Origin of the sequence: Pseudochrobactrum sp. B5 (assembly GCF_001939785.1) — a bacterium.
GTDB classification, from domain to species: Bacteria; Pseudomonadota; Alphaproteobacteria; order Rhizobiales; family Rhizobiaceae; genus Pseudochrobactrum; species Pseudochrobactrum saccharolyticum.
The window spans coordinates 1,265,937-1,430,932 of sequence record NZ_MOYL01000001.1 but is presented as its reverse complement, the minus strand read 5'-3'; the positions used below and the strand labels follow the sequence as shown (position 1 = coordinate 1,430,932).

The 164,996-nt window shown below is 51.3% G+C and carries 169 protein-coding genes, 2 tRNA genes and 1 pseudogene (1 of these 172 only partly in view); 92 read left to right on the top strand and 80 right to left on the bottom strand.

What is annotated here, in order from left to right; translation table 11 throughout:
* Positions 1 to 18: 18 nt before the first annotated feature.
* Both BKD14_RS06495 and BKD14_RS06485 read right to left on the bottom strand, forming a co-directional pair.
* A tRNA-Gln gene (locus BKD14_RS06495) sits at positions 19 to 92 on the bottom strand.
* Between the two features lie 389 nt (positions 93 to 481).
* On the bottom strand, positions 482 to 1,021 hold the full coding sequence (locus tag BKD14_RS06485; RefSeq protein ID WP_083646835.1) for a hypothetical protein: 540 nt from the start codon (positions 1,019 to 1,021) through the stop codon (positions 482 to 484).
* 90 nt (positions 1,022 to 1,111) lie between these two features.
* Here BKD14_RS06485 and BKD14_RS06480 point away from each other — a divergent pair, with 90 nt between their 5' ends.
* The gene (locus BKD14_RS06480) at positions 1,112 to 1,330 is read left to right on the top strand and encodes a hypothetical protein (protein WP_139316335.1); all 219 of its coding nucleotides are present in this window, start codon (positions 1,112 to 1,114) and stop codon (positions 1,328 to 1,330) included.
* A gap of 18 nt (positions 1,331 to 1,348) precedes the next feature.
* Here the strand turns inward: BKD14_RS06480 and BKD14_RS06475 are convergent, their stop codons facing one another.
* The 8 genes from BKD14_RS06475 to BKD14_RS06445 form a co-directional block, all read right to left on the bottom strand.
* Positions 1,349 to 1,612: a DUF2312 domain-containing protein gene (locus BKD14_RS06475; RefSeq protein ID WP_075654688.1), complete on the bottom strand. Its 264-nt coding sequence runs from the start codon at positions 1,610 to 1,612 to the stop codon at positions 1,349 to 1,351.
* A gap of 10 nt (positions 1,613 to 1,622) precedes the next feature.
* Positions 1,623 to 2,108 (bottom strand): helix-turn-helix domain-containing protein, encoded by a 486-nt coding sequence (locus BKD14_RS06470; RefSeq protein WP_075654687.1) that lies wholly within the window; start codon positions 2,106 to 2,108, stop codon positions 1,623 to 1,625.
* Positions 2,105 to 2,257: a hypothetical protein gene (locus tag BKD14_RS19290; RefSeq protein WP_175576070.1), complete on the bottom strand. Its 153-nt coding sequence runs from the start codon at positions 2,255 to 2,257 to the stop codon at positions 2,105 to 2,107. The genes BKD14_RS06470 and BKD14_RS19290 overlap by 4 nt, the downstream gene beginning before the upstream one ends.
* Positions 2,254 to 3,156 (bottom strand): DUF1376 domain-containing protein, encoded by a 903-nt coding sequence (locus BKD14_RS06465; RefSeq protein ID WP_075654686.1) that lies wholly within the window; start codon positions 3,154 to 3,156, stop codon positions 2,254 to 2,256. Before BKD14_RS06465 ends, BKD14_RS19290 begins: the two co-directional genes overlap by 4 nt.
* The gene (locus tag BKD14_RS06460; protein WP_075654685.1) at positions 3,153 to 4,586 is read right to left on the bottom strand and encodes a DnaB-like helicase C-terminal domain-containing protein; all 1,434 of its coding nucleotides are present in this window, start codon (positions 4,584 to 4,586) and stop codon (positions 3,153 to 3,155) included. Before BKD14_RS06460 ends, BKD14_RS06465 begins: the two co-directional genes overlap by 4 nt.
* A complete protein-coding gene (locus BKD14_RS19070) occupies positions 4,583 to 4,765 on the bottom strand; it encodes a hypothetical protein (RefSeq protein WP_139316334.1) in 183 nt (60 codons plus the stop codon). Before BKD14_RS19070 ends, BKD14_RS06460 begins: the two co-directional genes overlap by 4 nt.
* Positions 4,762 to 5,112 carry a hypothetical protein gene (locus BKD14_RS19065; protein WP_139316333.1) on the bottom strand — a complete coding sequence of 117 codons (351 nt, stop codon included), beginning with the start codon at positions 5,110 to 5,112 and terminating at the stop codon, positions 4,762 to 4,764. The genes BKD14_RS19070 and BKD14_RS19065 overlap by 4 nt, the downstream gene beginning before the upstream one ends.
* A gap of 149 nt (positions 5,113 to 5,261) precedes the next feature.
* Positions 5,262 to 5,648, bottom strand: coding sequence for a hypothetical protein (locus tag BKD14_RS06445; RefSeq protein WP_075654682.1), 387 nt, complete (start codon positions 5,646 to 5,648; stop codon positions 5,262 to 5,264).
* A gap of 143 nt (positions 5,649 to 5,791) precedes the next feature.
* On the opposite strand from BKD14_RS06445, the gene BKD14_RS19285 reads away from it, so the two are divergent.
* Both BKD14_RS19285 and BKD14_RS19680 read left to right on the top strand, forming a co-directional pair.
* Entirely contained in the window at positions 5,792 to 6,115 is a 324-nt protein-coding gene (locus BKD14_RS19285; protein ID WP_175576069.1) for a hypothetical protein, read from the top strand.
* 90 nt (positions 6,116 to 6,205) lie between these two features.
* Complete coding sequence (locus BKD14_RS19680; protein WP_075654680.1) at positions 6,206 to 6,520, top strand: helix-turn-helix transcriptional regulator; 315 nt, start codon at positions 6,206 to 6,208, stop codon at positions 6,518 to 6,520.
* Here the strand turns inward: BKD14_RS19680 and BKD14_RS06430 are convergent.
* Positions 6,505 to 6,708, bottom strand: a complete 204-nt coding sequence (locus BKD14_RS06430; protein WP_075654679.1) for a hypothetical protein — start codon at positions 6,706 to 6,708, stop codon at positions 6,505 to 6,507. The two genes, BKD14_RS19680 and BKD14_RS06430, sit on opposite strands and share 16 nt — an antisense overlap.
* 602 nt (positions 6,709 to 7,310) lie before the next feature.
* Between BKD14_RS06430 and BKD14_RS06425 the strand changes: the two genes are divergently transcribed.
* The 21 genes from BKD14_RS06425 to BKD14_RS06325 all read left to right on the top strand — a co-directional run bounded on the left by BKD14_RS06425 (position 7,311) and on the right by BKD14_RS06325 (position 18,982).
* Positions 7,311 to 7,778, top strand: coding sequence for a hypothetical protein (locus BKD14_RS06425; protein WP_139316332.1), 468 nt, complete (start codon positions 7,311 to 7,313; stop codon positions 7,776 to 7,778).
* 868 nt (positions 7,779 to 8,646) lie between these two features.
* Complete coding sequence (locus BKD14_RS06420; RefSeq protein WP_175576068.1) at positions 8,647 to 9,204, top strand: HNH endonuclease signature motif containing protein; 558 nt, start codon at positions 8,647 to 8,649, stop codon at positions 9,202 to 9,204.
* Complete coding sequence (locus tag BKD14_RS06415; RefSeq protein ID WP_075654676.1) at positions 9,177 to 9,452, top strand: hypothetical protein; 276 nt, start codon at positions 9,177 to 9,179, stop codon at positions 9,450 to 9,452. The genes BKD14_RS06420 and BKD14_RS06415 overlap by 28 nt, the downstream gene beginning before the upstream one ends.
* A complete protein-coding gene (locus tag BKD14_RS19280) occupies positions 9,452 to 9,619 on the top strand; it encodes a hypothetical protein (RefSeq protein WP_175576067.1) in 168 nt (55 codons plus the stop codon). The genes BKD14_RS06415 and BKD14_RS19280 overlap by 1 nt, the downstream gene beginning before the upstream one ends.
* Complete coding sequence (locus tag BKD14_RS06410; RefSeq protein ID WP_075654675.1) at positions 9,619 to 9,801, top strand: hypothetical protein; 183 nt, start codon at positions 9,619 to 9,621, stop codon at positions 9,799 to 9,801. The genes BKD14_RS19280 and BKD14_RS06410 overlap by 1 nt, the downstream gene beginning before the upstream one ends.
* The gene (locus BKD14_RS06405) at positions 9,798 to 10,574 is read left to right on the top strand and encodes an ERF family protein (RefSeq protein ID WP_075654674.1); all 777 of its coding nucleotides are present in this window, start codon (positions 9,798 to 9,800) and stop codon (positions 10,572 to 10,574) included. The genes BKD14_RS06410 and BKD14_RS06405 overlap by 4 nt, the downstream gene beginning before the upstream one ends.
* Complete coding sequence (locus BKD14_RS06400; protein ID WP_075654673.1) at positions 10,567 to 11,208, top strand: lambda exonuclease family protein; 642 nt, start codon at positions 10,567 to 10,569, stop codon at positions 11,206 to 11,208. Before BKD14_RS06405 ends, BKD14_RS06400 begins: the two co-directional genes overlap by 8 nt.
* Entirely contained in the window at positions 11,208 to 11,672 is a 465-nt protein-coding gene (ssb, locus tag BKD14_RS06395; RefSeq protein WP_075654672.1) for a single-stranded DNA-binding protein, read from the top strand. The genes BKD14_RS06400 and ssb overlap by 1 nt, the downstream gene beginning before the upstream one ends.
* Positions 11,673 to 11,680: 8 nt before the next feature.
* Positions 11,681 to 12,106, top strand: coding sequence for a recombination protein NinB (locus tag BKD14_RS06390; protein ID WP_075654671.1), 426 nt, complete (start codon positions 11,681 to 11,683; stop codon positions 12,104 to 12,106).
* Positions 12,103 to 12,315, top strand: a complete 213-nt coding sequence (locus BKD14_RS06385) for a hypothetical protein (protein WP_075654670.1) — start codon at positions 12,103 to 12,105, stop codon at positions 12,313 to 12,315. Before BKD14_RS06390 ends, BKD14_RS06385 begins: the two co-directional genes overlap by 4 nt.
* Positions 12,312 to 12,683 (top strand): HNH endonuclease signature motif containing protein, encoded by a 372-nt coding sequence (locus BKD14_RS06380; protein ID WP_075654669.1) that lies wholly within the window; start codon positions 12,312 to 12,314, stop codon positions 12,681 to 12,683. Before BKD14_RS06385 ends, BKD14_RS06380 begins: the two co-directional genes overlap by 4 nt.
* On the top strand, positions 12,683 to 12,940 hold the full coding sequence (locus BKD14_RS06375; RefSeq protein ID WP_075654668.1) for a hypothetical protein: 258 nt from the start codon (positions 12,683 to 12,685) through the stop codon (positions 12,938 to 12,940). Before BKD14_RS06380 ends, BKD14_RS06375 begins: the two co-directional genes overlap by 1 nt.
* A complete protein-coding gene (locus BKD14_RS06370; protein ID WP_075654667.1) occupies positions 12,937 to 13,563 on the top strand; it encodes a hypothetical protein in 627 nt (208 codons plus the stop codon). The genes BKD14_RS06375 and BKD14_RS06370 overlap by 4 nt, the downstream gene beginning before the upstream one ends.
* A gap of 192 nt (positions 13,564 to 13,755) precedes the next feature.
* Complete coding sequence (locus BKD14_RS06360; protein ID WP_075654665.1) at positions 13,756 to 14,394, top strand: hypothetical protein; 639 nt, start codon at positions 13,756 to 13,758, stop codon at positions 14,392 to 14,394.
* A complete protein-coding gene (locus BKD14_RS06355) occupies positions 14,381 to 14,647 on the top strand; it encodes a hypothetical protein (RefSeq protein ID WP_075654664.1) in 267 nt (88 codons plus the stop codon). Before BKD14_RS06360 ends, BKD14_RS06355 begins: the two co-directional genes overlap by 14 nt.
* Positions 14,644 to 14,895, top strand: coding sequence for a hypothetical protein (locus tag BKD14_RS06350; RefSeq protein ID WP_075654663.1), 252 nt, complete (start codon positions 14,644 to 14,646; stop codon positions 14,893 to 14,895). The genes BKD14_RS06355 and BKD14_RS06350 overlap by 4 nt, the downstream gene beginning before the upstream one ends.
* Entirely contained in the window at positions 14,879 to 15,904 is a 1,026-nt protein-coding gene (locus BKD14_RS06345; RefSeq protein WP_075654662.1) for a tyrosine-type recombinase/integrase, read from the top strand. The genes BKD14_RS06350 and BKD14_RS06345 overlap by 17 nt, the downstream gene beginning before the upstream one ends.
* A 608-nt stretch (positions 15,905 to 16,512) precedes the next feature.
* Positions 16,513 to 17,130: a GGDEF domain-containing protein gene (locus BKD14_RS06340; RefSeq protein ID WP_175576066.1), complete on the top strand. Its 618-nt coding sequence runs from the start codon at positions 16,513 to 16,515 to the stop codon at positions 17,128 to 17,130.
* A 105-nt stretch (positions 17,131 to 17,235) separates the two neighbouring features.
* Positions 17,236 to 17,622 (top strand): hypothetical protein, encoded by a 387-nt coding sequence (locus BKD14_RS06335; protein WP_022712129.1) that lies wholly within the window; start codon positions 17,236 to 17,238, stop codon positions 17,620 to 17,622.
* An 83-nt stretch (positions 17,623 to 17,705) separates the two neighbouring features.
* Positions 17,706 to 18,299 (top strand): type VI secretion system-associated protein TagO, encoded by a 594-nt coding sequence (locus BKD14_RS06330; protein WP_175576065.1) that lies wholly within the window; start codon positions 17,706 to 17,708, stop codon positions 18,297 to 18,299.
* Between the two features lie 125 nt (positions 18,300 to 18,424).
* Entirely contained in the window at positions 18,425 to 18,982 is a 558-nt protein-coding gene (locus BKD14_RS06325; RefSeq protein WP_075654659.1) for a cysteine hydrolase family protein, read from the top strand.
* A 54-nt stretch (positions 18,983 to 19,036) separates the two neighbouring features.
* On the opposite strand, the gene BKD14_RS06320 is transcribed toward BKD14_RS06325, so the two are convergent.
* The gene (locus BKD14_RS06320) at positions 19,037 to 19,873 is read right to left on the bottom strand and encodes a hypothetical protein (protein ID WP_075654658.1); all 837 of its coding nucleotides are present in this window, start codon (positions 19,871 to 19,873) and stop codon (positions 19,037 to 19,039) included.
* 241 nt (positions 19,874 to 20,114) lie between these two features.
* On the opposite strand from BKD14_RS06320, the gene BKD14_RS06315 reads away from it, so the two are divergent.
* Positions 20,115 to 21,173: a choloylglycine hydrolase family protein gene (locus BKD14_RS06315; protein WP_225688396.1), complete on the top strand. Its 1,059-nt coding sequence runs from the start codon at positions 20,115 to 20,117 to the stop codon at positions 21,171 to 21,173.
* A 60-nt stretch (positions 21,174 to 21,233) separates the two neighbouring features.
* Here BKD14_RS06315 and BKD14_RS06310 read toward each other — a convergent pair whose 3' ends face one another.
* A complete protein-coding gene (locus tag BKD14_RS06310; RefSeq protein ID WP_245293564.1) occupies positions 21,234 to 21,800 on the bottom strand; it encodes a hypothetical protein in 567 nt (188 codons plus the stop codon).
* A gap of 253 nt (positions 21,801 to 22,053) precedes the next feature.
* Between BKD14_RS06310 and BKD14_RS06305 the strand changes: the two genes are divergently transcribed.
* Both BKD14_RS06305 and BKD14_RS06300 read left to right on the top strand, forming a co-directional pair.
* Positions 22,054 to 22,386: a YnfA family protein gene (locus BKD14_RS06305; RefSeq protein ID WP_075654657.1), complete on the top strand. Its 333-nt coding sequence runs from the start codon at positions 22,054 to 22,056 to the stop codon at positions 22,384 to 22,386.
* Between the two features lie 148 nt (positions 22,387 to 22,534).
* A complete protein-coding gene (locus tag BKD14_RS06300) occupies positions 22,535 to 23,149 on the top strand; it encodes an isoprenylcysteine carboxylmethyltransferase family protein (RefSeq protein WP_075654656.1) in 615 nt (204 codons plus the stop codon).
* A gap of 66 nt (positions 23,150 to 23,215) precedes the next feature.
* Here BKD14_RS06300 and BKD14_RS06295 read toward each other — a convergent pair whose 3' ends face one another.
* The 3 genes from BKD14_RS06295 to BKD14_RS06285 all read right to left on the bottom strand — a co-directional run bounded on the left by BKD14_RS06295 (position 23,216) and on the right by BKD14_RS06285 (position 24,544).
* Positions 23,216 to 23,476, bottom strand: a complete 261-nt coding sequence (locus BKD14_RS06295) for a DUF2171 domain-containing protein (RefSeq protein WP_075654655.1) — start codon at positions 23,474 to 23,476, stop codon at positions 23,216 to 23,218.
* 96 nt (positions 23,477 to 23,572) lie between these two features.
* Positions 23,573 to 24,028 carry a GNAT family N-acetyltransferase gene (locus BKD14_RS06290; protein ID WP_075654654.1) on the bottom strand — a complete coding sequence of 152 codons (456 nt, stop codon included), beginning with the start codon at positions 24,026 to 24,028 and terminating at the stop codon, positions 23,573 to 23,575.
* Positions 24,029 to 24,205: 177 nt separating this feature from the next.
* On the bottom strand, positions 24,206 to 24,544 hold the full coding sequence (locus BKD14_RS06285) for a hypothetical protein (RefSeq protein ID WP_306402290.1): 339 nt from the start codon (positions 24,542 to 24,544) through the stop codon (positions 24,206 to 24,208).
* A 414-nt stretch (positions 24,545 to 24,958) separates the two neighbouring features.
* Here BKD14_RS06285 and BKD14_RS19060 point away from each other — a divergent pair, with 414 nt between their 5' ends.
* Positions 24,959 to 25,861 (top strand): hypothetical protein, encoded by a 903-nt coding sequence (locus tag BKD14_RS19060; protein ID WP_139316330.1) that lies wholly within the window; start codon positions 24,959 to 24,961, stop codon positions 25,859 to 25,861.
* A gap of 5 nt (positions 25,862 to 25,866) precedes the next feature.
* Here the strand turns inward: BKD14_RS19060 and hdaA are convergent, their stop codons facing one another.
* Entirely contained in the window at positions 25,867 to 26,595 is a 729-nt protein-coding gene (hdaA, locus tag BKD14_RS06275) for a DnaA regulatory inactivator HdaA (protein ID WP_075654653.1), read from the bottom strand.
* A 247-nt stretch (positions 26,596 to 26,842) separates the two neighbouring features.
* Positions 26,843 to 28,066 carry an AI-2E family transporter gene (locus BKD14_RS06270; RefSeq protein ID WP_175576064.1) on the bottom strand — a complete coding sequence of 408 codons (1,224 nt, stop codon included), beginning with the start codon at positions 28,064 to 28,066 and terminating at the stop codon, positions 26,843 to 26,845.
* A 416-nt stretch (positions 28,067 to 28,482) separates the two neighbouring features.
* On the opposite strand from BKD14_RS06270, the gene purM reads away from it, so the two are divergent.
* The 3 genes from purM to BKD14_RS06255 all read left to right on the top strand — a co-directional run bounded on the left by purM (position 28,483) and on the right by BKD14_RS06255 (position 30,967).
* Entirely contained in the window at positions 28,483 to 29,583 is a 1,101-nt protein-coding gene (gene purM / locus BKD14_RS06265; protein WP_075654652.1) for a phosphoribosylformylglycinamidine cyclo-ligase, read from the top strand.
* Positions 29,580 to 30,221 carry a phosphoribosylglycinamide formyltransferase gene (gene purN, locus BKD14_RS06260; protein ID WP_075654651.1) on the top strand — a complete coding sequence of 214 codons (642 nt, stop codon included), beginning with the start codon at positions 29,580 to 29,582 and terminating at the stop codon, positions 30,219 to 30,221. Before purM ends, purN begins: the two co-directional genes overlap by 4 nt.
* A 233-nt stretch (positions 30,222 to 30,454) precedes the next feature.
* Positions 30,455 to 30,967 (top strand): DUF992 domain-containing protein, encoded by a 513-nt coding sequence (locus tag BKD14_RS06255; protein WP_022712145.1) that lies wholly within the window; start codon positions 30,455 to 30,457, stop codon positions 30,965 to 30,967.
* A 65-nt stretch (positions 30,968 to 31,032) separates the two neighbouring features.
* Here BKD14_RS06255 and BKD14_RS06250 read toward each other — a convergent pair whose 3' ends face one another.
* From BKD14_RS06250 to BKD14_RS06240, 3 genes are all read right to left on the bottom strand, one after another.
* Positions 31,033 to 31,479 carry a GNAT family N-acetyltransferase gene (locus tag BKD14_RS06250; RefSeq protein ID WP_083646829.1) on the bottom strand — a complete coding sequence of 149 codons (447 nt, stop codon included), beginning with the start codon at positions 31,477 to 31,479 and terminating at the stop codon, positions 31,033 to 31,035.
* A gap of 16 nt (positions 31,480 to 31,495) precedes the next feature.
* Positions 31,496 to 33,652, bottom strand: coding sequence for a molybdopterin oxidoreductase family protein (locus BKD14_RS06245; protein WP_075654649.1), 2,157 nt, complete (start codon positions 33,650 to 33,652; stop codon positions 31,496 to 31,498).
* A 102-nt stretch (positions 33,653 to 33,754) separates the two neighbouring features.
* Positions 33,755 to 34,639, bottom strand: a complete 885-nt coding sequence (locus tag BKD14_RS06240) for a DMT family transporter (RefSeq protein ID WP_075654648.1) — start codon at positions 34,637 to 34,639, stop codon at positions 33,755 to 33,757.
* A gap of 232 nt (positions 34,640 to 34,871) precedes the next feature.
* On the opposite strand from BKD14_RS06240, the gene BKD14_RS06235 reads away from it, so the two are divergent.
* From BKD14_RS06235 to BKD14_RS06220, 4 genes are all read left to right on the top strand, one after another.
* Positions 34,872 to 35,756, top strand: coding sequence for a 23S rRNA (adenine(2030)-N(6))-methyltransferase RlmJ (locus tag BKD14_RS06235; protein WP_075654647.1), 885 nt, complete (start codon positions 34,872 to 34,874; stop codon positions 35,754 to 35,756).
* A 104-nt stretch (positions 35,757 to 35,860) separates the two neighbouring features.
* The gene (locus tag BKD14_RS06230; RefSeq protein ID WP_022712151.1) at positions 35,861 to 36,298 is read left to right on the top strand and encodes a hypothetical protein; all 438 of its coding nucleotides are present in this window, start codon (positions 35,861 to 35,863) and stop codon (positions 36,296 to 36,298) included.
* A 7-nt stretch (positions 36,299 to 36,305) separates the two neighbouring features.
* On the top strand, positions 36,306 to 37,154 hold the full coding sequence (locus BKD14_RS06225) for a ribonuclease T (RefSeq protein WP_245293563.1): 849 nt from the start codon (positions 36,306 to 36,308) through the stop codon (positions 37,152 to 37,154).
* Between the two features lie 21 nt (positions 37,155 to 37,175).
* Positions 37,176 to 37,778 (top strand): glutathione S-transferase family protein, encoded by a 603-nt coding sequence (locus BKD14_RS06220; protein WP_075654645.1) that lies wholly within the window; start codon positions 37,176 to 37,178, stop codon positions 37,776 to 37,778.
* A 78-nt stretch (positions 37,779 to 37,856) separates the two neighbouring features.
* On the opposite strand, the gene BKD14_RS06215 is transcribed toward BKD14_RS06220, so the two are convergent.
* Positions 37,857 to 38,507 (bottom strand): outer membrane protein, encoded by a 651-nt coding sequence (locus BKD14_RS06215; RefSeq protein ID WP_075654644.1) that lies wholly within the window; start codon positions 38,505 to 38,507, stop codon positions 37,857 to 37,859.
* Positions 38,508 to 38,653: 146 nt separating this feature from the next.
* On the opposite strand from BKD14_RS06215, the gene BKD14_RS06210 reads away from it, so the two are divergent.
* A complete protein-coding gene (locus tag BKD14_RS06210; protein WP_075654643.1) occupies positions 38,654 to 38,845 on the top strand; it encodes a hypothetical protein in 192 nt (63 codons plus the stop codon).
* Between the two features lie 107 nt (positions 38,846 to 38,952).
* Here the strand turns inward: BKD14_RS06210 and BKD14_RS06205 are convergent, their stop codons facing one another.
* Entirely contained in the window at positions 38,953 to 39,603 is a 651-nt protein-coding gene (locus BKD14_RS06205) for an outer membrane protein (protein ID WP_075654825.1), read from the bottom strand.
* Positions 39,604 to 40,027: 424 nt separating this feature from the next.
* On the opposite strand from BKD14_RS06205, the gene BKD14_RS06200 reads away from it, so the two are divergent.
* The 6 genes from BKD14_RS06200 (at position 40,028) to BKD14_RS06175 (ending at position 45,779) form a co-directional block, all read left to right on the top strand.
* A complete protein-coding gene (locus BKD14_RS06200; RefSeq protein ID WP_139316329.1) occupies positions 40,028 to 40,810 on the top strand; it encodes an SDR family oxidoreductase in 783 nt (260 codons plus the stop codon).
* Positions 40,811 to 40,848: 38 nt separating this feature from the next.
* The gene (gene uvrC / locus BKD14_RS06195; RefSeq protein ID WP_245293584.1) at positions 40,849 to 42,903 is read left to right on the top strand and encodes an excinuclease ABC subunit UvrC; all 2,055 of its coding nucleotides are present in this window, start codon (positions 40,849 to 40,851) and stop codon (positions 42,901 to 42,903) included.
* A 251-nt stretch (positions 42,904 to 43,154) separates the two neighbouring features.
* Positions 43,155 to 43,733: a CDP-diacylglycerol--glycerol-3-phosphate 3-phosphatidyltransferase gene (gene pgsA, locus BKD14_RS06190; RefSeq protein WP_022712159.1), complete on the top strand. Its 579-nt coding sequence runs from the start codon at positions 43,155 to 43,157 to the stop codon at positions 43,731 to 43,733.
* Positions 43,734 to 43,741: 8 nt separating this feature from the next.
* Positions 43,742 to 43,999 carry a molybdopterin converting factor subunit 1 gene (gene moaD, locus BKD14_RS06185; RefSeq protein ID WP_075654824.1) on the top strand — a complete coding sequence of 86 codons (258 nt, stop codon included), beginning with the start codon at positions 43,742 to 43,744 and terminating at the stop codon, positions 43,997 to 43,999.
* 4 nt (positions 44,000 to 44,003) lie between these two features.
* Positions 44,004 to 44,480 (top strand): molybdenum cofactor biosynthesis protein MoaE, encoded by a 477-nt coding sequence (locus BKD14_RS06180; RefSeq protein ID WP_075654640.1) that lies wholly within the window; start codon positions 44,004 to 44,006, stop codon positions 44,478 to 44,480.
* Positions 44,481 to 44,984: 504 nt separating this feature from the next.
* Positions 44,985 to 45,779: an META domain-containing protein gene (locus BKD14_RS06175; RefSeq protein ID WP_075654639.1), complete on the top strand. Its 795-nt coding sequence runs from the start codon at positions 44,985 to 44,987 to the stop codon at positions 45,777 to 45,779.
* A gap of 122 nt (positions 45,780 to 45,901) precedes the next feature.
* On the opposite strand, the gene ndk is transcribed toward BKD14_RS06175, so the two are convergent.
* Complete coding sequence (ndk, locus tag BKD14_RS06170) at positions 45,902 to 46,324, bottom strand: nucleoside-diphosphate kinase (protein WP_075654638.1); 423 nt, start codon at positions 46,322 to 46,324, stop codon at positions 45,902 to 45,904.
* A gap of 355 nt (positions 46,325 to 46,679) precedes the next feature.
* On the opposite strand from ndk, the gene BKD14_RS06165 reads away from it, so the two are divergent.
* The gene (locus tag BKD14_RS06165; protein ID WP_075654823.1) at positions 46,680 to 47,192 is read left to right on the top strand and encodes a DinB family protein; all 513 of its coding nucleotides are present in this window, start codon (positions 46,680 to 46,682) and stop codon (positions 47,190 to 47,192) included.
* A 77-nt stretch (positions 47,193 to 47,269) separates the two neighbouring features.
* Positions 47,270 to 49,177 (top strand): ATP-binding cassette domain-containing protein, encoded by a 1,908-nt coding sequence (locus BKD14_RS06160; RefSeq protein WP_075654822.1) that lies wholly within the window; start codon positions 47,270 to 47,272, stop codon positions 49,175 to 49,177.
* 69 nt (positions 49,178 to 49,246) lie between these two features.
* Here BKD14_RS06160 and BKD14_RS06155 read toward each other — a convergent pair whose 3' ends face one another.
* From BKD14_RS06155 to BKD14_RS06140, 4 genes are all read right to left on the bottom strand, one after another.
* Positions 49,247 to 49,801 (bottom strand): hypothetical protein, encoded by a 555-nt coding sequence (locus tag BKD14_RS06155; RefSeq protein ID WP_075654637.1) that lies wholly within the window; start codon positions 49,799 to 49,801, stop codon positions 49,247 to 49,249.
* Positions 49,801 to 50,250: a DNA polymerase III subunit chi gene (locus BKD14_RS06150; protein ID WP_075654636.1), complete on the bottom strand. Its 450-nt coding sequence runs from the start codon at positions 50,248 to 50,250 to the stop codon at positions 49,801 to 49,803. The genes BKD14_RS06155 and BKD14_RS06150 overlap by 1 nt, the downstream gene beginning before the upstream one ends.
* 128 nt (positions 50,251 to 50,378) lie before the next feature.
* The gene (locus BKD14_RS06145) at positions 50,379 to 50,984 is read right to left on the bottom strand and encodes a hypothetical protein (protein ID WP_075654635.1); all 606 of its coding nucleotides are present in this window, start codon (positions 50,982 to 50,984) and stop codon (positions 50,379 to 50,381) included.
* A 327-nt stretch (positions 50,985 to 51,311) separates the two neighbouring features.
* Entirely contained in the window at positions 51,312 to 52,799 is a 1,488-nt protein-coding gene (locus BKD14_RS06140) for a leucyl aminopeptidase (protein WP_075654821.1), read from the bottom strand.
* Positions 52,800 to 53,079: 280 nt separating this feature from the next.
* Here BKD14_RS06140 and lptF point away from each other — a divergent pair, with 280 nt between their 5' ends.
* The 6 genes from lptF to rsmA all read left to right on the top strand — a co-directional run bounded on the left by lptF (position 53,080) and on the right by rsmA (position 61,315).
* A complete protein-coding gene (gene lptF / locus BKD14_RS06135) occupies positions 53,080 to 54,285 on the top strand; it encodes an LPS export ABC transporter permease LptF (RefSeq protein ID WP_075654634.1) in 1,206 nt (401 codons plus the stop codon).
* Positions 54,282 to 55,370: an LPS export ABC transporter permease LptG gene (gene lptG, locus BKD14_RS06130; protein WP_075654633.1), complete on the top strand. Its 1,089-nt coding sequence runs from the start codon at positions 54,282 to 54,284 to the stop codon at positions 55,368 to 55,370. Before lptF ends, lptG begins: the two co-directional genes overlap by 4 nt.
* On the top strand, positions 55,370 to 57,727 hold the full coding sequence (locus tag BKD14_RS06125; RefSeq protein WP_075654632.1) for an LPS-assembly protein LptD: 2,358 nt from the start codon (positions 55,370 to 55,372) through the stop codon (positions 57,725 to 57,727). Before lptG ends, BKD14_RS06125 begins: the two co-directional genes overlap by 1 nt.
* Before the next feature lie 665 nt (positions 57,728 to 58,392).
* Positions 58,393 to 59,346 (top strand): peptidylprolyl isomerase, encoded by a 954-nt coding sequence (locus BKD14_RS06120; protein ID WP_075654820.1) that lies wholly within the window; start codon positions 58,393 to 58,395, stop codon positions 59,344 to 59,346.
* 97 nt (positions 59,347 to 59,443) lie between these two features.
* On the top strand, positions 59,444 to 60,487 hold the full coding sequence (gene pdxA / locus BKD14_RS06115; protein WP_075654631.1) for a 4-hydroxythreonine-4-phosphate dehydrogenase PdxA: 1,044 nt from the start codon (positions 59,444 to 59,446) through the stop codon (positions 60,485 to 60,487).
* Positions 60,488 to 61,315: a 16S rRNA (adenine(1518)-N(6)/adenine(1519)-N(6))-dimethyltransferase RsmA gene (rsmA, locus tag BKD14_RS06110; protein WP_075654630.1), complete on the top strand. Its 828-nt coding sequence runs from the start codon at positions 60,488 to 60,490 to the stop codon at positions 61,313 to 61,315. It begins immediately after the preceding gene.
* A 52-nt stretch (positions 61,316 to 61,367) separates the two neighbouring features.
* Here the strand turns inward: rsmA and gmk are convergent, their stop codons facing one another.
* The 7 genes from gmk to fabD all read right to left on the bottom strand — a co-directional run bounded on the left by gmk (position 61,368) and on the right by fabD (position 69,109).
* A complete protein-coding gene (gene gmk / locus BKD14_RS06105) occupies positions 61,368 to 62,027 on the bottom strand; it encodes a guanylate kinase (RefSeq protein WP_075654629.1) in 660 nt (219 codons plus the stop codon).
* A gap of 165 nt (positions 62,028 to 62,192) precedes the next feature.
* Entirely contained in the window at positions 62,193 to 63,122 is a 930-nt protein-coding gene (locus BKD14_RS06100; protein ID WP_075654628.1) for a YicC/YloC family endoribonuclease, read from the bottom strand.
* A 209-nt stretch (positions 63,123 to 63,331) separates the two neighbouring features.
* Positions 63,332 to 64,588 carry an endolytic transglycosylase MltG gene (gene mltG / locus BKD14_RS06095; RefSeq protein ID WP_075654819.1) on the bottom strand — a complete coding sequence of 419 codons (1,257 nt, stop codon included), beginning with the start codon at positions 64,586 to 64,588 and terminating at the stop codon, positions 63,332 to 63,334.
* Positions 64,589 to 65,060: 472 nt separating this feature from the next.
* Positions 65,061 to 66,323 (bottom strand): beta-ketoacyl-ACP synthase II, encoded by a 1,263-nt coding sequence (fabF, locus tag BKD14_RS06090; RefSeq protein ID WP_022712179.1) that lies wholly within the window; start codon positions 66,321 to 66,323, stop codon positions 65,061 to 65,063.
* A 308-nt stretch (positions 66,324 to 66,631) separates the two neighbouring features.
* Positions 66,632 to 66,868: an acyl carrier protein gene (locus BKD14_RS06085; protein ID WP_002963616.1), complete on the bottom strand. Its 237-nt coding sequence runs from the start codon at positions 66,866 to 66,868 to the stop codon at positions 66,632 to 66,634.
* Between the two features lie 452 nt (positions 66,869 to 67,320).
* Positions 67,321 to 68,058, bottom strand: coding sequence for a 3-oxoacyl-[acyl-carrier-protein] reductase (gene fabG / locus BKD14_RS06080; protein ID WP_022712181.1), 738 nt, complete (start codon positions 68,056 to 68,058; stop codon positions 67,321 to 67,323).
* A gap of 106 nt (positions 68,059 to 68,164) precedes the next feature.
* On the bottom strand, positions 68,165 to 69,109 hold the full coding sequence (fabD, locus tag BKD14_RS06075; RefSeq protein ID WP_075654627.1) for an ACP S-malonyltransferase: 945 nt from the start codon (positions 69,107 to 69,109) through the stop codon (positions 68,165 to 68,167).
* Between the two features lie 456 nt (positions 69,110 to 69,565).
* On the opposite strand from fabD, the gene rpsF reads away from it, so the two are divergent.
* From rpsF to BKD14_RS06030, 9 genes are all read left to right on the top strand, one after another.
* On the top strand, positions 69,566 to 69,991 hold the full coding sequence (gene rpsF / locus BKD14_RS06070) for a 30S ribosomal protein S6 (RefSeq protein ID WP_022712183.1): 426 nt from the start codon (positions 69,566 to 69,568) through the stop codon (positions 69,989 to 69,991).
* A complete protein-coding gene (gene rpsR / locus BKD14_RS06065) occupies positions 69,991 to 70,239 on the top strand; it encodes a 30S ribosomal protein S18 (protein ID WP_022712184.1) in 249 nt (82 codons plus the stop codon). Before rpsF ends, rpsR begins: the two co-directional genes overlap by 1 nt.
* Positions 70,240 to 70,410: 171 nt before the next feature.
* On the top strand, positions 70,411 to 71,370 hold the full coding sequence (locus tag BKD14_RS06060; protein ID WP_022712185.1) for a DUF2232 domain-containing protein: 960 nt from the start codon (positions 70,411 to 70,413) through the stop codon (positions 71,368 to 71,370).
* Between the two features lie 42 nt (positions 71,371 to 71,412).
* Complete coding sequence (gene rplI / locus BKD14_RS06055) at positions 71,413 to 71,982, top strand: 50S ribosomal protein L9 (protein WP_022712186.1); 570 nt, start codon at positions 71,413 to 71,415, stop codon at positions 71,980 to 71,982.
* A 322-nt stretch (positions 71,983 to 72,304) separates the two neighbouring features.
* Positions 72,305 to 73,594 (top strand): cyclopropane-fatty-acyl-phospholipid synthase family protein, encoded by a 1,290-nt coding sequence (locus tag BKD14_RS06050; protein WP_075654626.1) that lies wholly within the window; start codon positions 72,305 to 72,307, stop codon positions 73,592 to 73,594.
* A gap of 202 nt (positions 73,595 to 73,796) precedes the next feature.
* Positions 73,797 to 74,465 carry a hypothetical protein gene (locus BKD14_RS06045; RefSeq protein WP_075654625.1) on the top strand — a complete coding sequence of 223 codons (669 nt, stop codon included), beginning with the start codon at positions 73,797 to 73,799 and terminating at the stop codon, positions 74,463 to 74,465.
* Positions 74,466 to 74,661: 196 nt separating this feature from the next.
* A complete protein-coding gene (locus BKD14_RS06040; RefSeq protein ID WP_075654624.1) occupies positions 74,662 to 76,173 on the top strand; it encodes a replicative DNA helicase in 1,512 nt (503 codons plus the stop codon).
* Between the two features lie 11 nt (positions 76,174 to 76,184).
* Positions 76,185 to 77,588: a DNA repair protein RadA gene (gene radA, locus BKD14_RS06035; protein WP_075654623.1), complete on the top strand. Its 1,404-nt coding sequence runs from the start codon at positions 76,185 to 76,187 to the stop codon at positions 77,586 to 77,588.
* 299 nt (positions 77,589 to 77,887) lie between these two features.
* Complete coding sequence (locus tag BKD14_RS06030; protein WP_022712192.1) at positions 77,888 to 78,463, top strand: CvpA family protein; 576 nt, start codon at positions 77,888 to 77,890, stop codon at positions 78,461 to 78,463.
* A 54-nt stretch (positions 78,464 to 78,517) separates the two neighbouring features.
* Here BKD14_RS06030 and BKD14_RS06025 read toward each other — a convergent pair whose 3' ends face one another.
* The gene (locus BKD14_RS06025) at positions 78,518 to 79,735 is read right to left on the bottom strand and encodes a DUF418 domain-containing protein (protein ID WP_075654622.1); all 1,218 of its coding nucleotides are present in this window, start codon (positions 79,733 to 79,735) and stop codon (positions 78,518 to 78,520) included.
* A complete protein-coding gene (locus BKD14_RS06020; RefSeq protein WP_075654621.1) occupies positions 79,732 to 80,349 on the bottom strand; it encodes a TetR/AcrR family transcriptional regulator in 618 nt (205 codons plus the stop codon). The genes BKD14_RS06025 and BKD14_RS06020 overlap by 4 nt, the downstream gene beginning before the upstream one ends.
* A gap of 449 nt (positions 80,350 to 80,798) precedes the next feature.
* Here BKD14_RS06020 and purF point away from each other — a divergent pair, with 449 nt between their 5' ends.
* From purF to BKD14_RS06005, 3 genes are all read left to right on the top strand, one after another.
* Complete coding sequence (purF, locus tag BKD14_RS06015; protein WP_083646827.1) at positions 80,799 to 82,373, top strand: amidophosphoribosyltransferase; 1,575 nt, start codon at positions 80,799 to 80,801, stop codon at positions 82,371 to 82,373.
* Between the two features lie 61 nt (positions 82,374 to 82,434).
* Positions 82,435 to 83,175 carry an SDR family NAD(P)-dependent oxidoreductase gene (locus BKD14_RS06010; protein WP_075654620.1) on the top strand — a complete coding sequence of 247 codons (741 nt, stop codon included), beginning with the start codon at positions 82,435 to 82,437 and terminating at the stop codon, positions 83,173 to 83,175.
* A gap of 190 nt (positions 83,176 to 83,365) precedes the next feature.
* Positions 83,366 to 83,905 (top strand): AAA family ATPase, encoded by a 540-nt coding sequence (locus BKD14_RS06005; RefSeq protein WP_245293562.1) that lies wholly within the window; start codon positions 83,366 to 83,368, stop codon positions 83,903 to 83,905.
* Between the two features lie 57 nt (positions 83,906 to 83,962).
* Here BKD14_RS06005 and BKD14_RS06000 read toward each other — a convergent pair whose 3' ends face one another.
* Complete coding sequence (locus BKD14_RS06000) at positions 83,963 to 84,568, bottom strand: TIGR00730 family Rossman fold protein (RefSeq protein WP_022712198.1); 606 nt, start codon at positions 84,566 to 84,568, stop codon at positions 83,963 to 83,965.
* A gap of 323 nt (positions 84,569 to 84,891) precedes the next feature.
* Here BKD14_RS06000 and BKD14_RS05995 point away from each other — a divergent pair, with 323 nt between their 5' ends.
* From BKD14_RS05995 to pssA, 4 genes are all read left to right on the top strand, one after another.
* Positions 84,892 to 86,202, top strand: coding sequence for an Ig-like domain-containing protein (locus BKD14_RS05995; RefSeq protein ID WP_075654618.1), 1,311 nt, complete (start codon positions 84,892 to 84,894; stop codon positions 86,200 to 86,202).
* Positions 86,203 to 86,378: 176 nt separating this feature from the next.
* The gene (locus BKD14_RS05990) at positions 86,379 to 88,265 is read left to right on the top strand and encodes an ABC transporter ATP-binding protein/permease (protein WP_075654617.1); all 1,887 of its coding nucleotides are present in this window, start codon (positions 86,379 to 86,381) and stop codon (positions 88,263 to 88,265) included.
* 286 nt (positions 88,266 to 88,551) lie between these two features.
* Entirely contained in the window at positions 88,552 to 89,250 is a 699-nt protein-coding gene (locus tag BKD14_RS05985; protein WP_075654616.1) for a phosphatidylserine decarboxylase, read from the top strand.
* Entirely contained in the window at positions 89,250 to 90,074 is an 825-nt protein-coding gene (gene pssA, locus BKD14_RS05980) for a CDP-diacylglycerol--serine O-phosphatidyltransferase (protein ID WP_022712203.1), read from the top strand. Before BKD14_RS05985 ends, pssA begins: the two co-directional genes overlap by 1 nt.
* Positions 90,075 to 90,146: 72 nt before the next feature.
* Here pssA and rarD read toward each other — a convergent pair whose 3' ends face one another.
* The 4 genes from rarD to cysS all read right to left on the bottom strand — a co-directional run bounded on the left by rarD (position 90,147) and on the right by cysS (position 94,832).
* Positions 90,147 to 91,067, bottom strand: a complete 921-nt coding sequence (rarD, locus tag BKD14_RS05975) for an EamA family transporter RarD (RefSeq protein ID WP_075654615.1) — start codon at positions 91,065 to 91,067, stop codon at positions 90,147 to 90,149.
* 118 nt (positions 91,068 to 91,185) lie between these two features.
* Positions 91,186 to 92,799, bottom strand: a complete 1,614-nt coding sequence (cimA, locus tag BKD14_RS05970) for a citramalate synthase (protein WP_075654614.1) — start codon at positions 92,797 to 92,799, stop codon at positions 91,186 to 91,188.
* A 57-nt stretch (positions 92,800 to 92,856) separates the two neighbouring features.
* Positions 92,857 to 93,336, bottom strand: coding sequence for a GFA family protein (locus BKD14_RS05965; RefSeq protein ID WP_075654613.1), 480 nt, complete (start codon positions 93,334 to 93,336; stop codon positions 92,857 to 92,859).
* Positions 93,318 to 94,832 carry a cysteine--tRNA ligase gene (gene cysS, locus BKD14_RS05960; protein WP_075654612.1) on the bottom strand — a complete coding sequence of 505 codons (1,515 nt, stop codon included), beginning with the start codon at positions 94,830 to 94,832 and terminating at the stop codon, positions 93,318 to 93,320. Before cysS ends, BKD14_RS05965 begins: the two co-directional genes overlap by 19 nt.
* 367 nt (positions 94,833 to 95,199) lie before the next feature.
* Here cysS and BKD14_RS05955 point away from each other — a divergent pair, with 367 nt between their 5' ends.
* The gene (locus tag BKD14_RS05955) at positions 95,200 to 95,382 is read left to right on the top strand and encodes a hypothetical protein (RefSeq protein ID WP_075654611.1); all 183 of its coding nucleotides are present in this window, start codon (positions 95,200 to 95,202) and stop codon (positions 95,380 to 95,382) included.
* On the opposite strand, the gene BKD14_RS05950 is transcribed toward BKD14_RS05955, so the two are convergent.
* On the bottom strand, positions 95,356 to 95,970 hold the full coding sequence (locus BKD14_RS05950) for a LysE/ArgO family amino acid transporter (RefSeq protein ID WP_075654610.1): 615 nt from the start codon (positions 95,968 to 95,970) through the stop codon (positions 95,356 to 95,358). The genes BKD14_RS05955 and BKD14_RS05950 overlap by 27 nt on opposite strands.
* Positions 95,971 to 96,178: 208 nt before the next feature.
* The gene (locus BKD14_RS05945) at positions 96,179 to 96,976 is read right to left on the bottom strand and encodes an SOS response-associated peptidase (protein ID WP_075654609.1); all 798 of its coding nucleotides are present in this window, start codon (positions 96,974 to 96,976) and stop codon (positions 96,179 to 96,181) included.
* 91 nt (positions 96,977 to 97,067) lie between these two features.
* On the opposite strand from BKD14_RS05945, the gene BKD14_RS05940 reads away from it, so the two are divergent.
* The 4 genes from BKD14_RS05940 (at position 97,068) to BKD14_RS05925 (ending at position 99,333) form a co-directional block, all read left to right on the top strand.
* The gene (locus BKD14_RS05940) at positions 97,068 to 97,493 is read left to right on the top strand and encodes an NUDIX domain-containing protein (protein WP_075654608.1); all 426 of its coding nucleotides are present in this window, start codon (positions 97,068 to 97,070) and stop codon (positions 97,491 to 97,493) included.
* Positions 97,494 to 97,550: 57 nt separating this feature from the next.
* Complete coding sequence (locus tag BKD14_RS05935) at positions 97,551 to 97,937, top strand: TIGR02301 family protein (RefSeq protein ID WP_075654607.1); 387 nt, start codon at positions 97,551 to 97,553, stop codon at positions 97,935 to 97,937.
* Positions 97,938 to 98,168: 231 nt separating this feature from the next.
* Entirely contained in the window at positions 98,169 to 98,426 is a 258-nt protein-coding gene (locus BKD14_RS05930) for a hypothetical protein (RefSeq protein ID WP_022712213.1), read from the top strand.
* A 103-nt stretch (positions 98,427 to 98,529) separates the two neighbouring features.
* Positions 98,530 to 99,333, top strand: coding sequence for a hypothetical protein (locus BKD14_RS05925; protein ID WP_245293561.1), 804 nt, complete (start codon positions 98,530 to 98,532; stop codon positions 99,331 to 99,333).
* Between the two features lie 85 nt (positions 99,334 to 99,418).
* Here the strand turns inward: BKD14_RS05925 and BKD14_RS05920 are convergent, their stop codons facing one another.
* On the bottom strand, positions 99,419 to 100,753 hold the full coding sequence (locus tag BKD14_RS05920; protein WP_075654606.1) for a dihydroorotase: 1,335 nt from the start codon (positions 100,751 to 100,753) through the stop codon (positions 99,419 to 99,421).
* Between the two features lie 129 nt (positions 100,754 to 100,882).
* On the opposite strand from BKD14_RS05920, the gene BKD14_RS05915 reads away from it, so the two are divergent.
* From BKD14_RS05915 to BKD14_RS05905, 3 genes are read left to right on the top strand one after another with little or no spacing between them, the layout of a single operon-like run.
* Positions 100,883 to 101,797, top strand: coding sequence for a folate-binding protein YgfZ (locus tag BKD14_RS05915; RefSeq protein ID WP_075654605.1), 915 nt, complete (start codon positions 100,883 to 100,885; stop codon positions 101,795 to 101,797).
* The gene (locus BKD14_RS05910; protein WP_075654604.1) at positions 101,797 to 102,417 is read left to right on the top strand and encodes an HD family hydrolase; all 621 of its coding nucleotides are present in this window, start codon (positions 101,797 to 101,799) and stop codon (positions 102,415 to 102,417) included. Before BKD14_RS05915 ends, BKD14_RS05910 begins: the two co-directional genes overlap by 1 nt.
* Entirely contained in the window at positions 102,410 to 103,414 is a 1,005-nt protein-coding gene (locus BKD14_RS05905; RefSeq protein ID WP_075654603.1) for an NAD regulator, read from the top strand. The genes BKD14_RS05910 and BKD14_RS05905 overlap by 8 nt, the downstream gene beginning before the upstream one ends.
* Before the next feature lie 58 nt (positions 103,415 to 103,472).
* On the opposite strand, the gene panB is transcribed toward BKD14_RS05905, so the two are convergent.
* Genes panB through nadA form a run of 6 tightly spaced genes read right to left on the bottom strand, consistent with a single transcriptional unit; the run spans position 103,473 to position 109,116 of the window.
* On the bottom strand, positions 103,473 to 104,282 hold the full coding sequence (gene panB, locus BKD14_RS05900) for a 3-methyl-2-oxobutanoate hydroxymethyltransferase (protein ID WP_075654602.1): 810 nt from the start codon (positions 104,280 to 104,282) through the stop codon (positions 103,473 to 103,475).
* Between the two features lie 11 nt (positions 104,283 to 104,293).
* The gene (locus BKD14_RS05895; protein WP_075654601.1) at positions 104,294 to 104,686 is read right to left on the bottom strand and encodes an ASCH domain-containing protein; all 393 of its coding nucleotides are present in this window, start codon (positions 104,684 to 104,686) and stop codon (positions 104,294 to 104,296) included.
* Positions 104,687 to 104,703: 17 nt separating this feature from the next.
* Positions 104,704 to 105,561, bottom strand: a complete 858-nt coding sequence (panC, locus tag BKD14_RS05890) for a pantoate--beta-alanine ligase (protein ID WP_075654600.1) — start codon at positions 105,559 to 105,561, stop codon at positions 104,704 to 104,706.
* A 39-nt stretch (positions 105,562 to 105,600) separates the two neighbouring features.
* Complete coding sequence (nadC, locus tag BKD14_RS05885; protein WP_075654599.1) at positions 105,601 to 106,464, bottom strand: carboxylating nicotinate-nucleotide diphosphorylase; 864 nt, start codon at positions 106,462 to 106,464, stop codon at positions 105,601 to 105,603.
* Entirely contained in the window at positions 106,464 to 108,029 is a 1,566-nt protein-coding gene (locus BKD14_RS05880) for an L-aspartate oxidase (RefSeq protein ID WP_075654598.1), read from the bottom strand. Before BKD14_RS05880 ends, nadC begins: the two co-directional genes overlap by 1 nt.
* Positions 108,030 to 108,039: 10 nt before the next feature.
* On the bottom strand, positions 108,040 to 109,116 hold the full coding sequence (nadA, locus tag BKD14_RS05875; protein WP_075654816.1) for a quinolinate synthase NadA: 1,077 nt from the start codon (positions 109,114 to 109,116) through the stop codon (positions 108,040 to 108,042).
* A gap of 470 nt (positions 109,117 to 109,586) precedes the next feature.
* Here nadA and BKD14_RS05870 point away from each other — a divergent pair, with 470 nt between their 5' ends.
* Positions 109,587 to 110,819 (top strand): MFS transporter, encoded by a 1,233-nt coding sequence (locus BKD14_RS05870; protein WP_075654597.1) that lies wholly within the window; start codon positions 109,587 to 109,589, stop codon positions 110,817 to 110,819.
* On the opposite strand, the gene recO is transcribed toward BKD14_RS05870, so the two are convergent.
* From recO to lepB, 4 genes are all read right to left on the bottom strand, one after another.
* Positions 110,820 to 111,545 carry a DNA repair protein RecO gene (gene recO, locus BKD14_RS05865; RefSeq protein WP_075654596.1) on the bottom strand — a complete coding sequence of 242 codons (726 nt, stop codon included), beginning with the start codon at positions 111,543 to 111,545 and terminating at the stop codon, positions 110,820 to 110,822.
* Between the two features lie 12 nt (positions 111,546 to 111,557).
* Positions 111,558 to 112,502 (bottom strand): GTPase Era, encoded by a 945-nt coding sequence (era, locus tag BKD14_RS05860; RefSeq protein ID WP_075654595.1) that lies wholly within the window; start codon positions 112,500 to 112,502, stop codon positions 111,558 to 111,560.
* A gap of 165 nt (positions 112,503 to 112,667) precedes the next feature.
* On the bottom strand, positions 112,668 to 113,372 hold the full coding sequence (gene rnc, locus BKD14_RS05855; protein ID WP_022711973.1) for a ribonuclease III: 705 nt from the start codon (positions 113,370 to 113,372) through the stop codon (positions 112,668 to 112,670).
* A 54-nt stretch (positions 113,373 to 113,426) separates the two neighbouring features.
* Positions 113,427 to 114,212: a signal peptidase I gene (lepB, locus tag BKD14_RS05850; RefSeq protein ID WP_022711972.1), complete on the bottom strand. Its 786-nt coding sequence runs from the start codon at positions 114,210 to 114,212 to the stop codon at positions 113,427 to 113,429.
* Between the two features lie 372 nt (positions 114,213 to 114,584).
* Here lepB and BKD14_RS05845 point away from each other — a divergent pair, with 372 nt between their 5' ends.
* Positions 114,585 to 115,034, top strand: coding sequence for a GNAT family N-acetyltransferase (locus BKD14_RS05845; protein WP_075654594.1), 450 nt, complete (start codon positions 114,585 to 114,587; stop codon positions 115,032 to 115,034).
* Between the two features lie 39 nt (positions 115,035 to 115,073).
* Here BKD14_RS05845 and acpS read toward each other — a convergent pair whose 3' ends face one another.
* The 11 genes and pseudogenes from acpS to rpoZ all read right to left on the bottom strand — a co-directional run bounded on the left by acpS (position 115,074) and on the right by rpoZ (position 127,545).
* Positions 115,074 to 115,472: a holo-ACP synthase gene (gene acpS, locus BKD14_RS05840; protein ID WP_075654593.1), complete on the bottom strand. Its 399-nt coding sequence runs from the start codon at positions 115,470 to 115,472 to the stop codon at positions 115,074 to 115,076.
* Positions 115,469 to 116,050 carry a DUF2062 domain-containing protein gene (locus tag BKD14_RS05835; protein ID WP_022711969.1) on the bottom strand — a complete coding sequence of 194 codons (582 nt, stop codon included), beginning with the start codon at positions 116,048 to 116,050 and terminating at the stop codon, positions 115,469 to 115,471. The genes acpS and BKD14_RS05835 overlap by 4 nt, the downstream gene beginning before the upstream one ends.
* 488 nt (positions 116,051 to 116,538) lie before the next feature.
* Complete coding sequence (hemN, locus tag BKD14_RS05830; RefSeq protein ID WP_075654592.1) at positions 116,539 to 117,876, bottom strand: oxygen-independent coproporphyrinogen III oxidase; 1,338 nt, start codon at positions 117,874 to 117,876, stop codon at positions 116,539 to 116,541.
* 134 nt (positions 117,877 to 118,010) lie between these two features.
* Positions 118,011 to 118,097 (bottom strand): annotated as a pseudogene (gene cydX / locus BKD14_RS19520) (cytochrome bd-I oxidase subunit CydX); the annotation flags it as partial.
* Between the two features lie 33 nt (positions 118,098 to 118,130).
* Entirely contained in the window at positions 118,131 to 119,282 is a 1,152-nt protein-coding gene (cydB, locus tag BKD14_RS05820; protein ID WP_075654591.1) for a cytochrome d ubiquinol oxidase subunit II, read from the bottom strand.
* 18 nt (positions 119,283 to 119,300) lie between these two features.
* Complete coding sequence (locus BKD14_RS05815) at positions 119,301 to 120,881, bottom strand: cytochrome ubiquinol oxidase subunit I (protein WP_075654590.1); 1,581 nt, start codon at positions 120,879 to 120,881, stop codon at positions 119,301 to 119,303.
* 200 nt (positions 120,882 to 121,081) lie between these two features.
* Positions 121,082 to 122,659, bottom strand: a complete 1,578-nt coding sequence (locus BKD14_RS05810; RefSeq protein ID WP_075654589.1) for a peptide ABC transporter substrate-binding protein — start codon at positions 122,657 to 122,659, stop codon at positions 121,082 to 121,084.
* A gap of 153 nt (positions 122,660 to 122,812) precedes the next feature.
* A complete protein-coding gene (locus BKD14_RS05805; protein WP_075654588.1) occupies positions 122,813 to 123,535 on the bottom strand; it encodes a helix-turn-helix domain-containing protein in 723 nt (240 codons plus the stop codon).
* 367 nt (positions 123,536 to 123,902) lie between these two features.
* Positions 123,903 to 124,481, bottom strand: coding sequence for an orotate phosphoribosyltransferase (gene pyrE / locus BKD14_RS05800; RefSeq protein ID WP_022711962.1), 579 nt, complete (start codon positions 124,479 to 124,481; stop codon positions 123,903 to 123,905).
* 9 nt (positions 124,482 to 124,490) lie between these two features.
* The gene (locus BKD14_RS05795; protein ID WP_022711961.1) at positions 124,491 to 126,725 is read right to left on the bottom strand and encodes a bifunctional (p)ppGpp synthetase/guanosine-3',5'-bis(diphosphate) 3'-pyrophosphohydrolase; all 2,235 of its coding nucleotides are present in this window, start codon (positions 126,723 to 126,725) and stop codon (positions 124,491 to 124,493) included.
* 418 nt (positions 126,726 to 127,143) lie between these two features.
* Positions 127,144 to 127,545 carry a DNA-directed RNA polymerase subunit omega gene (rpoZ, locus tag BKD14_RS05790; protein WP_075654587.1) on the bottom strand — a complete coding sequence of 134 codons (402 nt, stop codon included), beginning with the start codon at positions 127,543 to 127,545 and terminating at the stop codon, positions 127,144 to 127,146.
* A gap of 486 nt (positions 127,546 to 128,031) precedes the next feature.
* Here rpoZ and BKD14_RS05785 point away from each other — a divergent pair, with 486 nt between their 5' ends.
* On the top strand, positions 128,032 to 128,604 hold the full coding sequence (locus BKD14_RS05785; RefSeq protein WP_022711959.1) for an NYN domain-containing protein: 573 nt from the start codon (positions 128,032 to 128,034) through the stop codon (positions 128,602 to 128,604).
* A 16-nt stretch (positions 128,605 to 128,620) separates the two neighbouring features.
* Positions 128,621 to 129,325, top strand: coding sequence for a uracil-DNA glycosylase (locus tag BKD14_RS05780; RefSeq protein WP_075654586.1), 705 nt, complete (start codon positions 128,621 to 128,623; stop codon positions 129,323 to 129,325).
* Between the two features lie 48 nt (positions 129,326 to 129,373).
* Here the strand turns inward: BKD14_RS05780 and smpB are convergent, their stop codons facing one another.
* Together smpB and dapA are read right to left on the bottom strand one after the other, a co-directional pair.
* Entirely contained in the window at positions 129,374 to 129,850 is a 477-nt protein-coding gene (gene smpB, locus BKD14_RS05775) for an SsrA-binding protein SmpB (protein ID WP_075654585.1), read from the bottom strand.
* Positions 129,851 to 130,084: 234 nt separating this feature from the next.
* The gene (gene dapA, locus BKD14_RS05770; protein WP_022711956.1) at positions 130,085 to 130,969 is read right to left on the bottom strand and encodes a 4-hydroxy-tetrahydrodipicolinate synthase; all 885 of its coding nucleotides are present in this window, start codon (positions 130,967 to 130,969) and stop codon (positions 130,085 to 130,087) included.
* A gap of 937 nt (positions 130,970 to 131,906) precedes the next feature.
* On the opposite strand from dapA, the gene BKD14_RS05765 reads away from it, so the two are divergent.
* Positions 131,907 to 133,955, top strand: coding sequence for a lytic transglycosylase domain-containing protein (locus BKD14_RS05765; protein ID WP_075654815.1), 2,049 nt, complete (start codon positions 131,907 to 131,909; stop codon positions 133,953 to 133,955).
* A gap of 135 nt (positions 133,956 to 134,090) precedes the next feature.
* On the opposite strand, the gene BKD14_RS05760 is transcribed toward BKD14_RS05765, so the two are convergent.
* The 3 genes from BKD14_RS05760 to BKD14_RS05750 form a co-directional block, all read right to left on the bottom strand.
* The gene (locus BKD14_RS05760; RefSeq protein WP_245293560.1) at positions 134,091 to 134,450 is read right to left on the bottom strand and encodes a DUF423 domain-containing protein; all 360 of its coding nucleotides are present in this window, start codon (positions 134,448 to 134,450) and stop codon (positions 134,091 to 134,093) included.
* 303 nt (positions 134,451 to 134,753) lie between these two features.
* Positions 134,754 to 135,680 carry a site-specific integrase gene (locus BKD14_RS05755; protein WP_075654814.1) on the bottom strand — a complete coding sequence of 309 codons (927 nt, stop codon included), beginning with the start codon at positions 135,678 to 135,680 and terminating at the stop codon, positions 134,754 to 134,756.
* Positions 135,681 to 135,968: 288 nt separating this feature from the next.
* Positions 135,969 to 137,138, bottom strand: coding sequence for a porin (locus tag BKD14_RS05750; protein ID WP_075654583.1), 1,170 nt, complete (start codon positions 137,136 to 137,138; stop codon positions 135,969 to 135,971).
* Between the two features lie 638 nt (positions 137,139 to 137,776).
* On the opposite strand from BKD14_RS05750, the gene BKD14_RS05745 reads away from it, so the two are divergent.
* The 3 genes from BKD14_RS05745 to BKD14_RS05735 all read left to right on the top strand — a co-directional run bounded on the left by BKD14_RS05745 (position 137,777) and on the right by BKD14_RS05735 (position 140,281).
* Positions 137,777 to 137,866 (top strand) — tRNA-Ser (locus tag BKD14_RS05745).
* Positions 137,867 to 138,065: 199 nt separating this feature from the next.
* Entirely contained in the window at positions 138,066 to 139,187 is a 1,122-nt protein-coding gene (locus tag BKD14_RS05740) for a porin (RefSeq protein ID WP_075654582.1), read from the top strand.
* Between the two features lie 353 nt (positions 139,188 to 139,540).
* Positions 139,541 to 140,281 (top strand): hypothetical protein, encoded by a 741-nt coding sequence (locus BKD14_RS05735; protein ID WP_139316328.1) that lies wholly within the window; start codon positions 139,541 to 139,543, stop codon positions 140,279 to 140,281.
* Positions 140,282 to 140,395: 114 nt separating this feature from the next.
* On the opposite strand, the gene BKD14_RS05730 is transcribed toward BKD14_RS05735, so the two are convergent.
* Positions 140,396 to 141,055 carry an antifreeze protein gene (locus tag BKD14_RS05730; RefSeq protein ID WP_075654580.1) on the bottom strand — a complete coding sequence of 220 codons (660 nt, stop codon included), beginning with the start codon at positions 141,053 to 141,055 and terminating at the stop codon, positions 140,396 to 140,398.
* Positions 141,056 to 141,575: 520 nt separating this feature from the next.
* Between BKD14_RS05730 and BKD14_RS05720 the strand changes: the two genes are divergently transcribed.
* A complete protein-coding gene (locus tag BKD14_RS05720) occupies positions 141,576 to 142,226 on the top strand; it encodes a YitT family protein (protein WP_075654578.1) in 651 nt (216 codons plus the stop codon).
* 75 nt (positions 142,227 to 142,301) lie between these two features.
* Here the strand turns inward: BKD14_RS05720 and BKD14_RS05715 are convergent, their stop codons facing one another.
* Entirely contained in the window at positions 142,302 to 142,562 is a 261-nt protein-coding gene (locus tag BKD14_RS05715) for a hypothetical protein (protein WP_075654577.1), read from the bottom strand.
* A 401-nt stretch (positions 142,563 to 142,963) separates the two neighbouring features.
* On the opposite strand from BKD14_RS05715, the gene BKD14_RS05710 reads away from it, so the two are divergent.
* Complete coding sequence (locus tag BKD14_RS05710; RefSeq protein ID WP_022712258.1) at positions 142,964 to 143,308, top strand: DUF2147 domain-containing protein; 345 nt, start codon at positions 142,964 to 142,966, stop codon at positions 143,306 to 143,308.
* A 52-nt stretch (positions 143,309 to 143,360) separates the two neighbouring features.
* On the opposite strand, the gene BKD14_RS05705 is transcribed toward BKD14_RS05710, so the two are convergent.
* Positions 143,361 to 144,080, bottom strand: coding sequence for a glutathione S-transferase N-terminal domain-containing protein (locus BKD14_RS05705; RefSeq protein ID WP_075654576.1), 720 nt, complete (start codon positions 144,078 to 144,080; stop codon positions 143,361 to 143,363).
* Positions 144,081 to 144,487: 407 nt separating this feature from the next.
* On the opposite strand from BKD14_RS05705, the gene BKD14_RS05700 reads away from it, so the two are divergent.
* The 4 genes from BKD14_RS05700 to BKD14_RS05690 all read left to right on the top strand — a co-directional run bounded on the left by BKD14_RS05700 (position 144,488) and on the right by BKD14_RS05690 (position 147,631).
* Positions 144,488 to 144,691: a hypothetical protein gene (locus BKD14_RS05700; protein ID WP_075654575.1), complete on the top strand. Its 204-nt coding sequence runs from the start codon at positions 144,488 to 144,490 to the stop codon at positions 144,689 to 144,691.
* Positions 144,688 to 144,864, top strand: a complete 177-nt coding sequence (locus BKD14_RS19275; protein WP_175576062.1) for a hypothetical protein — start codon at positions 144,688 to 144,690, stop codon at positions 144,862 to 144,864. The genes BKD14_RS05700 and BKD14_RS19275 overlap by 4 nt, the downstream gene beginning before the upstream one ends.
* A gap of 85 nt (positions 144,865 to 144,949) precedes the next feature.
* Complete coding sequence (locus BKD14_RS05695) at positions 144,950 to 146,476, top strand: AMP nucleosidase (RefSeq protein WP_022712262.1); 1,527 nt, start codon at positions 144,950 to 144,952, stop codon at positions 146,474 to 146,476.
* Between the two features lie 114 nt (positions 146,477 to 146,590).
* Positions 146,591 to 147,631 (top strand): endonuclease/exonuclease/phosphatase family protein, encoded by a 1,041-nt coding sequence (locus BKD14_RS05690; RefSeq protein WP_075654574.1) that lies wholly within the window; start codon positions 146,591 to 146,593, stop codon positions 147,629 to 147,631.
* 205 nt (positions 147,632 to 147,836) lie between these two features.
* Here BKD14_RS05690 and BKD14_RS05685 read toward each other — a convergent pair whose 3' ends face one another.
* The gene (locus BKD14_RS05685) at positions 147,837 to 149,501 is read right to left on the bottom strand and encodes an electron transfer flavoprotein-ubiquinone oxidoreductase (RefSeq protein WP_075654573.1); all 1,665 of its coding nucleotides are present in this window, start codon (positions 149,499 to 149,501) and stop codon (positions 147,837 to 147,839) included.
* 358 nt (positions 149,502 to 149,859) lie between these two features.
* Between BKD14_RS05685 and BKD14_RS05680 the strand changes: the two genes are divergently transcribed.
* Both BKD14_RS05680 and BKD14_RS05675 read left to right on the top strand, forming a co-directional pair.
* Positions 149,860 to 150,759: a uracil-DNA glycosylase gene (locus BKD14_RS05680; RefSeq protein WP_075654572.1), complete on the top strand. Its 900-nt coding sequence runs from the start codon at positions 149,860 to 149,862 to the stop codon at positions 150,757 to 150,759.
* Positions 150,760 to 151,030: 271 nt separating this feature from the next.
* Positions 151,031 to 152,329, top strand: coding sequence for an MFS transporter (locus BKD14_RS05675; protein WP_075654571.1), 1,299 nt, complete (start codon positions 151,031 to 151,033; stop codon positions 152,327 to 152,329).
* 108 nt (positions 152,330 to 152,437) lie between these two features.
* On the opposite strand, the gene BKD14_RS05670 is transcribed toward BKD14_RS05675, so the two are convergent.
* Complete coding sequence (locus BKD14_RS05670; protein ID WP_255618314.1) at positions 152,438 to 153,373, bottom strand: DMT family transporter; 936 nt, start codon at positions 153,371 to 153,373, stop codon at positions 152,438 to 152,440.
* Between the two features lie 306 nt (positions 153,374 to 153,679).
* On the opposite strand from BKD14_RS05670, the gene pepN reads away from it, so the two are divergent.
* Together pepN and BKD14_RS05660 are read left to right on the top strand one after the other, a co-directional pair.
* The gene (gene pepN / locus BKD14_RS05665) at positions 153,680 to 156,319 is read left to right on the top strand and encodes an aminopeptidase N (protein WP_075654570.1); all 2,640 of its coding nucleotides are present in this window, start codon (positions 153,680 to 153,682) and stop codon (positions 156,317 to 156,319) included.
* A 318-nt stretch (positions 156,320 to 156,637) separates the two neighbouring features.
* On the top strand, positions 156,638 to 159,022 hold the full coding sequence (locus BKD14_RS05660; protein ID WP_075654569.1) for an ATP-binding protein: 2,385 nt from the start codon (positions 156,638 to 156,640) through the stop codon (positions 159,020 to 159,022).
* A gap of 2 nt (positions 159,023 to 159,024) precedes the next feature.
* On the opposite strand, the gene BKD14_RS05655 is transcribed toward BKD14_RS05660, so the two are convergent.
* The 4 genes from BKD14_RS05655 to BKD14_RS05640 all read right to left on the bottom strand — a co-directional run.
* Positions 159,025 to 161,955, bottom strand: coding sequence for a bifunctional [glutamine synthetase] adenylyltransferase/[glutamine synthetase]-adenylyl-L-tyrosine phosphorylase (locus tag BKD14_RS05655; RefSeq protein ID WP_075654568.1), 2,931 nt, complete (start codon positions 161,953 to 161,955; stop codon positions 159,025 to 159,027).
* A 132-nt stretch (positions 161,956 to 162,087) separates the two neighbouring features.
* Positions 162,088 to 163,506 (bottom strand): HAMP domain-containing sensor histidine kinase, encoded by a 1,419-nt coding sequence (locus BKD14_RS05650; RefSeq protein ID WP_175576061.1) that lies wholly within the window; start codon positions 163,504 to 163,506, stop codon positions 162,088 to 162,090.
* On the bottom strand, positions 163,503 to 164,213 hold the full coding sequence (locus tag BKD14_RS05645; RefSeq protein ID WP_022709997.1) for a response regulator transcription factor: 711 nt from the start codon (positions 164,211 to 164,213) through the stop codon (positions 163,503 to 163,505). The genes BKD14_RS05650 and BKD14_RS05645 overlap by 4 nt, the downstream gene beginning before the upstream one ends.
* Positions 164,214 to 164,300: 87 nt before the next feature.
* Positions 164,301 to 164,996 carry the 3' portion of a Do family serine endopeptidase gene (locus tag BKD14_RS05640; protein WP_022709998.1) on the bottom strand. 837 nt of this gene lie beyond the right edge of the window, so the window shows 696 of its 1,533 coding nt (coding positions 838-1,533); its start codon lies beyond the right edge, outside the window — the gene reads right to left on this strand; it ends in the stop codon at positions 164,301 to 164,303.

Here is a 164,996-nt window from a genome sequence, read left to right as displayed (position 1 = left end):
ACTGAATATCATAAAATCTGGTTCCGCCTCATGGGATCGAACCACGACCGGCGCATTCAAAGTGCGCTGCCCTACCTTTAGGCGAAGGCGGATTAGCTAAACCATCTAACAGTAGTTGCTTATCTTAAGATCGTCACCTAATCTTACAGTCAGTAATATGGAGGTGATCTATGAGGGACAAGATTCACAAACTTATTGTTGATGCGGTGGTGGTCGATCGTACACTGGAGGAACCATTCTCAGCGCATGATGTACGCAGGATATGCCCAGGATGGGGACTCCCACGATACTATTCTTATCTTGCTGAGAATTGTTCGGATAATCAGCCGCAAGAGCTGGCTCTGTACATGCGGCTTGGTAGGGGAAGGTATGCACTAAACAAAAAAGGCAGCCTTTAAGCTGCCTCTCAAATCGGCTCTCGCGTTAAACGCAAATCACCATAATACAAAATATAGTATATTCCGCGTACACGGGCAACAGCCTATTGTGTTTTGTATCCCCAATGCACAGCCAGCTCGTCCAGACCGTCTTTGATATAATCACCTATGGTCTTCCGGTCACGCTGGCTCTCTGCCATATCCTTTATCTCCATGCCCTGCCCGACGACCTTGATCATCAGGTCAAAGGCTTTTCGACCAAGCACAGGCTTACACTCATTCAACCGCTGCACAGCATCAATCATGCTGTCCGACAGCGGATCGATGCCCTTGCCGCCGTCCACCTGCTCACGGCCGTAGTCGATAGCAACCGTGCCTTTCGCGCCTGACCGCTCCCAATATTGACGGAACCGGCCAGCCGCCGCCCATTGCGCATCATTGATATGGCCGCGTGAATAGAGAGTACCAACAGCACTTTCCTTGATATTCACATAGGCTTTGATCTTCGGCGGGTTCCAGCTCTCGCCTGAATGATCCGGGGAATAAAACGGGTTCGGAACACGATGCACCCGAATATCGGATTTGAGGGTTCCCACCTCGCCGCGGGAGATTGCTTTTCGCTGTTCTTTTGATGGTGCCGCCATATGTATTTCCCTGCGCTGAATATCTATTGTAACTCTATAAACTACTGCTAATATTGAAACTCATTGCCACATCATCTGGGGGGTAAACGAGTGCGTATGCAGCGTTTTATGAAGTGGCATTTGTCAGGTGACGACTGGATCGTCATGGATTTCCTGACTGGTGAGGAGGCTTTTGTTGGTGGCGTCAAGTATGGTGCATTAATTGAGGTCGAGGCTGAACGATATGCTGAAACTCTCAATTGGCTACATAGTTATGCACCTCTAAACTCAGCGCCCTGGATTTACGAAGAGCCGTACGAAAGAGAATGACTGCACACGTCTGCAGCGTTAAGCCATCCCCAGCGCGTCCATATAAAGCTGGATCATCGCTTCTTCCTCCTGACGCTCATGCGCTTCCTTCTTGCGAAGGCGGATGATGGTGCGAACTGCAGGCGCATCGAAGCCTGAGCCTTTCAGCTCTGCAAACACCTCTTTGATATCATCACTGATAGTTTTCTTTTCTTCTTCCAAGCGTTCAATGCGCTCGATGAAAGCGCGAAGCTGGCCGACTGCGATTGTCTGTGTGCTTTCACCGGTAATGTTGTCACTCATGGCTTAATCCTTATGCTGCTAATGCTGGGTTTGCGGTTTCAATGCCTTGTTTTTTAAGTGCGTACAGAATTGTCGTGTGATCGACATCAAAGTGCTTGGCGAGGAATGGCAAGGATGTTTCAGGCCAGCGCAGTTTGATTGCGCATATAGCTGCGTGACGTGCCTTTGAAATTCTGTGTTGCCGCGTTTTGGCGTTCATTTGCTCAACAGGAATTTCATACAGATACGCCACGATCTCACGGGCTTGCTTGACGCTATCAAAGCCCATTCCAATGGCCTGCTGTGCGGCTTCATAAACTTCCGGCATAGGCGATGCATCAACGGCATCTTTAATCCTTGCCGGGGATTTTTTCGTTACCTTGGCCAACTTTGCTTTTGCTTCAGCACGTCTGCGCTCTGCCCACACACGGCGAACAAGCTTAGGGTTCATCCCACGATAGATACTCACGTCTTCAACACTGGAGCCACGGCATCCAAAATCCACTTCTGTTTTCATTTCCCTGCCTGCCTCATGCGTTTGAAATTATTGATCTGCGCGGTTCTCTCAAGGTGGATCAGTTGTTCAATTTCAGCCTCTGGCCTGCCCATAGCTGCAGCGATTTCCAACGTATCTTTCCCCATGCGGAACATATCGAGTGCCGTCACGCCGCCACTCCGATGATCTGCCAGCCCTTGCCATCGTTCGGCTTGAGAAGATGCTCAGGAATGCGGCAACCATCCTGCCATGGCAGAGCGCCAAGCAGAGGGTTCCAGCGGCGATGCAGCCTTGCTTGCTCAAGGAAAAACTCGAGTTTGCGCTCCTGTTCAGCCTGCGGCAGCGCGAAAACATCAATCTTTGTCACGGTCGCAGGCTTCGCCAACCCTTCACCGGCTTTGATACGGTTGTTGTAAGCATCACGGATCGCACCGACGAAATATGCCCATGAATTGGCTGGTTTAGACATTCGGGACGCAACAGCGCGGATTGTCGGTAGAATATCCGCTTCCAGATCAACGCCATTGTTGATCAACTCCAAGATAATCCCGACAACCAGTGATCCGTGCGGTTGGATTTTACCGTCCGCCGCTTCCGTCAGCTTTTTCGTTAAATCTCTGAGGTCGAGATTTTGCTTTTGAGAAAGATCAGCAGCAGCCTCGCGCACATGCGCGTTAGAAGCTTTAGCTTCTTTTGGTTCTGGTTCTGATTGGTCGAACCGTGGTGATTTTAAGTCTTTGAATTTATTAGGACGAGAACGATTTTCAGCCTGTTTATCTTGAAGTTTTCTCAGAGTTTCGAGCTCGATAATTGCGCGTTCATTTGTCAGAAACTCGCCGCTCACGATAATTTTGCCCATAGCAACAAGCGATCCGCGCAATGAATTCCACTTCCGAACAGTGCATCCAAGCAGACCGGAAATGTAACGTGCATCATCAGGGAGATTGCCGCCCTGCATGTAAATCAGATCAAGGACGAGCCGATAAGCAGCCTTTGTTTCGAAGTCCATTCCTATGGTGCCCTCGATAAAGTCACGTGGATATGCCTTGTAATATGGGAGGCCATTCATGCTTCATACCTCGCTGCGTTTCTGACAGCAGAACAAGCGACATCAATGAACAGATCAACCTGTGTGACCGGTCCGTTGCGCTGCTTTGCAATGTGGAATTCAAGCTTGTTTTTGACTTCTGCCAGCCTGTCCTGACGGGCAATTTCCTTATCCATATCATCGTGCTTTTCACGCTCAAGGTAGTAAGCCTCGCGGTAAAGAAAGATGATTGTGTCGGCATCTTGCTCGATGGCTCCGCTATCACGCAGAGCAGACAGCTGAGGGCGTTTATCGGCTTGTTGCTCCACAGCACGGTTTAACTGGGAGAGAAGCACAACAGAAATATCGTACTCACGCGCCATAGATTTGAGCGCACCGGTCATTTCTGCAATTTCATTTGTGCGGTTGCCGGAATAGCGATTACTGGCGCGGATCAGCCCAAGATGGTCAATCATCAGGCAATCAAGAGTATGACCGGCCTTTTCAGAGGCTTCCAGCATCACTTCAAGTTTGACGCGGATATCCGAAATAGAAAGCCCGGACTGCTCTTCAATGAGCAACGGCAGGCCGTCCATTTCTTTCTGAACGCGCTTCAATGCATAGAGGTCTGGCTGAGACAATCGACCTGTGACTAAATCCTGATAAGGAATACGAATATTATCGTCATAGGCCAGATCCGACACGGCTCTGGCCGCCAGCTTCTCAGCATCCATTTCGAGGGAAATAAAGCCAACGCCATGACCCTGCTTGGCAAGTTTGCAGCCAACAGACATTGCAACGGAAGTTTTACCCATTGATGGACGCGCACCAATCAGCGTCAGATCGCGCTTATGAATACCGCCGGTTACATGATTGATGTCTGACAATCCCCACGACAGGCCGGTAATACCTGTGCCGGTCGCCATAGCTATTTCAGCAGCAATGATTGCGTTAGATGCGGCGTGAGATACAGACACCTGAGACTTACGTTTAGAGCCACGGCGTAAATCAGAAACGATATCATCAAAGATCACGCCAGCCTTAGTAACAAGCTCAGCGGGATTGGAGTTCGGATCACGTGCAGCTGCACTTAGGCTTTCGGCCTGATCTGCCAGCGCCAGCCGTGCTGATTGCTCAATAACCTGTTTAGCGCTCTTCTCGATATTGGCAGAGCCAAGCACTGACGAAGTGGCAAGACGAGCCAGATAATGCGATATACCCTGCCCTGTAGACTGCTCGTGCGTTTCTGCTACAACTTGAGGCAACAGTTTGACCAGAATATCAGGACGAGCAGAATTAAAGCGCTCATGTGCCGAAGCAATTGCCTGATAGATATGCTGGTGTACAGGTTCAATGAAGTGTCTGGCTTCCAGCATAGATGCTACACGGCTAAAGCCACCAAGCATCAGCGAACCAAGAACCTCTTGTTCAATTTCAATAACAAAATCAGCTTGGTTGAGTGCAATGGTCATATCGCACCCAAGTTTTTCTGAATGATTGGGCATTCATAGCAGTAGAAAGCTTTCAGGCAGCGTTTAGCCTCAATCGCATCTAAAAATGCGCCTGTGCTATCAGCCTTGGCCTTGGCATCGACATAAGCCTGCCAGAGGATAAGTTCATCTGTTGTGACTGACATAAGTACTGGCTTCATGCTGCCTCACTTTCGCGCTCTTGGCGGCGGGAGATTTCGGCATCAATCAACGTCACAACCTGACGGCGATGCTGTAAAATCTCTTCCTGCTGAATGAACCAAGCCTCACCGCGCGTTTTCTTGATCCGGTGAAGCGATATGAAATCTTTGAGGGAATTGACTTGTCCCTCGGCAATTGTGCGCATAGTGCGCAGATTAAGAGTGGCCGACATGCGGCACCCGATAGGTTTGAGTGCCGCCGAATAGGTCGTCACCGGAGGGCAAAACCATGTGATTAGCGATGAGCCAAAGCGCAGACGAAAACCCAACTTTCTTGCCGTCAGGGTGTGTGAAGTAGATGAAGCCATTACCTTTCATCCTTGCCTCCTCTGACATAGAAGATTGTCGGACAAGTGCCCCCCCCCTGACGAAGGCGAGAAAGAACTGGTTTTGCATGATGAGGTATTTTCAATTCCTGTTTCATTCCTGCCGCCTCTTATTGATTTCCAGATGTCTGTTATTCTGCTGCTTTCTTCGCTTCACGAACCTTCGCCAGAAGCTCCGCAGCCTCGCGTTCAAAATCCTCCATAGGAGCATTGGGCGTCCCCATTTTCTCTAGTGTTAATTCATGCTGGAGGTTGGCGATTTGTCGTTCACAAACATCGAGATAAGCGGATTTGATCAACCGGAATAATCCGGCATCCACGGTCTTTGACCTGCCAATTCGCAGATTATTCAATGTCCAGAACGACAGGCCATAACGGCGATTAAGCCGCTTCATGGCATTCGTGGTATCGCCCCAACCACGGCTTTCACGTTCAATCATCTTGTTCACGTATGAACTCGCTAACTGTGCGCTACTCATCAATTTGTGCACCAATGACTGAGTTTCTCGGTAGCTCATGCACTAAATTCTCCTTTAGGTTCCAACTTGTCAGGGCTGAAACCAGTGAGAGAGTGAGTGCATGGAGCCAGTGGGAAAGATTGCGCTGCGCATACTGAATAAAAACAGACATGCGCAGATACACCGCCAAAGGACGGGAATTGATGGCCGAGACGATCAAGCGGGGGCAAAGAGCCGTCTCGGCCTCACCGGTGGGAGGAGTGACCGGTGATATGAAACTGATGAATGGGGTCGCGTGGCTCATGCTGCGCGGCCTGTTTTTGCACGCTGAGCAGAAAGCCATCTGTAAGAAACGCCACGAACACGGCGCTGCTTACAGGCTCGTATCACCTGATCCCAATGCTCAGGGGCGATACTCTGTCGTTCTCGCATTTTCCGTGCGGCTTCATAACCGCACCCTACAGACAATGCGAATTCGACAATTGTTGGCCACCGAGAAATCAGGTCTGAAATTGATGTTGGGTTAGTGTTCATACATAAATCGTACGTTTGGTACGATGATAAGTCAATACTGTTTCGTTCATTATGTACGAACTATTTATGCGATAATTCACACCATGAGTACGCCAAATGATCGTCTTAAATTGATACGTAAAGAAGCCGGATACGATAGTCCGAGCGATGCTGCGCGCGCAATCAAGGACATTAATGTCAACACCTTGATTAGCCACGAGAACGGCAACCGCGCTATATCTCGCAAAGCAGCTGAAAAGTATGCAGATGCCTTTGGCCGAACTGCTGGTTGGCTACTATTTGGCGAAGACGCGGCAGGAGAAGACTTTGAAAGTCTGTATTCTAGCTTGAATGAAGCTCAAAAAAAACAAGTCCTCTCTTTTATGACTTTCCTTAAATCCGGTCAGTCAAATCGCTGATATATAAAAACAGCCGCAACATCTTCATCATATGCGTATCCCCATCGACCGCCGTGCATTTTCTGCATAGCCTGCGCTAGTGATGCCGCTTGATCTTCGATCGATTGAATTTGCCGTTGTGCAATCTGCACATCGTCATCTGTTGGGTTTGTTGCAATTCCATCAGGTACGCTACGCTGTGAAAGCATCAGAATCTCCGTTCCCACAAACGCCTATCATTCCAGAAAATTAGAACATATCAAGAACGATTTCACGCAAGCGAACAGATTTTAACGGATGGTTAAGGATGCACTAGATGTGGTGTTGCGGAGAATTGGCGAGCACAAATTAAAAAAGCCGCCGAGATAAATCCCGACGGCCAGACACCGCTAAAAGGCTACGCCATCAAGCAGACGCAATGAGCACTACACCGTTACCGGCAGCAGCGCCAATGAGCGCATACCCACTCCATGCGTCCAAAACGCATACGAGTATAAGCACGCACCCGATGACATGAACGTGTCACCATAAGGCATCTCCAATATTTTGAAGTGCCATATTGCGCTCTCAAGCGAAACCGTGTATAGGAAACCTATACGGAATACATTTTCGCTATCGCTCTCAGGTTGGCACCAGGAATACACCTAAGAGACGCTGGCAAATCCAAGGCTCGATGTTACCAGCATCGAGCCTTTTCTTTTGTCAGGCAGCACAAATTCTTATAGCTAAATTAACCATATTTTGCAAGTCACTGATATCCTGCATTGTCAATTTATTGCATTTTGTAGCTATTTGATATTACAATGCACTTATGGATCAAAAAGCCTACGAAATCGCTATAAATAAATTACAGGCCTTAGCTGAGGAATCTGTACGCCTAAGCATGGAAATATCAGAGCGTTATCATAGGCTTAGAGAAATTGAAGCTGAGCTCAAAAAACTTCGCGACACTATTCAAGTGAATATTGTTAACCAGTCCGAACGCGATATAAATATGGTTAACGGAGTCCAAATTTCCCCACTATCCACAGAGCCTATTATCATCAACGGTACAAAAATCAGACGCAACACCATTAAAGACTACGTTGTTCAGGTTTTGTCCGATTCGAAAAAAGGGATGACTGCCCTTGATATTCTTTATGAAATTAACAGCCGATTTGGCAAAAGTTACGACCGCCCAAGTTTAAGTCCTCAATTGAGCAGGCTCAAAGAGAATGGCGTATTGGGACTAAGAGGCTCCGTTTGGTATCTCAAACCAGAGAATGATATCTTCGATTAATAATCTCAAATAGCGCCGGTCACTCCGGCGCTTTTCTTTTGCGCTGGGAATGGAATATTAGCTGGACTAGAGCGATCTGATATACTACCATTTCACTGCCTTACTCTATCCAAGAGTATCACCCTCTAACCTCAGCTTTTGCTGGGGCTTTTTTTGAGCCGATATTCTGGAGCGCTGCGTTCACTCTACGGATACCTTCAAAAGCAGATTCTGATAGCACTCATATGACCAAATCACGAGCTTGTGATTATTTCTCGACTCTCCGTCATCATCATACTAAAGTTGAATTAGGTTACGCACTCTCGTCTTTTCGCGCTCAGAGGGGGGACACTGTGAGATGGCTAGATTGAGTTGCGTAACCACAAGGATTACATCAACTGCAAAAGCAAAATCTCGGCAGAGCTCAGGGATAATTCTTTTGAATTGTGAAGTTACACCATTACATGGAACATCATCCCTCTCTTAAAAGCTTATGCCCTAATCAGTCAATGTATACGCGGCTTCGTAACGCGCTGTGGTCAGCAAACGGATACACTTCAGTAATTCCCAAAAGATGGGAGCCGCAGCCAAAGCACTTCCTATCCCTTCAAGATAAAGAGATTACGGGAGTTGGAAAGGTATCTCTGGAAATCCTAAGAGAATGGGTTGCCGCCAGCAGCTGATTTACCGCCTCACCCAGCCCGCCTCGTGCGGGCTTTTTACTGCCCTGATTCTGGTATGGTTGGGGTGTGGAGCAATCCTCAATCGTACAAAATCGCAATTTATCGTACAAATTGTACTTGACATGCATTCGTACGTTTTGTACGTTAAATCCATCAACAGCGCGAAGAAGCATCCGCCGATCCGCTAAACGATGGAGAGCGCCGCAATGCGTAACAGCACCTTAAAATCAAGGTTTGAAGACAAGTTTATTCCTGAACCAAATTCAGGCTGCTGGATTTGGACTGGAGCAGTCTGGAATACAACAGGCCACGTACCCCGCGGTAAAATTGTTGTAGGCCGCAAAGTTCAGCGTCTCGCATATCGTGTCGCTTATGAACTTTATGTCGGCAAGATAGCTAAGGGGCTTTCTGTTTGCCACAAGTGCGACAACCCAATTTGCGTCAACCCCTCCCACTTATTCCTCGGCACAAGCGCAGACAATATGCGTGACAAAGTGAGAAAAGGGCGCGCCAAAGCTGGGTCCGGATACAACGGAAAACCGCGTAGCGACCAGATTACATACAATCAAGGTGAGGCGAACGGAAGATCGCAGCTTACGAACAACCAAGCCAAGTTGATATTAACCTCATCGCTCCCCGTATCAAAACTATCCGAGAAATACGGCGTGTCCAGAAGAGTCATCAACTCAATAAAATCCCGTAGATCATGGAAACTTCTTAGCTCTGGAGATCAAACATGCGATACCCGTTTTGCACTGATCTGAGCGATAAAGCTCTCGGCATTACACTGTTTCAGGATTTTGAATGTGAAGTCGATGTGTCCCTGATCTGGGATAACGGCGAGCCGGTTCTTGAAGTGAACGCGGTCTATCTGGACGGTGAAAACCTGTCCAAGGGTGAAAGCGCATCGCAGTTTCTCGTTCACATGATCGCGGACAAGGCAGAGCGTGACGACGAACTCCTCACACGCCTCATTGAAGATGAAGAAGTCCAGTTTCCGAGGGCTGCATGATGGACGAGGAACTCATGACACTCGTCTGGAACGCCTATTGGGATGAAGGCAACACCAAGACCGCACTCGAACGCGTCGTTCAGGTTGTGCGTGATTACGACAAGGCCGCCCTTTCCACTTCCAATTCCAAAGTCACCAAGATCGCTCCACGCCGGAGGGCTGCATAATGGCCGACCACCTCACATCAGATCAGGCAGACTTATACCTAACCGCGATCAGCACCGATGCACCCGCAGCTGATCGCATTAAGGCAGCCGGTGACCTCTTGGCGCGCCCTCTCCCGTACGATGCGCGCAAAGAAATCCGCTCAATTTTTCTCGACCTCACAGACAAGGAACTGGCAGCATGAGCGCCGCACTTGAAATTCACACGCCTACAGAAACTCAATCATATAGCGTTGATGCACCAATGATCTCCATGATTGAGCGCATCGCAATGGATCCGAATATTCCACTGGATCGCCTTGAAAAGATGCTCGACATGAAAGAGCGCATGGAAGATCGCGCCCGTGAGGATGAAGAGCGTCAGGCGAAGAAGGCATATTTTGCCGCTATGTCAAAATGCCAGTCCGAAATGCCGGTCGTTATCAAGAACCGTGGCAACGACCATACTAAATCGCGCTATGCTGATCTGGCGGCAATCGAAGAACAGGCGATGCCAACCATTCATAAGCATGGTTTTGCCGTTTCATTTCAGCCAGACGGCTACAACAACAAGGGCGAACTGCGCATTGTCTGGGAGATTTCCCACGCAGAAGGCCACTCACGCAATGGCGTAGGTGAAATCCCTGTTGATGGTGCAGGTGCACAAGGCAAGATCAATAAAACCGGCACTCAGGCATTTGGCAGTACTGCCACTTATGGCCGCCGGTATCTGCTTTGCATGCTGTTCAATATCAGCACCGGCGACGACACGGACGGCAATAATCAGCCAGTAAAACGCGACCCGATAAATGCGGTGCAACGCGATGAGCTTCTCGCTCTTATTGATCAGGCTGGAATGAATATCGCGGTTTGGTGCCAGTTCTACAAAGTCAACGCAGTTCAAGACCTCACCGAGGATCGTTTTGAAGGTGCAAAGAAAAAACTGACTGCAACAATCGAAAGCCGCGCAAATGGATAACATTATTCAAGGTTCTGACGACTGGCATGCTTTGCGCCTTGGCAAAGTCACCGCCTCCCGTGTTTCCGATGTGACGGCGAAGGTGAAAGCAGGGGTATCGGCATCACGCGCGAATTACATGGCGCAGCTCATTGCAGAGCGTCTGACCGGCTCCGTCGAGACAACATTCACAAATAGCTCAATCCAATGGGGCAATGAGCAAGAGCCGGAGGCGAGACTTGCCTATCAGTTCCATGCAAATGAGCTTGTGGAGCAAGTAGCCTTTGTCGCTCATCCATCAATCGAAATGACTGGTGCCAGCCCTGACGGCTTGGTCGGCACGGACGGTCTGGTGGAGATCAAGTGCCCCAACACATCAACGCATATCGACACAATGCTGAGCGGGAAAGCTCCGGCCAAGTACATCAAACAAATGATGTGGCAGATGGCATGCACCGGTCGCAAGTGGTGTGATTTCGTTTCATTCGACCCACGGATGCCGGAAGAAATGCGCCTCTTTGTAAAGCGCGTTGAGCGTGATGATGAACTGATCGCAAGCCTCGAAGCTGAGGTCTCCGAGTTTCTGTGTGAAATCAATGACAAAATCACTGCGCTGCAAAACATATGCGCCCCAAGTTTGAAGGAAGCAGCATAATGGCCGGCTCAGTCAATAAAGTCATTCTGGTTGGTAATCTTGGAGCTGATCCTGAAATCCGCCGCCTGCAATCTGGTGAGCCTGTCGCAAATCTACGCATTGCTACTTCGGAAAGCTGGCGCGACCGTCAGAGCGGTGAGCGTAAGGATAAGACCGAATGGCACAGCGTTGTAATCTTCAATGAAAACCTCGCCAAAGTTGCAGAACAGTACCTGAAAAAAGGCGCCAAGGTTTATATCGAAGGCCAGCTGCAAACCCGCCGTTGGCAAGATCAACAGGGCAACGACCGCTACACGACCGAGATTGTACTGCAAAAGTTCCGCGGCGAATTGCAGATGCTCGACAGTCGAGGCGAAGGCCAACAGCAAAACCAATCACGCCAGTCCGAACAGTCCTACAGCCAGCAATCTGGCGGATATGGCAGCGGTTTTGACAACAACCTCGATGATGACATTCCGTTCTGAGGCACCTCATGGAAAAGCAACGCTACACCATCGTAAATCCGCAGGTGCGCCAGAATGCAATCCGAGCACTCATGGCTCTCCCTGACGGTCACACAGCAACATTCGCACCACCCACCAGAAGCGGAGGGCAGAATGATTTCTTTCATTCAATTTGTTCTGACATTGCGAAGTCTGGCTTTGAGTGGGCGGGCAAACCGCGAAAACCGGAAGAATGGAAAGTTTTGCTCGTTTCCGGTCACACAAAAGCAACGCAGGGCGAAGTCGAATTTGTGCCGGGGCTTGAAGGTGAATTCGTAAACATCCGCGAAAGCACCGCCCGCATGTCAGTTAAACGCGCAGCCTCATTGCTCGAATATGCGCTGGCGTGGTGCGCCGATCATCATATCCCCCTCACCGACACACGCCGCCAAGGTTATTTTCAGGAGGCAGCATGATGCAGACTATTTCGCTTACCGCTCCCTATGAGTTTCGCCGCAGTAAAAAACTGGCACAAGCTCATATCCGCTCAACGGCTGATTTGATGAACGCACCGGAAGTGCTGGCCAATCGTCAGAAACGCCTGAATGACCGGATCTCCGATATTCTGGCTGATGAACTGGCTGCAGCATTGTCCGCCCTCAACTTCAATGAGGTTCAGCCATGAACAAGCGTATGGAGTTCACCCGTAAAGACAAGGCAAAGATCATCGTCCGTGCAAACGGCAAATGTGAAAAATGCTCTGCCATCCTGAAAACCGGCGAAGGCGAAGTGGATCACATTTTACCTTGCGCTCTCGGCGGCGAGGCAACGATTGCCAATGGCCGCCTGCTCTGCCGTGTCTGCCATGTTGAAAAGACGGCTGATGATATTCGGCAAGTCAGAAAATCTGACCGGCAGCGTGACAAGGCCACCGGAGGAGTGCGCCCTAAATCTGCACTCTCCGGTCGCAAATCTCCCAAGCCGCCACTCACAAAAATCGTTCAGCAGCGCCGTTCTCTTTACGAGACTGCGCAGCCAGAGGGGAGCATGTAATGACAGATAAAGATCAGATCAACACCGGTGGCGCAGCTTTCCCATTTGAAGGTGGCGAAAACAATCACATCGAACCAAGCATGGGCATGACCCTGCGCGATTACTTCGCTGCGAAGGCGCTCCCTGCATTACTCAGTGAGTTATACGCCCAAAGTGTACGGAGAAATGTCCGTTACGAAGATGCTTACGGCACTGCATCAAAAGCTGCATATGACCTTGCCGATGCCATGCTTGCAGCCCGTGGAGGTGCGCTATGACAGATACGCACACCACAGCACATATACCGGATGAGGCTGTGCAGGCTCGTGAAAAGATCGAGAAGATTGCAAAATACTTCATCAATGAAGGCAGTAGAGATTATACGCAGGAAATTTGCTATGCCTTGAAGAATGTTGGCCTTGAACTTCTTGACGCCTTAAACGATATCCCTCACCTCTCTGCGCCTTGTGCTGTAGAGGTGAAGCAACTTGAGTGGCACAATAAGTTACAACGTGGCGAAAGAGAGGGTTTCATCTGCTCAACAGGTGGCATTTTATCATATTCGATTATGCTAAGTCGGTTTCGTGTTTATGGAATAGAAGGTGAGCATGATGGTGCCGCTGAGTTCAAAACACTCGATGAAGCCAAAGCCGCCGCACAAGCGGATTTTGAGCGCCACATTCTCTCCTGCGTAGTCACCAAGCCCGTTGACGTGGCGGCGGTGCGGAGACAGGCGTTTGAGGAGGCGGCCAAGGTGGCTGAAACAGTTTGGCCTAACAGCGGTCCACTTGATGTCGGTCACGGCTCTCGTATCGCTGCCGCCATCCGCGCCCTCTCTGCTGAACCAGCACATGCCGAGCAGACATGCCGCGCAGCCTTGGCGCAAGGATGTGGGGAGTGAGTAAGCAAACAGCAAAGTGGTTCAACCGCGGCGAGTGCAGAGAAATGGCACGGGCTGACGGATGGGTAATGGTGCGGCGACCGCGATGCGTCCCGTTTACAATGTTCGCAAAAGAATGGGACGCCCTGCCATCAGCAGAAGACGGTCGCAAATATCAGCAGGCATACGACGCAGCCCTGAAAGGACAACAGCATGACAAGTGAATTGAAGCCCGACCTCTCCAGCTTTGGCTATGCTGATGGCGGTTACATGAGTAAATGCAGTCATTGCAAAGAAACATTTATAGGCGCGAAAAGAGCATGGTCCTGCGAGCCTTGTGCCACAAAGAAGTCTCTTAAACCTAAGATTACCCGCGCCGCGCCAGACGTGTCGGAGTTGGTACGGTATAGACTTCACTGGTCTGATTTCGATACCGCAGACATGGAAATCGACAGCATGGCAGGTGAATACGTCCTTCACTCGCAAGCCGCTGAAATCATCGCGGCAGACCGCGCTGAAAAGCATCGCGCACAAGAGGCCGTACTAAAACTTGAACGAGAACTCGCGCAGTATGAAGCGCAGGAGCCGGTAGCTTACATTCAATCATGTGATTTAAAATGGCTCAGTCATGATAATTATGGGTCTATTACGATTACCACGACTAAATCGACGACACACACAGAGCCACTCTACGTTTCACCAGTACCAGCCGCAGACCTGAAAGCGGAGAATGAGAGGTTGCGAGAGGTTTTGACTAAAATATCAAGCCCTACACAGGCTACCGGTCTTCTTTGGTGGCAAGTTGAAGCCCGTGCCGCCCTCAACGTGGAGGCCAGCAATGACAAGGGATGAGCTGATTGAGGAAGCCGCACGTATCATTCATGCAGACTGCGCGCGCGGACTTGCCGTCTATCCGATGCACACCGCGAGAAAGATTGCAGACTTGTTTTACGGCGCCCTGAAAGAGCCGACAGAAAAAATGGTTATAGCTGCAGGTAAGGCGTGGGGCATCACCGTTACAAGCAATGAATACGAAAATATGGAAGATGAATGGCGTTTGATGCTCGCCGCCTCACCACTCGCACCGGAAGGAGGTGGAACATGAAAAACCAGCCTTACTGGCCTGCTGCTATGCCCTTAAATCAGGCTGCAGCATATTGCGGCCTCTCCACAGAAACCTTCAAGGAAGTCTGCCCTGTCAGACCGGTGGCACTCACACCTTCAACGCGAGGACAAAGGTTTTTACGGTTACGCCTTGATGAATGGTTGACTTCATTGGATCGCAATACCGATTATTCTACAATGTCAGCCTTAGAGGCATGGAAAGCACGAAAACATGCGCGTACCACTTAAAGGGCTGCATAAAGTCAAAAAGCGTTTGTCCGGTGGCAAAACGCAAACGTATTACTATGCATGGCGAGGCGGCCCGCGTCTTATGGTAGACCCGACCATAGACCCTGCGGGATTTGTTTCTGAGTTTCACGCAATTTCCAAGACAGCCGTGCAACCTGATAACGACAGCCTTGCTGGCTTGATTGTCCAGTATAAGACTTCACCGGCCTACACGGATCTCAGCGCAGTCAGCCAAAGGGATTATGATCCTTTTCTGGCTCAATTGTCATCCGAGTTTGGTGATATGCCGATCATCGCACTTAATGAGCATGGTGCAAGATCTGTCTTTAAGGACTGGCGAGATACCATGGCACAGACACCACGCAAAGCTGACAGGGCATGGGCGGTGGTGAATCGCGTTTTTTCGTGGGCGCTTGATATGGAGCTGATTACACGGAATCCGTGCACTGGTGGCGGCAGGCTCTGGAAAGGCACTCGCGCTGATATCATTTGGACAGATGAACAGATCGAACTTGCAAACAAAGCACTCAGCGACAACCTGATCCATGCCCTAATGCTGGCCTTATGGACAGGCCAACGACAAGGCGACATCCTAAACCTCACGTGGTCAGCATATGACGGTCAACACATCCGGCTAAAGCAATCCAAAACAGGAAAGCGCGTAACAATTCGCGTGTATTCAACCTTAAAAACAATGCTTGATTCTATGGACAAACAGTCTGTGACAATACTCACGAGCAGTCAGGGGACACCATGGACAAGCGACGGGTTTAAAACCTCATGGGGTCGCGCCATTAAAAGAGCTGGGATCAGCGGCGTAACCTTTCATGATCTGCGAGGAACTTTCATCACAAAGGCACGTAGAAGCGGAGCCACTGTTGAGGAAATTGCTGCAGCTTCCGGCCATTCTATCAAAGACGTGACAAGAGTGCTGGAAGCCCACTATCTCGCGCATGATGAGCAAACGAACGATGCAGTAATCCTAAAAATGGAGAAAAAGGGGCAGTGATTTTAGTTTACAAAATCACTGTAACCCATTGATCTTCTAGCGACCTAAACAGCCTCATTTTACATTTAAAGCATTGTTTTAATTAAATTAGTTTCTGCCTTCTAAGCCGACGGTCACTGGTTCGAATCCAGTCGGGATCGCCATTCACTCAATCTTTTACATAAGATTTCAGATTGCAGACTTCCGGTATTTTGTCCGGTTTAAGTCCTATCCCGCCTGCGTTGCGGTGATTCAAATTCGCAAAGAACTGTCATTCACAGCAGAAGCTGCCCTTCCCCGAAGAAGAATAAAAAGCTCATTTAAAGAATTAAGTTTCTTATCTTTTGAGCTGATATCTCATAATATTTCCGTTGTAACAAAAGCTGCGTGACTGACGCAGAAATCAGTTTCATTAGTATCTATAGAAAATGAAGCTGGCGTGCTAAAAGTAACTCCCGCGATTTCTCTCCTGCCGGACTTTCAATACTGAAGCACGAAATATGATTAATTATTGGCGCATTCTATTCAAAGCATTAGCAACAGGTGCGCTGGCGCTTATATTTACCCTCATTATTACCAGTATTTTTGTCCCCATGATGGGAGGGCAACTGGCCGGAGCCGGACTTATCATGACGATTGTCTGTCCGCTTGCGACCGCTATTCCGATGTCTGCATTGCACTATCTGAATACTGAACGCCTCAGGATTGCGCGAAATAAAGCTTTGGAAATTCAGGAGGAGCTTGAAAAAGCCAATGCGCTGCTCATCAAACATTCGCGCGAAGACAGTCTCACCGGCGTCCTGAACCGCTCTACTTTTTTTGACAAGCTCATCACAGCGAGCAGCAGTCAGCAAACCGGCGGTCTGTTGTTTATCGATCTCGATCATTTCAAAACCATCAATGACACATATGGCCACGCAACCGGCGATGCGGCGTTGCGCCGTATCGGCGCACTGCTCAATCGCCTGAGTCTGAGAAACGGCTTTGCCGGAAGATTGGGCGGTGAGGAGTTCGGCGTCTTCATCAACAGCGCGGATGTCAGCTTCATCTATCAATATGCAGAAAATATTCGTCGGGAAATAAGTGTTCTGCGTATTGTCGCTTCCGACAATAAAACTGTCAGCATCACTGCCAGTATTGGTGTCACTTTGTGCGAAGCCGGTTTCAATCTCGATCAGTCTTTACTGGAAGCAGATGAGAAAATGTATATTGCCAAGCGGCAGGGACGCAATCTGATTATTGCATAATGCTTGATAGCGGCCTGTTTTCAGCATTTCATTCTGAAAAAAGACTTGCCTTGGCATAAAACTCGAACTCTATTCCGAACATCATAACATAATAAGGTAATCTTAATGGCTCAGGCAAATTCCTCATCCCGCCCTGTTATCCTGACCGGCCTCGGCGTTCTCGTCCTTGCAGCAGGTCTGTATCTGCAATTCGGCACCAGCTCTGTATCGCTTGCCGATCAGCAAAGATGCGAAAAAATCGTATCGGATACTTATGCTAACAGCGCGGAAGCCAAGAATTCACTTCTGCCTAAATGCTCCGAGCCAGGCATGGTAGCAATGATGGACGCAAAAGCCGGGGGCTCCGATGCTACAACAGCAGCGGCCTCTATTGCATCAGCCAACCAGTCCGATATCGGTTCCAATGCCTTAAGCTTCGGCCTGATCGGCGCAGGTCTCGGCCTGCTCTTAGGCGGTATTGCCACGCTTCTGCGCCGCAAAAAATCAGCTTAATCTGACAACAAAAACAAGCGGAACAGACAAGCAAAGCTACTCTGCTCGTCTGTTCCGCTTTGTGGCACTGCATGGGGGCTTCAATGCGCATAATACTGACCGGTATGGCCATATTTGCATTATGGGCAACCAATGCCGTAGCCCAGACCTCAGCAAATTCATGCAGTGTGATTGAAGACCCTGCACAGCGGCTGGACTGCTTTGACAAGCTTTTCCCAAAAACAAATCAGCCCTCACCATCTCAGAGCTGGCACATCTCTGAAAACAGATCCCCTATTGATGACAGCGCGCAAATATCCGCTTTTCTGCTGCCCAGAGGCAGTGAAAATAAAATAGTCATGTTCGACTCGGTTGCTCTCGGGCTTCGCTGTCATAATTCTACAATTTCAGCAATTCTTACGACCGGCACTTCAAGCGCGGCAGAAACCACCAAAGTCACTCACAGAACAGGCGATGAAGCCCCACAAACCATGCTTTGGGAGCGCTCTGCGAACTTCATGTCTGTCGGCCTGTGGTCTGATAAAGAATCTGCCCCCTTCATAAAACAGCTGAAAAATAACAGCATGCTATCGGTGCGCATCGACATTCCGCCTGTCGAGGTTATGTTTGATCTGGCTGATGTTGAAGATATTACTGCGAAAATTGCGAAAGCCTGCGAGCGGGATATTTATCAATAGAGTACCGTGTGTCAGACTTGGCATGCAAAACTCGCTCTAACCATTTAAATTAGTCTCTGGTCCGGTTTCTGCTATTTTATAACACAAGCATCGCAGATAAATTCCAAGGCAAGGTTTCTGACAGAATGACAACTGCACTCCTGATTATCGACGTTCAGAAGGCAATCATTGCCGGTAAGGCGTCAGCGCAACGAATGCCTGAACTTGAAGCCGCGCTGGATGAAACCGTATTCAGGCTTCAGGCGCTGAAGCAAAAGGCACATGATGCCAATATACCTGTTTTTCTGATCCAGCATGACGGCGCCAAAGGCCACAGACTTGAAAAGGATACTGCAGGCTGGGAATTGCGTCCGGAAATCGCGGCCACGGGCAATGATATCCTTGTTCACAAGAAATATTCGGATTCATTTCTCGAAACAGAGCTGGCAGACCGGTTGAAAGACCATGGTGTCACGCATCTCATTACCGGCGGCTGTATGACACAATTCTGCGTTGATACGACAGTGAGACGTGCCATCTCACTGGGCTATGACGTGACCCTGCTTGCAGATGGTCATATGACGGGTGACTCTGACACTCTGCTTTATACGGATATTATGAAGCACCATAATGAAACACTGAATGGCTTTGGCACCGATGCTGCATCCGTAGCAGTTAAACCCTCTGCTGAAATCAGCTTCTGAACAAAAACAAGCCGCCTGCCCGATCAAACAGGCAAGCGGCCAATGGCATTACACTCAGAAAACCAGCGAGACACCGGCAACAGGCCCGTGTTCGGTAACATTCCACTTGAACCTGTGGTCGAGCACATCGCCGCCATCATAATCCTGATACAGCGCCCTGTAGCCGAAGCGCAGCAATGCCGGTTGATTAAAGATATGCGTGCGATAGCCGAGATAGGCCTGCCCCTGCGCACTCAAATCTGCACCGGCACCGAAACCACCAACATCCGCCTCAGCAAATAAATGCCAGCGATCCGTCAGATCCGCCTGAATACGCGCTCCGACGAACGGATCTGTCCATTCCAGTTTACGACGCTCAGACCAGCGATCCAGCATGAAATCGACTTTAAGCTGCGTCCAGCGCAGACCGGCAGTCGGCTCAATCGCAAACACCCGCTGCGTACCGAAAACAGTTTCGCCTTCCAGCGGCACTTCAACCGCGCGGAAAAACGCACCGGCGGAGAGCGTTGTCATCGTAACATCCGCTCCCAAAGTCTGGTCATGGAATGATTCATCCTGACTGGTTTTGGTATATTGTCCGTCAAAATACACCCCATAGAGGCCGTTTGTGACTTCCACATTGCCCATGGCGCTGAAATCAAGATTTTCGAAAATATCCGAGAAAGGCACATCAATATTGGTACGGCGACCCATAATATTGGCATGACCATCCAGAGAAGCCGCCCAGATATAAGGACTGACAATCACTTTCCAGCGTCGCTCATCAAATTTGGCAACGAGCTGCGGCGCCAGAATATCGGCACCCAAAGCCTGCCCGCTGGCGATGCTTGCAGCACTTATACATGCGGCAAAGATAATATGTGCAGTACTGATTCCTGATAAACACTTCATATTTTTATCGCCCCTCAATAAGCAATGTCTGCAAAACGATATAACTGCACTGTCTATATTTACACTTTGAGAAATCACCAGAATAAGATCAAGATTAAACCAATTTTTCAATAGATTTCTTCATATCTGATTCACACAAAGCGTGATAAAAGTTTTTGTCCATTTCTCTGGAAGGAGCATCCTTTTGAAACCGAGTTTCCCGTACTTCCTTAAGAACAAATTTGTCAAATCCGCCACCGCCCTGACTGTTATTGCCGCTGTTTCAGCGCCCTATGCGGCAGCTGCCTGCACCAGCTTTCTGTTGCCGACAACCGACGGCAGCGGCATTTATGCCCGCACTATGGAATTCGGAATTGAGCTGCAGTCCAATGCTCTGGTTATTCCGCGCGCCTATACGCTGCACACAACCGGTGCCGACGGCAAAGCCGGTATGAGCTGGAAGGGTAAATATGCTGCCATCGGCATGAATGCCCTTGGCGAGACCACTCTTGTTGACGGTATGAATGAAAAAGGTCTTGCCGGCGGCGTTCTGTATTTCCCTGAATTTGCAGGCTATGCCGACGGCTCCAAGACCGACAAAGAAAAATCTCTGGCACCATGGGATGTTCTGAGCTGGGTTCTGACCAATTTCGCAACGGTTGAAGAAGTCAAAACCGCCATTCAGGATATGAGCGTCATTAATGTCGTTCAGCCACAAATGGGGTTTGCGCCACCGCTGCATTATACAATTCATGATGCCAGCGGCGCTTCGATTGTGATTGAACCGGTTGATGGCAAGCTCAAGATTTACGACAATCCTGTCGGTGTTATGACCAATTCGCCGTCTTTTGACTGGCATATGACCAATCTCAGAAACTTCCTGAAAATGTCGCCGCTCAATGCACCGGATCTCAAAATCGCCGGCACGACATTCTCACCGCTGGGTCAGGGATCAGGCTTGCTTGGCATTCCGGGTGACTCGACCCCGCCATCACGTTTTGTGCGCGCCGCGGCCTATGTGCAAACTGTTGAAAAACAGCCAAGCGGGGATGATGCTGTGCGTCTGACCGAGCACATTCTCAACAATTTCGATATTCCGAAAGGCTGGATTCAGACCGCAAAAGAGCTGAAAATTCCGCTGGAATACACCCAGTGGTCAACGATTGCCGATCTGAAAAATCAAAAATACTATGTAAAAATGTATGATGATCAGGTTCTGCGCGGCATCGATATCAAAAGCTTTGATCTGGATGCAAAAGAGCTGAAAAAAGCACCTCTCAGCCCGAAGATCACACCACCTTCTGTTGAATTCGCCAAGTAAAAACAAAAAACCGGAGCTGAAAAGCTCCGTTTTTTTTATCGGGTTCACTATGCATCAATCTCAATCGAGGACATAGCAGCTTTTCGCCACGCCGCGATCCGGATCACCGAATGTGCGGTTGTCACAATTTACGCCGCCACGGAATACACGCTCAACAAAGCGATCCTGTGTGCCGTAACGTACACGCTTGCGGCCGGAGAAATCACAATACTGGCCTTCGCGTGCGCAACGCTGCCATTCACGGTCATTATCACGATCCCGTCCATAGCCGCCACGCCCGTCACGATCACGGCCATATCCGTCACGATCGCGTCCGTAACCGCCGCGGTCACGTCCGTCATAACGAACAACATAAGAGCAGGTTTTGGCTCTGCCATATGCAGGGTCGCCGAAGACGGAGTTCGAGCAACGCACCTGCGGCTGATTAATAAAGCGCGATGTTGCCCGTCTTCCGCTGCCGTAAATTACTTCTGTCGGATAAGGAATGCGGCACACGCCCCCTTCAGAGGCACATTGCCGTACTTCCTGAGCTGATGCTGTTCCGGTATCAACTGTGTAAGCACCGGCAACGACTGCCAGAAACAACACGGCGCGGGACAGATTTGTCGCAATCGACATTGTGCTCATTTGAATTTCCTTCCTGTATGAGCTGATGCTCATGGTGAAGCCTTTAAAAAACAGAGCAGATACAGTTTCCGGCCACCGAAGCAGTCTCACCAATATACGCTCGCAGTGCAGGTTCTAGAACACAGAAATTGAACAGGAAATGAACAATCTCATCACTCTCTGTTCCGTTTTGAAATGATTGTGCGATTTCTTAAACCGGTAAGATTATTATGCTTTATGAGATTACATGCAGATATCAGGAGCACCGCCAGCTATGAACCCCGTCTCACAGATTCTTATTTATGCTTTGGCTGCGGTTGCTGAAATTGCAGGATGCTTTGCTTTCTGGGCATGGCTGAAACTGGATAAACCCGTATGGCTTTTGCTGCCGGGCATTGCATCCCTGATCCTGTTTGCTGTGCTGCTCACATTTATTGACGCTGAGGCTGCAGGCCGTGCCTATGCGGCCTATGGCGGTATTTATATTATCGCCTCATTATTATGGCTGCGGCTGGCAGAGGATTTCTCGCCGGACAGATGGGACATTACCGGCGGTATGCTGGCACTCGCCGGTGCAGGCATCATCCTGTTTGGGCCACGCGGTTAAATCGTCTACATTCGGGCAAGGAATAAATACGGACATAAAATAATCCGCTTTCTGAAGAACAGATATGTGATCGTCATAACAGACGATCCTCTCTGCGATAATGACTCTGTTTCCATGATAGTAAATCCACAGACACAGGTCCTGCCCAATGCAATCCATGAAAGAAATGAGCCGCTATCAGGCACGCCGACGCCTTGCCGTAGCGGTTATTATAGTTCTCCTGTTCCTTGCTTTGCTTTTCGTACGCTCTGCATGGCCGCGCGGTACTCATGAATATATTGAAGCCTTCGGCCTCGGTTTTATCATGGTGGCCATTCTCGGCCGCATGTGGTGCACATTATATATCGGCGGACACAAAGGCGCGCAGATCATTCGCACCGGCCCCTATTCCCTGAGCCGCAATCCGCTTTATGTTTTCAGCACAATCGGTGCATTCGGTATCGGCTGCCTCACCGGCAGTCTCGGTGTCGCGCTCCTGCTGGCAATCGCCTGCTACATCACATTCCTGTTCGTTATTCTTGCCGAGGAAGGCTATCTCGAAAACACTTTCGGCCAGCCCTATCGCGATTATAAGCTTGAAGTGCCGCGCTTTTTCCCGCGTTTCTCCGGTTACAGAGATGTGGAAACCCTGACCATCCGTCCGAAAACGCTCTATAATACGTTCTTTGACGGGCTGGTGTTCTTTGTTGCATTCCCGTTTTTCGAAACGGTCGAGCATTTACAGACCGCAGGGTTTATTCCCATCCTTTTCTACACTTATTAAACATTGCAAAACAAAACCCGCCATTCAGGAAATGGCGGGTTTGATTATCGGAGAACCGGAGCAGCTTCACATAGCGGCTTTACCGTCTTTCTCTTCCTCAAATGTAATCGCAACATCAGCATTGGCTGAAAGACGAACCTTATTGCCCTCAATATCTGCAACCAGCCCCAGTGAAATATAATGATGGTGCTTATGATGTGCACCGGCACCGGTATCGTTTTTCGTGAGTTTGATACGATCACCTTCCACATGATCGACGATGCCAACGTGAACACCGTCTGCACCGATCACTTCAAAATGCTCTTTGATTTTTGCAGTATCTACCATTGATTGTATCTCCTGTTTCAAAGCGGTTCAGAGAAAATACTCCGGTCTGACAATAACGCAGCAGCAGCATATTCGATGCAAATGATTGCAAATATTTTAGAGCGCCAGCTTCATTCCGGCGTGACTGGCTTTAAAACCAAGCTGCTCATAAAAACGGATCGCATCTTTGCGCGAGATATCCGTATGCAATTGCACCAGACCACAGCCCTTTTCCCTGCATTGACCGATTGCCCATTCCAGCATCTGCCTGCCCAAGCCCTGCCCGCGATAATCACGGGCAATCCGCACGCTTTCAATCTGCCCGCGCCACATCGCAAGTCTTGAAAGACCCGGAATAAAACTGAGTTGAAGACAACCGGCAACCCGCCCGTCAGCTTCGACAACCAGCAAGAACTGGTTCTCGTCCCGCCCGATTGCGGCAAAGGCATCCAGATAGGCTTTGTTCAGCGGTACGGACTGATCCTCACGCGCTGCCCCCAAAACATCATCGGCAAGCATGGCCACAATTTCAATGAGATCCCGCTCTTCGGCCCGCCGGAAAATATGTGCCATTTCACTCCCTCAATACAATTTTCCATTCCTGTTACGCAGGGAAGATAGAGCATAATTCCTTAAACTTGGATCAGTTTAAGGTGAAATTATGCTCTAATTTTAAAGTATTAGAGCGTCCTGCCCATCAAATATTTCAATCTGATGAGCAAGACCTATATCAGAGCGGAAACACAAATTTTATTTGATAACGTGCCAGTTGCCACCGACACCATCGCCTTCCATATCACCGGCTTTCTTGTCTTTAATATAGGTATAAACCGGCTTGCCGTTATAAGCCCACATGTCCTTACCGTCTGAAGCCTTCACCTTGGACCATGGCGCAACCGCTTTGGTTTTGGCGGAGGCATGATAGGCCGGCCAGATTTTCAGACATGAGGCATCGCAATTGGACATGCCGCCGCTATCCTTGTCGAACGTATACAGCGTGTGCCCTTCTGCAGTGGTCAGAATTTTTCCGCCTGCCGCATCCATCATCATGCCCGGCCCGCCGGCAGCCTTATCCGTGCCATGCTGCATTTTTGTCATGTCAGTTTTCGAGGCAGCGGCTGCGGTCTGTCCCGCAAAGACCGGCGCTGCTGACAATCCCAGAACGGTGCCGAGAACACTCAATGTCAAAACAAGCTTTTTCATTTTGTTTCATACGCTCCATATTTTCCTCTGCACACAGGCCGTGTGTAATGGTCAGCTGCAGATGGCTGGTTAATCCGGCGCGGTCAGAAGCGGCCGCGCAAAAATGCTGCGCCTGCTTCGGGACTGTTTCTGGCCGATATTGTGCCGAAAATAAGTTATTTTACGCCGGACACAGAGAACAAAAGGTGAGCATAGTAACCAAATACGAAGATTCGCGCGGTAGCTTGAATACAGGCAGATTCGAAATACTCAGCTTGGTTCAGTGCATCTGAATGCTGACCGATATAAAGGCGCAGACATATGGCTCCGAGAAAAACCACTTCCCGCAAAAAGCGCCCGACGCGCGGCAAAAGCTCGGGTCAGTCCACGACAGCTGTTCTGACCGTTGGTGCAATTGTGGTGATTGGTGCTGCAGCACTCTGGGCGACATCGCAAAGCCGCAGCCCGTCTGCCAGCGTATCAGGCCTGTTCCGCACAGCGACCAATAGTTCCGCATCCCGTTCCGGTTCGACTGCTACAGCCAGTTCAGAACGCAGAACGGTGCAGACGCAAAGCAGGAATACGGAGACCGCCAGAAATACTGAACCCAATGTGACACCGCCGTCTCCGATACGCAGGCCGCCGTTGAATATCGGCCAGAGCGTTGCCAGTGAGCAGAAGTCACCTCCGAAACAGGTTGCCGCTCTTGCGCCACGTCCGGATAGCAAACCGGCGGCAGCTCAGATCGTACCGCCAAAACCTGCACCGCAGTACACCATGCCCGCTTTACCGCCGGTCGGAAAATCCGCACCGGATGACAATAGCCGTCATGCCAGCGGTGCATTCAAAGTGCCGAAAGCAATTATTGCCAGACAGGATCTGACCATTCACGAAAAAGCATGGGACAAGGCCAAGACTGTCGGCCGCGTCGAAAAAGGCCGCGAAATGCGCTCCTATGCCAAAGTCGGACGCTGGCACCGCGTGGTTGTACCATCCACCAATATTATTGGCTGGGTGCAGGAAGATCAGCTGATTATCAAAAATCAACAAGCGCAGGCACGCTCATTCCGTGCAGTCTCCGCACCGCAAGCGTCTCAACATTCCGGTATGACCACAGGGTCAATCCGCTCTGCCGCAGCACCAAACAATAGTGGCACCACAGCGAAAACACAGAATAGCAGACTGGTTGCGCCGGTTTATCCGCAACAGCCGGTCGGCAAATAAAAAAATCAGTTTTGAGATGAAGTGTCAGGCAATGCATCTGCCATTGCCTGCAAAGCCTGTATTGCCAACGCTTTGGTAATCCGGCTTTTTTGCTGCAGAGCCATATGATCGAGCAGATCAACCAGCACAATCACACTGTCGAGCGAGCGCTCAACACGGCTGACAATATAACTGATAACCGCCGGATCAACACTGACCTGACGATCGGCGAACAGCTTGTAAATCACTGTGCTCAGCAGATAATCATCCGGCTCGGAAATATCGACAATTGTCACCGCTTTAAGACGGGAGACCAGATCAGGCAGCGACACATTCCATTGCGACGGCTGTAATTGCGACGTCATCAGCAATGATGCCTGCGACTGACCGTTTTCGCAGCTGCCTGCGGTTTGCCGAATGGTGTTAATCAGATGGAACAGACCGGTTTCATCAAAAGCTTCTGCGCCGATATCATCAATCAGCACCGGTCGCTGCGCAGCGATTTCCAGTGACTGTGCATCAATATCATGAGGATTGAGGATTGCCGCATCATTCTGGCTGCGCCAGATGGCGGCCAGATGCGTCTTACCGGCTCCGGCTGGTCCGACAAGCAGCGCGACAGGCGACGGCCAGTCCGGCCAGCGATCAATCAGATCGACAGCCGCACGGTTCGATCCGGTGACAACCAGATCATCGCGCGTAAAGCCTGGCTCATGCTGAAGTATGAGCGGCATTTGTCGGTGCTCAGCAGACATAATTACCCAAAATTATTAGCCCGAATTCCGGCCTGCTTACAAATCATACAAATTCATCACATGATTTCGGGGCGGGGTTCAAGCTGTTCCATCACAGAACCTGTCAAATCTTCAAAATACAGGTCAGAATGATGCAGTAACTGCTTTCCCCCCTTTAGAAAAGCACAACCGGCACGAATGCGCCGGTTGTCTGAGCTTATCCCCGTGACCCACAAGCCTGTGGACAAAGCTGTTGAAAACTTCGGGCTCAGTTTTCTCCGTTGCTGCTTTTATACATCGGCGATTCCAGATACCGCCCGATAGCAAAGCGTACCAGCACCCCGACTGCCGCCGCAGCAGGCACAGCAATCAGCATCCCCGTGAAGCCAAGGAACGAACCGAAGGCAAAAAGTGCAAACATCAGCCATACCGGATGCAAGCCAACAGATTTGCCCACCAGTTTCGGCTGCAGAATATTGCCTTCAATAAACTGGCCTGCAAAGAACACACAGGCGACGATAACAACCATCACCCAATCCGGCCAGAACTGCACCAGCGCCACACCGATTGCCAGCACCAGACCGACAATCGAGCCGATATAGGGAATGAAGCTGATAAGACCGGCGAAAAGGCCGATCAGCAAGCCGAAATTCAAACCGGTAAGCGTCAGGCCGACAGCGTAAAATGTTCCGAGAATGAGACACAGCGTGCCCTGACCGCGGATAAAACCGGCAATCGCATCATTCATCTCACGGGCGATCTGGCGCACAGTTTTCACATGATCGCGCGGCACCCATGAATCAATCGTATTGACCATGCGGTCCCAGTCGAGAAGCATGTAGAACGCAACCACCGGTGTCACCACAAACAGACCGGCAATATCAATCAGCGACTTGCCGGAATTCCACAGCGATTGCAGCAAAGTGGTCAGAAAGCCGGCTCCCTGCTTGAGAAATCCGCTCAGATTATCTTTGATGACCGTGCTGTTAATGCCGAGATATTTCTGCAGCCATTCAGAATCCTGATGGGCAATCAGCGACTGAAGCTGCGTAAAGTAACCCGGAAATTTCGAAATGAACTCGGCCAGCTGTGTAACCAGCACCGGCACGATGATGATAAGCCCCAGCACCAACACAAAGACGAAGGTAATCAGGATAACCACGGTTGCTACCAGACGCGACATCCCGAAACGCTCAAGCCGGTCGGCCACAGGGTCAAGAAAGTAAGCCAGAGCAAGTCCGGCTACAAAGGGCAGCAAAATGGAACTGAACACGGTCAAGAAAAGAACAAAAACAACCGTTGCAAACAGCCAGAAAAAAGCCTGTTTACGCACGGTTGCACCGAGTGCACTGACCTGCACATCCAGACGCACTTCATTCTCAGTCGCGGGAATGATAACCTGTTGCGGCGTGGTTTTTACCAGCGCCTCCGACTTTGCCCGCGATGCACGGGGGGATGGCGATTTAGGTGGTGTGGTATCCGATTTGCTCATATAAAACCGCCATTGCTTAAAAAGTCTGAATATGTCGCATTTCAGCCTCCGGTCAAGATAGAGCATTTCACAGTTAAGTTGGATCAACTTGACTTCTTGATTATGTCAAGCTGGATCAACTTGACGGCTGTGATAATGCGACCAAATAAAGAATCCAGAGCGAGCACTATGATCCAATCTAAACGTAAACCGCTCTAGCGACCTATCACGCCTGCTTTCATTGCAGCGACAGAGTAAATTGACTGCGACATATGCTCTGCTCATCTCATAACATGGTGTTTATCAGTTAAAAATGACGAAAGATGCTTGCGGATAAAGCAATCTCGTGTCATTGCGCCTGCTTGAAGCATTAACCGCAGCCTGCCCTGCCGTTCTTCCATCGGCCTTACGGCTGCGCTGTGTATCGGGAGCTACCAATGCCACAGTCGAAAACCCCATCCCCTGCAGCCGCTGACGCGAAAAATGGCCTGACCTATGCCGATGCCGGTGTGGATATTGATGCGGGCAACAGCATGGTCGACAAGATCAAGCCTTTGGTGCGCTCCACGCGCCGTCCGGGTGCTGACGGGGAAATCGGCGGCTTCGGCGGATTGTTTGATCTGAAAGCCGCAGGCTTTAAAGATCCGGTTCTGGTAGCGGCCAATGACGGTGTCGGTACCAAGCTGAAAATCGCTATTGATGCAGATCGTCACGACACAGTTGGTATTGATCTGGTTGCCATGTGCGTCAACGACCTCGTGGTACAGGGCGCAGAGCCGCTGTTCTTCCTCGATTATTTTGCCACCGGCAAACTCAATCCTGAACAGGGTGCAGCGATTGTTAAAGGCATTGCCGAAGGCTGTCTGCAATCCGGTTGTGCGCTGATCGGCGGTGAAACCGCTGAAATGCCTGGCATGTACCGCGACGGTGATTATGATCTCGCCGGTTTCGCGGTTGGCGCCGCAGAGCGCGGTCAGCTGCTGCCTGCCGGTGATCTGGAAGCCGGTGATGTTATTCTCGGCCTTGGTTCTTCCGGTGTTCATTCCAACGGTTTCTCGCTGGTTCGCCGCATTGTTGAACTGTCCGGCCTTGGCTGGCAGGATGCAGCACCTTTTGCTGCCGATAAGACATTGGGTGAAGCCCTGCTCATCCCGACCCGCATTTATGTGAAATCCCTGCTGTCGGCTATCCGCTCGACCGGTGCGATCAAAGCACTCGCGCATATTACCGGCGGCGGCTTCCCTGACAATATTCCGCGCGTTCTGCCGGAAACACTGGCGGCTGAAATTGATCTGTCTGCGATTCCGGTTCCGGCTGTTTTCTCATGGCTGGCCAAAACCGGCGGTGTTGAAGCCCATGAAATGCTGCGCACCTTCAACTGCGGCATCGGCATGATTGTTGTTGTCTCTGCTGACAAAGCGGAAACTGTTGCTCAGGCACTGAAAGCCGAAGGCGAAACTGTTGTCACACTCGGCCGCATGATTGCGCGTGAGGCAAAAGATCAGGGCGTCGTTTATCAGGGCACACTTTCCCTATGAGCCACGCGCCTTCAGCATCGCGCAAACGCGTGGTCATTTTCATCTCCGGCGGCGGCTCCAATATGGAGACGCTGATCCGCGCGGCACAGGCACCGGATTATCCGGCAGAAGTTGTTGCCGTCATCTCCGACAAGGCAGAAGCAGGCGGTCTGGCGAAAGCTCAGGCCGCAGGCATCAAGACCCATGTTTTTGTCCGCAAAGACTTTGCTTCCAAAGAAGCGCATGAAGATGCAATTCTTGCGCAACTGGCTGCAATCGCTCCGGATATAGTTTGCCTCGCAGGCTATATGCGCCTGCTATCCGGCCGGTTCATTGCGCCTTATGAAGGACGTATCCTCAATATTCACCCTTCCCTTCTGCCGCTGTTTCCGGGTCTGCACACACATCAGCGTGCGCTGGATGCCGGTATGAAACTTGCCGGATGCACCGTACATCTGGTGACTGAAGGTATGGATGAAGGCCCGATTGTTGCGCAGGCAGCGGTGGCCATTACTGAGGGTGACACGGCTGAAACGCTGGCAGCACGCGTATTGACCGCAGAGCATCAGCTCTATCCGCAGGCTCTGCGTAATTTCGCTATGGCTTCCGGTTCTGAAAAGCATGGCAATTCAGCAACACAGATACTCATTAGCGCGTGATGAAATAACAAATTGTTAATTTCCTCTTAACGTGCCACGATATTACCCTAAATAGCCACATATCACATTTGTGCTGCATGTTCAGCAATCAGATGATTCCCGTCATTATGGTTGCTTTTCAGGCAGAGACTTTGAGCGTTCACCCGCTTTAACTGTAGTTTCAACACGCATCTTTACCGAAAGCCATTTTACACTTTCATGGATGCGTCTAAAAATAAGAAGAGGAAGATATCATGTCTCTCCGTAACTCTGTTGCACTTATGGCCTTTTTTGCCGCCGGTACTTTTGCTGTTTCAGCATCTGCTGCCGACATGGTTTCCTCCCGTAATGCCGTTGTTCAGCCACGTTCGGAAGTCGGTGTTCTGACCTGCGATTTCCAGCCGTCAATCGGTGTTATCATTGGCAGCCGTCAGGATCTGGATTGCGTATTCCAGCCTGCACAGCGCGGCGCACCTGCCGAACGCTATAGCGGCCAGATCACCAAAATCGGCGTGGATATCGGCTTCTACAATGCCGGCCAGCTGGCATGGGCTGTCTGGGCACCAACCGTTCGCCCTGAAGGCGCACTGCGCGGCAGCTATGTCGGCGCATCGGCCAATGCAACGATCGGTATCGGAGCAGGCACCAATGTCCTGACCGGTGGCACATGGAAAAACATTTCTCTGCAGCCGATCTCCATTCAGGGTCAGAAGGGTCTGAATGCTGCTGTTGCACTTTCCAACTTCCGCCTGAAATACGAAGGCTAATCTTAGCTTTGCCTTGAACAAAGCCCGCGCTGTCACCGGCGCGGGCTTTTTTGTTTCTGGAAATCTCAGGCTGTTTTAGGTCTTCTGATCTGAAAGCCTGTTTTACTCTGCTCGAAGCCTGCATCCTGATAGAACTTCAGTGTTGACGATTGTTTCGAACCTGTCATCAACATGACTTTATAGCAGCCGGCCTGCCATGCAGCTTCAATTGCTCTGTGCAGAACTGCACTGCCATATCCCTGCTTGCGATGATCCTCATGCGTCACAACATTCTCGATCAGCGCATAGGGCATACCGTTACGCGTCAGATTTGGAATAACAACCAAAGTGCATGATGCAACTGGAATATTCTCCAGACAAACAACGAAAATATTGCTGTTGGGATAGGACTTCAACAACTCCCAGCGCGTAATGGCCTCCGGGAGAGGTATCTCTGCATTATCTGCTGCCAGATAACGGTAAAGCTTCTGCAAACAGGGTATATCGCTTTCAATAAGCGTTCTGATAAGCACAAATTTCCTCCGGCGGTCAGGCAGCCTTCACCGATTGCTCCATAAGAGGACGTATCCAGACTTTAATATCGTGGAACGCCGTCCCGCCATGCGGCGCGGCCGCATCGGCACCGGTCAGAATATTAATCCCCTCGCCGCCTTCAAAAGATGAATTCGGGAACAGGCCTTCCGAAACTACAACGCCACGGCGCAGTTTCTTGGCTCCGCTCAATTTATCAGTGGCCTGCTGGATTTTGACATGTAGTATCAGTTCGCCGCGCTGATTACCGATCTGTACCCGTGCACCGTCTTCCAGCCCCAGCTCTGCCGCATCATCGTCGCGGATCAGCAGTTGCGGCCGGATTTCCTTTGCCAGAGAGGTTGGTGTCTCCGCAAAAGTCGAGTTGAGGAAATTATGTGCCGGTGATGTGGTCAGCTTAAACGGGTGCTGCGGATCGGCCAGCTCATTGCTTGCCCAATAATCCGGAAATTCCGGCATGTCCGCAAAAGGCCCCTGAAGTCCCATAGCTTGCGGCGGGCGATCCGGTGATGTCTGTTTCTGCCAGTCCACACGGAAGCGGAATTTACCGTCCGGCCATGCGAAACCATCGAGATAATGGGACTTTTCAAAATCCGGCTGCTTATCAAGCCAGCGTTGCTCACGCATGGTTTCAAAATCCGGCATATTGCTTTTAGCCAGCAGATTATCGACCAGCTGACGCGCAGGCAGATTGAAACCATCCAGATGACCAACACCTAAGCGATTGGCCAGTTCATTGATAACATAGATATTTTCGCGAGCCTCTCCCGCTGCTTCAATTAGTTTGGCACCGAGCAAAACATGCTGCTGACCGCCGCCGCGATAAATATCATCATGCTCCAGAAACATCGTGGCAGGCAGTACGAGATCAGCCATTTTCGCCGTATCGGTCATGAAGTGCTCATGCACCACGGTAAACAGGTCTTCCCGCATAAAGCCCTGCCGCACCAGACGCTGCTCCGGCGCAACATTTGCCGGATTGGTGTTCTGGATCAGCATTGCCATCACCGGAGGCCCGCCATAGAGCGCTTCTGCGTCACCGGTCAGCACACGGCCGATTTTCGACTGATCCAGCGATCTGACCGACGGATCGGCAAATGCGGAGCCTTCAATCTCCGACTTATCCATGCCGAAAATACCGGAATTGGAATGGAAAGCGCCGCCGCCCTCCAGCGTCCATGCGCCGGTTACAGCCGCGATGCAGGAGGCAGCGTGCATATTCACCGCGCCATTACGCTGGCGAGAAAAACCATAACCCAGACGGAAATAAGTGCGTTTTGTCGTTCCCACCAGCTGAGCAAAAGCCTCAATATCCTCAACAGATACACCGGTGATCGCTTCCGCCCATTGCGGTGTCCGGCTTTGCAGATGCTGCTCCAGTGCTTGAGGCGCATCCGTATAGCGGTTGAGATAATCCCAATCCGCCAGACCATCGCGAAACAGCACATGCATCACCGCACAGGCAAAGGCCCCGTCAGTACCCGGTTTCAGCACAATGCCGATATCCGCCTGCCGGATGGTTGCGGTTTCATAAACATCAATTGCCACGATTTTCGCACCGCGCTCTTTACGGGCGCGTGCCGCATGGGTCATGACATTGACCTGCGTGGCGGCGGCATTGGTTCCCCAGATCACCACACAATCGGACTTGGCAATCTCACGCGGATCAGGCCCGCGCAGAGCGCCGGTACCGGCCATATAGCCTGTCCATGCCAGATTGGTGCAGAAGCTGGAAAACATATTGGAATATTTTTTGGCATAGCGCAGACGGTTGATAGAATCGCGCTGCACCAACCCCATAGTTCCGGCGTAATAATTCGGCCAGATACTCTCGGAACCATATTGCTCTTCGGCTTTGAGAAATTTCTCTGCGGTCAGATCCAGTGCGTCAGCCCATGAGATCTCCTGCCACTGCCCGCTTCCCTTGGCACCCTTGCGGATCAGCGGTTTCAGCAGGCGTTCAGGATGATGAACGCGCTCGGCATAACGCGCGACCTTGGCGCAGATAACGCCAGCCGTATAGCTGTTATCCTTGGCACCGCGAATGCGCCCGATTGTATGGCTGTCCAGAATTTCAACATCGAGCGCGCAGGTGGAAGGGCAATCATGCGGACAGGCCGAATGGCCGATTTGGGGTGCAACGCGCAATGTCATGTAAGAATTCCTGAAGGAGTTATTTTAGCACCATACAAAAATATAACGGCTCCGACAGACGATAAATCAGCACAGCTTTATTTTTATCGGATATCAGTCCTGTCAGACCAAACGCATCAGCACTGTGCCGCAGACAATCAGCAAAGCTCCGGCAAGACGTTTCAGGCTGATATGCTCCCGTAACAAAAAGAGAGAAAGGATCATGCCGAACAGGATTGAGGTCTCACGCAAGGCTGCAACCATTGCAACCGGCGCCATGGTCATTGCCCAGAGTGCCAGACCATAAGAGCCGAGCGTGCCTGCACCGCCGATCATCGCCAGATGGCCGCGCTGCCTGATATGCCCGACAAGCTGTCCGCGATATTTCCATATCCCCCAGCTCACCACAGGGATTGCGTTAAACAGGAATGCCCAGAGCGTATAGGATATCGCATTACCGGATACACGCACACCGATACCATCCACCAACGTATATCCTGCAATGAATAAGGCATTGACCAGCGCGATTATCACGGTGCGGGACGTGTTTTGCCCTGCCGCCGTTTTCTGGCGGCTGCCGAGAGCCCCTGCCGCCGTTTTCCGGCGGCTGCCAAGAGCCATAGTTAAAACGCCGCAGGAAATAAACCCGATTGCCAGCCATTGTCCGGCACCGAGCACTTCACCGATCAGCGGACCCGCAGCCATAGCGACCAGCAAAGGCGGCGTTCCGCGCATCAGCGGATAGGCCAGACTCATATCCCCGTTGCTGTAAGCGGCAGCAACCATGAACAGGTAACAAACCTGAAAAATGGTTGATATAATCATATAAGGCCAGCTTGGAGCTAAGGGCAGCGGTAGAAACGGGATCAGTACCAGCGCCACCAGACCGGCAGCACCACAGACCAGAACGGCATTGAGATATTTATCTGTGCCGGATTTGACGATGACATTCCAGCTCGCATGCAGCAATGCGCCGAAAAGAACGATCAGAACGACAAAACCAGACATAGCGCCGTTTTCTTTTCCCCGCGAAGGCGGTTACCACTTTTCCTGAAACTGCTGAGCGTCACCGGACTGTTACATAACCGGTCTAAAAGGCAGAATCAGATTGACTGCACATCCGGTATGCTGGTTATGGCATAATCCCGTCTGAACAGATATATGGCATTGACCATGACAAAGCGTCCTGCTTTGAATCCCGCCTGCAGCACTGCGCTTTCGAACACCGGAAATACTGAATATGAATTATCGTCACGCCTATCACGCCGGAAATTTTGCCGATGTGTTCAAACATATCGTTCTGACCCGTGTGCTGCTTTATATGCAGCGCAAGGAAGCCGCCCTGCGCGTGATTGACACTCATGCAGGCATCGGCCGCTATGACTTAAGTGGTGTGGAAGCCGGTAAAACACTGGAATGGCGCAGCGGTATCGAGCAGGTTTTTGACGCCAAAGCAGCAGGTTCTATTCCCGCAGCAGTGCTGGAACTGATCGCGCCTTATCTCGATGTCATTGAACAGGAAAACAGCACCGTCAAAGGCAGCAGCCTGCGTTATTATCCGGGTTCACCATTACTGACCCGGAAGCTGATGCGCGCGCAGGATCGCCTTTCGGCACTGGAACTGCATCCGCAGGATTTCAAAACACTGGCCGCTTTATTTGAAGGCGATTACCAGACCCGTGTCACCGAATTGAATGGCTGGCTGGCGCTGGGTGCACATCTGCCGCCCAAAGAGAAACGCGGTGTGGTGCTGGTTGATCCGCCATTTGAAATTGCCGGAGAATTTGACCGCCTCGTTGAAGGACTGGTGAAAGCGCACCGCCGCTTTGCCACCGGCACCTATGCCCTGTGGTATCCGGTGAAAGACCGCCGCGAGGTCAACCGCTTCATCGCTAATTTGAAAGAAACCGGCCTACCGAAAATTCTGCGGCTGGAACTGGCTGTGCGTGCGCCGTCGCAGGAGCCGCGTTTTGACGGCACCGGTATGATTGTCATCAATCCGCCTTATCTGCTGCAGGAAGAAATGACTAAAATCTCACCATGGCTGGCAACGCTTTTCGGAGAGAATAATCAGGGCAGCTATAAGATTGAATGGATCAACGGCGAAGAGCGGACAGAAAAATAAGTGCTCATTTGCCAATGATCACTCTCTTGTGCGTTGTTGAGGCTTGACCCGACACAGGAATATGGCAAAAACTTCGGTTAACAGTTTTCAATAAGGACAGATTCATGTCATTACGCTCCGCTTTTGCTTTCGCGCTGCTTGCAGGTCTGTCAGCAGGATCTTTTTCTCAGGCACAGGCTGCGGATTATATTGCAACTGCCCCTGCCGTGACTGATCCTGTCTGCCACGAACAAAGCGTCATCAACAGCGCAGTCGCACAGTTCGACCGCCTTGTGCGCGGTGTACCGGAAATGCCTGCTGTCAGCATCAATGCCGTCAGCAATGTCAGCGCAACACGTTATGACCCGAAAACCTATCCGTCAGGTATTGAGCGCCATTATTGCCGCGCCACTGCCGTGCTCTCCAATGGCGAGAACCGCAATATCTGGTATATGGTAGAAGAAAGTCAGGGACTGGCATCCATGGGACGCAATGTCGAATCCTGTGTAGACGGTTTTGACAAGTGGTTTGTCTATGACGGCCGCTGCCGCGTGCTTCGCTGATCCGCATATGTCACGCATCCGATTGAAAGCACACAGCCCGTTTGCACCCAGCAAAACGGGCTGTTTTTCTGTTGCCACGGCTTTGCTTGCCTCCGCACTCGCTTTTACTATGCCAGCATCAGCACAATCCCTCAGTGACAAGCTGATGCAGAGCATGGGCAATGATCTGCACAAACTAAAGCCTCTGAACAATCAGGACAGACCGGTTTTAAGGCCGGAGAATAAAATCCCGCAGCGTATACCGGCAAAACCGCAGGATGCGCCAGCAGCATCCGGCAATGCGAATTTTGACTTCTATGTCCTGTCGCTCAGCTGGTCACCAAGCTATTGCGCTGATAATGGCAACCGCTCCAATGCCCGCCAACAATGCGGCACCGGCCGCAATTACGGTTTCATCGTTCATGGTCTGTGGCCGCAATATGATCGTGGTTTTCCTGAAAGCTGCGATCACCGGCAGGCCAATGACACGGTGCCACGGGATATCGTCTCATCCCTGTCTGACATTATGCCCTCAGCCGGTCTGATGCGTCATGAATGGCGCAAACACGGCACCTGCGCGGGGATCAGCCAGCGCGATTATTTCTCCACGCTGGGCAAGGCCTATCAGGCTGTGACTGTTCCGCCTGCCTTGCGCAATGTCGCAAGTCCGCGCAATGTTGATCCGCAGCTTGTTGAAAAGGCATTCATTGCCGCAAATCCGGGTTTGACCGGAGATGCAATTGCCGTGACCTGCAATCGCAGGCGTCTTCAGGAGGTGCGTATCTGTATGGATAAAGGCCTCAAATTCCGTTCATGCGGCGAAGTGGATCGTAGTTCCTGCCGCAGCCGTTCCGTTACTCTGCTTCCTAACCGTTGATCTCTTATCTCAGGTTCCAACATGCACAAACTTTACACATCCCCTTCCTCACCTTTCAGCGCCAAAGTGCGTCTTGCAGCGCAATATGCCGGTATTGAACTGGAAAAACATATTGTCGTGACCAGCGAAGAACCGGCAGAACTGATTGCCGCCAATCCGCTCGGCAAAATTCCGACGCTGGTTACACCGGAAGGTAAAACTGTTTTCGACAGCCGCGTCATCACCCAGTATCTCAACCGCATTTCCGGCAACAAGCTGTTTCCGCGCAATGCTGAGAAGCGTCTGGATGCTGAAAAATTTGAAGCAATTGCAGATGGTCTTGCCGATGTGCTGGTAGCGCATGTCTATGAACGCCGTATGCGCCCTGAAGAAATCGTGCATCAACCGGTGCTGGACTGGTACTGGAAAAAGGCAGAACGCACGCTCGATCTGCTAAATGAAACAGCGCCGCGTATCGGCACCAAAATCCATGGCGGGCACATCGCTATTGCCGCAACGCTCGGCTATCTCAATTTGCGCTTCGGCAATGGCTGGGAACGCGGCCGTCCGAAACTGAAACGCTGGGTCAAGCGCTTTGCCGAAGTGCATCCGGAACTGGCGGCACAATTGCCGAAAGCGGCATAAAATAATAAACGACAAAAAAGCCGGGAATTGCTTCCCGGCTTTTTTATCAGGGTTGATCTCAACTAAATGAGATATTCCTTAGAACTTGTAGCCAACACCCAGACGGATATCGTGGGTCTGCAGACCACCGTCATTGACAGTGCCGCTATCCAGCTGGAAGTCTTTCTTGCCGAAATCGGAATAACGGTATTCCAGACGGGCAGTTACATTCTGTGTCAGGAAGGTTTCAGCACCGGCACCGGCTGTCCAGCCAACGCGGAACTTATCCTGCGATGAGGTTGCATCGGAGAATTTAACCTGCGTACCGGCAACACCGGCTGTCACATAAGGCATAACCGGCCCCATATCGACACCAAGACGGCCGCGCAGCGAGCCTTCAAAACCGCTCTTCGCAGTCAGACCGAGCTCTTCTTTCTTAGCCCAGTTGTAACCGGCATCACCTTCCACACCGTAAACGATATTGTCGTTCTGGAAGTTCCAACCGGCATAACCGCCGAATTTGGCATTATTGTCTTTCAGATCACCAACATAGTTGTCAGTTTTGAATTTGTTAATGCCGTAGCCAAGATACAGACCGGTATAGCCGCCTGCCCAGCTGCTCTGAGGAGCAACATCTACAACCGGTGTCGGCTCATATGTCTGCGGTTGAATCGCATCTGCGGCAAAAGCTGTGGCCGAAAGCGGCAACAACGCAACAGAAGCAAGTGCCAGAGATTTGATAGTGCGCATACGCCTTGTCCTTATAAATTTCTAAACTGTTGTACAGCGAAGCCTCCAGACCTGACCTGTAACGGCTGAGCTGAACGCGATACGCCCCGTCTTCCTTCCGATCCATTTCTGTGCGGGAGAAAGAAGATTGCTTAACAAGGCAAAAGATGACGCTGAATTACGGCAGCAGAAATGCCGTAGCATGGAAAAAAACCGGCCTTATTATGGCTGAAACATGTCAGTCAAAACCACTGCCGAACAGGCTGAAACCACCACAACTATTTGATAATAAATTTATATCTTGTTTTTCTTATAAAAAAGAAGGCCGGAAAATTCCGGCCTTCTTTACCGCCTCTTAACCGCATCCCGACATTCGTCTTTTTTATCGCTGAGGATAGGCGTCATTATTTATCCGAATCCGCTCAGCCAAACGCGCTAAGGCGAATCTGTGAAAAATGCGTGGTTTTCAGAATTTATAGCCAACACCCAAACGGATATCGTGGCTCTGCAATTTTGCTGATGGCACAGCAACATTACCCAATGTGAGATCCTTCTTGCCAAAGTCAGAATAGCGATATTCAAGACGTGCACTGACATTTTGTGTCAGCATGGTTTCGGCTCCGACACCGGCAGTCCAGCCAAGACGAAATTTCTTACTGGAATCTGCATCATTGCTGTAACGCACCTGCGTACCGGCAACACCCGCAGTTACATAAGGCATGACTGCGCCCATATCATAGCCAAGACGGGCACGCAGAGAGCCGTCAAATCCGCTGCGGGCACTCAGACCATCTTTGGTTTTCTTTGCACCGTTGTAACCGGCATCACCTTCCACACCATAAACGATATTGTCGTTCTGGAAGTTCCAGCCCGCATAGCCGCCAAGCTTCACATTGTTATTTTTCAGATTACCGGCAGCGGATTTGTTTTTGAAATTATTTGCACCGGCACCAAGATAAAGTCCGATATAACCACCCTCCCAGGTTTTCTGCGGTGGTGTCTGCACAACCGGAGCAGGAATGTCTGGCTGCGCACGAACAATATCAGCTGCCGAAGCCGGTACAGCAAATGAAAGAGCCGAGGCTGAAACCAGCGCCAGAGTTTTAAAATGTTTCATAAAATTTCCTTGCAATATTCCAATTTTAAAAATGAGAACCGGATTGCCAAAAACATATTTCAATCCGGCATTATTCCCCTGTCATATCCGACAGGAGAGTCTTGGCTTAAATGCACAAAAACGACCAGAAAACGGCAGAAAAGCAGCAGAAAAACGAACCGAAACTGATGATGCAACGAGGCAACATTTTCTTAAATATTAAATAGTTACCGTATTTTTTGAATAGTATTGCAAGCCGCAAAAACTTCAGCCTTAAAAACAAGCCGCAGCCTATCTTCTACAGATTTTTTGTCAGGCATTTTTCCTTCACGCTAAAACAGGTTATTCCATGATACTATGCGATCATATTTGCTGATTTGCATGCACATGAAGTCAGAATCATTTCACCCGCCGGATATGCCATAACCAAAGGAGCCTGCCCCCGATGACTGCCAAGCGGACTATGTCTGAGGTTTTACCCGTCACCCTGATTACCGGCGGCGCAAAGCGTATTGGCAGCCATATAACTGAGGATCTGGCTACACGCGGCTATCCGGTTAACATTCATTGCAATCGTTCCGCCACACAGGCAGAAGCACTGGCGCAACGCATCCGCGATAAAGGCGGCAAAGCCGCTATTGTGACCGCAGACCTGTCGGACAATGCACAGGTAGCCACGCTGATGGATAAAGCGGCAGCGCATTTCGGCCCCGTGGAGCTGCTGGTCAATAATGCTTCCGTTTTTGAAGACGACCGTATCGGCACCCTCACCCACGATCTCTGGGATCGCCATTTTGCCGTACATCTGAAAGCACCGGTCTTTCTGGCACAGGCTATGGCCGAGGCTTTACCGGAAGATAAACAGGGGCTGATCGTCAATATTACCGACCAGCGCGTGTGGAAGCTCAATCCGCAATTCATTTCCTATACCCTGTCCAAAACCGCATTATGGACAGCCACACGCACTTTGGCACAGGCGCTTGCGCCGGCAATCCGCGTCAATGCAATCGGCCCCGGCCCGACATTGCCGAGCGAGAGACAGCATATTGAAGATTTCGAAAAGCAGGTTGATGCAGTGCTGCTAAAAAAAGCTCCGCTGCTCGATGAATTTGCCGCGACGATTGACTATCTGTGGAGAACACGGTCCGTCACAGGGCAAATGATTGCGCTGGACGGCGGACAACATCTGGCATGGGAAACGCCGGATATTGCAGGTATTTCGGAATGACACAAAGCATAAACGGCAATGATATTGCCCATCCGGACATGGAGCCGGATGAGGATGTCTTACTGACAGATGATGCCGGAGATGACGAAGACAACTTCCCCGAGGAGGCAAGCTCTGCATCTGCGCTGGCCAGCAATATACGCTGGGATTCCGCGCTGGATGAGTTTGACGCATCGACCCAGAATTTAAGCGGGCCGGATGTCATCAATGCTTTTGTGAAAAAACTGCCGAACAATCCCGGCGTTTACCGCATGTTCAACCGTGAGGGTGACGTGCTCTATGTCGGCAAAGCCAAAAGCCTGAAGAAGCGTGTCAGTAATTATGCCCGTGGTCAGGGACACAGTAACCGCATTGCCCGTATGATCCGCGAAACGGCAACTATGGAATTTGTCGTTACCCGCACGGAAACAGAAGCACTGCTGCTGGAAGCGAATCTCATCAAACGCTTACGTCCGCGTTTTAATGTTCTGCTTCGGGATGATAAATCCTTTCCCTATATTCTGATTTCCGGCGACACCCGTGCACCCGGTATTTTCAAGCATCGCGGCGCGCGCTCCCGTAAAGGCGAATATTACGGTCCTTTTGCCTCTGCCGGTGCTGTCACACGCACGATTAATGTGCTGGAGCGTGCCTTTCTTTTGCGCAGCTGCGCCGACTCGATGTTTGAGAGCCGCACGCGCCCTTGTCTGCTGCATCAGATCAAGCGCTGTTCCGGCCCCTGCACGCATGAAATCAGCGATGCAGATTATTCAGAACTGGTGCGGGAGGCGAAGTCCTTTCTCTCCGGGCGCAGCAAAGCCGTGCAGCAGCAGATGCGCGATGCGATGAGTGCCGCCGCTGAAGAGCTGGATTTTGAACGCGCCGCTATTTTCCGCGACCGGTTGTCGGCTTTGTCGCATATCCAGTCCCATCAGGGTATCAATCCGCAAACTGTGGATGAGGCTGATGTTTTTGCCATTCATCAGGAAGGCGGACTGGCCTGTATTCAGGTCTTTTTCTTCCGCACCGGCCAGAACTGGGGCAACCGCGCTTATTTTCCTAAGGCTGATCCCTCCCTGTCAGCGGCGGAAGTGCTTGGTGCTTTCATCACCCAGTTTTACGATAACAAGCCCTGCCCGCAACTGATCCTGCTGTCTGAAACGGTGGAAGAACAGGAACTGCTGGGCGACGCCCTGTCGGCTTCTGCAGGACGCCGTGTGACGCTCAATGTGCCGCAGCGTGGTGAAAAGAAAGACCTCGTCGATCACGCCATGACCAATGCCCGCGAAACGCTGGGGCGCAGGCTGGCCGAAACCTCATCACAGGCGCGTCTGCTGAAAGCTATGGCCGAGACTTTCGAACTACCGCGCATTCCGCGCCGTATTGAGGTTTACGATAACTCTCACATCATGGGCACCAATGCTGTGGGCGGCATGATTGTCGCCGGACAGGACGGTTTCGTCAAAAACCAGTATCGCAAATTCAATATCCGCTCCACGGAGATTACACCGGGCGACGACTTCGGAATGATGCGCGAAGTGATTGAGCGCCGTTTTGGCAGGCTGATAAAAGATCATATGAAAGAGTTGGAGGAGCAGGCTCCAAAGACACTCTTAGAGAATGAAACCGATGCAGACGACATTACGGATGACGGTTTCCCTGCGTGGCCTGATGTTATTCTGATCGATGGCGGTCAGGGACAAGTCGGTGCGGTTCGTGATATTCTCACGCAACTTGGCATCAATGATAAGGTCATATCCATCGGTATCGCCAAGGGCGTTGACCGTGAAGCAGGGCGTGAACGGTTCTTTGTCAGCGGCAAACCATCATTCACCCTGCCGCCGCGTGATCCGGTACTGTATTTCATTCAGCGTATGCGCGATGAAGCACACCGTTTCGCTATCGGCACCCATCGGGCAAAGCGCAAAAAAGAAATGGTCAAAAGTCCGCTGGATGAAATTGCCGGTATCGGCCCTTCCCGCAAGCGTGCTTTGCTGCATGAATTCGGCACGGCAAAAGCAGTTGCAGGTGCGGCTCTGGCAGATCTCATGCAGGTGGAAGGCATCTCGGAAGCATTGGCGCAAACCATTTATGACCACTTCCGCGATCAATAATGGGTTATCTGACGCAATATGCACATAATAAGCCTTAAAAAGCCGGTCTGAGTGTTGCTTTTTACCCTATTGCGGGATTGATGGTAACCAGCTGACAATGATTTGTCGTGTAGCGTAATACACATCCCGAAAGTGGTGAAACTATTTTCGGACAAGATGTGCGTCTAAAGATTTTCATGAGCCGTAAGGCTTACTTCTCCAGTCGTGGGTTTCCCGCTCACGCTTATCCAGAATACGGGTTTTAGGGGACTATGAGTAAACACACATTATCACTGCCCAACATCCTTACTTACGCACGTATCGTTGCTGTGCCACTTGTGGTTCTGTGCTTTTTTCTTGAAGGCCATCTGAAGAGCAGTGACACCGCAAGATGGTGGGCGCTCGGCCTGTTCGCTGCCGCCAGCATCACGGATTTCTTCGACGGCTATCTGGCACGTATGTGGAAACAGACATCCAGCATCGGCCGTATGCTTGACCCGATTGCTGATAAGCTGCTGGTCTCCGCAATTCTGCTGCTGCTGGCCGCCGACGGCACTATTGCCGGCTGGACTCTCTGGGCTGCGATTATCATCCTCTGCCGCGAAATTCTGGTTTCCGGTTTGCGTGAATATCTGGCGGATCTGAAAGTCAGTGTGCCGGTTTCGCAGCTGGCAAAATGGAAAACCACTATTCAGATGATTGCGCTGGCTTTTCTGCTTGCCGGCCCTGCCGGTGACAAAATCCTGCCTTATACAACGGAAACAGGGCTGATCCTGCTGTGGATTTCAGCAATTCTGACACTTTATACCGGTTGGGACTATTTCCGTGCCGGTATCAAACACATGATCTGATGGCCGTTATGACAGTCAAACTGGTATATTTTGCATGGGTACGGGAGCAGATCGGCAAGTCTGACGAGAGTCTCGACCTGCCTCAGACTGTCAAAACCGTGTCTGACCTGCTGAACCATCTTTCCGGCATTGATGAGAATTATGCGCATGCTTTACGCTTTTCCGATGTGATCCGCGTGGCGATCAATCAGGAACATGTGGAGCATGACACGCCGATTGCCGGTGCGCATGAGATTGCCCTGTTCCCGCCAATGACCGGAGGCTGAGGCAATGCAGCCGACTATTCTTGTCTCGCAAGATGACTTTGATGCGGCTGCCCTTACTGCCCGTATGACTGAAGGGCGCACAGATATCGGCGCGGTTGTCAGTTTTACCGGCTTTTGCCGTGATGAGAATAAAACACTTCAGGCGCTGGAACTTGAACATTATCCGGGCATGGCAGAAGCGCAGCTGGCGCGTATTGCTGCCGATGCTATGCAACGCTGGCCGCTACAGGGCATTACCATTGTTCATCGCAGTGGTCTCATCAAAGCCGGTGAGCAGATTGTGTTTGTCGCCACAGCCAGCAAACACAGACAGACCGCTTTTGAAGCCGCAGAATTTCTGATGGATTATCTCAAGAGCGATGCGCCTTTCTGGAAGAAAGAACATCTGATCGCCCCTGCTCCCGAGAATGGCGATCCGCAATCGGGCTGGGTTAAAGCCAAAGCCAGCGACGAAGACATGAAGAAGCGCTGGCAGGATTAGAGCGACCTTTGTGTGCCAAGTCTGGCACACGGCGCTCTAAGACAACTCAGCTTTGCCTGAGCCAAAATCCCGTTTGAATATTTTACAATCCTGTGAAATTATTTGCACTGACTTGCATTGCCATAAGTAAACCATAAAATCAGGGCAGTAGCTGATACAGCATATTTATATGATTCAACTCGTGTTTTATCCGGATTTGAGCCTATAGTCCGGAGAGCACTTACGACTCATGGATATGCATTGATTCCAGAATTACCGGTTTAAATGACTGGTGAGCATTTTTTAGTCGTCCGGCAATTTCATTATCCAAAACAGATCAAAGAAGATTTCTGACAACTAAACAATGAGGAAAACCACATAACAACACGTGTTAAGGTTAAAACTTAACGTAAATTATGTGTTTAGTCATTTGGCGTTAATATACCGCCGGTTAAAATGCCAGCTCGGACAACTTCTGGAAAACGGAGAGAGTCTAAACTGGCAGTGCAACAAACAGGACAGAATATGTTGATTGGTAAAGCGCGCATCATTGCTGCATCCCTGATAGGACTGGCCGTCTTAGGCGGCAGCGCAATGATCCTTTCCTCAACCATGCCGACGCAGAGTATCGCATCTGAAAAAACAATACGTGGCACTGTCATGTATCGCGAGCGGATTGCCCTGCCTCCGGAGGCCACGTTGAATGTGCAGTTGCTGGATGTTTCTCTCGCTGATGCGCCGGCTCAGGTAATTGCCGAACAGCAGCTCAGCAATATTCCATCCGCGCCAATTCCGTTTGAGCTGAAATTCGATTCTTCCAAGCTCGTTGCAAAGCATACCTATGCCTTGCAGGCACGTATCAGCGCCGGTGATACTCTGTGGTTCATCAATGACACACGCCATGAGTTCAATCCGGAAAAATTTGACAGCGCTTATGAAATCCGTGTTGTCAATGTGCGCAAAAATACCAGCCTGCAAACACCGCTGACACTGGAAAATCATGAATGGCTCACAGAGGATATCCGTGGCGCCGGTGTAATTGATTTTGCCCAGACAACCCTGTCAATTTCCCCGAGCGGCGAAGTGTCCGGCTCCGGCGGTTGCAACCGTTATTTCGGCAAAGCAACAATTACCGGTGAAGCGCTGAATTTCGGTACCATCGGCTCCACATTCATGCAGTGCCCGCCTGCCCTGATGGATCAGGAAACCAAATTCCTTGACGTTCTGAAACAGACCCGTCAGTTCAGCATTAATAACGGCAAACTCTATCTGCTGGGAGATAACGGGCTGGAGCTTGCCCGTCTCGCCAATAACAGCTGATTTGTCTGATCTTTGAATTAAAACGGGCACGCTTTCAAAAGCGTGCCCGTTTTTTTACATCTCTGCATATAAAAAAAGCGCCGCATTGCTGCAGCGCTTTTTAAAATCAAAGACTAAATAAATTAGCCAACGATTTCTGTCGAAGAGAACCAGTAGGTGATTTCCTGAGCAGCTGTTTCAGGAGCATCGGAACCGTGCACCGAGTTTTCACCGATCGACAGAGCGAAAGTTTTACGGATTGTACCTTCAGCAGCATCTGCCGGATTGGTTGCGCCCATAACTTCGCGGTTTTTCAGGATTGCGTTTTCGCCTTCCAGAACCTGAACGATTGTCGGGCCGGAAGTCATGGTTTCAACCAGCTCACCGAAGAAAGGACGTGCTGCGTGCACTGCGTAGAAGCCTTCAGCTTCGCGCTTGCTCATCCATACGCGCTTGGAAGCAACAACACGCAGACCAGCTTCTTCGAGCTTGGCGGTGATTGCACCGGTCAGGTTGCGCTTGGTTGCATCTGGCTTGATCATGGAAAAGGTACGTTCGATGGCCATTTTTGTCCTGTATATATTTAGAGGAAAGGTGCCGTTCTATACCCTCACAGCCTTTTACAGTCAAATAAGATCATTAAACCTGCTGTAAAATGCTGCTGAAAGTGCGGTGAAAACGCGCCCCATTCTGTTTCTGTTTACTCAGTCCTGTCTCATCGTGCTGAGCATCATTTTAGCTGCGCCGCCATACATAGCTTTCACATAATACAATGGAATGACAAGGCACTGATAATAAAGTGATTTAGCCTGCCATAAGTGCAAAGACAGGTTATAGTTAACAGCGCTCATGACAATAACAGCGATTCTGTATTGCACGGGCTGTCTTTTGCTGTTTTTGGTTTTTGATGAGAGCTTGATGATGAAGCAACATTTTCTGATGCTTGCTGCCTATAATGGCTGGGCCAATAAACAGCTTTTTGACGCGGTTGCGGCTTTGACTGAAAGCGAATACCGGCAGGATGCAGGCCTGTTTTACAAATCCGTTCATGCCACGCTTAATCATCTGCTGGGCAATGACCGATTGTGGATGAAGCGCTTTACCGGTGAAGGTGATCACCCCAAAACTGCAGATGCCATTCTCTATCTGGCTTTGTCCGATCTGCGCGCTGCCCGTCTGCAGGAAGATACGCGCATTCTGGAATGGCTGGAAGGACTTTCACCTGCCGAAGTTTCAGGGCGTTTTGTGTTTCTCAATATGAGCGATATGCGCACCATCAGCCAGCGGCTTGCCCCTGCCCTTGCCCATATGTTCAACCATCAGACCCATTATCGCGGGCAGGTTCATGCTGCCCTCACCATGCTGAAACATACGGCACCGGAACTGGATATGATGATTTTCCAGAAATCGGAATCCGGTCGCCGCTTCGTCTGATATTTTCGCCTCTGCGCAAGCATAACCGGACGTTTTTGCCTCTTGCACAATTGCAATATCCCGTGCAAAACCGCTCTATGTTGATCCTTAATGATATAACCGTCCGCATGGTCGGACGCGTCCTCATCGACCATGGCAGTGCAACACTGCCATCTGGTTCAAAGACCGGTTTTGTCGGCCGCAACGGCACGGGCAAATCAACGCTGTTCAAGGTGATTACCGGTGAATTATCGTCAGATACCGGCGATATCTCTATTCCGAAAAACACCCGCATCGGTCAGGTTGCGCAGGAAGCACCCGGCACAGAAGAGTCTCTGATCGAGATTGTGCTGAAAGCCGATAAAGAGCGACTGGCTCTGTTGCAAGAAGCAGAAACGGCGACTGATCCGGCACGTATTTCTGAAATTCATATCCGTCTTGCCGATATTGAATCCCATTCAGCGGAAGCCCGTGCCAGCGCCATTCTCTCCGGCCTTGGCTTCGATGCGGAAGCGCAACTGCGCCCTGCTTCATCCTTCTCCGGTGGCTGGCGTATGCGTGTGGCTCTGGCGGCTGTGCTGTTTGCCCAGCCTGATCTGCTGCTGCTTGACGAACCAACCAACTATCTCGACCTTGAAGGCGTGTTGTGGCTGATCGACTATATCAAACGCTATCCATACACTGTCATCATCATCAGCCATGATCGCGATCTGCTGAACTCGGCGACCAGTTCCATTCTGCATCTTGAGAATAAGAAGCTGACTTTCTGGAAGGGTAATTACGACCAGTTTGAACGTCAGCGCGCCGAGATGCTGGAATTGCAGCAGAAGCAGCGTGTGAAGCAGGAAGCCCATCGCAAGCACATGGAATCCTTTGTAGAGCGGTTCCGCGCCAAGGCTTCCAAAGCGCGTCAGGCACAATCCCGTCTGAAAGCCCTGCAAAAGCTGAAGCCGATAGCCGCGCATTATGACGAGCATGTGCAGCCATTCCGCTTTCCTGAAGCGGAAAAAGCGGCAGCATCGCCAATCATCGCGCTGGAAAATGCCGATGTCGGTTATGAAACTGGTAAGCCAATCCTGCGCAATCTTTCACTGCGCATAGATAATGACGACCGCATTGCCCTGCTCGGCTCCAATGGTAACGGTAAGTCCACTCTGGCCAAGCTGATCTCCGGACGGCTGAAACCGGAAGGCGGCACGCTGACCCTTTCACCAGCGCTGAAGGTTGCCTTCTTTGCCCAGCATCAGCTTGATGATCTGGTGCCGGAAGACAATGCCATTGAGCATGTGCGCAAGCTGATGCCAGATGCACCGGAAGCCAAAGTGCGTGCCCGTGTCGCCCAGATGGGGCTGGCAACGGAAAAGATGCTCACCAAAGCCAAGGAGCTTTCCGGTGGTGAAAAAGCACGCCTGCTGATGGGGCTGGCAACATTCCACGGCCCGAACCTGCTGATCCTCGATGAGCCAACCAACCATCTGGATATCGACAGCCGCGAAGAACTGGTTCATGCGCTGAATGATTTCAAAGGCGCTGTGATCCTCATCGCCCATGATCGTCATCTCATCGAAGCGACCATGGATCGGCTGTGGCTGGTGCGTAACGGCACGGTCAAACCTTATGACGGCGATCTGGATGATTACCGTTCTTTGGTTCTGAGCGATAAAAGCACACCGAACAGCACTATTGAGGCTATTCAAGAGGTCGCTATTGTTGATGAAGGACCAAAACTCAGCAAAGCAGATCAGCGTAAACAGGCTGCGCAGAAGCGTGAACAGCTTAAACCGCTGCAGAAAAAGATTAATGATTCCGAGTCTTTAATGCAAAAACTGCAGAAAGAGATTCAAGCACTGAAAGGCAAACTGGAAGATCCTGAACTTTATACCAAGGATGCCCAGAAAGCCGTGCAGTTCAATATTGATCTGAAGTCCGCTGAAACCAAACTGGCAGACGTTGAAGAAAAATGGCTGACCTATTCTGCGGAATATGAAGAGGCAATGGCTGATTAACAGCACATCTGAGCCATAAAGATTAAGCCCGCCGGTTCTGTGAAACGGCGGGCTTAATTATCAGACAATTCAGGCTTTCTGCCGTCTGCGTGTACGCATAAATCCGTAGAGACCGGCCACCATAACCACCACACCCATCATGGTGATATTCTCGTCAACCGGAGCTGCGCCACGGCGCAAAACCAGATCGGCTTTTGTCAGCGACAAACCGTCTTCCACCGCCCGCACGCTGAATTCATAAGTGCCGGCCTGTAAGGTTTCCATATCTTTTGCGCTTTGGCGGATCACCGCACCGCTTTGCGGCAGATCACGCTGTTCATTACCGCTTTTCGGGCTGTAGCTGAGGCGCTCCGCCAATACCGGCACACCATCACGTGACACTGCCAGATTAAGCACTGACTGCTTTTGTCCGCTGGTTACGCCCTGCATTGGTTGCGCATCAACAAAAATACGCAATGGCGCATCTTCAGGTTTCAATTGTACTTTCGCAGACTGATAACCGCCCTCGCGCTGATAGAGCACCCATGTGCCGATTTCCTCGCCGCCGAAATGACGCTGCGCCCATGGCCAGATCACACCGGTTGCCAGACCAACGAGAAACAGCAGAATACAAAAAATACGCATCAGGCTTTTTTCTCCCAGCGGCGGTCTGCATTTTGCTGCCAATAGGTCAGCTGATGTCCTGCGGCTTTCAGGCTCTTCCATTGCTCTCGCGCTTTGGTCAGCTGGGCAGCGTCGTGTCCGTCAAACATCACCACCAGACGATCATAGTTCTCAGCACCGGCGATTTCCGCGCCTTCCACAACAAAACGCACTGTTGCGCCGTTCAGATTATCCGTGGTGGTTGTGAGCAAGGCGGGCTGATGTTCTGCATGGGGCTGTACATCTGTGCCATGAGCAAGAAATGAGGCATTGCTCCATGTCCACAGCAAGCGGTCGAGTTCATCGCGGCGTTCTTCCGATGTCATCTGGATTGTCACACGCCAGCCCCGCTCTAACGAGCGGTCAACCAGCCCCGGCAAAGCTTCATCCAGAACGGATTCAGTCAGATGATAAAACAGAATTTCCGCCATCAGCCAATGCAGGGAACCGCGCCCCTTACCTCTCGCATCTCATATATACCGGATAACAGCTTAAACCAGAAACAAAACGGCCTGTCGATCAGACAGGCCGCCTCATACAGAAAAACCGGAGATTATAATCAGGCGGTTGCAGAACGGGGTGCCTGTTGCGGCGCAGTGATGCTGCGCACACCAAGGCACAACAGCGTAAAATAGCTCAGGCTTTCCAGTGCTTCTTCCAGAAACTCGTTAAAGGCAAGCCCGTGCATTTTCTCAAAAACCTCGCCGAGAGCGATGAGTGCCGCTGCCAGATAAAAAGGCCATGCTTTACGGCTGAAAACAAAGGTCAATACAGGGCGCACATAATCTGAATGGCGGAAAACATAAATAGCGGCGAAAGCGATGACGATAATTGCCTCATGCCAGCGGAATGCATGGGATTTAATGTAATTGCTCACCGGCCCTGTCGGCTCGATTTCAAATTCACGGAAGAAGAAAATCCACATCAGTACGGACATACCGATTGCAAACATTCGCGCAGGCCCCTCACTGCGCAGGCCGCCGATAAAAAACGCGATTGCGGCAAGACCGAGATAAACCAGCTGCAAATTCTCGAGCAATCCGGCCTCTCCCATTTCGACGACAAGATTGTCAAAATCTGTCACGAAGAAAAAGAACAGAACATTTAATAAAAGCAGTACCAGCATTGCACTGATGAAACTGCGCGAAGCATAAGATGGAAACACAATTTTATCCGGAATAAACAGCCAGCCCGTCCTTCAGGGGTGCCAAAACCGGCGGACACAGCATCTCAATGAACATTTTGTGACATCTTAACAAGTTCTTGTTGCTGCGCACAATTAAAATTCATATTGCGCCGGTCAATTTTTATTGAGGTATTTATTTCCGTCGGAGCGTATCGCGTTTAAGTGAGGCCACAGTGCTCGCTCTGTCTCCTTGTTTTTACACATGTCGCCGAAAACCGGTGTCTGCCTTTCCGCGACATGCTTTAAAATACAAAAAAGCCGGTGCGAACACCGGCTTTCTCAATCATGTGGCAGGATAACTGCTTATCAACCTTCGTAATGATCGCGAACGAGGCGGTCCAGAACACGGACACCAAAGCCCGAACCCCAGGATTCATTATATTCGCTGGCAGGTGAATCCATCGCAGTACCGGCAATATCCAGATGCGCCCAAGGTGTATCGCCGACAAAACGCTTCAGGAACTGAGCCGCAGTGATTGAACCGGCTGGACGACCGGCCGAGTTACGCATATCTGCGAATTTGGAATCGATGATCTTGTCATATTCCTTGGTGAGCGGCATACGCCACAGTTTTTCACCGCTGGTCTGACCGGCATCAAACAGCTGTTCTGCCAGTTCATCATCATTGGAGAACAGGCCTGCATGTTGTGTGCCCAGTGCAATCACAATCGCACCGGTCAGCGTTGCCAGATTGATCATGAAGCGTGGCTTATGGGTCTTGGCGGTGTAATATAGTGCATCAGCCAGAACCAGACGGCCTTCCGCATCGGTATTGATCACTTCAATCGTCTGACCGGACATGGTGGTGACGATATCACCCGGACGCTGTGCATTGCCATCCGGCATATTTTCCACAAGACCGATCACGCCGATAACATTGGCCTTAGCTTTACGGCCGGCCAATGCGCGCATCAGACCGGTAACGGCAGCTGCACCGCCCATGTCACCCTTCATATCTTCCATACCAAGCGCAGGCTTGATGGAGATACCGCCGGTATCGAACACAACGCCCTTACCGACAAAAGCAACCGGCTTGTCTTTGGCTTTGCCACCGTTCCATTCCATCACCACGAGACGCGGCGGACGGACAGAACCCTGAGCAACGCCGAGCAGCGAGCCCATGCCGAGTTTTTTCATTTCTTTTTCGGTGAGAATGGTGATTTTAACACCAAGTTTCTCAAGCTTTTCTGCTTCCGCAGCAAATTCAACCGGGCCGAGCACATTTGCAGGCTCATTGACCAGATCGCGCGCCAGCAGCACACCTTCACCAATTTCAGCCGCGGCTTCGTAAGCTTTTTCTGCACCGGCAGCATCAGCAACCTGAATGGTCAGCTTAATATCTTTAGCCTCAGCCTTATCATCGCTTTTCTTGGTTTTGTACTTGTCAAAACGATAAGCGCGCAGTTGTGCGCCCAGAGCAAAATCCGCAGCCGCTTCAGCCGAAATTTCCAGACCGTCAATTGCGAGAATTGCATTGGCTTCAGCGGATTTGCCGATTTTGGCGAATGCCGCGCCGCCGATTTTCAGCCAGTCATCATTTTTCAGCTTGGCAGGATCGCCGATACCAACCAGAACCAGACGCTCTGCGCCTGCACCGTCAGCAAGGTAAGTTTCAAGCGTTGCACCAAGTTTGCCCTTGAAACCGGCTTTGGTAATCAGGCCGGAAACGAAACCTTCGCCGCCAACATGATTTGCCTGTGCGGCAACCGAACCGTCTTTGCTCACGGGTACAATCACGACATCTTTCAGCTTTTCTGAAAAATTCGAGAACTTGATGACTGGATTTTTGGACATAATAACTCCAATAGGTAAAAACAGAGTCGCATAACTCAAATGCATTGTGTGGCTCTATCAAGACCAAACCACAAGCCATAAATTACCGTCTCTGACGAATAAGTGTTTTGTTAACCTAATTTCTTTGTCTATTTTTAGCCAAGACCCGATTATGATAAACACGGATTATATGACAAGCGTTTGCGTGCCGTCTTTAAACGATTATAAGATGTCAGCAAATTCGTATAACCGGCAGATAATAACAGGTTCAGCCCTAAGGTTCAGGATGTAAATTCAGCATATGAAACTGATCGAGCGATACATCCTGCGCCGCGTAGGAATAATGTTTCTGGCCGTGTTCTGCGCGGCCATCGGCATTACGTGGACAGTGCAGGTATTGCAGCGCATCAACTTCCTGACTTCCAGCGGCCAGTCTCTGGCAACAGCCATCCAGTTTTTCTCGCTGTTTATTCCCTCCGTCATCCCTCTGGTGATGCCGTTTGCACTGGTGATTGCCATCACGCAGACACTCTCCACCATGAATCAGGATTCGGAGCTGGTGGTTATTAATGCCTCGGGCAGCCCGCGCACGGCCGTTATCCGGCCGGTATTGCTGTTTGCTGCCATGCTTGCGGTTATTTCATTTCTGGTTGCCAATTTCGTCGATCCTTATGCACGCTATAATATGCGTTCCATGCTGGCCAATGCGAGCGCAGATTTGATCAATGTGGTTGTGCAGGAAGGCAGCTTCCGCAGATTGTCCGACAATCTTTATGTGCAGATTGCCGAGCGTAAATCAGACGGCAGCATCGGCGGCATGTTCATCGCCGATTCCCGCGATGCCAATACGGATCTGGTTTATTATGCACTGGACGGTGCTATCGCCAATAATAACGGCAATGACGTTCTGCTGATGAATAATGGTGAGATTCAGCGCCGGGAAGTTAAAACCGGCAATGTTTCCATCATCAAATTTGATCAATATGCGTTTGATCTGAGCCAGTTCACAGATACAGGCGGTGATATGGTTCTTTATGCCAAAGACCGTCACCTGTCCTATCTCATCAATCCGGACAAGAATGACCCGATTTTTCAGACCAAGCCACTGCAATATCGCGCGGAACTGCATAAACGTCTGACAAACTGGCTCTATCCTTTTGTTTTCGCAATGATTGCTCTGGTTCTGGCTGGCGATGCGCGTTCCCATCGTGAAGCGCGAGTTTCCGCTTCTTTCTCGGCGATTTCGCTTTCTCTGATCGTCTATTGGGCCGGATATTTTGTGTCTGACCGCGCTGAGAAGAACCTGAGCTATGTGCCGGTCATGTATCTTATTCCGCTCGGTGTCATTGCGGTCTGCCTCTATGCATTGTTCAGCGGACGCTCACTCAGCCTGCCGACCTCATGGTCAGACAGAATTCAGGACATAACCGAACAATTAACAGCCCGCCTGCGTCCGCTTTATGAGCGTTTTGCCGGCAAGAAAAATACATCAGGAGGTCAGTCATGATCGGCTGGACGCTCGGACGCTATTTTTTCATGCGCTATGTGCAAACCACGCTGTATTTTCTGCTGGGTATTTTTGCATTGTCGCTGCTGCTCGATTTTACGGAAAATGCCAGCAAGCTCTCCACCCTCCCCGATTATTCGGCATGGGCGGCACTCGGGCTTTCCGCGATGCGCATTCCCTTCATCATGCAGCAGGTTATTCCGTTTGTGGCGCTGTTCTCGGCTATGGCCACGCTGATTTCGCTGAACCGCCGCTATGAACTGGTGGTAGCGCGTTCAGTTGGTGTTTCCGCATGGCAGTTTCTGCTGCCTGCCTGTCTTGGTGCCTTCCTGTTCGGTCTCATCACCATTTTCATCATTAATCCGCTTGCGGCTTATGGTTTTGAAAAATCGCTGGAAATCAGCACGCGCTGGCAAAACGGCAATGTTAATCAGGCTACAGCGCTGCGCGATCCATGGCTGCGCCAGAAGTTTGATGAACAGGAAACCATTATCGGCGCCAAGGGCATTCTCGCACAGGGAACGCATCTGACCGGTGTCAGCTTCTTCGTCTTCAATGAAGACAAGACAATCAAAGAGCGTTTTGACGCCCGCGATGCTCAGCTGGAAGACGGTTACTGGAACCTGACCAATGTGACCCATATTGTCGAAGGTCAGGAACCTAAAGAACTTTTATCCACAAAGATTCCGACCCAGTTAAAACCGGAATTTCTCGAAGAAAAACTTTCTTCGCCCGACACGATTCCATTCGTGCAATTGCCCCTTAAGATTGAAGTCGCCCGCTCTTTCGGCTTTTCGGCCACCGCTTTTGACATGCAGTTCCAGTCTTTACTGGCTTTGCCTGCTCTTTTGATGGCCATGACGCTGATTGCTGCAACAGTCTCATTAAAATTTGTGCGTTCCGGCCAGTCCGGAGCAATGATTCTGGGTGGCATCATTGCCGGGTTCGTGCTTTATGTCGTAACTGTACTTGCCAAAGCCTTTGGCACGGCAGGATTCGTGCCGCCATTTGTAGCGGCATGGGTACCGGTATTGATTGCAACATTTTTTGGAATCTCCTTTTTGCTCCATAAGGAGGATGGTTAGTGGGATTGAGTAGCTCCCGCACGGTAGTATCTGAGTACTTCACGCGTCTGGCACGCGGGACAGCTCTGGCGTGCATTTTTTCCACCTCTGTGATCATCTCCATGTCTTCCGTGGCTTACAGTCAGGAAGCAGCGCCTTCTGACGACTTCGGTAGCCAGTATCAGACCAATCCTGATGCCAAGATGCTGCTGCAGGCAGACAATCTGATTGTCGACCGCGATCAGAATACAGTTACCGCAGCGGGCAATGTTCAGATTGAATATGACGGTAACCGTCTGGTTGCACGTCAGGTTGTCTACAACCAAAAAACCAAACGCATGGTCGCTAAAGGCAATGTTGAAATTGTCGAAAAAGACGGCAACCGCATCTATTCTGATGAAATCGATGTAACGGATGATTTCCGCGATGGCTTTGTAAACGGCCTGCGCGTTGAAACCGTTGATGACACACGTTTTGCAGCGGAAAGCGCGGAACGCAGTCTCGGTGAAATCACCACATTTAATAATGGTGTTTACACCGCCTGCCGTGCCTGTGAAAAAGATCCGAGCAAGCCGGTTCTCTGGCAGGTTAAAGCCAAAAAAATTATCTGGAACGGCACCAAGAAAACTGTCCGCTTTGAAGGCGGCCGTTTTGAAATGTTCGGCAAATCGCTTTTTGCCTTACCTGCTTTCGAAATTGCTGACCCGACCATCAAGCGCAAGAGCGGCTTCCTGTTCCCGAGCTTCCTCTATAAAGACGAGCTGGGTTTCGGTATGCGGGTGGGCTATTTCTGGAATCTGGCTCCGAATTATGACATCACCACTTATGGCACAGGCCTGACAAAACAGGGCTTTTTAAGTGAAACCGAATGGCGTCACCGTCTTGAAAACGGCTCTTATAATATCCGCGTAGCGGGTATTTATCAGGCGAAGCCGGGAGAGTTTGGCTCCGCAACAGTTGATGCGCAAGAGCGTTTCCGCGGCATGGTTGCCTCCAAGGGCGACTTCAAAATCAATCCGCGCTGGAGCTTCGGCTGGGATGTTATCGCCCAGACCGACAAGAATTTCAGCCGTACCTATAAAATCGGCGGCTATAGCGGTGAATCGCTGACATCCAATGTCTATCTGCGCGGTATATCCGGTCGCAACCATCTTGATATTAACCTGTACAAGTTCAAAGTTCAGGAAGATGTGCTGAATGGCACAACAAATGCAGTGGATACGAAACAGCCTTGGGTTCTGCCAAGTGTTGACTATCTCTATACTGTTCCGGGTTCTGTCTATGGCGGCGAACTGACCATTACCAGCAATCTGCAGGGCATTTATCGCGAAACTTCTGATAAAATTTATCTGAATCAGAATCAGAACAACGCTGTCCGCTTCCTGAATGGCATGAAGGGCACCAGTGCCCGTCTGACAACGGAAGCAGAATGGAAACGGACTTTCATCACCGAGCAGGGTCTGGTCATTACCCCTCTCCTCGCTCTGCGTGGCGATGCGATTGGTATTAGCACCAATGACACATTCGGTACTGTGAATGAAATCCGTTCGCAGGCTTTCCGCGGTATGGCGACTGCCGGTCTGGAAGTCCGCTGGCCGATCCTGTTCTCCACAACCAGCATGACACAGGTGCTGGAGCCGACAGCGCAGATTTTTGTTCGTAATGACGAGCCTTATGCCGGTCGTCTGCCGAATGAAGATGCACAGAGCTTTGTTTTTGATGCGACCAGTCTATTCCAGCGCGACAAGTTCTCCGGTTACGACCGTGTTGAAGGCGGTACTCGCGCCAATCTTGGTCTGCGCTATTCCGGCAATATGAATAATGGCTGGTCCATCCATGGTCTTGCCGGTCAGTCCTTCCAGCTGGGTGGCCTGAACTCCTTTGCCGAAAGCGACTTTGCCGGTGCCGGTGCGGATTCCGGTCTTGAAGGCAAGCGTTCTGACTATGTTGCAATGCTTGGTATGTCCAACAATTCCGGCCTCGCTTTTGCTGCACGCGGACGCTTTGACAAAGACAGTTTCGATGTCAAACGCGGTGAAGTGGAAGCCAGCCACAGCGGCCAGATTGTTCAGGCCTCGGTTAAATATGCTTATATTGCCAAGCAGCCGGATTATGGCTACGCGAATGATCGTCAGGAAGTCAGTCTGAGCGCTTCAACACGTTTCAAAGAAAACTGGCGTGTGTTTGGTTCCGGTACCTATGATATCGTATCAGAAACTCTGGTACGTGCTCAGTCCGGTCTGGCCTATGATGATGAGTGCTTCACCTATTCGATGGCCTATATTCAGACACGCAGTCCGGGTCAGGATAAGATTTCCCATTCGGTCGGCTTCAATATTTCCTTCCGTACATTGGGCGATCTGGGCAGTTCATTCTAAGCCCGTTTGACAATCAGGAATTATATTACGGCCTGCTTTATGCGGGCCGTAATTTTATCCAGAGCGGTTTACGTTCAGATTGGATCATAGCGCTCGCTCTAAATTCTTTATTTGGTCGCATTATCACGGGCGTCAAGTTGATCCATCTTGACTGTGAAATGCTCCAGAGCATGTCACGGTAAAGCGGGCACCGATTTTCCGATAACGACATGCGTGAAAACAAAGAGATCGAGCGGTTCTACCAGCTCAATATTAACAGGAACCGCTCTGAACCTGCGTATTGCACGCAGTTTATTTCATAAACGCATCATAAAATCGTACGATTTACACTCTAATCCTCATTCGGAACGCATCTGTATATCGGAATACAGCAATGCAAACAGGGGATAATGGCAGCAATCACACAGGCTTTGACTGTGGAGAATAAAGATTGTCTGCGTAGTTTTAGATAAGAGCGGTATAAACGGGGTCGAAATTCGCTGTTTTCATGCATTCTTAAACAGATGAGAGATTGTTTCACTGCAACTGCTCATCTATACAAGAATGAAAATCCTGACAGGATGTAACAACAGAAGTCATTTTATCTATTACTTCTCCCTATCAGGAGACGATCACGTCCTGAGGCACGGAACGGGAAACCAGGTATGAAATTTGCTACTATGAGCATGAATTTTAATAAACGCATTCTGGCTGCTGTGTTTGCCGGTACTGTTGCAATGACGGCTTTGAGCGTGACGGAATTTACCGGCACTGCCAAAGCTGCCGAAATTAAAGTGATCGTCAACAGTAACCCGATTACCAATGTGGATATTGCGAACCGCGCTGCCTTCCTTAAATTGCAGCGCCGCGGCGGCAATCTCAACAAGCAGGCTCAGGATGAGCTGGTTGAAGAAATGCTCAAGCGTGTGGAAATGAAATCACGCGGCATTGTCGTTTCGGATCAGGAAGTTGAAACTGCCTATGCAGGCTTTGCCTCGCGTAACAAAATGAGCGTTGCGCAGCTTAACCAGCTGATGAATCAGGCCGGTATCACGCCGAAGCATTTTAAAACCTTTATTATGGTGCAGATGGGCTGGAGCCGTGCGATTGGCGCCCGCTTCCGCTCCGAAGGTATGATGAGCGAGCAGGATGCTGTTCAGCGCATGCTGAAGGATGGCGGTAAAAAGCCTTCAACCAGTGAATATACATTGCAGCAGGTGATTTTCGTTGTACCGGCCGCCAGCCGTTCGGCAGGCACAATGGCGAAACGCCGTTCCGAAGCCAATGCTCTGCGCAACCGCTTCTCCAGCTGCGAAACAACACGTTCCCAGACCAAAGGTATGCTGGATGTGACCGTGCGTGATCTCGGCAAGCATCTGGAACTGCAATTACCGCCGGAATGGTCAAAACAGTTGAAAGCAACAGCTGTAGGCCGTCCGACAGCGGTTCAGGATACTGATAAAGGCGTTGAATTCCTCGCCGTCTGTGCCAAGCGCACTGTATCGGATGACCGTGTTGCACAGCTGACCTTCTCCATGGAAGGCACCGGCAGCAATGCAGATCAGGAAAAGAAAGCTGAAGAAATCAGCAAGAAATATGTCAAAGAACTGCGCGAAAAAGCGAAAATCGTTAATCGCTAAACCTGAAAAAGCCACGCAGAGATTATTCTGCGTGGCTGATCTGATTTAAGTATTTTTCTGTTTACGGCCTCATTACACAGCAGAACCGGAGCATAAAATGGTTTTTCCGCAGCATGGAGAGGCTTCCATAGCACCGGTTGCTCTGAGCATCGGCGACCCGTCCGGTATCGGGCCGGATATTGCCCTCACCGCATGGGCGCAGCGGGAAAAGCATGCGCTGCCACCATTTTTCATCCTTGCCGACCCGTCTTTGCTGACAGCAAGAGCCAGACAGCTCGGCCTTGATATTCCTTTCAGCATTTGCCAGCCATCTGAAGCAACACAGCGCTTTTGCCATTATCTGCCTGTTGTGCCTCTGGCCAACCGCCTGACTGACAAGCCGGGCGTGCCGCAGACCGCCAATGCCGCCGGTATTATTGAGGCGATTGAACGCGCCACACATTATGTGCTCGATGGTCAAGCCAGTGCAGTCACAACCTGCCCTATTGCCAAGAAACCGCTTTACGAAGCCGGTTTTGGTTTTCCGGGGCATACGGAATTTCTTGCCCATCTGGCCTCGCGTCATCTCGGGGTTGAAGTGCGCCCTGTCATGATGCTCGCAGGCCCGCAATTGCGCGCTGTGCCGGTGACAATTCATATTCCGCTGCATAAAGTGCCGGAAGCACTGACAACAGCTGCGATCATTGAAACCATCCGCATTACCGATCATGATCTGCGCACACGTTTTGGCATCAAAAATCCGCGCATTGCAGTCTCCGGTCTCAACCCTCATGCCGGTGAAGGCGGAGCGCTCGGTCATGAGGATGATGCTGTCATCCGCCCTGCTATTGAGCAGCTCAAAAGCGAAGGTATCAATATTCGCGGCCCGCTGCCTGCGGATACAATGTTCCACAAACAGGCCCTGACTACCTATGATACGGCAATCTGCATGTATCACGATCAGGCACTAATTCCTGCCAAAGCGCTGGCTTTTGATGAAACGGTCAATGTAACACTCGGCCTGCCTTTCATCCGCACCTCTCCCGACCACGGGACTGCTTTTGACATTGCAGGACGTGGCATTGCCCGACCGGACAGCCTGATCGCCGCGCTTAAACTAGCCGCAGAGCTGGCACATAATCATAAACGGACACAAGACTGAATGAGCATTGATAATCTGCCGCCACTGCGTGATGTGATTGAACGTCACGAACTGAATGCCAAAAAATCCCTCGGCCAGAACTTCCTGCTCGATCTCAACCTGACATCCAAAATTGCCAGACAAGCCGGTGACCTACAGGATCAGCCGGTGATTGAGGTCGGCCCCGGCCCCGGCGGTCTGACACGCGCTATTCTGGCTCAGGGCGGCATTGTCACGGCAATCGAACGTGATGAGCGCTGCCTGCCTGCTCTGGAGGAAATCGCTGCGGAATATCCGGGGCGTTTACGTGTCATTTCCGGTGATGCTTTGCAGCAGGATTTTAAGGCGCTGTTTCCTGATCCGGCCAAAAAGCCAAAAATCATCGCCAACTTGCCTTATAATGTCGGCACGCAATTGCTGATCGGCTGGCTGCTGAGTGAGCCATGGCCGCCTTTTTACAGCTCGATGACCCTGATGTTCCAGAAAGAAGTTGCCGAGCGCATTGTTGCCCGTGCCGGTGATGATGCCTATGGCCGTCTTGGTGTACTGGCCGGATGGCGTACGCAGTCTAAAATCGCTTTTGATCTGCCGCCACAAGCTTTCACACCGCCGCCGAAAGTCACGTCTGCCGTTGTGCATATGATCCCGCGTGAAGAGCCACTGACCTGCCCACCGCAGCTTCTGGAGCGGGTCACGCAAGCGGCATTCGGGCAGCGCCGCAAGATGCTACGCCAAAGCCTCAAGCCGCTTGGTGGTGAAACCCTGCTCAATAAAGCAGGCATTGATCCGACGCGCCGTGCAGAGACGCTCAGCGTCGAAGAATTTGTGCATCTGGCAAACCAGCTCTGAGATATAAAAAAACCGCCTTACGGCGGTTTTTCTTTTCAGACGTATTGAGAAATTAAGAAGGCTGCTCTTCCAGCAAACCATTGACGAATTCAAACAGACCCGGACGACGGTCGCGGCGCAGACGCTCAGCCATGACAATGGACTTCACAGCGGCATAGGACTGGTTCAGATCTTCATTGATAACAATGTAATCATATTTGCTCCATTTCTGGATTTCAAAACGCGCATTGTTCAGACGTGTTTCAATCACTTCAGGCGTATCTTCCGCACGGCGGTTCAGACGCATCTGAAGTTCTTTCATGGTCGGCGGCAGAATAAAAATCGATACGACATCGGCCGGCATTTTGGCCTGAAGCTGTTCCGCGCCCTGCCAGTCAATGTCAAACAACATGTCACGACCGTCTGCCAAGGCGTTTTCCGCAGTCTCACGCAGCGTTCCGTAATAATTGCCATGCACCTCTGCCCATTCAATCAGGGCATCGCTGTCACGCAGGCGCTCGAATTCACGCACGCTTTTAAAATGATAGTGAACGCCCTCAATCTCGCTGGCGCGACGCTGACGGGTTGTCACGCTGACGGACAGGGAAAGATCCATATCGCGGTCTTCCAGCAACAAACGTGCAATCGTTGACTTACCCGCGCCTGACGGCGAAGAAATGACCAACATAAGGCCGCGTCGTGCGACAGCATTTTCCACGAAGGAGATGGCCATAATCTATTCTGCTCCAGATTCTCTATTCACTGCTATGTCTGATATCATTGCGCCGCAATGATGTCTCTTTTGTTCTCTCTTTTCACAGCAATTGCGGCGTTTTTTAGTTATTAAAGCATTACCTGATCTTCACTATACGCGGAGCGGAAACGCTTGCAATCTTTACTATTCGAGGTTCTGAACCTGCTCGCGGAACTGATCGACAACCGCTTTCAGCTCAAGGCCGATTGCAGTAATGCTGGCCGCATTGGATTTTGAACACAGCGTATTGGTTTCGCGATTGAATTCCTGCGACAGAAAATCGAGCTTACGCCCCGCAGGGCCGCCGTCGCTGAGCAATTTATGCGCCGCAGCCACATGCATATCCAGCCGGTCAAGCTCCTCCTGAATATCCGCTTTGGTGGCAAGAAATGCTGCTTCCATATGCAGGCGCTGTTCGTCCAGCACGATCGCCGCACTGCGATTGCTGTTCATAGCATCCAGCAGCAATGCCACCTGCCCCGCAAGACGCTCACGGATCGCTTCAGCACTGCGGGACGCATCCTGACGCGCCTGCACTGCCAGTTCTGCAATCCGGTCGACATGGCTGCCAAGCAGATCGGACAGGCGCTTGCCTTCCTGCAAACGCATCAGCTTCAGCGCATCCAGTGCTTCATCAAAGGATGACAGCAATACGGCTTTCAAAGCCGCTTTCCCAGCATCGTCGCTCAAAGCCTGCGGCGGCTCCAGAATACCGCGTAAGTTCAGCACGGCATCCACACTGGCAGGTGCCAGACCATATTGGTTTTGCAACTGCTGCGCTGTCTGCATAACTTTGCTCAGCAAAGCCTCATTAATAACCAGCGCTGTCTGCGCCTCCGGCTCTTCAATTGTCAGGCTGACCTGAAACGATCCGCGGGCAAAAATGCGCCCCAAAGCCGTGCGCAATTGCAGTTCAAGATCATCAAAACCGTTCGGAATACGAAAGCGGGCATCAAGCCCTTTACCGTTCACACAACGAATTTCCCAGCTGATCCGTGTCTGCGCATTCTCATCCGCCCCCGACATGAATGTCGCTGTATGGCGGGCGAAACCGGTCATGCTCTGTACTGTCATCTTAAAACCCGTTATCTGCGCCGTTTGTCTTTGAAAGCGGCTTTTGCAAAAATGCCGTCCGGATGGCCGGACGGCATCATATTTTATCTGTATATTTAGAGCGGTCCAGTTAATGTTAAATCGCTGGAGCCGCTCTATCTATTTGTTTCTACGCGTATCTTATCCGAAAACCGCTTCACACTTTTCGGGATACGCTTTAATTACAATCGTTAAGGAGCCGGCGTTGGTGCAGTGCCATTTGCTCCTGCCGCCGGATTTTCCTTGCGCTGACGCTCAACCTCACGCCATTTACGCACATTTTCATTGTGCTCTTTCAGCGTTGCCGCGAATACATGGCCACCGGTACCGTCTGCCACGAAATACAGGTCCTGAGTATCCAGCGGATTAGCGACGGCTTCCAGAGCATCGCGCCCCGGATTGGCAATCGGTGTCGGCGGCAGGCCTTTGATAATATAGGTATTATAGGCAGTTTCTTTTTCGATATCCGACTTATAGATCGGGCGGTCTGCAGGTTTGCCGCGTCCGCCGAAAATACCGTAAATAATTGTCGGATCGGATTGCAGGCGCATACCGGTATTCAGACGATTTACGAAAACCGAAGCCACATGCGGACGCTCGGATGCCACACCGGTTTCCTTCTCAACGATGGAAGCCAATGTCACAAATTCGTTCTTGTCTTTGACCGGAAGACCGTCACGGCGCTTGGCCCAGACTTCATCCACCAGTTTGGCCTGCGCGGTTTTCAGGCGATTGACCACTTCCTCACGCGGTGTGCCGCGTGTGAAGCTCAGCGTATCTGCTACCAGACTGCCTTCAACCGGCAGTTCTTTCGGCAGGTCGCCGGAAAGCAATTCGCTATTGGCAATACGATCGAAAATCTGCTGGACGGTCAGGCCTTCAGGAATGGTCACTGAATGCATCAGCGACTTACCTTCAACAAAGATATTCATAATATCGCGCATGGAAGCACGGGCAGGAATGGCATATTCACCGGCCTTCATGCTCTTTTCCAGACCATAAGCACGTGCGCCATAGCGGAAAATCCGCGCATCGGTAATCAGGTCTGCGCGTTCCAGTTGATCGGAAATTTCAATAATACCGCTGCCGCGCTTCACAAAGAATGTCGAATCCTGTGACAGCGGCCCTTCAGTCGTGAACTGAACCTTGCCGAAATAGAACAAGGCGCCCATGCCGATCACCAGAAAGACCAGCATAGACAGCATGAAATTGGCAAAAACCACAATCTGGCTGCGGGCATGACGCGAACGCTTGCGCCTTTTCGGCGGCGGCGGTGTGCCCGGTTCAGGACGCAGTGCTTCGCTTGCCGATTTCAGAACCAGTGGCCCTGTTGCCGGTTCAGCCGCATCCGGTACCGCAGGTTTTTCAGCTTGTACGGCAGCTTGCGGCTGAGCCGGTGCCGATGGTGATACCGGAGCTGAAGCAGGTGCAGCTGGTGCTGCGGCGATTTCCGGAGAAACCGGTGCAACAATTGCATTTTCATCGGAGGTAACAGGCTTATGCGCGCTCGCAGAAGCAGCGCTCCCCGTATGAGATGGTGACGCACTATTCTGAACAGCGCTATCAGAAACGGCAGGCTGACCAGCAGATTTATTTTCAGATGATTGGTCTGACGTCACACTTACACTCCGGTTCAACTCGACCCGATGGCAATGAAAACCAAGGGCCTGAGCCGATTAATCTGTATTTTTAGTTTCTTCACTCAATGGGCACAATAATTGCGGCAAAAGCACGAATGCCGCAACCCGTGAACAAAGCTTTCGACAGAAAGAATCCATATTTAAGAGAGTATTTTGATCTGAAATACGGATTGCTTGTGTCTGTCGTTCAAAAACGGCCTCACCCGTTGCGGTACAGGCTCTTAATAAAAGGCCGCCTTCACTGAAAGCGGCCTTTTCATTCCATCAGCTAAATGCTGTATCAGGCCTGATAGCGGCGCAGGATCAGCGAAGCATTGGTGCCGCCGAAGCCGAACGAGTTCGACACAGCAACATCAATCTGACGGGCGCGCGGCTTGTGCGGCACCAGATCAATCTTGGTGCTGACCGACGGATTGTTGAGATTGAGCGTAGCAGGCGCAATATTATCGCGGATTGCCAGTGTTGAGAAAATCGCTTCTGCCGCACCGGCTGCACCGAGCAGGTGACCGATCGAGGATTTGGTCGAAGACATGGAAATCTTCGAGGCTGAATCTCCGACAACGCGTTCAACTGCTGCCAGTTCGAGCGTATCAGCCATGGTCGAAGTGCCGTGAGCATTGATATAATCAACAGCATCCGGTGTGATTTTGGCGCTGCGTAACGCGGCTTCCATGCAGCGCTGTGCGCCTTCACCGTTCTCGCTTGGTGCAGTGATGTGATAAGCATCGCCGGACATGCCGTAGCCGATCACTTCCGCATAGATTTTCGCACCGCGTGCCAGCGCATGTTCCAGCTCTTCGAGAACCACAACGCCTGCACCTTCACCCATAACGAAACCGTCGCGGTCTTCGTCATATGGGCGCGATGCCGCTGTCGGATCATCATTCCGCTTGGTGGAGAGCGCTTTACAGGCAGCAAAACCGGCCAGAGAAATACGGCTGACCGGCGATTCTGTACCACCGGCAACCATCACATCGGCATCGCCGAAAGCAATCATACGGGCAGCATCACCGATAGCATGTGTACCGGTCGCGCAGGCTGTGACCACGGAGTGGTTCGGGCCGCGCAGCTTGTGCTTGATCGAAACATGGCCGGAAGCCAGATTGATCAGACGACCCGGAATGAAGAACGGCGAAATACGGCGCGGACCTTTGTCGCGCAGCGTATAACCGGCTTCAACAATACCTTCGATACCGCCGATACCGGAACCGATCAGCACGCCGGTGCGGATCTGGTCTTCATCGCTTTCCGGATGCCAGTTTGCATCATCCAGTGCCTGATCGGCAGCGCCGACCGCATAGACGATGAAAGGATCAACTTTACGTTGTTCCTTCGGTTCCATATAGAGATCAGCGTTGAATGTGCCGTCCGTGCCATCGCCAACAGGAATACGGCAGGCAATCTGACAGGCAAGGTCGTCAACTTCGAATTCGGTCACGCGGCGCGCTGCGCTTTGGCCGGCGAGCAAACGCTTCCAGGTTTCTTCAACACCATTTGCCAAAGGTGACACCAGGCCAAGACCGGTAACGACGACTCTTCTCATATGTATCCTTCCCTGCACCTGACCCTGTTTCTCGCTGGTCTTCGCCAACGGCAGGCGGCACAGATTAATCAACCGCGTAATATCTCGACCGGAATCGATCAAGGGTTAGAATTACGCAGAATTAATAGATTGTTACAGCGCTTTTGTGGAGTGGTTAATTACAGATCCGCAAACAGAACTGTCTGACCGGCATAAAGGCAGTAAAAACATTGCCTGAGCCTTATTCAAATATTTTCCGCGCTTCAAACGATAAGGGCCGGAAGATATGATCTTCCGGCCCGATATCTGCCTGCCGATTATACAAATAATCAGGCAGAAGCTTTATCGATGAATTTAACAGCGTCGCCGACCGTCAGGATGGTTTCAGCTGCATCATCAGGAATTTCTACGCCGAATTCTTCTTCGAAAGCCATTACCAGCTCAACTGTGTCCAGGCTGTCTGCGCCCAGATCATCAATGAAGCTTGCGCCTTCAGTTACTTTATCGGCATCTACGCCCAGATGTTCAACAACGATTTTCTTGACGCGTTCTGCGGTGTCGCTCATGTCGGACCTCGACCTGTTAATACCATAGCCTTGGTAGCGGCATGGCTGATTGTAATCAAGTGTTAAGATAACTCACCATTGCAACATTCATCACAATGAAAAGCATCCTGTGGATATTCCTACTGCATAATGCCTGAAACAGAAATGCATTTCAGACGCATTATACAATATATTTCAGTTGCAGCGATTTAACTGCTGCGCCGTTGAAGCGCAATCATATTTTATCACTGCAGCCGCCACGAAGCATAAAACATGCAGCGCAGCAATATTCGGGGCATTATCACGGTTCTGCTGTTTGGCAAAGTCCATTTTAACAAGCAACCACAGCGAAACAGAGCAAAAACCGTTAAAACAACAGAAAAAGAACTTTATTGCTGCTTTATCAGCTTTTTAAAGCTCTTTTATTCATCATTGTTCCGGCCGGAGCCGTTTAGAAACCGGCCGGATCTTCATCAGATCATGGCCATACCGCCATTTACGTGCAGGGTCTGGCCTGTCACATAAGCGGCTTCATTACTTGCCAGATAGACAACGGCCGATGCAATTTCAGCACCCTGCCCCATGCGCTTCATCGGGATAGCTGACATGATTGTGTCTTTTTGCTTCTCATTGAGCTTGTCGGTCATAGCCGACTCAATAAAGCCCGGAGCAACGCAGTTCACAGTCACATTGCGCGAAGCAATTTCCTGAGCCAGCGATTTGGAGAAGCCGATAATACCGGCTTTTGAAGCGCAGTAATTGGCCTGTCCCGGATTACCGGTTACGCCGACGATGGATGTAATATTGATAATACGGCCAAAGCGGCGGCGCATCATCGGATGGGTCAGCTCGCGGGTCAGACCAAACACGGAAGTCAGGTTCACTTCGATCACCGCATCCCAGTCTGCATCGCTCATACGTACAAACAGACCATCACGGGTGATACCGGCATTGTTGACCAGAATATCGACGCCTTCAAGCTGCTTTTCCACAGCCTGACCAAGCGCCTTCACTTCTTCACGGTCGGAAAGGTTCGCAGGGAAGATATAAGCGCGTTCGCCCAGCTCTTTGGCCAGCGCTTCCAGCTTTTCAACGCGGGTGCCGTGCAGAGCAACAATAGCGCCCTGTGCATGCAGCGCGCGTGCTACTTCTTCACCGATACCGCCGGTTGCACCGGTTACGAGAGCCTTACGGCCAGTCAGATCAAACATGAAATCCTCTTGAATCTGATACGCGGACAATCTTCGTCCGCTTTATAACATTATTTTCAGCGCTTCAAAATCTGAGCGATTACGCCAGCAAAGCTTGCATCTTAAGTTATGCAAGCAGAGCTTGCAGGGTCGCATCAATCTCTTCAGCAGTGCCGACAGTCACACCGGTTACATCTTTGGAGATGCGGCGTGCCAAGCCGGTCAGCACCTTGCCGGAACCGATTTCATAAAGCGTTGTCACGCCGTGGCCTGCGAACCATTCAACAGTCTCGCGCCAGCGCACCTGACCTGTGACCTGTTCAACAAGCAGATCAGCAATTTCGATAGGATCCTTAACCGGAGCAACGCGCACATTGGCGATTACCGGCACAACAGGTGCCTGCTTATTAACAGTTGCCAGCGCTTCACGCATTGCATTGGCAGCAGGAGCCATCAGGCTGGAATGGAATGGTGCGGAGACCGGCAACATGATTGCGCGTTTTGCACCGCGCTCAGACGCCAGTTTGGCAGCCAGCTCAACTGCGGCTTTGGAACCGGAAATAACCAGCTGACCGCCGCCATTATCATTAGCGATCTGGCAAGAGCCTTCTGCGGAAGCCTGTTCACAAATTGCAAAAACATCAGCATGTTCAAGTCCGATGATTGCAGCCATGGCACCTTCACCGACCGGCACGGCAGCCTGCATTGCATTACCGCGGATACGCAGCAAGCGGGCAGTATCGGAAATGGAGAATGTACCGGCAGCGCACAGAGCCGAATATTCGCCGAGCGAATGGCCGGCAACATAAGCGACTTTATCCTGCAGCTTTAATCCCTGTGATTCCAGCACCCGCATAACGGCCATCGAAACTGCCATCAGCGCAGGCTGGGCATTTGCAGTCAATGTCAGCTGGTCTTCCGGCCCTTCAAACATTAGGGTTGAGAGTTTTTCACCGAGCGCATCATCAACTTCTTCGAAAACAGCGCGCGCTTCCGGATAGGTTTCAGCCAAAGCCTTGCCCATACCGACAGCCTGACTGCCCTGTCCCGGAAATGTAAATGCTACAGTCATTAAAGCCTCTTTATTTTGTATATGTGTTTGGCGATCCGCACACACATATATATTATATTGCCTCTGCGGATACGATAAAATTATCTATAACTGCAACGCCCTGTGCCTTTCAGCCGCTTTCAAGTCAAGTCTTCGCGCCTGAAAACCCGTATACGCCGCTGCGATAACCCGTGTTTTTGCCTGCATAAACGGCACAACGCGCATAGCTTTGCTTTTGCCGGTTGCAAAATCCTCAAAAAGCCACTAATAGGCACTCGTCATTGTCCGGCATCAGCTGGGGGCTGAACGGAGGCCGGATTTAAATATCCGGAGAAATTCTAGCGATTTCAACCTCCCGTGTCTCCGCTCTCGATCGTCTCGACCCGCGTCCTTTCTTCTCCGTTTTACGGATATAGACAAGTCGCAGAGGCTTAGCCGTTGATCCGGATGGTGGTTTTTTGAAGAAAGGCAAAGACAATGGCTCTTTATGAACATGTGATCCTTGCCCGACAGGATATCTCGCAGCAGCAGGTTGACGCACTGGTAGAACAGTACAAGGGCGTTCTTGAAGCTAACGGTGGTAAAGTCGGGAAAATCGAAAGCTGGGGACTGCGTCCTCTGACTTATCGTATCAAAAAGAACCGTAAAGCTTACTACACACTGGTAAACATCGATGCTCCTGCTGCTGCAGTTGCTGAAATGGAACGCCAGATGCGTATTAACGAAGACGTTCTCCGCTTCATGACCATTCGTGTTGAAGAACACGAAGAAGGCCAGTCAGCAATGCTGAGCCGTCGTGATGACCGTCGTGAACGTGAAGACCGTTTCGGCCGTGATGACGATCGTCCACGCCGTCCGCGTCGTCCACGCGACAACGAATCTGCCGGTGAAGGAGAAGAATAATGGTTGATATCAATCAGATCCCGACCCGTCGTCCGTTCCATCGTCGTCGTAAGACCTGCCCATTCACAGGTCCTAACGCACCGAAAATCGATTACAAGGACATCAAACTCCTGCAGCGTTACATTTCTGAACGCGGCAAGATTGTTCCTTCCCGCATTACAGCTGTAAGCCAGAAGAAACAGCGCGAACTCGCAAAAGCGATCAAGCGTGCACGTTTCCTCGGCCTGCTGCCATATGTTGTGAAATAAGATTTTTGATTCGGGGTGTGTCCGCACACCCCGGTTCATTTCTGATGCACCGGGGCATTAAAAACCGGAATAAATGATTTAGTGGCCGCAAGGTCAGGTTGGGAACAGAGCGCTGAAGCGATCGTTCTCTAACTGCAACCGGAAACTTCCGGGCAGGACAGCAGGATTAAGATGAATTACAATAGCAAACATATCGGAACCGGTGTTCTTGCGGGGCTTGCAGCCGCGCTGCTGGCGTCCGGCGTGCTGGTTCAATCCGGCCTTGCTATGGTTCTCTATGTCCTCACCCCTCTTCCTATTTTTATCGCCGCACTTGGCTGGGGCACTGCCGCAGGCCTGATTGCCGCTGCGACAGCGAGCATTGCCGTTGCGATTTTCGCCGCGCCTATGGTTGCGGTTCTGATTGCCCTCACCAGTTTCATCCCTGCTGCAACCGGCGCTTATCTTGCCGGTCTTGCGCGACCTGCTCAGGAACTGGGCGGCCCTAAAGATGCACTGGTTTGGTATCCGCTGCCGGACATTATGTTCCGCCTCGCACTTCTGATTTCTGTCAGCTTCATCATCGTCGGCTCGATTATCGGCTATGGCGAAGAAATGGTGCGTGAACTGACCGGTGCGATGATTGCAAGCCTGCAGGCTTCTGATCCGCAGTTCAATGCAAGCGACGATTTCCGTGAAATGCTGCAGCAGTTTCTGCTGTTCGGTCTGCCTGCCATTCAGGCTGCAACCAGCCTGATGTTCCTGACTGCGAATTTCTATCTCGCTCTGCGCATCACTGAACGCTCCGGCGTGCTGCGCCGCCCGCGCGATAACTGGCCTGCAACATTGCGCATGCCGCGCCCTGCTCTGCTGGTTTTCGCTCTTACCTTTGCCGGTTCCATGTTCCTGTCCGGCCCTGCAAGCATGATCGCCACCACTTTCGCCGGTGCGCTTGCTGCGGGCTTTATCATGGCCGGTCTGGCAATTATTCACTGGCGGACACGCGGTGCCACATGGCGTCCGTTTGCCCTGTGGCTTGCCTATTTTCTGCTCATCATCTTCGCATTCTCTGCACTGATCTTTCTGGTATTCGGCCTGCTCGATACATCGCGCGGCGCTCCGCTCTCCAAAGATCCGTCTCAGAATTCATAACCATAAACACATTCAGAACTTAAACACTCAAGGAATAGTCCAATGAAAGTTATCCTGCTTGAACGCATCAGCCGCCTCGGTCAGATGGGCGATACTGTTACTGTAAAAGACGGCTTTGCCCGTAACTTCCTGCTCCCGCAGGGCAAGGCACTGCGTGCCAACGAAGCCAACATGGCTCGTTTTGAATCCCAGCGCGCTCAGCTCGAAGCCCGTGATCTGGAACGCAAGACCGAAGCACAGGCCGTTGCTGACAAGCTGGACGGCAAGAGCTTCATCGTTGTTCGCTCGGCTGGTGAAACCGGTCAGCTGTACGGTTCGGTTTCGACACGTGACGTTGCTGATGTTGTAACTGCTGAAGGCTTCTCGCTGAACCGCAACCAGGTTGACCTGAACCACGCGATCAAGACAATCGGCATTCACACAATCTCGATCGTTCTGCACCCGGAAGTATCGGCCACAATCACCATCAATATCGCACGTACAGCTGACGAAGCTCTGCGTCAGGAAAAAGGTGAAGATCTGTCGACTGCTGCTGCTATCTACGGCATCGAAGAAGAGCCTCTGGCTGAAGAAGTTTTCGACGAAGACTTCGATGGCGAAGAAAACGCATAATCAGCGTTTTCCTACAGATTTCGTATCTGAAAGGCTGCACCGGACATCCGGTGCAGCTTTTTTATTGCCCGTTTATTTATGAAACCATCACGCGAAAATGATTACACTCTCCGTAATTATTTCTGCCCCGCTCTTTCCAGAACAATAAAACCGGCTATTCTTAAAGCGCTGTACCGTGTTTAGCTCTTTGTATTGACGCATTATCCAGCGAAAAACCGCTTTGCACTTTTTCTGGAAATGCGCGAAAGGCGGATACAGGCGCGGAAACTCGCCGCTTCATTCGCCGCTCAACCGGTTCTGCAAGATCGGAGGAGGATGAGACATGAGTAGCATGCTGCATTCGGTTCTGAACAAGCTGATCTCAAGCGGCGATCTTAAAGTACAATTTGCCGATGGCACGACCCACACTTACGGCAACGGCACTGCGCCGCGTGTCACGCTTGCCTTTCACAATAAAGCGGCGGAAAGAGCGATCGCTCTTGATCCGGAACTGAAGCTCGGCGAATGTTTCATGGACGGAGATATCAGTTTTCCGGAAGGCGATATTTACAGCTTTCTCCGGCTGGTCTTTGAGAATACTGGCCCCACGGCGGCAAAAGAGCCGTGGATGCGTATCCTAACCAGATTACGCAAAATTTTCAGACCATTACAGCAAATGAACACGCTGGCACGCTCATCCAGAAATGTGCAACGGCACTATGATCTGAGTGGCGAACTGTATGATCTGTTTCTTGATCCCGACAAGCAATATTCCTGCGCTTATTTTGAAACGCCGCAGACCAGCCTTGCGGAAGCACAACTGGCTAAGAAACGGCATATTGCGGCCAAGCTGCAAATCAAACCCGAAGATAAATTACTGGATATCGGCTGCGGTTGGGGCGGATTAGGTCTGTATTTTGCAGAATTTCTTGATGCGGATGTTACCGGTGTAACCCTGTCTCAGGAACAGTTCCAGATTGCCAATCAACGGGCAAAAACGCACGGGCTGCATCAACAGGCGCAATTTCTGTTGCAGGATTATCGCGAGCTGAACCAGAAATTCGACCGGATCAGTTCAGTCGGCATGTTTGAACATGTGGGTGTTACCCATTATGCTGAGTTTTTTCAGCAGGTTGCGCGGCTGTTAAAACCGGATGGTTCCATGCTGCTGCACTCTATCGGCCGCAGTGACGAGCCTTCCGTCACCAATCCGTTCATTCGTAAATATATTTTTCCCGGCGGCTATATCCCCTCTCTCTCGGAAGTCCTGCCGCATATTGAAAATGCAGGACTGATTATAACGGATATCGAAATTCTCCGCTTGCATTATGCGGAAACGCTCAAAGCATGGCGTGAAGCTTTCATGGCGAACCGCGACAAAGCAAAAGCCATTTATGATGAGCGTTTTTGCCGGATGTGGGAGTTTTATCTGGCCGGATCGGAATCCGCCTTCCGCTGGCAGAATATGATGGTGTTTCAGATACAGCTTGCACACAGACAGGATGCCGTGCCGCTGACCCGTAATTATATTGAGCAAGAGGAAAAGCGGCTTAAGCGACTGGAAATGCGCAAATTCAAAGCTTGCAATGACAGCAGCAGCGAGAAAGCCAGCCCGAAACATCTGGTTTATTAAAGCGCAGGTCAACGGGCTGCAGTTTTGTGACAAATTGACGACACTCTGTTACTCATAAAGTTTTTATCAAGAGATTGTGAAGTTCCGGCGATTGCACCGCTGGTGCGCTTCAGACATTTATCTGTTTGCTTTTACGCGCTCTTTTACCTGAAACCTGCATCGCATCTTTCGGAGCGCTGTTGTTTCAAGGGATAAATATCTGATGCCCAGCGTGCAAACCAAGCTGCACCCACGCCTGAATAAAACAACCCTGCTTGTCTTATCAGCAGGATTACTGGTTCTTCTCGCTTCCTATCCGCTGGCATTCATTCTCCCTGCATGGACATCGTGGGAAAACGGCCCTGTTGAAAATGCTCAGGCAATATTGCTGTTTCTGGGTATGATACAGGCACTGATTTTTCAAAAATCCGGCAGTTCAGACTGGAAATGGTTCTGGCGCAGTGCGGCATTGATCTGGTTTATCTGCGCAGTTCGGGAATTGAGCTGGGGTGCGGTTTTCCTTGAGCCAATCAGCCTTTCCGAGCTTGGCCCTTTCTTCTCATCACGCCAGCTCTGGTACAAACCGGCCATCATGCCGGCATTGATTGCCTCTGTTTTGCTGTTAGCGGTTCTGATGTTGAAAAACGGCTCGCATAAATTGCTCAAACCATTGCAGCAATCCGGCGGGTTGCCATGGGGTGCATTTTTGCTGGCAACGCTGTGCATGATGATTTCAACAGCAGCAGAAGAACATCTCGGTCTCACAACCGGCCTGACCGGCGCAGCCGCTCAAAACCTTGAAGAACTGAGCGAATTGGCAGCCTATATTTTTCTTCTGACCGGACAGTTCCAGCTCCGCTACCACCAGTCTTTGCTGGCGACTGCGGACTAACCTCTATCAAAAGACCCCACGCGACGACTATCTGACAGGCAGTTCTTGCAGCTGCAGCCTGTGAATCGCTGTGAATCATGGTATAGCCGCTTCAACTGCACCGGCAGATTGTTTACACTCCTATTTCAACAGACTCTGATGTCCGGCTTTTTGCCGGATAATTCCCGCTTGATTGCGGCAAAGGATCAAGAACTTTATGGCTGACGCGACTGTTCACAAACTTGAAGAGACACGGGACACCCAGAATTCGCTTTACCGCGAAGCCCCGAACAATATCGAAGCGGAACAGGCTCTTCTCGGCGCGATTTTGATTAATAATGATGCTTTTTACCGCGTTTCGGACTTTCTGAAACCGCCGCATTTTTACGATCCGCTGCATCGCCGTATTTATGAACTGGCGTCCGAGCTGATCCGTGTCGGCAAAATGGCCAATCCGGTGACCATGAAAACCTTCCTGCCTGCCGATGATAAAGTCGGCGACATGACCGTGTTTCAATATGTGGTGCGCCTTGCCGCTGAAGCGGTAACCGTTATCAATGCGGAAGATTATGGCCGCGCGATCTATGATCTTGCCACACGCCGCTCGCTAATTGGCATCGGTGAGGAAATGGTCAATGTCGCCTATGATGCGCCGGTTGATATGGCACCACGTAGCCAGATCGAAGATGCCGAGCGCCGCCTGTTTGAACTGGCAGAAACCGGCCGCTATGACGGTGGCTTCCAGCCTTTCAACGAAGCGGTTAAAACCGCGATTGATCTCGCGGGTGTAGCATTCCAGCGTGACGGGCACCTCTCCGGTGTTTCCACCGGCATCCACATGCTGGATGGTAAGATGGGTGGCTTGCAGTCTTCCGACTTGATCGTGCTGGCAGGGCGTCCGGGTATGGGTAAGACCTCCCTTGCCACCAATATTGCCTTCAATATTGCCGCTGCCTATCAGGGTGAACAGCTGGCGGACGGCTCCATGAAAGCCATCAATGGTGGTGTGGTCGGCTTCTTCTCGCTCGAAATGTCCGCCGAACAGCTGGCAACCCGTATTATTTCCGAGCAGACAGAGGTTTCCTCATCCAAAATCCGCCGCGGTGAAATCTCGGAAACCGATTTTGAAAAGCTGATCGCCTGTACACAGACGATGCAGCGTATTCCGCTTTATATTGACCAAACCGGTGGTATTTCCATTGCGCAGTTGTCTGCACGTGCCCGCCGCCTCAAGCGTCAGCGCGGCCTTGATTGTCTGGTGATTGACTATATTCAGCTGATGACCGGTTCGTCCAAAGCCTCGGCGCAGAACCGTGTGCAGGAAATCACCGAAATCACCACGGGTCTTAAAGCCCTTGGCAAAGAGCTGAACGTGCCGATTATTGCGCTATCACAGCTCTCCCGTCAGGTAGAAAACCGCGAAGACAAACGTCCGCAGCTCTCCGATCTTCGTGAATCGGGTTCCATCGAGCAGGATGCGGACGTTGTGCTCTTCGTGTATCGTGAAGAATATTACGTCAAAAACCTTGAACCACGCGACGAATTCGATCCGAAATATGACGAGTGGAAAATGCACTTTGAGAAAGTCAAAGGCACGGCTGACGTTATCATCGCCAAACAGCGTCACGGTCCTACCGGTACTGTAAAGCTCGCCTTCCAGTCGGAATTCACGCGCTTTACCGATCTGGCCGAAGGCACTTATCTGCCTGAACAATATGACGACCACTGAAAGAGCATAACTTGGCCAAGAACCGGATTCAGTTCATCTGCCAGAATTGCGGCTCGACGCATTCGCGCTGGGCAGGCAAATGCGACGGCTGCGGCGAGTGGAACACACTTGTCGAAGAAGGCACATCCGGCGGTATCGGCTCGGGTCCGGGCAAAATGGCGATGCGCAAAGGCCGTGCCGTTGCGCTCACCACGCTCTCCGGCGAGATTGAAGATGCTCCGCGCATCCAGTCCGGCATCGGTGAGTTGGATCGCGTAACCGGCGGTGGTTTTGTCCGCGGTTCTGCGCTGCTGGTTGGTGGTGATCCGGGTATCGGAAAATCAACATTGCTCACACAGGCCGCTGCGGCTTTAGCACGTCGCGGCAACCGCATCATCTATGTATCGGGTGAGGAAGCGGTGGCACAAATCCGTTTGCGCGCACAGAGATTGCATGCCGCAGACACATCTGTGGAACTGGCTGCAGAAACCAATGTCGAGGATATTCTCGCGACCATTGATACCAAACCGCGCCCTGATCTGGTGATTATTGATTCCATCCAGACCCTGTGGACGGATGCAGCGGACAGCGCCCCGGGTTCGGTGACGCAGGTACGTGCCGGTGCGCAAGCGATGATCCGCTACGCCAAATCAACCGGCGCTGCCGTTGTGCTGGTCGGTCATGTCACCAAAGAAGGCCAGATTGCAGGCCCGCGCGTGGTCGAACATATGGTTGACGGCGTGTTGTATTTTGAAGGCGAAGGCGGCCATCACTACCGCATCCTGCGCACAGTCAAAAACCGTTTTGGCCCGACTGATGAGATCGGCGTTTTTGAAATGTCCGATAAAGGTTTGCGGGAAGTCTCCAACCCGTCGGAACTGTTTCTTGGTGAACGTAATGAAAAGGCTCCGGGAGCTGCGGTATTTGCCGGTATGGAAGGTACCCGTCCTGTTCTCGTGGAAATTCAGGCTCTTGTTGCTCCATCCACCCTCGGCACACCGCGCCGTGCTGTTGTCGGTTGGGATAACAGCCGCCTTTCCATGACCCTTGCCGTGCTCGAAGCCCATTGCGGCGTGCGCTTCGGTCAGCATGATGTTTATCTCAATGTGGCCGGTGGTTATCGTATTTCCGAACCGGCAGCTGATATGGCTGTAGCGGCGGCGCTCGTCTCATCGCTTGCCGGTATTCCGCTGCCTGCCAATAGCGTTTATTTTGGTGAAGTCAGCTTGTCGGGCGCAGTACGTGCCGTTGCCCATGCTGCGCAACGCATTAAAGAGGCGGAGAAACTCGGTTTCAAGCAAGCCGTTCTGCCTCTCGGCGGTGGCGAATTATCACGCCCACGCAATTTCACGCTGACAGAAACCGGCTCCCTACCCGATCTGGTAGCACGAATTGCTGCTTCCGGCCCCGGAAAGAATGCGCAGAACCGAGATTAATACAGTTTCACTACTGCTGAAAATCGGGAATCATAGGCTCTCTGCAACTTAAAATAACGGATGCGGAGCATTAACAACCGGACATAGGCTGTAATTTTTACAGGCTATAACGGCTTTAAATTGCAATCAGCTCCCGAATTAGTGATTTATGAAAGAAATTCAGGTTAATTTTCGACGACAAAAGTGTCACAACTCTATCGGACTGACGCGAGACACTGTAAATCTTTGAGCTGCGGCAATTATGCCCGCACGAAATTATATGTCCCGAGGGACAGACCGACACAGAGGAATTAGGCAGGATGCCGATTACATTGCTAGACGGAATTCTTATCGGGGTAACCCTCGTATCGGCCATTCTGGCCATGGTACGCGGATTTTCGCGCGAAGTGCTTTCGGTGGCATCCTGGGCTGCGGCAGCTCTGGCCGCCTATTTCTTCTATAAGCCTGTCGTGCCTTACCTGCAGCCATATATCAGCAATGAAACCATTCTGAATATCGCGGCAGCCGGTTCGGTCTTTCTGGTGACATTGATTGTTGTATCAATCATCACCATGAAAATTGCCGATTTCATCATCGACAGCCGTATTGGTGCGCTTGACCGCACACTGGGTTTCATTTTCGGTGCGGCACGCGGCGTTCTGCTGGTTGTGGTTGCAATGCTGTTCTTCAACTGGCTTGTGGCTACAGATCAGCCAAGCTGGATCACCAATGCCAAATCCAAGCCGATGCTGGATTCCCTTGGCCAGCAGCTGGTGGATATGCTGCCGGAAGACCCTGAAACCGCAATCATTGAGCGCCTGAAGCCGCAATTAGGTACCCAGCCTTCCGCGCAGGATGTGCCTGAGAATGATGTACCGGCTCAACCGGCAAACTAAATTCAGTTCCCATATTTAACAAAAACGCCGGCAGATAAATCTGCCGGCGTTTTTTTATGCTCCCAATCTGGCATTCGGCTTTCGGAAATCCGGCCAGCGCCCGATTGTCAAAGCTCTCAGCAACCATTCCAGCGGCCCGTAATAATAATGGCGCAGCCACCACCGGCTCACAAATAGCTGGACACTGAAAACAGACAGGCCAATCAGCACATTAACAATTGCCGTTGTTTTCTCGATCAATCCAAGCCCGAAGCCGTAGAAAATGAAACTGCATATCAGCGATTGCAGCAGATAATTGGACAATGCCATACGCCCCGCCGGAGCCAGTGCATCACGCCAGAACTGGCCATGTTTTGTGCCGAAAAGCCGGAGCATCAGTGCGATTATACCAAAAGTCAGCAGCGGCGCCGTTACAAGGGTTAATGCCAGACCAAACACTTCCCATTCTGTACCGCTTGCAAACAAACCTGTCAGCGCAGTCAATACCGATGCGGGCAAACCGATCATGATAGCGGCTTTTATTGCCGGTTTCAGATAAGGCCTGTACAGCTCCGGTTGTGCCAAAAACTGGTGCCTGCCTGCCAGAAAACCGAGCAAAAACATAGCCAGTGCACAGGGAGCCTGTATCAATAACAGCAAAATCCACATGGTTTGCAGCTCTGTTATATGCTGCATGATAACTGCGCTAAAACTGCCGCTATAGGCTGTATGAGCCAGCTGCGCTTCAGCTAAGAGTTCAGCAATGTCTGTCTGATCCGGATTCCAGAACAAAGCGCCGACCAACAGCCAGAGCAATGCCGTTAAACCAAACAGCCACACCGCAGCTTTAATCAGCGTGTTGTCCGGCTTGTTTCGCCAATATAATAAAACCACGCCGAGCACAGCATAGGTTGTGAGAATATCGCCATGGAAAAGCAGAACTGCATGCAGCAGACCGACAATCCACAAACCGGCCTGACGCCGTAAAAAACGCGGAACAAAAGCCTCTCCGGCACGCTCTGCCGACTGCATTTGCAGTGTGACGCTATAGCCGAACAAAAAAGAGAACAGCAGATAGAATTTCATCTCAAAGATTGTTGAGATGACCAGTTGCACGAACTCGTTAAAACCAAAGCTTAATTCTGCATCGCTATTTGGAAACCCATAAAAAACGGAAGAAAAGGCCAGAATATTGACCTGCAAAATGCCAAGCAGTGCAAAACCACGCAGGGCATCCACATCCGCAATACGGGATACAGGCTTTGCAGCCGGAGACTGGACATCTGATTTCATTTCTGCGCTTCCCTGCCATTTGCAAGACCAAGCACGCCCGTCATCATTGTTCTCAATGCTGCTTTCTGTTCCTGAGGTTTGAATTGCGGATCAACAGAAACACGGCTGAAAATACCGTCCACCATCACCATCAGACAATGCACGACCGAAGCAGCAGAAAATTGCCGGCTGAACTGTCCACGCTCCATTCCGAGACTGACCAGATATTCCAGTTCCTCACGCATCACACGGGTGCTCAGCCGGTACAAAACACCAATCTCCGCATCCCGCCCTGCCTCTGCAGCAATTTCCAGAGCCAGCGACGCCTGTGCAGGGTCGGAAGCAACATCCAGCACCACATCAAAAAAAGCGTCCAATGCGGCCACAAGATTTTCCTGCTCGCGCAATGTAGCAACAAATATCTGTGTCTGCTGCAAATCCTCTTCAACAATCGCAGCGATGATTGCTTTCTTGCTTGAGAAATAATGAAACAGATTTCCGGTGCTGACGCCTGCCGCCGCACAAATTTGTGCCGTGCTGGTCTGGTGAAACCCCTGCTCCGCGAAACAGGCTTTCGCCGCCTCCAAAATCATCTGTTTCTTTGCCTGATGTTTTTCAGGATCTGTCACGCGCATAGCGCACCTCTAAAATAGACTGAACGCTCGGTTTATTAATTTGAAATCACAGTCTACGCAAGCGATAAAATAATCCACACAGACTGCGACCAAATTGTGCTATTGTTTAAAACCTGAGGAGAACTGTTGTGTCTAAGGACTAACCGCCATATATGAGGCTGAAAATCAGAGGCATATGGGGAGTAATGTCTGCGAAGGAGCAATTTTCCTGCTGAGAACAGCAGAAAACATAATCGTCTCCCGAACACCCTCTTCCTGATGTCCCGCTCAGACTTTTCATCAGAGCTGCATTTTGAGCCTCAGTCGTCTGAACTCTGCGCAATGCTCTGAATTGTTCCTTTTGCATGGCACTGCAACCGGAAAGCTTTCGGTTTTGGGACTATGCAGCAAAAGCACTCTTATGATAGAGAGCATTTTTAATTGCTCTGCAATCGAAAGGCCCAGCGGCTATGATAAGTCATTCCGGTGAAACCGCCCATATTTCGTCAGATCATTCTCAGAAGATCTGCGCCTCTCACACAGGAGAGAGCGGCGGCACAGAACCGCTTCATAATTCTTCCCGTTTTTCCTTTGATGAAGACGCCTTGCATGAAGAATGCGGCGTCTTTGGCATTCTCGGCCATGAAGATGCAGCAACGCTGACAGCTCTCGGCCTTCATGCCCTGCAGCATCGCGGACAGGAAGCGGCGGGTATTGTTTCCTATCATGAAGGACGCTTCTATTCCGAACGTCACATGGGGCTGGTTGGTGATCACTTCACCAATCCGGCAACACTGAAACAGCTGCCGGGCAATCTTTCGATCGGTCACGTGCGCTATTCCACCACCGGTGAAACTGTGCTGCGCAATGTGCAGCCTCTGTTTGCCGAACTGGAAGTCGGCGGCATCGCCATTGCCCATAATGGTAATTTCACCAATGGTCTGAGCCTGCGCCGTCATCTGATTGCCTCCGGTGCGATCTGCCAGTCCACTTCCGATTCTGAAGTGGTGCTGCATCTCATCGCCCGTTCGCGCCTCGCGTCATCCAGCGACCGTTTTGTCGATGCGATCCGTCAGGTTGAAGGCGGCTATGCGATCCTCGCTATGACCCGCACCAAACTGATTGCAGCACGCGACCCTGTCGGTATCCGTCCGCTGGTTATGGGCGAACTCGACGGCAAGCCGATTTTCTGTTCTGAGACCTGCGCACTCGACATTATCGGCGCGAAATATATCCGCGATGTGGAAAACGGCGAAGTCATTATCTGCGAAACACAGGCAGACGGCTCTATCAGCACCACATCCATCAAAGCGTCGAACCGCAAGCCGGAACGTGTATGCCTGTTTGAATATGTTTATTTTGCCCGTCCTGACTCTGTTGTCGGCGGCCGCAATGTTTATGTTGCGCGTAAAAATGCCGGCATTAATCTGGCAAAAGAAGCCCCCGTTGAAGCGGATGTTGTTGTACCTGTGCCGGATGGCGGCACTCCGGCAGCAATCGGCTATGCACAAGCCAGCGGTATTCCGTTTGAGCTCGGCATTATCCGCAATCACTATGTCGGCCGTACCTTTATTGAACCGACACAGCAGATCCGCGCCCTCGGCGTGAAGCTGAAACATTCAGCAAACCGCGCGATCATTGAAGGCAAACGTGTTGTGCTGGTGGATGACTCCATTGTGCGCGGCACCACTTCGATGAAAATCGTGCGGATGATCCGCGATGCCGGAGCCAAGGAAGTGCATATCCGTGTGGCCTCCCCGATGATCCATCATCCGGATTTCTACGGTATTGATACGCCGGATGCGGACAAGCTGCTGGCCAACCAATATCCTGACCTGCAGGCAATGTGCGATTATATCGGTGCGGATTCGCTGGAATTCCTCTCCATTGACGGTCTTTACGAGGCAGTCGGCGGCGAGAAGCGTAATCCGAAAGCTCCGCAATTTACCGACCATTATTTTACGGGCGACTATCCGACCCGTCTGGTCGATCAGGAAGAATTGTCGAATATTCACAATTTCGCATTACTTTCCAGCAACGGCTAAAATCCTAAAAGGCGGCTTTCAGCCGCCTTTACATTATGCAGACTGAAACGGGTGGATTTTTATGAGCTTTGATCTGAGCGGACGCACAGCACTGGTGACCGGCGCATCCCGCGGCATCGGTTATTTTCTGGCATTGGAACTGGCGAAACGCGGTGCCCATGTGATTGCTGTTGCGCGGACTGTCGGCGGCCTTGAAGAACTGGATGATGAGATTCAGGCAATGGGCAATACAGCAACCCTCGTCCCGCTTGATCTGAAAGACATGCCTGCTCTTGACCTGCTCGGCTCATCCATCAATGACCGCTGGGGCAAACTGGATATTCTGGTCGCCAATGCCGGTGTGCTTGGCACAATCTCTCCGGTTGGCCATGTGGAAGCCAAGGTGTTTGACAATGTTATCAGCACTAATCTGACCTCAATCTGGCGCCTGATACGCTCGGTTGACCCGCTGCTGCGCCGTTCTGATGCCGGTCGTGCTATTCTGATGTCCTCCGGCGTCGCTCACACAGCACGCGCATTCTGGGCGCCTTATGCCGCATCCAAAGCTGCGGTAGAAGTGATGGGGCGCTCATGGGCAGAAGAGACCAAACAAATGCCGCTACGAGTTAACTCCGTCAATCCGGGTGCTACGCGCACAGCAATGCGCGCCAAGGCAATGCCGGGCGAAGATCCGGAAACTCTGCCGCATCCGGCCGATGTGGCTGCTAAAATTGTGCAGCTCGCCGATCCGGCTTTGACCATTACCGGCCAGCTTTATGATGTACGTCAGGATAAGTTCCTGCAATATCATATGCCTTCATAAACACATGTCTATAATCGTCTGGCCGGATTATTAATAACCGGCCAGAACTGTTTTTTATCCAATTTTTTCAATTAAATAATATTCCTCGCGGCTCTTTTTATTCGCAGCTCCCTGCTGCCTCATTTTATCCTGCCGCCTTCCCCTCTGAACTGTCCGATTTTTCAATTCCATGAAAACAGAAGGGTCTGTTATGGATCATTTTTATATACTTACCGGCGGCCCCGGCTCCGGCAAGACCACTCTGCTCAATGTTCTCAAACAGCGGGGTTATCAGCATAGTCAGGAAGCCGGACGACATATCATTCAGGATCAGGTGAAAATCAGCGGCAAGGCTTTGCCGTGGCTTGATCCCGCACTCTTCGCAGAAATGATGCTGTCATGGGAAATGCGCTCTCACCTGCTGGCCACACAGGCAGTATCTGACAGGCCGTATTTCTTTGACCGCGGCATGGCCGATATTGCCGGTTACCTCGCCCTTTCCGACCTGCCTGTGCCGGATCACGTGCATCAGGCAGTGAAGCACTTTCGCTATAATAAAACCGTTTTCATCGCGCCGCACTGGCCGGAGATTTATCAGGGAGACGAAGAGCGTAAGCAATCACCGCAAGAGGCTGAACGCACATTTGAGGCCATGCACGCAGTCTATCAAGATTATGGCTTTAACCTATTGGAGCTACCTAAGGCAGATATTGAGGCAAGAGCAGATTTTATACTCGCCCACACAGCTTAATTTACGCAACAAAAAAGCCCCTCACTGAGGGGCTTTTTAAATAGTCATGTAATCTGCTTACATGCGGGCAATAATCTCTTCATCACCGGATGCATCGCCTTTAGCGGCTGCATCAAAGATGTAAGGGATAATTTCTTCCACAGTATCCAGCATTTTAGGCTGCACGCGATGGCCGGTATGGATAAAGCCCTCTGTGCGCATATGATCGAGCATGGCGATCATCGGCTCCCAGAAATGATTGATATTGGCGAAAACCATCGGCTTTTTATGATGGCCGAGCTGTGCCCAGGTCATCATTTCCACGATTTCCTCAACAGAACCGATGCCACCCGGCAGCGTGACAAAAGCATCCGAGCGTTCAAACATCAGCTGTTTGCGCTGATGCATATTCTCGGTGATGATCTGCTCATCGAGCATTTCATTCTGCTTGCCGTCAGCTTCTTTATTGAGAAGAAATGTCGGAATAATACCGGTGACTTTGCCGCCAGCCTTGTAAGCGCCTTCTGCAACCGCGCCCATAATTCCTTTTGTGCCGCCGCCATAAATCAGGCGAAGACCGTTTTCTGCAATGGAGCGGCCAAGAGCCAGTCCTGCTTCCCGGTAAACCGGATTATTGCCGGTTGAAGAACCGCAATAGACACATATTGATCGAATCTTGCTCATGCTTTCTTTTCGCGCGCGGGCTGTTTGCCGTCAAGTTTATGCAGTGAAATCGGCCGCTAATAATCCGTATAAAAAATCAGCTCTTTCACCGCTGTTCCCGAAGTCTTTTTAAAATCATGGCCTTGCACCGAAAACCATGCATGGCTGACATCTTATCGCGCAATATGTGACAAGAATTTTGGCGCTGATATGTGATATTCTTGCTGTAACAATAAAAAAGCGCTAGTTGTTGGCAAATGTGCTGCTTATACATTTGGATTTATAAGCAGACACAGCATGTTATAATATTTTTTTAAGCTTGGTGTTAAAAGGGTCAGCCCCGTATGCAGAATAGTCGTTATGCGCTTGCCGGTTTTGCTGCTGTTGTTATAGCAGGTGGTCTTCTTGCATATTTTAGCATGGCTCCGCAGAAAACGGATCAGCCTCCGCAGACACCTGCTTCAAAAGCAGCAACAGATAACAAGCCTGCTGCGACGACCCAGCCTGAAACTCCTGCCCAGACCGACAAGCCTGTTGCGGCCAATACTGCTGCACCGGCGGATACCAAGCCAACAGCTCCCGAAAAAACAGTGCCTGAGCAGAGTGTCACAGTTCCGGTTTTTGATGTGCTGCGCCTTGAAGGCAACGGCTCACTGGTCATTGCCGGTAAAGCCGCACCGAATTCTGTGGTTGATGTGATTTCCAAAACCCGTGTGCTAGGCTCTGCCAAGGCCGGTGAGAACGGTGATTTTGCAATTATTCTGGATGAGGCGCTGAAAAGCGGCGACTATCAGCTGGTTCTGCGTGCAACTGCGGAAGATAATTCCGTTGCAACATCGCAGCAGACCGCGATCCTCTCCGTTCCTGCAACACCGGATGGTCAGGTTCTCGCACTTGTTGAGGAGCCTGGTCAGGCCAGCCGTATGATTACCACACCGCAGGCCAGTGGCGGAAATGCTGCGCAGACACCTGAGAATAAAGATGCACCGGCAGCTGCGCATGGTAATGATGCTGCTGTTACCCTGCTGCCGGCGCAGGCCGTACAGGGCGGGCTTGCAGAGGGCAATTCGCAGGATGCCGTCAGCATTGCCGTGGAGGCCGTGGAGATTGAAGGCCGCTCGGTATTTGTCGCCGGTCATGCACGTGGTGGTCAGACAGTTAATGTCTCAGCCAATGAGACTTTGCTCGGCACAGCTGTCATCACCCCTGAGGGGCGCTATCTGGTGCAGACCCAGCAGCCGCTTGCTGTCGGTGACTATATTATCCGTGCTGATCTGATGGATAAGGGCGGTAAAATTCTGGCCACAGCGCGTGTGCCTTTCCGTCGCGAAGCCGGTGAGAATATTGCGGCTGTCGCCCCTGCAAGCGCCGCGCAAAATGCACCGGATGCCGGACAGGCCGCTCAGGAAAGCCAGCCTGCCGGAGAGACACAGGCACAGCCTCTGGAAAAAGCGGAAGGCTCGGTGATTATCCGTAAAGGCGATAATCTCTGGACAATCTCCAAGCGCACTTATGGCAGCGGCACGCGTTATACCACGATTTATCTGGCCAATACTGATCAGATTAAGAACCCTGACCTGATCTGGCCGGGACAGGTTTTCGTCATGCCGAAAACCCCGCTCAGCGAGCAGGATGTGAAGCAGAAACTACCGTAAATCCTGTTTCTCCGGAGCGTGTTTGTCTTCCTCACAACATTGTGCAGGCGTTTTGTTTCTATCACGCCTGCAGCTATGATAAGACGATGAAGAAACTTGCAGCAATTCTGCGGCACTTAGACCGCAATACAGCATGAAGGCGGCAGCAGTGACCGTCTGTGGCGTTAAATAAAAAGATGAAAAAACAAAAAACAGTCTCGGCAGAATCCGGTCAGACCCTGAAAACACTGGCGAAACTCTGGCCATATATGTGGCCGAGTGAGCGTCATGATCTCAAAATGCGGGTCGTCTGGGCGACCTTCTATCTGGTCATCGCCAAATTCGTGCTGATGCTGGTGCCTTATTTTTTCAAATGGGCAACCAATGCGCTGGATGGTTCTTTCAAACCGGAAAGCTGGGTGCCGCAGATTTTTGTCGGCGCTTTGATGCTTGTCGTTGCCTATAATCTGGCACGTATTATTCAGGCCGGTCTGAACCAGTTGCGCGATGCGTTGTTTGCCCGCGTCGGCCAATATGCGGTGCGCCAGCTTGCCTATCGTACTTTTGTGCATATGCATAAATTGTCGCTGCGTTTTCATCTTGAGCGCCGCACCGGCGGCCTGTCCCGTGTGATTGAACGTGGCGTCAAAGGCATTGAAACCATTGTGCGCTTCACCATTCTGAGCTCGGTACCGACCCTGCTGGAATTTGCGCTGACTGCAGCGATTTTCGGTTTCGCCTATGGTGTCAGCTATCTGATCGTGGTTGCGGCAACGGTCTGGCTCTATATGTGGTTCACCGTCAAGGCGAGTGACTGGCGTATTAATATCCGCCGCGAAATGAATGAATCCGATACGGATGCCAATACCAAAGCAATTGACTCACTGCTGAATTTTGAAACAGTCAAATATTTCGGCAATGAGGCCATGGAAGCTGAGCGCTATGACCGCTCGATGGCACGTTATGAAAAAGCGGCAACCCAGACATGGACATCGCTTGGCTGGCTGAACTTTGGTCAGGCCGTGATTTTCGGTGTCGGCATGATGATCCTGATGGTGATGTCTGCCCGCGAAGTACAGGCCGGAACCCATACGCTCGGCGATTTTGTCTTCATCAATGCGCTGTTAATGCAGCTGTCATTGCCGCTGAATATGATCGGCTTTATCTATCGTGAAATCCGTCAGGGGCTGACCGATATTGAGCAGATGTTCGATCTTCTTGAAGTTGAAGAAGAGGTTAAAGACAAGCCGGATGCACCGGCGCTGGCTGTCTCGCAAGGGGCAATCCGCTTTAACAATGTCAGCTTTGCCTATGATCCGTCCCGTCCGATCCTGCGCAATATCAGCTTTGAAGTCCCATCCGGCAAGACCATTGCGATTGTAGGACCGTCCGGTGCAGGCAAATCAACCATCTCCCGTCTGCTTTATCGCTTCTATGATGTGCAGCAGGGGTCGGTGACAATTGACGGGCAGGATATCCGCGAAGTGTCGCAGGTCAGCCTGCGCCATGCGATTGGTATGGTCCCGCAGGATACGGTGCTGTTTAACGATACAATTGCCTATAATATCCGCTATGGCCGCCCGTCGGCGACTGAGCAGGAAGTAGAACAGGCTGCCAAGCTGGCGCAAATCGACCGCTTCATCCAACTCTTGCCGGAAGGCTATCAGTCAATGGTTGGCGAACGCGGACTTAAACTCTCCGGTGGCGAGAAGCAGCGCGTCGCGATTGCCCGTACAATTCTGAAAGCCCCGCCGATCCTGATCCTTGATGAGGCAACCTCGGCACTGGACACAGCAACCGAGCAGGATATCCAGCAATCTCTGGATCTGGTCAGCCGTGACCGCACTACTCTGGTGATTGCGCACCGTCTGTCGACTGTTATCAGCGCCGATGAAATTATCGTACTCAAAGACGGTCAGATTGCCGAGCGTGGTACCCATCGTGATCTGCTGGTAGAGGGCGGACTTTATGCTTCCATGTGGGATCGTCAGCGTGAAGCTGATGAAGCGGAAGCCCGTCTGCGTCAGGTTCGTGAAAGCGATGAACTTGGCATTGTTATTCGCGGCGCCCCTGCCGGAGAATGACAGGGCACCGATGATCCTCTATGATGACAGCAGATATTCACGCTGGCTGTTCATTGTTATGCATGCAGCAATGGCGGTTCCGGTGATATCAACATCACCTGAACCGTTTTGATTCCGTGTCGATACGGAATATAAAAAAAATCAAAACCGGTGCTTGCGGTAATGTTCTGTGAGCATTTTGTTATGATAAAGCACGAATATCATGAATTTTGTTGCGCTGTTTGCGCTTAATCATTTTAAACGCTGTTACTTTGCGTTATTGAAGCGGAAAATCTGAGGAAAACCGATGAGCCTGTCCGATACCATTCGCAATACTTTTGTTCCTATCCACCGCGAGGGCTACCCCTTTATCGCAGCATTTTTTGTTGTGTCGCTGTTGCTTGGCTGGTTGTGGGAACCTTTGTTCTGGGTAGGGATGGTGCTGACCATCTGGTGCATATATTTCTACCGTGATCCGCTGCGCATCACGCCGCTGGATGATAAACTCGTCATCAGCTCTGCGGATGGCAAGATTTCTTCCGTTGGCATGTGCGTTCCGCCGGCAGAGCTGGATCTGGGGACAGAGCCGATGCTGCGTATCTGCGTGTTCATGAATGTGTTTTCGGTTCATATCAACCGTGCACCGGTGCGTGGCAAAATCACTGCCGTGATGCACCGTCCGGGTAAATTCCTGAATGCGGAACTGGACAAAGCCAGCACTGAGAATGAGCGCAATTCGGTGCTGATCGACAGCGCCCATGGCACCGTTGCCGTAGTGCAGATTGCCGGTCTTGTAGCCCGCCGTATCGTTTGCTGGTCAAAAGCCGGTGAAGATCTTTCAACCGGCGAGCGCTTCGGTCTGATCCGTTTTGGTTCGCGTAATGATATTTACCTGCCAAAAGGTGCCGTTGCCCGCGTTGCTGTCGGCCAGACGGCTGTGGCAGGTGAAACCGTTCTGGCAGAATTTGATGAAACGCGCACTGCGCCAACTGTGCGGATTGCCTGATGCTTGAAGCACCTTTCCCGCCGCTGGATCCAAATGGCAATACGGAAGGGCGCGGTCCGCGCTTTTCCGAAATTCCGATGCGGATCATCATTCCTAATCTGATTACCGTTCTTGCGATCTGTGCAGGCTTGAGCGGTATCCGCCTTGCCATTGAGCATCGTTTCGAGCAGGCCGTGGCTATGGTGCTGCTGGCAGCCTTTCTCGACGGTATTGACGGACGGATTGCGCGGCTCCTGAAAGGGTCTTCCAAATTCGGTGCCCAGATGGATTCTCTGGCCGATATCGTCAATTTCGGCGTGGCTCCGGCACTGGTGCTCTATCTGTTCATGCTGGATCAGGCCGGTTCTTTCGGCTGGATTGCCGCACTGATCTATACGATTGCCTGCTGCCTGCGCTTAGCGCGCTTTAATGTGATGCTGGAAGATCCGAACCAGCCTGCATGGCAGGGCAATTATTTTATCGGCGTTCCGGCTCCGGCCGGTGCGATGCTGGTTTTGCTGCCTGTTTATTCCGGTTTCCTCGGCGTGCTGCCAAGCAAGGCTCTGGCCTATGGCACCGCAGGCTTCACGATTGTGATTGCCTTTTTGCTCGTCAGCCGTCTGCCGGTTTATAATGGTAAAACCGCAGGCAGCTTTATCCGTCGTGACTTTGTTATGCCGCTGATCCTCGGCGTAGTGATCTATGCCGGTTTTCTGATGAGCTTTACCTGGCAGACACTGACACTGACAGCTTTGGCCTATCTGGTATTTCTGCCTTTCAGTGCACTGGCATGGAAGCGCCGTTTCGCGGCGGAAGAGAAAAAGTCCTCTGAAAATCAGGCGTAAAACTGTTCAGAGAATGAAAAATAAAAAGCCCGCTTTTGAGCGGGCTTTTTATTTGTTCTGTTATTTCTGCTTTTATGCTTTGGCAGCGATCTTATCCGCCCGTGCTTCTTTCAGGATTGACCATGTATAGAGGATCAACCCTGCCCAGATCAGCGCAAAGGCATAGAGCTGCACTGTGTTAAACGGTTCCTTGAAGGCGAAAACAGCAATCAGGAACAGCATGGTCGGTGTAATATACTGCATCAGTCCCAGTGTGGTGTAGCGCAGCAGTTTCGCACCGGTCGCATACATAATCAGCGGTACAGCGGTAACAACGCCAGCCAGCATCAGCAGAGAAATATCCGCCGGTGTGCCGGTAACGAAATGATCCTGCCCTTGTATATACAGCCAGATTGCATAGGCACTGGCCGGAATGAACAGGATAATCACTTCCAGCATGAAACCCTGTGACGGGCCAATCGGCAAGGATTTACGGAAGAAACCATAAAAGCCGAATGACAGCGGCAGAATAATGGATACCCAAGGCAGACCGCCCTGCTCTACAGTCAGCAACACCACCGCAGCAGCAGCAAGGAATACGGCAACCAGCTGTACTCTTGTCAGGCGCTCTTTAAGGAAAATCGCGCCAAGCAGCACATTGACCAGCGGATTGATATAATAGCCCAGAGCCGCATCCAGCGCGTGATCATTGAAAATTGCCCAGACATAGACGCCCCAGTTCAACGTGATCAGGGAAGCTGTCAGACAGGCCATTGCCAATGTGCGCGGATTGCGCAAGGCTGCACCAACATCCTTGGTGCGCCCCATAAACACCAGAATGATCGCTGCGACCGGCAATGACCAGATCACCCGATGCGCCAGCACTTCCACAACCGGAATATGGGCAACCGCTTTCATGTAAAACGGGAAAAGCCCCCAGAACAAATAGGCCAGCATCGCGAAAATAAAACCGCGTGTCGCCTCCGGCATCGCCGCTTGAGACCGGTCACTCATAGTTATCCATCCTCAGATTTCCGGTCTCGGGCTTTATTCTTACAGCGGGAGCCGTTCATTACAATTGCATCAGTAACAACCGGTACTCCCGTTTTATCGGCTCCGCAAACGGCAAATTTTATTCTGCTGCAATATGTCCCGCAAGTTCGCGGTTTTTCATCAGCTTATAGACGACAGAATCCATCAGTGCCTGAAAGGATGCATCAATAATATTGTCCGACACACCGACTGTGCGCCAGCGCTGGCCGCTGGCATCATGCGACTCGATCAGAACGCGGGTGATCGCTTCCGTACCGCCATTGAGGATACGCACTTTAAAATCGACCAGTTCAAGATCAGCAAGCTCTTCCTGATAACGGCCGAGATCCTTGCGCAAGGCAAGGTCAAGCGCGTTAACCGGACCATGACCTTCTGCCACCGACAAGTGCTCCTCACCGTCAATGATGATTTTCACAATCGCCTCCGACACGGTTTTCAGGCAGCCATTGCTGTCATAGCGGCGCTCAACCATACAGCGGAAAGCTTCAACACGGAAAAACTGCGGCACTGCACCAAGTTGCTGACGGGCGAGCAGCTCAAAACTCGCATCCGCGCTTTCATAGGCATAGCCCTGTGCTTCACGTTCTTTGACCAGTGCAATCAGCGTATCAAGATGACGGTCATCCTTAGCCACCTGAATGCCGCGCTTGTTGAGCTCAGCAATAAAATTGGACTTGCCCCCCTGATCGGACACCATGACACGGCGATGATTGCCCACCATTTCCGGCGGCACATGTTCATAGGTTTTAGGCTCTTTCAGCAAAGCAGAAGCATGAATACCCGCTTTGGTAGCGAAAGCTGAACTGCCGGTAAAAGCCGCCTGATCGTTCGGCGCACGGTTGAGAATATCATCAAAAGTGCGGGACAGTTTAGTGATACCTGCCAAGGCATCGATGCTGATGCCGACTTCGAAACGGTCTGCCCAGACCGGTTTAAGCATCAATGTCGGGATCAGCGTGACAAGATTGGTATTGCCGCAACGCTCACCGATACCATTGAGCGTGCCCTGCACCTGCCGCACACCGGCATCAATTGCGGCCAGCGACACGGCAACAGCCTGTTCCGTGTCATTATGCGCATGAATGCCCAGACACTCACCCGGTACAACACTCTTAACAGCACGGACAATGTCACCGACTTCACCCGGCTGCGTACCGCCATTGGTATCGCAAAGCACTACCCAGCGCGCACCGGCACCATAGGCCGCTTTGGCACAGGCCAGCGCATAATCAGGATTGGCTTTAAAGCCGTCGAAGAAATGCTCGCAATCGACAATACATTCCTTACCGGCCATGCGCGCTGCCGTGACTGATGAAGTAATGGATTCCAGATTATCTTCCAGAGAGCAGCCAAGCGCCAGATGCACATGGTAGTCCCAGCTTTTGGCAACATAGGTGATCACATCGCTGGAAGCCTGTAACAGCACTGACATGCCCGGATCATTGGAGGTGGAAACACCCGGGCGTTTGGTCATACCAAAAGCGGCGAACTTCGCCTTTGCCGTATGTTTACGCTGAAAAAAGCTCGTATCTGTCGGGTTTGCACCCGGATAACCGCCCTCAACATAATCCATGCCGAAATCATCCAGCATGGCGGCAATGGCTTTCTTATCCGCAACCGAGAAATCAATGCCCGGTGTCTGCTGACCATCGCGCAGGGTGGTATCATAAATATAGATACGCTCTTTTTTCATTGTTGTTCTTTCCTCCATATCCGTATTTATGCGTGAGATTTATGCATGGCCTTGCGGTCATGTCTCAGTGTCATGATCTGGATGCTGATAAGATACCATAGTGCGCACGAATTCCGCACTTTCAGGATCACGTTCTGTCGTATAGGCAGGCAAGGTGCTCAGCTTGTCCAGATAAGGCAACCTGCCCTCCATGCCCCATTGCACAACCGGCTCAATTTCCTGCGGATTGTCAAAAGCCGCAATGGACAGCGCCAGACCGTCCGGCGCTTCATAGGTCAGCGGTGTGCCGCAACCGGCACAAAAGCCGCGCTGCACATGGTTGGATGAGCGGAACAGTTTTCGTGTTCCGCGCGTCCATTCCAAGGTCCCCTCTTTAACGGAGACCAAAGGAGCAAAATAATTGCCGAAGGCTTTCTGGCACATGCGACAATGACAGATGGATGCGCTGCCCAGCTGCCCCTTCACACGAAAACGCACGGCACCGCACTGGCAGCCGCCGCTGGCGACCGGATTTTCACTCAGCGTTTCACTTCCCATGTTGTCACCCGTTCTCCGCTAGCCGGATCTTTGCCGTCCTTCAGCTGAATATTCTGTGCCAGCAATGAGTCACGAATACGGTCAGCTTCCGCCCAATTTTTTCCGTTGATGAATGCCAGACGCTCAGTGATCTGTCTTTCAACATCTGCCGTGTCGACATCTGCGGCAGCGCTGAACAGATATTGTGCAGCCTCAGCCAATAATTGCGCATCGTGAAGACCAAGCAGGTTGAGACCGGAAACCAGCGCTGCAACATCGCCTTGCTTATAGGCTTTACGCAATTCTGTGAGTGCAGCCCATGTATTCAGATCATCACCAATACTATCCGCAAACACTGTCGCCTTATCCGCAGAGGCAGCAACCGGCTGTTCGGAAATCACCTGATACCACTTCGCCAGTTCCTCACCGGATTCAATCAGACGCTGCTGCGTCCAGTTGATCGGCTCACGATAATGGGTCTGCAACATCGAAAGGCGTGCAGCCATACCGGTCCAGCGACGGCGGAAATCCTCTGGCGCATCTGTGCCCGACAATTGCGGCAGTTCCGATTTCAGCACATCATCAATGGTGATGAAATTGCCCAGAGATTTGGACATTTTCTGACCTTCGACCTGCAGAAAACCGTTATGCATCCAGATATTGGCCATGCGTTCTGAACCAAAAGCGCAGCATGATTGGGCAATCTCATTCTCATGATGCGGGAATACCAGATCAATACCGCCGGCATGAATGTCGAAGGTGTTTTTCAGCGGATCATCGCATTTCAAACCGCCGCCAAACGGCTCCAGCAATTTGGCCATCGACATAGCCGAGCACTCAATGTGCCAGCCCGGACGACCGTGAACCGCAATACCTGCCGGAGACGGCCAGCCCGGCTCCCCCTCTTTGGATGGTTTCCACAGCACGAAATCCATCTCGTCGCGCTTGTAAGAAGCCACATCCACACGCGCACCGGCAATCATCTCATCAAGTGAGCGGCGGGCAAGCGCACCATAACGGGGGCCATGGTCGCCGCTCATGGTTTTAACTGCAAACAGCACATGATCGTCAGCCACATAGGCATGACCGCGCTCAATCAAGCGCTCGATCAGCTGGCGCATTTCTTCCAGATGTTCGGTTGCGCGCGGCTGGCTGGATGGTTCGAGATTGCCAAGCGCTGTTACATCGCTCTGGAACTGCGCATTGGTGCTTTCCGTGACTTTGCGGATAGCTTCATTCAGCGGCAGATCAGGATAATCGCGCACGGCACGCGCATTAATCTTGTCGTCCACATCAGTGAGGTTCCGCGCATAAGTCACTTGGCTCTCACCATAGACATGGCGCAGCAGACGGAACAGCACGTCAAATACAATCACCGGACGCGCATTGCCGATATGGGCAAAATCATAAACTGTCGGGCCGCAGACATACATGCGCACATGATCAGGATTGATCGGAACAAAGTCCTCTTTCCTGCGGGTCAGCGTATTATACAAACGCAATTCAGTGGCAGACATCTGACTTCCCTTTAACATACGGTTCTAAAGCACAAACAAGACTTGCGCAGCCTGCTGGCCGGTGCATTTGTCTGCTTCAAAAGGAAAAGGAAGACGAAAACATCCGAGCCAGCAATCTGCTAGCGAATAATGACCGCAATAATACAAATGGTGTTTGCGAATGGTGTTTTCATGACAGCACTTATCTCTCTGATCCTGTGCCGCGTCAAGAGACAGCTCAGAGATTTTTGTGACCGGCAGTAATCATGACACGCGGCATTACCGCCGTGACATTACCCAGATTTGCGCCCGAATTTGCACATTTCCAGCCATGCTTCAGTCCCATTTTTCACGATAATGAGAGCTGTGAGTAAGGGAAGGAAACATTATGAAAAAGATCTTCAGCGCATCTAAAAAAGATCAGCTTACCGAGCAGTATCGTGCAATCGGCCCTGCATTTTTGGCGGCAGCTCTGCGGTCGGCACCGCGCAGCCATTCCGACGAGAAACGGCTGCACGTTTCTTATCTGCCGTCAGATAAAGCCTTACGGCCACAACAGGCGGCTAAGTAGGCTGAACGCAATCGCCCACATAATGATGCCGATAATGCAGTCGAGAATACGCCATGCCGAAGGTTTGGCGAAAAACGGCTGCAGCAAGCGCGCACCATAGCCGAGCGAGAAAAACCAGACAAAAGAGGCTGTAATCGCACCCAGCCCATAGGCCAGACGCGCCTGCCCTTCAAAACGGGCAGAGAGGCTGCCGACCAGTACGACCGTATCAAGATAGACATGCGGATTGAGAAAGGTCAGCGCCAGACAAGTCCCGACAGCAGCTTTCAGGCTGACCGCACCGCCATTGCCGGCACGCAACCCGTCAGGATGCATTGCACGGCGAAAAGCAGACAGACCATACCAGAACAGAAAAGCAGCGCCGCCGACGGTCACCACTGTAATCAATGAAGGGGACTTTGCGATCAGTGTGCCCAGCCCTGCAACGCCTGCGGCAATCAGCACGGCATCGGACAGAGCACAGATCAGACAGAGAATAAACACGTGCTGGCGCAGCAGTCCCTGTCTCAGAATATAGGCATTTTGCGCACCAATGGCGACAATCAAGGATAGTCCGAGCAGAAAGCCCGAAATTGCTGCTGTTCCCACGATAGACTCGTTCTTGTTAAATTGACGCGCATCTTATCCGCAAACCGGCAACCACTTTTCGGGATGCAAACTTTACATCAACGCGCATCCTACCCGAAAACCGGCAACCACTTTTCGGGATGCAAACTTTACATCAACGCGCATCCTATCCGAAAACCGGCAACCACTTTTCGGGATGCGCTTTAGGTTATGTTTTTGAAAGAATTAATTAAAACATACTGAACTGGTCGTCATTGTCATCTGTTTTCTTTTTGACAGCAGGCTTTTTAGGTTTAGCCGGTTTTTTGACGACTGGTTCCTGAGAAACTGTCCGTTCTTCCACCACCTCATGCACATCTGTGCCAAAATAACGGGCATTATTGATCTTGTCAGAGACGGGAATCGCCTCAAAAAAATCATCCTGCACCGGTTTGAGCAAATGCTTCACATCCTTGGCACGGTTGCGTTTGCAATCCAGCCACTCCTGATAATCCTCAGGATGGATCACCAGCGGCAGGCGGTCATGAATATGCGATAATGCATGATTGGAAGCCGTCGTCAGAATGGCTGCCGTATCCATCTGCGAACCGTCACCGCTCACCCATGTTTCCATCAACGCACCAAAAGCAATGGTTCCGCCATGGCGCGGACGTATCCAATAAGCCTGTTTTCTGCCATCCCCAAGCTTACGCCATTCATAAAAACCACTCACCGGCAGCAAGCTACGCCGGTGCTCCATCGCTGTACGAAAAGACGGCTTTTCATGCGCGGTCTCGGAACGGGCATTGATCATCAGCGGAAAGTTCAGCGGGTCTTTTGTCCATGACGGCACAAAGCCCCAACGCACCAGCATTGCAATACGATCCGGCCGGTTGCTGCCGGGTGCCGGTGTTTCACCATTCATCACAATCATGATCGGTTGGGTCGGTGAAATATTATAGCGCGGCGGAAAGGCTTCATCGACAATCACGCCGAACTGCGCCTCCACCTCATCAATTGTTGCCAGTAATGCAAAACGTCCACACATAATGTTTGGTGTTGCGAGTTTTACCGTAAAGGTCAAGGTACCTGATAAACAAAGCTTGCAAATCTGCGGGCAGGTTTTTACCACTCATTCTATGATCCAGGACATTTCCCCTCACCCGCTCATCGCCCATGGTGCCTCCATCATCTGCCGCAAGGAGAACCGCTTCCTGCTGGTGAAACGCGGCAAGGAGCCACTCAAAGGTTCACTCGCTTTTCCGGGTGGCGGGGTTGAAGCCGGAGAAAATGCCGAACAGGCCGCACGACGTGAGCTCACAGAAGAAACCGGCTTGCACTGCAACCGCCTGCGGCTGGTTGATACAATTGATCTGTCTCAGGAAGGGCTTTACGGCAGGGTCTATAATCTTTGCATTTTCCGCGCATATGATCTGAGCGGACAGGAACAGGCCGGTGATGATGCTGTTTCGCTGCACTGGCTGACAGTTGAGGATATGCTGCAGCATATTGTGACCGTCAGCACCTTGGCATTTGCGCGCCGTATTCTGCAGGAAGAAGGCTGAACGCCTTGAAACAGCCTGATTACTGCACAATTTATAGTGAAGGCGCGGAGTATATGTATGACCAGATTTCTTGTTAGCTTCCTGTTGGTTACAGGATTTTCTGTTTCCGCTCTTTCCGCACAGGCACAAACACAGGAAATCAGCGGCCCGCCCTATGAAAGCCAGATGATCCAGCTGGCAGGCACCCTCGGCTCCCTCCACTATTTGAGCAATCTTTGCGGTGACAAAACCAGTCTCTGGCGCGATCAGATGAATGAACTGCTCACCGCTGAAAAAGCAGATGAAACGCGACGTAAAAATCTGGTTTCAGCTTTCAATAACAACTACCGCAGCTATGCTGATAATTACAGCCAATGTACCGATCAGGCGCTGAAAGCAATCGACCGGTTTAAATTGCAGGGTGAAAAGCTCTCTGAAGGACTGGTTGCCCATTACGGCAATTAACCAAAACTTCATTCATTGCAATAAAGGCGAAATCTGCCATTCACAAACCATCGCAATCTGTTAACAAGAGATTAAATTATTGATGGTGATGCATCGGCTGATGGTGTAAGAAACGGTCTTCAGATAGTCGTTTCTGCTCTGAATGGCTCTATGACAGCACTTTCTTTAGCTAAGTCCTGTCCGTCTTCTGCGATGCAGTGTCCAACGGCATAAAGCCAAGGTGATATTTTAATGAATCATGCTCCGACAGACCTCGATGAATTGATTGCCCATGAGAAAAAACAGGCGGCGATCGAATATCAGCATGAAGCCTGGGCTGACGGGATTTCAGAAGGCATTGAACCGGAAATTCTCGCAGAGGCTGCTTTTGCCAATGCATTGACCGAACTTCTGCGCAGCACAGGCGAAGATGCGGCGCTTGGCCTGCTCGATAAATTGCGCGAGCAGATCATTGCCGGTGAGTTTCTGCCCAACCGTATTTTGCAGTAATTCTGCAGTAATTTTCCGGCCACGGTCGGCATCCGTCATAATTTGTGCTACAAGATGCCGTAAACATTTATTTTGAATATATATTTCTCTTCCGGAGTTTCTGATGTTGCTTTCATCCCGCCACTGGCCGAGCAAACTCAGCTCAGACAAATTTCTGAGCACGTCTTTCCTCTCCGGTCTGGCTCTGGCCATGATTGCCGCATCAGTCTCAGTACCGGCCTCCGCCGGAACACTGAGCGGAAAACCACAAATTCTAGCATTGAGCGAAACACCTGCCGGTGAAGACGAAGAGGTCAATCCGGCGCAGGTGCCTTTACCGGGGCCGTTGCGTCAGGTGCCTACTGAAACCTACAGAGCGCCTGAATCCGGCGCAGCTTCTGAAAACGGCAGTCCGGAGCGCGACATTACCCGTCCGCATGTTTCACCGGAAGGTAAGATTCCGGAAGTCTCCTATGACTATTCCAAACTTCCGCAGGCTGTGCAGGACACCCGCAAGAAAATTCTCGATATTGCCAAAGCCGGAAAGATTGACGCGCTGAAACCATTGCTCGGTGACGGCGGCGAAACCAGCCCGATGCTTTCGCTCGGTGAATATGACGGCACACCGCTGGAATTTCTCAAAAGCCTTTCCGGCGACAGCAATGGTCAGGAATTGCTGGCCATTCTCGTAGATCTGCTCGAGTCCGGCTATGCGCATCTCGATGCCGGTACACCGAATGAAGTTTATGTCTGGCCGTATTTCTTCGCCTACCCGCTGGACAAGCTGGACGACCGGCAGATGGTTGAGCTGTATCAAATTGTGACTGCCGGTGATTTTGAAGAAATGAAGGGCGTCGGCGCCTATATTTTCTACCGTCTCGGCATTACGCCGGATGGCTCATGGAAATTTTTTGTAGCCGGCGACTGAACGGCTCATACAGTCTTATTAAAAAAGCCGCCTTTTCAGGCGGCTTTTTATTTTTTAATGCAATTTCTCGGCAAAGCCGCTCCCGTTAATTTCTTGGGAGCGCTTCGATAAACTCTACCGGTTCACCGAGTGCAGGATTAACGATCTCGCCTTCCCACATCACTTTATGACCACGCACGATAGTACCAACAGGCCAGCCGGTGACTGTCTTGCCATGATATGGTGTCCAGCCAGCCTTGGAGCCAGCCTGTTCATGAGTAATGGTTACGCTACGCTTCATATCAACAATCGTCAGATCCGCATCATAACCGACTGCAATGCGACCCTTACGGGACATGCCGAAAATGCGGTTCGGGCCATGTGATGACAGATCAACAAAGCGTTCCAGCGACAGGCGACCGGCATTAACATGATCGAGCATGATCGGCACCAGCGTCTGCACACCGGTCATGCCGGATGGTGATGCCGGATAAGGCTTCTGCTTTTCTTCCAGAGTATGTGGCGCATGGTCAGAACCGAGAACATCGACAACACCCTGCCCAATACCATGCCAGATACCATCGCGATGACGTGCATCGCGCACCGGCGGGTTCATCTGAATGAGATTGCCAAGTGTTTTGTAGTCTTCCGAAGACAGTGTCAGGTGATGCGGGGTCGCTTCACAGGTCGCCACATCTTTATAGTCTTTCAGAAATTCAATTTCTTCCGCAGTCGAAATATGCAGCACATGAATGCGCGCGCCGGTTTCGCGGGCAATACGCACCAGACGCTGGGTGCAGGTCAGTGCCGCAATCTCATCGCGCCAGACCGGATGGCTGGACGGATCGTTTTCAACACGCAGACCTTCACGTTCACGCAGGCGGAATTCATCTTCCGAGTGGAAAGCTGCGCGGCGGCGCGTATTGCGCAGAATGGAAGCCACACCTTCATCATCTTCCACCAGCAGATCGCCGGTTGAAGAGCCCATAAACACTTTGATACCCGCAGCACCCGGCAGGCGCTCCAGCTCAGCTACGTCTTTAGCATTGTCGCGTGTGCCGCCAACCCAGAAGGCGAAATCGCAATGCATGCGATGGGTTCCGCGTTTTACTTTGTCAGCCAACGCTTCCGGCGACGTGGTCAGCGGTTTGGTGTTCGGCATTTCGAAAACAGAGGTCACACCGCCAAGTACAGCTGCAAGCGAACCGGTCTGCAAATCTTCTTTATGCTCCAGACCCGGCTCGCGGAAATGCACCTGACTATCCACAACGCCCGGCAGAATATGCAGGCCGGTGCAGTTGATAACCTCGCCTGCGGCATTCTCTGACAGGGAACCGATAGCGGTAATGCGTCCGTTTTTAACGCCGATATCACGAACGGCACTGCCGTCATGATTGACGACCGTTGCGCCTTTGAAAATCGTATCGAATGTTGTGGTCATTCGCGGCTCTCCTGTCTTGCGATAACTCGCTGTTCCTGACTTGCGATTACTCGCAATGCGGCTTACGTAACAAAGCGATGAATATCAAGATAATTGCATCTGCACTGCTTTATAAACCGGAAAGTTGATATGACAACGACAGAACCTTTAACTCTGTTTACCGGACCAACCGGAAATCTCGACGACCGCACACAGATTCTCGTGCGTGGTTCCGATGCGGAAACATTTCTGCAATCCATTTTTACCGCCGATCTGCTCTCTCTCGAAAACGGCGTTCTGCGTGTTTCGGCATTGCTGAGTCCGCAGGGTAAAATCCAGTTCGATTTTCTGATCTCGCGTAGTGAGGACGGCTTCCGCATTGATATTGCGAAGGATGTGGCAGAGGTTTTTTCCAAGCGTCTCACGCTTTATCGGCTACGTGCCAAAGCGGAAATTATCGTTTTAAATGAATCAATTATCAGACTGAGCTGGAAAACTGATTCAGGCAGTTCAGAAAGTGATTCAATTAGCCTTGAGAGCTATCAGACCGTGCGCGATGAGCGTTTCCCTGAAGAAGCGAATGTCCTGCGTCATTATGCTGAGAGCGGCAGCGCCTCCCCCGCCACGCAATCTGATCGCGATGCATGGGCAACTTTGCGTATTCACTATGGCATTGCCGAAGGCGGTGCGGATTTCATCATGAATGATGTTTTCCCGCATGATATTAATTTCGAGCAATTCAGCGGTGTATCCTTCAAGAAGGGCTGCTTCGTCGGACAGGAAGTCGTGTCCCGCATGCAACATCGCGGCACTGCACGACGCCGGATTTTGCAGGTGACGGCGCTGGCCGATCTGCCCGCATCAGACACGCCGATTACTGCCGGTGGCAAAGAGGTTGGCACCTTGCGCAGTGTCAACGGCAGCAACGCGCTCGCTCTGGTTCGCATCGACCGCGTTAAAGACGCGCTCGATAAAAACATTCCGCTGCTCGCCGGTGAAACAGAGGTCAGCCTGACAATTCCTGCCTATGCTAAATTCACCTTCCCCGAAGGAGCGGCAGACTGATGGCAGTATCCGGCGGTGCCAAAACAAAACCGGTTCGGGCATGGCAGCGTATGTTGTCAGGCCGCAGGCTGGATTTGCTTGATCCATCACCGCTGGATATTGAAATCAGTGATATTGCCCATGGGCTGGCGCGTGTTGCCCGCTGGAACGGCCAGACCCGTGGTGATCATGCTTATTCTGTGGCGCAGCATTCGCTGCTGGTGGAACAGATTTTCCGTGAGCAAAATCCGGCTGCTCCTTTGCAGCATCAGCTGCTGGCCTTGCTGCATGATGCGCCGGAATATGTGATCGGCGACATGATCTCGCCCTTCAAAGCCGTGATGGGCGGTGCCTATAAACAGATTGAAGCGCGGTTGGAAACAGCCATTCATCTGCGCTTTTCCCTGCCTGCGACCGTGCCTGCAGTTTTAAAAAAAGCGATTAAGAAAGCTGACATTGTTTCCGCTTATTTTGAAGCAACAGAGCTGGCTGGTTTCAGCACGGCAGAGGCTGCAGAGTTTTTTGGTCGTCCGCGTGGTTTCCATGCCGGTCACTTTGATTTATCACCACGGCCAACCGCAGAGATAGAACAGGCTTTTATCAACCGATTCAACGCATTGGAGACACAAATTCATGGCTGATGTTTCCGCTGTCGTTGAGGTGGGTTTGAGTGCTGCAGTTGTTACAATCAACAATAACCGTCCGGTTATCCTCTGCTCTGACGACCATGAAATGCCCGCAGCACACGAAATGTCTGCCGCGCTTTCGCTCCCTTACGGGCGGTTTGATCCGCTGAAACACCGCACATTAGAAATGGGTTTGCGGCTATGGGTGGAAGCGCAAACGGCCTTGCGCCTCGGCTATGTAGAGCAACTTTATACATTCGGCGACCGTGGCCGTGCCAAATCTGCCATGCCGACCGATGATACCCATGTGATTTCTGTCGGCTATCTGGCACTGACACGTCAGAATGGCGAGCAGCCGGAAAATGACTGGCAATATTGGTATGATTTTTTGCCTTGGGAAGACTGGCGCAGCGGTAAGCCGCCACTCATCGACCAGCTTATTATCCCCGCCTTACGTGAGTGGGCGCAGAGCGACAAGCGCAGCCATCCGGCCTATGATCTGCATCAGTTACCGCGCCTGACACGTCTGCGCCTTGCTTTTGGCACCGATGGTATCCAATGGGATGAAGAGCGCGTGCTGGAACGCTACGAACTGCTTTATGAAGCCGGTCTGGTGCGGGAAGCAACTATTGACGGCACAGTCAGCCCGAGCGCACAGCTGGACGAATTGCAACGCCATACCGGCAAAGCCATGGTGTTCGACCATCGCCGCATTCTCGCAACCGCAATTGCCCGCCTGCGTGCCAAGCTGAAATACCGTCCGGTAATCTTTGAGCTGATGCCCGATTGCTTCACCCTCACGGCCTTGCAAGAAACTGTTGAAGCGATCTCCGGCCGTCATCTGCATAAGCAGAATTTCCGCCGTCTGGTGGAAAATGCCGAGCTGGTTGAGCCGACCGGTGCCAGCCTCAGCCAGCAACGCGGAAGACCGGCCGCACTCTACCGTTTCCGCCGTGCGGTTCTGGAAGAGCGCCCAGCACCGGGCTTAAAGGTAACGCTGTCTCAGCGATAAACTTTAGTATTTCGCATTATCCTACGCAAAACCGCTACACACTTTTGCTGGAAATGCTCTAGCGATAAATATGCCGCTCATCAGGAAAGCTGCGGCTTTTCACATCTTCCGCGTAAGTCTTCACCGCCTCGTCAATAGCTGCACCAATGGCACCGTATTGGCGGACAAATTTGGCAGGCTTGTCGTTGAGGCCAAGCATATCTTCCAGCACCAGAATTTGCCCGTCGCACTCCGCTGATGCGCCGATCCCAATGGTCGGCACAGCAACCTGTGCGGTAATTTCACGTGCCAGCGGCTCGACAATACCCTCCAGCACAATGCCGAAAGCACCGGCATCTGCAACCGCCTGCGCATCCTGCTTAATCAAATCCCACAGCGCCTGATCGCGCCCCTGCACTTTATAACCGCCCATCACATGCACGGCTTGCGGGGTAAGACCGATATGCGCCAGCACCGGAATGCCGCGTTTGGTCAAAAAACTGATCGTTTCAGCCATCTGCACGCCGCCCTCAAGCTTGACCGCACCACAGCCGGTTTCCGCCATGATCCGCGCCGCATTACGGAACGCAACTTGCGGACTCTCCTCATAGGAGCCGAATGGCATATCCACCACGACCAGCGCACGGGATGAGCCGCGCATCACCGCCTGCCCGTGCATAATCATCATTTCCAGAGACACACCAATGGTCGACTCCATGCCATGCATCACCATGCCGACACTGTCACCCACCAGCATAAAATCCGCATAGCGATCGACAATTGCAGCTGTATGAGCATGATAGGCCGTGAGAGAGACCAGCGGCACACCGCCTTTGCGGGCGCGGATTTCCGGCACCGTGATACGGCGGATTTGTTTCTGAACACTCATGGCTCTCTCCCTTACTCTTCCTGCTCAAGCGTGCCGGACGTCAACAACACATCGTCCAACTCAACCTGATAAATACCTCTGGCTGCGATCACCTTCTGATCACATAATACCGGACGTATATTTGTCAGCTCCCACGCCAGCCAACCGTCCTCATAGTAAGAAGCGCGGGCCGCAGTGATGTCCGTTCGCTCGAATGTCCGCACAGCCTTCACTCGCACTAAAGCAACAGCATGCCCATCCGGATCTTCTTCACTGTCCTGACGAAGATAATGCCGGTTTTCGATAATCAGCAGATCCTCATCCGGTGTGATATCCGGATACCAGCGGCGGACTTCCAGTGTTTTCTCGCCACGCGCAATAAGAATTCCGGAAGGTGCAACCACAGACAGAGCTTTGATTTTCAAGGCACTCTCACTAAGTTTTAAAAGCGCAGCACATGCTGGTCAATCAGGCGGGTTTTGCCAAAACGCACAGTCAGCAGCAACACTGCCGGTGCGGTGAGCTGCTCCGCTGTTTCAGCCAGTGTTTCTGCATCGCGGATATCCACGGCTTCGATCTCACCACGCGGTTCCTGCTGCAACTTATCGACAACAGCTTGGCGTAATGCAGCAAGTGAGCGCTCGCCCTGATCTACAAGTGTCTGAGCCAGTTGCATCGCCTGCGGCAGGATAACAGCCGCAGCACGGTCTTCCGCACTCAAAAGACTGTTGCGTGATGAACAGGCCAGCCCATCCGGTTCACGTACGGTCGGCACACCGATTACATCCACCGGCTGATTGAGATCAGTCACCATACGCTTGATAACAGCGAGCTGTTGGTAGTCTTTCTCGCCGAAGAAAGCCTTATCCGGCTGCACAATATTAAACAGCTTACTGACGACCGTGGCTACACCACGGAAATGATGTGGTCGCAATGCTCCCATCAGAATGGAAGAAAGCTCCCCCGCATCAACATAAGTAGAGGTTTTGCCGCTACCCTCCGGATACATCTCATTCACATCCGGCGCAAAAACATAATCACAGCCCTGCTCTTCCAGCAGTTTCAGATCACGGGGCAGATCACGCGGATATTGTGCCAGATCTTCATTGGGTGCGAATTGTGTGGGATTGACGAAAATCGACACCACAGACACATCGCAATGCTGCTGGCTGTTTTTGACCAATGTGAGATGGCCGACATGCAGGTAGCCCATCGTCGGCACAAAGCCGATGCTCTTGCTACGGCTACGCTCGGCTCTCAAAGCCGTGCGTAAATCTGCAATTGTGCGGATCAGTTGCATATCATCATCCCCTGAAAAACCAGTGCGCACTCTATCTCATCAAGTGATGATAATATCCAGCCCGACATCAAGCGTCGGTGCAGACATTGTGATTTTCGAGGTTGAGATATAATCAACGCCTGTCTCAGCAACGGCTTTCACGGTGTCGAAATTAATATTGCCCGACGCCTCAAGTTTTGCGCGTCCGGCATTAATTTCTACAGCCTTAACAAGGGTTTCCGGCGGCATATTATCAAGAAGAATCACATCCGCCTGCACAGACAGCGCCTCTGCCATCTGTTCCAGCGTATCGACTTCAACTTCGATCTTCACCAGATGTCCGACAAAGCTGCGTGCGGCTTCAATCGCTTGCTTAACCCCGCCAGCAACGGCAATGTGGTTGTCTTTAATCAGCACCGCATCGTCGAGGCCAAAACGGTGATTGGCACCGCCGCCGCATCGCACCGCATATTTGGCAAATGAGCGCATACCGGGCATGGTTTTGCGCGTGTCGCAGATTTTCGCCTGTGTATGGGCAATTTTGTCCGCGAAACGTGCCGTGTAAGTCGCAATGCCGGACAGAACCATCAGGTAATTGAGCGCCACACGTTCAGCCGACAAAATAGAACGGGCATTGCCGCTGATACGGGCGATCTCCTGTCCGGCTTTGATGCGGGCTGCATCAGTAACAGCGACCGAAACCTCCAAAGACGGATCAATCTGTGCGAAAGCGGCACGCACAAAATCCAGACCGGCAAGGACACCATCCTCACGGCTGGTCAGTATTGCTGTTGCCTGTTTTTCAGGAGCAATCGTGGCATGGCTGGTAATATCTCCGGCACGTCCCAGATCTTCGAGCAAGGCATTGCGCACAGCCTCTTCAACCAGCGGACGCGGCAGAACAGAAGGATAAGCAGTTTTCATCAGGCAGTTTCCGCTAATTTTTGATAAGTCTCTTGGGCATCTTGCAAAGTCATCATCGAGCGATGTTGCCAGATGACCGAGCTTTCAGGATAGTCGCTACGATAATGACCGCCACGACTTTCCTTGCGAGCCAAAGCCGATACGGCCAAAACTTCGGCAGTCGCCAGGCAATTGGCGAATAGCGGATCATGATTATCCTGTGCCAGTTGCCGGATTTGTTGCAGCCCCTGCAACATCTGATCCTGCCTGCGGATAACGCCGAAGCTGCGGCTCATAACAGCGCGCAATTGCTGCATGGCCGCAGTGCAATCCTGTTTATTCGCAGCAGGCAGAACCTGCACAACGGATTGCGATGCACATTCCTCCTGCGGCACTTGCCTGATCGCATCGGCTACCCGCGCGCCAAACACCACTGCCTCAAGCAGAGAATTGGATGCCAAGCGATTGGCACCATGTGCGCCGGTAGAAGCCGCCTCACCACAAGCCCACAGCCCTTTAACCGTCGTGCGGCCATCCATATCCGTGAGAATACCTCCCATAAAATAATGGGCGGCGGGCACAACGGGGATGAGGTCATGCGCCGGATCGATGCCGACCGCCTGACAATAAGCATAAACAGTCGGGAATTCCTGCGCAAAACTCTCTCCGATTGCCTTGGTGCAATCGAGATAAGCACCGCGACCGCTCATCACCTCCTCATAAATACCGCGTGCGACCACATCGCGCGGCGCCATTTCCGCAGCTGGATCGTGACGCAGCATAAAGCGTTCACCGGCTTTATTGACGAGATGCGCGCCGTGACCACGCAGAGCCTCGGTTGCCAGAGGTGCCGGATCGGCCTTCACATCCAGCGCTGTCGGGTGAAACTGCACAAATTCCATATCCGCCAAAAGCGCACCGGCCTGTGCCGCCATGCCAATACCGGAACCGCTGGCCTCAGCCGGATTGGTGGTCACCTGATAGAGATGACCGATACCGCCACTGGCAATTACCACCTGACGGGCAGGTAAAATCTGGTCGGAACCATCTGTATGGCGGATGATCAGGCCGCTAATGCCATCAGCATTTGAGATCAGCTGATAGGCCGAAGCATTTTCGATCAGCGTAACCGATGGTGTTTCCCGCACTTTGGTAACCAGTGCCTGCATGATTGCACGGCCAGCCATATCGCCACGCACGCGCACGATACGGTTATGGCTATGTGCCGCCTCACGCGACACTTGCAAATGACCGGCCAGATCGTGGTCAAACGGCACGCCGAGTTCGAGAAGATCATGCACACGATCTGAGGCCGAAGAGGCCATCATGCGGATAACATCCTCATCCACAATACCGTCACCGGCGATCAGCGTATCCATTACATGGCTTTCCACTGTATCATCGGATGACACAGCCGCAGCAATACCGGCCTGCGCCCATGCGGAAGATGCGCCCTGCCCGATGGGCGCAGCGGCTATCACCGTGACAGGCACAGGACTGAGCTGCAGGGCGCAAAACAGCCCTGCCAGCCCGCCGCCGACAATTATAATCTGACTGGGTATAATCTGATTGGGTTTCGTGCTCATCGTCACGCCGTCAGTTTTTCAGATTGATCATGCGTTCAACAGCCTGCCCCGCTTTGACAGCCATTGTTGCGTCGACAAAAACCTCACCACTCATATTCACCAGCGTGTCGAGAATTTTCGGCAGAGTAATGCGCTTCATATGCGGGCAGAGATTGCACGGTTTAACGAATTCCACTTCCGGCACTTCCGCGGCAATATTGGAAGCCATCGAGCATTCGGTCACCAGCATCACCTTGGCCGGACGATTGTCGCGCACATAGTCAATCATACCTTTGGTGGAACCGGCAAAATCAGCCACCGCCACCACTTCCGGCGGGCACTCCGGATGGGCAACAATCTGCACCGACGGATCAGCAGCGCGGTACGCCAGCAGTTCCTCTGCCGTAAAGCGCTCATGCACCTCGCAACGGCCTTTCCATGTCAGCACTTTCACCGAAGTCTGCGCCGCCACATTCTGCGCCAGAAATTCATCGGGAATGCAGAGCACGCGGTCAACTCCGAAGCTCTCCACCACCTGCACAGCATTGGCAGAGGTGCAGCAAATATCGCTCTCGGCCTTCACATCAGCAGAGGTGTTGACATAGGTGACAATCGGCACACCCGGATAGGTCTCGCGCAGCAGACGCACATCGGCACCGGTAATGGATTCCGCCAGCGAACAACCTGCCTTCATATCCGGTATCAGCACGGTCTTTTCAGGACTGAGCAGTTTTGAGGTTTCCGCCATGAAATGCACGCCGCACTGTACGATAATATCAGCATCGACACGGGCAGCCTCACGCGCCAGCTGCAAGCTGTCGCCGACAATATCCGCCACACAATGGAAAATTTCCGGTGTCTGATAATTATGGGCAAGGATAACGGCGTTGCGTTGTTTTTTGATACGATTAATCGCCGCCACATAAGGCGCATAAGCAGGCCATTCGATGCGCGGAATATGATGCGCCACGCGCTGATAGAGATGCTCGGTTTCTGCAGCGATCTCCGGTGTATAGTCCAGAGACGGCATTTCCAAAACGCCAAAACGTTCTGCCGCGCTACGGATTTCACCTTTATTCAGGTTCTCTTTGGTGGTGGCTGTCGTCATAATCTGCCTCATAAAGCAGCTCTAAAGCTGCCCTCTCCTTTTCCCCTTAACCGCCATTCGATCACTTATACTCAAAGTGAGTATAAAGATTTGAAAAATAAAAGCGGTCATTTCCTATGACGCAGTTTCGGACGCATCGAAGCGGGATTAGAAATCAATCCGGCGAATTGATTTCCCCGCGAAGGCGTAAACACTTTTCCTGAAACTGCTCAATACCGTGGCGCGAATCTTTATGCCTATTACAGTTTCATGACAAGAAATTATTTTGCTCAAAGTGAGTAAAATTAATCATCAACTTATTCGGACAGCGCAAAACCCAATCACCAGAAATTTTGAAAACACAGCAAAATCAATTAATAAGACAAGCGGATGAAGCATTCTCACTCAAACCTCTTTCAAGCGTAAAAAAAATATTGTAATCACTATTACACAATAGATTTACCGGCATTTCCGCTGAAAGAACGCACAGCATGTCCACTCGCTCGCAAGACTATCGAAGTCCCTCCATGCCCTGGCTGATCATTATCGCCGGTTGTCTCATCACCTTTCTGACCTTTGGCCCGCGCTCGGCCATGGGTTTTTTCCAGCTGCCGATCATCGGTGACAAGGGCTGGGATCGCAGCACCTATGGTCTGGCTATGGCATTGCAAAACCTGTTCTGGGGTGCCGGTCAGCCAATCTTCGGGATGATTGCCGATAAATACGGTTCATGGCGCGTCTTGCTGATGTCCGGTATTTTCTATGCTTCCGGCTTGTTATTAATGGCACATGCAGATGCCCCGATTGCCCTGCATATCGGCGGCGGTGTGCTGGTCGGCCTTGGTGTTGCCGCCGGTTCTTACGGGATTATTCTCTCCGCCTTTGCCCGCCACGTCAGCGCACAGCAGCGCAGTCTGGTCTTTGGTCTGGGCACTGCTGCCGGTTCTGCGGGTATGTTTGCTTTTGCACCGATTTCGCTGGGTCTGATTGAACGCTTCGGCTGGTCAGATGCACTGGTCTGGCTTGGCGTTGCTATGCTGCTGGTACCGCTGTTGGCCATTCCGCTGCGCGGCAATGCCTCTAATGCACGGATGCCGGACAACAGTGCCAAGCAAACTGTTGCCGAAGCGCTCAAAGAAGCATTGAGCCACAAAAGCTATCTGTTTCTGACTGCCGGTTTCTTTGTTTGCGGCTTTCAGGTGGCTTTCATCACCACCCATTTTCCGGCCTATATTTCCGATATCGGCGTGGATAAGCATTATGCGGTCTGGGGACTGGCGCTGATCGGTTTCTTCAACATTATCGGATCACTTGGTGCAGGTTTCCTCGGCCAGACCCATTCCAAACCGAAAATGCTGGCGCTGATCTATCTGTTGCGCTCAATACTCGTCGCCGGTTTTATCCTGCTGCCGCAGTCCGGCACCAGCGTATTGATTTTCTCTGCCATTATGGGGCTGCTCTGGCTCTCGACCGTACCGCCGACCAATGGTCTTGTCGCCACCATGTTCGGCACACGCCATCTCGGCCTGCTGGGCGGCATGGTGTTCTTCTCGCACCAGATTGGCTCATTCATTGGTGTCTGGCTGGGCGGCACGCTCTACCAGATTTACAACAGCTATGATGCGGTATGGTGGCTGAGCATTATTCTCGGATTGTTTGCGGCGCTTATCCATCTGCCGATCCGCGAAACAGCCGTGCAGCGTCCTGTACTCGCGGCAGCCTGATTAAGCGGCCCGATTTAAAGCAGAAATAAAGCCGGAGCGCGACTCCGGCTGTTGCTGCCCGCGCGGCTCCCACACATGGCGGGTAAAGAAAAAGCCGGTCAGTTTAAACGCCGTGCAAATATCCGGCACAGTCTCGGCTCTGACACGGGAATTGCAGACAAATTCCGGCATCGCCAGCAACCGGTCCGCCCAAGGTGCACCGGCATCGCGGGAGACGGCTCGTCCGCTTTTCGGCGAGACATAAATCAGATCAGTGGTGCCGCCGGTTGCGGCACAGCTTTTGAGATCAAGACCGAAGCCCAGCTCTTCCAGCAACATCAGTTCAAAACGCAACAGCAACTCACCGGCAGCAACCGGCGTGTCACAATGCTCCAGCAAGAGCTGCAATGTCTCATAGAGATTTTCATGCGGGTCACGCTCCGGCAGCAGACGCAAATGCGCTGCCGCGAGCTGAATAGCGAACAGCGCCACCGGCAGATCAATCAGCCGCGCTGCGGAAAAGCTCAGAGGTTCAATCTGGTAAGACCCCAGATGCTCATCGAGCCGAGCCCACCAATGTAGCGAAACATGATTGCCGACCTGCAGCATCGGCTGCATACGCTTGGAGCGGCCGCCGCGCACCACACCCATATGGCGGCCATGGGCGCGGGTCATCACCTCCACAATGGCACTGCTCTCGCCATGCCGTCTTGTGCCGAGAATGATGCCCTCGTCGCGCCACTCCATAATCAGCTATCCTCAGGAATTCGGGAATTCCAGACCCATTTCACGGTAACGCTCAGGATCATTGCCCCAGTTGTCACGCACTTTCACGAACAGGAACAGGTGAACCGGCTGCTCGAGAATAGCAGACATCTCCTTACGTGATGCCTGACCGATTGCCTTAATCGTCTCGCCTTTATGGCCGAGAACAATCTTCTTCTGGCTGTCGCGCTCGACATAAACAACCTGTTCGATACGCACCGAACCGTCTTTGCGCTCTTCCCACTTTTCGGTTTCTACCGTCGAGGAATAAGGCAATTCTTCATGCAAGCGCAAATAGAGCTTCTCACGGGTCACTTCCGCTGCCAGCTGGCGCATCGGCATATCAGAAATCTGATCTTCCGGATAATACCAAGGGCCGTAAGGCATTTGGGCAACCAGATATTTCAGCAGATCTTTACAGCCCGAACCATTCAGCGCCGAAATCATGAAAGTGCTTTCAAATTTCACTTTCTCATTGGCGGCCTGTGCCAGTTCCAGCAGCTTTGGCGGGTCAACACGATCAACTTTGTTGAGGATCAGAATTTTCTTCTGATGCGTGTTTTCAACACTGGCCAGCAAAGCCTCAGCAGATTCATTCAGACCGCCCTGTGCATCAAGCAGGATCAGCACCAGATCGGCATCACGGGCACCGCCCCAGGCGGTTGTGACCATAGCGCGGTCAAGACGGCGCTTCGGCTTGAAGATACCCGGTGTGTCAACCAGCACGATCTGTGTCTGATCTTCAGTGATAATGCCACGCACCAGAGCACGGGTGGTCTGCACCTTATGGGTCACAATCGACACTTTAGTGCCGACTAAACGGTTCACCAAAGTGGATTTGCCCGCATTCGGCGCACCAATCAGCGTCACGAAACCCGAACGGGTCTGTGCTTCTGCTGTGGTTGTGCTGTCACCCTGCGGATGGTTGATTTCAGTCATTTTTATCTCTTTTAAGCCAAGCGCTGTATCGGAAATGCTCTGAAGAACCTGCGCAGGTTTAACGAGCTCTATTTAAGTTTAGCGCACATCTTATTCCGAAAACCGGTTTCCACTTTTCGGGATGTGCTTAAGTTTAGCGCAAATACGGAAACTTTATAAGATCAGTTATTTCTGCCAGACGCCTTGGCGGTGCAGCAGATTTTCAGCGGCATCCTGCTCGGCAATACGTTTGGAACGTCCTGTTCCTGTTGCCGGCTGGAAACCGGAAATTGCCACTTCCACCACAAAGACAGGCTCATGGTCGGGACCAGTGCGGCTGACAATACGGTAAACAGGTTGCAACTTGCCCTGCTGTTTGCCCTGCTGATGCGCCCATTCCTGCAACTCTGTCTTGGCATCACGGCGCGCCGCATCGCTCACTCTGGAACGTGGCTCCCAGTATTTCAGCACAAAACCACGTGCAGCTTCCAAGCCACCATCCAGATAAATCGTGGCAATCAGTGCTTCAATCACATCGGCACGCACATTCAGAAGGCGCTTGTCATTGAGGCTTTTGATGTCGGAACCGGTTTCGATCAGATCACCCAGACCGATTTCATCGGCAACGGATGCACAGCCCTCAGCACTGACCAGCGCATTCAGGCGCACGGACAATTCACCTTCCGGCGCATCGGGAAAAGCCGCAAACAGCATTTCCGCAATAATCAGTCCTAGAACGCGGTCACCGAGAAATTCCAGACGCTCATAATTGGAGCCGGATTGCGGCCGTGCGCTGGAATGCGTCAATGCGCGCTCAAGGCGCGCATGATCGACAAAGCTATGACCGGTTTTTTCTTCCAGTATTTTTATACGCTGGCGATCAGAAACCATTATCAGGCTCCTGACCGGCAGCTTTATTGTTGTTTAATTTCGTCAAAACACACATCAGTTATTTGTCGTTACAACGGATTTAGGATTTTCCGTTGCTCCGACCCAGTTCAGCAAGCGGTCGAACCGCAGATTGGTTGGCCAGCGCCACAGTTCCAGCGGGCTGTATTTTCCGGAAATGGAGAAGAAGATCACATTGGCACGGCCAACAAGATTTTCATACGGCACATAGCCTACAGAATAGCGGCTATCCAGCGAGTTATCGCGATTGTCACCCATCATGAAATAATGACCGGCAGGCACCTCGAATACACGCGTATTGTCGCCCATAGCATTCGGATTCACGTCCAGCGTTTCGTAAGAAATGCCATTCGGCAATGTCTCACGATAGACTTCAATCGGACGGTTTTCATCAGTCACGTCAGGATTGGCAATCTCGCCAACCTTCTCACGCTGTACCGCCACATCATTGATATAAACAACGCTGTCGCGCACCTGAATCTTGTCACCCGGCAGACCGATTACGCGTTTGATATAGTCAATATTGGTATCGCTTGGCAGCTTGAATACAACAACATCACCGCGCTTCGGCTCAGCACCCCAGATGCGGCCTTCAAACAGATCCGGTGACAGCGGCAGGGAATATTTCGAATAGCCATAGGCATATTTGGAAACGAACAGATAATCACCTTCCAGAAGCGTCGGACGCATCGAGCCGGACGGAATGCTGAATGGCTGAAACAGCAAGGTACGGATCACAAGTGCCAGCAGCAAAGCCTGCACAATAATACTGACGAGTTCACCAACACCGCCGGACTTTTTCACTTCATTCTTGTTAGACAAGCTGGGTTTTCTCCGCTTCTGCGCGTTTATTGTGCGACTCTTAACCTCTACAAAGCCATGAAGCAATCAGGAACTCGCAACTCAAAGGACTGCGCCCTGCTTGCGTTGCATAAAACCCGCATCCTATGCCGGCTTTTGAGTAAAAAAGCCCATACCGGCTCTTGATTTTTTCGTTTGCGATTCACGACTGAAATGCCGACAGCTTTGAGCCCGAAAATTGTTCAAATTATTGCATTTACCGGCTCTTTCGCTCTGGTTATCACCAAACAGACATGATGTATTCTCTGGCGTAATGTTCATAAATCAGCGCCCGAATGCCGTTATAAAACGACGATGGGACGCTGCATAAAACGCAGGGGAATAAACATAATCATGTCTCAGCCAGTGGAAATCCGTCTCTTCACAGCACAGGATAAAGCAGCATGGCTGCCTTTATGGAAAGCCTATCAGGATTTTTATAAGACCAGCATTGCCGACAACATCACCGATTTAAGCTGGCAGAGATTGCTGGATGCGAATGAACCTATGAATGGTGCGCTGGCAATTATTGACGGTAAAATTACCGGTTTTGTACATTATATCCGCCACCGCTCCACATGGTCGACAGGCGGTTACTGCTATTTGCAGGATCTCTACGTTAATCCGGATGTTCGCGGCAAAGGCCTTGGCCGTGCACTGATTGAGCATGTTTATCAAGCTGCAGCGGAAGCAGACTGCTCACGCGTCTACTGGCTGACCCATGAGACCAATACGGATGCGATGGTGCTCTATGACCGCGTTGCCGATAAATCCGGCTTCATTCAGTATCGCAAAATGCTGTGATGTGCGAAAGCGCCCGTATCTATCAAGCGGGCGCTGCTTTTAAGCCGGTACGGCTTCAATAATCACAAAAGCCTGCGCCATCGGATATTCATCCGTAATACTCAGATGCACAACAGGTTTCATTCCTTCCGGCATCATGGATTGCAGGCGAACTTCAGCGCCATTGGTAAGGTGCATAGTCGGCTTGCCGGAGGGGAGGTTAATCACTTCCATGTCCCGCCAGAAAACACCGTGAGAAAGACCGGTACCCAGAGCTTTGGAACAGGCCTCCTTGGCGGCAAAACGCTTGGCATAGGTATCCGCCTGACGTTTGCGGCTTGCAGCCTTGGCACGCTCGCGCTCCGTAAACACCCGCTCCGTAAAGCGGCTGCCGTGACGCTCAAGTGTTTTTTCAATGCGGCGGATATCAATCAGATCACTGCCGATACCAATAATCATCGGGAAGCGCCCTGCTCTGCCAGATTCTTCTTTAATGAAATACGCTGCAGACGCTTGTGACGATAGCTGATCGTTGCCCAGCGCGTTGCCACATAAACAGCCAGCGCACAGCCAAGACCAAGCACCAGCGAACCGAACAGCATCGGCTTCAAAATCGGCTGCCACAGTTCAGCAAAACTCATCTGCTTGAAAATTTCGCTTTCCAGAATTCGGGTCAGCGGCAAAGCCTGTGCCTGACCGTTTTCATCAACGATCATCCGGCCGACTTCATAGGTGCCGCCCCAGATAAACGGAATTGTCAGCGGATTTGCCAGTGCAGTGCCAATCGCAGCGGCAGCAATATTACCGGCAATGAGGTAAGCGAGAACAATCGCAAGAATGAGATGAAAGCCGAAGAACGGGGTAAAAGCCGCAAAAACACCGACGGCCAGACCTGCCGCAACAGCATGCGGGCTGGCAGTAATACGGGTGATCCGCTTGCCCATATAGCGCATTGAGCGCGAGAAAGAACGGCGCGGCCAGATCATCGTGCGAAGGCGCTCCCTGTAACTCAAGGGTTCTCTGCGTCTGAACAACATGACTTTCTGCCACCATCCTTAACTAAATCTGAGTATATCTGCATTGATGCACAGACATAACTGCTTCGCTTCATAGGCGGGAAACTCCCGTGAAGCTATCTCAATTATACGAGAATTAAGACTTTTTTAACAGTTCAAATAGTTATCGCATGAGGACAGCACAGCAGCAATGCGGCAAGAGGTAGTATGCCGCCTGAATAATGCGTCTTGAGACGAGATTATATGTCCCGCGAAAATGTAGTTTTTCCAATAATATCAGGCAGGTTTACATATAATTTGCACTGCTTTTGAATACAAAAAAGCATCGCACTGATCCGCCGCGCCCCCGTGGCAGATCAGGCGATGCCTCTTGCAGGCAAAATCCGCGCTGAAGCTTACCCCTTCAGCCTGCAGTCTCTGCCTTCTCCGCATCTGCCCGCGCCCCCGCGGCTAATGCGAAGCTCTTTCCATGGCCAAAATCAGATGACCATGCTGAAACCCGGCCGGTTTTATATGGCCATACTAAAACTATGTGCACATTCCTTACGGAACTCATCAAATACTGCTGCGACGAGCCTCACCAGCGAATGATGTTCCGGCGCCATCACAATCACTGAACCCTGCACTGTGACGATACCATCGGCGGCCAGCGGGCGCAGCAATGCCAGTTCATCAGAAAAATTCACACCTGCTGCGACATCATTCAGATCGACACGGAAATCACACATCAGCTTTTCAATGATCTTCGCCCGCAAGCGGTCAGAATCGTTAAATGCATAGCCGCGCGTTACCGGTGCCCGTTCTGACAGCACCGCAGCTTTATACTGGCCGATATCGGCAATATTCTGCGTGTATCCTTCACGGAACTGCGAGATAGACGATGCACCGAAACCGAGCAGTGTCGGGCAGTCATCATCCGTGTAGCCCTGAAAATTGCGGCGCAATTGTCCGGCCTTTGCAGCCACAGCCAATGCATCAGACGGCAGGGCATAATGATCGATGCCAACCGGCTCATAACCCATAGCCATAAATGTCTCACCAACGATCTGCGCCTGCTCAAAACGGGCATCAGCATCAGGCAGCAGGCTGGTATCAATCAGCCGCTGATTGGCACGGCGCGCAGGCAGATGCGCATAACCGTAACAGGCAATACGGCTCGGACGGAATGCCGCCACACGTTTGCAAGTCTCACGCAATGTAGCGACCGTTTGCAAAGGCAGGCCGTAGATAAGATCAAAATTCAGGCTGGTTATGCCAACCTGCCACAGCGAATTGACAGCGGATTCAACCTGCTCAATCGGCTGCACACGGCCAATGGCCTGCTGCACATCCGCATTAAGATCCTGCACGCCAAGGCTGGCACGGTTGACGCCAACCTGCGCCAGATCACGGCACAGTTTCTTGTCAACTTTGCGCGGATCAAGCTCGATAGCATGTTCCATATCATCAGCAAAATCGAACTGCTCACGCAGCACCTGCGTGATACGGGCAATGCCCTCACCACCCAAAATGCTTGGTGTGCCACCACCCCAGTGCAGATGCACGGCTTTCGGGCGTTCAGTCAGATATTGCCCCGCTTGGCGAATTTCGCGGATCAATATATCGGCATAAGCCTCAATTACGGTATCACGCCGCGCAATTTTGGCGTGACAGCCGCAATAGTGGCATAGGTCCCGGCAATAAGGCACGTGAAGATAGAGAGAAACCGGTTCCCCCTGTCTCAAACGCCGTAACCACGCCTCATACTGATCTTTCCCGACTGCCGGAGAGAAATCCGCGGCAGTCGGATAAGATGTATAGCGGGGTACGGCAAGAGAAGCATAATGTCTTGCCGCAATCTCCGTCATACTGTTTGTCCTTTACCGGCAACAGCTGCCTGTTCGTTCAGTTTCATTTCCGGCGCAACCGGCATGTTTTTCATTTCCGGCGCAAGCGGCATATTTTTCATTTTCGGCGTAACCGCCGGGGCGCGCACCAGCACGTCATTGCGCAATTCAAACCACATGGCATTGAAAATTGCGAAGGAAGAGGCCAGTCCCAATCCAAGGATCCAGGAAAAGTACCACATTTCATTGTTCCTTTTTCTTTACTCTTCAAAGGGTTAGTAAGCATTAGGCGTATTATCGACACTGTCTTTAGTAATCGGGCCGCGCATCACGCTATAGACCCAGCTGGTATAGAGAAGAATGAGCGGCAGAAAGATCACTGTCGCGATGAGCATGATGAACAAAGTCAGATGGCTGGACGATGCGTCCCACACTGTCAGGCTTGCATTTGGCATGACCGAGCTTGGCAGCAGGAACGGAAACAGTGACACGCCCGCTGTGCTGATGATCCCGAAAATACCGGCACTGCTGCACAAGAAAGCCAGCGTACCTTTGCGGCAATGCAGCGCGATAAAGCTCAGAGCCATACCGGCAAAGCCGAGCACAGGCGCAATCAGCATCCAGCTATGTTTGGTGTAGTTTTCCAACCAGACACCGGAACCAGTTGTCACAGTCTTGAGCATCGGATTGGACGGCCCCGCAACATCCTGCACGGAAGTGACCACATAACCATTGATACCGAAAGCAAGCCACACACCGGCAAGCGCAAACAGAACCACGCTGAGCAGCGCTGCAACCTTGCCGAAACTGCGTGCCCGTTCAGCCACAACACCCGGAACGCGGGCAACAATCACTGTCGCACCATGGGCAACCAGCATGGTCAGGCTGACCAGACCACACAGCAGTGCAAAAGGTGTCAGCAGGCCGAAGAAATTGCCGTCATAATAAATGCGCATCGCATTATCGAAACGGAACGGCACACCAAGCAGAACATTACCAACAGCAACACCGAAGATCAGCGCCGGTACGAAACCACCGATAAACAGTGCCCAGTCCCAAGTGGAACGCCATGCGGTATTTTCCACCTTGCTGCGGAATTTGAAACCAACAGGACGCAGGATCAGAGCCAGCAAAATGGCAATCATCGCCAGATAAAAGCCGGAGAAGGACACCGCATAAAGTGCAGGCCATGCAGCGAAAATCGCGCCGCCGCCGAGGATCAGCCAGACCTGATTGCCCTCCCATGTCGGGCCGATCAGGTTGACCAGCATACGGCGCTCTTCATCGGTTTTAGCCGCGAAAGGCAGCAGAGTGCCCACGCCAAGATCGAAGCCGTCCATGATCGCGAAACCGATCAGCAGAACACCGAGCAGCAACCACCAGATCAGGCGCATTGTTTCATAATCTAAAGGAATATTGGTCATTATCTTGCTCCTTTCGCCTGATTAACCGTTGTTCTGCATATTCAGGATGGCCGCATCCTGTGCCATATCGACATCAGGGCGTACCGGTTCTTTTGGTCCGGCTTTGACGGTACGAACCATCAGCCAGATCATGATGCATAACAAAGTGGTGTAGACGGTCAGGAAGAAACCAAGACTGATGACCAGATCAGTCATAGTGAGATTGGAAGCCGCATAGAATGTCGGCAGCACGCCCTCAATCGCCCAAGGTTGACGGCCATATTCCGCAACAATCCAGCCTGCTTCAATCGCAATCCACGGCAAAGGCAGTGAGAAAACAGCGATTTTAAGCAGCGCACGATTGGTATGTTCATTGATGCGATGTCTGCTCGCCAGAACAAAGGCAATTGCAAAAAAGGCGATGAAATAGAAGCCCAGCGCCACCATGACACGGAACGACCAGAACAAAGTGCCGACACTCGGAATTGTATCTTCCGCAGCCTTGCGGATTTCTTCAGGTGTGGCGTTCTGAATATCATCCCGATAACGCTTCAGCAGCAGGCCATAGCCGAGATCATGCCAGTTGGCCTTAAAAGCTTCACGGGCTTCAGCATCATTCGGGTTGGCACGGATATGATCCAGCTCAACAGAAGCCTTGATACCGTTTTCGATGCGCTTTTCAGCCATATCCACCAGATCATGGATGCCCGGCAATTCTGTTGTCAGACTGCGGGTGGTAATGAGGCCGAGAACATAAGGAATATGCACTTCGTAGCTGTTTTTGCCGTCACCCGGAATGGCGAACAAGTTAAAACCGGCCGGTGCAGGTTCTGTTTCCCACATGGCTTCCATCGCAGCGATTTTCATCTTCTGCTGTTCGGTGGCCACATAGCCGCTTTCGTCGCCCAGCACGACGACCGACAAAGCAGCAGCCAGACCGAAAGAAGCGGCAACGGTCACAGAACGCTTTGCCAGTTCCACATGCTTACCGCGCAGCAGATAGATACTGCTGATTGCGATGATGAACATGGCACCCGTTACATAACCGGCACTCACCGTGTGCACGAATTTTGCCTGTGCAACCGGATTGAACAGCACAGCCATAAAATCTGTGACTTCCATACGCATTGTATCAGGATTGAAAACCGCGCCGACCGGATTTTGCATCCAGCCATTGGCAATCAGAATCCACAAAGCGGAGAAATTGGCGCCAAGCGCCATCAGCCATGTGACGGCCAGATGCGCCACGCGCGACAGACGCGCCCAGCCGAAAAAGAACAGGCCGATAAATGTGGCTTCAAGGAAGAACGCCATCAGGCCTTCAATAGCCAGCGGCGCACCAAAAATATCGCCGACATAATGGCTGTAATAGCTCCAGTTCATACCGAACTGAAACTCCATCACGATCCCTGTGGCGACGCCCATGGCAAAATTGATGCCGAACAAAACACCCCAGAACATGGTCATGCGACGCCAGATGTCGCGACCGGTCATGACGTAAACGCTCTCCATAATCGCCATCAATAATGAGAGGCCGAGCGTCAGGGGGACAAAAATAAAATGATACATCGCCGTTGCAGCGAACTGCAATCGCGACAGATCAACGACAGTAAAGTCAATCATACTTCCAGCCTTTTATCATTCGGATAACCGCCGCTCCGCAACGGGAAAGCAGCTTGCCGGATCCGTTTTCTGCAAACGGATCGTCCTCCCTTATCGCTGGTGTAACAAAGGTGTGAAAAAGCGCATTGATCTGGATCAATGGCTGTAAAACAAAAAAGGGCGGGGAAATGCCCCGCCCTTTGCTCAAAATTTGTCTGTGCCTATGGCTTCAGCGACAGCCATTGTGTGGCGTGGACATTCTTCAGATTATCGTGCCAGCCTTCCAGCTGATCTGAAACCAGCGCCCGTGACGCATAGGTAAACAGCGGAATGACAACCTGCTCCTGAAGCAACAGGCGCTCAGCATCGGCCAGCATCACCGCACGCGCTCTGAGATCGGTTGTCACCGTGGCCTTATCCAGCAAAGCGTCATAGGTTTTATTGAACCATTTTCCATAATTGAAACTACTGTCACTTTTATAGAGAAATAAAAAACTTTGCGGATCACTGTAATCCCCGATCCAGCCATCCCTTGCCAGATCAAATTTTCCGCCTTCGCGCAGATAATTGAAATAGGTCGTGCCTTCCATTTCATTCAGCTTTGCCTTGATGCCGATATTTTTCAGCATATCCGCAATGGCAGCCATGACATTTTTATGGTTTTCGGATGTATTATAAAGCAGCTCAACCGTCAGACTGTCCGGCTTGATACCTGCCTCTTTCAGAAGTTCTTTCGCTTTATCTTCACGGTCGAGAATATCCTGATTGGCATAATCCTGACTTACCCCGCCACTGATATAATTATCAATTTCCGGCGGCACTAAAGAATAGGATGGCAGCATTGTCCCGCGCCAGACTTCTCTGGCCATAAAATCGCGGTCGATCACCATCGAAATAGCGCGGCGCACACGGGCATCTTTCAGCGGGCTGCCGTCTTCCCCCTTTATATCGAGAAAATAGCTGCCCAATTGCGGGGCAATGCGCAGCTCAGTGCCAAATCTCTTGCGTACATAATCCATCTGCTCGGCAGGCACATCGGCACAGACCTGTACCTCTTTTGCTTCAAACCGGCGCATACAACTGGAACGGTCTTCAAAAGGCAGCCAGTTCACCACATCAATTTTGACCTTATCCGCATCATAATAATAGGGATTTTTCTTCATGATGATTTTGTCATTCGGCACAAAACTGGCCAGTTGATAGGCACCATTGCTCACCAGATTTCCTGGAGCGGTAAATTTTTCGCCGTTTTTTTCAACGCTTTTGCGATGTAAAGGCAGTGCCGTGTGATGTGCCATTAATTGCAGAAAATAGGGCGTCGGCGCTTTCAGTGTGAACTTCACCGTATAATCATCCGGTGCTTCCACGCCCAATTGCTCAGGCGGCAACTGTCCGCGGGAGATTGCTTCGGCATTTTTGATCGGAAACAGCACATTGGCATAGGGTGCGGCTGTTAGCGGGTTCATAATACGGCGGAAAGAATAGACAAAATCCTGCGCGGTAACCGGATCACCATTCGACCATTTTGCATTATCGCGCAGATGGAAAATATAGCCCACGCCATCCGGTGACATTTCCCATGATTTTGCAACACCGGCGATGATTGCGCCTTTGGCATCTTCCATCACCAGCCCCTGATAAAGATCAGCGAGAAGCGCCGCCTCATCGACCGTTGATGTCAGTTGTTGATTGAGCGAGGACGGATCGCCATTACTGCCACGATTTAAAATGATTTCGGCATTGGCAGATGTACTGAACACAGAGATCAGCAGACCAGAAATCAATAATGATCGGCGCATATAGCCCCTCCTCCATCAATAAAATAAAGACATGAATAAAAATCCCGCGCCGATATTACGCGAGCGCGGGTTCAGGAAAATCCCAATAAAATGCAAAAAGCCGCGTCTGCCTTAGGGGGCAAACGCAGGACACATTCTTAAAACTGTCAGAGATCAGCTTTTGAATTCAGTGCCGGCAACGGCTGAAAGCGAGCGATGCGAAAGAATGCTCACCGTATTGGCATCCGGCAGATGGATCAGGCCTTGTGTGCGCAATTTTGTGAAGCAACGGCTGACAGTTTCAATTGTCAGGCCGAGATAATCTGCAATATCCGTGCGGTTCATCGACAAATGTACCGGATTGTCCGGATGGCCGACACGTTTCGCCTGTGCTGAGAGCACCAGCAGGAAAGAGGCCAGTTTCTCAACAGGTGCAAGACGCCCGAGCACCAGCTGATTATCCCGCGACTGGCGCAAAGCCTCACGTGTCATCACATAGAGACGATCTTTCAATGCCGGATGCTGATCCATCAGCTCGTCCATCTCATTTACGGAAAAGCAGCATAATGTGGATTGCACAACAGCTTCTGCCGTCTGGGAATAAGTCCCGTCATCGGCGAGACCGAGATAATCGCCCGGATAGAGAAAACCGGAAATCTGACGGCGGCCGTCCGGCAGCAATGTAAACAAACGCAGCAGACCGGAAGTCAGGCTGAAAACTTTCAGCTTCGGCGCGCCCTCTTCCACCAGCATTTCACCGGTTTCAAGCTTGCGTGAAGACATGATTGCCTCCAGCGCATGCAGCGCATCATCCTGCAAAGCGGCACAGATCGCCATTTTACGCACTTCACAATCAACGCAGGCTCCGCACGGGTCACGGTGACGCTGGCTATGCATTGTCTGAGCTGTAAGAACTGAAACCACGATGATGCCTTGTTTTTACACTTGTCGTTATCGGAAAACCGGTGCCCGCTTTTCCGCGACACGCTCTAACTCTTTGTTTTAACGCGTATCTTATCCGAAAACCGCTTCGCACTTTTCGGGACACGCTCTAGTTTTTTAATTCGTCGCATTATCGCGGACGCTAAATGCTCTGGCACCCCGACGGAGTTTATGCGCAACAATAATTTAATGAGGCGGGCCGACAGCTGTTCATGCCACGAAGACTATGTTCCTCATGGCATGAATGTTCGCAAATTTCCATATCCCGCTCCGCCCTGCGTCAAAAAACGCTTTGAAAACCAGCAGAGCGTCATGGTTCAGCTCAGATATTACGGCTTCCCGGCTTGATGGCTGGAAGCGCTGCCAGTTCCGGCGGCAGATTATCCTTATCATAGGACGGCACTTCATATTCAGCCAGTGCGATCAGCTTGGTGCCGACATCGGCTTTACCTGCCGAGCGATCAACGATACAGGCGGCAGCCACAACTTCCGCCTTCAAATCGCGCAGCGTATCAATTGTCTCGCGGATAGACAGGCCGGTGGTCACAATATCTTCCACGATCACAACGCGGGAGCCTTCCGGCAGTTCAAAACGGCGCAGTTTGAAAACACCATTTTCACGCTCGACCCAGATCGACGGCACGCCGAGATGGCGCGAGGTTTCATAAGACGGGATCAGACCGCCGATTGCAGGGCCGACGACATAGTCAATCGGACCGAGATCAGCGGCTTTGATCTTTTCAGCCAGTGCCTTGCACAGTTTTTCCGTCTTGTCGGCATGCATGAACACCCGCGCTTTTTGCAGGAAAACAGGGCTGCGGCGACCGGAAGTCAGAATAAAATGCCCTTCAAGAATGGCACCTGCCTCACGAAACACGCCCAGCACATCTTCAGTATTCATAGAAGCCTCTTATCCGTTAACGCGCTGTGCATCGCTCACACAGGCGCTTTCTTTTAATTGCGTAATAATGCGGTTGAGATGTTTGAGATCCCAAACCTCAAGATCCATAATCATTTCTGTAAAGTCAGGCGCTGTTCGCACCATGGAAAGATTGTGGATATTCGTATCATTGACCGAAATAACCTGTGCAATCTCTGCCAGTGAGCCCGGTGAATTAATGGCGGAAACGGAGATACGGGCAGGAAAACGTTCATGCATTTCGCCGTCAATATCCCAGCGCACATCAATCCAGCGCTCCGGCTGGTCATCATAGGCGGTCAGTGCAGAAGACTGGATCGGATAGATCGTGATGCCGACACCCGGCTGCAAAATCCCGACAATACGATCGCCCGGAACAGCGCCTTCCGGTGCAAATCGCACCGGCAAATCCGAATTCGCACCGCGGATCGGCACAGCATGATTTTGCGCTGCCGCCTGCTTTTGCACATCCTCAGTGCTACCACCCTCCGGTACCTTAAAGATCATACCGGCAGCATTTTGCAGGTTAAACCAGCCCTTCTCGCCGGTTTTCGCAGGACTACCCGTTGTCACGCGTGTGTCCTGATAATCCGGATAAACCGCTTTCAGCACATCGCCGGAAGCCAGCTCACCGCGACCAACCGCTGCAAATACATCCTCAATATCTTTGCGTGCCAGCCGTGCCAGTGCAGGCTTGAGCAAATCCTTGCTGAACGGCTTGTTACCGCGCTCGAATGCCCGTTCCAGAATACGCATACCCAGACCGGAATATTGCTTGCGCACGGCAGCGCGCGTTGCACGACGAATTGCCGAACGCGCTTTACCGGTAACCACAATGGATTCCCATGCCGCAGGCGGAACCTGCGATTTGGAGCGGATAATATCCACCTCGTCGCCGTTTTTCAGCTCGGTCATCAGTGGCATCATGCGGCCATTGATCTTCACGCCAACGGTTGAGTCGCCAATATCCGTATGCACCGCATAGGCAAAATCAATCGGTGTTGCCCCGCGCGGCAGTGCAATCAGGCGGCCTTTCGGCGTGAAGCAGAAGACCTGATCCTGAAACAGTTCCAGCTTGGTATGTTCGAGAAATTCTTCCGGATTATCACCTTCAGACAGCGCCTCAATCGTACGACGCAGCCATGCATAGGCATTGGATTCCGTTGAAATCGCGGTTGGCACCGTATTGCTGCGGCCGTCTTTATAGATCGAATGGGCTGCCACACCATATTCCGCCACATCATCCATTGCGCGGGTGCGGATTTGCAGCTCTACGCGCTGACGGGACGGCCCGATAATTGTGGTGTGGATCGAACGGTAATCATTCTGTTTCGGCGTTGAAATATAATCTTTGAAACGCCCCGGCACCATTGACCATGTGCGGTGAATAATCCCCAGCGCCTTGTAACAATCATCAACATTATCCACGATAACGCGGAAACCGAAAATATCGGAAAGTTGTTCGAAAGACAGGCCTTTGGTTTCCATTTTACGGAAAACCGACCACGGCTTTTTCTGCCGGCTGGAAACATCAGAATGCAGGCCTTTTTCAGCAAACAATGTCGCCAGATCTGTCTCAATCTTGCTGAGCAGACCACGGTTCTTTTCCATCAGTTCCGCAAGGCGGTCAGTCACCGCACGCCATGCTTCCGGATTGATATAGCGGAAGGCCAGTTCTTCCAGCTCTTCGCGCATATCCTGCATACCCATGCGGCCGGCCAGCGGTGCATAAATATCCATGGTTTCTTCAGCAATGCGCAGACGTTTGTCTTCGCGCATCACACCAAGGGTGCGCATATTGTGCAGACGGTCAGCCAGTTTCACCAGCAACACACGCACATCGTCGGAAATCGCCAGCAGAAGTTTGCGCAGATTTTCCGCCTGCACTGCTTTTTTGGAAACCAGATCGAGTTTTTTAAGCTTGGTCAGACCTTCAACCAGCTTGCCGATTTCAGGGCCGAAAAGCTGGTCAATCTCAGCGCGGGTCGCGTCAGTATCTTCAATTGTGTCATGCAGCAGCGCAATGGCAATAGTTGCCTCATCAAGACGCATATCTGTGAGGATTGCCGCAACTTCCAGCGGATGGGAAAAATAAGGATCGCCGGACGCACGTTTCTGACTGCCATGTTTCTGCATCGCATAAACATAAGCCTTATTCAGCAGCGCCTCATTCACATCAGGCTTATAGTGCTGCACCCGCTCAACCAGCTCATATTGGCGCATCATCAGCCTGCACTCCTCTTACCCGCGCATCAAACAAATCATACATAACGACACCGGCGTCACGACTCCGGAATTTACTGTAAAACGCAACCGGCACAAAGCACTACAGGTTTTAAAGCATATAATAATCCGGCATCTACCGGCATTTTTCATGCGGCATTTTAACGGCCAGAGCATAATTTCTTAAACTTGAAGCAGTTTAAGTTAAAATTATGCTCTTAATTTTAAGTGTTAGAGCGACCATTGTGCGCCCAATGGGGCGCACAATGGTCGCTCTAGCCTAACGAATAGCCTGATGCGCACAAAATAAAGCGCCGCAGAATGTTCTGCAGCGCTTTAATAATCCGGTCTTTACTGACACCGGCAATCTGAAAACAATGCCGGATATCTGTTGAAACAGCTTAAAGCGCCTCAACAAAAATCAGTAATCGTCGCTCTTTTCCGGTGCAACCAGACCTTCGATACCAGCAAGCAGATCTTCTTCGCTCATGCTGTCGAATGTCACGATGTCTTCTGCGCCGACAACAACTTCGCCGCCCTGCTCGTCCAGAGCGCCGCTGATCTGCAATGGTGCCGGTGCTTCCGGTTCGTCAATTTCCACATGCTTCTGCAGCGAGTGGATCAGGTCTTCTTTCAGATCGCCCGGTGACAGGGTCTCGTCAGCGATTTCACGCAACGCAACAACCGGGTTTTTATCGTTGTCGCGATCAATGGTAATCTGACCGCCCTGAGAGATCTGACGTGCACGATGGCTGGCAAGCAGAACCAGCTCAAAGCGGTTGTCTACCTTGTCAACGCAATCCTCAACGGTAACGCGGGCCATAGATCGCCCCTTTCATATCTCAAAATTAATTCAGGAATTCTCGATTTCCATAACGCCACTTGACACAAAAAACAAGCAAAAGCGCACATAGAGCGGTTTTGATTTTCCATATCTGTGCGCAAACACAGCTCTCATAGCCTAGAGACTTCATTTTTCCGTCATAAAACCCCACAGAATCGCTCCCGATCTTTTAAAATCCACGCTGTTCTGCGGGCTTTGAAAAAGCTGCAATAAAGTCCTCTAAATCGTTTATACTCTTGCTCCCAAATGAATAGATTTCATTTATATGATATTTGTGATATCTTAATCACACATTTTCCCTGTCTTTTCCAAATACGGCAATAAAAACAACCTGTGATTGCTTGCCTTTCTGTAGATGCGCCTTAGAACGCAAACTAGGAGAGGCTTTTTTCAAAACTAAAAATTGAAAAGTGCGGACAATTAATCAGCAAAATATTATTTGCTGAAGAATGGATAATTATCAAAATGTTTGATTCACGCGAAAAAATCGCGCTTTTTATCGATGGCGCCAATCTTTACGCTGCATCCAAGACACTTGGCTTTGATATTGATTACCGCAAATTGTTGAAAGCTTTTCAGAAGCGCGGTTACTTGCTGCGTGCTTATTACTATACTGCTCTTGTTGAAGATCAGGAATATTCATCCATCCGCCCCCTGATCGACTGGCTTGACTATAATGGCTACAAGGTCATTACCAAAGCTGCCAAAGAATTTACTGATGCAACCGGCCGCCGCAAGGTAAAAGGCAATATGGATATCGAACTTGCTGTCGATGCCATGCAACTGACTGAAACCGTCGATCATTTTGTAATCTTCTCCGGCGACGGCGATTTCCGCTGCCTCGTGGAAGCATTGCAGCGTCGCGGCCGCAAAGTGAGCGTTGTTTCAACCCTCACAACACAGCCGCCAATGATTTCCGATGAGCTGCGCCGTCAGGCAGACCATTTCCTTGATCTGGTGACCCTGAAGTCTGAAATCAGCCGCGAAGCCTCTGAGCGTCCGGCTCGCCGTTTTGAAGAGGAAGAAGAGCTGTACTAAGCTCTTCTGACTTGTTTTGCAGTATCCGGAACCATCCCGCGATTGCGCTTTCTGCCCCCGCCTTCACGACTTTATTCAAGTCTGGCGGGGCAATGAACCCTCATGGCATAATGCTCCGGTTCCTGCATTTTTGCCGACAGATCCGCAGAACAGTGCAACAGCGGTTTGCACCACGACCCTGCCCGCTTTTACCGAACGGGCACGCCTTCTGATTATCGGCCTTGCACCGGGTTTACGCGGTGCCAACCGCACCGGCCGTCCCTTTACCGGTGATTATGCCGGTGACCTGCTCTATTCCACTTTGAAAGATTATGGCTTTGCTCAGGGCAATTTCGAAGCGCGCCCTGATGATACATTGACGCTCAATGATTGCGCTATCGTCAATGCTGTTCGCTGCGTGCCGCCGGAAAACAAACCTACCGGCGCCGAGATCAATACCTGCCGCCAGTTTTTGTCACCGTTCATTACCGGCCTGCCTAACTTGCAGGCGATTGTCACGCTTGGCACCATTGCCCATCAATCGACAATCCGCGCCCTTGGCCAACCGGTCTCAAAACATAAATTCGGCCATGGCGTACAAACTGATATCGGACAGTTGCGTATTTTCTCCAGCTACCATTGCTCGCGCTACAACACCAATACCGGTGTTCTCACGGAAGCCATGTTCCGTAATGTATTCAGCAATGTACGCGATTATCTGAACGATAATCCCCGGAAGTGAGCTCATAAAAAAAGCCCTGTCTGAGACAGGGCTTTAATATTTCGGGTATTACCCGCGATCACGGAGCAATCGTGATTTTTCACGATTCCAGTCACGGTTCTTTTCCGTCTCGCGCTTGTCATGCAGTTTCTTACCGCGCGCCAGAGCGATTTCGAGCTTCGCACGGCCACGCTCGTTGAAATAGAGCTTCAACGGCACAACTGTCATCCCGTCGCGGGCGATGGAATTGGCCAGACGCACAATCTCTCTCTCGCTGAGCAGTAATTTGCGCAACCGCCGCGGATCATGATTGAAACGATTGCCTTGCGTATATTCAGGAATATAGGAATTAATCAGCCAGAACGCATCATTCTCAAAGCTGGCATAGCTTTCAGCGATATTTGCCTGATTGGAGCGCAAAGATTTAACCTCGGTTCCCGAGAGAACGAGGCCCGCTTCAATCACTTCAAGTATCTCGAAATTATAACGCGCTTTGCGGTTATCTGCGATGACTTTGCGTGCAGGTGCATTTTTTCTCGTATTCATGGCAGCAATATATATCTGATCCGCAACTTTACTAGAGCATTTCACAGTCAAGTTGGATGAACTTGACGACCGTGATAATGCGACCACTTTAGAATCCAGAGTTTTTCCGGCTTAAACTGCAACAAGCTGAATATAAAAAAGCCTGCCGGTTCAATATTCATGTACCGGCAGGCGATAGATGATTTGCAGCAAAATAAACAGCGTAAACTGTTTAGTTGTGCCGATTGCGCAGAATTACTGATTGAGCAGACCTGCATGACGCAGCGCTGCATCGATTTTCTCTGCGGTTTCAGCCTCAACAGGCATCAAAGGCAGGCGCAAATGATTGGTAATGCGTCCGGTACGTGCCAGCGCATACTTAACGCCTGAAGGGTTCGGCTCCATAAACAAAGCTTTATGCAGCGGCATCAAACGATCCTGAATTGTCAGTGCTGTTGCATAATCACCGGCCAGACAGGCTTCCTGAAACTGCGCGCAAAGACGCGGTGCAATATTGGATGTTACGGAAATACAGCCGCGACCGCCATGAGCGTTGAAACCCAGAGCCGTGGCATCTTCGCCGGACAGCTGAATGAAGTCTGTACCGCAAGTTGCGCGCTGTTCGGAAACACGTTCAATTTTGCCGGTTGCATCTTTCACGCCAACAATATTTTTGTGGTCGCGCACAAGAGCGCCCATTGTTTCCGGTGTCATATCAATGATTGAGCGTCCCGGAATATTATAGATCACCAGCGGAATTGAGATCGCTTTGGCAACAGCGGAAAAATGCGCATAAAGCCCGCGCTGATTTGGCTTATTATAATAAGGTGTCACAACCAGAACAGCATCAGCACCAGCACCTTGCGCATGCTGGGCAAGCTCAATGGCTTCAACAGTATTATTAGAACCGGCACCGGCTATAACCTGCGCACGGCCTTTCGCTTCTTCAACGCAAACCTCGATTACCCGTTTATGCTCATCATGGGACAGTGTCGGAGTTTCGCCAGTTGTACCAACCGGTACAAAGCCATGCGTCCCCTCCTCGATCTGCCAGTTTACAAGGCCACGGAACGCTTTTTCGTCAAAACCACCCTGCTCTGTAAAAGGTGTGACGATAGCCGTGATTGAGCCCTTAAGCATCGGGTACTCCCAAAAGTTTGCCTGTGTTTTAATATGAATTACATATCAGCGAAAAATCGACCGATAATGCAGTTTATTACGCCGGATTTGCAATCCCGGAATAGTATGCTCTAATTTTAATGTGTTAGAGCGGGTTTTGTGCACCCGATCGGGCACACGCGCTCTAATATTGAAGATCAGGTGACGCAGAGGAAAATCCGGACTGATAATATCAGCCCCGCATCTCCGGCAATTTTTGATTTTGCAAAATCAAAAAAGCCCTGCGCTGCCTGTATGCAATTTCAAACCGCATATATGATGGTTTCTAATATACAGCCTATAAGAATGTTATTATATTCACTACAAATGCCATAGAACGACCATCCATACAGGCCTCGCAGCCGCGTACAGAATGATGGCACCACCACCTGTTCGTGAAAAGTGCTGCACCATAGTCCTGCAAAACTGCTGCATCAAGCAAATTTACGCATATTCATAGGCATTTCATCGCTATGATAAAAATAAACGCGCATTTCGTCAGTCCGACGAAATGTTTTATACATAGCGACGAAAACCTGTCAGCAAGTGATTTGCAATTCATCCCCGTTCTTCTGAGAAACAACAGTCAATACCGGCAAAATTGGGGCGCAAATCACGATGAATTTATTATTAAAAACGATATCAACCCGTCTTTCAGGTAAGGCTTCATTAACATTGCCTTCACAGGTCTGACCTATAATTGGAAGTACAGAAGACCGGCAGCATTCAACAGCATATTCAGAACCTCTGACCACTGAGAGCGACATTTCTATAACTCTCAGTTTTCACTCGGATATCTTAATAATCTGCCTTAAATTTGCTTCAACACGGTTATAACGGATTTGTAATGCGTAAATTTGCACTTTTCGGACAGCGACCAGATCAGTTTTTTTTAGCCCTTACACTTTTAAGTGCAAGCATGGCAGGAAATGTGCTGACAGCCGGTGCGCAGGAAGCTGAAAATGTGCCGACGCCTTTGTTGCGTCCTTTTGCGCCAACAGCGATGCGTAATATGCCCGCGCCGATGATGCGGCCGGATCCGACAACCACCGCCACGATACCACGTGCGCAGGCACCGGCCGCCATGAGCGGCAGCCTGAAAACCGCGCTGGATGCCCTGTCTTCAAAAGATGCACGCCGTGCGCTGGCAATCCGGAACGGTATGTCCGCCAGTGATCTCGACCGCCATATCCTGACATGGGCTCTGGCTCTGTCCGGTGCAGACGGCTTGTCGAGTGCTGACTATGTTGCTGCCGCCGCAGAATTGCGTGACTGGCCTGGTATGACCACAGTTCAGCGCAACACAGAACGGGCGCTTTACCGTGAAAGTGCCCCTGCCGGCACCGTGATTTCCTATCTCGGAAACCGCAAACCGCAGACCACCGAAGGTATGATCCTGCTGGGTCGCGCTTATCTTGCCAGCGGAAACCGCGCACAGGCACGCCAGCTGCTTGCGCCATGGTGGGCACGCGCCAAGCTCGATACAAAAGATGAAACGCTGATTTTGCGTGAATTTTCCGGCGTTCTGACCAAAGAAGATCATCAGACACGTTTTCTGCGCATGTTGTATGATAACCGTCTGTCATCAGCATCGCGTTTAGCCGCATCAGCCAATGCGGAATCGCTTTATGCCGCCTTTGCTGCCGTGAACAAACGTGCACCGGATGCCGCACAAAAGCTTAATGCTGTTCATAGTTCATGGCAGTCAAATCCTGCGTTTTTATTTGCAAAAATCCAGTATCTGCGCCGCTCCGAGCGCTATACGGAAGCTGCCAATCTGATGCTGAAGGCACCGCGTGATGCCAGATCACTGGTTGATCCGGATGCATGGTGGATTGAGCGCCGCGTTTTATCCCGTGAATTACTGGATATCGGCAAGCCGCAAATTGCTTATCGCTTAGCCGCTGCTCACAGTGCTGAAACACCGACTATGGCTGCAGATGCAGAATTCCATGCGGGCTGGTATGCTCTGCGTGCATTGAATGATGCCTCTACCGCGCAAAAACATTTTAGCCGTATTGCTGAAATTTCCTCGCGTCCGATGTCTGCATCCCGCGCCTATTACTGGATGGGTCGTGCCGCAGAATCTGGTGGCGGCGGCAATGCAAAACAAATGTATCAGCGTGCATCCTATTACGGCACATCGTTCTACGGTCAGCTGGCGGCAGCCAAACTTGGCAATAATGTTCTGCAGCTGCCTTATCCGAAACCAAGCGCCGCAGATCGTGAACGTTTTGACAGCCGCGAACCGGTTCGTGCAATCCGCCGGCTGGAATCCATCGGTTATGGCAATCGCGCGCAGAGCCTGTACATCAATATGGCGCAGGAACTGAGCAGCACAGGTGAACTGGCGCTTCTCGCCGTTATGGCTGAACGCAACAGCAATCATTACCTGTCACTGCGCGTCGGCAAGATCGCTGCCGGTCGCGGTCTCGATGTCGGAGCATTGTCGCATCCGACAGGTGCCATTCCGGCCAATGCGAATATTAAAGGCTCCGGCGCCGCCCTCGCCTATGCGATTGCCCGTCAGGAAAGTGAATTCAATATTTCAGCGGTTTCCAGCGCCGGTGCGCGCGGCCTGCTGCAATTGTTACCGGGCACGGCAAAAGGCGTTGCCCAGCGTGCAGGTCTTGCTTATTCCGATAAGCGCCTGACCACTGATGCCGCTTATAATGCCACTTTGGGTGCGCATTATCTCGGCGAACAGATTGAGCGTTTCAACGGCTCCTATATCCTGACTTTTGCCGGATATAATGCAGGCCCGAGACGCGCCAGTGAATGGATTGCCAAATATGGTGATCCGCGCGGGCAGAATCTCGATCAGGTTGTCGATTGGATTGAGCGTATTCCATACACAGAAACCCGTAACTATGTGCAGCGGGTGATGGAGAATTACGCCGTCTATAAATCTCGCCTCTATGGCAATGCCAATATTCAGCAGGATCTGATAAGCGGCCGGCGCGGATAAATTTTCCGGCTATAACAATCAAAAAAGCCGCGCAGTCAGCTGACAGCGCGGCTTTTTTGTATGGAAAATCCAGTCTTTCTCCCGTCCGAGATATCTTATTTTCCAAGGTTTTCGGGAAAAATGACTGTGATGATATTATTTTTTTGAAGGAATGAATGCGCACAGAGCCGTCATCAGCCATCCGCCAATCATCAATGTGCCCCCTGTCGGCGCGGCCATAGCAAATAATCTGTTGCCTGTCAGATCACGCAAGATCAAATCACCCGCGAATAAAACAAGACCGAGCAGCACCAGAATGCCTGCCCAGTAAATGGCGCGACTGCGTGCACTTAAAAAAGAAAAACCCAAAAAAGCAGCTGCATGCCCCAACAGAATTGGCGCTACAACACCTAAAAACGCATGATTGCCGTGTGCAGATGCTGCATAACTTGTCATTGCAGCAGCACCGGATAAACCGGAGAAAAACAGAAACAGACGTTCAACGCCAGCAGTCATCTTCATAAATCCTGTAAATTGATTATCTGCCCGCCATCAATGCAGATAAGCACAGCTTTAATCAATGGCTGCCGTCAAAAAGTCCGCGCCAAAACGCGTTTACTCAAGAAAGCAAGCTTCTATAACAGTTTAGAGCAAATCATGCAGTGTGCACGATTACCGGATACTGAACCTTCCTCAAAGCCGCTATACATATTCTGTCAAATCCGGACATCCCACCGGATTTCTGAACACTTCACACTGCTGTTGCCCCCAATCAGCAACGCCGAGACTACAGGAAACAGCGTGAATTCGTTAAAATCTTTAGCGAACTTCCAGCACTTTTACGCAGCTATCCAGATCATTGGTGGCAAGATGGGCATAACGCATTGTCATCTGCAATGTCTGGTGACCAAGCCACATCTGCACACGGCGAATATCAATACCACCGCGAACCAGACGTGATGCACAAGTATGGCGCAGAATATGTGGAACAACTTGCGTATCCGTACCAAGCCCGACTTCATATTTGGCTTCATTCCACACTGCGCGGAATTCAACCTGCGTCAGCATGGAAAATGGCCCTTTATGGCGCTCAACCGGTATTTTACAGGTTTTTCTGGCACGTTTCGTCAAGGGAACAGTACGGCTCCGGTTCGACTTGGTTAGCCAGAAAGTGACACGCGGATCATGTAAATCATTCCAGGTCAAGCCGATTGCCTCACCAAGACGGCAACCTGTATCAACCAGAAACACGGCCAGCCGATAACTGTTTTCGCAGCGTGCTTTAATCGCAGCGAAAAGACGCGCCTCTTCTTCAAGTTCAAGAAAACGAATTCGCCCTGCCCGCTCTTTCTGACGAATGAATTCTGGCAGGCTAAAGATGTCCCCCATCTTATACGCCTTTCGCAACAACTTGCTGAGTGCAGCCATTTTTCTATTAATGGTTGCATTGCTGTTATTGCGTTCACGCAGGGAACCGATAATTCTGTCGAGCATTTCCTGACTAAAGCCGCTGAAACGCTCCCCCTTCAGAATCTCATTAATTTCACCGAGAAATAATCTCACATTGTATTTATGAGACCCGTCGTCCCATAAAATATTGAGATAGCGCTCGGACAAATCAGTAACTGAGTACTGATTCACAATACGATGTGTTTTTGTATTGGATGACGTAAAACTGAGATTATAGCCCATTACAGGCGTAAAATTCTCAGAATTTTCGAAAGAAATGTCCCGATTCAGCTCCATCATAAGGCCCCCCAGCCGTTTGATCGACTTGGAGCTTTATAGACAGAAACTTTATAAAACAAGTCTGAGTAACATTTTTGTGAGGCCGGCATTATATAACCACTCTGGTTGATTTTCTAATATGCCCCCTCGAAAAGTCTTGTTTCGCCCCATCCATACAAAAAAATTAACATCTGATATTTTTATAAGCGCATCTCGTTAAAGATGGTCCCCGCTTGAACGCCCCATTTGAGACGAAAATACCAGCGGCATAACCGCTGGTATCTTTTTTCGAACTAAACCAATGGCTTAGAAAGAACGCTGGAAGCGAATGATACCGCCGAAAGCATCTTTGTCTGTCAGACCAGCTGCACGAGCAGGGTGGTCACCCTTCCACTTGGTGTAGTTGATTTCTGGAGTAATTGTGAAGCCTGGAACCAGCTGGTAAGCTACGTTAGCAGCAACAGCGGTTTTACCCCAATCTTCGTAAGCAACCTGTACGTTGAAGGTAGCTTTGTCGGTAGCTTTGAACTTCGCGCCACCCCAAACAGCCCAATCACCACCCCAGTTGCCGTACATACCAACTGCGTCTTCATAAGAAGAGTAGCCGCCCTGTACCCATACGGAGAACTGGTCTGTTACGTTTACATCGAGACGTACTTTAGCTGCCCACTCTTCAAGCAGAGAATCGTATGCTGCAACACCAGCAATACCACCCCAAGCCTGTTCAAACTTCAGACCACCGACAACATGTGGCATGTAGTCATCAATTTTAGCTGAACGGCCGAGCTCGTCTTTCAGACCTGGAGCCAATGTAATGCCAGCGTCTTTTGCATATTCAACAATGGTGGAGCCATATGCATAAACATCGCCGCCGCCCTGCTCAAGGGAAATTGCAGCCGAGAAGCCATTACCGCCAGCAAAAGTATAGCTGATCAGGTTGGTACGATAGTTACCTGCAGACACCACATCATCATTGATGACGTCGCCAAGATAGCCAGTGAAAGTATGGAAAGCTGATTCATCAAGACCAACCTTCAGACCGCCAAGGGTAATGTAAGCAAAGTTCAGTGTATGACTGCCCTGAGCACCATTTGCGAAATTGAAACGGTTTTCAGTATAGGTCTTCAGAGTACCAAGCTCAGTTTCAGAAGCTGTGCTTGTGCGCAGTGTAAAGCGTGAATTGGTATTCCAAGTTTTATTGGTGTTACCAGAGATCTCGCCACCTTCGCCTACGCTGTAACCGTCAAAGGCATTGTACGGGTCATCACCGGCTTTAAAATCAGCGCGAACATAACCATGAATACGCAGGCAGGTTTCTGTTCCCGGAATGTAGAAGTAGCCAGCGCCGTAAGCGTCGCAAACGCGCACATATTCTACTGCTTCTGGTTCTGGCGCAACGATGGCGTCGGCAGCCTGAGCGCCGGATACTGCAACGAGAGCTGCAGCGGAGCCGAGAAGAAGGCTCTTAATGTTCATTTCTGACCTCCAGTCAAAGTTTTAAATGGGTCTGGGCATTTTGTTTTGGCTGAAGGACAACCTGTCCCCATCCCCTTGGATGAAAAAGTCGCTACCGAAGCGCTCCTTCTTCTGCCCTCAAGATACTCGTGCTCAGTTTCGTTGCAACACTGAAAACGCATAAGGAGGGGGTAAGATGTTGCTATCGACATATCGTGTTGCAGAAAAGACACGAAACACCCCCTAGGTACCGGATTTTATTTATGTTTTGTTTATATTTATTAAAATAAATTAACGAAAATTTGCCGCTTTTGCGGGGTTTTCAGATGTTTCCACAGGCTGATACAGTGTTGCGCGACAGAGAAGACCTGAATTGAGCCTCCTGGTTTCATCCTCTTATAGACGTAATATTGGCAGGTGATTTGCCCTGTTCGTGTCCGTGAATCAGCTGTGGCACATCAAGTGCTTTGATTCTGTGATTTTGATTCCGTTTTATGTGTTTTAAAGCAGGTCTCACTTTATAGAGGGGCATAAACTGCGGAAAACTATCGGAATTTAATGCCTTTTTTGAAATCATCCTGTTGATGGATAAGATTTTTTGGCTCCGGATGCGTAAAGTGCTTGAACTCATGATTATTACCGGCTATTGCGCCTTTACCGGAGAGGTGGCCGAGTGGTCGAAGGCGCTCCCCTGCTAAGGGAGTATACCCGGAAGGGTATCGTGGGTTCGAATCCCATCCTCTCCGCCATTGTTTCATATAAAACTGATTTTTACGCAGCTGGCAGAATTCATTCTTGCCGGTTTTTTTGTATTTTACGCGCTTTTTATCCCGCGTTTTTGATGACCAATTTTAGGGTTTTAAAAATAAAAGATTCCATGGCGTTTTGTAACGCATTGAAAATATTTGAATTTTTATGATTGCGTATGTTTCTGACTGGAGGTCAGAAATGAACATTAAGAGCCTTCTTCTCGGCTCCGCTGCCGCTCTCGTTGCAGCAACCGGCGCTCAGGCTGCCGACGCCATCGTTGCACCAGAACCAGAAGCTGTTGAATATGTACGCGTTTGCGACGCTTACGGCGCTGGCTACTTCTACATTCCAGGCACAGAAACCTGCCTGCGTCTTTCCGGTTATGTTCGCGCTGACTTCAAAGGCGGCGACGATGTTTACAACGGCCGTGACCGCGAAACTTGGTCAACCAACACTCGTTTCACCCTGCGTACACACACAGCAACTGAAACTGAACTTGGTACACTGAAGACCTTCACCGAAAACCGTTTTGAATTCGGCGACGGCGATTTCAAACAGGATAAGCTGAAATATGCTTACATCGAACTGGGCGGCCTGCGCATCGGTAAAGATGAATCCGCATTCCACACTTTCACCGGCTATCTCGGCGACGTAATCAACGATGACGTTGTATCGCCAGGTGCATATGACACCAATCTGATCAGCTACACCTTCTCTGGTGGCAATGGCTTCTCGGCAATCATCTCCCTTGAACAGGGCGAAGATCTGTCTGATGAAAATGGCGATGGTTTCACTTGGAAGAATTCAACCGTTGGCAAAAACGGAAAATCTTACAACGGCGTAATCAACGACTACATGCCACACGTTGTTGGTGGTCTGAAGTTCGAACAGGCTTGGGGCTCGATCGCAGCTGCTGCAGCTTACGACTCTGAAATCGAAGAGTGGGCTGGTAAAGTTCGCCTCGACGTAAACGTAACTGATGTATTCTCCGTATGGGTACAGGGCGGTTACGCTTCTTACGAAGAAGCTGTTGGCATGTACGGCAACTGGGGCGGCGATTGGGCTGTCTGGGGTGGTCTGAAGTACAAGGCAACCGACAAAGCTACTTTCAACCTGCAGGCTGCTTACGAAGATTTCGGCAAACAGGCTTACACTGCAAACGTAGCTTACCAGCTGGTTCCAGGCTTCACAATTACTCCTGAAGTTTCCTACACCAAGTGGAGCCACAATTCGGCTTACGCAGCTGCTGGTCATAACAGCGCAGACGTACGCGGCGAAGATGCTTGGGGTGGTATGATCCGCTTCCAGCGTTCTTTCTAAGTTTTACGACTTAGAACAGACCGTAAGGTTACAGAGACCCGGCAGCTCACGCTGCCGGGTTTTCTGTTTTGTGCATTCCAGTGCGTATCACTATCGGAAACCGGCATCCGCTTTTGCGCAACATGCTCTAAAACTGACTTTAAATAACAAGCGGTATTTATATGTCTGGTCTTTATCCCCACGCTTTATAATGCGTGGCATTTTGCAGACGGCGGCGATCTGCTATATTTTACAGCACACTTATCCTCTGCCCTGCTTTAAAACAGCCAATGATAATCAGCAGGCTGATCAGGATGAGTCAGAATGCATCGCATTCACCTGCCCTGCCCGACACGTTTCACAAGGAGAATTATATGGATTTTTTACTCTGGATCGCCCTGATCGGTGTAATCGTATTTCTCCTCGGCTTAATTTACAGCAAGCTTACGACGGCAAAGGCAAAGCAACCGGCAGCAAGCATTATCCCGCCTGCAACAGCAGTGACGCCCAAAAGCAAAGAGCCTGAGAAAAAACCGGCTTCCGCAGCACCGGTGAAGGCAAGCCCACCCAAACAAGAGAGTGCGGCACAGCCAGTCATTAAAACACCGGCTGCAACAGAAATCACAAAAGCCACGCAAAAGATTGTACCGGATGCGGAGCCGGTCGGCCCTGCTCATAGCCCTGTTATTCATATTGCGTCTAAAGCTGCGGAAGCAAACCCTGCCGAAGCAGTTGCAGCGCCCTCACCGGCAGCAGAAACACCCGCACCGCCAGCCCCTTCCGAACCGGAGCGCCTGAGAAAACCGCGACAGGACAAAGCTGATGATCTGACCCAGATTACCGGTATAGGTAACGCAATTCAGGCTAAACTATATAATGCCGGTATTTTTCATTATGACCAGCTTACCGATCTGAATGCGGATCAGATCACATGGCTGAACCGCACCACCGGTTTTGCCGGACGTGCTGAACGGGAAAACTGGGTTGCACAGGCAAAGAAACTGATGAGCAAAGCTGCCGCGACAGAAGCGCCAAAGCGCGCGGTTAAAAAAACAACAAAACCCGCCGCTGTAAAAGCCAAATCCAAACCCGCAAAGAAAACTGAAAAAGCCTGAAGCAGGTTTTGGCAGATGTGTTGAATTCAGCGCAAAATGCAATCTTTACAAAAAGGCCCGCCTCAAAACTGAGGCGGGCCTTTTTATTTTCATAATCTAGGCCTGATAAATAGATCAGGAATTGCCCTTCAGACGTGCATTGCAAAGGCTGTAATAACCGCCGCCCTTCTGGATCCAGCGCAGACCATTCAGAGAATTCGCGCTCTTATTGGCATAATACTGATCCAGACAGGTTTTCATACGCTGCTTGCCTTCAGTTTCATTCGCATATTTTGCTGAAACCGCAGACGGAAATTTAACACCGCTTGGCGCAGCAACAGTCGGAGCTGCCGGTTCTTTTGTTGATACGGATGTTACTTTTTCAGGATCAGCACCCGGACCACATTCAACTTTACGGAAAGCATTCCATTTCAGATCGGTCGCCAAACCTGTTTCCTGAGCTGCTTTATATTTTGCAGAGCATTGCTGCATTGTCAGACCTTTGGCAGCATCTGCGCTGTCAGCAGCAGGCGCCTGTTTGGCAGGCTTTGCAGCAGTTGTTGCCGGTTTGGCCGGAGCCGCAGGTGCCGGAGTTGCAGCTGCGTCAGTACCGCACTGTGCTTTACGGAAATCATTCCATTTCATAGTACCGAGCGTGCCGGCATCTTTTGCAGCCTGATATTTCGTGCTGCATTCTGCCATTGTCAGCGCACTTGCCGGTGAAGACAGCACAAAGACGGCCATTCCTGTCAGCAATGCTGCGCCGCCAAGGCGGCTGAGAGTTTGAATTTTCATCTCTGTTCTCCTGATTAGGTTTTAAAACACTGTGCCTAAAGCGTTTTTCTGTCAATATCGTATAATATTCCGCACGCAAAACCTTTTCACAAATTCTGAAAAGAGTTGACGCGCTGTGAGACAACATTGTGATTGTTTATATTATAGCTCTCAAACATAGCATTTTTATAATATCCTGAGGTGCAATATTTTGTAACTCAGATGCATTTCAGGGCAGTAAAACGCTGTAAATCAGCCTTTTTAACTTGGCCTATACATATTCCCCTTCACCACCACACCAGCCATCAAGCAAAATATTCGCGCAATTATTGGCATATAAAAAGCCGGATTTTGCTCATAAATCGCTATTGCCACGTTAAAAATAACAATTTTCTCACCGCTGATTTTGCACCGGTTATCGGTTAAATAAAGCCAGTGGCAGAGATCAATGAAGGTTCTGCTGTTTTTCAGTTTTCTTTTAAACAATATCCTGTCCGACGTTTAAATTACGCCGCAGCAGCATGTTGCAGGGTCTTTTTTCATGGCTGAAGTCACAACTCCGGATGCGATTCCGGCTTTATCACCAATATCTGTGACCGAGAGACACCGCTTCTATGAAGATGTTGTGGCGATGCTGATCGGCACCAGCTTTGTAAGCCTCGGACTAACCCTTTATGCGCAAGCCAAACTAATGACCGGCAGCACCGCCGGTGTGGCTCTTCTCGTGCACTATGCAACCAACTGGCAGTTTGCTCTGGTGTTTTTCCTGATCAACCTGCCTTTTTATTATCTGGCTATCAAGCGCATGGGCTGGCGCTTCACAATCCGCACCTTTGTGGCGGTGGCGCTGATGTCGCTCTTTACCCGCCTGTTCCCGATGTGGGTGGACTTCTCCAACCTGCAACCGGTTTTTGCAGCTTTTATGGGCGGCACTTTGATGGGAATGGGCGTACTTGCCCTGTTCCGCCACCGTGCCGGTGTCGGCGGCATCAATATTCTGGCTCTCTATCTGCAGGATAATTACAATATCCGCGCCGGCTGGTCGCAGCTTACTCTGGATCTGGTTCTGATGGCTGTATCGCTGTTTTACCTGTCCCCGCAACAGGTTGCGATTTCGTTGATCGGCGCTGTGGTCATGAATGTTATTATTGCAATCAACCACAAGCCCGGCCGGTATCTGGCCACAAGCTGACAAAGTCGGTATCTGGCCACGAGTTAAAATGAAGCCGGTATCTGGCACAAATTAAAAAGAAAGCGGATGGCGGGATCAGTGACGCGCCATCCATTCACGCGCCTCACGCAGGGCACGCACCAGCTCCGGCTTGCTCATCATTTCTGACAATTTACTGCGCATCGGCAGAGCACGATCATCACCACGGATGGCTGCAATATTGAACCATTTATAGGCTTCGATACGGTCTGCCACGCAATCACGCCCTGCATAATACATCATGCCGGTTTCAAACAGCATTTCGGCCTGCATGGCATTGATATTACTCTCTGACTTCGCGCTGAAACGTGCAAACATTGTTCTCATCCTGTCCTGTTAAACTGCGGTCCGCTTAGAGCCGGAAAGCCCGTGCAGATCTCTGCTGTTGTTATGAACAAGATGACGGAAAGAGTTGAAACCGCCGTTAAATACCATCCTTAACGGGCAATCAACAAAATCCAAACAATGCGTAAACATCAGAATTCATTAAGAATAACTCTGCCGGTTTTGCGGGACTTCTGCAAAAATCACGGCTTTTAAGCACAGGATAATTTAAACCTGCTGCTAACCAATAATCACATCAGCCCGTTACGATGCCGAACAGAAGTGAGATTTGCGCAATGCAAAATCGGCTCTTTTCAAGCGCCATTCTTTGGATTACGTTTACGTGAGCGTAAACCATATGCCCATCACATATTACGCATCTTCGGGAGGAACTGATGAAGAAAATCTTGTTTGCAATGACAGCCCTGACATTGTCGTTCGGCCCTGCTCTGGCAGCAGAACCGATTGTCGGCACGTGGAAACGCACATCCGGCACTATCATTGAATATAAAAGCTGCGGCGGTGAGGATTATTGCGGCACCGTGCTCAATGGTGAGTATAAGGGCAAATCCATCGGCAAAATGAGCGGTAAAGACGGCAGCTATAAAGGCACCGTCAATAAGCTTGACGAAGGCAAGACCTATTCCGGTAAAGCCAGTGTCAGCGGCAGCACATTATCGCTGGCCGGTTGTGTGGCAGGCGGGCTGATCTGCAAGACCGAAAAACTGGCACGCCAGTAAGACAAATGAAAAAGCGTTGCGGATGATGATCGCGCAACGCTTTGTTTTATAGTCAGCGCGCTTTCTGATTGAACAAAACGCTCTGCGCTGATTTATCCGTCGCAAGATTGCTTTTCTCGCGTTCAGCTTTGCCCAGCTCCATACCGCGCTGCACCGCATCACGGGCTGTGACAGCCTCATACCAGCGCTTCAGATTCGGGAAATCTTCCAGCTTCTGATCGTAGTTTTTATAGGCGCTGATCCAGCCCACACAGGCCATATCGGCTATGGAATAATCGCCGGCAATATAATCGCGGCCTTCAAGCTGACGATTCAATACGCCGTAGAGCCGGTTCACTTCATTCGTATAGCGATTGATACCATATTCGATTTTTTCCGATGCATAGACGCGGAAATGTCCTGCCTGACCGGACATTGGTCCAAGCCCGCCCATCTGCCACATCAGCCATTCGTCAACGGCGACGCGCTTGCGTTCATCCGCCGGATAGAATTTACCGAATTTACGCCCCAGATATTGCAGAATAGCGCCGGATTCAAAAACCGAAATCGGCTGGCCATCCGGCCCTTCCGGATCAATAATCGCTGGCATACGGTTATTCGGTGCGATTTTCAGAAATGACGGCTCGAACTGATCGCCTTTACCGATATTCACATATTTCACTTCATAAGGAACACCCAGTTCCTCCAGCATGATGCTGATCTTCCAGCCGTTCGGTGTCGGCCAGTAATAAAGTTCAATCGGCTTCGTCTGGTTTTTAGGCTCGGCACTCATAGAGATCAGCTCCTGACTAGAACGCCGTACACCCATCGGCGTACAAAACGCGCTCCAACACTTTAAAATGAGAGCATAATTTCAAGTTAAACTGTTTCAGGTTTAAGAAATTATACTCCGGTGAAACCGGTAAGGACAAACATCATGATTATATGCGTGATTGTCCGGTTGCAAACAATATATAGTCATGACTACAGATTAGGCAATCCATAAAACCAAATTTCGTTTCACGTTGAAAAATATATGCTTAATGCAATTTCAGGAATTTGAACGCCCGATGAACGCCCCTCTCAGAAAGAGTTCAGCCCGCCGCCGTTAGATTACGGATAACAGGATCATTCCTGACCAGATCGTGTCGCACATCATCATATCCGCAGCGACATGTTCGACCAAAAGGGGGCCAAGCGATGTTGTATCACCGGTTTACCATTATCAGCCTGTTCGCACTCGGCACGGTATTTCTCAGCCTGCTGCTGATGAATGAAAATCATGCAAACCGCGCCGGTCATATGGCTCAGGCATTGTCATATTCTTTCCTGCAAACAGAAACCTCCCGCCCTGCACAGGCAGCAACAATCACAAAATCACAGGTAAAGGAGATGCTGCCATGATGTCCGCGAATTTTCTCAGCACTCTGACCGACACATGTTATCTCGCCATGCGCATTGCAGTGTTCAGCCTGCTCTTTGTAGCGCCGGTTGCTGCTTTTACCGGCATTGCCGCCAATACCGGCGGAAAAGTTACCGCAACCGGTCTTGTTCTTGTGGTCAGCTTGCAGAAATAACGCCCCGTTTAACCATTCTGCAAAACCGGAGGCGCAGCGCAAAGCTTGCCATATAAACTGTAAGAATTCCGGCTTATAGTAGCGCATGAGCAAAAGAATCGACACTTTTTCCGGCAATCCTGTTTCAGATCTGATTTCTGCGGGCATAGCCACACCGGAGCCAGTCGCTCCTCAATCATTTACTGATGCCCGCGCTGCGGTTGACGCATTGCGTGCTCTCTATGACCGGAATACTGCCTTTCTGCGCGACGCCTTTCATAAGGTTGCCAAAGGCGAAGTTGCACCGCAGCGTTTCCGCGCGTTCTACCCTGAGCTTTGCTTTTCAACGGCCAGTTTCGCCCATGTGGATACGCGTCTGGCCTATGGCCATGTCAGCCTGCCGGGTGAATATGCCACCACGCTGACCCGTCCCGATCTTTTCGACAGTTACCTGATGGAGCAAATCCGTCTGCTGATTAAAAATCACGGTGTTCCGGTGACTGTTCAGGAATCCACCACGCCGATCCCGCTGCATTTTGCCTTTTTGGAAGGCACCTATGTGGAATCTTCCGTCTCCGATGCTTTCAAATATCCTCTGCGTGATATGTTTGATGTGCCGGATCTCGGCAATACCGATGACAGTATTGCTAATGGTGATACCGAGTTCCAGACTTTGGAAATCATGCCGCTGGCACCATTTACCGGTCAGCGCGTGGATTATTCTTTGCAGCGCCTGTCGCATTACACCGCAACCAGCCCGTCGCATTTCCAGAACTATGTGCTTTTCACAAACTACCAGTTCTATATGGATGAGTTCTGCACCTATGCCCGTAAATTAATGGCAGAGGGCGGCGGCGGTTTCACCAAATTTGTTGAACCAGGCAATCTTGTCACTTTTGCCGGTAACAGCTCGCCTTCACAGGGGGCAGAGCCTGCGCGTCTGCCGCAAATGCCGGCCTATCATCTGGTCAAGCCGGATGGTTCAGGCATTACAATGGTCAATATCGGTGTCGGCCCCTCCAATGCCAAAACCATTACCGATCATATTGCTGTACTGCGCCCGCATGCATGGCTGATGCTTGGTCACTGCGCCGGTTTGCGCAACAGCCAGCAGCTCGGCGACTATGTGCTTGCCCATGCCTATGTGCGTGAGGATCACGTTCTTGATGATGATCTGCCGATCTGGGTGCCGATCCCTGCTCTGGCCGAAATTCAGGTGGCTCTCGAAGATGCGGTTGAGGAAATCACCGGTCTTGAAGGCTATGAGCTGAAACGCATCATGCGTACCGGCACCGTTGCCACGATTGACAACCGCAACTGGGAATTGCGTGACCAGCGCGGTCCAGTGCAGCGGCTTTCCCAATCCCGTGCTGTGGCTCTGGATATGGAATCGGCCACGATTGCGGCCAATGGTTTCCGCTTCCGCGTGCCATACGGTACTTTGCTCTGCGTGTCTGACAAACCGCTGCATGGCGAGCTGAAATTACCGGGCATGGCGACCGACTTCTACAAAAAACAGGTTGCACAGCATTTGCAGATCGGCATCCGCGCCATGGAAAAAATCGCTGCCATGCCGCAAGACCGACTGCATTCACGAAAACTACGCAGCTTCTTCGAGACTGCATTCCAGTAAACGCTTCAATCAACACTGCTCTGCAAGACTATTTGCAGAGCAGTGCGCCTTGATAAAGCTGCTTTTCACAGCCAACAGTGCTGTCATACTTGTTTCTCTTGCTCTGTGGTCTCTATGTCCGGCGAAAAACCAACTCCTGCTTCAAAACGCACATCTCCCCTGCTCTTTGCACTGCTGATCTTCTTAGTTCTGCTCTCGGTTCCGCTGGTGCTGGGTTTCTTTGGCCGTGTGCATCCGGCGCTGGACAGTTTTGCGCATTTTCGCGCTCATATTGCAGCAATCATGGCTCTTGGCGGGATTATTCTGCTTTTCACCAGCCTGCGCCGTGAAGCGGCAATGGTGACACTGCTCGGCCTCAGCGCTTTTTCAACAACGGTGAACTGGGCAGGCTCATCACAACCGGCAACAGCACAAGACGGAAATGTTACCTACCGGTTGATGCAGATTAATCTGCTGCAAAATAATGATGATCCGAAAGCCCTGTTGCAGGCTGTGGCGCGCTACAAGCCGGATATTATCACCTATCAGGAAGGTTCTGAGCAGTGGCAGCCATGGCTTAAAATACTGGAAGGCAACTATCCTTACCGTCACCAATGCGGCACATTGCCGAAAAGATGGGGCGTCGGTATTCTCTCGCGCCGTCCTTTCGCTGATTTCGGTTCTCCGGTCTGCACCGGTGACGGCGTATTGGCCACAGCTCTTGTTAATCTTGGCGGCACCAATGTACTGATCTCGTCATTGCATCAGTCATGGCCGTGGCCTTTTAAACAGGTACAGCAGTTTGAAATGCTGCGCCCTGCATTGGAGCCGATGGCCAATCCTCACGGTATTCCGGTGATTATAGCCGGTGATTTCAATGCTGCCCCGTGGAGTTACAATCTGCGCCAATATGAAATGCTCACCGAGACCAAACGCATTGCCGGTGCAGGTGCAACATGGCTGACAACCCGTCTGCCGGATAGTCTGCGCCACTGGATCGGCTTGCCGATCGATCATATTCTCATCAATGAGACTGTGACACTGCATAATATCCGCACCGGTGAATCGCTCGGCTCAGATCATTTTCCGTTGCTGCTGGAGTTTTCAGTTCCGACTTCAGTTTCCGAACCGGCGGAAGACAATCCGCAGACTACGCCGGAAGCCGTCCGCATCTGACACTGATTTTTCAATAAAAAACGGCGCCCCGAAAGGCGCCGTTTTTTTTATTAATATTACATGTTTGCGTATCCCAAAAAGTGGGAACCGGTTTTTGGACAAGATACGCGTCCAAGATGCAAATATTACATATTTGCGTAAACCGGTCCTTCGCCGACGCTTTTGTTAGCGGCGGTCGAGACGGACACGGCCTCAAATGCCAACATTACATGTTGGCATAGACCGGTCCTTCGCCGCCTTGTGGCGTAACCCAGTTAATATTCTGGTTCGGGTCTTTGATGTCACAGGTTTTGCAATGCACGCAGTTCTGCGCATTGATGACGTAAGTTTCCTTACCGTCCTTCTCAACCCATTCATAAACACCCGCAGGGCAGTAGCGTGTTGAAGGCCCCGCAAACACATCATGTTCGGATTTCAGCTGCAGTTCCAGATTTTTGACCTGCAAGTGAACCGGCTGATCTTCTTCATGGTTGGTGCTCGACAGGAACACTGACGACAGACGGTCAAAGCTCACCACACCATCAGGCTTCGGATAGCTGATAGGCTTGTGTTTAGCCGCCGGTTCCAGCGCCGCCGCATCAGTCTTACCGTGCTTGAGCGTACCAAAGAAAGAGAAGCCGAACAGCTGGTTTGTCCACATATCCAGACCGCCCAGCGCCACACCAATAATGGTGCCGAATTTCGACCACAGCGGTTTGACATTGCGAACGCGCTTCAGGTCTTTGCCGATAGCACTGTCACGCCATTCATTTTCGATACCGATAACTTCATCATTCGCACGACCGGCGGCAATGGCTTCCGCAACCTTATCCGCCGCAAGAATTCCCGACAGCACCGCATTATGCGAGCCTTTGATACGCGGCACATTCACAAAACCAGCCGCACAACCGATCAGCGCACCGCCGGGGAATGTCAGCTTCGGCACAGACTGCCAGCCGCCTTCAGTAATCGCGCGCGCGCCATAGGAGATGCGTTTGGCACCTTCAAAGGTCGGACGGATCGTCGGATGTGTCTTGTAACGCTGAAACTCTTCAAACGGAGACAGATACGGGTTCTTGTAGTTGAGATGCACCACAAAACCGACAGCCACCAGATTGTCTTCCAGATGGTAAAGGAAGGAACCGCCACCAGTTTTCAGATCCAGCGGCCAGCCGAAAGAGTGCTGCACCAGACCCGGCTTGCTCTTCGACGGATCAATCTGCCAGAGTTCTTTCAGGCCGATACCGAATTTGGCCGGTTCGCGCCCTTCATCCAACTTGTATTTTGCAATCACCTGCTTGGAGAGAGAGCCGCGTGCACCTTCGGCAAACAGCACATATTTACCATGCAGTTCCATGCCGCGTGTGTAATTCGGCCCCGGCTCGCCATTGCGTTCCACGCCCATATCACCGGTCGCGACGCCGGTTACAGCACCGGCATCATTATAAAGCACTTCGGCAGCGGCAAAGCCCGGATAGATTTCCACGCCGAGATTTTCCGCATGGGTACCCAGCCAGCGCGCCACATTGCCCAGCGACACAATATAATTGCCATGATTATTCATCAGCGGCGGCATTGCGAAATTCGGCAATCTTACAGAGCCCGCAGGCCCGAGCACCAGAAACTGGTCATCCGTAACCGGAGTTTTGAAAGGATGATCGCTTTCCTCGCGCCAGTCAGGCAGCAGCTTGTCGATACCAACCGGATCAACAACAGCGCCGGACAGAATATGCGCACCGACTTCCCCGCCCTTTTCCAGAACCACGACGGAGAGTTCCGGATTATTCTGTTTCAAACGGATCGCCGCAGCAAGACCGGCAGGGCCTGCGCCGACGATCACAACGTCGAACTCCATACTTTCCCGTTCAGGAAGTTCGTGTTCGTTGTTCATTTATACCTCCATAGCATCGGGCGCAGCTTGGGTTCCCGTTTTTTATAAACCAGAGCGTATCGTGTTCATCACATCCGCTGCGCTCGTTCTATTCTTTTAATTGCCGCATTATCGTGCTGATCAAAGGACGATGAAATGCTTCATCTCCACCTGATACAGAGTTGTAACACAGTTCAAATGCGTCCTATTGTCCAAAATCGCCTCAGATCATGACGTTTGTTCACTAACAGATCACTATAATATTGACGTTTACGTCAATGTAAATGGTTTTTAAACAGGCATGCCCGAAAGCCCTTGCCAAAGCTTCTGCAATTTGCGACCTCAGAACTGTAAACAAGCCTAAAACCGGAACAATCGTGTGTCAGACACTGCAATCACAGCCAATTGGGAAGATCTGATTCGCTTCTATGCGGAAGCCGGAGTGGATTCCGCGCTGAGTGATGCACCAATTGACCGTTTTGCAGAGGCTGCAACACTGGCAGCTGCACAGCCGAAACGCACAGCCCAGCCTGATAATTCTATGCGCAATGCCACACCTGCACAGGCAGGTGGCGTACAGTCTCAGGCGCGCAGTGATGCACCGCAGACAAACCGCACACAGCAAAAGCCGCAAACCTCTATCCCTGCACAGACTGCTATTGCACCGGAAGTTTTGCTGGAAGATGCCCGCAAGCTTGCCCGCAGCGCCGCCAGCCTTAATGACCTGCAACAAGCAATGGCCGGTTTTGACGGCTGCCGCCTGAAATTCACCGCCAAGAATATCTGCTTTGCAGACGGTACGGCAGATGCAGAACTGATGGTGATCGGTGATACGCCGGGGCGTGATGATGATCTGGAAGGTATTCCATTCTCCGGCCCTGCGGGGCAGATGCTCAACCGCATCCTTGCAGCTATTAATCTGACACGCGAGCAAGCCTATCTGGCCAATACATTGCCATGGCGCCCGCCAGGCAATCGCCCTGCGACACCGCTGGAAGTGGACTTATGCCGCCCGTTTCTTGACCGGCAGATTGAACTGGTTGCACCTAAAGTGATTGTTGCACTGGGTGACCCTGCTGCCAAAGCCCTGACCGGCTCCCGTGAGCCGATTTATAAATTGCGCGGTAACTGGCACAGTCTCACGACTGCCGGAGAGCAAAGCGTAGCGATTATGCCGAGCCTGCATCCGGATTATTTGCTGCGCACACCGGCTCAAAAACGCTTTGCATGGGAAGACTGGCTGATGGTCAAAATGCGTCTGGCCGAGAGTGCCGCCTGACTAGAGTATTTCACAGTCAAGTTGGATCAACTTGACGCCCGTGATAATGCGACCAAATAAAGAATCTAGAGCGAGCGCTATAATCCAGTCTGGACGCAAACCGCTCTAGCTGCATCACCAGTTTAAATGCGACATAAACATCCGTGAAAAAGAATTTCATTCCCGACTAAAAATGCCAGTATCCCTGTATTGTTTTTTACAATAAAGCGTCGCTGAATATTTTCGCATTTACGATAGCCTGCTCTTTCAGGTTCAGTGTCCGGATAAATCCATGCCAGCTCAGTTGTTGCCGATTACAGCGCTTCTTTTCAGTACGCTTCTGATGCTTATGGCCGGTGGTCTGGCAGGTCTGCTGCTGCCGATCCGCGCCGGTATGGAAGGCTGGTCAACCATTACAATCGGCTGGATGGGGACATTCTATTCCCTCGCCTTTACAGCGGGCTGTCTGGTGGTGCCGATCTTCGTGCGCAATGTCGGCCATGTTCGCGTCTTCACTGTTTTGCTGACCATTCTCGGCATGTCGCTTCTGCTGCACTCGCTGATTATTGACCCGATCGCATGGATGGCCTTTCGCGGACTGGCGGGTTTCTCGCTGGCCGGTGGTTATATGGTGGTGGAAAGCTGGCTGAATGAGCGCGTCAATAATGACAGCCGCGGCATGATCTTTTCTGTCTATATGATCACCACCATGATCGGCACCATGTCCGGTCAATATATTCTACCTTTTGGCGATCCTTCAACGCAGACCCTGTTTATCATCTGCACCCTGATTTACAGTTTCGCTCTGATCCCCACCGCCCTGTCGCGCGCGGAATCGCCGAAGCCGCTGACACAGGTTTCGCTTGATATTAAAGGCCTGTATAAGCGCTCTCCCGCAGCTGTTATCGGCTCCCTCGTGTCCGGCATTATTGCCGGTGCGTGGAATATTCTGGCGCCGATTTACGGCCAGATGAATGGTCTCGATAATTTAAGTATCGCAACAATGCTGGTTACAGCGATGATCGGCGGTGCGATTTTTCAGTATCCGCTGGGGCGTTTTTCGGATTTTGTCGACCGCCGTTATGTCATGGTGCTGAGCGGTATTATCGGCGTTATTCTGTCTCTGGTGCTGATGCTGTTTTCACCGGCAGACGGCCTGAGCGGCTATATGGTCATTTTCCTGATGGGGGCGGTGTTGTTTCCGATTTACAGCCTCAATGTCGCTCATGCCAATGACTATGCGGAAGCCAATGAATTCGTTAAAATTTCCGGCGGCTTGCTGATTGTCTACGGCATCGGCAATGTGATCGGCCCGCAGATTGCCGCGCGGATGATGGAGAGCTTCGGCAAGACCGGTATGCCGGTAACGCTGATTATCTGTTTTGCCGCCTATGGGCTGCATGCTTTATGGCGTATCAGCCTGCGCGAACGCCCTGCCATCAGCGATCAGAAAACCGAGTTCAAATATCAGGCGACCAAGAATATCAATACGCCTGAAAGCTATCAGATGGATCCGCGCAGCGATGTGCTGGAGGAAGAAACAGAAGAAACCCCGGCAGAAAACAGTTCAACTGAAAACATCAAGGATTAGAGCGTCGGGCGCCCCGTTGGGCGCACAAAGGTCGCTCTAACACTTTAAAAGTAGAGCATAATTTTACCTTAAACTGATCCAAATTTAAGGAATTATGCTCTAAGTTTTTCAGTTCCTTCTCAGTTTTCTGCCTGACAATTTATGCTCGCGGAAAATGATGAAAATACCCGCGCCAATCACAATTGTGCTGCCGATCAGCATCGGCAGTGTCGGCACATCGCCAAAAACCACATAACCGATACCAAGTCCCAGTAGCATGGATGTATATTCAAACGGAGCGATGGTGGACATATCCGCGTGGCGATAACATTCGGTCAGGAAAATCTGCGCGATGCCGCCTGCAAAGCCCGCTGCAATCAGCAGCGCCAGCTGCCACCATTGCGGCACGACCCAGCCGAAAGGCATTGTAAATAATGCAATTACCGTTGAGGTGATCGAGAAATAGATCACAATCGTTGCGGTACGCTCACGCTTCACCAGTTTGCGCACCAGCATCATGGCAACGGCCGATGACAAAGCCCCGATCAGCGCAAAGACCGCACCGACTGCCTCGCCATGGCTCACACCACCGCCGGAAAACAGGCTGAGACGCGGCCAGACAATAATCAGCACACCGACAAAGCCGATCAGCACCGCGCTCCAGCGATAAATACGCACCTGTTCCTTCAGGAAGATTGCACTCAGCACCACGATCATCAGCGGGGATGCATAATTAATGGCAATGCTTTCCGGCAGAGGCAGCAAGGTCAGCGCATAGAACCCGCTGAGCATGGACATAACTCCGACAAGCCCGCGCCAGATATGGCCGAAGATATCCGAGGTCTGCATCGCGCCCTGCAGCTGATGCGTATAGGCCAGATAAATCACAACCGGAAAAATCGCAAAGAACGAGCGGAAGAATACCAGTTCTCCCGCCGGTATGCCTTCTGCGGATTTCAGCAGTGTCGACATCAGCACAAAAATGAAGACAGATGTAACTTTGCAGGCAATACCAAGCAATGGTCTTGGTTCATCTGCAGCGGCGGGTGTATCTGCCAAAGGCAGATGGCGCTCAGGGGCATTCACAATGAAAATTCCTTAACTGCCGCCAATATAGTACGGCAGACTCCCTCTTTTATATGCAAACACCATAGCTGGTTGAGGCCGGTTTTCCAGCACTATTTGTAGAACTTTCGGGAAATTCCAAAAACTTTATCAGCCCTGCAAGCCATGCTGGTTGTGCTGACGAAACGGGCGCTTCATATTATCATTTGAAACAATCAGAGGAATTTCTCGTCACAGGCGGTTTCACCCGTCCACGAAATGTTTTAGCTTCATATCCATATGTTTTAAGTCAGTTCAGGAGCAGTTATGCGTACCGATACAGGTCATGTCTTTCGCCTCGAAGATTACCGCCCGTCAGATTATCTGATACGCAAAACCGAGCTGGATTTTCAGCTTGATCCGGAAAAAACCATTGTCACAGCCCGCCTGACCATTGAGCGCCGCGACGGTGTTTCCCTTACCGCGCCGCTGATACTGGACGGCGATGAGCTGGAACTGGTGAGCCTGCAGATCAATGACAAGACGGTCAGTGATTATATCGCAACGCCGGACCTGCTCACCATCCGCTCCCTGCCGCAACAGAGCACATTCACGCTGGAGATTGTGACAAGGATTAACCCGACAACCAACCGGCAGCTGATGGGGCTTTATCGTTCCAGCAATGTCTATACGACCCAATGTGAAGCGGAAGGCTTTCGCCGTATAACCTATTTCCCCGACCGGCCGGATGTTCTCTCGGTCTATACGGTTCGTCTTGAGGCAGACAAACAGGTTGCGCCAATTCTGCTCTCCAACGGCAATCTTGAAGCAAGCGGCGATCTCGCCAATGGCCGTCATTATGCGCTGTGGCATGACCCGCACCCCAAGCCGTCATATCTTTTTGCGCTGGTTGCCGGTGATCTCGGTTCGATCAGCGATCAGTTCACCACGCTTAACGGCAGGCAAGTCGCGCTGAATATCTATGTCGAGCACGGCAATGAAGACCGTGCGACCTATGCAATGGATGCACTGAAACGCTCCATGCGCTGGGATGAAGAAGTCTATGGCCGCGAATATGATCTCGATATTTTCAACATTGTTGCCGTCTCCGATTTCAATATGGGCGCGATGGAGAATAAAGGGCTGAATATCTTTAACGATAAATATGTTCTCGCTGATCCGCAGACGGCCACTGATATGGATTATGCCGGTATCGAAGCGGTGATTGCTCATGAATATTTCCACAACTGGACGGGCAACCGCATTACCTGCCGTGACTGGTTTCAGCTTTGCCTGAAAGAAGGCCTGACCGTTTATCGCGACCACGAATTTTCCAGCGATATGCGTTCGCGTGCTGTTCATCGTATTGACGAGGTGAAAATCCTAAAAGCACAGCAATTTCCGGAAGATGGTGGTCCGCTGGCGCATCCGGTACGTCCGAAAGAATATCGCGAGATCAATAATTTCTACACGGCGACGGTCTATGAAAAAGGCAGTGAACTGATCCGTATGTTGCGCACCATTATTGGTGATGCATCTTTCTATAAAGGTCTTGATCTCTATTTCAGCCGTCATGATGGTGAAGCCGCGACGATTGAGGATTTCATAAAATGTTTTGAGGATGTGACCGGTCGCTCCCTCGCCCATTTTGCGCTGTGGTACGATCAGGCAGGCACACCGCTTGTGACTGTCAGCAGTGAATATGATGCCGCAAGCCGGAGCCTGCGCCTCACATTGGGGCAAAAGACGGATCCGACACCGGGCCAGAGCCATAAGCAGCCTATGCATATTCCGGTCAAATTCGGGCTGATCGGTGCCGATGGCAAAGATATTGCTGTTTCTTCCCATGAGGGTGCAGGACTTGAAGGCGATGTCCTGCATCTGCGGGAAGCATCACAAAGCTGGACATTCCACAATATTGCTGAAAAGCCGGTTCTCTCGCTGTTGCGCGGTTTCTCAGCGCCGGTGCATCTCAGCCAGCAACTGAGCCGTGAGGAGCAGCTGTTTCTTGCCCGTCATGACAGTGATGCTTTTGGCCGCTGGCAGGTCATTCATCAGCTGATGAGCACTGCCATTATGAGCAATGTTGAAAAACTGCGGCTGCAGGAGCCGGTCGCATTTGATCCGGCACTGGCAGAATTATTGGCTGAACTGGTGCAGGATGAGACACTGGATCACGCTTTCCGTGCGCTGTGCCTCTCACTGCCTGAAGAGGCTGATATTGCCCGCGAGCTTGGCAGCAATATTGATCCTGACCTGATCCGCAGCAGCAGAGAAGCACTGCTCTCCGTGATTGCCGCGCAGAATGCTGCGCTGTTCGCCAAAACCTATGCGAGCCTGCAAGACAAAGCAGCTTTCACACCGGATGCGGAAGGTGCAGGAAAACGCGCGCTCAAAGCAGTCTTGCTAAGCTATCTTGCAGCCTCGGATAACGACCCTGCGCGTGTCTATGCCCAGTTCACTGACGCTGACAATATGACAGACAAGATTGCAGCTCTGACCTTGCTGGTGCATCGCTTTTACGGTCATGACAATGCGACACAGGCCTTGGCACAGTTTGAAAAAGACTATGGCAATGTACCGCTGGCAATGGACAAGTGGTTTGGTGTGCAGGCGCGCCGCCCTGCTCCTGATGCGCTGGAAACTGTGCAGCAACTGATGCAGCATCCGCTGTTCTCGCTCGACAATCCGAACAGAACACGCGCTTTGCTTGGTGCCTTTGCAGCAGGCAATCCGACCGGCTTCAACCGGCCGGACGGCAAAACCTATGCGTTTTTCACCAATCTGATCCTGACAATTGACCGCGAAAATCCGCAATTGGCATCGCGCCTGCTGACCAGCCTGCGCTCATGGAAAACGCTGGAACCGGCACGCCGCGAGCATCTGAAAACAGCACTGGAAACCATCGCTCAGGCTGAAAACCTCTCAGCTGATGTGCGTGATATTACAGAACGCATGCTGGCCTGATAAAATAAGAGTGCGGAAGCTCATCAGAACTTCCGCACCCGTCTTCTGCATTTCAGGAAACGCTTTAAAAAGAACACAATGTTTTACGATAAAGACTGAACGGCAGTGTATTTCTGAATCAAATCAGAATCATGCAGCACTGACCTCATGTGTCACCTTCCGAAAACTGATCGAATCACCTTCGAATCGGCGCAGGTTTTTTATTAATTATTAATTAAAAGCACTGGACACAGCGAATCACATTTGATTCATTAGGGTTATTCGGATTTCTCACCCCGAATCACTTCAAAAGCAACCACTCAGATGAGGGGCCACAGGATGGCAAATACCGACGCGTACCGCGCGCCGAATGGTGTCCGTTACACCTCAGAAAGACAAAGCCAGCGCAAGCGTTTCAAGCTTTCCGGCTATGTTTATCTGTTGTCGGGCCCTGCCTACCGTAAGCTCCTTTCCCTCGAGCCGTTGCTGCGCCGCGTCGTGCCGGTGCTGATTATTGCTTTTCTGATTATTCTCGCCGGTGCGCGCATGTTGTCGCTGCTCAATCAGCGTGACGAGATCGAAAGCGATGCCCGCCACCAAATGGCGCTGACTGCCGCGCATGTCGCTTCGAAGCTGCAAAAACAGATTGAATCTGTACCGCCTGCGGACAGCGACGGTGACTATAGTTCCATCCAGAATTTACTGGTTGAACTGCGTTCGCAGGGCTTGATTAATGCAGGTCTTGAACTTGCCATTCTCGATGAAAACTCAAAGATCGTTGCCGCTCTGAGCGGCCGTCAATTGCTCGGCATTCAGGCCGAGACGCTGTTCACCGAAGCACAGCCGCTCTTGATGTTTGGCAGCCGCGCCGGTGTGTTGCCTGTAAAATATCGCAGTGAAGCTGCTTTTGCAGCCGCTGAAAAAGTTGAACCGCAGAATGTGCAGGCTGCTGCGGCCGGTGCCTTTTCTGTTCTGACTTTCAATACTGAAAAAGCAATTTTTAAAGACTGGCGACAGGTTCTCTCGCTGAATATTACGCTGTTCGCTGCGACCGCTGGTGTGCTGCTGGCTATTCTTTACGCTTATTTCTCTCAGGCAGCGCGTGCCCGCGATGCCGATGATTTCTCCCATCAGATCCAGAAGCGGATTGATCTGGCACTGGCGCGCGGTCGTTGCGGCCTCTGGGACTGGGATATGGCGCGCGGACGCATGTACTGGTCGCGCTCGATGTATGAAATGCTCGGCTATGAAGCGGTAGACAGTGTGCTGTCCTTTGGCGATGTAGCCGCGATTGTTAATCCGGTGGATGGTGATCTCTACGAAATCGCCACGCAGGTTATGTCCGGCGAATTGCGTCAGGTCGATAAAGTGCTGCGTATGCGCCATGCCGACGGCTACTGGGTGTGGATGCGCGTACGTGCGGAAATCGCCAATGAAGGTGATGTGTATCTGGTTGGTATTGCTTTTGACGTCAGCGAACAGCACCGCTTTGCGCAGGCGACAGCAGAAGCCGATCTGCGCATCCGTGAGGCGATTGAAAGCATTTCCGAGGCTTTCGTTCTCTGGGATGCCGAGAGCCGTCTGGTTATGTCCAACGGCAAGTATAATGAATATGCAGGCCTGCCTGCCACAGCACTGAAAGCCGGTGTAACGCGCGAAGATATTCAGCCGCTGCTGCGCCCTGCCGCTTTTGAACGCCGCATGGCCAATGAAAATGACCGCAGCGGTGCGCAAACTTTCGAGCGCCAGCTTGGCGACGGCCGCTGGCTGCAGGTCAACGAACGCCGCACACAGGACGGTGGCTTGGTTTCGGTTGGTACAGATATTACCCAGCTCAAGCTGCATCAGGAACGTCTGGTGGATAGTGAACGCCGTCTGATGGCGACCATTCAGGATCTGAGCCTTGCCCGTAAAGCGGAGAAAGACCGCGTGCGCGAGCTGTCAGAACTGGCCTCCAAATATGCGACAGAAAAGGAACGTGCGGAAAGCGCTAACCGTGCCAAGTCTGAATTTCTTGCCAATATGTCCCATGAATTGCGCACGCCGCTCAATGCGATTATCGGCTTCTCTGAAATGATCTCGGCAGGCACATTCGGCCCGCTCGGTTCCGAGCGTTATGCGGAATATATTCACGACATTCATACCAGCGGCAATTATCTGCTCAATGTTATCAATGACATTCTCGATATGTCGAAGATTGAAGCCGGTCATTTCTCTCTGGATCGCGAAGAGATCGATCTTTATCCGCTGATTGAAGAAACCGTGCGCGTGATCTCTCTGCAGGCAGAACAGAAGCATATTGCCGTTGAAACCAGCATTGCCGACACGATTACCGCCAGCGCTGACCGCCGTGCGATCAAGCAGGTGCTGATTAATCTTCTGTCCAATGCGGTGAAATTCACCGGTGACGGTGGTCGTATTCTGGTGCGTGCCCGCAAGACCAATGGTGCGCTGATCCTCACCATCAAAGATACCGGTTGCGGTATTCCGCGTGATGCGCTGAAGAAGCTCGGCCATCCGTTTGAACAGGTGGAAAACCAGTTCACCAAGACCCATACGGGCTCCGGTCTGGGACTTGCTATCTCGCGCTCATTGGCTGAGTTGCATAATGGTGCCCTGCGAATCTGCTCAACCGAAGGGGTGGGCACCATTGTTTCCGTGCGTATTCCTGACCGCGTTGTGCCTGCCGGTACAAACCAGATCAGCAATGATGTTGCCGCGTGAGATCAGCCTTTAAGCAATTGTTTAAAGGCTTTTGACACGGTATCTGTCGTCTGATCCAGCTGATGTTCGACATGGGCAATATCCGGCAATTCAGCAGCGCGGCACAGCAATTCCAGCAAGCCCGGCAGATAATCCTCCCGCCCCGTATTATCATCCACACACAGTCGAATGATCTGCGTGAGATTGCTGTAGAAATGATGGGCTGTGGCCAGTTCCTCGGCCAGTGCAGGACTGGAAAAATCCGGTCTCAGATGACGCAAGTTTAGCTCTGTGGAAGTGTGACGGATATCAGTTGCGACCTGCCCTGTGAGTACTGCAAACTGCGCGATAAATTCCAGATCAATCAAACCGCCGGAACGCAATTTCAGGTCCCAATTGTCACGCGGCGGTTTTTCGCTGGCAATCAACGCACGCATATCGGTCATTTCCTTAGCGGTCTTTTTCACCTCTGAAGGAATGGCGAGAATAGCATCGACCTCCGCATCAATCTCGTCGCGGAAGGACTGGTCACCGGCAATAGCACGGGCGCGGGTCAGCGCCATATGTTCCCATACCCATGCATCATTGCGCTGATATTTACCGAAAGCCTCGATATGGGTTGCCACCGGCCCTTTATTGCCGCTTGGGCGCAGACGCATATCCACTTCATAAAGCACGCCCTCGGCCATAGGTGCGGACAATGCCGCGATCAGGCGCTGTGTCAGACGGATATAATATTGCGATGCGGCAAGCTGCTTCTCACCGTCCGAATAGTCAGCATCCGCATCATGGTCATAGAGCAGGATGATATCAATATCAGAACCGGCGGTGAGTTCGCGGCTTCCCAGTTTTCCCATCGCCAGCACTGCAATACGCCCACCGGCAATCTGGCCATGGCGGATGGTGAATTCTTTCATCACCGCACTCAACGCACGGTCGATCATCAGCTCGGCCAGATCAGAGAAAGCCCTGCCTGCACGTACACCGTCAATCGCACCGGTCAGCAAGCGAATGCCGATCAGAAACCGCTGTTCGGCTGCAAAGATGCGCAAACGATCGAGCGTTTCTTCATAAGGTTCATCATGGGTGAGGAATGTATCCAACCGCTCCTCGAGATAGCTGCGTGTTGGCAGTTCCGAGAAAATACGCGGATCGAGCATACCGTCAAAGACATGCGGCTTACGGGTGATAATTTCGGCCAGACGCGGTGCCGCGCTCATCACCAAAACCAACAGGTTGAGCAATGCCGGATTGGATTGCAGCAGGCTGAAAAGTTGAATACCGGATGGCAGACCTTGCAGAAAACCGTCAAAACGCAGCAAAGCATCATCGGCACGTTCGGTTGCCGCGAAGGCATTCAGCAAGGCGGGTGTGAGTTCGGTTAAGCGTTCACGCGCTTCTGCCGTTTGCGTTGCGCGGTAACGGCCAAAATGCCATGTGCGGATAATCCGGCAAATATCACTCGGGCGTTCAAAACCAAGCTGTGACAGGGTTTGCAGCGTATCAGGGTCATCCGTCTCGCCGGTAAAGACCAGATTGCCGCCACTGCTGCCAAGTTCCGGCGCTTGCTCAAACAATGCCGCATAATGTTTTTCAACAGTGCGCAAAACGGCCAGAAACTCCGCTGTGAAGCATTCATTATCCGGATAGCCCATCATCGAAGCGATGTGGCTGAAACCTTCATCATCCTCCGGCAGAATATGCGTCTGTTCATCAGCCACCATCTGAATACGGTGCTCAACATTGCGCAGAAACTGATAATTGCGGCTCAGCTGATCGCGCGCATTTTCACCCACCCAGCCACGCTCGTAGAGCTTGGTCAGCATCGCCAGCGTTTTCGAGCCGCGCAATTCAGGAAAGCGCCCGCCTGCAATCAGCTGCTGGGTCTGCACGAAAAATTCGATCTCGCGGATGCCGCCGCGCCCGAGTTTCACATTATGGCCGCGCACAGCAATATCGCCATGGCCGCGATGCGCATGGATTTGACGCTTGATCGAATGAATATCGGCAATCGCCGCATAATCGAGATATTTGCGCCAGACATAGGGCGCGAGTTCTTTGATAAATTGCTCGCCCGACGTGATATCACCGGCGACAGGGCGCGCTTTAATCATCGCCGCGCGTTCCCAGTTCTGCCCGCGCCCCTCATAATAATGCAGTGCTGCACTCACCGGAATAGCCAGCGGCGTTGCCCCCGGATCAGGGCGCAGACGCAAATCCACACGGAAGACATAGCCGTCCGCCGTTCTGTCCTGCAAAATCTTGACCAGCCGCCGCGCCATGCGTGAGAACAGATCAACACATTCGTAAGGGTCGGTAATGGCCGGACGATCACTGTCGATAAAAATAATCAAATCAATATCGGAAGAATAATTCAGCTCTCTTGCGCCGAACTTACCCATACCAAGCACAATCAGCCCGCTGTCTTTTTCAGGATCGTTACGATCCGGCAAAGCCAGCTTGCCTTTTGCATCGCTTTCAAGAAGCAGAAACTGTACGGCAGCACGCAGGCTTGCCTCTGCGAGATCACTCAGGCGATCGGTGGTTTGCATCACATCGGCAAAACCTGCCAGATCATCGAGCGCAATCAGCACATGAGCGGTTTTCTTGAGACGGCGCAGTTCCGTCATCAAGCGATTTTCCGTCATTTCCGGATCAATACCCAGAGCAGCAATCTGCTCCAATGCCTGTGCCAGCAGTACGTCGAGAGGCGCGGTAAACAGGCTTTCCAGAATTTCAGGACAGGTTTCTGTCACTTCCCTCAGGAAAGATGAGCAATCGAGAATTGCTGCTAAAAATCCGGTTTCATCTGCGGTTTTCAGATAGCGACTCAAAGCACTGCATCCGCGCTCCGCCGCCGCTCTTGTTAAATTTTGCAGGTAAATCTTTGCCTGTTGCGGATCGGGAACTGTCAGAGATTTCAGCGAACTATCAAAAAACAAAACACCGGTCATGCTGCAATTCCACCCCCAGAGCATTTCCCGTTTCAATTAAAACAGAAGAAATGCTCTGTCCCTTTGTTGCCGCGCATCTTATTCCGAAAACCGCTTCACACTTTTCGGGATGCGCTACAGATTCATACCTGACTACTGTTTTGTCTCAGGCAGGGCAGGAAAAGCAAGAACAACCCGCAATCCCGGTGAATTATCTTCCAGCATCAAACTGCCGCCATGCAGTTTCATCACCGCTTTTGCCAGACTGAGACCAAGACCGGAGCCCGGTTGCGTGCGGCTTTCTTCAAGGCGCACAAAACGCTCTGTCGCCTGTTCGCGCATCGCTTCCGGAATACCCGCGCCCTGATCGGCAACGCTGATTAATATCTGATCGCCCTCTTGCTTCATCGCCACGGTGATCTTTGTCCGGTTTTCACCGCCCTCATCCGCGACCGGTGAATATTTGATCGCATTATCAATCAGATTGGAAATGGTCTGGCCAACCAGCTCACGATTAATCCGCAGGCTGATATCCGCACCGGCTTCAACAACAAGCTCCAGTCCTGCATCTTCCGCAACCGGCTCATAAAGCTCTGCCACATCATGCAGGATCGGATTGACCGGCAGCACTTCCATATTCTCTGATGAGTAACCTGCCTCAAGGCGCGAGATCATCAGGATCGCATTAAACGTGCGGATCAGCTGATCGGATTCGGCAATAATATCTTCGAGAGCCGCGCGATATTCCGTGTTGTCCTTCTGGCCTGAAAGTGTGGCTTCCGCCTTATTACGCAGTCTCGTCAGCGGCGTTTTCAGATCATGGGCGATATTGTCCGAGACATGTTTCAGCCCGTCATTCAGTTCTTCAATCCGCCCCAGCATGGCGTTCAGATTAATCGACAGCCGGTCAAATTCATCGCCTGAACCACTGACCGGCAGACGTTCACCCAGATCACCGGCCATAATGCGTTGTGAGGAACTCGACACCTGCTTGAGACGTAACAACGCCCTGCGACCGACAAAATACCAGATCAGGAAAGCGCCAATTCCCATGATGCCCAGCGCCAGCACCAAAGCACGGCGCATGATATCGCGGAATAGTTCCGGCTCACTCAGATCGCGGCCGATCAGAACACGCATACCATTCGGAATAGCGAAAACAATGGCAATTGCCTTGTGCTTCTCGGCATTGCCCTGTTCGCCATAGCGCATATAGGTGAATGGCCGGTCTGACATGCCGCTAATATCCAGCACGCCCGGCTCAAGGCTCTCCACATTGCCGGAGAGAATACGCCCTGCGGGATCAGAAATCAGATAAAGAAAAGCACCGGGCTGGCGGGAGCGCCGGTCAATCGTGCGCACCAGCAGCGGAATACCACCGCGCTCATAAGACTGCGTGACGCTTGTCACTTCATCGAGCAATGCTTTTTGTGTTTGCGCAGTCAGAAAATTGACCGACAGGTTGGTCATATAGAAAAACAGCGCCATCGCACTGAGCAGAAACAACAACAAATATAAAGCCGACAGCCGGACGGCTGTCGTGCTCAGCAAGGCGCCCAGCCGGTTCATCATTGGCTGTCCGCCACTTTGGATTTGGCTGCGGATGTTCCCGCCTTCAGCATATAACCGGCTCCGCGCACGGTATGCAGTAAAGGCTCGTCAAAATCTTTTTCGATTTTGGAGCGCAGGCGCGAAATATGAACATCGATCACATTGGTTTGCGGATCGAAGTGATAATCCCAGACATTTTCCAGCAGCATCGTGCGGGTTACAACCTGCCCCGCATGGCGCATCAGATATTCCAGCAGGCGAAATTCGCGCGGCTGTAAATTGATCTCGGTACCGGCACGGCGTGCCGTATGGGAAAGACGGTCGAGTTCCAGATCACCAACGCGGTAAACTGTGTCTGCCTCTTTCGGGCTGACACGGCGCTGCAAAACCTCAACCCGCGCCAGCAGCTCCGAGAATGCATAAGGCTTGGTGAGATAATCATCGCCGCCGGCACGCAGGCCTGTCACACGGTCATCCACCTGCCCCAGAGCTGAAAGAATGAGCGCCGGTGTGGTTTGTCCCTGTGCGCGTAATCCGGCAATGACAGAAAGCCCGTCACGCTTCGGCAGCATGCGATCAATAATCAGCACGTCATAATGATTATTCTCTGCCAGCGTATAGCCGGTTTCGCCATCACCGGCGACATCAGCAATATGTCCGGCTTCAGCAAATGCTTTTTCCAGATAACGTGCCGCTTCGCGGTCATCCTCAATAATCAAAATACGCATCAGCAACCCTCAAAGCAGAGTGTAAATGTTTGAAAAGGCGGCACTGTTTAAGCACCGCCTTTTCTTATTCCAACCTATCAGAACAAATCAGCCCTGATCAACCGGCAGAGCAACAAAGCTGTTCTGGCCATTACGCTGAACCTGCAGCAGAACTGCCTTGCGTCCGTTCTTCACAGCATCTTTAATCGCTGCGTTAATGTCAGATGCGGATTTCACATCCTTATTATTCACGGTCACAATTGTATCGCCTGCGCGCATACCCTTGTCAGCAGCATCGCTGTCAGGATCAACATCTGTTACAACAACGCCTTTGCCGCTGTCATCCGGTGTGACTGTGAGGCCGTAATCATCAAGGGTTTCACTCTCGCCCGAAGATGTAGCAGCGCTCTTGTCGCCCTGTTTCTGGTCATCCGGATAGGCTTTGATTTCAATGCTGACAGTCTCAGCCTTGCCCTTACGCCAGATCGTCAGGCTGGCTTTTTCGCCCGGATTGATCGCAGCAACTTTCTTAGCCAGATCACGCGGATCTTTCACGGTCTCATCATTCACTGCCGTAATCACATCACCGGCAACGATACCCGCTTTAGCGGCAGGACCATCAGCCTGTGGTTCGGCAACGATTGCGCCTTTATCCTCAGCAAGACCGAGCGAATCTGCGATTTCCTTGGTCACCGGCTGAATTTGCACACCGATCCAGCCGCGCTCAACCGAGCCCTTCTTAATCAGCTGATCCACAACCTTGCTTGCAGTGGATGCCGGAATCGCAAAGGCAATACCAACACT

What these genes read in the sequence shown, in the direction of transcription:
- BKD14_RS06485 (WP_083646835.1), bottom strand. Translation starts at nt 1,021, where the DNA reads ATGGCGGCACCATCAAAAGAACAGCGAAAAGCAATCTCCCGCGGCGAG.
- BKD14_RS06475 (WP_075654688.1), bottom strand. Translation starts at nt 1,612, where the DNA reads ATGAGTGACAACATTACCGGTGAAAGCACACAGACAATCGCAGTCGGC.
- BKD14_RS06470 (WP_075654687.1), bottom strand. Translation starts at nt 2,108, where the DNA reads ATGAAAACAGAAGTGGATTTTGGATGCCGTGGCTCCAGTGTTGAAGAC.
- BKD14_RS06465 (WP_075654686.1), bottom strand. Translation starts at nt 3,156, where the DNA reads ATGAATGGCCTCCCATATTACAAGGCATATCCACGTGACTTTATCGAG.
- BKD14_RS06460 (WP_075654685.1), bottom strand. Translation starts at nt 4,586, where the DNA reads ATGACCATTGCACTCAACCAAGCTGATTTTGTTATTGAAATTGAACAA.
- BKD14_RS19070 (WP_139316334.1), bottom strand. Translation starts at nt 4,765, where the DNA reads ATGAAGCCAGTACTTATGTCAGTCACAACAGATGAACTTATCCTCTGG.
- BKD14_RS19065 (WP_139316333.1), bottom strand. Translation starts at nt 5,112, where the DNA reads ATGGCTTCATCTACTTCACACACCCTGACGGCAAGAAAGTTGGGTTTT.
- BKD14_RS06445 (WP_075654682.1), bottom strand. Translation starts at nt 5,648, where the DNA reads ATGAGCTACCGAGAAACTCAGTCATTGGTGCACAAATTGATGAGTAGC.
- BKD14_RS19285 (WP_175576069.1), top strand. Translation starts at nt 5,792, where the DNA reads ATGGCCGAGACGATCAAGCGGGGGCAAAGAGCCGTCTCGGCCTCACCG.
- BKD14_RS19680 (WP_075654680.1), top strand. Translation starts at nt 6,206, where the DNA reads ATGAGTACGCCAAATGATCGTCTTAAATTGATACGTAAAGAAGCCGGA.
- BKD14_RS06430 (WP_075654679.1), bottom strand. Translation starts at nt 6,708, where the DNA reads ATGCTTTCACAGCGTAGCGTACCTGATGGAATTGCAACAAACCCAACA.
- BKD14_RS06425 (WP_139316332.1), top strand. Translation starts at nt 7,311, where the DNA reads ATGGATCAAAAAGCCTACGAAATCGCTATAAATAAATTACAGGCCTTA.
- BKD14_RS06420 (WP_175576068.1), top strand. Translation starts at nt 8,647, where the DNA reads ATGCGTAACAGCACCTTAAAATCAAGGTTTGAAGACAAGTTTATTCCT.
- BKD14_RS06415 (WP_075654676.1), top strand. Translation starts at nt 9,177, where the DNA reads ATGCGATACCCGTTTTGCACTGATCTGAGCGATAAAGCTCTCGGCATT.
- BKD14_RS19280 (WP_175576067.1), top strand. Translation starts at nt 9,452, where the DNA reads ATGGACGAGGAACTCATGACACTCGTCTGGAACGCCTATTGGGATGAA.
- BKD14_RS06410 (WP_075654675.1), top strand. Translation starts at nt 9,619, where the DNA reads ATGGCCGACCACCTCACATCAGATCAGGCAGACTTATACCTAACCGCG.
- BKD14_RS06405 (WP_075654674.1), top strand. Translation starts at nt 9,798, where the DNA reads ATGAGCGCCGCACTTGAAATTCACACGCCTACAGAAACTCAATCATAT.
- BKD14_RS06400 (WP_075654673.1), top strand. Translation starts at nt 10,567, where the DNA reads ATGGATAACATTATTCAAGGTTCTGACGACTGGCATGCTTTGCGCCTT.
- ssb (WP_075654672.1), top strand. Translation starts at nt 11,208, where the DNA reads ATGGCCGGCTCAGTCAATAAAGTCATTCTGGTTGGTAATCTTGGAGCT.
- BKD14_RS06390 (WP_075654671.1), top strand. Translation starts at nt 11,681, where the DNA reads ATGGAAAAGCAACGCTACACCATCGTAAATCCGCAGGTGCGCCAGAAT.
- BKD14_RS06385 (WP_075654670.1), top strand. Translation starts at nt 12,103, where the DNA reads ATGATGCAGACTATTTCGCTTACCGCTCCCTATGAGTTTCGCCGCAGT.
- BKD14_RS06380 (WP_075654669.1), top strand. Translation starts at nt 12,312, where the DNA reads ATGAACAAGCGTATGGAGTTCACCCGTAAAGACAAGGCAAAGATCATC.
- BKD14_RS06375 (WP_075654668.1), top strand. Translation starts at nt 12,683, where the DNA reads ATGACAGATAAAGATCAGATCAACACCGGTGGCGCAGCTTTCCCATTT.
- BKD14_RS06370 (WP_075654667.1), top strand. Translation starts at nt 12,937, where the DNA reads ATGACAGATACGCACACCACAGCACATATACCGGATGAGGCTGTGCAG.
- BKD14_RS06360 (WP_075654665.1), top strand. Translation starts at nt 13,756, where the DNA reads ATGACAAGTGAATTGAAGCCCGACCTCTCCAGCTTTGGCTATGCTGAT.
- BKD14_RS06355 (WP_075654664.1), top strand. Translation starts at nt 14,381, where the DNA reads ATGACAAGGGATGAGCTGATTGAGGAAGCCGCACGTATCATTCATGCA.
- BKD14_RS06350 (WP_075654663.1), top strand. Translation starts at nt 14,644, where the DNA reads ATGAAAAACCAGCCTTACTGGCCTGCTGCTATGCCCTTAAATCAGGCT.
- BKD14_RS06345 (WP_075654662.1), top strand. Translation starts at nt 14,879, where the DNA reads ATGCGCGTACCACTTAAAGGGCTGCATAAAGTCAAAAAGCGTTTGTCC.
- BKD14_RS06340 (WP_175576066.1), top strand. Translation starts at nt 16,513, where the DNA reads ATGACGATTGTCTGTCCGCTTGCGACCGCTATTCCGATGTCTGCATTG.
- BKD14_RS06335 (WP_022712129.1), top strand. Translation starts at nt 17,236, where the DNA reads ATGGCTCAGGCAAATTCCTCATCCCGCCCTGTTATCCTGACCGGCCTC.
- BKD14_RS06330 (WP_175576065.1), top strand. Translation starts at nt 17,706, where the DNA reads ATGCGCATAATACTGACCGGTATGGCCATATTTGCATTATGGGCAACC.
- BKD14_RS06325 (WP_075654659.1), top strand. Translation starts at nt 18,425, where the DNA reads ATGACAACTGCACTCCTGATTATCGACGTTCAGAAGGCAATCATTGCC.
- BKD14_RS06320 (WP_075654658.1), bottom strand. Translation starts at nt 19,873, where the DNA reads ATGAAGTGTTTATCAGGAATCAGTACTGCACATATTATCTTTGCCGCA.
- BKD14_RS06310 (WP_245293564.1), bottom strand. Translation starts at nt 21,800, where the DNA reads ATGAGCACAATGTCGATTGCGACAAATCTGTCCCGCGCCGTGTTGTTT.
- BKD14_RS06305 (WP_075654657.1), top strand. Translation starts at nt 22,054, where the DNA reads ATGAACCCCGTCTCACAGATTCTTATTTATGCTTTGGCTGCGGTTGCT.
- BKD14_RS06300 (WP_075654656.1), top strand. Translation starts at nt 22,535, where the DNA reads ATGCAATCCATGAAAGAAATGAGCCGCTATCAGGCACGCCGACGCCTT.
- BKD14_RS06295 (WP_075654655.1), bottom strand. Translation starts at nt 23,476, where the DNA reads ATGGTAGATACTGCAAAAATCAAAGAGCATTTTGAAGTGATCGGTGCA.
- BKD14_RS06290 (WP_075654654.1), bottom strand. Translation starts at nt 24,028, where the DNA reads ATGGCACATATTTTCCGGCGGGCCGAAGAGCGGGATCTCATTGAAATT.
- BKD14_RS06285 (WP_306402290.1), bottom strand. Translation starts at nt 24,544, where the DNA reads ATGCAGCATGGCACGGATAAGGCTGCCGGCGGGCCGGGCATGATGATG.
- BKD14_RS19060 (WP_139316330.1), top strand. Translation starts at nt 24,959, where the DNA reads ATGGCTCCGAGAAAAACCACTTCCCGCAAAAAGCGCCCGACGCGCGGC.
- hdaA (WP_075654653.1), bottom strand. Translation starts at nt 26,595, where the DNA reads ATGTCTGCTGAGCACCGACAAATGCCGCTCATACTTCAGCATGAGCCA.
- BKD14_RS06270 (WP_175576064.1), bottom strand. Translation starts at nt 28,066, where the DNA reads ATGAGCAAATCGGATACCACACCACCTAAATCGCCATCCCCCCGTGCA.
- purM (WP_075654652.1), top strand. Translation starts at nt 28,483, where the DNA reads ATGCCACAGTCGAAAACCCCATCCCCTGCAGCCGCTGACGCGAAAAAT.
- purN (WP_075654651.1), top strand. Translation starts at nt 29,580, where the DNA reads ATGAGCCACGCGCCTTCAGCATCGCGCAAACGCGTGGTCATTTTCATC.
- BKD14_RS06255 (WP_022712145.1), top strand. Translation starts at nt 30,455, where the DNA reads ATGTCTCTCCGTAACTCTGTTGCACTTATGGCCTTTTTTGCCGCCGGT.
- BKD14_RS06245 (WP_075654649.1), bottom strand. Translation starts at nt 33,652, where the DNA reads ATGACATTGCGCGTTGCACCCCAAATCGGCCATTCGGCCTGTCCGCAT.
- BKD14_RS06240 (WP_075654648.1), bottom strand. Translation starts at nt 34,639, where the DNA reads ATGTCTGGTTTTGTCGTTCTGATCGTTCTTTTCGGCGCATTGCTGCAT.
- BKD14_RS06235 (WP_075654647.1), top strand. Translation starts at nt 34,872, where the DNA reads ATGAATTATCGTCACGCCTATCACGCCGGAAATTTTGCCGATGTGTTC.
- BKD14_RS06230 (WP_022712151.1), top strand. Translation starts at nt 35,861, where the DNA reads ATGTCATTACGCTCCGCTTTTGCTTTCGCGCTGCTTGCAGGTCTGTCA.
- BKD14_RS06225 (WP_245293563.1), top strand. Translation starts at nt 36,306, where the DNA reads ATGTCACGCATCCGATTGAAAGCACACAGCCCGTTTGCACCCAGCAAA.
- BKD14_RS06220 (WP_075654645.1), top strand. Translation starts at nt 37,176, where the DNA reads ATGCACAAACTTTACACATCCCCTTCCTCACCTTTCAGCGCCAAAGTG.
- BKD14_RS06215 (WP_075654644.1), bottom strand. Translation starts at nt 38,507, where the DNA reads ATGCGCACTATCAAATCTCTGGCACTTGCTTCTGTTGCGTTGTTGCCG.
- BKD14_RS06210 (WP_075654643.1), top strand. Translation starts at nt 38,654, where the DNA reads ATGACGCTGAATTACGGCAGCAGAAATGCCGTAGCATGGAAAAAAACC.
- BKD14_RS06205 (WP_075654825.1), bottom strand. Translation starts at nt 39,603, where the DNA reads ATGAAACATTTTAAAACTCTGGCGCTGGTTTCAGCCTCGGCTCTTTCA.
- BKD14_RS06200 (WP_139316329.1), top strand. Translation starts at nt 40,028, where the DNA reads ATGACTGCCAAGCGGACTATGTCTGAGGTTTTACCCGTCACCCTGATT.
- uvrC (WP_245293584.1), top strand. Translation starts at nt 40,849, where the DNA reads ATGGAGCCGGATGAGGATGTCTTACTGACAGATGATGCCGGAGATGAC.
- pgsA (WP_022712159.1), top strand. Translation starts at nt 43,155, where the DNA reads ATGAGTAAACACACATTATCACTGCCCAACATCCTTACTTACGCACGT.
- moaD (WP_075654824.1), top strand. Translation starts at nt 43,742, where the DNA reads ATGACAGTCAAACTGGTATATTTTGCATGGGTACGGGAGCAGATCGGC.
- BKD14_RS06180 (WP_075654640.1), top strand. Translation starts at nt 44,004, where the DNA reads ATGCAGCCGACTATTCTTGTCTCGCAAGATGACTTTGATGCGGCTGCC.
- BKD14_RS06175 (WP_075654639.1), top strand. Translation starts at nt 44,985, where the DNA reads ATGTTGATTGGTAAAGCGCGCATCATTGCTGCATCCCTGATAGGACTG.
- ndk (WP_075654638.1), bottom strand. Translation starts at nt 46,324, where the DNA reads ATGGCCATCGAACGTACCTTTTCCATGATCAAGCCAGATGCAACCAAG.
- BKD14_RS06165 (WP_075654823.1), top strand. Translation starts at nt 46,680, where the DNA reads ATGAAGCAACATTTTCTGATGCTTGCTGCCTATAATGGCTGGGCCAAT.
- BKD14_RS06160 (WP_075654822.1), top strand. Translation starts at nt 47,270, where the DNA reads ATGTTGATCCTTAATGATATAACCGTCCGCATGGTCGGACGCGTCCTC.
- BKD14_RS06155 (WP_075654637.1), bottom strand. Translation starts at nt 49,801, where the DNA reads ATGCGTATTTTTTGTATTCTGCTGTTTCTCGTTGGTCTGGCAACCGGT.
- BKD14_RS06150 (WP_075654636.1), bottom strand. Translation starts at nt 50,250, where the DNA reads ATGGCGGAAATTCTGTTTTATCATCTGACTGAATCCGTTCTGGATGAA.
- BKD14_RS06140 (WP_075654821.1), bottom strand. Translation starts at nt 52,799, where the DNA reads ATGTCCAAAAATCCAGTCATCAAGTTCTCGAATTTTTCAGAAAAGCTG.
- lptF (WP_075654634.1), top strand. Translation starts at nt 53,080, where the DNA reads ATGAAACTGATCGAGCGATACATCCTGCGCCGCGTAGGAATAATGTTT.
- lptG (WP_075654633.1), top strand. Translation starts at nt 54,282, where the DNA reads ATGATCGGCTGGACGCTCGGACGCTATTTTTTCATGCGCTATGTGCAA.
- BKD14_RS06120 (WP_075654820.1), top strand. Translation starts at nt 58,393, where the DNA reads ATGAATTTTAATAAACGCATTCTGGCTGCTGTGTTTGCCGGTACTGTT.
- pdxA (WP_075654631.1), top strand. Translation starts at nt 59,444, where the DNA reads ATGGTTTTTCCGCAGCATGGAGAGGCTTCCATAGCACCGGTTGCTCTG.
- rsmA (WP_075654630.1), top strand. Translation starts at nt 60,488, where the DNA reads ATGAGCATTGATAATCTGCCGCCACTGCGTGATGTGATTGAACGTCAC.
- gmk (WP_075654629.1), bottom strand. Translation starts at nt 62,027, where the DNA reads ATGGCCATCTCCTTCGTGGAAAATGCTGTCGCACGACGCGGCCTTATG.
- BKD14_RS06100 (WP_075654628.1), bottom strand. Translation starts at nt 63,122, where the DNA reads ATGACAGTACAGAGCATGACCGGTTTCGCCCGCCATACAGCGACATTC.
- fabF (WP_022712179.1), bottom strand. Translation starts at nt 66,323, where the DNA reads ATGAGAAGAGTCGTCGTTACCGGTCTTGGCCTGGTGTCACCTTTGGCA.
- BKD14_RS06085 (WP_002963616.1), bottom strand. Translation starts at nt 66,868, where the DNA reads ATGAGCGACACCGCAGAACGCGTCAAGAAAATCGTTGTTGAACATCTG.
- fabG (WP_022712181.1), bottom strand. Translation starts at nt 68,058, where the DNA reads ATGTTTGATCTGACTGGCCGTAAGGCTCTCGTAACCGGTGCAACCGGC.
- fabD (WP_075654627.1), bottom strand. Translation starts at nt 69,109, where the DNA reads ATGACTGTAGCATTTACATTTCCGGGACAGGGCAGTCAGGCTGTCGGT.
- rpsF (WP_022712183.1), top strand. Translation starts at nt 69,566, where the DNA reads ATGGCTCTTTATGAACATGTGATCCTTGCCCGACAGGATATCTCGCAG.
- rpsR (WP_022712184.1), top strand. Translation starts at nt 69,991, where the DNA reads ATGGTTGATATCAATCAGATCCCGACCCGTCGTCCGTTCCATCGTCGT.
- BKD14_RS06060 (WP_022712185.1), top strand. Translation starts at nt 70,411, where the DNA reads ATGAATTACAATAGCAAACATATCGGAACCGGTGTTCTTGCGGGGCTT.
- rplI (WP_022712186.1), top strand. Translation starts at nt 71,413, where the DNA reads ATGAAAGTTATCCTGCTTGAACGCATCAGCCGCCTCGGTCAGATGGGC.
- BKD14_RS06050 (WP_075654626.1), top strand. Translation starts at nt 72,305, where the DNA reads ATGAGTAGCATGCTGCATTCGGTTCTGAACAAGCTGATCTCAAGCGGC.
- BKD14_RS06045 (WP_075654625.1), top strand. Translation starts at nt 73,797, where the DNA reads ATGCCCAGCGTGCAAACCAAGCTGCACCCACGCCTGAATAAAACAACC.
- BKD14_RS06040 (WP_075654624.1), top strand. Translation starts at nt 74,662, where the DNA reads ATGGCTGACGCGACTGTTCACAAACTTGAAGAGACACGGGACACCCAG.
- BKD14_RS06030 (WP_022712192.1), top strand. Translation starts at nt 77,888, where the DNA reads ATGCCGATTACATTGCTAGACGGAATTCTTATCGGGGTAACCCTCGTA.
- BKD14_RS06025 (WP_075654622.1), bottom strand. Translation starts at nt 79,735, where the DNA reads ATGAAATCAGATGTCCAGTCTCCGGCTGCAAAGCCTGTATCCCGTATT.
- BKD14_RS06020 (WP_075654621.1), bottom strand. Translation starts at nt 80,349, where the DNA reads ATGCGCGTGACAGATCCTGAAAAACATCAGGCAAAGAAACAGATGATT.
- purF (WP_083646827.1), top strand. Translation starts at nt 80,799, where the DNA reads ATGATAAGTCATTCCGGTGAAACCGCCCATATTTCGTCAGATCATTCT.
- BKD14_RS06010 (WP_075654620.1), top strand. Translation starts at nt 82,435, where the DNA reads ATGAGCTTTGATCTGAGCGGACGCACAGCACTGGTGACCGGCGCATCC.
- BKD14_RS06005 (WP_245293562.1), top strand. Translation starts at nt 83,366, where the DNA reads ATGGATCATTTTTATATACTTACCGGCGGCCCCGGCTCCGGCAAGACC.
- BKD14_RS06000 (WP_022712198.1), bottom strand. Translation starts at nt 84,568, where the DNA reads ATGAGCAAGATTCGATCAATATGTGTCTATTGCGGTTCTTCAACCGGC.
- BKD14_RS05995 (WP_075654618.1), top strand. Translation starts at nt 84,892, where the DNA reads ATGCAGAATAGTCGTTATGCGCTTGCCGGTTTTGCTGCTGTTGTTATA.
- BKD14_RS05990 (WP_075654617.1), top strand. Translation starts at nt 86,379, where the DNA reads ATGAAAAAACAAAAAACAGTCTCGGCAGAATCCGGTCAGACCCTGAAA.
- BKD14_RS05985 (WP_075654616.1), top strand. Translation starts at nt 88,552, where the DNA reads ATGAGCCTGTCCGATACCATTCGCAATACTTTTGTTCCTATCCACCGC.
- pssA (WP_022712203.1), top strand. Translation starts at nt 89,250, where the DNA reads ATGCTTGAAGCACCTTTCCCGCCGCTGGATCCAAATGGCAATACGGAA.
- rarD (WP_075654615.1), bottom strand. Translation starts at nt 91,067, where the DNA reads ATGAGTGACCGGTCTCAAGCGGCGATGCCGGAGGCGACACGCGGTTTT.
- cimA (WP_075654614.1), bottom strand. Translation starts at nt 92,799, where the DNA reads ATGAAAAAAGAGCGTATCTATATTTATGATACCACCCTGCGCGATGGT.
- BKD14_RS05965 (WP_075654613.1), bottom strand. Translation starts at nt 93,336, where the DNA reads ATGGGAAGTGAAACGCTGAGTGAAAATCCGGTCGCCAGCGGCGGCTGC.
- cysS (WP_075654612.1), bottom strand. Translation starts at nt 94,832, where the DNA reads ATGTCTGCCACTGAATTGCGTTTGTATAATACGCTGACCCGCAGGAAA.
- BKD14_RS05955 (WP_075654611.1), top strand. Translation starts at nt 95,200, where the DNA reads ATGAAAAAGATCTTCAGCGCATCTAAAAAAGATCAGCTTACCGAGCAG.
- BKD14_RS05945 (WP_075654609.1), bottom strand. Translation starts at nt 96,976, where the DNA reads ATGTGTGGACGTTTTGCATTACTGGCAACAATTGATGAGGTGGAGGCG.
- BKD14_RS05940 (WP_075654608.1), top strand. Translation starts at nt 97,068, where the DNA reads ATGATCCAGGACATTTCCCCTCACCCGCTCATCGCCCATGGTGCCTCC.
- BKD14_RS05935 (WP_075654607.1), top strand. Translation starts at nt 97,551, where the DNA reads ATGACCAGATTTCTTGTTAGCTTCCTGTTGGTTACAGGATTTTCTGTT.
- BKD14_RS05930 (WP_022712213.1), top strand. Translation starts at nt 98,169, where the DNA reads ATGAATCATGCTCCGACAGACCTCGATGAATTGATTGCCCATGAGAAA.
- BKD14_RS05925 (WP_245293561.1), top strand. Translation starts at nt 98,530, where the DNA reads ATGTTGCTTTCATCCCGCCACTGGCCGAGCAAACTCAGCTCAGACAAA.
- BKD14_RS05920 (WP_075654606.1), bottom strand. Translation starts at nt 100,753, where the DNA reads ATGACCACAACATTCGATACGATTTTCAAAGGCGCAACGGTCGTCAAT.
- BKD14_RS05915 (WP_075654605.1), top strand. Translation starts at nt 100,883, where the DNA reads ATGACAACGACAGAACCTTTAACTCTGTTTACCGGACCAACCGGAAAT.
- BKD14_RS05910 (WP_075654604.1), top strand. Translation starts at nt 101,797, where the DNA reads ATGGCAGTATCCGGCGGTGCCAAAACAAAACCGGTTCGGGCATGGCAG.
- BKD14_RS05905 (WP_075654603.1), top strand. Translation starts at nt 102,410, where the DNA reads ATGGCTGATGTTTCCGCTGTCGTTGAGGTGGGTTTGAGTGCTGCAGTT.
- panB (WP_075654602.1), bottom strand. Translation starts at nt 104,282, where the DNA reads ATGAGTGTTCAGAAACAAATCCGCCGTATCACGGTGCCGGAAATCCGC.
- panC (WP_075654600.1), bottom strand. Translation starts at nt 105,561, where the DNA reads ATGCAACTGATCCGCACAATTGCAGATTTACGCACGGCTTTGAGAGCC.
- nadC (WP_075654599.1), bottom strand. Translation starts at nt 106,464, where the DNA reads ATGAAAACTGCTTATCCTTCTGTTCTGCCGCGTCCGCTGGTTGAAGAG.
- BKD14_RS05880 (WP_075654598.1), bottom strand. Translation starts at nt 108,029, where the DNA reads ATGAGCACGAAACCCAATCAGATTATACCCAGTCAGATTATAATTGTC.
- nadA (WP_075654816.1), bottom strand. Translation starts at nt 109,116, where the DNA reads ATGACGACAGCCACCACCAAAGAGAACCTGAATAAAGGTGAAATCCGT.
- BKD14_RS05870 (WP_075654597.1), top strand. Translation starts at nt 109,587, where the DNA reads ATGTCCACTCGCTCGCAAGACTATCGAAGTCCCTCCATGCCCTGGCTG.
- recO (WP_075654596.1), bottom strand. Translation starts at nt 111,545, where the DNA reads ATGGAGTGGCGCGACGAGGGCATCATTCTCGGCACAAGACGGCATGGC.
- era (WP_075654595.1), bottom strand. Translation starts at nt 112,502, where the DNA reads ATGACTGAAATCAACCATCCGCAGGGTGACAGCACAACCACAGCAGAA.
- rnc (WP_022711973.1), bottom strand. Translation starts at nt 113,372, where the DNA reads ATGGTTTCTGATCGCCAGCGTATAAAAATACTGGAAGAAAAAACCGGT.
- BKD14_RS05845 (WP_075654594.1), top strand. Translation starts at nt 114,585, where the DNA reads ATGTCTCAGCCAGTGGAAATCCGTCTCTTCACAGCACAGGATAAAGCA.
- acpS (WP_075654593.1), bottom strand. Translation starts at nt 115,472, where the DNA reads ATGATTATTGGTATCGGCAGTGATCTGATTGATATCCGCCGCATTGAA.
- BKD14_RS05835 (WP_022711969.1), bottom strand. Translation starts at nt 116,050, where the DNA reads ATGTTGTTCAGACGCAGAGAACCCTTGAGTTACAGGGAGCGCCTTCGC.
- hemN (WP_075654592.1), bottom strand. Translation starts at nt 117,876, where the DNA reads ATGACGGAGATTGCGGCAAGACATTATGCTTCTCTTGCCGTACCCCGC.
- BKD14_RS05815 (WP_075654590.1), bottom strand. Translation starts at nt 120,881, where the DNA reads ATGATTGACTTTACTGTCGTTGATCTGTCGCGATTGCAGTTCGCTGCA.
- BKD14_RS05810 (WP_075654589.1), bottom strand. Translation starts at nt 122,659, where the DNA reads ATGCGCCGATCATTATTGATTTCTGGTCTGCTGATCTCTGTGTTCAGT.
- BKD14_RS05805 (WP_075654588.1), bottom strand. Translation starts at nt 123,535, where the DNA reads ATGCATAGCCAGCGTCACCGTGACCCGTGCGGAGCCTGCGTTGATTGT.
- pyrE (WP_022711962.1), bottom strand. Translation starts at nt 124,481, where the DNA reads ATGAATACTGAAGATGTGCTGGGCGTGTTTCGTGAGGCAGGTGCCATT.
- BKD14_RS05795 (WP_022711961.1), bottom strand. Translation starts at nt 126,725, where the DNA reads ATGATGCGCCAATATGAGCTGGTTGAGCGGGTGCAGCACTATAAGCCT.
- rpoZ (WP_075654587.1), bottom strand. Translation starts at nt 127,545, where the DNA reads ATGGCCCGCGTTACCGTTGAGGATTGCGTTGACAAGGTAGACAACCGC.
- BKD14_RS05785 (WP_022711959.1), top strand. Translation starts at nt 128,032, where the DNA reads ATGTTTGATTCACGCGAAAAAATCGCGCTTTTTATCGATGGCGCCAAT.
- smpB (WP_075654585.1), bottom strand. Translation starts at nt 129,850, where the DNA reads ATGAATACGAGAAAAAATGCACCTGCACGCAAAGTCATCGCAGATAAC.
- dapA (WP_022711956.1), bottom strand. Translation starts at nt 130,969, where the DNA reads ATGCTTAAGGGCTCAATCACGGCTATCGTCACACCTTTTACAGAGCAG.
- BKD14_RS05765 (WP_075654815.1), top strand. Translation starts at nt 131,907, where the DNA reads ATGGCAGGAAATGTGCTGACAGCCGGTGCGCAGGAAGCTGAAAATGTG.
- BKD14_RS05760 (WP_245293560.1), bottom strand. Translation starts at nt 134,450, where the DNA reads ATGACTGCTGGCGTTGAACGTCTGTTTCTGTTTTTCTCCGGTTTATCC.
- BKD14_RS05755 (WP_075654814.1), bottom strand. Translation starts at nt 135,680, where the DNA reads ATGGAGCTGAATCGGGACATTTCTTTCGAAAATTCTGAGAATTTTACG.
- BKD14_RS05750 (WP_075654583.1), bottom strand. Translation starts at nt 137,138, where the DNA reads ATGAACATTAAGAGCCTTCTTCTCGGCTCCGCTGCAGCTCTCGTTGCA.
- BKD14_RS05740 (WP_075654582.1), top strand. Translation starts at nt 138,066, where the DNA reads ATGAACATTAAGAGCCTTCTTCTCGGCTCCGCTGCCGCTCTCGTTGCA.
- BKD14_RS05735 (WP_139316328.1), top strand. Translation starts at nt 139,541, where the DNA reads ATGGATTTTTTACTCTGGATCGCCCTGATCGGTGTAATCGTATTTCTC.
- BKD14_RS05730 (WP_075654580.1), bottom strand. Translation starts at nt 141,055, where the DNA reads ATGAAAATTCAAACTCTCAGCCGCCTTGGCGGCGCAGCATTGCTGACA.
- BKD14_RS05720 (WP_075654578.1), top strand. Translation starts at nt 141,576, where the DNA reads ATGGCTGAAGTCACAACTCCGGATGCGATTCCGGCTTTATCACCAATA.
- BKD14_RS05715 (WP_075654577.1), bottom strand. Translation starts at nt 142,562, where the DNA reads ATGTTTGCACGTTTCAGCGCGAAGTCAGAGAGTAATATCAATGCCATG.
- BKD14_RS05710 (WP_022712258.1), top strand. Translation starts at nt 142,964, where the DNA reads ATGAAGAAAATCTTGTTTGCAATGACAGCCCTGACATTGTCGTTCGGC.
- BKD14_RS05705 (WP_075654576.1), bottom strand. Translation starts at nt 144,080, where the DNA reads ATGAGTGCCGAGCCTAAAAACCAGACGAAGCCGATTGAACTTTATTAC.
- BKD14_RS05700 (WP_075654575.1), top strand. Translation starts at nt 144,488, where the DNA reads ATGTTGTATCACCGGTTTACCATTATCAGCCTGTTCGCACTCGGCACG.
- BKD14_RS19275 (WP_175576062.1), top strand. Translation starts at nt 144,688, where the DNA reads ATGATGTCCGCGAATTTTCTCAGCACTCTGACCGACACATGTTATCTC.
- BKD14_RS05695 (WP_022712262.1), top strand. Translation starts at nt 144,950, where the DNA reads ATGAGCAAAAGAATCGACACTTTTTCCGGCAATCCTGTTTCAGATCTG.
- BKD14_RS05690 (WP_075654574.1), top strand. Translation starts at nt 146,591, where the DNA reads ATGTCCGGCGAAAAACCAACTCCTGCTTCAAAACGCACATCTCCCCTG.
- BKD14_RS05685 (WP_075654573.1), bottom strand. Translation starts at nt 149,501, where the DNA reads ATGAACAACGAACACGAACTTCCTGAACGGGAAAGTATGGAGTTCGAC.
- BKD14_RS05675 (WP_075654571.1), top strand. Translation starts at nt 151,031, where the DNA reads ATGCCAGCTCAGTTGTTGCCGATTACAGCGCTTCTTTTCAGTACGCTT.
- pepN (WP_075654570.1), top strand. Translation starts at nt 153,680, where the DNA reads ATGCGTACCGATACAGGTCATGTCTTTCGCCTCGAAGATTACCGCCCG.
- BKD14_RS05660 (WP_075654569.1), top strand. Translation starts at nt 156,638, where the DNA reads ATGGCAAATACCGACGCGTACCGCGCGCCGAATGGTGTCCGTTACACC.
- BKD14_RS05655 (WP_075654568.1), bottom strand. Translation starts at nt 161,955, where the DNA reads ATGACCGGTGTTTTGTTTTTTGATAGTTCGCTGAAATCTCTGACAGTT.
- BKD14_RS05650 (WP_175576061.1), bottom strand. Translation starts at nt 163,506, where the DNA reads ATGATGAACCGGCTGGGCGCCTTGCTGAGCACGACAGCCGTCCGGCTG.
- BKD14_RS05645 (WP_022709997.1), bottom strand. Translation starts at nt 164,213, where the DNA reads ATGCGTATTTTGATTATTGAGGATGACCGCGAAGCGGCACGTTATCTG.